The 230686-nt window shown below is 45.1% G+C and carries 184 protein-coding genes, 3 pseudogenes and 1 riboswitch (2 of these 188 cut by a window edge); of the genes and pseudogenes, 43 read left to right on the top strand and 144 right to left on the bottom strand.

Translation table 11 applies throughout. From position 1 onward, the window contains the following. Positions 1–2564: the 3' portion of a LamG-like jellyroll fold domain-containing protein gene (locus NSQ50_RS07560; protein WP_076224464.1), read on the top strand. Its footprint begins 2236 nt before the window's first position; the window shows 2564 of its 4800 coding nt (coding positions 2237–4800); the start codon falls outside the window, past its left edge; the stop codon is at positions 2562–2564. Between the two features lie 194 nt (positions 2565–2758). After that, positions 2759–3673, top strand: coding sequence for an ArsR/SmtB family transcription factor (locus NSQ50_RS07555; protein WP_076100540.1), 915 nt, complete (start codon positions 2759–2761; stop codon positions 3671–3673). Between the two features lie 49 nt (positions 3674–3722). On the opposite strand, the gene NSQ50_RS07550 is transcribed toward NSQ50_RS07555, so the two are convergent. The 12 genes from NSQ50_RS07550 to NSQ50_RS07495 all read right to left on the bottom strand — a co-directional run bounded on the left by NSQ50_RS07550 (position 3723) and on the right by NSQ50_RS07495 (position 19851). After that, positions 3723–4004 (bottom strand): DUF6171 family protein, encoded by a 282-nt coding sequence (locus tag NSQ50_RS07550; RefSeq protein ID WP_076100542.1) that lies wholly within the window; start codon positions 4002–4004, stop codon positions 3723–3725. Between the two features lie 12 nt (positions 4005–4016). Beyond that, the gene (locus tag NSQ50_RS07545) at positions 4017–5513 is read right to left on the bottom strand and encodes an alpha-N-arabinofuranosidase (protein ID WP_076224467.1); all 1497 of its coding nucleotides are present in this window, start codon (positions 5511–5513) and stop codon (positions 4017–4019) included. A gap of 108 nt (positions 5514–5621) precedes the next feature. After that, positions 5622–6329 (bottom strand): DUF421 domain-containing protein, encoded by a 708-nt coding sequence (locus NSQ50_RS07540; RefSeq protein WP_036675649.1) that lies wholly within the window; start codon positions 6327–6329, stop codon positions 5622–5624. A 138-nt stretch (positions 6330–6467) separates the two neighbouring features. Next, complete coding sequence (locus NSQ50_RS07535) at positions 6468–8300, bottom strand: glycoside hydrolase family 35 protein (protein ID WP_076224469.1); 1833 nt, start codon at positions 8298–8300, stop codon at positions 6468–6470. 25 nt (positions 8301–8325) lie between these two features. Further along, on the bottom strand, positions 8326–9600 hold the full coding sequence (locus NSQ50_RS07530) for an alpha-L-fucosidase (RefSeq protein ID WP_244886442.1): 1275 nt from the start codon (positions 9598–9600) through the stop codon (positions 8326–8328). A 115-nt stretch (positions 9601–9715) separates the two neighbouring features. Further along, entirely contained in the window at positions 9716–11113 is a 1398-nt protein-coding gene (locus tag NSQ50_RS07525; RefSeq protein ID WP_076100552.1) for an ABC transporter substrate-binding protein, read from the bottom strand. A 141-nt stretch (positions 11114–11254) separates the two neighbouring features. After that, positions 11255–12091, bottom strand: a complete 837-nt coding sequence (locus NSQ50_RS07520) for a carbohydrate ABC transporter permease (protein ID WP_036675652.1) — start codon at positions 12089–12091, stop codon at positions 11255–11257. Between the two features lie 15 nt (positions 12092–12106). After that, on the bottom strand, positions 12107–13036 hold the full coding sequence (locus NSQ50_RS07515; protein ID WP_051490863.1) for a carbohydrate ABC transporter permease: 930 nt from the start codon (positions 13034–13036) through the stop codon (positions 12107–12109). Between the two features lie 169 nt (positions 13037–13205). Continuing rightward, positions 13206–14789 carry a response regulator transcription factor gene (locus NSQ50_RS07510; RefSeq protein ID WP_076224472.1) on the bottom strand — a complete coding sequence of 528 codons (1584 nt, stop codon included), beginning with the start codon at positions 14787–14789 and terminating at the stop codon, positions 13206–13208. After that, complete coding sequence (locus NSQ50_RS07505; RefSeq protein ID WP_076224474.1) at positions 14789–16510, bottom strand: sensor histidine kinase; 1722 nt, start codon at positions 16508–16510, stop codon at positions 14789–14791. The genes NSQ50_RS07510 and NSQ50_RS07505 overlap by 1 nt, the downstream gene beginning before the upstream one ends. Positions 16511–16577: 67 nt before the next feature. Next, the gene (locus NSQ50_RS07500; RefSeq protein ID WP_076224476.1) at positions 16578–18740 is read right to left on the bottom strand and encodes an alginate lyase family protein; all 2163 of its coding nucleotides are present in this window, start codon (positions 18738–18740) and stop codon (positions 16578–16580) included. Further along, positions 18730–19851 carry a glycoside hydrolase family 88 protein gene (locus NSQ50_RS07495; protein ID WP_076224478.1) on the bottom strand — a complete coding sequence of 374 codons (1122 nt, stop codon included), beginning with the start codon at positions 19849–19851 and terminating at the stop codon, positions 18730–18732. The genes NSQ50_RS07500 and NSQ50_RS07495 overlap by 11 nt, the downstream gene beginning before the upstream one ends. Positions 19852–20110: 259 nt before the next feature. Between NSQ50_RS07495 and NSQ50_RS07490 the strand changes: the two genes are divergently transcribed. After that, positions 20111–21373, top strand: coding sequence for a TraB/GumN family protein (locus NSQ50_RS07490; RefSeq protein WP_076224480.1), 1263 nt, complete (start codon positions 20111–20113; stop codon positions 21371–21373). Positions 21374–21565: 192 nt separating this feature from the next. Here the strand turns inward: NSQ50_RS07490 and NSQ50_RS07485 are convergent, their stop codons facing one another. Then, the gene (locus NSQ50_RS07485; protein ID WP_076100559.1) at positions 21566–22852 is read right to left on the bottom strand and encodes a Gfo/Idh/MocA family oxidoreductase; all 1287 of its coding nucleotides are present in this window, start codon (positions 22850–22852) and stop codon (positions 21566–21568) included. 147 nt (positions 22853–22999) lie between these two features. On the opposite strand from NSQ50_RS07485, the gene NSQ50_RS07480 reads away from it, so the two are divergent. Both NSQ50_RS07480 and NSQ50_RS07475 read left to right on the top strand, forming a co-directional pair. After that, positions 23000–23827 carry an AraC family transcriptional regulator gene (locus NSQ50_RS07480; protein WP_076100561.1) on the top strand — a complete coding sequence of 276 codons (828 nt, stop codon included), beginning with the start codon at positions 23000–23002 and terminating at the stop codon, positions 23825–23827. Between the two features lie 80 nt (positions 23828–23907). Next, positions 23908–24279 (top strand): hypothetical protein, encoded by a 372-nt coding sequence (locus tag NSQ50_RS07475; RefSeq protein WP_081386950.1) that lies wholly within the window; start codon positions 23908–23910, stop codon positions 24277–24279. A gap of 181 nt (positions 24280–24460) precedes the next feature. Here NSQ50_RS07475 and NSQ50_RS07470 read toward each other — a convergent pair whose 3' ends face one another. From NSQ50_RS07470 to NSQ50_RS07430, 9 genes are read right to left on the bottom strand one after another with little or no spacing between them, the layout of a single operon-like run. After that, positions 24461–26680, bottom strand: coding sequence for a glycoside hydrolase family 88/105 protein (locus NSQ50_RS07470; protein WP_179087785.1), 2220 nt, complete (start codon positions 26678–26680; stop codon positions 24461–24463). 15 nt (positions 26681–26695) lie between these two features. Then, positions 26696–27967: an FG-GAP repeat protein gene (locus tag NSQ50_RS07465; RefSeq protein ID WP_076225120.1), complete on the bottom strand. Its 1272-nt coding sequence runs from the start codon at positions 27965–27967 to the stop codon at positions 26696–26698. A gap of 27 nt (positions 27968–27994) precedes the next feature. Further along, positions 27995–28804: a polysaccharide deacetylase family protein gene (locus NSQ50_RS07460; RefSeq protein ID WP_038569480.1), complete on the bottom strand. Its 810-nt coding sequence runs from the start codon at positions 28802–28804 to the stop codon at positions 27995–27997. A gap of 21 nt (positions 28805–28825) precedes the next feature. Continuing rightward, on the bottom strand, positions 28826–29533 hold the full coding sequence (locus tag NSQ50_RS07455; RefSeq protein ID WP_244886440.1) for a DUF1961 family protein: 708 nt from the start codon (positions 29531–29533) through the stop codon (positions 28826–28828). A 26-nt stretch (positions 29534–29559) separates the two neighbouring features. Further along, positions 29560–32178, bottom strand: coding sequence for an exo-rhamnogalacturonan lyase family protein (locus NSQ50_RS07450; protein WP_370510576.1), 2619 nt, complete (start codon positions 32176–32178; stop codon positions 29560–29562). Between the two features lie 46 nt (positions 32179–32224). Next, positions 32225–34639: a helix-turn-helix domain-containing protein gene (locus NSQ50_RS07445; RefSeq protein ID WP_080742433.1), complete on the bottom strand. Its 2415-nt coding sequence runs from the start codon at positions 34637–34639 to the stop codon at positions 32225–32227. Positions 34640–34690: 51 nt separating this feature from the next. After that, complete coding sequence (locus NSQ50_RS07440; protein ID WP_036675669.1) at positions 34691–36277, bottom strand: extracellular solute-binding protein; 1587 nt, start codon at positions 36275–36277, stop codon at positions 34691–34693. Between the two features lie 34 nt (positions 36278–36311). Continuing rightward, positions 36312–37196: a carbohydrate ABC transporter permease gene (locus tag NSQ50_RS07435; protein WP_036675671.1), complete on the bottom strand. Its 885-nt coding sequence runs from the start codon at positions 37194–37196 to the stop codon at positions 36312–36314. 17 nt (positions 37197–37213) lie between these two features. Beyond that, positions 37214–38185, bottom strand: a complete 972-nt coding sequence (locus NSQ50_RS07430; protein ID WP_076106155.1) for an ABC transporter permease — start codon at positions 38183–38185, stop codon at positions 37214–37216. A 264-nt stretch (positions 38186–38449) separates the two neighbouring features. Here NSQ50_RS07430 and NSQ50_RS07425 point away from each other — a divergent pair, with 264 nt between their 5' ends. Further along, on the top strand, positions 38450–40441 hold the full coding sequence (locus tag NSQ50_RS07425; protein ID WP_076225119.1) for a beta-galactosidase: 1992 nt from the start codon (positions 38450–38452) through the stop codon (positions 40439–40441). A 75-nt stretch (positions 40442–40516) separates the two neighbouring features. On the opposite strand, the gene fucU is transcribed toward NSQ50_RS07425, so the two are convergent. From fucU to NSQ50_RS07405, 4 genes are read right to left on the bottom strand one after another with little or no spacing between them, the layout of a single operon-like run. Further along, positions 40517–40945 carry an L-fucose mutarotase gene (gene fucU, locus NSQ50_RS07420; protein WP_076138304.1) on the bottom strand — a complete coding sequence of 143 codons (429 nt, stop codon included), beginning with the start codon at positions 40943–40945 and terminating at the stop codon, positions 40517–40519. A gap of 11 nt (positions 40946–40956) precedes the next feature. Beyond that, positions 40957–41607 (bottom strand): class II aldolase/adducin family protein, encoded by a 651-nt coding sequence (locus NSQ50_RS07415; protein WP_038569477.1) that lies wholly within the window; start codon positions 41605–41607, stop codon positions 40957–40959. Positions 41608–41627: 20 nt separating this feature from the next. Continuing rightward, the gene (locus NSQ50_RS07410) at positions 41628–43073 is read right to left on the bottom strand and encodes a rhamnulokinase (protein WP_076138305.1); all 1446 of its coding nucleotides are present in this window, start codon (positions 43071–43073) and stop codon (positions 41628–41630) included. 29 nt (positions 43074–43102) lie between these two features. Next, complete coding sequence (locus NSQ50_RS07405) at positions 43103–44869, bottom strand: L-fucose isomerase (RefSeq protein WP_076225118.1); 1767 nt, start codon at positions 44867–44869, stop codon at positions 43103–43105. A gap of 241 nt (positions 44870–45110) precedes the next feature. On the opposite strand from NSQ50_RS07405, the gene NSQ50_RS07400 reads away from it, so the two are divergent. After that, positions 45111–45881, top strand: a complete 771-nt coding sequence (locus NSQ50_RS07400) for a DeoR/GlpR family DNA-binding transcription regulator (RefSeq protein WP_076225117.1) — start codon at positions 45111–45113, stop codon at positions 45879–45881. A gap of 41 nt (positions 45882–45922) precedes the next feature. Here NSQ50_RS07400 and NSQ50_RS07395 read toward each other — a convergent pair whose 3' ends face one another. Then, positions 45923–46630, bottom strand: coding sequence for an SGNH/GDSL hydrolase family protein (locus NSQ50_RS07395; protein ID WP_051490864.1), 708 nt, complete (start codon positions 46628–46630; stop codon positions 45923–45925). Positions 46631–46696: 66 nt separating this feature from the next. Here NSQ50_RS07395 and NSQ50_RS07390 point away from each other — a divergent pair, with 66 nt between their 5' ends. Further along, positions 46697–47671 carry an aldo/keto reductase family protein gene (locus NSQ50_RS07390; protein WP_036675684.1) on the top strand — a complete coding sequence of 325 codons (975 nt, stop codon included), beginning with the start codon at positions 46697–46699 and terminating at the stop codon, positions 47669–47671. An 82-nt stretch (positions 47672–47753) separates the two neighbouring features. Here the strand turns inward: NSQ50_RS07390 and NSQ50_RS07385 are convergent, their stop codons facing one another. Continuing rightward, positions 47754–50429 carry a YhgE/Pip domain-containing protein gene (locus NSQ50_RS07385; RefSeq protein WP_076225116.1) on the bottom strand — a complete coding sequence of 892 codons (2676 nt, stop codon included), beginning with the start codon at positions 50427–50429 and terminating at the stop codon, positions 47754–47756. A gap of 260 nt (positions 50430–50689) precedes the next feature. Between NSQ50_RS07385 and NSQ50_RS07380 the strand changes: the two genes are divergently transcribed. Continuing rightward, positions 50690–51193, top strand: coding sequence for a hypothetical protein (locus NSQ50_RS07380; protein ID WP_143760571.1), 504 nt, complete (start codon positions 50690–50692; stop codon positions 51191–51193). Between the two features lie 80 nt (positions 51194–51273). On the opposite strand, the gene NSQ50_RS07375 is transcribed toward NSQ50_RS07380, so the two are convergent. Genes NSQ50_RS07375 through NSQ50_RS07355 form a run of 5 tightly spaced genes read right to left on the bottom strand, consistent with a single transcriptional unit; the run spans position 51274 to position 56680 of the window. Continuing rightward, the gene (locus NSQ50_RS07375; protein ID WP_036675689.1) at positions 51274–52239 is read right to left on the bottom strand and encodes a glycoside hydrolase family 43 protein; all 966 of its coding nucleotides are present in this window, start codon (positions 52237–52239) and stop codon (positions 51274–51276) included. Positions 52240–52251: 12 nt separating this feature from the next. Further along, on the bottom strand, positions 52252–53529 hold the full coding sequence (locus NSQ50_RS07370) for a glycoside hydrolase family 27 protein (protein ID WP_076106163.1): 1278 nt from the start codon (positions 53527–53529) through the stop codon (positions 52252–52254). Between the two features lie 31 nt (positions 53530–53560). Next, the gene (locus NSQ50_RS07365; protein ID WP_076106144.1) at positions 53561–53833 is read right to left on the bottom strand and encodes a DUF6171 family protein; all 273 of its coding nucleotides are present in this window, start codon (positions 53831–53833) and stop codon (positions 53561–53563) included. Positions 53834–53837: 4 nt separating this feature from the next. Continuing rightward, on the bottom strand, positions 53838–55313 hold the full coding sequence (locus NSQ50_RS07360; RefSeq protein ID WP_051490865.1) for an alpha-N-arabinofuranosidase: 1476 nt from the start codon (positions 55311–55313) through the stop codon (positions 53838–53840). After that, on the bottom strand, positions 55310–56680 hold the full coding sequence (locus tag NSQ50_RS07355) for an arabinan endo-1,5-alpha-L-arabinosidase (protein ID WP_076225115.1): 1371 nt from the start codon (positions 56678–56680) through the stop codon (positions 55310–55312). Before NSQ50_RS07355 ends, NSQ50_RS07360 begins: the two co-directional genes overlap by 4 nt. A gap of 375 nt (positions 56681–57055) precedes the next feature. On the opposite strand from NSQ50_RS07355, the gene NSQ50_RS07350 reads away from it, so the two are divergent. Next, positions 57056–58012, top strand: a complete 957-nt coding sequence (locus NSQ50_RS07350) for an ArsR/SmtB family transcription factor (protein WP_036675692.1) — start codon at positions 57056–57058, stop codon at positions 58010–58012. A gap of 133 nt (positions 58013–58145) precedes the next feature. After that, on the top strand, positions 58146–58304 hold the full coding sequence (locus tag NSQ50_RS07345) for a hypothetical protein (protein ID WP_036675694.1): 159 nt from the start codon (positions 58146–58148) through the stop codon (positions 58302–58304). Between the two features lie 754 nt (positions 58305–59058). Here the strand turns inward: NSQ50_RS07345 and NSQ50_RS07340 are convergent. From NSQ50_RS07340 to NSQ50_RS07265, 16 genes are all read right to left on the bottom strand, one after another. Further along, positions 59059–59829 carry a class I SAM-dependent DNA methyltransferase gene (locus NSQ50_RS07340; protein WP_038569469.1) on the bottom strand — a complete coding sequence of 257 codons (771 nt, stop codon included), beginning with the start codon at positions 59827–59829 and terminating at the stop codon, positions 59059–59061. A 56-nt stretch (positions 59830–59885) separates the two neighbouring features. Next, positions 59886–60809 carry a CvfB family protein gene (locus NSQ50_RS07335; RefSeq protein WP_076104716.1) on the bottom strand — a complete coding sequence of 308 codons (924 nt, stop codon included), beginning with the start codon at positions 60807–60809 and terminating at the stop codon, positions 59886–59888. After that, positions 60806–61153, bottom strand: coding sequence for a ribosome silencing factor (gene rsfS, locus NSQ50_RS07330; protein ID WP_036675699.1), 348 nt, complete (start codon positions 61151–61153; stop codon positions 60806–60808). The genes NSQ50_RS07335 and rsfS overlap by 4 nt, the downstream gene beginning before the upstream one ends. Next, complete coding sequence (gene yqeK / locus NSQ50_RS07325; RefSeq protein ID WP_076144513.1) at positions 61150–61728, bottom strand: bis(5'-nucleosyl)-tetraphosphatase (symmetrical) YqeK; 579 nt, start codon at positions 61726–61728, stop codon at positions 61150–61152. The genes rsfS and yqeK overlap by 4 nt, the downstream gene beginning before the upstream one ends. Next, the gene (locus NSQ50_RS07320) at positions 61700–62302 is read right to left on the bottom strand and encodes a nicotinate-nucleotide adenylyltransferase (RefSeq protein ID WP_036675702.1); all 603 of its coding nucleotides are present in this window, start codon (positions 62300–62302) and stop codon (positions 61700–61702) included. Before NSQ50_RS07320 ends, yqeK begins: the two co-directional genes overlap by 29 nt. A gap of 36 nt (positions 62303–62338) precedes the next feature. Continuing rightward, the gene (yhbY, locus tag NSQ50_RS07315) at positions 62339–62632 is read right to left on the bottom strand and encodes a ribosome assembly RNA-binding protein YhbY (RefSeq protein WP_036675703.1); all 294 of its coding nucleotides are present in this window, start codon (positions 62630–62632) and stop codon (positions 62339–62341) included. A 67-nt stretch (positions 62633–62699) separates the two neighbouring features. After that, complete coding sequence (gene aroE / locus NSQ50_RS07310; protein ID WP_076144511.1) at positions 62700–63572, bottom strand: shikimate dehydrogenase; 873 nt, start codon at positions 63570–63572, stop codon at positions 62700–62702. 17 nt (positions 63573–63589) lie between these two features. Then, positions 63590–64717 (bottom strand): ribosome biogenesis GTPase YqeH, encoded by a 1128-nt coding sequence (gene yqeH / locus NSQ50_RS07305; protein WP_076125182.1) that lies wholly within the window; start codon positions 64715–64717, stop codon positions 63590–63592. A 2-nt stretch (positions 64718–64719) separates the two neighbouring features. Next, positions 64720–65241, bottom strand: coding sequence for a YqeG family HAD IIIA-type phosphatase (locus tag NSQ50_RS07300; protein WP_036675921.1), 522 nt, complete (start codon positions 65239–65241; stop codon positions 64720–64722). Between the two features lie 87 nt (positions 65242–65328). Further along, on the bottom strand, positions 65329–67569 hold the full coding sequence (locus tag NSQ50_RS07295; protein ID WP_076144509.1) for a transglutaminase domain-containing protein: 2241 nt from the start codon (positions 67567–67569) through the stop codon (positions 65329–65331). Position 67570: 1 nt separating this feature from the next. Further along, positions 67571–68815 (bottom strand): DUF58 domain-containing protein, encoded by a 1245-nt coding sequence (locus tag NSQ50_RS07290; RefSeq protein WP_036675710.1) that lies wholly within the window; start codon positions 68813–68815, stop codon positions 67571–67573. Between the two features lies 1 nt (position 68816). Then, on the bottom strand, positions 68817–69773 hold the full coding sequence (locus tag NSQ50_RS07285; protein WP_076144505.1) for an AAA family ATPase: 957 nt from the start codon (positions 69771–69773) through the stop codon (positions 68817–68819). A 155-nt stretch (positions 69774–69928) separates the two neighbouring features. Beyond that, positions 69929–70279 carry a stage V sporulation protein AE gene (gene spoVAE, locus NSQ50_RS07280; protein ID WP_036675923.1) on the bottom strand — a complete coding sequence of 117 codons (351 nt, stop codon included), beginning with the start codon at positions 70277–70279 and terminating at the stop codon, positions 69929–69931. Between the two features lie 2 nt (positions 70280–70281). Then, complete coding sequence (spoVAD, locus tag NSQ50_RS07275; protein WP_036675714.1) at positions 70282–71313, bottom strand: stage V sporulation protein AD; 1032 nt, start codon at positions 71311–71313, stop codon at positions 70282–70284. Then, positions 71310–71813 carry a stage V sporulation protein AC gene (gene spoVAC / locus NSQ50_RS07270; protein WP_036675716.1) on the bottom strand — a complete coding sequence of 168 codons (504 nt, stop codon included), beginning with the start codon at positions 71811–71813 and terminating at the stop codon, positions 71310–71312. The genes spoVAD and spoVAC overlap by 4 nt, the downstream gene beginning before the upstream one ends. A 139-nt stretch (positions 71814–71952) precedes the next feature. Continuing rightward, positions 71953–72129 carry a hypothetical protein gene (locus NSQ50_RS07265; protein WP_155288103.1) on the bottom strand — a complete coding sequence of 59 codons (177 nt, stop codon included), beginning with the start codon at positions 72127–72129 and terminating at the stop codon, positions 71953–71955. A 247-nt stretch (positions 72130–72376) separates the two neighbouring features. Here NSQ50_RS07265 and NSQ50_RS07260 point away from each other — a divergent pair, with 247 nt between their 5' ends. Then, positions 72377–73450 (top strand): M42 family metallopeptidase, encoded by a 1074-nt coding sequence (locus NSQ50_RS07260; RefSeq protein WP_038569461.1) that lies wholly within the window; start codon positions 72377–72379, stop codon positions 73448–73450. A gap of 543 nt (positions 73451–73993) precedes the next feature. Here the strand turns inward: NSQ50_RS07260 and NSQ50_RS07255 are convergent. The 3 genes from NSQ50_RS07255 to NSQ50_RS07245 all read right to left on the bottom strand — a co-directional run bounded on the left by NSQ50_RS07255 (position 73994) and on the right by NSQ50_RS07245 (position 75706). Beyond that, positions 73994–74833, bottom strand: a complete 840-nt coding sequence (locus NSQ50_RS07255; protein WP_200870201.1) for an aldo/keto reductase — start codon at positions 74831–74833, stop codon at positions 73994–73996. 195 nt (positions 74834–75028) lie between these two features. Then, on the bottom strand, positions 75029–75343 hold the full coding sequence (locus NSQ50_RS07250; protein ID WP_036675721.1) for a DMT family transporter: 315 nt from the start codon (positions 75341–75343) through the stop codon (positions 75029–75031). Then, positions 75344–75706: a DMT family transporter gene (locus tag NSQ50_RS07245; RefSeq protein ID WP_076225114.1), complete on the bottom strand. Its 363-nt coding sequence runs from the start codon at positions 75704–75706 to the stop codon at positions 75344–75346. An 84-nt stretch (positions 75707–75790) separates the two neighbouring features. Further along, a riboswitch (guanidine-I (ykkC/yxkD leader) is annotated at positions 75791–75898 on the bottom strand. 148 nt (positions 75899–76046) lie between these two features. Here NSQ50_RS07245 and NSQ50_RS07240 point away from each other — a divergent pair. Further along, positions 76047–76985 carry an MBL fold metallo-hydrolase gene (locus NSQ50_RS07240; protein ID WP_076225113.1) on the top strand — a complete coding sequence of 313 codons (939 nt, stop codon included), beginning with the start codon at positions 76047–76049 and terminating at the stop codon, positions 76983–76985. Positions 76986–77013: 28 nt separating this feature from the next. Then, positions 77014–77331: a hypothetical protein gene (locus tag NSQ50_RS07235; protein WP_036675726.1), complete on the top strand. Its 318-nt coding sequence runs from the start codon at positions 77014–77016 to the stop codon at positions 77329–77331. Positions 77332–77381: 50 nt separating this feature from the next. Here NSQ50_RS07235 and NSQ50_RS07230 read toward each other — a convergent pair whose 3' ends face one another. Continuing rightward, positions 77382–77798 (bottom strand): HIT family protein, encoded by a 417-nt coding sequence (locus tag NSQ50_RS07230; protein ID WP_076225112.1) that lies wholly within the window; start codon positions 77796–77798, stop codon positions 77382–77384. Between the two features lie 46 nt (positions 77799–77844). Continuing rightward, the gene (locus NSQ50_RS07225; protein WP_076225111.1) at positions 77845–80676 is read right to left on the bottom strand and encodes a glycoside hydrolase family 3 protein; all 2832 of its coding nucleotides are present in this window, start codon (positions 80674–80676) and stop codon (positions 77845–77847) included. Between the two features lie 500 nt (positions 80677–81176). Here NSQ50_RS07225 and NSQ50_RS31560 point away from each other — a divergent pair, with 500 nt between their 5' ends. Beyond that, positions 81177–81752: a DUF1720 domain-containing protein gene (locus NSQ50_RS31560; protein WP_445670437.1), complete on the top strand. Its 576-nt coding sequence runs from the start codon at positions 81177–81179 to the stop codon at positions 81750–81752. Here NSQ50_RS31560 and NSQ50_RS07215 read toward each other — a convergent pair. From NSQ50_RS07215 to NSQ50_RS07205, 3 genes are all read right to left on the bottom strand, one after another. Continuing rightward, on the bottom strand, positions 81730–82407 hold the full coding sequence (locus tag NSQ50_RS07215) for a winged helix-turn-helix domain-containing protein (protein ID WP_076225212.1): 678 nt from the start codon (positions 82405–82407) through the stop codon (positions 81730–81732). The two genes, NSQ50_RS31560 and NSQ50_RS07215, sit on opposite strands and share 23 nt — an antisense overlap. Positions 82408–83630: 1223 nt before the next feature. Then, entirely contained in the window at positions 83631–84044 is a 414-nt protein-coding gene (locus NSQ50_RS07210; protein ID WP_326058292.1) for a rhodanese-like domain-containing protein, read from the bottom strand. A gap of 10 nt (positions 84045–84054) precedes the next feature. Further along, positions 84055–84375, bottom strand: a complete 321-nt coding sequence (locus tag NSQ50_RS07205; protein ID WP_076144501.1) for a rhodanese-like domain-containing protein — start codon at positions 84373–84375, stop codon at positions 84055–84057. A 101-nt stretch (positions 84376–84476) separates the two neighbouring features. Here NSQ50_RS07205 and NSQ50_RS07200 point away from each other — a divergent pair, with 101 nt between their 5' ends. From NSQ50_RS07200 to NSQ50_RS07175, 6 genes are all read left to right on the top strand, one after another. Further along, positions 84477–84761, top strand: a complete 285-nt coding sequence (locus NSQ50_RS07200; protein ID WP_036675735.1) for an ArsR/SmtB family transcription factor — start codon at positions 84477–84479, stop codon at positions 84759–84761. Between the two features lie 6 nt (positions 84762–84767). Further along, positions 84768–87383, top strand: a complete 2616-nt coding sequence (locus NSQ50_RS07195) for an FAD-dependent oxidoreductase (protein WP_076225213.1) — start codon at positions 84768–84770, stop codon at positions 87381–87383. 209 nt (positions 87384–87592) lie between these two features. Further along, the gene (locus NSQ50_RS07190; protein ID WP_076144497.1) at positions 87593–88285 is read left to right on the top strand and encodes a response regulator transcription factor; all 693 of its coding nucleotides are present in this window, start codon (positions 87593–87595) and stop codon (positions 88283–88285) included. Between the two features lie 82 nt (positions 88286–88367). Beyond that, positions 88368–89291 (top strand): ABC transporter ATP-binding protein, encoded by a 924-nt coding sequence (locus NSQ50_RS07185; protein ID WP_036675740.1) that lies wholly within the window; start codon positions 88368–88370, stop codon positions 89289–89291. Further along, positions 89284–90045 carry an ABC transporter permease gene (locus NSQ50_RS07180; RefSeq protein WP_038569425.1) on the top strand — a complete coding sequence of 254 codons (762 nt, stop codon included), beginning with the start codon at positions 89284–89286 and terminating at the stop codon, positions 90043–90045. The genes NSQ50_RS07185 and NSQ50_RS07180 overlap by 8 nt, the downstream gene beginning before the upstream one ends. Before the next feature lie 20 nt (positions 90046–90065). Further along, positions 90066–90992 carry a sensor histidine kinase gene (locus NSQ50_RS07175; protein ID WP_256715473.1) on the top strand — a complete coding sequence of 309 codons (927 nt, stop codon included), beginning with the start codon at positions 90066–90068 and terminating at the stop codon, positions 90990–90992. A 6-nt stretch (positions 90993–90998) separates the two neighbouring features. Here NSQ50_RS07175 and NSQ50_RS07170 read toward each other — a convergent pair whose 3' ends face one another. From NSQ50_RS07170 to NSQ50_RS07155, 4 genes are all read right to left on the bottom strand, one after another. Beyond that, positions 90999–91799, bottom strand: coding sequence for a histidinol-phosphatase HisJ family protein (locus NSQ50_RS07170; protein WP_076225214.1), 801 nt, complete (start codon positions 91797–91799; stop codon positions 90999–91001). Between the two features lie 38 nt (positions 91800–91837). Continuing rightward, positions 91838–92692, bottom strand: coding sequence for a carbohydrate ABC transporter permease (locus tag NSQ50_RS07165; RefSeq protein ID WP_036675746.1), 855 nt, complete (start codon positions 92690–92692; stop codon positions 91838–91840). 14 nt (positions 92693–92706) lie between these two features. Continuing rightward, positions 92707–93609, bottom strand: a complete 903-nt coding sequence (locus NSQ50_RS07160; RefSeq protein WP_036675748.1) for a carbohydrate ABC transporter permease — start codon at positions 93607–93609, stop codon at positions 92707–92709. A 64-nt stretch (positions 93610–93673) separates the two neighbouring features. Continuing rightward, positions 93674–95053: an ABC transporter substrate-binding protein gene (locus NSQ50_RS07155; protein ID WP_036675749.1), complete on the bottom strand. Its 1380-nt coding sequence runs from the start codon at positions 95051–95053 to the stop codon at positions 93674–93676. 271 nt (positions 95054–95324) lie between these two features. On the opposite strand from NSQ50_RS07155, the gene NSQ50_RS07150 reads away from it, so the two are divergent. Then, entirely contained in the window at positions 95325–96173 is an 849-nt protein-coding gene (locus NSQ50_RS07150) for an AraC family transcriptional regulator (protein WP_036675751.1), read from the top strand. Positions 96174–96296: 123 nt separating this feature from the next. Here the strand turns inward: NSQ50_RS07150 and NSQ50_RS07145 are convergent, their stop codons facing one another. Then, complete coding sequence (locus tag NSQ50_RS07145) at positions 96297–96755, bottom strand: Lrp/AsnC family transcriptional regulator (RefSeq protein WP_036675753.1); 459 nt, start codon at positions 96753–96755, stop codon at positions 96297–96299. Positions 96756–96926: 171 nt separating this feature from the next. On the opposite strand from NSQ50_RS07145, the gene NSQ50_RS07140 reads away from it, so the two are divergent. Beyond that, positions 96927–98102 carry a serine hydrolase domain-containing protein gene (locus NSQ50_RS07140; protein ID WP_051490868.1) on the top strand — a complete coding sequence of 392 codons (1176 nt, stop codon included), beginning with the start codon at positions 96927–96929 and terminating at the stop codon, positions 98100–98102. A gap of 118 nt (positions 98103–98220) precedes the next feature. Further along, positions 98221–99429 carry an MFS transporter gene (locus tag NSQ50_RS07135; protein ID WP_076225215.1) on the top strand — a complete coding sequence of 403 codons (1209 nt, stop codon included), beginning with the start codon at positions 98221–98223 and terminating at the stop codon, positions 99427–99429. Positions 99430–99627: 198 nt separating this feature from the next. Here NSQ50_RS07135 and NSQ50_RS07130 read toward each other — a convergent pair whose 3' ends face one another. The 4 genes from NSQ50_RS07130 to NSQ50_RS07115 form a co-directional block, all read right to left on the bottom strand. Continuing rightward, entirely contained in the window at positions 99628–100788 is a 1161-nt protein-coding gene (locus NSQ50_RS07130; protein ID WP_076225216.1) for a serine hydrolase domain-containing protein, read from the bottom strand. Positions 100789–100938: 150 nt separating this feature from the next. Then, positions 100939–101772, bottom strand: a complete 834-nt coding sequence (locus tag NSQ50_RS07125) for a metallophosphoesterase family protein (RefSeq protein ID WP_076098875.1) — start codon at positions 101770–101772, stop codon at positions 100939–100941. Between the two features lie 304 nt (positions 101773–102076). After that, the gene (locus tag NSQ50_RS07120; RefSeq protein WP_036675756.1) at positions 102077–102775 is read right to left on the bottom strand and encodes an SDR family oxidoreductase; all 699 of its coding nucleotides are present in this window, start codon (positions 102773–102775) and stop codon (positions 102077–102079) included. Further along, on the bottom strand, positions 102775–103245 hold the full coding sequence (locus NSQ50_RS07115) for a VOC family protein (protein ID WP_076225217.1): 471 nt from the start codon (positions 103243–103245) through the stop codon (positions 102775–102777). Before NSQ50_RS07115 ends, NSQ50_RS07120 begins: the two co-directional genes overlap by 1 nt. Before the next feature lie 263 nt (positions 103246–103508). Here NSQ50_RS07115 and NSQ50_RS07110 point away from each other — a divergent pair, with 263 nt between their 5' ends. From NSQ50_RS07110 to NSQ50_RS07100, 3 genes are read left to right on the top strand one after another with little or no spacing between them, the layout of a single operon-like run. Continuing rightward, positions 103509–104390, top strand: a complete 882-nt coding sequence (locus NSQ50_RS07110) for a carbohydrate ABC transporter permease (protein ID WP_038569413.1) — start codon at positions 103509–103511, stop codon at positions 104388–104390. Then, the gene (locus NSQ50_RS07105) at positions 104390–105229 is read left to right on the top strand and encodes a carbohydrate ABC transporter permease (protein WP_036675762.1); all 840 of its coding nucleotides are present in this window, start codon (positions 104390–104392) and stop codon (positions 105227–105229) included. The genes NSQ50_RS07110 and NSQ50_RS07105 overlap by 1 nt, the downstream gene beginning before the upstream one ends. Before the next feature lie 32 nt (positions 105230–105261). After that, positions 105262–106533 (top strand): ABC transporter substrate-binding protein, encoded by a 1272-nt coding sequence (locus tag NSQ50_RS07100; protein ID WP_143760582.1) that lies wholly within the window; start codon positions 105262–105264, stop codon positions 106531–106533. 98 nt (positions 106534–106631) lie between these two features. On the opposite strand, the gene NSQ50_RS07095 is transcribed toward NSQ50_RS07100, so the two are convergent. Continuing rightward, positions 106632–107213: a TetR/AcrR family transcriptional regulator gene (locus tag NSQ50_RS07095; RefSeq protein WP_036675766.1), complete on the bottom strand. Its 582-nt coding sequence runs from the start codon at positions 107211–107213 to the stop codon at positions 106632–106634. Positions 107214–107507: 294 nt separating this feature from the next. Between NSQ50_RS07095 and NSQ50_RS07090 the strand changes: the two genes are divergently transcribed. After that, positions 107508–108950 (top strand): DHA2 family efflux MFS transporter permease subunit, encoded by a 1443-nt coding sequence (locus tag NSQ50_RS07090; RefSeq protein WP_235219372.1) that lies wholly within the window; start codon positions 107508–107510, stop codon positions 108948–108950. A gap of 130 nt (positions 108951–109080) precedes the next feature. Here NSQ50_RS07090 and NSQ50_RS07085 read toward each other — a convergent pair whose 3' ends face one another. The 6 genes from NSQ50_RS07085 to NSQ50_RS07060 form a co-directional block, all read right to left on the bottom strand. Beyond that, complete coding sequence (locus tag NSQ50_RS07085) at positions 109081–110094, bottom strand: stalk domain-containing protein (RefSeq protein WP_051490872.1); 1014 nt, start codon at positions 110092–110094, stop codon at positions 109081–109083. A 259-nt stretch (positions 110095–110353) separates the two neighbouring features. Next, positions 110354–111226, bottom strand: coding sequence for a hypothetical protein (locus NSQ50_RS07080; protein ID WP_036675769.1), 873 nt, complete (start codon positions 111224–111226; stop codon positions 110354–110356). 81 nt (positions 111227–111307) lie between these two features. Then, positions 111308–112441, bottom strand: coding sequence for a hypothetical protein (locus tag NSQ50_RS07075; RefSeq protein WP_036675771.1), 1134 nt, complete (start codon positions 112439–112441; stop codon positions 111308–111310). After that, complete coding sequence (locus NSQ50_RS07070) at positions 112423–112980, bottom strand: RNA polymerase sigma factor (RefSeq protein WP_036675772.1); 558 nt, start codon at positions 112978–112980, stop codon at positions 112423–112425. Before NSQ50_RS07070 ends, NSQ50_RS07075 begins: the two co-directional genes overlap by 19 nt. Positions 112981–113223: 243 nt before the next feature. Continuing rightward, entirely contained in the window at positions 113224–117807 is a 4584-nt protein-coding gene (locus NSQ50_RS07065; RefSeq protein WP_340949316.1) for an endo-1,4-beta-xylanase, read from the bottom strand. A 405-nt stretch (positions 117808–118212) separates the two neighbouring features. Beyond that, positions 118213–119100 carry a LysR family transcriptional regulator gene (locus NSQ50_RS07060; protein WP_076141183.1) on the bottom strand — a complete coding sequence of 296 codons (888 nt, stop codon included), beginning with the start codon at positions 119098–119100 and terminating at the stop codon, positions 118213–118215. A gap of 111 nt (positions 119101–119211) precedes the next feature. On the opposite strand from NSQ50_RS07060, the gene NSQ50_RS07055 reads away from it, so the two are divergent. Further along, a complete protein-coding gene (locus tag NSQ50_RS07055) occupies positions 119212–120618 on the top strand; it encodes an MFS transporter (protein ID WP_076224186.1) in 1407 nt (468 codons plus the stop codon). 60 nt (positions 120619–120678) lie between these two features. Here the strand turns inward: NSQ50_RS07055 and NSQ50_RS07050 are convergent, their stop codons facing one another. From NSQ50_RS07050 to NSQ50_RS07035, 4 genes are all read right to left on the bottom strand, one after another. Beyond that, entirely contained in the window at positions 120679–121197 is a 519-nt protein-coding gene (locus NSQ50_RS07050) for a DUF6622 family protein (RefSeq protein ID WP_036675779.1), read from the bottom strand. A gap of 230 nt (positions 121198–121427) precedes the next feature. Beyond that, positions 121428–122096, bottom strand: coding sequence for a response regulator (locus NSQ50_RS07045; RefSeq protein WP_076098888.1), 669 nt, complete (start codon positions 122094–122096; stop codon positions 121428–121430). A gap of 5 nt (positions 122097–122101) precedes the next feature. Then, positions 122102–122395: an ATP-binding protein gene (locus NSQ50_RS07040; RefSeq protein ID WP_143760513.1), complete on the bottom strand. Its 294-nt coding sequence runs from the start codon at positions 122393–122395 to the stop codon at positions 122102–122104. Positions 122396–122405: 10 nt separating this feature from the next. Continuing rightward, positions 122406–123284 carry a sensor histidine kinase gene (locus tag NSQ50_RS07035; protein WP_081386936.1) on the bottom strand — a complete coding sequence of 293 codons (879 nt, stop codon included), beginning with the start codon at positions 123282–123284 and terminating at the stop codon, positions 122406–122408. Positions 123285–123507: 223 nt separating this feature from the next. Here NSQ50_RS07035 and NSQ50_RS07030 point away from each other — a divergent pair, with 223 nt between their 5' ends. After that, a complete protein-coding gene (locus NSQ50_RS07030) occupies positions 123508–126180 on the top strand; it encodes a cation-translocating P-type ATPase (protein ID WP_038569401.1) in 2673 nt (890 codons plus the stop codon). A 102-nt stretch (positions 126181–126282) separates the two neighbouring features. On the opposite strand, the gene NSQ50_RS07025 is transcribed toward NSQ50_RS07030, so the two are convergent. The 8 genes from NSQ50_RS07025 to NSQ50_RS06990 all read right to left on the bottom strand — a co-directional run bounded on the left by NSQ50_RS07025 (position 126283) and on the right by NSQ50_RS06990 (position 133629). Beyond that, positions 126283–126492, bottom strand: coding sequence for a helix-turn-helix transcriptional regulator (locus NSQ50_RS07025; RefSeq protein ID WP_036675786.1), 210 nt, complete (start codon positions 126490–126492; stop codon positions 126283–126285). Position 126493: 1 nt separating this feature from the next. Next, entirely contained in the window at positions 126494–126820 is a 327-nt protein-coding gene (locus tag NSQ50_RS07020; protein WP_036675787.1) for a DUF6442 family protein, read from the bottom strand. A 129-nt stretch (positions 126821–126949) separates the two neighbouring features. Next, positions 126950–128038 (bottom strand): nucleotidyltransferase domain-containing protein, encoded by a 1089-nt coding sequence (locus tag NSQ50_RS07015; protein ID WP_256717061.1) that lies wholly within the window; start codon positions 128036–128038, stop codon positions 126950–126952. A 168-nt stretch (positions 128039–128206) separates the two neighbouring features. Further along, positions 128207–129079 carry a YitT family protein gene (locus NSQ50_RS07010; RefSeq protein ID WP_036675789.1) on the bottom strand — a complete coding sequence of 291 codons (873 nt, stop codon included), beginning with the start codon at positions 129077–129079 and terminating at the stop codon, positions 128207–128209. A gap of 28 nt (positions 129080–129107) precedes the next feature. Continuing rightward, positions 129108–130412, bottom strand: coding sequence for an alkaline phosphatase family protein (locus NSQ50_RS07005; RefSeq protein ID WP_076224189.1), 1305 nt, complete (start codon positions 130410–130412; stop codon positions 129108–129110). Beyond that, the gene (locus NSQ50_RS07000) at positions 130409–131668 is read right to left on the bottom strand and encodes an MFS transporter (protein ID WP_076098890.1); all 1260 of its coding nucleotides are present in this window, start codon (positions 131666–131668) and stop codon (positions 130409–130411) included. Before NSQ50_RS07000 ends, NSQ50_RS07005 begins: the two co-directional genes overlap by 4 nt. Positions 131669–131817: 149 nt before the next feature. Further along, positions 131818–132264, bottom strand: a complete 447-nt coding sequence (locus NSQ50_RS06995) for a V4R domain-containing protein (protein WP_036675792.1) — start codon at positions 132262–132264, stop codon at positions 131818–131820. A gap of 183 nt (positions 132265–132447) precedes the next feature. After that, positions 132448–133629 carry a sensor histidine kinase gene (locus NSQ50_RS06990; RefSeq protein ID WP_076098893.1) on the bottom strand — a complete coding sequence of 394 codons (1182 nt, stop codon included), beginning with the start codon at positions 133627–133629 and terminating at the stop codon, positions 132448–132450. Between the two features lie 284 nt (positions 133630–133913). Here NSQ50_RS06990 and NSQ50_RS06985 point away from each other — a divergent pair, with 284 nt between their 5' ends. Continuing rightward, the gene (locus tag NSQ50_RS06985) at positions 133914–135845 is read left to right on the top strand and encodes an ATP-dependent DNA helicase (protein WP_249267680.1); all 1932 of its coding nucleotides are present in this window, start codon (positions 133914–133916) and stop codon (positions 135843–135845) included. A gap of 66 nt (positions 135846–135911) precedes the next feature. Here NSQ50_RS06985 and NSQ50_RS06980 read toward each other — a convergent pair whose 3' ends face one another. From NSQ50_RS06980 to NSQ50_RS06895, 18 genes are all read right to left on the bottom strand, one after another. Further along, positions 135912–136682: an ABC transporter permease gene (locus NSQ50_RS06980; RefSeq protein WP_038569396.1), complete on the bottom strand. Its 771-nt coding sequence runs from the start codon at positions 136680–136682 to the stop codon at positions 135912–135914. Then, complete coding sequence (locus NSQ50_RS06975; RefSeq protein WP_076224192.1) at positions 136683–137441, bottom strand: ABC transporter ATP-binding protein; 759 nt, start codon at positions 137439–137441, stop codon at positions 136683–136685. A 76-nt stretch (positions 137442–137517) separates the two neighbouring features. Continuing rightward, a complete protein-coding gene (locus NSQ50_RS06970; protein ID WP_076206819.1) occupies positions 137518–138384 on the bottom strand; it encodes a pentapeptide repeat-containing protein in 867 nt (288 codons plus the stop codon). A gap of 14 nt (positions 138385–138398) precedes the next feature. After that, a complete protein-coding gene (locus NSQ50_RS06965) occupies positions 138399–138728 on the bottom strand; it encodes a PadR family transcriptional regulator (protein WP_036675798.1) in 330 nt (109 codons plus the stop codon). A 165-nt stretch (positions 138729–138893) separates the two neighbouring features. After that, positions 138894–140177 carry a DUF1963 domain-containing protein gene (locus NSQ50_RS06960; RefSeq protein ID WP_076179002.1) on the bottom strand — a complete coding sequence of 428 codons (1284 nt, stop codon included), beginning with the start codon at positions 140175–140177 and terminating at the stop codon, positions 138894–138896. A gap of 265 nt (positions 140178–140442) precedes the next feature. Further along, entirely contained in the window at positions 140443–142176 is a 1734-nt protein-coding gene (locus tag NSQ50_RS06955) for a family 10 glycosylhydrolase (RefSeq protein ID WP_076224194.1), read from the bottom strand. Between the two features lie 37 nt (positions 142177–142213). Then, the gene (locus NSQ50_RS06950; protein ID WP_076224197.1) at positions 142214–143860 is read right to left on the bottom strand and encodes an extracellular solute-binding protein; all 1647 of its coding nucleotides are present in this window, start codon (positions 143858–143860) and stop codon (positions 142214–142216) included. A 33-nt stretch (positions 143861–143893) separates the two neighbouring features. Then, entirely contained in the window at positions 143894–144784 is an 891-nt protein-coding gene (locus tag NSQ50_RS06945) for a carbohydrate ABC transporter permease (RefSeq protein ID WP_036675805.1), read from the bottom strand. Between the two features lie 59 nt (positions 144785–144843). Then, positions 144844–145770, bottom strand: a complete 927-nt coding sequence (locus NSQ50_RS06940; protein ID WP_036675807.1) for an ABC transporter permease — start codon at positions 145768–145770, stop codon at positions 144844–144846. 24 nt (positions 145771–145794) lie between these two features. Beyond that, the gene (locus NSQ50_RS06935; protein ID WP_036675809.1) at positions 145795–147093 is read right to left on the bottom strand and encodes a 6-phospho-beta-glucosidase; all 1299 of its coding nucleotides are present in this window, start codon (positions 147091–147093) and stop codon (positions 145795–145797) included. A 43-nt stretch (positions 147094–147136) separates the two neighbouring features. Beyond that, positions 147137–148117, bottom strand: coding sequence for an N-acetylglucosamine kinase (locus NSQ50_RS06930; RefSeq protein WP_036675810.1), 981 nt, complete (start codon positions 148115–148117; stop codon positions 147137–147139). Positions 148118–148138: 21 nt separating this feature from the next. Then, the gene (locus NSQ50_RS06925) at positions 148139–149128 is read right to left on the bottom strand and encodes a LacI family DNA-binding transcriptional regulator (protein WP_244886434.1); all 990 of its coding nucleotides are present in this window, start codon (positions 149126–149128) and stop codon (positions 148139–148141) included. A 309-nt stretch (positions 149129–149437) separates the two neighbouring features. Further along, positions 149438–153241 carry a GH32 C-terminal domain-containing protein gene (locus tag NSQ50_RS06920; protein WP_076179007.1) on the bottom strand — a complete coding sequence of 1268 codons (3804 nt, stop codon included), beginning with the start codon at positions 153239–153241 and terminating at the stop codon, positions 149438–149440. An 86-nt stretch (positions 153242–153327) separates the two neighbouring features. Beyond that, positions 153328–154221 (bottom strand): ROK family protein, encoded by an 894-nt coding sequence (locus tag NSQ50_RS06915; protein WP_076141173.1) that lies wholly within the window; start codon positions 154219–154221, stop codon positions 153328–153330. A 21-nt stretch (positions 154222–154242) separates the two neighbouring features. Further along, positions 154243–155724 carry a glycoside hydrolase family 32 protein gene (locus tag NSQ50_RS06910; RefSeq protein WP_076141172.1) on the bottom strand — a complete coding sequence of 494 codons (1482 nt, stop codon included), beginning with the start codon at positions 155722–155724 and terminating at the stop codon, positions 154243–154245. Between the two features lie 57 nt (positions 155725–155781). Then, positions 155782–157395 (bottom strand): ABC transporter substrate-binding protein, encoded by a 1614-nt coding sequence (locus tag NSQ50_RS06905; RefSeq protein ID WP_051490876.1) that lies wholly within the window; start codon positions 157393–157395, stop codon positions 155782–155784. A gap of 61 nt (positions 157396–157456) precedes the next feature. After that, on the bottom strand, positions 157457–158338 hold the full coding sequence (locus NSQ50_RS06900) for a carbohydrate ABC transporter permease (RefSeq protein WP_036675818.1): 882 nt from the start codon (positions 158336–158338) through the stop codon (positions 157457–157459). A 17-nt stretch (positions 158339–158355) separates the two neighbouring features. Next, on the bottom strand, positions 158356–159276 hold the full coding sequence (locus tag NSQ50_RS06895) for an ABC transporter permease (RefSeq protein WP_051490892.1): 921 nt from the start codon (positions 159274–159276) through the stop codon (positions 158356–158358). Positions 159277–159741: 465 nt separating this feature from the next. Between NSQ50_RS06895 and NSQ50_RS06890 the strand changes: the two genes are divergently transcribed. Next, positions 159742–160779, top strand: coding sequence for a LacI family DNA-binding transcriptional regulator (locus tag NSQ50_RS06890; protein ID WP_076098905.1), 1038 nt, complete (start codon positions 159742–159744; stop codon positions 160777–160779). 104 nt (positions 160780–160883) lie between these two features. On the opposite strand, the gene NSQ50_RS06885 is transcribed toward NSQ50_RS06890, so the two are convergent. The 6 genes from NSQ50_RS06885 to NSQ50_RS06860 form a co-directional block, all read right to left on the bottom strand. Beyond that, positions 160884–161690: an AAA family ATPase gene (locus NSQ50_RS06885; protein WP_179087386.1), complete on the bottom strand. Its 807-nt coding sequence runs from the start codon at positions 161688–161690 to the stop codon at positions 160884–160886. A 322-nt stretch (positions 161691–162012) separates the two neighbouring features. Beyond that, the gene (locus NSQ50_RS06880) at positions 162013–163410 is read right to left on the bottom strand and encodes an MATE family efflux transporter (RefSeq protein ID WP_038569377.1); all 1398 of its coding nucleotides are present in this window, start codon (positions 163408–163410) and stop codon (positions 162013–162015) included. Between the two features lie 281 nt (positions 163411–163691). Further along, positions 163692–164561, bottom strand: a complete 870-nt coding sequence (locus NSQ50_RS06875) for a carbohydrate ABC transporter permease (protein ID WP_036675824.1) — start codon at positions 164559–164561, stop codon at positions 163692–163694. Then, the gene (locus tag NSQ50_RS06870) at positions 164558–165481 is read right to left on the bottom strand and encodes a carbohydrate ABC transporter permease (protein ID WP_076224199.1); all 924 of its coding nucleotides are present in this window, start codon (positions 165479–165481) and stop codon (positions 164558–164560) included. Before NSQ50_RS06870 ends, NSQ50_RS06875 begins: the two co-directional genes overlap by 4 nt. Positions 165482–165557: 76 nt before the next feature. Next, complete coding sequence (locus NSQ50_RS06865) at positions 165558–166961, bottom strand: ABC transporter substrate-binding protein (RefSeq protein ID WP_076224201.1); 1404 nt, start codon at positions 166959–166961, stop codon at positions 165558–165560. Between the two features lie 568 nt (positions 166962–167529). Next, complete coding sequence (locus NSQ50_RS06860) at positions 167530–168579, bottom strand: NAD(P)-dependent alcohol dehydrogenase (protein ID WP_036675829.1); 1050 nt, start codon at positions 168577–168579, stop codon at positions 167530–167532. Positions 168580–168699: 120 nt separating this feature from the next. Between NSQ50_RS06860 and NSQ50_RS06855 the strand changes: the two genes are divergently transcribed. Continuing rightward, entirely contained in the window at positions 168700–169116 is a 417-nt protein-coding gene (locus NSQ50_RS06855) for a MerR family transcriptional regulator (protein ID WP_036675831.1), read from the top strand. 55 nt (positions 169117–169171) lie between these two features. Here NSQ50_RS06855 and NSQ50_RS06850 read toward each other — a convergent pair whose 3' ends face one another. The 8 genes and pseudogenes from NSQ50_RS06850 to NSQ50_RS06815 all read right to left on the bottom strand — a co-directional run bounded on the left by NSQ50_RS06850 (position 169172) and on the right by NSQ50_RS06815 (position 175864). After that, positions 169172–169831, bottom strand: a complete 660-nt coding sequence (locus NSQ50_RS06850; RefSeq protein ID WP_235219370.1) for a YczE/YyaS/YitT family protein — start codon at positions 169829–169831, stop codon at positions 169172–169174. Between the two features lie 134 nt (positions 169832–169965). Next, positions 169966–170229 (bottom strand): annotated as a pseudogene (locus NSQ50_RS06845) (sigma factor); the annotation flags it as partial. Between the two features lie 169 nt (positions 170230–170398). Then, a complete protein-coding gene (locus tag NSQ50_RS06840) occupies positions 170399–171826 on the bottom strand; it encodes a Sapep family Mn(2+)-dependent dipeptidase (protein WP_036675834.1) in 1428 nt (475 codons plus the stop codon). A gap of 21 nt (positions 171827–171847) precedes the next feature. After that, complete coding sequence (locus NSQ50_RS06835; protein WP_076224203.1) at positions 171848–172843, bottom strand: aldo/keto reductase; 996 nt, start codon at positions 172841–172843, stop codon at positions 171848–171850. 20 nt (positions 172844–172863) lie between these two features. Then, entirely contained in the window at positions 172864–173241 is a 378-nt protein-coding gene (locus NSQ50_RS06830; protein ID WP_036675836.1) for a tautomerase family protein, read from the bottom strand. 83 nt (positions 173242–173324) lie between these two features. Beyond that, positions 173325–174179 carry a MetQ/NlpA family ABC transporter substrate-binding protein gene (locus NSQ50_RS06825; RefSeq protein ID WP_036675837.1) on the bottom strand — a complete coding sequence of 285 codons (855 nt, stop codon included), beginning with the start codon at positions 174177–174179 and terminating at the stop codon, positions 173325–173327. Positions 174180–174203: 24 nt separating this feature from the next. After that, positions 174204–174866 carry a methionine ABC transporter permease gene (locus NSQ50_RS06820; RefSeq protein WP_036675839.1) on the bottom strand — a complete coding sequence of 221 codons (663 nt, stop codon included), beginning with the start codon at positions 174864–174866 and terminating at the stop codon, positions 174204–174206. Further along, positions 174866–175864: a methionine ABC transporter ATP-binding protein gene (locus NSQ50_RS06815; RefSeq protein ID WP_076104756.1), complete on the bottom strand. Its 999-nt coding sequence runs from the start codon at positions 175862–175864 to the stop codon at positions 174866–174868. Before NSQ50_RS06815 ends, NSQ50_RS06820 begins: the two co-directional genes overlap by 1 nt. A 200-nt stretch (positions 175865–176064) precedes the next feature. Here NSQ50_RS06815 and NSQ50_RS06810 point away from each other — a divergent pair, with 200 nt between their 5' ends. Further along, on the top strand, positions 176065–177114 hold the full coding sequence (locus tag NSQ50_RS06810; protein ID WP_036675840.1) for a LacI family DNA-binding transcriptional regulator: 1050 nt from the start codon (positions 176065–176067) through the stop codon (positions 177112–177114). A gap of 470 nt (positions 177115–177584) precedes the next feature. Here the strand turns inward: NSQ50_RS06810 and sigK (NSQ50_RS06805) are convergent. Further along, a pseudogene (gene sigK / locus NSQ50_RS06805) lies at positions 177585–178088 on the bottom strand (RNA polymerase sporulation sigma factor SigK); the annotation flags it as partial. A gap of 309 nt (positions 178089–178397) precedes the next feature. Between sigK (NSQ50_RS06805) and NSQ50_RS06800 the strand changes: the two are divergent. Next, on the top strand, positions 178398–179363 hold the full coding sequence (locus NSQ50_RS06800; protein ID WP_036675848.1) for an NAD(P)H-dependent flavin oxidoreductase: 966 nt from the start codon (positions 178398–178400) through the stop codon (positions 179361–179363). Positions 179364–179756: 393 nt separating this feature from the next. Here the strand turns inward: NSQ50_RS06800 and sigK (NSQ50_RS06795) are convergent. After that, positions 179757–180266: pseudogene (gene sigK, locus NSQ50_RS06795) on the bottom strand (RNA polymerase sporulation sigma factor SigK); the annotation flags it as partial. 905 nt (positions 180267–181171) lie between these two features. Here sigK (NSQ50_RS06795) and NSQ50_RS06790 point away from each other — a divergent pair. Beyond that, the gene (locus NSQ50_RS06790; RefSeq protein ID WP_081386937.1) at positions 181172–184330 is read left to right on the top strand and encodes an amidase family protein; all 3159 of its coding nucleotides are present in this window, start codon (positions 181172–181174) and stop codon (positions 184328–184330) included. 218 nt (positions 184331–184548) lie between these two features. Here NSQ50_RS06790 and sigK (NSQ50_RS06785) read toward each other — a convergent pair whose 3' ends face one another. The 5 genes from sigK (NSQ50_RS06785) to NSQ50_RS06765 form a co-directional block, all read right to left on the bottom strand. Continuing rightward, entirely contained in the window at positions 184549–185250 is a 702-nt protein-coding gene (sigK, locus tag NSQ50_RS06785) for an RNA polymerase sporulation sigma factor SigK (protein WP_036675850.1), read from the bottom strand. Between the two features lie 206 nt (positions 185251–185456). Then, positions 185457–187316, bottom strand: coding sequence for a DUF2264 domain-containing protein (locus tag NSQ50_RS06780; RefSeq protein ID WP_076224206.1), 1860 nt, complete (start codon positions 187314–187316; stop codon positions 185457–185459). Positions 187317–187326: 10 nt separating this feature from the next. Then, on the bottom strand, positions 187327–188463 hold the full coding sequence (locus NSQ50_RS06775; RefSeq protein WP_076224208.1) for a glycoside hydrolase family 88 protein: 1137 nt from the start codon (positions 188461–188463) through the stop codon (positions 187327–187329). Between the two features lie 72 nt (positions 188464–188535). Further along, positions 188536–190347, bottom strand: coding sequence for a heparinase II/III family protein (locus NSQ50_RS06770; RefSeq protein WP_076224211.1), 1812 nt, complete (start codon positions 190345–190347; stop codon positions 188536–188538). 73 nt (positions 190348–190420) lie between these two features. Next, positions 190421–191563 carry a DUF2264 domain-containing protein gene (locus tag NSQ50_RS06765; protein ID WP_076224213.1) on the bottom strand — a complete coding sequence of 381 codons (1143 nt, stop codon included), beginning with the start codon at positions 191561–191563 and terminating at the stop codon, positions 190421–190423. Positions 191564–191743: 180 nt separating this feature from the next. Here NSQ50_RS06765 and NSQ50_RS06760 point away from each other — a divergent pair, with 180 nt between their 5' ends. Beyond that, positions 191744–192586, top strand: coding sequence for a helix-turn-helix transcriptional regulator (locus tag NSQ50_RS06760; protein ID WP_076224215.1), 843 nt, complete (start codon positions 191744–191746; stop codon positions 192584–192586). A gap of 160 nt (positions 192587–192746) precedes the next feature. On the opposite strand, the gene NSQ50_RS06755 is transcribed toward NSQ50_RS06760, so the two are convergent. The 4 genes from NSQ50_RS06755 to NSQ50_RS06740 form a co-directional block, all read right to left on the bottom strand. Next, entirely contained in the window at positions 192747–199433 is a 6687-nt protein-coding gene (locus tag NSQ50_RS06755) for an S-layer homology domain-containing protein (protein WP_143760515.1), read from the bottom strand. Positions 199434–199583: 150 nt separating this feature from the next. Then, on the bottom strand, positions 199584–200423 hold the full coding sequence (locus NSQ50_RS06750; protein ID WP_080742424.1) for a carbohydrate ABC transporter permease: 840 nt from the start codon (positions 200421–200423) through the stop codon (positions 199584–199586). A gap of 15 nt (positions 200424–200438) precedes the next feature. After that, positions 200439–201377 (bottom strand): carbohydrate ABC transporter permease, encoded by a 939-nt coding sequence (locus NSQ50_RS06745; RefSeq protein ID WP_036675858.1) that lies wholly within the window; start codon positions 201375–201377, stop codon positions 200439–200441. A gap of 98 nt (positions 201378–201475) precedes the next feature. After that, positions 201476–202819, bottom strand: coding sequence for an ABC transporter substrate-binding protein (locus NSQ50_RS06740; protein WP_038569278.1), 1344 nt, complete (start codon positions 202817–202819; stop codon positions 201476–201478). A gap of 323 nt (positions 202820–203142) precedes the next feature. Here NSQ50_RS06740 and NSQ50_RS06735 point away from each other — a divergent pair, with 323 nt between their 5' ends. From NSQ50_RS06735 to nrdF, 5 genes are all read left to right on the top strand, one after another. Beyond that, a complete protein-coding gene (locus NSQ50_RS06735) occupies positions 203143–204870 on the top strand; it encodes a sensor histidine kinase (protein WP_244886431.1) in 1728 nt (575 codons plus the stop codon). Between the two features lie 30 nt (positions 204871–204900). Beyond that, positions 204901–206550, top strand: a complete 1650-nt coding sequence (locus NSQ50_RS06730) for a helix-turn-helix domain-containing protein (RefSeq protein ID WP_076141124.1) — start codon at positions 204901–204903, stop codon at positions 206548–206550. A 404-nt stretch (positions 206551–206954) separates the two neighbouring features. Continuing rightward, a complete protein-coding gene (gene nrdI, locus NSQ50_RS06725) occupies positions 206955–207314 on the top strand; it encodes a class Ib ribonucleoside-diphosphate reductase assembly flavoprotein NrdI (protein WP_036675861.1) in 360 nt (119 codons plus the stop codon). Continuing rightward, complete coding sequence (gene nrdE / locus NSQ50_RS06720) at positions 207301–209385, top strand: class 1b ribonucleoside-diphosphate reductase subunit alpha (RefSeq protein ID WP_036675863.1); 2085 nt, start codon at positions 207301–207303, stop codon at positions 209383–209385. Before nrdI ends, nrdE begins: the two co-directional genes overlap by 14 nt. A gap of 39 nt (positions 209386–209424) precedes the next feature. Next, entirely contained in the window at positions 209425–210384 is a 960-nt protein-coding gene (gene nrdF, locus NSQ50_RS06715) for a class 1b ribonucleoside-diphosphate reductase subunit beta (RefSeq protein WP_076099522.1), read from the top strand. Between the two features lie 64 nt (positions 210385–210448). On the opposite strand, the gene NSQ50_RS06710 is transcribed toward nrdF, so the two are convergent. The 16 genes from NSQ50_RS06710 to NSQ50_RS06635 all read right to left on the bottom strand — a co-directional run bounded on the left by NSQ50_RS06710 (position 210449) and on the right by NSQ50_RS06635 (position 229876). Beyond that, entirely contained in the window at positions 210449–210808 is a 360-nt protein-coding gene (locus tag NSQ50_RS06710) for a hypothetical protein (RefSeq protein ID WP_036675871.1), read from the bottom strand. 499 nt (positions 210809–211307) lie between these two features. Next, entirely contained in the window at positions 211308–212081 is a 774-nt protein-coding gene (locus NSQ50_RS06705) for an SDR family NAD(P)-dependent oxidoreductase (RefSeq protein WP_036675873.1), read from the bottom strand. A 289-nt stretch (positions 212082–212370) separates the two neighbouring features. Next, positions 212371–213633, bottom strand: coding sequence for a HAMP domain-containing sensor histidine kinase (locus NSQ50_RS06700; protein WP_051490884.1), 1263 nt, complete (start codon positions 213631–213633; stop codon positions 212371–212373). Positions 213634–213734: 101 nt separating this feature from the next. Beyond that, entirely contained in the window at positions 213735–214394 is a 660-nt protein-coding gene (locus NSQ50_RS06695; protein WP_036675961.1) for a response regulator transcription factor, read from the bottom strand. A 15-nt stretch (positions 214395–214409) separates the two neighbouring features. After that, positions 214410–215171 (bottom strand): lantibiotic immunity ABC transporter MutG family permease subunit, encoded by a 762-nt coding sequence (locus tag NSQ50_RS06690; RefSeq protein ID WP_076144450.1) that lies wholly within the window; start codon positions 215169–215171, stop codon positions 214410–214412. Positions 215172–215173: 2 nt separating this feature from the next. Then, positions 215174–215920 (bottom strand): lantibiotic immunity ABC transporter MutE/EpiE family permease subunit, encoded by a 747-nt coding sequence (locus tag NSQ50_RS06685; RefSeq protein WP_036675878.1) that lies wholly within the window; start codon positions 215918–215920, stop codon positions 215174–215176. After that, positions 215917–216627, bottom strand: a complete 711-nt coding sequence (locus NSQ50_RS06680) for a lantibiotic protection ABC transporter ATP-binding protein (RefSeq protein WP_036675879.1) — start codon at positions 216625–216627, stop codon at positions 215917–215919. Before NSQ50_RS06680 ends, NSQ50_RS06685 begins: the two co-directional genes overlap by 4 nt. A gap of 187 nt (positions 216628–216814) precedes the next feature. Next, positions 216815–219886, bottom strand: coding sequence for a glycoside hydrolase family 2 TIM barrel-domain containing protein (locus NSQ50_RS06675; RefSeq protein WP_076224217.1), 3072 nt, complete (start codon positions 219884–219886; stop codon positions 216815–216817). Between the two features lie 37 nt (positions 219887–219923). Beyond that, entirely contained in the window at positions 219924–220745 is an 822-nt protein-coding gene (locus NSQ50_RS06670; protein ID WP_076141119.1) for a carbohydrate ABC transporter permease, read from the bottom strand. After that, positions 220745–221557 carry a carbohydrate ABC transporter permease gene (locus NSQ50_RS06665; protein WP_235219373.1) on the bottom strand — a complete coding sequence of 271 codons (813 nt, stop codon included), beginning with the start codon at positions 221555–221557 and terminating at the stop codon, positions 220745–220747. The genes NSQ50_RS06670 and NSQ50_RS06665 overlap by 1 nt, the downstream gene beginning before the upstream one ends. 228 nt (positions 221558–221785) lie before the next feature. Beyond that, the gene (locus NSQ50_RS06660; protein ID WP_036675885.1) at positions 221786–223087 is read right to left on the bottom strand and encodes an ABC transporter substrate-binding protein; all 1302 of its coding nucleotides are present in this window, start codon (positions 223085–223087) and stop codon (positions 221786–221788) included. A gap of 184 nt (positions 223088–223271) precedes the next feature. Further along, positions 223272–225062, bottom strand: a complete 1791-nt coding sequence (locus NSQ50_RS06655; protein WP_076224219.1) for a sensor histidine kinase — start codon at positions 225060–225062, stop codon at positions 223272–223274. Then, a complete protein-coding gene (locus NSQ50_RS06650) occupies positions 225059–226618 on the bottom strand; it encodes a response regulator transcription factor (protein WP_036675962.1) in 1560 nt (519 codons plus the stop codon). Before NSQ50_RS06650 ends, NSQ50_RS06655 begins: the two co-directional genes overlap by 4 nt. 287 nt (positions 226619–226905) lie before the next feature. After that, positions 226906–227136 carry a hypothetical protein gene (locus NSQ50_RS06645; protein WP_036675888.1) on the bottom strand — a complete coding sequence of 77 codons (231 nt, stop codon included), beginning with the start codon at positions 227134–227136 and terminating at the stop codon, positions 226906–226908. Between the two features lie 6 nt (positions 227137–227142). After that, positions 227143–228291: a Ger(x)C family spore germination protein gene (locus NSQ50_RS06640; RefSeq protein ID WP_256717062.1), complete on the bottom strand. Its 1149-nt coding sequence runs from the start codon at positions 228289–228291 to the stop codon at positions 227143–227145. Between the two features lie 70 nt (positions 228292–228361). After that, positions 228362–229876: a spore germination protein gene (locus NSQ50_RS06635; protein WP_076099516.1), complete on the bottom strand. Its 1515-nt coding sequence runs from the start codon at positions 229874–229876 to the stop codon at positions 228362–228364. 145 nt (positions 229877–230021) lie between these two features. On the opposite strand from NSQ50_RS06635, the gene NSQ50_RS06630 reads away from it, so the two are divergent. Next, positions 230022–230686, top strand: the 5' portion of a protein-coding gene (locus NSQ50_RS06630; RefSeq protein WP_036675894.1) for a GerAB/ArcD/ProY family transporter. Its footprint extends 439 nt past the window's final position; only the first 665 of its 1104 coding nucleotides appear in the window; its start codon is at positions 230022–230024; the stop codon falls past the right edge of the window.

Raw genomic sequence — 230686 nt, 5'->3', positions numbered from 1 at the left:
GTGAAGGTCCGTATATCGTTTACGACAAGGATACTGGTTACTACTTCTTGTATGTAACTTACGGTGGACTTGACTCCAAAGGCGGTTACAGCATGCGGCAGTTCCGTTCAACAAATCCGGACGGCCCTTATACGGATGCAGCAGGACAGAATGCTGTTCTAACTACCGATGGTGACAACACACCATATGGTAATAAGCTATTAGGAAACTTCATGTTTACAAATCAAAATGCAGACCCGAATTTCCAAACGTATGGTTATGTGTCCTCAGGACATAACTCGGTACAATATGATGATGAAACGGGTAAAATATTTAACTTCTTCCACACTCGTTTCCCACTCCGTGGTGAAACACATGAACTTCGTGTGCATCAAATGTTCACTAACGAAGATGGCTGGCCAGTAACTGCCGTACATCGTTACACGGGTGAAACTATTGGGGCTGTAGCACGGGATAATGTTGTCGGCTCTTATCAGTTCGTTAACCACGGCAAAGATGTTTCAGGCATCATCAAGCCTACAGTAGATATCGAGCTGAAAAGTGACGGAACGATCGCTGGATCGTTAACCGGAACTTGGGAATTGAAGGATGAGTACTTCGCTCATTTGCTTATTAACGAAACGGAAAATGGAAACACCGTACAACATCTCTACAAAGGTGTATTTGTGAAGCAATGGGATTCCTCACGCCAACAGCATGTTATGACGTTCACCGCAATGTCAGATCAAGGAATCACTATCTGGGGCAGCCAGATGGAATCGATGAGCGTTGAGCAGATTTTGAACAATATTGCTGCAGGCTTGAGTATTGGTGACACAAGAAAAATATACGATGACATCACCCTCCCTACGGAAGGCTTGCGCGGAGCAGAAATTTCATGGTCCTCTTCCAATGAGGCTGTAATTGGTAACAATGGTAATGTTACTCGTCCTGAACTTGGACTTGGAAACGCTACAGTTGAACTGACTGCTACAATTAAGCTGGGCGAAGTCGCAGTAACTAAAACCTTCACCGCCGTTGTTATGGAAAAAAAGAGCACGCAACTGGAAGACGGCTTAGTAGCTGCCTTTGACTTTGATGGCGACCTTGCAGAAAATGGTGATCGTACAGCTGACGGCATAGTCACCGGAAATCTGATCAACAACACTGAGGATGGAGACATCACTTTTGAGGCTGGTAAAGACGGTCAGGCAGCCAAGTTTGATGGCAAATCCGGTGTTCGTCTACCTGACGGATTAATTCAAAGTAGCGCATACTCGGTAGGGATGTGGCTGAATCCATCCGAATTAAAAGCTTTTACTCCTGTATTCTTCGGTGCTAAAACCGAAACGAACTGGTTCAGTCTCCTGCCTTATGGAAACGGTGGAGCAACCACTAGACTCTGGTTCGGTAGCGAGACTTGGCTGGATGCTGATACAGGCTTACAAATTCCAGTTAACCAGTGGACGCATGTAGCCTTCACTTACAATGCTGGAACAGTCAATATGTATGTAAATGGTGTATTGAAATCCTCCGGAAAAGGATTCACAGATATTTTTGATACAGAAGACGGCGTATTTGCTCTTGGTGTGAACTATTGGGATGCACCCTACAAAGGTTTGGTTGATAAATTCCGCGTGTATGATAGAGCATTGTCTGCGGAAGCTGTTGGCTGGCTTGTAAACGGTGAGCCTGATACGAACATCAAAGTAAGTAATATTTCATTCAGTGAAGCTGTTAAATCAGTAGCTGTAGGAAATACTTTCACCCCTCAAGTAAGTGTGCTTCCGACCAATGCCGGAAATAAGGCGCTAACTTGGAGCTCTAGCGATTCCAGCGTAGTGGCTGTTGACGCAGCGAGCGGAATAGTAACAGCACTAACTGTCGGTGGCCAAGCTGTAATTACTGCAACAGCGACTGATGGAAGCGAAGTTTCAGCCAGCTACACAGTAAATGTAACTGATGGAAAAGTAGCTCATTATGCTTTTGATGGCGACCTGGATGACTCCTTCCAATTGAACGGAAAAGGCGAAGTTACAGGAGCAAAAGTAGATAGCCCAACAGTAGGCAATATCACATACGGTAACGGTGTCCTCGGTCAAGCTGCAATATTCAACGGTACCTCCGGTATCCGTTTGCCTGATGGATTAATTGACAGCAATACCTACACCGTATCTATGTGGCTAAACCCTGAACAACTTACAGATGCAACAACTACTTTCTTCGGCGCTGCCACTAAAAATAGCTGGATTAGCTTCGTTCCTCAGAACGGTGGCGGTAAAACGTTGTTATGGTCCGGAGAAGCTTGGTATGATGCTATTTCTGCCATGAAGATTCCAGTAAATACATGGACACATGTTGCGTTTACGGTCAGCAATGGAACCGTAAAAGTTTACCTCAACGGAGTAGAGCAGTTCTCTGGTGAGGGCTTCCCGAATGTCTTTAAGAATAAGAATGGTGTTTTCGCTCTAGGCGTCAACTATTGGGATGCACCATTTCAGGGTATGATTGATGAACTGAAGATTTACAGCAGAGCGCTCAAGTCAGATGAAGTACAGGCAGAGTATAGCTCGAACGTAGATTAAGCAAGACTTGATTTGAAAAGAGAGAGCGGAGCCACAGGCTCCGTTCTTTTTTTAAAGTCCCATATTGTAAAAAAAGTATTTAACTAATATAATCATTAACTATACGTCCGAGATAAACGTCGATTTTTATATTGTTATTAATAAATTTCTTAATCATCGGCGATTAGCCCATAAATTTTAATTGGAGGCCATTTATGAAACTTGACCTGTCGGAAGAATCCCTTCCCGTCTATGAAGCTTTAGCCAGCTCAGTACGCCTACACATGTTGCGTTTGCTTGCCGAAAATCCTATGAATGTTAAGGAATTGGCCGCAGCAGTAAATTTGAGCAGCGCCATTATGACTATGCATGTGCGTAAGCTGGAAGCTGCCGGCCTGATCCAGACGCATATGGCACCTGGTCGAAGTGGTCTGCAAAAGATCTGTACTCTAGCTGCTGAAGGAGCAGAAATCACCTTTCCAGGCAGACAAATCAATGAGCGCAAAAGTTATCGTAAGGAAATTCCGGTTGGACATTATTCCGACTTCCTGATCGAGCCCACCTGTGGTCTTGCAACTACTGAGAAAGTGATCGGCAGTTTTGATGATCCCCGATATTTCTGGGATCTTGAGCGTATGAATGCGGGGATTCTTTGGTTCGGCAAAGGATTTATTGAATATAAAATCCCTAATTTCCTACTCTCCAGCCAGCATCCTGAGGAATTGATTATAACCATGGAAATTGCTTCCGAAGCACCTTCCATTAATAATAATTGGCCTTCGGATATCACATTCACTCTGAACGGAGTGAAGCTTGGATTCTGGACAAGTCCTGGTGACTACGGGGATAGCCGTGGTAAATATACACCGGCCTGGTGGCCAGCACTCACGAACCAATACGGCTTGCTCAAGCAGCTGCGCATTACAGCAAAAGGTACATTTATGGATGGTTTGAAGCTCTCAGAAGTTACCCTTGATCAAGTGAATATCCGTGACAAACAGTGGTCTTTTAAGCTTTCCGTAGATGAAGATGCCGAGCATATTGGCGGGATTACTCTTTTTGGCAAAGGTTTTGGAAATTACAATGAAGATCTAATCGTTGAATTGTTCTATACGGATAACCAAGAATAAAGCCGCATTCACCTCCCATTGGAGAGTCGAATGCGGCTCTTATTTTAGCTTAATTCTTTTCGATAAAGGGGCCCCACAAGCCACCCCCGGGTAATGGACAACTACGTTCCTTAAGCTTGGCTACTACGGGGATGATGCAGCCGCAAGCGACGCAAGTTACCCCTTCGTGCAGCTTAGGGCAAGTCCCACAAAGGGCAACCCGTTCAGCGTAAACTTCATCTGGAACACAAAACTCTGGCTTAAACATGGAAGAAGACAAGATACGATTAATCTGCGTTGGCGTAACTTTATAATCCTCTCTGCATCCCTTGCATGTTGATGTTGTTGACATGGTAACACCACCTTAAGCCTTCGGCGTAATCTCCAGCACAGTTACTGACATTGGAGGCAGTTCAACATTAAGAAGATCGCCCTCCAGAGTAAAGGCAGTGAAGGCTTGCGGCACTACTGCCTCCGGTTGGCTGAAGGTATTGTGAGCATCAATTTTGTCACCGGCAAGTGTTGTGCCTGTCACTTCAACCTTCTTCCCGGAAAGACCACGAAGCTCGAGTGGTACAGTAGCAGAAGCTGCATGGTTCAAGTTGCAAAGGCTGACATGAATGATTCCAGAAGCAGTTACGGAAGCCGAAGCAGATACTTCAGGAATCTCACGGCCTTCAAAGCTGTAAGTGCCACTTTCCAGTGCCAAATCCAGCAACTCCGCATCCTGATGGACTTTAAACATATTGAACACATGATACGTAGGAGTCAGCACCATCTTTTCCCCTTCGGTCAATATAACTGCCTGAAGTACGTTAATCGTCTGCGCAATATTTGCCATCCGTACCCGGTCACTATGTTTATGGAAAATATTCAAGGTCACGCCTGCCACAAGAGCATCCCGAATTGAATTTTGTTGATACAGGAATCCTGGATTCGTTCCCGGCTCTACATCATACCAAGTTCCCCACTCATCTACGATAAGGCCTACTCTTTTATCCGGATCATATTTATCCATAATAACGCCATGTCTGGTGATCAGCTCATCCATGCGAAGGGCTTTCTCTAATGTACTAAACCATTCACTCGTTTCAAAGCCTGTAGCTGCACCTTTATTCTCCCATGCTGGACCAGGGATTGTATAATAATGCAGGGTAATCGAGTCCATAAAGCGTGTTGCCTCACGCATCAGAACCTCCATCCAGTGATAATCATCCACGTTAGGACCACAAGCAATCCGGTGAATACGATTGTCCCCGTAATTACGTACATACGTCTGATATTGGCGATAAAGATCTGCATAATATTCTGGACGCATATTCCCGCCGCAGCCCCAGTTCTCATTCCCCACGCCAAAATAAGTCACAGCCCAAGGCTCTTGATGGCCATTCTGCTGGCGAAGCTCGGACATTGGAGATACGCCTTCAAAGGTTAAATACTCCACCCATTCGGACATCTCTTGAACGGTACCACTGCCCACATTACCGTTAATGTAAGGCTCACATTCCAGCATCTCACATAATTCCATGAATTCATGTGTACCAAAATGGTTGTTCTCAACCGTTCCGCCCCAGTGAGTGTTGATCATACGTTTACGACCTTCACGGGCTCCGATACCATCTTTCCAGTGATATTCATCCGCGAAACAGCCGCCTGGCCAGCGAAGTACAGGAATTTTAATTTCCTTAAGCGCTTTCACGACATCATTACGAATGCCGTTGGTGTTAGGAATAGTTGAATCTTCTCCAACCCAAATCCCTTCATAAATACAACGGCCTAGATGCTCAGAAAAATGTCCGTAAATATTTCTGTTAATCGTCCCTTTGCGAATGTCAGTATTAAGGATCGCACGTTCTGCCATGGTTAAATACCGCCTCTCAACGTTTATATTTTTATTAACTAATTAATAATTATATAAACATTATAAGACGCTGCTTAGGCATCCGTCAATCTCCAATATGAATAAAAGCTATTCTTTATCAATAGGTTTCTTTATCCCGTCTTCATAATAGTCAAAAATGAGCTGCTGCTGCGTTCCTCTTACCCCGTAAAACACATCAGAAATTTGTTTTCCCTTACGTCTTAACTCGTTCTCCAGCCACTCTTGGGTCAGGCCATTATCCTTAAGATTATCTGCGAGCATTATTCCATCCATAATCAATTCAACGGGAAAGCTCTGAGGAACGGACAACAGCTTTAGATCTTTTCGGGTAACATATTGGTACTCTTGTTTCTTTAATACAGATACCATTCCGTTATCTTCCAGCACAGCGTATTCTACTACCTCTAGATTAAAAATTTCCTTCTCTCTCAATGCCTGATCCAAAGAGTCCAACGAATACCTTACCTTTTTCATATTTTGCTCAAGAATTTTCCCATCCTCAATAAGTACAGTGGGTGAACCTGAAATCCAGCTTCTCATTTTACGACTTTTTAAAGCGATGACAGATAGTAAAAAAGATGTAACGGTAACGACTATAAGCGCCAGGATCATGTAGGAAGAATGCAACTGTTTATTAAACGCCAGGTTCGCGGCTATTGAGCCCAATATAATACCCGTCACGAAATCGTGGAAGGTCAAGTTAGATAACGTTTGTTTTCCCAATATTTTGGCGATCAGCAAAAGCATGATCATAGCAACAAAGGCCCGAAGCACAATGTCCATATACACCTGCATCTCTAATGCTCCCTTCCTATTCAATCCTCCATTATTCACAAACTAAGGTGAAATGAAACGTGCCCCGGAGATTTTTATAGACGTCAAAAAGGCTCTGGAAGGGTTCTAACGAACCGCCCAAAAGCCCTAGCTGCGAATCTACAAGTTATCATCCTGCACAAAATTCAACACGGCGTCATCGACGGCCGAAGTTCTTCCCAGATCAGGAAGGTTCACAAGCTCAATCTCGCAAGTCTCCGCACGGCCATGCAGCTCCAAAAGAACAAGTTCATTGCGCCCCTTGCGCAGCAATGGGCCCGGGATATATAGGGCGCGTTGCGGCCCTGCGTTCCAGTAGCGGCCCAGATTAAAACCATTGATCCAGGCGACCCCTTTATTCCATCCATCGAATCGTAGAAAGGTATCGCCAATCTCCTCCGCCTCGAAGCTCCCCCGGTAGAATCCGGGCAGACCCGAAAGGGTCGCAGTTTGCTGCTTCTCCACCGGGTGCTTCTTGTACGCTAGTGAATCCAGCTGTTCCTGTTCCAACGGCAAAGTACGAATCGTCCAGTTATATTGCAGCTGGTTATCAATCCGAACCCCGTCCAGAATCCCTTTCGGATCGCGAATGAGCGGCCCGTAATTGATTCGTCCCATGTTCTCGACGAGGATATCCAGCTGCGCTCCCCCAGCGGGGATGGAAAGTTCCAGTGGCAGCGGATTCCAGCGCTCAATCACCCCAAGCACCTGTCCATCCAGGAAGACCTGCGCCCGATCGCGCACGCCCTCGATGTAGAGTTTCTGTCTAGAGCGCGGCCCTTTCACATAAGTGCTGTACAATATAAAACCATAGGATTGTCCGAGCTTCTCCATCGGCTGTACACACACGCTGTTCACCGTCTCTGATAACTTCTCCAGATTGGAAGCTGTGAATAGTTCCGCTCTTTCCGTCAAAGCGACTTTCCCGTAAGAAATCTTCGGAATCGGCTCAGGGAGTGGACAAGTCGGGGCAAATCCATGGTTGCTGAGTACCGACCGGACAGCTTCAAATTTCGCCGTCGTATCTCCCCATTCCGTGAGCGGGGCATCATAGTCATAGCTTGTAGTCGTTGGCTCGTAGGTGACGATATGATTCGCACCATTATAGAAACCAAAATTGGTTCCACCATGGAACATGTACATATTAAATGAGGAGCCCTGTGTCAGAATCTCATCCAGAACACCTGCTACATCCCCGGCATCGCGTACATGATGATCCTCCATCCAGTGATCAAACCAGCCGTTCCAGTATTCCATCACCATAAGCGGCTCTTCAGAGCGGTATTCCCGATATTTGCGGAAGGATTCCTCTGTACTGGAGCCGAAATTGACTGTCGCATGCACATCCTCCAGTGTTCCGCCGAGCAACATCTCATCGGTTGGCCCGTCGGAAGTAAAGAGCAGCACATCGATCCCTCTGCTGACCAGTCCATCACGCATATAGCCCAGGTAGCCACTGTCATTACCATAGCTGCCATATTCATTTTCTACCTGAACGGCCAGAATTGGTCCGCCATGTGTGGAGAGCAGCGGAACCAGCAGAGGAATTAGCTCATCGTAATAACGGTCTACCTTGCTTAAATAAAGAGGGTCACAGCAGCGAAGCTGGAGTTCCCCGTAAGCTAGCAACCAGCCCGGCAGGCCTCCGAACTCCCACTCTGCACAGATGAATGGACTCGGTCTGACAATAACATGAAGCCCAAGCTCCCCAGCCAGTTCGATAAAAGATACCACATCGGCCATGCCATCAAATACGAACTGCCCTTCTTTAGGTTCATGTATATTCCAGGCGATGTAGGTCTCCACGGTATTGAATCCGCAGGCTTTCAATTTCAGCAGCCGGTCTTTCCAATATTCAGGCACAACCCGAAAATAATGAATGGCTCCTGATACGATACGATAAGGCTGTCCGTCCAGCAAATAGTGTCCGTCGTTCCAGGTGAGCAGGCTCATTATCGACAACCTCCTTTATTAATATTTATTCTAACGATTCCCCGCAGTGGTAGACGGCAAGCCGTCTAATCTTGGGGCTTGCGGCAGCTTCTGACACCCGTAAGCGGATTTTCTCTGCGACAACCGGAGGGAAGGCGTCGATTTTCTTATGGCCAATCGAACTGCCACGCTTCAACTCCAGCCACGCCCCGTTGCTGTACGCTTCCAGCATATATCCTTCTACTCTTTCGCCGTAAGCGATATCCTCCATAATCTCGGCATGATCAATCACAGTAGCTGCTGGCAATTCCAGTTCAACAATATCTCCAGTACCTGCTGTTACCGCCAGAGCCTTGTCAAATCTGCGTCTTATCTCCTTGCCGAATTCCAGCAGCCGCTGCACATCAGCCTCCGGAAACAGCCCGCGGTTGTCAGGGGCTACATTGAGCAGCAAAGTTGCCCCATGTCCAACCGAACGATAATAAATATCCATTAGCTGCTCCAGAGACAGCAGCAGATGCTCCTCCTCAGGATGCCAGAACCAGCGGTCTTTACGGATGGGCACATCGCATTCCGCAGGCACCCAGCTCGGCGTTCCGGGAAGCCAGTTCAATGAAGCTTCACTGAACATGCTACCCCGCGCAGAATTTGCAGTGTTCCAGCATGGATAAGGAGCAACGCCATCCTCATTGCCAACCCAGCGGATCGTTGGTGCCCCCATATTAAACACCATGGCGCCTGGCTGGTGGCGCTTGATCAGATCCATAATCCGCTGCCAATCGTAATTGCGGCCCTCCGACCCTGCGCCGTCGAACCAAATTTCCGTAAGCGGACCATAGCCCGTAAGCAACTCTTGTAATTGTATGGCATAGAAATCATCGTACGCTTGCGGATCTGCATAACAGGGCTCATGTCTGTCCCACGGAGACAAATAAATGCCGAAGCCAACTCCAAGTTCACGGCAAGCCTCCGCGCATTCCTTGACGACATCGCCGCGCCCTTCTTTCCATGGGCTAGAAGCCACAGAATAAGTACTTGTCGCAGTCGGCCACAAGCAGAAGCCATCATGATGTTTAGCTGTCAGTATAAAATAACGGAATCCAGCTTCTTTGGCTGTACTAACCCATTGGTGGGCATCCAAATGAAGCGGATTGAAGACCGCAGGTGAATCATTGCCTTCTCCCCACTCCTGATCGCAAAACGTATTGATGCCAAAATGGCAAAACATCCCCAGCTCCAGGTCCTGCCACTCCAGCTGTTCCCTAGAAGGCAGCGCCAGTTGCTCTTCCGGCTTGTTCTGTGAAAATCGGCTTTCCATCATTTCTACACTCTCCCATATGTTTGTGTAGGCCCAATATATAAATAAGGCTTTGGAAAGCCAGTTGATGACCTTCCAAAGCCCCGTCCACAACTTGTGATACTTGCTTATTCCCTATTTATTTTATAACACCTTTTTCGTTGATAATTTTTGTTGCTTCATCAACCATCCATTGCTGCACCTTATCAATCGATTCATTTCCAAGCATAAATCTGCTGAAGCCGTCATCGATTATTTTGGTCAATTCGGACGTTGCCGTCGTCATCACCTGCGCGCCATCAAGGAACTGAATTGCACTGTCAAAGAGTGTATATTTGAGTGAATCCATATCATACATATCCTCTTTGCCAGCTACCAGTTTGGTCAGCAAGGCTTCATTATCCGCTTTTTTATAACCGGAGAATTCCAGTCTGTTATCACTAACAGCCGTTGACATAAATCTCATCAGTTGGAAAGACGCCTCTTTGTTCTTCGAAGTTGCGCCCATCGCCAGCATATTGCCGCTGGTGAAGTATTTGCCCTCGTATTCTTTTGGTTCCGATCCTGCCGGAGGCACCGGTACCGGAGCAAAAGCTGTCTTGAAATCATGCGGATACTGCTCAGTATTGCCCGGATCAGCAATCGTCCAGTTACCAGCCAGAATCATAGCGGCTTCTTCATTAAAGAATTCCGTGCGGTAATTGAGCTTAGCCGCTAAAGCGTCTGCATAAGTTTTCGCAGATTTATCAGCAGACTCCATATCTTTGCGCAGCTGGAAGAAGTATTTATAGGTTGGATCCGCGAAAATGGTCGTCCCGTCATCATACACGAATGGATCTTTCATCATCGTTTGGGCCGGAGCGTTCATATACAACTCCCAGGTGTGGAAGTATGTGCCGTAACGTTTGTCTACGCCTTCACCTTTGGTCAGTTTTTTGGCATAGTCGCGGTAGTCATCCCATGTCCAGCCAAAAGTAGGTACAGGCAGACCAGCTTCATCCAGTGCATCTTTGTTCAGCATTACATAGTTGCTGCTCTTGGTATATTGCATCCCATAATAGTTGTTGTCTACCTTAGCATTCACATAATATTCATCCTCAGGAACGAGGTTATCCTTCTCATAGAATTCATTCAGCGGGGCAAGTGCTCCCCGGGTCGCCCGTTCAAGTACGCCTCCAAGGCTTGGTACCTGAACAACGTCAATCGCTTCGCCGGATGAAATCAGGAAGTCGAGTTTCTTCAGCATCTCCACAGAATCACCGGGAACGAGTGTCACATGCTCTACCTTGATATTTGGGTTCTGATCCATAAATTCCTGCAGCATGGCATCCGTGCCTGCTGATTGGGCTTCATTGTCCCAGTTGTAATATTTGATGGCGACTTGCTTGTCCACCTTGGTGTTCCCGGCATTCGTACTGGCTTCAGCACCGCCATTCTTCTCTGAATTTCCGGAATTTCCACAGGCGCTTAACGTTAAGGAAACCGCCAGCATGGAGCCTAGTACAACGGATAATCTTTTTTTGCCCTTTGTTTTCATTTTACTTCCCCCCGCACTGAAATTTAAGTATAGTGCCTTGTTCATTTCTTATTATAGGCACCCGCTGTACAAGCCAAGTGCACAATTTTGCTGTAGTAGGATCACATTTTTGACTTTTACCCTCTTTTGCATACCCGCAAGTCAGCCCTTTACGCCCCCCAAGGAGATTCCGTTAATGACTTGCTTTTGCAGGGCAATGAACACGATGACCAATGGGATGATCGCCGAAACGGCTGCCGTCATCATAATCGCATAGTTGTTCGAATAATCGTCCCGGAACAGTGTCATACCGAGTGGGATAGTGTACAGATTCTTGTTTAGCAAGAAGATCAGCGGATTCTGGTAGTCATTCCAGGTCCAGATAAATTTGATGATCGCCACGGTAGCGAGCACCGGCTTGCAGAGCGGAACAATGATAGACCAGAATATCCGCAAATGGCCTGCACCATCAATTCGTGCCGCTTCAATATATTCGTCGCTGATACCAATCATAAATTGCCGCAGTAAGAACGTGAAGTAGATGGAGAACATACTCATTAATACGATAGCAGCATGAGTATCATAGAGGCCGAACCAACGAATCAGCAGAAAACGCGGAATCAGCGTGGCCTGGTCAGGAATAATCATGAACGACAGCAGCGCCAGAAAGACCATATTCCGTCCTTTAAACTTGATTTTGGTCAAGGCGTACGCCGACATAGATGAGATGATCAGTGTGATGCAGGTTGTAATAATCGCAACTTTAAAGGAGTTTAAATAGAAATGGGAGAAAGGTACCCGTCCCATCCAAACCATCTTGAAATTATACGCTACATTGATCTTCTCGGGAATCCATTGGATCGGGAAGCGCATTACATCTTTTTCATACTTGAAGGCTGCGGAAATCATCCAGATCAGCGGAATAAGAAACACAATGGACAAAGCCCCCATGATGCAGGTAGTGATCACTCTGGACATATTTTTTCTAATCAGTTGCATGTTAATCTCCCCCCTTTATTCTTCATTTCTCATTTTCCACGTGGCCGCGGTAATCAAGCCGATAACAGCGAATAGCAGCCAGGAAATTGCAGAAGCGTAGCCCATGTTGTAGTATTTGAACCCTTCCTCATAGATCCTGAACACAAGCACGGTAGAAGAATTATTCGGACCGCCTTCGGTCAAAAAGGCGATGATGTCGAACACCTTAAACGAGCCAATTAGCATGGTAATAAGCAGGAAAAATGTGGTCGGACGCAGCATCGGAACTGTGATGGCAAAGAATTTTTTCAGCGCGCTGGCGCCATCTATTTCGGCGGCTTCGTAGATTTCATCGGAAATATTCGTCAAGCCAGCCATATAGATAATAATGGTGTAGCCAAGACTTGCCCAAGAACTGATAATGGCAATGGATAACAGTGAGGTCTTTGGATCAACTAGCCATTTCGGAGGGCTGGAAATTCCAAACTCCATCAGCAACTGATTGATCGGTCCAAGAGACGGATGGAACAATGCACTCCATACGGCAGCTATCGCAATAATTGAAGAAATATAAGGAATAAAGAAAGCCACTTTAAAATAATTTTTGAGGAACACACTGTTTTGAATCAATGCCGCGAGCACCAGCGCAATCGCAATCGGTATCGGCACGGTCATAATCATATAAAAAGCATTGTTCTTCAAAGCTTGAATGATACTCGGATCATGGAACATTTTGATATAGTTATCCAATCCGATGAACTCGATTCCTTTGACTCCCGACAATAGATCCCATTTCGAGAAGCTCAAATAAAGTGAGAATCCAAGCGCAAATACATTAAGAAAAAGCATCCCGACAATTTCCGGTGCCAAAAACAGCCACCCGGTTAAAGCCTCTTTCCGTTGCGGAGTCCAGAATTTCCGCTTCTCTTGCAGAATTTTTGGCACAGGTTGTTTTGCAGCCTCCACGTTGTATCACCTCGACAATTTGATTTGTCATTATAGTAATACATCCGCCTTCCGCAAGAAGGAGTGATTATGACCCGGAATGTGCAAGATTTTGACCTTTGTCCGCCGACAACAAAAAACCGCCCTAGAGGGGCGGCGGGTCTGTTCATATCGTTGACAATTGTGCTTCTCAGCGTACCGAATGTTTGGATTTATATTCGCTTGGCGTAGTTCCTACATATTTTTTGAACACTTTTGAAAAATAGGTTCTGTCCGAATATCCCAGGCCGACGGCCAGCGACTCCAGGTTCTGGCTGGAGATTTTCAGCATTTTGGTAGCGACCTTCATCTTGTGCTGATGTACATAGTCCGTAAAGGTCAGGCCAGTCATGCGCTTGAAATAACGCGAAAAATAGCTTGGATCCAGAAACAGATAACGTGCCATATCAATTGAGGTGATATTATCGCCAAGATGCTGGTCGATATACTGCTGGATAAGCTGCAGCTTGGGCTCCTGCGGAGAAGCTCCTGTCACCTGCTGCTTGCTGCCTGTAATCTGTACAAGCTTTCTTTCCACCAGTTCCATCGTATCTTCAAGTGTACGGGTCTGCACGAGATAGACGAACAGATCCTCATCGAACATCAGGCTCGTAAACATTAATTCGATGCCGCGGAGCATAAAGGATAAATCCCGGGCGAAATCGCCAGGATGAATAGACATTGCTTTTGCAGTCCTAGCGATTTCCTGTAGAGTGCTACGGATGGCTTCAAGGTCTTTTTTAATCACGGCCCGTTCCATCTGCGGGATATAGCTGTCCAGAAATCCTTGGGGAGCAGGCTGGAAACGTGGAGAAGCGATTTGCAGAGTATCCAGAACCGTGTAATCCGCACTTGCATAGAACTCGCATTTGTCCTGAACAATCTGCCGATGGATCTGGCCGATCGCCTGTAGCTCCATTTTCTCTGTGACGGCAATAATGCCCGGTTGAATCTTTAGGAGATGGGAGCATTCGGAACACAGCCGCTGTAAATAATCGTGAAAATGAAGACTGGCATTCTGCGCCAGATTCACACGGTAATTATATAAAATCACAATATTCTTTTGCTCCAAGAAAGGCGTAATCCCTTCACATGTTTCGGACAGTTCCAAGGCTATATTGTAAATAGCATATAAAATAAGTGGATACTCACTCTGCTTGTATCGCTTGTCGAAACTGGAAAAATGAATACTAACCGTGCCCAGCATAAACCACGGATACGTCCAGGATATGCCGATTTGCGCCGCATAAGCCAGTGTGGTTTCAGGCGGAGCACCGCCAATCACCCTTTGCAGCAGGTTCTGCCGGAAGAGCTGGCTGTTGTAGCCTGTCTCCCCATGGCTGATCAAGCCAATCTTCGACTTAAGCAAGTGTACGGACTTGGCAAGGCTTTTCTCCAGTTGCTCTTCTGTAAGCTGGTCCTTGATTAAATAATCATCTACTTTCAGCTTTACCGCCTGCTGAGCATAATGGAAATCCTCATGACAGGTCAGGAAAATAATTCTGACCTCCGGCTTCATGCGGGTGAAACAATCGGCTAGCTCAATCCCGTTCTTTTGCGGCAAACCAATATCCGTGATCACAATGTCAGGCTGCACTTCCTCAAACATTAATAACGCCTTGGCACTGGAATAGGTGCTGCCGACAATCTGCAAGCTATGTGCCTCCCAGTCAATCATCTGCTGAAGCACTTTGAGCATAGGAACATCATCGTCTATGAGCATCACTTTATACATCAATATCCCTCTCTCTCTGACAGATTAACCTGATGATTGCCTTGCGGCAAATACAGAGAAACGGACACCCCACCCTGCGGCAGATTATGCAGCGACAAGCGGGTATCCTGCCCATAGGTCAGCCTCAGCCTTTGAACTACGTTCATTAACCCGACCCTTTGATAAGCTTCATCCTGTTCATCGTCCTTATACAGTAACCTGCGGTTCAGTCCCGCCAGAACTTCAACCCCTGCACCGCAGCCATTATCTTCAACTTCAATCATGATCCCATCAGGGACCGTTCGCGAGCGAACGACAATACGCGGTGCCGGGTGGTCAACCAATCCGTGGACGATTGCATTTTCTACAAGGGGCTGCAAAATCAGCTTAGGGACGATGAGCTTCTCTGTATCCTTTTCCAGATCGACCTCCAGTTCAAGAGGGATTTCATTACGGATCTTCATAATATCGATATAATGGCCAAGCAGTTTGCATTCTTCCCGCAAGGTGGCCGGTTCATTGACCTTCAAATAGGCCCGGAGCAGACTCATTAATGAATCGATGATCCCGCTATGCAGCTTATCTTTGGCCAAAATAAGGCTACATTTAATCGAATTCAACGTGTTGATCAAAAAGTGGGGGCGAATCTGCATAAACAGCGCCTCCAGCTCCATCACCCTCTTCTGTTCCTGCTCCTGCTCGATGTCGTGAATCAGACCTTGCAGCTGGTCCAGCATAGTATTCAACGTCTGCCCCAGCTCAGCGATTTCATCCTTGCCCTTGACCTCCAGCCTGACATCAAGATTCCCCATCCCGAACTGGCGCACAACGCGCTGCAGCTTCATGATCGGACTATGCAATCTTTTGGCAATCAGCATGGAGGTAGCCGAAAAGACAATAAATAAGAGGAGTACCAAGCCAATGCCACTATAAAACGTCCGCGAGATCTGACCCGACCATTCTTTCTCCGAAGCTTCATAGATCAGCTGCCAATTAGATTTGTCGATAGCTCTGGCCGTACGAACGCTTCCTCTTGCTTCCTTGCCTTCTGGAGCCAGCTCTGAGTTCCCAGCAATCAAGCCTCCTCCAGAATCAAATAACGCAACCTTGCCAAATTCGACGGGTCCGAGCAATTTATTGAAATAGGATTCAGGAATTGAGATAAGCAGCACGGACACCTGCCGTTTCTCCCGGCTGTCATAGATAACTCTGGCAATATAATAGCTGCTGCTTTTACCAGAACCGCTGTCAGCCATCCCAAGCCATTGCAAGGTCTCCGGTTCGTGAATATTGACACGGCTCATCAGCTTGTCCAGGTTGGCATTGATCACGGATAAATTCTCAGTCCCAGAGGAGATCACAAAGTGTTTCCGGTTGACCAAATACATGCGGATATTATTATTCAACGGCTTAGAGTTGATGAGCGAAAACACATCTTGAATTTGCGTAAAATGTACGTAATCCTGATAGCTATTTAGCCGCTCAGTATCCGCAAATGACTTCAGATTAGCGCGGAAATTGGTATCGTTTACAATAAAATGGGAAGCGAACGTCACATCATCAATAGTTTTGTTTAATTCGTCAATCATAACGTTCAGGAAGTTATCGTTGCTGAGCTGCAGCTTCTCTACCATCGTATCCCGGATGAGCACGAAGGAAATGATCGATACTGCAATCAGAGGGATAAAAATCAGCAAAAGAAATGAAACCTGGATACGTCTATAGTAAGTGAATTTGAACATGTTTTCTCCGCGCCTCTCTCATGCTCTTTTCTTTTATTCTATCAGCCCGTTGTCCAGTATTCATACATTATCTGATTACCGTGACCTTCTTTTGACCGTCTGCAGAAACAATAAGCACTACTTCTCCAAAAATTTGTACGCCTTCCACTACATAGGAATCTAAATGACTGGATGGAATCTCGTGGCTGATCACGATAATATGCTCCTCATTCCTTTCAGAGAAGCTAATGCGGCACGCCTCCGCCTGTGCAGCAGCCACCGGATCACCCGTATGGCGGTAAATCGGCACCTGTTCGACCAGCGGACAGAACAACTCACCCGCAGACTGCGGGTACAGCACCTGCATGATCGAGACCGTTCCTTTCCCCTTTCGGGAGTACACAGCATACTGATTGGGTTCCAGCAGATTATATTCGCGGGAGATTACCCCATCATCAACCCTGCACTGAAGACCATCAACATGAACAGGAAGGATACAAAGATTGGCTTCCCGCTCATTTTTTGTACGGCATATTAGCGTTCCATCTTCCATCTGAACCGTTCCGGGTGCAAAATGAAAATGCTGGGAAAATGTATGCTCCTGCCGGGAACTGAAGCTGTCCACCAGAAACCAGTAAAAAGGCTTAATAAATAGGATCCGCCTTAACGGGTAGACCGGATCATCCCAATGACGGTAGCCGTCATGGCTGCCCTCTACATAATCAAAGTCCGGATGGCTGATCCATTGGCAGCCCGTTGGCTTCGCAATCTGAGAGAAGGACCATGTATCCGTGACTTCGGTAAATCCAATTCCGTCGACAGTGGTCGTATTATGGGCAGCGCTTTCTTTTAACGCTTTTCTAAGTGGTGTATGATCACTATAGTTGTATCTGCCAAGATCGGTAAGCAAATCCCGCCCATAAGCATACAGATCGAAATGTAGCAGATCCGCGTGCCCATGTCCACCCCCAAGCGGTCCGCAGTGAAAATATAGGTACAAATCCTGCTCGTCCCAGCCCGTTCGCATCACATAATGACCGGAATGTGCATAGGAGCGTGGCAAGTTTGGCGGTAGCTCCGCATTCAGCCGCTCGTAGCCCTCAACTCCATTTATCCCAAACAACCAGGCATTGTCATAATCCATTTGATCGTATCCGCCAAAGCGGAGTACAGCATCCTGAAATAACCAGCCCGCATAAGTCAAAAGCGAACGGATATCGCTGTCATCACTATCGCCAAGCATCGGCTGCTGGTGATTCGGCTTGGCCCAATATAATGAAGCGGCAGCCATTTGCTGAACCTTTTGCTGAAACTCATCCTGAAGCTCCACTCCATTCAATCGGGCTAAACGGATGCAGTCGAGAAAACATACCAAAACCTCATGGTGATAGGTGGCCGATTGCTCCCAGTGGATGCCGTCCGCCATAATCTGAATTCGAGCTGTCTCTCCCAGTCTCTCCTTACTGAGTTGTCGCCAGTTTTTGGCGCTAGTGAACTCAGGGAAGTAGAGCGCAGTTTGGAACAAACCACAAGTCTCCAGCACCCCCCAGTTGCTGATCTTCTTCCAGCCCGTAAACGATAAAGCTAAATATTGGCCGTGTTCATGCAGAGATATCATCACTTTGGCCAGCAGCGCCGGTGTGAGCAGTGGACTATCCTGTATATAGGACAACGCTTTGATCCAGTTAGCACAGCGAAGGCCCGTTTCAATTGTGCGCCATGTCAGCGTATCATTCGTAGGCTTGTCTGGAACGGGGTTACGGTCTATCCAATCTTCAAGCTGGCAGCAAACTGCTCTCGCATAATCCTCTTTACCTGTTATCGTATACGCTTGTCCTAATGCCACCCAGTAGCGGTGGCGATTCAGCATATAAGCCCATTCTACATCCTTGTCTGGAACATGACGCCAGTCAATTTCTTCCTCAAAGGTAACCGGAATGCGGCTGCGCTCCATATCCCAGGGAAAACGAAAGAGAAACGTCTGCTCCACAACTTCATCCGCTGTCTTCATTACAGCTTCCAGCTCGTCTGCACAATAGCGCTGCACATAGTCAATAAGCTGCTGCTTCCGGTTATCCTCTATCCGCCAGCCCGGCGTGGTCCGGCGGGTCAAATACCGATGCAATTCAGTCAGCGCATCGTCCTGCCGAGCTTGGCTAAGCGCATTCTTCACTAGAGCTAAAGCGGGCAACTCAAGATCGAGCAGCGCAAAGACGGCATAGGGGGAGATTTGTCTGACATCAGCGTTCATACCAGTACCCCTTGTTGCCATTTTGCAGCCGCATCAATGCTTCGAGATAGAAATAATCTCCCCAGATCATGAAGTCATCTGGAGACAGATCGCCGCGCACATGGTAAGAACCATGCTTCAGCAGCCCCTCCGCCACTTCGCCGAGCGTGGAATAGTTCTGCACAAGCGAAGTCATCGACTGCACTAATCCCTGCTGAAAATAAGCCCGCTCAGAATCCTCCCCATCCATTAGCTCCAGCAGTTCCTGTAGTCCAGCTGCTACTATTGCTGAGGCCGAGCTATCCCGGTAAGTATCCGGAGATACCGGAGCATTAAAATCCCAGTAAGCGACATGATCCTGCGGCAAATGCTCCAGAAAATAGCGGGCCATCCGCTTGGACGTTTCCAAAAACAACGGATCTTTGGTATAGCGGTATGATAACGCAAAACCGTAAACGCCCCAAGCCTGCCCGCGCGTCCAGGTCGATCCGTTAGTATAACCCTGGTGTGTAGCGCCGCCAATCGGCTCTCCGGTCTTCGGGTCGAAGAAAAACGTATGGTAAGAGCTGTCATCTCCCCGTACCAGATACCGTCTCGTTTTCTCCGCCTGCATGACCGCCACCTCCCGGTATACGGAATCACCGGTCTGTTGTTCGGCCCAATACAAAAGGGGAAGATTTAACAGACAATCAATAATGATGCGCCCGCCTTCCTGTGCGTCCCCCTCTGGTCCCCAAGCCTGAATATAACCGCCAGCTGTGCGCCAGCGCTTCAGCAGCAGGTCTGCCGCCTGCAATGTCAGTTGACGCGCAGATTCGTCTTTATCTATAATCCACTGGGCTTTAGAGGATAACGAATACAGGAAGCCGATATCGTGATGATCAAGCACCGTCTTTGCCGCGAAACGGCGGCGGAAATCTTCTACGGTATGGGATGCCGCAATACGGAAGCTGTCATCCCGCGTATATTCATAACACAACCACAACATGCCGCTCCAAAATCCGTTAGTCCAGTCGTCGTTGTTATTGAGCTGATAAGTTCCATTCCTGCTGACATGAGGGAAACTGCCCCCGAACCGGTCTATGTTCTTACGTACCTTCTCTATCGCATCTTCAATCGCACTGCTCCACATAAGTTCCTTGCTCCCTTCAGGCTCTTCGTTTCTTACGTTTCATGATAAGGAGAGTGAACAGGATCTAATAGGGGCGATTTTTGCTTTGATGTGCATTATTTTGACTTCTGAATGACGTGAAGTACTGTAAGTTTACTTTCCAATCATAGGCATCAAATCAATATAGTAACAAAAGGTATAACTGTTTATGGGAAAATACGTTAAAATCAGAGAGTGACTTACATCTTTCATTCTTTTTTAGAAACGGAGTGTCCTATTAATGAAAAAGCTAGGTGCATTATTTTTATCCATTTTCATGGTTATGTCTGTCTTTACCACTGCGCATGCTGCTGAAAAGCCTGTCGGTGTATGGATTGATGGAACCGAAATAAAGTTAGGCGATTCTAACCCTGTTGTAGAAAAAGGAACGACCCTAGTTCCTATGCGTCCTCTGCTAGAGAAGCTTAATGTAAATATTAATTGGAATAAAAAAACCCAAACCGTAACAGGGACCAAAAATGGACTGGCCCTCTCACTGACCATTGGCAGCACAACTGCAACGGTAAATGGGGAGAAGAAAAAACTAGAGGTGGCTCCTAAGACCATCAACAATGTCACCTATGTTCCTGTCCGCTTTATAGGAGAAACGATCGGCTATAAAGTGGAGTGGAGTCCAGCGCTGCGCACCATCACTTTTGTGGCCAATACTCAAGCTGCAGGAAGCACCGGATTCTTATGGAAAGTGGAGAACAAAGGCAACACCGTTTATCTGCTTGGTTCTATCCATGTGGCTAACGACAGAATGTACCCGCTGCGTCCGGAGATTGAAGCTGCTTTTGAAGCCTCGCAATATTTAGGTGTCGAAGTAGATATCTCTAAGATTGATCAAGCTGAGATCCAAAAGTTTATTTTGGAAAAAGGCTCCTATACAGATGGAACCAAGCTCAAGGATCATGTATCCGCAGATACCTATAACAAAGTGACTCAACTGCTAAAAGCAAATGGTCTGGCGGAAAATGCATTCGATTCCTTCAAACCGTGGGTCGTTACCCAAGGTGTCTCAAGTCTACAGATGCAAGTTACAAGTTATACGGCGGATACCGGCATTGATTTATATTTTTTACAAAAAGCAGGCAAGCTGAACAAACCTATTATTGAGCTGGAAAACACACAATTGCAGCTGAATATGTTCGACCAGTTCTCAGATGGATTGCAAGAAAAGCTTCTTGTCGACACACTCGGCAGCCTCAATCAAACGGACAATACTTCCGCAGCAGCTTCACTGGATGCACTATCCCAAATGTGGATGCAAGGTGATGAGCAGTCGCTCGTAGCGATGACAAAAGCGGTCGCGCAAGAGCCAGAGTATTATAAGGGCCTGGTTTCGGATCGTAACGTCAACATGGTGAAGCATGTAAAAGAATATTTGAATAGTGATAAAAAAGCGACTTACCTTGTCGTCGTTGGCGCGCTGCATATGCTCGGTGACGATGGTATCGTGACCCAATTGCAAAAAGATGGCTTTAACGTCGTCAAACAATAATTGCTTTAGCTAAAATAAACAAGGCTGTCTCTTAGTCATCGTAGATGACTAAGAGACAGCCTTGTATTTTACTTTTTTTAGCTTAATCTAAAAGTAGAAGTTGACTTAACGTGCGGACAGCGCGGAGGGCCCTCCGGGATTCTGGAGAAACGCACCCTCCGAACCCCAAGCCGCTTGTTCATAAACGGGCTCCTACAATTTTATTAACTGATCTACCTTAACTGGAAGTCCAGTAGCTATTGAACGATTTGCCGCAATCCCGGTCATAATAGACAACGCCCCGTCCACATGGGAAGCCGCACGATTAAAGCGATCCTCTAGCGGACGTTCAAAAATATCACGCAGCATCACAGGATCTCCGCCCCCGTGCCCCCCAACTCCTTCTTCTATCTCCACTTCATAAGGCGCTGCGAAATGAGGGAAGACCGTGATCCGCTTGTCTTTTAACGCCCCTTCATCTTCCTTGTTTCCTCCGGCATTTACATAAGACTGTTCGACGACCTTTACTTCCATCCGCCCCTTCGTTCCATTAAATACTACAATGAAGCCCTCCCAAGGCAGATAAGCATTAAGTGAATAATTCATAATCGTCTTATTTTTGTATTTGACCATAACCGCCATCGTATCCTCAATACTGATATTATCACCGAACACACTTTGGTCTCGCAGGTAACCATCCTCATGCTCCGTATCCAGATACATCTGCTTTAACTGCTCATTATCTTTAAGATGCAGGGCAAACGGATCATTTTCCGCCGCACTGCTACCATGAGCACGCTGATAAAACTCAGTCACCCCGCGCTTCTCCGCGTTTTCTCTGCCATAAAATCTTAGATCACCCATCGCATAAACCGTATCCGGGCGCGAACCCAGCCAGAAATTCATCAAATCGAAATGATGTGTGGATTTATGAACCAACAGACCACCGCTGTTCCGTTTATCACGATGCCATCTGCGGAAGTAATCCGCCCCATGCTGCGTATTCAGCAGCCACTCGAAGTTGACGGAAAGCACTTCTCCAATCGCGCCGTCCATAATAAGTTCACGGATTTTGGTGTTGTGTGGTGCATAGCGGTAATTGAAGGTCACACGCAGCTTTTTCCCAGTCCGCTCAATCGCTTCAAGAATTTCCTGACATTTCTCTTCATCCACTGTCATCGGTTTCTCCGAAATAACATCGCAGCCAAGCTCCATCGCCCGGATAATGTAACGATGATGCGTGCGGTCAATACTCGTGACAATAACCGTGTCAGGTTTGGTTTCCTCAATCATACGGTCAAACTCATGAGCTTTATAGGTAGGAACCGCTTGATATTTATATTTTTCCTCCAGCAAACGGTTCGCATAATCCATTCTTGCTCCATTCACATCGCAAAAGCCTACAATTTCAGAGGTTTCACGATAATTCGTGGTGATCTCACCATAAAAAAACTCCGCTCGGCCGCCAGTTCCTACGAAAGCATATTTCTTGTTGGACATCAGGATCACTCCATCACTTATTGATTTAAAAGCGTTTTCTTCTTATAGTGTATAGTATAAAATACATCTGAATCTAAGCAATTATTAGCAGAAACAATAAAAACTTTGCATATATTATCCTCATTATCAGAAAGGAGCAGATTTAGCATGGAACAGGAGCCTCAGCCTCCTTTTATGATTGAGCAAATAAAAAGAGCCGTTCCATTCAGCATGGATTCCGACCATTATCACGATACTTATGAAATCTATTATTTACTCGCCGGGGAACGCAGTTATTACATTAATAACCTGATCTACACCTTGCGTAAAGGTGATCTGATTTTTATTAACAAGAACGAGCTCCATCGTACCACGTCTAAAGGCTCTGCAAGCCATGAACGGATCTTAATTAACTTTGAGGAAAGCTTTCTGCAAAAGACATTGGCGCACTTCGAGCTGCATTTTCCATTTATGGCTACACAAAGCTTGCTTTTGCGGCCCGGAGTACATGAACAGGGGGCCATTGAATATCTACTTTTCAGCATGCTAAAAGAACAAACAGAACCACGGACACAGCAAATCCCCTATCTTCAGACGCTACTCATCCAACTATTTATTGAAATGAACAGAATACAGGAAATAAGCCGTGAGCCCATTGCCCCTGAGAGCAGTGAGAAGCAGCTAAAAGTCTACGAAATTATCGATTTTTTACAAGCACATTATGCTGAAAAGCTTACATTGGAGCGGCTATCTGAAACTTTTTTCATCAGCAGCACCTATCTCTGCCGTGTGTTCAAGCAAACGACTGGCTTCACTATCGTAGAATATCTAAACTACATTCGGATCAAGGAAGCCCAACGTCTCTTGCAGAGCACCAACGCTAAAGTTACGAACATCGCCGAGGATACCGGCTTTGACAGCATCGCCCACTTCGGGCGTGTGTTTAAACAAATCGTTAAACGTTCGCCCTTGCAATATCGCAAGCAAAACCGCTGATCCACAGCTAAAAATCACAACCGATTCTCTATGTAGCCGCTCCGTCGCCCGGAAGGATACATGTGAAATGTTGTCGGCATATGGGGGCATCGGGGGCATCAGGAGCATCAGGAGCATCAGGAGCATCAGGAGCATCGGGGGCATCAGGACCATCGGGGGCATCAGGAGCATCGGGAGCATCGGGAGCATCGGGAGCACCGGGAGCATCTGAGCAACAACAATATCTCGTCACTAGATTACCTTTTCGTGCGAACAAAGTTCATGAGGCTATCGGACCCAGTGGACCTTATTCGCAGCATAATCGCTATTTTGGAATTTTATCGGACCCCATAGTCGCTATTGGCAAAAAAGTTACCTATATTGACCGTTTCCGAGGGAATAACGTCACTGGAGTCCGAAAATGGCCCCAAAAGGCGATAAATCTGCAAATAACGTCATCTGAGTCCGCATAACTTTGTCTAGCAGGAGTAATCGGCGGTTTCGGGGGGCCGGGGGGTTCGGGGGGTTCGGGGTTTCGGGGGTTTAAGCAGCACTGTAACGCATAACAAAGAGCAGCGATCCCCACTAATGGAGTATCGCTGCTCAGCTGGCATTTTGTGATTAATACGGTCATCTCATTCCTCATCATGCCATTCATTTTGCTTCGTCATGTGATTTCATTTCCAAATCTCGTACGAGCCTGTGAACCTCAATTCCGGCCAGCAGCACGATGCCAATCCCATGTGTATCGTTTAATTGCCAGGTCAATTCATCTTTATAATACAGTTTGTTAAACGAATAACCCGAACCGCGGCAGACACCGTAAACATTGCCTTGTTTGTCAATACAATAACGGGTTAAGCCACTCCAGCCGTTGATTGCAGAGGTTACGTATGAGTCTGGTTCCAGCAGCCAACCGCAGCGTACGCCTCTAGCAAAAGCGTAAATAAACATAGAGGTACAAGAAGCCTCCGCGTAGGACTTAGGATCCGTCAACACTTGATACCATAGGCCCCGCTCATCTTGCAGCTTAAGATAGCCTTTACTAAGCTCGCGGAAATAATCAAGCAAATCAGCTCGCAACGGATGTTGCTCAGGCATAACTTCAAGCAGCTCAGTCAGCGAGAAAATCACCCAACCATTACCTCTGCCCCAAGGCACGCCATTGGGTTTATTAAACTTATAATCATACACATGATGCATAATGCCAAGCTCCGGCTGGAACAGCCGCTCCTTGTAAAGTAAAAACTGCGCCGCCGCATCATCAAGATAAGCCGCATTTCCGGTCAATTCATAATATTTACTTAGAAATGGCGTGCTCATATACAGATCATCACACCACATCGTCTGCTGCATAAAATCAACTGTGCCACTGGTCCGATACAGAGCTCCGTCAGGCAGCCTGCTCTGCACTTTAGTAATGTAATTGGCAATTTCAGCAGCAGCTTCCGGTGCGCCCTGTAGTGGACGAAGCTTATGTGCTTCCAGCATCGTTGCCCCGAAGGATCCGCAGTCGTCCAGCGAATCCATCAGCGCCAGCTGATGATTGATGCCCGGAGCGCCATAACGTCCAAGGTCCCATAAGGCATATTTATGCAGCCCTGTACATTGCTCAATATGGTGTTGTGCATATTCGGCATAATGGGGGGCCTTAAGCTCTACTCCTGTTCTCAGCAATCCGTACAGGGTTACGCCTAGAGGGTAATTCCAGCGCCCAAACATAACACTCTCCAAATAAGGCCTAACCCAGCTATTCGGCTGGTCTACACGCCAAAAGGTTACTTCATCCGCTTCCCCAAATAAAGTATCCATAGAGGTCAGTTCTAAGACTTTCGGCGCTGCCTCCTTGGTGAACAATCCAAGGTACAACCATGGATCAGTTAATCCTTCAACGGGATATGGTTGCACGAGACTACTCTGAACACCACCAGACCGTACGTCCAGTTCAAATCCCCAATTCCCCTCTCCACAGATGGACTCCACGACCAGATCATGTAGTCCATAACCAAGCTCCAGTTGGATATCAAGCATACCTTTCACGTTCTGATGCTCAGCTACAAGTTTCCCATTCACATAGATAGAGATTTCAGCCATTCCACGATAGCTACCTTGCAGACGAATGTCGTCTTCCTGTAGGCTGTTAACTTCCAGCTTACACCAAGCATACGCCTTGGCTCCCAGCATTTCCCCAAATATGCGTGAACAGTTGCCAGTTGCCTGTTCCTGTGGCGACCATTGCTGTGTCGGAAACCAAACGCAGCGAGCTGTCATTTGCTCTTCAGTGAATTCAGCTTCCAGCCAAGCTGCCCAAGATGTCTGCTGGGGTCCACTATAAATCCAACCTTCACAACCGCTTAACTGCGCCGTCGGAGTAAGAAAGTGTACTGGTGCACCTTTGACACTGCCCGTTCCAAAAACCCCTCCGCAACCTGTACCTGTTGCAACATACTCCAGTACCAGATGGTTCCAGCCTTTATCCATGCCCGCCCGAAAAAACGTCCTTCTGTCCGGAAACACATCATCATTTAGATTGGAGCTAAACACCAGCCGTCCATTTATGTAAACCTTAACTGGACTGTAGCAACTAACTGAGAAAGGGGCATCTACCTCATTGTCACTCCACAGCTTTCCCCACACATATACGAATTGTCCTGCCGCTAGCTCCGGCAGTCGTTCTTCCAGATTCATATCGTAACGGCAGTCGCGGAGCCGGTTGAAACCACTCTGCGAATGTACCCGGTACACCGGAGGCTGCGGGGGATAGGCACCGATAAAACGGCTGGCCACTGCGGCCAGTACATTTTCGATTTTGCCCCCATTATATTTGGCAATACAATCAGGATCAGGAAAGTATTCTGGAATATAAGTACTCACTAAGCGTATCCTCCTTCACACCGTTATTTCTCCACCGGGATACAGCGTCGAGTTGTACAATCTTTTAGGGTGAGGTAACGATTTCTCAGAGGCACAGGTACTAATATCTATCCACTCGCTTGAATATACCGTTGCGGACTCATCATTATAAATTACAACCTGTTCCCTGCCACATCCCAGAAGATCGCCGTGAACGGCATAACCTTCCTCCTTGAATTCAGCTACAACCCGCATATGTCCATCGTACAAAGCAGGATATACTCCGCCTCCCCGGCGGTACGCGAGAATATAATCCGGAGAACCAAATTGCCAGTTACTCACGGCTTCAACTATAGTCAGCCAACCGTCGCTTGTACGTTCTTCTTTCCACAGTTCCTTGCCATTACAGTCTAGAAGAAACAACGCATCCTTACCTTTTAGCCCTTTGCCGTCATCTTCGCGGATCATTCGGTCCAGCCCGGCAACCTGAAGACCAGGCAGTTCAGGCCGGAATCGGCCTAACGCCAGATGCTGCGACTCGATGGAGCCGTCATAACGCCAAAGCTCTTGTCCGTCCCGGTCATACATCACCGTTACGCTTCCGCCGACAACCAGTTCAGGATAGCCATCTCCATTCACATCGCCAACCCAAATACAGTCCGCATGGTCGTCAAGATCATGGCAGCTCCATAATAAATCACCTTTAGAATCAAGCAGATCATAACCTGCCATCACTTGATCCTGTCCATTTCCATGAAGATCGTGAACCCACGGATAATGTCCTACATTGCCTTTATGCGTCCATAATAAATTGAAATCCTGATCCATGGCCCACAGTTGATGATAACGGTCCTTCAGAATAATGTCGGAAGCGTGTTCTTGCCCTGTTAGATTGGCAATGATAATGCAATCATGTGCATGTTCAGCCGGTAAGTCGTATATGGATTTAACCATTCCTGTTGAACCTTCAAGAATATGAAACCGTCCATCCATTACACATAATACTTCCAGCGCCCCATCACCATCTAAATCATAAATTTGCGCTGGATAGTCCGAGCCTTGGCTGCCAGCGTCAGGATCGGGTGTGCCCACCTGCCACAGCAGCTTGCCATCCATATCAAAAGCAGTCAGGCATTGCACCTGATGGGGAATATAACGTACATCCTGGCGATTATCCGGCTGGACCAGCAGCATTTCTGCACGTCCATCCCCATTCAGATCGCCAATAAGCATTTTACAGCGTGGACCAGCAGCGGAAATATCTACTTTTGCCAGCTGATAGACTGATTGTGTGTCCTTCGTTCTCATTAGAATCCTCCTGTCTTCTCTCTTCGATTAGATCTCAGGGAAACGGACGGTTTGTCCGCCTGCTACTTCTATAATCACACCGTCGATTTCCAGCCAGACAGATACCGCTCCCGGATTATATACAAAATCCCTAGCAGCGGAGAAAATAAGGGCTTCACAAGCCTTCATATAATGAACGAGTTCAATATTTGTGGCGTACCAGATTTCCTCCAGTCCTCCCACTGCTTCACAGAAGCTTTCCATCAGCTCCCAGTTATTATCGTTATCAAATTCATAACTATGGCCCCACACATACATCAGATATAAATACTGCCGTTTATGCAGCTTCACGAACTGCTCCGCATGCTCCAGCAAATGATCATTATGATGGCAAGTCCCCCGCCATTCCAGCCAATCCTCCGGCAGCCCAAAGCCGCCGCCAGTGGTCTGTACCACACGGGCATATTCCATGCCTAAATGAGGCAAAAGCTTCTTTATCTCCTTGTTAAAGGAACCGTTAGGATAAGACATTCCCCGTATCGGCACCTGGAGCAGCGTCTCAAAATATTTTCGATCCTCCATAATCTCATGGATGATTTGCTCCTGCGGACAACGGGCCAGCGTCGGATGGTGTTGCGTATGGACAGATACTTCATGTCCCTGGTACAGCTCAGTTATTTCATCTGCCGTAATACGATCACCTTCACCCAGCAGGCCAGAATTGAGATGAAATGTTCCTCTAATCCCATGGCGGTTAAATAGTCCAACCAATCTTTCGTCAGCCCGTCTGCCGTCATCATAGCTCATCGTAAGCGCCTTATGTCTGCCCTCAGGGTAACAATAATATATAATAGACATCAATCTGAAGCCTCCCTCGCATTACTGTCCAAAAACCGTCAGATTCGAGTATTCAGCAATCAGGGGTGCCATCTGTCGGAACCCAATTTTCCCGCCTGTCAGTAGCGGCCCATAGGTTTCACCATCATCTATCCATGTAAAAATCGGCAGTTCATTGATTGCAAAAGACAGCATAGGGCCACGTTTCACCACTAACATCCGGTAGGGCTCAGTCATGTCGCTGACGTCCGGAAGCGGATCGGCTGCCTGCGCAACCAGATGAAAACCATAACTTTTGCGCAAATTACAGGTGTGAAATTCACGTTCTTCCACCCAACGCCTGCGAAAATACGAGATATGATACGTGTCTATCTGCCCGTGATGGTATTGATCATATTCACCCGTACGGCGAGCAAGCGTGGAATCAAATAAATCCTTCCCACCCTCTCCTTTGGCCGCGATAAACAATATCGCCAATCCCGGCTCACACAATGGGCGGAAATTCCAAGATACGGCGAGGTCTGCCGGGAACTCCTCTGGACACCAGAGAACGACATTTGCTTGTTGTCCGGCCTCGGCATGGATAGTACTCTCTAATCTCATTCGTTGCAAAGGGAAGGAAACCGTTCCCTCTCCCTCCATCTGGAATCCAGCGATATCACTAGTTGAAGCGAGGGGATTATGGTAGATTGGTTTCCATGCTTCAGGGATCAAACCACCTATACCCGTGTCCTGCATCGGCCTAGCCATAAATCATTCCCCCCACAATGAAGCCTTCAATTCGCGAGTTCCGGTATAGCACTACCGATTAATTCCAAGGCAATGATCGTATTTAAAGACCACTGCGAGGCTTCATTTGTATTCATCCAATCGATCTCATTTAACTCAGTCATATAAGTGACCCGATCAGCTTCCTCCTGTAGATTCACACAACCAAACGGATTCTCCAGTAAAATCGACCAGCACCGCTCTGCCGTCGCCGGATCCTTGCGGTAATATGCTCCATATGCCGCAATGGCTACGCTGAGTACAGGATGCTCAAAACGGAGTTTTCCTGAAATCAACCCTCCTGTAAATGCGTCCTTCTCTTCTTGTGGCAAATTATAAAATACGCCGAACTCAGCCAGCATATCTTCCCAGTCCGGGTCCTCCAGCATTGCCGCCAGCTCGAACCACACCTGTGGACCTCCCATGCTAATCGCTAGATGACGCCCCCAGTTATCGTCGCCCATTCCCGACAATAGGCCAGTTGCCGGATCATACCCATATGTGGGACCAGATAATAGCCGTAAATTTGCCCTTTTGATGCAATCCATGCCTGTTATAATCTTGTCACGATAAGCGGTATCCTCGAACCGCTCCCAGCGGGTCATCCAATTAGAGCTAAAGGCTGCCCAGTCCGGACCCACCCTAACATGAGTCGGGAATTCATCCTTCGGAAAATACGCCCGCATCGGGTCCAGAGTAACTGTTGAATAATCAGCATCCTTTACACTGTCCATAATATCGCCGACCCGCTCGTCTCCGGTCAGATAATAATAGTAGCGATGCAGACCCGCCATAGCGATACGAGCCTCTTTGCAGCCGCAGCCCCAGTGGATGACATTATGCCGCGAGCCTAGTCCGGCGTATTCGCCAAAATGATATACATCTACCTCACTCGTATGCCTGGTCATAGCTTCGGCCATTCGGAACACATCCGCTCTCCCGGACCGGAGAAACGTTACCCACAACCACATATTTGGCACCAGCTCGGAATTCTGCCAGGCACAGCCACCGAGATCATAGTTCCATACATGTCTGACCGGATCGTAGCTGTGCATGAAATCTCCGTAGTCCCAAAAACCGTACCATTTGCGCTGCTCGATCTCTTCCTTGTAAAAGGAGATGATCCCGTCCAGCCGCTCTTCCAGATACACCTTGGCTGGCGTGCTCCGATCAGGCAAACTCCAGAAACCAAAAGCACCCGCTTCATGATAATAAGTTGGTTCACAAACCAGCAATGAAGGTTCTTCAGCTTCTGCCTGCATCCGCTGCAACAATTCAGGCCCGGGAGTCTGCGCCGTACACCAGAATGTTAGCTCGCTAGTATTAGCGATACCAAATGGAGTGGCCCGTAATTCTTCTGCACCTTCATACGAGGATTCCACATGTGTTTTTGTATCATAATGCCGCAAGTCCATAGCTGCCGCATCAGGTGACCAGAACCAGACAGTAAGAGCTGCCGCGTCTGTGGCAGTGGAACCAATCTCCATTCCTGCCGGATGCTTACGCCAGAAATTCTTCATCCCGACGGCTAGCCCTCCACCCTCTGCTCCAACATAACCAAGCCCACCTGCCCGGCGGCCTTCTGCTGCCTTGATCCAAGCGCACCCATCCTCTGTCCGCTTCCAGATCCCATAATGCTCGGAAGAATCTTGAACCAGCCGAAAGCTGCCCCAAGTCGCGGAGTCATCCAATAAACTAAGGAAATAGGCATCCTCTTCTGGATCAAATTTCACAGCACATCCTGCTACCTGATCGACGAATAAATCACGGTACTTACCTTTGGTTCGCCGTGTATGCAACGTCTTAGGAGACTCGCTAAACAAGCCGCTATCTCCGGCAAAACGAACATGGCGGTTGTAAAGCGGTCCATGCAGCGGCACTGTGAATTCTATTCCTAATCCTTTAATAAAATCCTGCTGTGGATTACCGTCATAATGAAACGTATGAACTAATCGAATAGACTCCAGCCCAGCATAAAAATATAAACGTAACGTATAGGGAAGCCACTCACGAGCATTGTGTGAAGCTTGGTGAAGTCCCTCTAGCTTCACCACTGCGCGAACAGGTCCGTCCTGTTCAAGGATGGCACTTAACGTTCGTCCTGTGAATCGCTCCTCACGTATGCTCAGGGTGCCAGCACCCTCATCTCTCTGTTCACGTATACATACAAGCTCTCCATTACTGCATACTTCGGTTCCTTCCGTGTCCGCCGGATTTCTGCGCACAATACTGCGGATAAGACCCTTCCCCTGCTTGTTAACCGTGCAAATAATAACACCTGTATCTATAATGAAAGCTTCCTCTGTTTCCTGCACAGTTAGTCGCTCAGTCATTTCCGTAGCTGGAGCCGCTTGATTTATTGTCATTGTCGCTAAGGAATCCTGCTGAATATCCGAATTTTTGTTTACTGCCGAGTGCGTGGACCATTTGATGCTCCCGTCAGGCCAAAAAGCTGCCGGCCAGCTTTGCAGCGGCACAAGCTTTTCGTTCTTCGGCATACTTAAGCAGAGATTCTTTAACGATTCCCTGTTGAGCGCTCCTTTTTTCCAAGGAACCCCCCAGGTAACACCCACATCAATAGCGGGCTTTTTTAGCCAATGCAGGCTAATCGGCAGAGCCGTAGGCACAACAACCATCTCCTTTATACCTTCTTCGCCGCACGTCCTCTTACTTTTAAAGAGCTTCATTATTATGGCTTAGCTCTCTATAGCGGCTTGGGGTTATTCCCTCTTGTTTCTTAAAAATCCGGTTAAAATAGCTATGCTGATAACCCACCTGTTCAGCTACATCGTTAATTCGCAGCGAGGTATCACGCAGCAGCTCCTTGGCTTTATCAAGCCGCAATTCGGTCAGATAATCAATGAAATTTTTCCCGGTGACCCGTTTGAATGATTTACTCAGTAAAAATGGGCTGATCCCTGTATAATCCGCACATCCATCCAGCGAAATATTATCCATATAATGCTCATTGATATACATCATGGCATGCTCAATCGTCCGTTTGATTCCGGCATCAGAACGCTCGCTCAGCTCCGTCAGATACGGTGCGACTACCTTTTCCTGAAACCAGGCAAGGATAAGCTTCGGCTCATGAATTTGCGACAGTGCCGCGTACAGATTAGCCCCTTTGAACAGTTGGTTTGGATGAATGCCTGAGACCATAATGGCGTGCTGAATACTGCCTAACAAATGAAGCATGCCCTGCTGCACATCAATCACTTTTGCCCCATTGGCACACAGTGCCTCCAGAAATTCCTCCAACAGCCGGTAAGCCTCTTCCGCTTCTCCTGTGCGCAGGGCCTGAATCATTCCGCGCTCCAAAGTGAACGAATATTGCGGTTCAGGCGTACTTTGCCCCTCACGATCCAGTAGCTCCATATTAATAATCTGGTTCTCACCACCAAACTGGCGATAACTAGCGGCTTGCTTCGCAGCCTCGAACGCTAGCGGAATACCGGATATCCTTCCAACCGGTGCACTAAACGCCACTGTTACCCTCATTTTTAACATGCGATTAATCGTTCCTGTCAGTTCTTCGCTAAAGGCTTGCACCGCTTCCAGCGATGGATTCGCAACGGGTTCGATAAGAAGTAATCCTGCCGTGAGATCATGGAAATTGATAATATCAGCCTGCTTAAAGTGCTCGGCAGACAATTCTCCGATAATATTGACGGCGGCGAATGATACAAGACTTTCATCACCGTTGCGGAACTTCCCCTCCTGGCTGGAGATGCCTGTAAGCTGAATATAAAGAATAATATAATGACAATCCTCTACTTCCCACTTAAAACGCCGCATCCGGCTTTGCAGATCCTGCTCAGAATAAGAATATAAATACCCCTGAAACAGCTGATGCAGGAAGCTTTCCTTCACATGTGGAAGCTGCTCGGAAAGAGTGTACTTCAGGGCATGGCTCTCCCCGTGCAAGTTCTGCCAATGCCGTTCAATCAGAATAAACTCATCCTCCCTACTCGCAGCCGCCGCTTGGTCAGGCAACAAAGTCTGCAGCAAACGTCCTATCGGTGAATAGATTTTGCGGGAAGCAAACCAAGACAGAATCGCCGCCAGCAGCAAAGCACTGAAGCTAACTAAAAATATCAGTCTCGAAATGAAGACGACAGGTGAAGTTATGCTGGTTATCGGTGAAGCGGACACATAGAGCCAATCTGCGGAGAGTCGGGAAAACTCACCATAAGTCACTGCATATGTAGCCTTACCCCAGTCGAAGAGAAAAGAGGACTCAAGATTTGACTCATGGTTCGCGCCCCGTTCCACAATCTCATTATGCAATGCGGTAAGTAAGGGAGAATCCTCGGCACTGTCTCCAGCAGATACGTACAAATCCCCCGTCGTCTGCAGCAAAAATGTCTCGCCGCTATTATAAGGTGTCATAGTTCGTAGCATCGCAGCTACTTTCTCCGTATCCATGCGGAGCAAAAGAGCCCCGAAGGGCTTCAAGCTTCCGCCCGGAATATGATGGACAAGCGTTAATTCTTTGACATTTGGTTTATTGGGATCGAATGCCCACTGCGTCCAATAGGTGCTTTGTTCAGTATCAATCAATTTGTCATATTGACCCGATACCGCGCTGGAGTCAATCGTGCCATATTCGGGATTAAATAGTAATGGATGATCTCCTGATAGATAGAGTTCAACGTTACTCGTCATCGTGTTCGAGCCCTGCATCACTACGAGTGTCTTCGTAATATCCCAAGCCCGCTCATGATCCTGAATAAAATCAAGGCCATTCAAGCTGTAATCAAACTTGGGATCAAAGGCCCAATGTGCCAGCATCAGCTCCAGATTGGACAGTTGATCATCAATATTAGCCGCCCGCTGTTCAATCTGCCTGTTATGCATCTGCAGCAGCTCGCTCTCCAGGCGTCCCCCTGCCATCCAGTAGACAAGCGCACCAATAATAAACCCCGGAATGGATGACACCACCAGCATAATGATCAGATTTTTACGATAATATCGGCCCTTACAGCCTGACCAGCCTTTTGTATAACGCTTCCATTTCGCCACATTTCTCATCACTATGCTCTCACCAGCCGAATCAGATAAATTTGAAGTGCAATCGAACCACATTCGTTTTGCTCCTCAGATCCTTTCCAGCCGGATAAAAGCACTAGGAAGGATCTAGCGGTCAGCCTTAGCGTATAACTCGTTCATTTCCTTAACTAAATCATCTCCACCTGTTTTTCTCCATACATCAAATGCTGATTTCAATTCAGCTTCATCAATTTGTCCTACAATATATTTTATGCGTGCATCATTAATTACATTGTCGAGTTGAGCACCCTTTTGGGAATATACTGTGGAAATAAAGGCCTCTGCCGGATTAACCACGATCGAAGCTTCATTTGCTTTCTGAACTTCGATTTGTTTAAGCCGCAGCGGTGTCTGAGCTACAGTCTTGGATTTGTCCTCAGGTATAAAGGCCAGAATTTGGTTTAACCCTTCCACTTCTGACTCCAGAAGGACAGTGTCTTTGGAGCGTTCAATAAAACCATCCACCATAGTGTAGTGAGTACCTTCCAAACCAAAACCTAACATCGTTTGTAATTCCGGATTATTGATTTGATCTAGAAAAGCCAGTACCCGTTTCAGTTCTTCTTCGCTCTTCACAGATGATTTTGGAATAGCCAGCATGCCCGAGAAACCAGAGGTCGGCAATGTATGTAGCTTGCCATCCGTACCTGTTACGCCCCCGCTTACATCTACATAATGTTTATCCGGTTCGTCTTTGCCTTCTTTTTCTAGCGCAGCGTGAATTTTATCATCCACCCGGGCGCCTGTATCGACCACATCGACGATTACTCCTGCCTTATTGTTCACGATCGGATCTGTCCATTTGGCACTATCCATAACTGCGAAGTCGGAGTTGATCAATTTCTCATCATACAGCTTCTTCATGAACTTAAGCGCTTCCAAATATTCTGGATATTCATGCTCAGGCACCAGCTTGCCATCTTGCACGCCCCATTTATTCGGTGTTCCAAACCATAACTTAATGGTATCAAAACCGCTGGCCCACTGGCCGCTCCATTTGACCAGCACCATGCCATAAGTATCCTCTTTACCATTGCCGTCTGGATCTTTTTCCTTGAACGCTTTCAGCATATTGTAGAAATCATCTACCGTCTGCGGTGTTTGCAGCCCCACCTTCTCCAGCCAATCCTTACGGAAAACCATACCGTTACGGCCGAGTACACGCCCCCGATAGATTCCGTAATTCTTCCCATCAATAGCCGAGTTTTTCAGAATAACCGGGTTCGCTTGGCTTAAATTCGGATAATCCTTAAGATAAGGCCCTACTTCCCAGAATGCGCCCGATTTGGCAGCGTTCACAAAACTAGAAGCCTTAACATCCCCCACGTAGATAATAGTCGGCAGCTTCCCAGAAGCTAGCGTAATATTAAATTTATCTGCATAAGATGCGTTCGGGACCCACTCAAAGTGGATTTTTGTGTGGGTCTGTTTCTCCAGTTCAGCAGCAACCGGACTGCCATCCTTCGGATAATTTGTTTTGAATATCGGCAGCATGAGGGTCAGATCCAGCGGGGACTCGCTTTTCTCTTCTCCAGTATTACTACTCCCCTCACTTTTGCTGTTAGAACCTGCAGATTCATTACCTGAGCAACCTGCAACAACAGTGGTAACCATCATAGCCACAAGTAAAAGTAACAACCAGCGCTTCTTTTTTACCGAACGATTAGCTTCCATTATTATACCTCCAAATTGGAATAAGTTAAGTTTGCTATCCTTTAACAGAACCCAGCATCACCCCTTTAGCGAAATGTTTTTGCAGAAATGGGTACACACATAAAATTGGTAGAGTACCTACTACAATGACCGCCATTTTAATCGACTGCTCCGGTGGCTGCACAAAGCTCGGATCCATAGAACTCATATCGCCAGCCGCAGATTGGGACAACATTACGATCTGTCGCAGCATCACCTGCAAAGGCCATTTTGTCGGATCCGTAATGTAGAGCAGTGCCGAGAAGAAATTGTTCCAATGTCCCACAGCATAGAACAACGTAAATGTAGCAAGAACCGGTTTGGATAAAGGAAGGACTATCTTCCACAACAAGCCCAGCTCAGAACAACCATCAATACGCGCCGCTTCTTCCATTTCTATAGGCAGCTCCTGAAAAAAGTTTTTGACAATAATCAGGTTAAAGGCGCTAATTGCTCCCGGTAAAATAAGAGAATTGAGCGTATCAAGCAGATGCAGTTCCCGAATGACGAGATAGGTTGGAATCATTCCTCCACCGAACAGCATCGTAAAAATAACAAGGTTGAGTACCAAATTACGGCCCATCAGATATCGTTTTGCCATCGGATAAGCCATTGTTACCGTGAAGAATAAATTAACGACAGTTCCGATTACCGTAACATAAATAGAAACCCCTATACTGCGCATAATCGTATCTGTTGAAAAGATAAATCGGTAGGCGTCAAATGAAATCGTGGTCGGGATCAGGAATACGGCACGTTTAGTAATTTCCGCATCTGTAGCGAAGGAGCCCGAAACCACAAAGAGGAAAGGGAGAATCGCTACGATTCCGATAATCCCTAAAAATATATAATTGAATACATCAAATGCAGTTCCACCCGTACTCTTGTATTGTTTGGCCACAGCAAGCTACTCCCTTCTCAATAAAGTCCGGATTCACCAAATTTTTTGGCGATCCAATTCGTCCCGAGCACAAGCGTCACACCGATTATTGATTTGAATAATCCAACAGCTGTACTGTAGCTAAAAGCTCCCTGGGTGATTCCCAGTGCGTATACATAGGTATCGAACACCTCCCCTACTTCACGATTAAGAGCATTCATCATTAAATAAATTTGTTCAAAACCGTTATCCAAAATCGTTCCCATCCGAAGAATAAGTAAAATAACGATTGTACTGCGAATAGCAGGCAATGTAATATGCCAAATCTGCCGCCACCTGTTCGCACCGTCTACTACCGCAGCCTCATATTGCTCCACATCTACACCGGCCAGCGCTGCCAGGAATATAATTGTCCCCCAACCGCACTCCTTCCAGATCGTCTGGAGAATAATCAATGGACGGAACCAGTCGGGATTAGCTAGAAAGTCTATTTTCCTGCCTGTAAACGTATACAAAAACTCATTTACAGTCCCGCCTTCCGTAGTTAGAAATACATAGCTCATACTGGCCACAATGACCATGGATATAAAGTGCGGAACATAAATCATCGTTTGTATCGTCTTTTTATAGAAGGAAAGCCGTATTTCGTTTAGAAGCAGTGCCAGAATAATCGGCGCCGGAAAAAAGAAAATCAAATTATAAAACGATAACAATAACGTATTGCGCAGCAGCATAAAGAAATCGGGATTCTGGAAAAAAACACGAAAATGCTCAAAACCTACCCATTCACTTTTCTGAAAACCAAGAAACGGCTGGTAATTCTTAAAAGCCAACAGCACGCCCCACATCGGAACATATTTGAAAACAAGAAAATAAAGGACTCCAGGGAGCAGCAGAATATATAACCATTTATCACGTTTAAAACGTTTCCATCTTCTTACCCGGATATTTCGATAGGTCTGCGGTTTTAGCTGTTGTTCTGCAGTTCCCGGAACTGTTACGTGCTTCATCCTGTTCACCTCCATTTGTCATGTACATCTCGCGATTACTGTAGCCATGGATTACTGCAATCACCCTTACTGCGACTCCTATTATGCTGCTAGTGATTTTTTCCAGCAATCGGACTTTTTTGAACGCTCTATATAAGCTAAAAATCCCATTTTATCTAAAAAGTCCAAACCGCGCAAAAGTTTACTATTGCCCGCAAGACCCTAACAACCTATGATTCCAAGTGATGATTTCCAGCAAATGTTTGCCTTAAAGGGGGAGCTGAATTGAAGAACAAGTTATACTATGGTGCTGCTTGGTATCCCGAGCTATGGAGTGAAGAGGTGCTTGAGCAGGACATCCTTCTAATGAAAGAAACGGGGATTAATATCGTACGAATCGGAGAATTCATTTGGTCTGCCTTGGAGCCAGAAGAAGATAAGATTGATATCCGTCCCGTCGTGAAATATATCGAAAGGTTACATAGAAACGGAATTGACACAGTAATGTGTACGCCGACACCTACACCCCCCATTTGGCTTACCCATGGACATCCTGAGCGCTGTTATGTGGATGAGAGCGGAACGGTAATGGGACATGGAGCACGGCAGCATATCTGTACGAACAATCCTTATTTTCGTGAGCGGGCTGCCATCATTACGGAGCATATTGCCAAGGAGACCGGAGCACTTCCGGGGTTAACCGCCTGGCAGCTCGATAACGAATTCAAAGCGCATGTGGCGGAGTGCATGTGTGAGACCTGTAAAGGCTTATGGCATATCTGGTTGCAGCAGCGCTACAGCTCCATTGAAAAGTTGAATGAGGCATGGGGAACAGCCGTCTGGAGCCAAACTTATCAACGTTTTGATCAGGTGCCACAGCCAGGACCCGCACCTTTCCTCCACAATTCATCTCTGCGGACGATGTACCGCTTATTTTCAATGGAAAAAATCGCTGAATTCGCCGATGAGCAGGCTGATATTATCCGCCGCCACTCCTCTGCACCAATTACCCACAACAGCAGTGTCGCTTTTCATCTAGATAATGAGCGGCTATTTCAGAATCTCGACTTTGCCGCCTACGACACTTATGCCTCACAGGGAAATATGCATGCTTATCTGCTTAACTGTGATCTATGGCGAAATTTCAAGCCGGGAAAAGATTTCTGGATAATGGAGACAGGACCCTCGTTTGCCGCATCTCTAGTAAGTTTTGGTGTGCCACATCCGAACGGATATCTGAAGGCAGAAGCGGTTGCCGCCTATGCGCTGGGTGCAGGTGCATTTTGCTATTGGCTCTGGCGCCAGCATACTTCCGGAAGTGAACAAACACATAGCTCGATCCTTAGTGCCTGGGGAGAACCCGCTCTAGGGTACGATAATGTGCTGGAGGCCAATCAAGCACGGCAAGAAATTGAACAAATTATGCTCTCCACCCGGCCCCTTCGGGCAGATGTTGCGATTACCTATTCGGACAGAACCAAAGCTTATCTCGCAACTGAACCTCATCGAAAGCTAAATTATCGTAGTCTGCTGGGCGATTTCTACAAAAGAATTCTACATATGGGTATTCACCGGGATCTGCTGCCCGAAGGCGGTGACTTAACCGGATACAAGCTGTTATTCACTCCATTCGTACATTATTTGTCCCCCGAGTATGTGGAAAGTGCGCTGGCCTTCACAGCAGCTGGCGGGATTTGGATTGTCGGTCCTCTTACCGGAGGACGAACGAAGGAGCATACCCTTCATAGGAATGCCGGACTTGGGGAATTGGAGCGATTAGCAGGAGTCAAAACTAAGTTTATCTATCCGCTGGAATTAACAGGCACGATTGGACACGCTTTTGGGGTATCTGCTCCCTTGTCCATGTGGAGTTCTGTTTTTGAACCCGTTTCAGAGTCCGCTTCCAGTCTCGGAATGATTACGGAGGGGGTGACACCGGGTTTGTCCTTCCTGACGGAGCAGCCTTACGGACAAGGTACTATTGTTATGCTGGGTTCAATGCCTGCCGGTGAAGAAGGTGACCTAATGTTATGTAAACTTATTGATCATTATGCAGAACGTACTGGTGTTACCGTACGCAGTGATGTCACTAAGGGAACCCTTGTCTGCCCTAGAAGCAATGACCAAGGTGCCGAAGTGTGGACCATTGTAAATATGGATGGACACGGGGGAAGTCTCACACTCCCGCGGGACGGACATGATGTTCTCTCAGGCAAATCCGTGGCCTGCGGCCCCCTCTCCCTTGGTGCATATGAGTACAGAGTAATCCGGTTATAAATACTTATCCTTGCAGCATAAAAAGCCGCTAACTCCTTGGTCACCCAAGCGGTTAGCGGCTTCGTTTCCGTTATTTTAACTTTTAATAACGCCTTTTTTAAGAATAACGTTCCCATACAACGCTTCTTCACCAGTAACTATAACTGCATAACTTTGCTTAGAACGGTTATAGAAATCAAAACGTTCCTCATGTTTAATCGTGGCTTCAGCATCATGTTTGGCGATGATTGTCTCATATGTGGACCAGATAACCGGCACAGTTGGATCTCCTGCAACTACTGCCATAAAAGCCACCTGTTGCTCTGCGTAATGATCCAGAGGTAACAACTCTAAGATGGCATCCAGCAGTTCGGGAATACCGATGCCATCATATCTCAGTACCCTCGGATTCAACGAATGTCCGGGATAATTCGCATCAGCCAATACAAGCTCATCCCCATGACCCATTTCCATCAGAATGCGTACCAGCTCCGGAGAGAGCAGCTTAGGAATTCCTTTTAACATAAGGCACCTCTTTACTTCCCATAAAATGATCGCAACGCTACCAGCTCATCAATCCGATGCTGCGGCAATTCTCTCTCCCCGCCAATCATCCGGGTAATGAAGGTGAGCTTGGCGGTATACTCAAGCCGCTCCATGTTCAGATACGCTTCCATAACATCTTCTCCCCATGTAAGGGCTCCATGATTCTCGAGCAGGACCGCAGTTTTTTTGCCCAAGAAAGGCATCAGTGAATCTGGAATTTCTTCCGTCGATGGTGTTCCATATTCCGCCAACGGAATATCTCCGATCATAATCACCGACTCTGGCATCATCATCTTGTCGAGCGCCTCACCTTTTATGGCAAATGCAGTAGCATACGGGGGATGTGCATGGACCACACCCTTCATCTCTGGCAGCTCATTATAAATTCTTAGATGCATTTTCGCTTCCGTTGAGGGTCTGTAGCCTTCAGCTGCTTCAAGGACTTCACCTTGCAGATTCACTTTTACAAGCATGTGAGGCTCTAAATATCCCTTACTCACCGCTCTGGGGGTAGTCAGAATTACATTCTCTGATAAGCGAGCAGAAATATTCCCATCATTAGCCGCGATAAAATCTTTATTAAACAGGTTTCTCCCGATATCACAAATCTGCAAACGTAATTTTTGTTCCAAGGTATCCATAGGGTTTCTCTCCTCGTATCCTATTTTTCACAAACCTTCACCAAAGAAGGCTGATATGTCTTAAAGGCAAAAGATCTTTCCACTACCTGCTTGCCCTCGCAGATTTCCAGTTCCCCTAGGGCAGCCAGTTGAATAATTATATTGCCAATTGCACTGGCTTCCACAGGCCCTGCTACAACTTTTCTCCCCGTAATATTAGCGGTAAGCTGACAGAGCAATTCATTCTGAATCCCACCACCGACCATATGAATGATATTGATTTTTTTGCCGGTGATCTCTTCCATTTCGTCAATCGTATGGCGATAGGACTCTGCTAAGCTCTCAAGTATGACGCGTATAATCTCAGCTTTCGTATAAGGGGCTTGCTGGCCTGTTCGTTCGCAATATTCTCTAATCCGCTGGGTCATCACGCCGGGTGTACTAAACAGTTCATCATTCGGATCAATAATTGCTGGGGCATGATTTATAGTTTCGGCTAGCTCAACCATTTGGCCTTGGCTGACGTATTTTCCCGCTTCGGCCCAATTCCTTTGCAGCTCCTGCAAAATCCATAGTCCCGTTATATTTTTGAGCAAACGATTAGATTGGCCGTAACACTGCTCATTTGTGAATCCGTATTCATAGCTTTTCTCTGTAATGACAGCTTTAGGCGTCTCCATGCCCACTAACGACCATGTACCACAGCTAATAAATGCTGCATCATCCTTTAGAGAATAAGGAATAGACGCTACTGCTGAAGCCGTATCATGAGAAGCACCCGCAATTACCTCCATTGAACCTACGCTAAGCTCCTCTTGAATTACCGGAAGGATAGAACCAATAACCGTTCCCGCTTGAACCCGTTGTGGCACTAGACCAACCGGAATATTAAGCCTGCTGAATACTTCAGTGGAGACTTCACCAGATACAGCATCCATTAAGCCACTTGTACTCCAAATCGTGCTTTCTGCTGCCGCGATACCAGAGAATAAATAGTGGAACAGGTCTGGCATCATTAAAATAGTATCTGCGACCTCTAGCAGAGAATCATTATCCTGAAAATCAGCAAACAGCTGATAAACCGTATTAATCAAGCTCGGTTGAATACCTGTAATGCTAAATTGCTCCCTTGGTGGAAGCAGCGCCTCCAACCCTAGACGATGGCTTCCCATTCTCCTATCCCTATAATGATGGGAGGAATAGAGCAACATCCCTCTTTTATCAATAAAACCGTAATCGACTCCCCAAGTATCCACGCTTAGAGACCTCAATTTTCCATGCGCCCTATAAGCTCTCTGGATTCCTTTTTTCATTTCGTGGAAGAGCTTCAAAACATCCCAATACAAATGCCCGCCAACATACACCGGCGTATTAGCAAACCGATGAATTTCTTCCATGCGAAGGGTGTTACCGTCATACAATCCCAACATCACTCTTCCGGAACTGGCGCCAAGATCCATAGCCAGAAGCTTAATCGTATCACCCATTTCAAGCACACCTGCTCCACAAGAAGATTTTAATATAGCGGTCCGAAATTCTGACAGGCTCTGTAATCTGCTCCTTCCAGATTCTCCGTCCCAAATAACGACCACACCCGTGGCCTGAAAATACGTGATTCCTCAACGTTATGCATACTTACTGGAATACGTAAAATCGACGCCAGCGTAATCAGATCCGCCCCGATATGGCCATAACTGATCGCCCCATGATTGGCGCCCCAATTATTCATGACATCATATACCGATTGGAATGAACCACTGTTAGTTAGCTTAGGAGCGAACCAGGTCGTCGGCCATGTCGGATCTGTTCTCTGATCCAAAGTATGATGAACCTCTTCAGGCAGCTCTACGGTGTGACCTTCAACAAGCTGAAGAACAGGTCCAAGCCCCTTCACCAGGTTCAAACGAGCCATAGTAACCGGCATTCCGCCTTGGGTTAAATAATCGGTAGAGAAGCCGCCTCCTCGGAAATATTCTTGAGAAGCTGGCCGGAATTGTGTATTGCTTAGACAAGCCTCAGCCTCTTCGTCTGAAATCTCCCAAAACGGTTTGATTGCAGGCTTACCCTCTATCCTCTGCTCACCTGTGCCATCAAGCGCTGCCGAACCAGAGTTGATCAGATGCAGTATTCCGTGAGCTGCTTCTCCCTCCAATTGATGACCCGTCACTCGCTTAACGGCATCGGGACTCCAGAAGGTTCGGACATCAGCAAAAATTTGTGCTGTATTCGTAAGCAAATAATTGAACAGCATCGTTACCCCATTCAGGCTGTCATTCTCTGTCGCTACGAGATAAGGTGCCCGTTTGCCGTTCCAGTCAAAAGAAGAATTCAACATCGTCTCCATGAAATCGCCGTTAGGGAAATGGTCCGTCCATTGTCTCTGGCCTTGGAAACCGCCAACAATTGCATTGTGGCCGTTAGCTTCCTCCTCAAAACCAAGCTCAGCGAGAACCGGATTGCCGATCATCAGGTCGCGGGCGATCAATGTCATTTTCACACAAGTCTCCCACTGCTTCTCTTTCTCTTCTGCACTGATTTGCAGATGCTGCGGATTATTATCAGCGCCAACTTGGCAGTTTTCTTTAGTCCAGGCAAGCGCCCGCTTAAATTCCTCTTTATCATAAATCTCTTCTTCAAAGCGCCGGACATATTCAGACATATCTATATATTCATTGCGCATGCCCAGATACTCTTGGAAAAATTGTTCATTCACAATGGAACCCGCAATCCCCATCGAAACAGAACCCATAGATAAATATGATTTCCCCTTCATTTGAGCAACTGCTAAGCCTGCTCTAGCAAACTGTAGCAATTTAGACTGCACATCCACTGGAATCTCTTCACTGCTAGACTCTTGAACATCTTCACCATAGATACCAAACGCAGGAATTCCCTTTTGAGCATACGCAGAGAGAACAGCAGCTAGATACACAGCACCCGGCCGTTCCGTTCCGTTAAATCCCCACACGGCATGCGGAATGGATGAATCCATATCCATTGTCTCTGAGCCATAACACCAGCAAGGCGTCACGGTGATCGACACCCCTACGTTAGCCCCGGAGAATTTCTGAGCCGCCGCAGCAGCTTCTTTAACACCACCGATCGTAGAATCGGCGATGATGCACTCTACAGGACTCCCATTTGGATACCTTAAATTCGCTTCAATAAACTTAGCCACCCGCTGAGCCATGCCCATCGTTTGCTCTTCCAGTGATTCACGAACGCCTCTTCTTCTGCCATCAATGGTTGGGCGGATACCAATTTTCGGATAGTTTTCTATCAATGCCGTTCCTCCTCAAGATCATCTTAGAGTCATCGTTAATAGATCTATTTCACCTTCATCATAAAATCTGCAAGCGCTTTAGTCAACACAAAACAACATATTACCTAAACAAAAGTGTGGTTTTATGTGATATAATTATTATATATTGTGGTTTTATGTGAATATGTAATTATTTTTAGATTTAAACAACAATGTAGTACACTAGAAAGCAGACGATTTATATATAAAGGTGAGTGAACGAATGAAAGCATTTGAACGACGGGATCTAATTATTAATGAGCTTTACAGACAGAAGAAGGTCCATGTCGCAGAGCTAGCGCAAAAATTCAACGTCTCGGAAGAGACCATTCGGCGGGATCTAGATAAACTGGACAAAGAAGGTCTTGCCAAAAAAAATTATGGTGGAGCCATTCTCAACGCCCATACCAATGAAGATCCTTCCTATACCAGCAGGCATCAGGTCAATATTGAAGCGAAGCGAATCATAGCCGATAATGTACTGCAATTAATCAATGATGGAGACAGCTTGGTGACGGATACGAGCTCAACGGTGTTTGAAGCCTTGCGTAGAATTATTGAGGAGAAAAACAATTTGACAATTATTACGAACTCTCTAGTGGTATTATCTGAATTTCAACACTCCGGTCAAAAGCTGATTTCCACAGGTGGAATTTTAGGCCCCGAGACCAGCTCCTTTGTTGGAAATACCGCTTCACAGACAATTCGAAAATATAATGTGGATGTAGCCATATTCAGCTGTAAAGCATTGTCCATGACAGGCGGTCTAAGTGATTCAAATGAAGAAGAAAGCGAACTGAAGGTGCTTATGCAGCAGCAGGCGAATAAAGTGGTTCTGCTCGTAGATCACTCCAAATTTGACCGGACCGCGTTCATTAAGTTGTTCAGCTTTGATAGAGTGGATTATATCGTTACAGATCAGAAGCCTTCTGAGGAATGGATCGATTTCTTAAATAATTACCATGTATCTCTTATCTATGCGCCCGCTGAGTGATCAGTAGGTGCATAGATAAAGAGAGATAATGACTTTATAACTTAATTGTTTAAAAGACCACTTTCCAAAACGACCTTCAGCCATTCCCCAGCAATCAGATCATGCCCGGCAGTCGTCGGGTGAACGCCGTCCCACAGCCAATAGGCTGCCTCTGCTCTCTCTGCAGCTGCGTTGAAAGCATCCTGTAGAGGTACATAAACTGTATCAAATTGCTCAGACAGCTGCTTAACCACTCCCTGATAATGTGTAATCTTCGCTTCCCATTCTGTCCACTGTTCAGCTGGAGCTCCGGTATTTAAAATAAAAGGCTCACATAAAACCAGCTTCGTATGTGGCAGAACTTCACGTGTTTCTTCAAGTACGTGACGGTAAGCGCGTTCAAAACGGTCCGTAACTCCACTTGGTTCCCCTTTCATCATTCTCCAAATATCGTTTACCCCAATCAATATACTAATGATGTCAGGCTGCAAGCTAATTGCATCTTCATTCCAGCGTGCATATAAATCGGAGATTCGATCTCCACTCACTCCGCGGTTATAGAATACCAGATTTTCTTCTGCCCGCTCATTCCCTAGCTTGCCTCCGATGATATACGCATAGCTATGTCCAAGAATATGATTCGGGTCTTCATCACGACCTCGATTCCCATCCGTAATGGAGTCACCCTGAAATAAGATCACTTTTGATTTTTTAGTAGCTGGATTAGTCATTGAATCTTTCATCTCCTTGATTACTAGTATATTAATCATTCAACTTGAATGTCTCCTATAATACAAGTAAAGTTATCATATAGAATACAAGGAGGAAAGAGAAAAATGAAATATAGAAGACTAGGCAATTCAGGGCTCAAAATCAGTGAGATCGGACTAGGCAGTTGGCTTACATATGGAACCGCAGCAGAGCAAAAGGCAGCCGATGCTTGTATAAGCAAAGCTTTTGAATGCGGTATCAATTTCTTTGATACGGCTAATGCATATAACCGTGGCGAAGGCGAAAAAGCGATGGGTGCTGCTCTACGTTCCTATGAAAGATCATCTTATGTGCTAAGCACAAAGGTCTTTTTCCCCATGGGAGACGATGTTAATAACCGTGGCTTGTCCCGCAAGCACATTATGGAGCAATGCGAGGCCAGCCTCCGCCGCTTAGGCACTGATTATATTGATGTATATTATTGTCATCGCTTCGATACAGAGACCCCTGTAGAGGAGACTCTACGCGCACTGGATGATCTCACAGCTCAAGGCAAGATTCTCTACTCCGCTGTTAGCGAATGGAGCGCAGCCCAAATCTCTAATGCTGCTGGTATCAGCCGCAGACTGAATCTGCGTCCACTGATCTCCAATCAACCCATCTATAATATGTTCGAACGTTATATTGAAGACGAGGTCCTTGAAGTATCCCAGCGTGAGGGGTTGGGCCAAGTGGTCTTCTCTCCACTGGCGCAAGGAATTCTGACTGGCAAATATAAACCGGGACAACAACCTCCAGCAGGAACCCGTGCTGCGGATAATTCAGTTAATGGTGTAATCTCCAGCTACCTCCGTGATGATGTGTTGTCTGTGGTTGGACAGCTGGTTGAACTCGCTCACAGTTTAGACCTGAAGCTGTCGCAATTGGCATTGGCTTGGATCCTGCGCCAGCCTGGTGTAAGTTCAGCATTAATTGGTGCCAGTAAGCCAGAACAAGTTGCAGAAAACGCCAAAGCTGTAGATGCGGTACTCTCCGCTGATACTTTACAGCAGATCGAGGAGATTCTTAAGCCAGTAGCTGATTTTGCTCCTGCAAGATAACCTATTGCACACTTGCCATATAGTACACAAAAGAGGTTGTGCCAAAAGCCATCACCATGGCTTAGGCACATCCTCTTTTTCTTTAAGAAATCAATTTAGACTCTTCGGCTTGTTCAGAAGCCTTATGGATAAAAGGCTCCAGTGGTTTCTTGAGGAGTAATGCCAGCAAGAGTGCCAGCACACCGAAGATAATCAGATAAATCACATCACGAATCGCCACTTCCGGCAGAATTCCCCCAACCGACTCCCGCATCAGACTAATTGCATAGGTAAACGGCATATACGGATTTAATATTTGAAAAAAACGCCCAGTCGTACTAATCGGAAATGTACCGCCGGAGCTAGAGAATTGAAGCACCATGAATACGATCGCTATCCCTTTTCCCAGGTTGCCAAATACAGCGACAAGCGTAAATACAATGGTTACGAACACGATGCTGATTAACACTCCAAAAAGTACAAACCACACCTTATTCACCACATAACAGTGCAGAATAAAAATGTTGCCAAGGACAGCCACCAGCCCCTGAAGAACTCCCACCGTAAGGAAGGTCAGCAGGCGGCCAAAATACAATTGATATCTTTTGTACGTTAGCCCCCCCGTATCCACACCTGTGCGGAGAAGAGAGACAAGCAGTGTGCCTCCGACCCATAAGGAAAGTACGACATAAAAAGGAGTCATTGCTGAGCCGTAATTCGGAATAGGATATAACTTATTCTCTTTTAACACTACCGGATTGGCCAAAAAATCACTTTTGCTCTTAATATCTCCTCCGAGCAGTTGCGCAATTTCCCCCAGATCAATCTCTTCTTTAATTTGGCGGATCGTGGAAGCGGCTTTTCGAATCGAGTCTTCCAGTACTGGAAGATCATTTCTCACCAAATCTGCGGCAAGCGCCACTCCTTTATCTGCACGGGGGAGTCCTGTACGAATCAACTCCGAGACCTGATGAACCCGCTCTTCTACAGTAGGCAGATCCTGACGCACGAAATTCGCAGCTTGCTGTATCTTTTCCCCTGCAGTAGGTAAGCTGCTCTCCAATAGCGGAAGCGTATCTCGGATGAAAGCACCAAAGCCCTGGGTCTGATCGGCAACCCCACTGGCTGCTGTGTGGACCGCTTCGCGTATAGCTGGCAAATCCTGCTGCAGACCAGCTAAGCTTGTCTGCCCGAACTCAATCGCCGACATCGTCTCTTCCAGTAGGGTACCCAGCGCGGGTATGCGATCTGGCACCTGCTGCAATGCGGAGGCTGTGACATCTGCCGCCGAAGTTATTTGCTCCAGTGTATTTTTTATGGCAGGGATAGTCGACGAATCATACCCTGAGATAAGCTTCGCAATTGCCAGCTTCCCAAGACCAGACTTTAGGAACAATTGGTTAATTGCACTGGAATCAGCGTTATCCTTATTCTGAACGTCAGCCGCCATAGCATTTACCAAGGACTTCTGACTGTTCAAAACACTGTCTACACCTTTCAATGCTGCAAGATCAGCAATAGACACTGTTTCAGGTGAAAATGTGTTCAATGCATTTAACATAGAAAGTGTGTGTTCAATCACGCTGCTTCCTGCAGCCAACTGTGCTGAGAGTAACTCCAGCTGCTCACGTACAGCTTGCGGCTCGTTATCCTCTCCCTTTAACTGTTCAGCAAGCTTGACCACTGAGTTCTCCGTTTGCTGTAGGAGATTAAGATTCTGTTTTATAGCTGCTGGAACAGCTTCAAATGCAGCACTGCTCTTCTCCAAAAATTGTTGAAGTTCCAGAACAAAATCATTTCCGGCAGTGGCAATCTTTTCTGCCTCAGGCAGCGCTGTTAAGGCAGCATTAACGATCTTATGCGCTTCCGTAAGACCTTGCGAGGCCTGAGCCATGACCTGTTCAACTTCACCATAATGGTTATCAAGTTGAACGATTAGCTGTGCCGCTTCTTCAATCTTGGGCAGCTTGTCCTGTAGCCCCCCTAAATGATCTAAGGTACTCGCGATTTGCGGCCAATGCTCAGCAATTTTCTCTAAAGCCTCACCCGCTTTTTCCACCTCTGGCAGCTTATTCTCCAATGTGGAAATACGCTCTGCTGAAGCATGAATCTGCGGCCAATTTTCCTGAATTTTCAATACACGTTTACCTGCGGTTTCAATTTCTGGCAGGCTCGCCTCTAATTTGAACAATCCTTTTTCTACCTTGCGTATAATGGGCAATTCAGATTGAAATTCCTTATCGATTTGACTTAAAACAGTAAATACCGTCTCACTAATCGTTTCCGTGAAATTCTCACTGATCTGTGTGGTGATTGAAGTGGCGCCCTTGTCCGTGATTTTAGGAGCAATCGCATTTATTTTCTCATTGACGGTATATTCGATTTCTGGTTTCACAATCGTTCCATCAAGAATTCCAGTCATTCGTTTGGAGAAATTAGCAGGGATAACAATACTGGCATAGTAGTCTCCGCGTTTGACACCATTATGTGCAGTCTCTGCATCTACAAAGGTCCAGCCCAGGTTTTTATTGCTCCGAAGACTTTCCATGACCTCATTCCCGATATTAAAATCCTTCTCCTGCACCTTAGTACCTTCATCTAAGCTGGTAACAGCAATTTTAATGCCAGAAGTATTGCTATAAGGATCCCATACTGACGCAACGTTCACCCAATCATACACGGAGGGCAATACCACCAAAGCGGCAACCAGCAATACGGCCACAGGAACTCTGAATAAGTTACGCCAATCGTTCCTATAAATCCGTAGTATTCCGCCCATTCGCTGCTCCCCCTAATCTGCATGTTTTGATATTTTAATATGCCCGAGGAGATAAGCTTTTACTATTCATTTTAGGGAACTCGTGACTTCTCATTGCTTTTTAAAAAAACTTTTAAAAAAATGCAACAAAAACTGCTCATTTCACGTAAAGAGTAATATATAACCCGTTTAAGAAAAAACGGAGCGGGTAATAAGTTTTATACAACGTCTTACATATCTCAAGGGGGAGATTAATAATGTTTAAGAAAAAGTCAGCGTATGTGTTACCGGTTGTTGTTCTGTTGTTTCTTTCCCTCATTACTTCTGCAAGTACCGTTGGAACACGGGTAGATGCGCAAGATAGTGACAAGACCCAGCATCAAACAGTTTACTTTCATACTATTGAATCCGACCATGGCAAGCTCTCCGGTACGACCGATGAAATAAACTGGTATCAGGGTGCTGATGCCGATCGAATCTTTGCTGAAAGAGATCCAGAAGCTGCAGCAGAAATCGGCGGAGCTCCAGACAGTTATTATATTGTAAATGATGTTGATACTCTAACAACTTATCCGATAGCGGATAACGCCACAGTGACGTTGCAAATTTTTGATCACACTGGCAACATGGAAGACTTGGATATCAACTGGAATGAGTCCATCACCTTACAGCAATTTATGGATCAATTTAATAATACGGATGTCATCGACTTGAGCCAGTTCCCGTATCACATCACTATTCAGGACGGCGTAATTACTTCGATCGTTCAACAATATATACCTTAAGGTGCAACATAAGAAAGAGGGTTACTCAGCAGCCATCTACATGGCTTATGAGTAACCCTCTTTTTTATATACTCAACGAATTATTGTTTAGCAGCATCCTTAACGGGAACCCCAAAATTCGGCGTACCATCTTCATTCCAATGGAAGACTTGAGCACGAGTATGACGGTTCGGATCATACAGCGGATCGCCAGTAATTTCTTTATAATTGCGGCAGTGGTAGATGAGTACATCTTCCCCATTTTCATTTACAGTAAAACTGTTATGACCTGGACCATATTGTCCATTCTCTTCGTGGGTCTGGAATACCGGTTCCGGCAGTTTGGTCCATGAAGCGGCGTCCAGCAGATCGCTGTCTTCATCCGCAACCAAAAGTCCCATGCAGTAATTGAAATCCGTAGCGCTAGCCGAGAAGCTGATAAAGATACGGCCGTTACGTTTAAGCACTGCAGCTCCTTCGTTTACCTTGTACCCAATAATTTCCCAGTCATATTCAGGAGTAGCAATCATCGTCTGAGGACCCGTTAGCGTCCATGGATTACTCATTTCAGAAATATACAGATTAGAATTCCCCTCAATATTCAGGTCCTTCTGTGCCCATACATAATACAATTTTCCTTTGTGCTGGAAGGTGGTTGCATCCAAAGCGAAGGATTCCCAAGCGGTTTTCACCTGGCCTTTTTCTACCCATGTTCCTTCTAACGGATTGGCAGATTCATTCTCAAGAGCAAACATACGGTGATCGAATAATCCATCCTTCGTCTCCGTAGTACGCGCCGCTGCGAAATAAATGTACCATTTCCCGTCAATATAATGGAGCTCTGGTGCCCAAATGTTTGCACTAAGCGGACCCGTCTCATATTTACGCCAAGCTACAGCCGGTTCTGCAGCAGCCAATCCCTCGATTGTTGTTGCTCTCCGCACTTCGATCCGGTCGTATTCTGGGACAGAAGCAATAAAGTAGTAATAACCATCTGTATGTTTATATACCCATGGATCAGCACGCTGCTCCACCAATGGATTTTTATATTCTACACTCGTATTCATAATCTCTCTCCTCTATTTAAACTTTAACAATACAGAACCATGCTGTGGAAGAGTTTGAGAAATACCTTCGTTAACTACTTCCAAATCGCGGCTCTGCCATAGATCACGTATAGTACTAGGAATTGAAACATTAAGCTGCTCGAATGATACCTGAAGCGTTAATGTTTCATCGCTAAGATTAAACAAAGCTACATAATGGTTACCTTGTTCATCCTCAGATGTCCAGATCGCATGCTCCTCATTTAGCGCTACCTGTCTGCCGCCCTTACCATAACGATGCAGATGAAGCACTTCCTTATTGGTCAATAAAGATAATGTCCAATCATCATTGTCCCGAAGTTCTCCTCCAAACATTAACGGGGAGCGAAAAATACTCCACAGTGTCATCATGGTGACCTGCTCGTCATGAGTAAACCGCGTGAACCGGTCTCCCCCGCCATCTACAGAACGAATGCCCAGATGACCTAACGGCAGCATGTCACAATCAGGCCAATGGCCCGGCTGAACATAAGGAGCCCATTTCTCACAGCGCTCAAACATCCCGCGCAGCAGATGCCAATGATCCCAGTAATCATCGGTCATTCTCCAAAGGTTAGCGTGTCCGGCTAAGTGTTCAGCCTCTTCCACTGGAGCAGGTCCAGGCGAAAGACTGAGCACCATCTCGCGACCACTGCGGTCAATAGCCTTACGGATCATAGCAACTTCTTCTTTGTGGTATCCATAAATGCGAGAAGCGGCAATATCATCCACTTTCACATAATCCACGCCCCAACTGGCATACAACTGGAACAGCGAGTCATAATACGCCTGACTGCCTTCTTTTGAAGCATCTACTCCATACATGTCCGTATTCCATGGACAAATAGAATTTGGGTGAGCCACATCGCGTGCGGTTTGCTCAGATCCTAGAATAGCACTGGCCGCATGAGCAGCCTGACGCGGGATTCCGCGCATAATGTGTATGCCGAATTTCAAACCCAATCCATGTACATATTCAGCGAGTGGCGCAAACCCTTTGCCTCCCGCTGCGGAAGGAAACCGGTTCTCAGCAGGTTGAAGTCTGGAGTACTCATCCATAACCAGCGGTACAAAGTTGCGATACTGCGAAGAATTCGCTCCAGGCTCATACCACTGAATATCCACAACTACATATTCCCAACCAAAGTCCTTCAAATGGGTAGCCATATATTCTGCGTTGCCTCTTACTTCTTCTTCATTTACACTGGCTCCGTAACAGTCCCAACTATTCCAGCCCATCGGGGGCGTAGCAGCTAACAAATTTTGTTTGATGATTTTCACGTCCTTTTCAAAAACTTAGCATTCACTCCCAGCGAGGTGCCGAGGGATAAGGGCAAGTAGAGTCCTGTAGTCTTGTTCTCACCTCTACGAGGCAGCCACAATAACGGCAAGTGCTACCAAATTGCAGGCCAGAGCAATCTCGGCAATGTTCAATACGCTGCAAATATTGCTCCTCCGGCGCTAAGGGTCTTTCTCTAGTGGCTATTTCTATTAAACGCTCCAGTTTTTCTGGGCTTATTCTCATGTTCTCATCACAGCTTTTGCAGCGACGGTTTTTTTCTTGATTCTCTGACATGATATTATTCCAGAGTCAAGACTACTACAGAAGCAGGTGGAAGCTCGCAGCTCAGCTTTTCACCCGATAAAGATGCACCCTCAAAAGCTACTGGAGTAACTGTATCCGGTGCCTCAAACGTATTGTGCGCACCCAGCACGGAATGCGTTAAGATCTGACCTGTCACTTTGCTAAAGGTAACCTCTTCAATACCAATACTTAGCGATGCGCTGTCATTATGGCTCAAGTTACAGAGAGAAACATATACTTTGCCATTCGTATCGCGAGAAGCAGAAACGCTAATCTGTGGAATTGTTAGATCCCCAAACGTATAATCAGGGCTCTCAACAGTTACTTCAAGCAGTTCATTATCCTGATGCTCTTTGTACATTTCAAATACATGATAGGTAGGCGTTAGAATCATCTTGTCGCCCTCCGTCAGGATAAGAGCCTGCAGTACATTGACCACTTGAGCCAAATTCGCCATTTGCACACGACTGCTATGCTTTTGGAAAATATTCAGCGTTACCCCTGCTACCAATGCATCCCTGAGTGTATTCTGCTGATACAGGAACCCTGGATTCGTACCAGGTTCACTTAAGAACCAGGTTCCCCACTCATCTATAATCATTCCAACCCGCTTATCCGGATCATATTTATCCATTACCGCTGAATGTTTGGTAATCAGTTCATCCATATGCAAGGTTTTTTGCATAGTCTCAAACCATTCGGCTTCGTCAAAACCTAAAGCGTAACGTTTCTCTTCCCAGCTTCCAGGAATCGTATACGAATGAAGACTGAGACCATCCATAAACCGTCCAGCTTCGCGCATTAGCACTTCTGTCCAATTATAATCATCAACGTTGGCGCCACCAGCGATTCTATAGATCTGATTTTCACCATAATTACGCACATATGTCTGGTAACGTCTGTACAAATCTGCATAATATTCTGGACGCATATTGCCGCCGCAGCCCCAGTTCTCATTACCTACACCAAAATACTTCAACTTCCACGGCTCTTCACGCCCATTTTCACGACGCCAGTCCGCCATCGGTGATTCGCCTTCAAAGGTCATATATTCAACCCACTCCGACATCTCCTGAACAGTGCCACTGCCAACATTCCCGCAGATATATGGTTCACAATCCAGCAACTCACATAATTCAAAAAATTCATGCGTCCCAAAATGATTATTCTCGACGACACCGCCCCAGTGCGTATTCACCATCCGCTTACGGGTTTCTTTTGGACCGACGCCATCCTTCCAATGATACTCATCGGCAAAACAGCCCCCCGGCCAACGAAGGACAGGAATATTAACTTTTTTGAGTGCTGCTAGGATGTCGTTGCGAAAGCCCTTGGTGTTCGGAATCGGCGAATCTTCCCCCACATAGATCCCATCATAGATACATCTGCCCAAATGCTCGGCAAAATGACCATATAGATACTTGCTAATCTTATTAATTCCTTTACCTGCATGTAGCTTGATAGTAGTCATCTATTCTCTTCTCCATTCTTTTGCTTACCCCAGATGGAAATTCCATTTTCATTTAATCCAGTAAATACAAGGGTCTGAGTTTCTTTCTCCCAATCCCATGACGGAAGCAATTGCACCTTCTCTATCCGGCCTTTACCCTCGATAACGTCATTCCAGACCAAGGTCAGGACTCTGCGTCCATCAAAAGACCAGCTTCCCTTTCCATTCGCACCTTCCAGCTTAAAGTCAGAGGATAGACTTATGAGGGCAGACTGAATCTGGCCATCCACTGAGGGGTCCATTACAATCCATTCCCACTGTCCTGCGATTAGCTGTTCTGGAATATCCTGTTCCACTTCACCCGCATACCGTTCTGGAGATACAACAGGCCAACCATCCTCTGTCCACAGAATTCGACGAACCTGTAAATAGGACCAATGTTTATCGATTTCACCACGTGCATGATGAACTATATAATAGCTGCCATCCTCATGAAGAACTGAGTTATGGCCGGGAGCAATCCAACCTGGATCTTGTCCAAATCGATAGCCACCCAATATTTTATTGCCGACCTCATATCGGGGTTGATGCGCACTATCAGTCATATCTCGTCCGTTATAATCCACATATGGGCCGGTAATAGTATCTGCACGAGCGACACGAACGTTATAATCTTCGAACAGGGAGTCATAGGAGACGAACAAATAGTATTTTTTGAATTGCTCGTTATACACTATGTACGGTCCTTCAACTGCTCCATCTTTAATGGTGTTATCCCGTTTAGCGATCAGCGTACCAAAACCTTCTTGCTTCGGTTTGCCCGTTTCCGCATTCAGCTCAATGATATGAATTCCACCAAAAAAAGAACCATACACCATCCACATCCGTCCATCTGCATCCGTAAGCACATTTGCATCAATCGCATTCAGTGAATCTTCAGCACGCGTCTGAATCACCACACCTTCATCTGTCCAAGGTCCCTCAATAGAAGATGAAGTTTGAAGTCCGATTAGCGATTGTCTACTTCCAAAAGATGAGGCCGAGTAATACATTCGATACTGATCACCGTATTTCACCACATCGGGTGCCCATAAATTAGTAGCCCCTGCCCATTCCTTCGCAACTCGGGGAATTCCCGGCAGCGCATAATGAACCCATTCCCAATGGATAAGATCCTGTGATTTTCGAACCATTACGCCTGGTCGTAATTCTCCTCCGACTCTTATGTCGGTAGAAAAAACATAGTAACCCTCATCTGTTTTAATAATGCCTGGATCATGTGTGTTGTGAAGCGTCCATAAAGACTCAATATCAATCACTGATATATCATACATTGGCATGTTCCCTGGGGAACTTGGAAAGACAAGATCTGTTGTTTTTTTTACCATTAAATTATCACCTCAGAAATAGCAACAGATTGAGCAGCAATAAATATTAAATTTAAAATGAAAAATATGTATTCGCTTACAATATAAAATAACATATATAAAAAGCCTTGTAAATATATTTCTATAAACCTTTTCATATTTATATGAAATTAAACTCGAAATAAATGAATTATGGCGAAATAATCGTCTTTTTCTTTAGTTTAATCCTTTGTTTGTTTAAATTTTACTAAATTAAAAGAAAATCATGCCAAAAATCCCTCTTATATTTGACCATTCTACAAAATAAGGAAGTATACTTTATTTATATGCCTTATTAGTTTATAATTTTATAAAATAGTATAATTTATGACGTAATCGGAAGAAGGTATTGATAAAATGATCTATATTAAAGATTTAATGAGTGGATTAGAAATTTTCAAGGCACTAAGCTCAGAAATCAGAATCCTCATTTTAGAGCTCCTTGCCACCAATCAAGCCTTGAACCTGAATGAAATTGCCAAAAAACTGAACCTCAGCAACGGCGCCATTACCATGCATATTAAAAAGTTAGAAGAAAGCGGTCTCATTGAGATAAACACATCAGTGGGCAAACACGGTATTCAAAAGGTCTGCTATTTAAATAAGGACAAGCTTATTGTTGACCTTCGCAGCAAGGATGTTGATAATCTTTACGAAGTAGAAATTCAAGTAGGTCATTACAGCAACTATCAGGCTGTTCCAACTTGTGGATTGGCTACCAAAGATAGCATCATCGGGGATTTCGACGAGCCGCGTTATTTTGCAGATCCGCAGCGAATTGAATCCGAAATTATTTGGATGGCTGAAGGGTTCCTCGAATATAGAATTCCAAACTACCTTAAAGCCAACCAAACGTTCCGCGAAATTCAGTTCTCGATGGAGATCGGCTCTGAAGCTCCTGGGTCTAACGATAACTATCCGTCCGACCTTTATTTCTATTTAAATGGAATTGAAATCGGATTCTGGACTAGCCCTGGCGATTTCGGAGATACCCGGGGAACGTTTAACCCCGATTGGTGGCCTCCGCACCTAAACCAATACGGCATGCTGAAGCTGATCCGTATCAATAATGAAGGCAGCTTCATTGATGGCTGTCGGATTTCTGATGTGACCCTTGATGATATTCAATTGGATTACAAAAGTGAACTCACATTCCGTATCGCAGTAACCGACAAGCCTACAAACAAACGTGGACTCACGATTTACGGAAAACATTTCGGCAATTATAGCCAGGACCTACTGGCACGTGTGTTGTATGATGTACATGAAGTTGGAGAGGGCCTCCCTCGTAACGCTGTTATAATAGCAGAGTAACCAACCCTAATCTAAATAAAAAGACCCTAAATTCAGCTAACGCTGATTTAGGGTCTTTTTGAGCTTCGTATATTTTTTCGATATTGAACCATAATAACTTTGTCTCCCAAACCACCGAGAAGGAGTGTTTCGAATGCGTGAAGGTCTAATTCCCGCTGTTCTTGGAACCGTCGTAACCGCTTCTAGCGCCGCTTTTCTTGGAAGCAAGTATAAGATGGCAGCAACAGGCGTACTTGGATTTGGTCTGGCTCATGTCGTATTGGGTGCCATTGATCTGTTTGAGCATCGGTAAGGATTGGAAGATGCCGGGTGGTATGAACACTGCCCGGTTTATTTTGTATTTATTAAGTTGGCGCAATTACAAGCTGCTCCAACGAATGAAGTCATAAAAACAGCGATTCTCCTGATATCGGAGAATCGCTGTTTATGTTTGGGTCGCTGGCTGGTTGCTCCAACCTTATCTCCATCATCTCACGTGTATCTCACGTGGCTTACGTATCTCACGTGGCTCACGGACCCAGATGACGTTATTTGCATATTTTTAGCCCTTGGAGCATGTTTTCGGACTCCAGTGACGCTATCCATTGGAAAATGACCAATATTGGACGTTTTTCAAGCCAATAGCTGCACTGGAGTCCGATAGCACCCAAAATATTGGAAAATGCTGCGTATAAGGTCCGCTGGGTCCGATAGCTAGTACTAATACGGATATCTGATGGTAGTTGTGCATGCATGTTGTTGGATAGTGAAAACCTACACGCATCCGTAAAGGGCGATGCATGAGCATTCGAGAGCGAGAACCTACACGCTTCCGCAAAGCGGCAATATATGAGCTTTCGAGAGCGAGAACCCACACGCTCACGCCAGCGGTAATGCATGAGCATTCGATAGCGGAAACACACTTGTTTCCGGCAGCGTCAACCTAGGTGCTTCCAACAGCAGCATTCCACTCGCTTCCCCCAGCAATCAGCTAAGGTCAAAAAAGGGGCTGTCCCAGCAGCTATTTTCATAGCTTATGGGACAGCCCCTCTTAGCATTTTGAATATTTATTTTATAGCTACATAAAATAATCGTTCAGCATCATCTTCTGCCTCTACCCACTCGAAATCGGCATAGATCTTCACATCACTAAACCCAGCCTTAAGCAGCTCTTCCTTCATCCAGTTAGGATCGTAGGCACGCTGAATATGGGTCTCTTCGAATCGGCGATAGCGATCGCTGTGTCCGTCTTCACGGGCAAAAATGGACAGATGATGTTCAATTTCGCGGCGTGGAACATCCATCTCACAAGTCCAAATATAAGACACAGATGGCTCGTCCAGAATAAAGGGCTGTTCTTCTTCATAACGAATTAGTGTGTTTGGATGATGCACATCGAACAGAAAGGTTCCGCCTTGCTTTAACCCTGCATAGGTACTGGCAAAAACAGCGCTGATGTCATCCTCTTCCAACACATAATTCAGACAATCACAAAAGGAAATCACAGAATCCACCAGCTCCGGAAGCTCCCATTCCTTCATGTTTTGTCTAATCCAACGAACACTGCCTTCACGCAAAAAGCGCCGTCCCTGGGGATGCTCCTCCATTTTGCGCTGTGCCACTGAGAGCATGTCAGAAGATAAATCGATTCCGGTCATATGATATCCTGAACCCGCCAAAGGAATTGTAATACTCCCTGTACCACAGCCAAGCTCGGCTACAGTTAACGGCTTGCCGTATTTACTCCATGCGGCTTCAGCAAAGGATATCCAATCTGGATACGGCATATCTGCCATAAGCTCATCGTATACATAAGCAAATTTCCCATAGGAAGACACAATTACACCGCTTTCTATAACAACATTTTATAAATTACGTCTATTGAATCGTAAGCTTAATCCGTCGTTTCTTCTTGCCCTTCGGTTGTTCCTTCTTCATTATCCTTAGCAACAAGATAAGTCCAATTCTCTTTTTGAGTAATATGGCCTTCCTTCATCAGCTTCCCAAGTGCACGCTTGAAGGCGGATTTACTGATTCCGAACCGTTGTTTGATAATATCTGGCGGCGTAGCATCCGAATAAGGCATCGCTCCACCTGGACGAGCATTTAAGAACTCCAAAAGTGCGGCAGAATCTACATCCATCCCCACTTCTTTACGGAGACCCATAGAAAGGTTAACACGTCCATCCTCACGGATATGAGAGACACGTGCTTCAAACTGCTCACCAAGACGCAGCAGACGGCTCCGCTCAGATGAATGGACCATACCGATAATCCCAAAGCCTAGAACACCCGCATCCACAAGTACAAAAGTACCCATTTGCAGCGGCTTATACACTCGGGCTGTTACAGTCTGTCCCATCCAAGATTCAGGTGCAGGCAGAGCTAGTGGAGCAAGCTCCTGTTCTCCGGCCAGCTTGGCACGCAGACGCCCCTGTTTATCATGCTCCATGATCGCAAACACATAGTCTCCAACCTGCGGACGCAGCTCTGGAAGTTCTGGAAGCTCACGAATAGGCAGCAGCAGCTGGCGTCCAAGGCCCATTTCCAAAAAGCAGCCCAGACGCGGATGAATATCAGCCACTTCCAATAACGCCATCTCGCCCAGCGTCAGAAATGGTTTTTTCATCGTTGCCGCAAGACGGTCCTCGGTATCAAAGAAAATGAAAACTTCAACTTTATCGCCTGCTTTTACCTTCTCTGTCAGCTCCGTATAATGCAGCATAACATCTTGGTCTCCAGCATTTAAAAAGAATCCGTATGGGGAAACTTCCCGCTCTACATGAAGTCTAACCGTAGTTCCTGCAATCAGGCTCATACAGTCTCCACAACCTTGGCATCGGACCACAGACGCTCGATATTGTAATATTCACGCTCATCGCGGTGGAATATATGAACGATAACATCGCCAAGATCCATCAGCACCCAGCGTGCTGAATCCATGCCTTCAATCCCTTTGATGACTCCGCCTGCTTCATGAACTACTTTACGGACTTCGGTAGCGATCGCCTGTACCTGAATATCCGAGTTACCGTGACATACGATAAAGTAATCACTGATTGGTGAAACATTACGTAGATCTAGTGCCACGACGTTCATTGCTTTTTTATCTTCAACAGCCTTAAGGGCCAGTTCTAACAGCTTGCTTGGTTGTACACTCATATTTTATCCTCCAATATTCTAACTAAATCATTACGCGCCAGTACCGTTAAGGGGAAAATCACCCGGCGTTTCTCCAGTAACAAACTAATCGTAGAATCGAACCCAGCGACTAATCCTTCTTCCAAACTTACTTGTGCCTTCTCGCGTATCTTATCAACCCCGGGAAAATCACGCCCAGGCTCGATGTAGTCAGCTAGGCAGACGATTTTTTCAAGTAAACTCATGTCTTCACGGCCTGAGGTATGGAAACGAATCGCATTGATAATATCAGGATCCGTAATCCCATAGTCTTTCTCAGCTACAAAGGCGCCTACTTCCGAATGCCACATCTGCTTGTCATACACCAGAAGATCCAAATTCAAATGATTTTGTTCAATGATCTCCTTCATTCGCTCAACCGGCCAATACTTGGCCACATCATGCAGAATCGCTGCTGTCTCTGCACGTTCAGGGTCAGCACCATATTGCTTCGCCAGTTGAATAGATGTCTCCATCACGCCGAGTGTATGCTTCCAGCGCTTATCAGGCATCTGTGTGGAGACCGCCTCAATCAGCGCTTCGCGGCCGTATGCCATACAATCCACTCCTTTGAACATAATCGAACACTGCCTCTGGAACCATATAACGAATAGATTTACCTGCTGCCGCCCGTTCTCTTAACATCGTTGACGAAATATCAACCAGTGGCATATCTGCAAGCAATACCTTTTTTGCTATAAAGTCTGGCAATGCATCTAGATCAAGAGGTGTTCCCGGACGACCCACACCAATAAATGTAAGCCGCTGCACCAGTTCTTCAATCTCGTTCCATTTCGGCAAATACTGGACCATATCCGCTCCAATGATGAAATAAAGATCGAAATGCGGATACTCCTCTTGCAGACGTCTTATGGTCTCATAGGTATAGGAGACGCCACCTCTGACAACTTCCCAATCTAATGTGCAAAAAGCTTCGTGATTCTTCACCGCTTCCTGCACCATTGCTAGCCGGTCTTCTCCAGATACACCTGCCTCATGTTTATGAGGCGGGATATGTGAAGGCATAAACCATACCTCTTGCAGACCATAAGTATCTCTTGCGGCTTCCGCTGCCATCATATGACCGATATGAAGAGGATCAAAGGTACCTCCCATAATTCCAACTTTCAAGAGGACGACCTCCTCGGTAAGGTATACTTACAGCTATTAACGCGGCAGCTCAATGGTTTTGTTATCACGTGATTCTTTGTACAGAACGACAGTCTTACCGATCACTTGCACAAGCTCAGAACCCGATTGTTCAGCCAGAGCAGCACCGATTTCCTTGGGATTCTCAATATTATTGCTCAGTATACTAATCTTCATAAGCTCGCGCTTCTCAATAGCTTCTTCAATATGGCGTACGAGGTGATCATTTACTCCACCTTTGCCCACTTGAAAAATAGGATCGAGATGGTGCGCCAATGAACGAAGATACCGTGTTTGTTTACCAGTTAACATAAATGAATAACTCCTTAATTAACATATATTATTACCTATTATTACCCTAACTTGATGAATCCATTTCTTACTCATTTCCACCCAAACAATCGAGAATGGTCTGCCGCATGATTTCCGTAGGTGCAGGCTGCCCTGTCCAATACTCCAGTGCATAAGCTCCCTGATAGACAAACATACCAAGGCCTCCATGAATCGTACAGCCCCGTTCGAGTCCTTCCAACAATAGCCGCGTACGCAGCGGATTATAAATCAGATCGCTTACGACCATTCCTTCACGAAGCAGTCCAGGATCTATCGGTGTCTCATCCATATGAGGATACATACCTACGGAGGTAGTATTGATCAGCACGTCTACACTACTTAGCATTTCTGCTACTTCGTTCATGCTAACCCCGATGACATTCCCTTTGCTCCGGCACTGTGTCGCCAAGTCCTCTGCCTTATCAACACTGCGATTAGCAATAATGATTGAAGAAGGCTTCTCCTGAAGTAGTGCGGCAACAATTCCTCTTGCTGCTCCACCGGCCCCGATAACCATAATCTTCACACCAGACAAATCAGAAATAGCTTCCGCTTTGAGCGAACGCACATAACCGATCCCATCCGTATTATATCCGGTGAGCACTCCGTTATCATTAACAATCGTATTGACTGCACCAACGGCTACTGCACTCTCATCTAATACATCCAAATATTGCATCACCGCAACCTTATGCGGAATCGTCACATTCACTCCACGGAAACCAAGCGTACGGATCGCTTGCACCGCATCGCCCAGCTTCTCCGGGCGGATGTGAAGCGGTACATAAGCACCCGGAATTCCCAGCGCTTGCAGCGCTGCTTCATGCATAATTGGAGATTTGGATTGTATAATAGGATCTCCCATTACACCGAGTAGAATATTACCGCTATTGTAGCCTTCGACTGCAGTTGTAGACAATAGATTATCCTCCCTCGTTAAATCATCGAAGGGCGGGTAAGCACCTTCACACCACGCGGAACATGAATGGCCACAACTGCACCTTCAGTTCCATTAACCTTAATCCAGCCCAGACCCGAAATATACAGATCGGCTCTGCTGCCCCGGTTAATCCGGAACTCATGCCGCTGCCAAGGTGGCAGCTTGTCCATCCGGTCACTTCCCGGTGGAGACAGCATTTCACCGCGATGATCCTGATAGAGGGAATCTGCGCGTTCCAGCTTCGTGCGATGGATTTTTAAAGTACCACTAATAAAGCAAGTGAAGGATTGATGCGGGCCTTGTACGAAATCAAAACGCCCCAATCCACCGAAGAAAAGAGTCTGTCCTTCGTTCAACTGATAGACTGTCGGCTTCAAAGGATTGGCAGGCATAACTGCATCCAGATCCTGACGCTCAACTAATTCACTATAACGCCAAGGATACACAATCCCTGGAGTATCTATAATGTAGTGGCCGTCATCCAATGGAATTTTGACTGTATCGAGTGTTGTGCCAGGGTAACGTGAAGTCGTTAACTCCTGCTCTAAATCGCTATAGTCCGAAATCAGACGATTAATAAGTGTGGATTTGCCCACATTGGTAGCACCCACTACATATACGTCACGTTGACCGCGCAACTCCGTTACGGCTTCCAGCAAACGGTCAAAACCTTGATTGCGTTTCGCACTGCAAAGTACGATTTCAGCCGTCCGCAAGCCTTCCTCTTTACAGCGCTGCTGCATCCAGTTACGCAACTTGTTCCAGTTTGTAACTTTCGGCAGCAAGTCACATTTATTCACTGCAAGAATAACAGGGTTATTGCCAACAAACCGCTGCAGGCCGGAAATCAGACTGCCTTCGAAATCGAAGATATCGACAATATGAATAACAAGCGCATTCTTCTCTCCTACTCCACTCAGCAGGCGAAGAAATTCATCCTGATTCACCGAAACAGATGAAGCCTCATTATAATTTTTAATCCGGAAACAGCGTTGGCAAATCACCGGGTCCCGTTCAAGTGCAACCTCCGGAAGGTATCCTGGTTGATCCTTATGCTCCGTCTGAAGCTTGATGCCGCAACCGCTGCACTTCTCAGGACGCTGTGTTTCGCTTTGTTCGTTCATTACTATTTATCCTCCTCGTGCCACAATCCTTTTTTGCGAAGCCGTGTCAGAGCAACCCGCTCTACCCGGCGATTAAACCTTGTGCCGAACCCCTCGTCCTTGACGGAGATTGGCAGTACCAAAACAGTATACAGGCCAAGGCGATTGCCGCCGTATACATCAGTAAGCATTTGGTCTCCCACCACAATCGTTTGTTCAGGGGGCAGCTCCATCTGCTTCATCGCTTTGAGAAAAGGAGCATTACTCGGTTTACGAGCCTGGTGCACAAATTCAATATTAAGCGGTGTTGCAAAGCGGGACACCCGTTCCATGTTATTGTTAGATACGATGATGAGCTTAAAGCCCAGTTCCTTCACCTTTTCGAACCATAACAACAGCTCCGGAGTAGCCACAGGCGCTTTGGCACCGACCAGTGTGTTATCCAGATCCGTGATGATTCCGCGATATCCCTGTCTATACAGCTCGTCCAGAGCAATATCGAATACCGTATTCACCCGGAGTTTGGGAACTAACATTTCAAACAATACGTTCACCTCGATTTCATACAAAAAACTATAACATACTCCTTGCGCATCGCAAATAAATCTGTAGCTATACTTTCACGCAAAGTGTTATTTCTTGGATCTCATTTTTCTCCGCACCCACAAAGCTTCAGTATACACGCTCTGCCAGTCTTTGTCTTCAATAACCTCAGGGCTATATTTCGCCTTTTCGAACATTGCTAGTAGTGAGGATAGATGATCAGCCACTGCCGGACGTTCTCCACTCCAGCGATCTACGGCTTCACGCAAAGTTTCGTGCTCTTCTTTTAGCATTCCCTTGCGGTGCAAATACCTTACCCAACGCTCAGTTTCCGCCACTACTTTCTGATCTGGCGTTAAAGGCCGGCCATTGCGCAGCTGCTGCATGAAGAAGCGAAGCTTAAAGCGTCTATGCCAAACTATAAAAATCGTCCAGGACAGCAACACCGCTACAGCTGCCACAACAACCCAAAGACCTACATGAAACCCTTGATCTTCTTGTGCGTTATTCACAGGCGCTGGTGTAGGTTCTGCCTGTTCTTCTTGATCTTCTGACTCGACTTCAGGGGTTTGCTCATTCTGAGTTAAAAGCGGAATATTAAATCCAGGTGTAGCTTCAACTGGAATCCAACCATAATCACCAAAGTAAACCTCAGCCCAAGAGTGGGAATCCGCATTGGTAATTGTATAATTATTATTCACTGTGCCTGATTGCTGTTGTGCCGGATTCATTGGGATTTCTGGCTGTTCCCCAGGTGCGTACCCCTTAACCCATCGTGCAGGGATGTTCAGAGAGCGCGCCATAGTAACCAGTGCCGTAGAATAATAATCACAGTAACCTTCCTTTAACTCAAACAAAAACCCTTCTACAAAATCGTTGCTTGTGACACGTGATATATCTGGATTATTGGTATATGGAAAGGTTTGTTGTAAGTATTGTTGCAAAAGCGCTGTTTTTTCATACGGCGTTTTTCCTTCAGCCGTGATTTCCTCAGCCAGCTCCCTGACTCTTTTAGGAAAATCGTTAGGCAGTTGAAGAAACATTTTCTCCAAATCGTTCCCTTTATATAGCTCCTCATACGTCTTTGTTGTCAATTCTTGAACAGGAATTACAGGAACCTCAGACGTCACCTCAAAGGTAGACGGATAAGCGAGTTTCTTCCCATCCACATCCCAGATCAGCTCGCTGTCCCGGCTTCTCCAGGAGAGTCCATTTCCAGCTTTTTCCCCATTTAAAGAATCCACCGAAGATACTGAATAAGTGCCAAACAGCACAGGAAATTCATTATTATTAAGCACGGTTACTGTTTGTTTCAGTGTTCGTGTATTTACTTTAGAACCCACACTGCTCTCTAAAGCTTCACCTACATCCACCGCTTCTAGAGGTCCCCGATTTAACCGATCTCTATCGACCCAGCCTCTTCCGGAATATAATCTGCGCGTTTCTCCCCGCATATAAATACGTAAATCAGAAACCACTGTCATCACCGGTGTATAATCGAAGGTAAAGCCGCCACCTAGTTGATCATCATTCAGACTGTAGCCTGACGAAGTATTGTTAGTAGGGGAGACAGAACCCATCTCAGATTTCGTGGTCCCAACTGTGCCCTTCCCAGAAGACTTCCCAATCCCATTCCATTCTTGCCAAGCGGTATAAGGATCGGTTAGGGTAGGCCTTACCCCAGGCATATTCACTCCAATTAGGATGACCAAAGAGAAGACGATGGCAATATTAATGACTATTTTCGTGGGATATTTCAGCAGATGCACCCAACCACGCGGATAATGAAGCTGGAAGCTTCTCAAATGCTGGCTGACCAGCCAGCCCATCCCCGCAAATACCGTCCAGGCTACTTCCTGCCACAAAACAATAGATGTAAAGGAATCCAAGGCAGCCAAGGCCACTATGTTCATTCCTATAAACCATAAAATACGTCTTTTTGAGGATGCCCACCAAGACGACAACAGCAGCAGGGCTGAGGCTCCGAGGGCAAACCAGATATAGGGCACCATATGAACTGCAATATCCTGCAGTCTGTCCGGGAGGGTTGTTGCCCAAGGATCAGCAACGTATAAACCATAATTGATAAGTATCCGATAAACGATATAAATAATAGCTGCCGCTTCAATAAAGAGCCTTATCTGAACTTTTACAGGAATTATGATTTCAATCACGGTGATCGTTATTAATGCAGCCCACACAACAGCAGTTGTCTGTCTTAACCAGATAGGCTCCGTATAAGAGACCCACTGGTGGGCTATAATCAAAAGCCACAATAGACCTAAAGAACGGTGCCAGGAGAATTTCATCTGATTCCACCAGTTTCTCATATCAGACTTCCCCTCCTAATACTATGGGAAGCTCTTGCAGTGAGCTAATGCTGTAGCCTGTAATCCCCCGTGATCTTAGAACGTCTGTCCAATCTGTGCTGCTGTTCGTTTCTGATAAATTCCCTATATGAATGTGAGACGGAGTCATCCCTCTGCTGTCAGCCCAACGTAATGCATCCAGTACAGGTTGGCCACTTTGAGGACTAATTAGCACGAAGTATGAGCCTTTAGGGAACATACGATATCCTTTTTCCAAACGGGAAATGAGTGGACCATGCCCTTCGGCGTTAAGATCGATCAAATATTGAATCATTTTCTGACGTTCAGCAGCACCTTCAACTGGTGCAAATACCTTCGTGGTCTTATCCAAGCAGCAAAGACCGATCCCTATCCGCTCTCGAATACCGAAACCAAGAAGTGAAGCTGCTACAGAGACTGCGAGTTCAAATTGATTCGAATTCATATAAGCAGAAGCAGAGCCGTCCAGAACTAGAATGGTTTTGGGAATCGACTCATGCTCGAACTCTTTGGACTTCCACGAGCCTGTCTTTGCCGTTGCATTCCAATGTATGCGTGTTAGGCGGTCGCCGTATACGTAGTCGCGTACACCGTTAATTTGGGTGGTCTCACGACGTGATTGAACAACAGAGGTCTGTGGTCCAGAAAGACGGGATTTTCTTTCATATAACTGCCAGCGCGGAACATAGATTGCACGAGGCAACACCTGAAACTGTCCTTCAGCCAGAAAAGTACCTTTATGCTCGACAAGGCCAAAAATATCTTGGCTGATGATATCCGTATCTGAAAATGTATAAGTGCCCCGTTCCAGAACCGGTGTCTGAAACCGCAGTTCCCCATGCCCTCTGAGGCTGGGAATCAGGCTTTCCTCAAATACCCATGATTCGCCATTATGCCGTTTCAGAACTTCCCTTACAACCACATAAGGTAAAGGCAAAATCCCCGGGATTGTGACCTTCAGACCTACACGAAGATACCCACCGGCAGAGAGCAAATCTCCCTTATCCTGTTCGGCATAAAAACTGCGAACACCCTTAGCCCGCCGAACGCCTCCTAAACCTCCAGCAAAAAGATATGCAATAAGTACAGAGACCATAATAAACAACATAAATGCAGTTTTACCGCCCTGAAATAGTACATATAAGAGAGTAATACTCCAAATTACAAGGATGCTGGCGAATTTGGTAGGCTGAATGTGAGCTGCCACCGTAGACAAATAACGTCTCATATTATTGCCTCATCGTAACAGGCACATGAATGCTCTGCAGAAGCTTTTGAAGCAGAGAATCTACGCTAATATTATCTAGGCGCGACTCTGGACGCAGCAATATACGATGACCCAAGGCAAATGGAGTAAGCACCTTTACGTCATCCGGAAGAACATAATCCCTTCCCTGTAGGAAAGCATAAGCTTTACAAGCCAGCATAAACGATAACGAAGCACGTGGACTTGCACCTAGCAATACAAGCGGATGCTCTCTTGTCTGGCGTACAATATCTAACAAGTAATTCAGTACAGGATCACTCATATAAATCTCACGAATCTCCTCTTGAATACTAGCGATCTGCTCCATACTAGTGACAGTTGTAAGCCTGTCCACTGGTTGACCTTCTTGATGGCTCAGCAATAGATTTTTTTCGGTTGCTGCATCAGGATAACCAAGACTAATTCTTAGCATAAAACGATCCAACTGAGCTTCCGGCAGCGTGTAGGTTCCCTCAAAATCTATCGGATTCTGGGTGGCGCACAACATAAATGGATGCGGAAGCGGATAGGTCTCCCCATCTACGGTTACATTACGTTCCTCCATCACTTCCAGAAGGGCGGATTGTGTCTTTGTCGTGGCTCGGTTAATTTCATCAGCCAGCAGGATATTCGTCATCACCGGACCTGGGCGGAAATGAAACATCTCGTCCCTCGGATGATACACAGATACACCGGTAATATCACTCGGAAGAATATCCGGATTACATTGTATCCGGCGATACTCCCCGGACATTGATCTGGAAAGTGCGCGAATAAGCTGGGTCTTTCCTGTTCCCGGTACATCCTCGATCAGAACATGACCACCGGCAAGCAGCGCTGTTAGCAGCAATTGTATTTCAAATGATTTTCCAAGTATGCAGGATTCTAGATTATTACGGACAGCATTCATGATGTGCATTGATTCTTGACGAACGGGCATATATGATCCTCCTAGGTCAGAATAAGCAGTAATATTTATATTTTACATGATTAGGGGACCCAAAGTACATTGTTGAAGCTTACGAAGTGTAAACAAACCAAAAACCCGCAGGACACAATGTCCCGCAGGTTCTAATCTAAAGCGCTAGAATCCCATTATCCTTTAGGCCGGACAACCAATGCAGCCAGGAAAGAGAACACAATCGCTGACGAAATCCCTGCGCTCGTGATATCAAAAATCCCTGTAACTACACCGATCCAGCCATCCCGTTCCAGCTCTGTCAATGCCCCATGGACCAAAGAGTTACCGAAGCTTGTGATTGGAATGGTTGCGCCTGCACCCGCAAATTTCACAAGTGGATCGTAGATGCCAAAAGCATCAGCAATCGCTCCGGCTACAACTAATGTACTCATCGTATGTGCAGGTGTCAGCTTCAATACATCAAACATCAGCTGGCCTATAACGCAAATGGCTCCTCCGATCAGAAAAGCCCATAAGTAAATCATCATTAAACTCCACCTCCACTTTCTATAGCAACAGCATGAGCCACACACGGAATGCTCTCTCCCTGCTGGTATGACAATGGGGATAATAAGGCTCCAGTTGCCACAATCAGCACCCGTTTAAGCTCACCTTTTTTAATACGCTTGAGTATATGACCATAAGTCACTACCGCGGAACATCCACAACCACTTCCTCCGGCGATCACATACTTCTGTTTCTCCAAATCGTAGATAAGCAAACCGCAATCATCAAAGGTTGTTTGCTCCATTGGAATCCCTTCTTTAGCTAATAAGGTTTTCGCAATGGGCAAGCCTACAGATGCAAGATCGCCTGTTACAATTAAGTCATAATGCCCGGGGGATAGTCCGGTATCCCGAAAATGCGCAGTGATCGTATCCGCCGCCGCCGGTGCCATCGCTGTTCCCATATTAAAAGGATCTGTCAAACCGAGATCCATTATTCGTCCAAGGGTAGCCGAGACCACTACTGGATTGTTGCCAGTTCCATCATTCTGACCTACTACAGCACAGCCCGAGCCTGTGACCGTATATTGCGCTGTTGGCGGCTTCTGTGAACCGTATTCGGTAGGATAACGGAATTGCTTTTCCACCGTACAGTTATGGCTGGATGTTCCCGCGAGCACGTATTTGCTCCCTCCGGAATCAACGATCATAGAGGCAATCGCCAGGCTCTCCATGGAAGTGGAGCAAGCACCAAAGACTCCAAGATAAGGCACACCTAATTTTCTTGCCGCGAAGGAGCTGCTGATAATCTGGTTCATCAAATCTCCGCCAACAAAAAACTCCAGCTTCTCCTTATCGAGGTTTGCATTAATCAGTGCCAGTAGGGAAGCTTTTTCGAAAAGAGCCCGCTCGGCCTTTTCCCATGTTTTTTCTCCCATTTCCAAGGAGTCAAATATAAAATCAAAATCTGACGTTAATGGACCCTCTCCCTCTTCAGGCCCCACTACAGCGGAAGAGCCTAAAATAACGGGACGGCTCGTGAACTCCCAAGTCTGACTGCCAAGCTGTTTCATGTATGTGCACCTCCACCTACGCCTAAAAAGAGATAGACGATACCAATTATGAAAGCAGCGACAGCACCAAATACGATGACTGAACCCGCCAGCTTGAACATATTGCCACCCACACCGAGCACAAGTCCTTCCGCACGGTGTTCCAGAGCTGCTGAACACATACTGTTCGCAAAACCAGTAACCGGAACCGCAGTTCCTGCACCGGCCCATTGGGCCATTTTGTCATAAACGCCAAAGCTGGTCAGAATTACAGAGAGTAGAATCATCGTCGCTACAGTTGGACTTGCAGCTTCTTTGGAGGTCATATCGAATATGGCCATATAAGCCTCCTGAATCCCTTGTCCAATTACACAGATTAGGCCGCCAGCAAGAAATGCTCGCACACAGTTTTTGAATACGGGCCTAGCGGGTACAAAGGGCTTGGACAATTTCTCGTAATCTTGCGGGGTCAGGGTATCAAGCTTCAGCTTGACACCCGATTTTTTCGTTTTCGCCGGCATTGAGAGCACCTCCTGAAAGTTAGGCGAAGGGGGCTGACAAGCATCATAGTAGTACTCACTTTGAGCCCCTCAAGTTGTTTCTTCGCTTAGAAGTTTTCCTTATTGTTTGCCATACCCCGCTTCGTTATGTCCCTCCAATTCAGGAAAAATACAGTAACACAACTATCAGCAGCAGGAACAGCACAAGAATAAGCACCGCTTCCTTTTCCAGAGAGTTGTGGCGCCAGTAACGTCTACGCGCTCCGCTAACCTTTAGGTTTCTTTTGGAGTATCCTCCCTGCACCCTTCTTTTGGGTACACTACCTGCTACCCTCATTTCCTTCGCATCCTTTCTAAAGCTCCTGCCACCAGAGCCCCTATTGCATTGTATTCGCGGAGCGTTCACCGGGTGTTCATTTGTCTCTTTAGCATGGACAAGTGAGCTCACAATGTTCATACTAAGTGGCAGGAAGAAATAACGTTGTCGTCCATTTTGGATGGCAACCGTTTCTCGTAGAACTATAAGGATGATGTATAACGCAAAGCTTATACGTCCTTATATTTTAATAAAGGAGTGATTTCAAATGAATCAAGAAACATTGGATCTATTCAAAACACTTACCGAATTCCCTGCAGCCCCGGGCTTTGAGCGCGAACTCCGCGCTTACGTCAAGGATGCTATGACACCTTATACCGAAGAGTTCGTGCAGGATCGTCTCGGAAGTCTGTTCGGCGTATTGCGCGGTGAGGAAAACGGGCCAAAAATTATGGTCGCTGGACATTTTGACGAAGTGGGCTTTATGGTCACCGGAATTACTAACACCGGGATGATTCGTTTTCAACCGCTAGGCGGCTGGCTTGCTTCTGCTGTTGCTTCCCAGCGTCTCCAAATCATTACACCAAAAGGCACATTGACTGGTGTTGTTGGCAGCACCCCTATCCATCTACTAAGCGCTGAAGAACGCGGCAAGACGGGCGAAATCAGCAAAATGTATATTGATATCGGTGCAGACAGCCGTGAAGAGGCAGAAAGCTTTGGCGTCAGACCAGGTCAACAAGTACTGCCAATCTGTCCGTTCACCCCGCTTGCCAACCCTAAAAAAATCATGGCTAAAGCGTGGGATAACCGTTACGGCGTAGGTCTCGCCATTGAGCTGGTTAAATCATTACACGGCAAAAAGCTGCCTAATACTGTTTATGCTGGAGCTACCGTACAAGAGGAAGTTGGACTTCGTGGAGCACGTACAGCCGCTAATCTTCTGTCCCCAGACATCTTCTTTGGCTTGGATGCGAGCGCTGCTGCTGATATGACCGGTGATAGCCAAGCCTTTGGCCATTTGGGTAAAGGCGCTCTCCTGCGCATTTTTGATCCAACGATGGTTACACATCGCGGCCTGATCGAATATGTACAAGACACAGCGGATACTCACAAGATCAAATACCAGTATTTTGTCTCCCAAGGTGGAACAGATGCAGGTCAGGTTCATGTAAGTGGAATCGGCGTTCCTTCCGCAGTCATCGGAATATGCTCCCGCTACATTCATACCGCTTCATCAGTTATTCATAGCGATGACTACGAAGCTGCTAAAGAGCTGTTAGTTAAACTCGTAGAAGGCCTCGACCGCACTACACTGCAAACGATTATCGAGAACAGTTAGGTTCTTATTTTTAAAAGAGCAGCAATCCTTTTTGAAGGATTGCTGCTTTTTTTTGGGGTCGTGGCTTACGGACCTGTGTCACTTGCGCCCCAGTGGTGTTTACAAACCCCGATATTACTTTTAAAAACCAATTGTGCTTATGCTTATCAATCCCATTGCTCGCTGATCCCGCTATAGGTACTACGACGGACCCATGATGCTTACGAACCCACGTTGTTTATTGTTTACGCTCCCAAGTTGCTTGCTTACGGCGACACGTTGTTTATTGTTTACGCTCCCCAAGTTGCTTGCTAACGCACCCATGTTGTTTACTATTTACGCCCCCAATGTTGCTTCCGAACCCAGTGACACTATTCCATAGAAATGGGCTCATAATTGGTGTCATTCATGCTAATAGCGACTATGGTGTCCGATACTCCTCCAAAAGTGGCATATTTCTGCGTTTAAGATCATCTGTGTCCTATAGATACTCCACTATCCCCCGTCCCATATAAAAAAAGCCCGCCTCACGGCGAGCTCTTTGACCATTCTCAGACAGCTATATCAACTCATATCCAGTGGCACTTTCCACGAAGGTATCGGGAAAGCCTCATCCAGCTTCCATCTTTCTTCTTCACTCAGCGTAATTAAACCTGCAGCAGCATTCTCAATTACATGCTCACGTGAAGAAGCTTTCGGAATCGTAATGATGTCCTCCTCGCGGATCGTCCAAGCTAACATTATTTGCAGTGGTGTTGCGTTATGAACACGGGCAATTTCCTGAACCGCCTCACTCTCAATAACCCCTTTGCGGAGCGCGCCTGCTTGTGCAAGCGGAGAGTACGCCATTACGGGCATGCGGTGACTTTTCTGCCATGGCAGCAATTCAGCTTCAATGCCTCTCGACCCTAAATGATACAGCACCTGATTCATAGCACAGTGAGTTCCCCCAGCTATACTAAGCAGCTCTTTCATATCGTCAACATCGAGGTTCGATACACCCCATCTTGCTATTTTACCTTGAGAGACCAGTTTCTCCATGCCTTCCACAGTCACTTCAAGCGGAATATCTCCCCGCCAGTGCAGTAAATAGAGATCCAGATGATCCGTATTCAGTCGTTGCAAGCTTTCTTCACAGCTACGAATAAGATTCTCGTTGCCGGCATTATGTGGGTATACTTTGGACACCAGGAAAACGTCATCCCGAATTCCTTTAATAGCGTCACCTACTAAAAGCTCTGAGTTTCCTTCCCCATACATCTCAGCCGTATCTATCAAATCCATGCCTAATTCCACGCCTAATCTAAGAGCAGCAATTTCTTCCTCTCTACGGGAAACATCATCACCCATATTCCAAGTTCCCTGTCCTATTCTAGGCACAGAGGTACCATCTGGAAGAAGCATGCGGTTAGCTCGGTTCACTTTCACAATTTCAGCCAAATGCTCGATTGAATCCTTAGTCATTGTAAAAATCTCCTTACCGATAAATTGTATACTTACTTTATACGACCTTTATGACCCTTTCGAAACATCTGAATCGTGTCTAATTTATAACTTATCTTTCCTTTAGGAGAGAAAAAGCAACAAATTGATTGCTAACTACGCTATCAACTTCAGCCCCACTGCGGCTCCCAGTATCATAAAAATACAGATAACCCGCCGCCAATCTTTGGCCTCTCCATATAAAAGCATCCCCAAAATCGCCCCACCAGATGCACCGATCCCCGTCCATACCGCATAAGCTGTACCCATAGGCAAACTTTTCATTGCAAATGATAGAAAAAGAAAACTTCCCCCAAAACCAAGGAAGAGCAGCAAAAACGACTGCAGATTCCGGTGTTTATTCAACCTGTTGATCATAGCCACTCCGAACATTTCAAACAATCCAGCAACAACCAAAAATGCCCATGCCATTTAAGACTCCCCCTTTATTTCAGTTTCTTTGATATCTTTGGTTTCGTTAGTTACCATTTTCAGACCTATTACTCCTGCCAGCAAAATAACCACCAGTACCAGCTTCATTAGCTTGAAGGGTTCACCGAATAAAACCATGTCCGCAATGACTGTACCTGCTGTCCCCAGCCCAACAAATACAGAATATACGGTACCCACCGGTAATTTACTGCTTGCTGAAATAATGACATAGAAACTTATTATTATGGCTACAACTGTGATCAGCCACTCCCACACGCTTGAAGCATGCTTTAAACCTATGACCCACATGACTTCGAAAATCGCAGCGCCAACTACCTTCAGCCACTGTGAATTCTTTTTCATTTCAAGCCCTCCTTCAATTCACCATATCTTATGATTGCCCACGGACAAACAAATAAGCCCGGAAGGTCATCGCCAAATGGCGATACCTCCCGGGCTTTTATCCCTCCGTGTAGACACAAACTTAATGTTCGTGCGTTTTCCCTCGGACCAGACCAGCTGTGCACTCGCTGCGGAACCCTAGAAAACAAATAAATGATTAAGTTACATCGTATGGTAGCAAATCGGGCGTATAAAAGCAACCTTTTCTATTCCGAGAGTAATTAAATCATAGTATAAACTTCCATAAAATTATAAAATAGATATAAATTTCATTCGATTATCTAGGAAAAGAGGTTAATTTATGTTTCATTCCAGACATTTTAACTGCGTCCCTCTAGTGGAAGGCATTTATTGCCTTGAAGCGAAGGAGCAAGGCGGAGCCATGAGCAATGCCGGTTTGATAGATATGGGTGATTACACATTAATCTTTGATACATTCAACACTCCACAAGCTGGCAAAGATCTTAGGGATGCCGCTCTGTATTATTTTAATAAACCTATCAAATACGTCATCAACAGCCATTGGCATGGAGACCACGTTAGAGGGAACCAATTCTTCTCGAAAGAAGTAATCATATCCTCCAGTAGAACTAGAGAGCTCATGATAAAAACTCAACCCGACTGGCTAGCCCGAATGAAGAAACTGCTTCCTAATCTTGATGAGGATCTTAATAAGCTTAATACCTCTCTCGAGCTCGAACTGAACGCTTCCAAACAACGAGAGCTCCTTTCGCAAATAGGTTATTTACTAGAAATCAAAGAGTCTATACTAACGCTTGAAGTAACGCTTCCCCAACTAACTTATGACCGCAAAATGACCATACATGGCTCGGCTAGATCCGTTGAGCTCTTATCGGTGGGTGCTGCCCATACGGAATGCGATTCTATTCTATTTTCTCCTTCCGATTCTTTAGCTTTTGTTGGAGATATTGTCGCTGTTGATAATCATCCATTATTAGTAGACGGTAATCCCTTATCCTGGTTGGAGGCACTTACTTATGTCGAGCGCTTAGATGTGAACATAATTGTTCCCGGTCACGGGCCCGTTACTCAAAAACATTATCTACAGCAAATAAAACGGTATATAAATGATATAATCCATATTAGCGAATCATTGATACACGAAGACATGAATGTGAATGTGAACCATATAGAAATTCCTGAGCCTTATCTGGGCTGGAATTATGGGAGTATTTTTTACAGAAATCTTGAGTTTTTGACGAAAGCAGCTAATAACTAATTTTTGGAGTTGAAGGGAGAGGTTCGTTATGGTTTTTGGGATACTATTTGTAGGTGTCGCTGTATTTATTATTATACAAGCCGTTATACGGAATGGCTCGAGCTCGAACAGAAGTACCTTTGATAGAAATAGGCAAAATGATGCCGCCAACATGTCTTTTATGGCTGCCAGTCATCCGGATCTGCTGGATCCAAACCACTCTAACCACCATCATCATCACCCTGGAGATCACTCGCATCACCACTCTGGACCTGACAGCGGGCATAGCTGGGGTGGAGACGGCGGACATAGTGCCGGTGGAGACGGCGGTGGGGGTGGAGATGCTGGCGGGGGCGGTTGTGATTAGATGAAAAGAAACGAAAAGGACATCCCTGATCTTTCAGGAATGTCCTTTTTTTAATACTCATTTATGATACTGAGAATTTCAGCTTGAGTTTGGCTTAATAACTTTTCGGCACCGTGCGGATGGATTGGTTCGCTCCAAGCGAAGCCATCTCCTTCGTATCTAGGAATAAGATGCATATGATAGTGAGTCAGGTCGTTAAACTTCCCACCATTTTGGCAAATGCTGATGCCATCAGGTGCAAACAAAACCTTCAGGACAACTGATAGCTTCTTTGAAGCGTCCATAATCGCATACGATGTTTCTGAATCGATATCTTCGAGATCCCAATAATGCTTTTTAGGGAGAATTAAGAGATGTCCTTCGTTAAATGGAGCAATGTCGAGCACACAAGTTACAATTTCATTCTCGTATACTACGTTTACGTTAGCCTCAATCCCGTTAGCGATCCGACATCCCAAACAATCCATACAGGCACCTCTCCATCCAAAGAAATTAAGAGCGCTCTAGCTTATCTTATTGATTAAATTGAAAACGGCTAAGCAGTACCTCACCATTAAAGATGAGATAAACATCGGTAGTTCCAGATTCCACGGATACTTCACCAGTAAGTGTGTTCCACTGCTGCAACACGCCACCCGATGGTACAGTCACAGATCCAACCATTGTCCCTGCTGTGCTGCCCGTTCTAATCTCGAGGGTGCCACCTTTTGCAGAGGATACCAAGGCTTCAAAAGCTCCTGCCCCTTGCTCGAACAATACATCTTTAAAAGCGATCCAAGCGCCATCTTTTACCGGATGTATGGAAGCACCGCCTGCTTTGCACTCGTCCAGATATACGCCTTCGTAGTCATCGTAATTCTCTGCTTTGGTATTGATATACAGATTACGCGACGGAATAACGTCCCCTTGAACCGATAGTTGAGCGGATAATTGGATATCAGCAGATGAACGGCCGATCAGAACCATGTACTCTCCATTTTCCACGCAATATTGCTCACGGGTAACATCCCAGAATGCCAGCTCGGCAACCGGCAACGTAAACTCTATGGTTTGCGATTGACCTGCGGTTAGGTTTACTTTTTCAAAACCCTTCAACTGTTTAATCGGACGTTTCACCCGGGAATTCAGAGCTTGCACATATAGCTGCACCACTTCGTCCCCATCAACAACGCCTGTATTCTCTACTTGAACGGAAATTTTAAACGTGTCATCCGCTTGCAGCTCCTTAGCACTTAGGCTTAGGTTGCTGTAGGAAACTTGGGCATAACTTAAGCCGTGTCCAAACGCATACAGTGGCTCTCCGTCAAAGTACATATATGTTCTTTTGCCTTTGATAATATCATAATCCATCAGCTCAGGCAGCTGTTCTACAGAACGGAACCAAGTCATGTTCAGCTTGCCGGAAGGACTGTAATCGCCGAAAAGAACTTCTGCCACCGCATTGCCCAGCTCTTGTCCACTGTGGGAGGTATACAATACAGCCGGGATGTTCTCGTCAATCCAAGTGGAAGTTATCGGGTAACTGCCGACAATGACTACAACTGTATTCGGATTCGCTTCATAGACAGCTTTGACCAGTCGCTCTTGCTCCTCTGGAAGCACAATATCCGGTCTGTCGATTTCTTCTTTTCCGTTAAGGAGTGGATGGTTGCCCACAAAAACCACAGCGATTTCCGCAGCCTTGGCAGCTTCTACTGCAGCCTCTATGCCGTTAGTTACAATGTTCTTTTTAAAAAGACGTGCTTCCGCATTAGCATCCTGATCTGCCACTTGCAGCGTTCCATTTTCCGGATTCACCGAGATCATTTTATCATTCCAGGTCCGCAAAGATACCGTATCTTCGCTTTCCGGAACGATGTTAATCGATTCTTTTACAAACCAGCCGTAAATTTCATCAGCAGATGCTGTGAGAGTCTCTGCTTCGCTTAAAGTTACATACTGACCGCGACTTGTCGCCTTCAGAGTATTGCTCGTCCAGCCCCAAGCTGTATGTTGGAACAATTCTCCGTGCTCTGCTATGTCATGCTGTACAGCCAGTCTTCCGTCCTCACCTGTGATTCCGATAGCTTGGCCGTTTGCAGCTGAAGTAAGAATGATCTGATCTGCGCCACTCTCAAAAGTAATGTGTTTACCAGGCAGCTTTTTGCTAACACCCTGCAAAGGAGTCACTCCATAAGGTAATGTGCCAGAATACCAATCTCTAAAGGCTTCATCACCAAGCGGACCAATAATCGCCAATTTGCTCAGACTGCTTTTGTTCAATGGCAATGTGCCTTGTTCATTCTTCAACAATACTATAGATTGTTTCGCAGCTTCCAAAGAGAGTGCCGTATGTTTTTTGCTAAGAATAACGGAATCGTCGATTGCATCGTATGGGTTCCCCTCAGCCGGATCGAACTCTCCCAGACGGAAACGAACTCTGAAAGTGTTGGCAAGCGCACGATCCAAATCTTCCTCTGCTAAGAGGCCTTGGTCTAGCGCTTCGTGAAGAACCTTGATTGTCTCTGCGGTTTCTTCTGTTACGCTGTCAATTCCATTTTTGATAGATTCAGCCATCGATTGTGCAAAAGATTCATAATACTTGTGGTCCTTCACGATCCCAAAAAGATCGCCGGCATCGCTTACAATAAAGCCATCCATTTCCCATTCGCCTTTAACCACATCCATTACTGCCGGATGAAGAATAACAGGCACGCCATTCACCGAGTTATAAGCGGTCATCATGGACTGTGCGCCACCTTCTTGAAAAGCAGGCTTAAACGCTTCCAGATAATACTCCCGCATATTTCTCGGATCGATGCTCGCGGAGCAGTTCCCGCGTTCAATCTCATTATTGTTGCCGAGGAAATGCTTCAGCGTTGCTACCGCTTTCAAATAGACCGGGTGATCACCTTGGATTCCCTGCACTAGTGATGTGCTGAGTCGGCCGGTCAACTCTGGATCTTCACCGTAAGCTTCCTCGGTTCTTCCCCAACGCGGGTCACGTTCCATATCCACAGTTGGCGCCCATAACGTCAGACCGTTCACCGTTGGATTCTTTTTGTAAAAGGCTCTAGCTTCATCTCCGATGGCCGAACCAATCTCCTTCAGCAGCTCTGGATTCCAAGTACAAGCCAGTCCGCTTGGCTGAGGAAAAGAAGTCGCTTTTCCAAGCCAAGAAATCCCGTGCGCCGCTTCCGTACCATGCTTGTAGGCCCCAACACCCAAACGCTCTATGGCAGCTTGATACTGAGGCATCAGGCTTACTTTTTCATCAAGTGTTAGTCTGGAGATCAGATCCTGCACTCGCTCATTTAAAGGTAAATCAATCTGTTGAAATGGATATTTAGCTATATCTGTTCCCATCAAAATCGCTCCTTCGTCTCTTGTTGATAGCGGTTTCATTCATTCCCGAGGACAATCCTTCAAAAAAACTCCTATACGTCCTATCCATCTAATCATAGAAGATTCCCCTCCTCCGCAACACCTTAACAATCTAAATAGAAATCAGGTCATAATTAGAGATTTAGGGGGATGATGTGAGTACGTAGGTTTGCTCGTTATTCGCTCCATCTCCACAATCTACGGGATTTATACCGTTTATTTGCTCACTTCCCACTCCACGCCCACAATCTACGGGATTTATACCGTTCATTTGCTCACTTCTCGCTCCACGCCCACAATCTACGGGATTTATACCGTTCATTTGCCCACTTCCCGCTGTACGCCCACAATCTACGGGATTTATACCGTTTATTTGCCCTATTCTCGCTGCACGCCCACAATCTACGGGATTTTTACCGTTCATTTGCTCACTTCCCGCTGTACGCCCACAATCTACGGGATTTATACCGTTCATTTGACCAATTCCCGCTGTACGCCCACAATCTACGGGATTTATACCGTTCATTTGCTCACTTCCCGCTGTACGCCCACAATCTACGGGATTTATACCGTTTATTTGCTCACTTCTCGCTCCACGCCCACAATCTACGGGATTTATACCGTTTATTTGCCCAATTCCCGCTCCATCTCCGCAATCTACGGGATTTATACCGTTCATTTGCCTAATTCCCGCTCCATCTCCGCAATCTACGGGATTTATACCGTTCATTTGCTCACTTCTCGCTCCACGCCCCCAATCTACGGGATTTATACCGTTCATTTGCCCAATTCCCGCTGTACGCCTCCAATCTACGGGATTTATACCGTTCATTTGCCCAATTCCCGCTCCACGCCCACAATCTACGGGATTTATACCGTTTATTTGCTCACTTCTCGCTCCACGCCCACAATCTACGGGATTTATACCGTTTATTTGCTCACTTCTCGCTCCATCTCCGCAATCTACGGGATTTATACCGTTCATTTGCCCAATTCCCGCTCCACGCCCACATCTACGGGATTTATACCGTTTATTCACCACAGCTGAATATCGTTAAGTGAATGTACATATTCATAGCGACAAACCCTCCCACTCACCTGGGAAACTATCGGCTTAAACTTACCTTTCTCACAAAGTGACCTCATACATTTCCTAACTGTACGCAGATCAATGCCAAGCTCCCTCACCAAATCAACAGGCCGAATGTCCCCGTTCGAACGCACCACAATTTGCAAAATATCACGCTCCAGTCGACTAAACGCCTCCTTCTCTTCTGTCCTCAAGGCAAGGTACGGCATCAGTAATGATCTCAACAAAAAAATAGTATTCTCAGAATTGGCTTCCAGATCATCATATGGTATCGCCACTACCCGATAACCCGCGATTTGTAGATAAGTCTCTCGATTCAATTCCTGCCGATAACGCGTCCGATCTGTGTTTTGCACATGTGGGCCGTAACCTTTTACCTCAAAAGCAAACTTAACCTGCCCAGGCTTCCACGCAAAATCAACAAAATAAGGCCATCCCCGCCAATCCAACACTTCATATTCAGGATGGAGATTATCAAAATGACCCATCATCGGCCACCAAACCTTCTCCGCAAACATTCGCTCACCATGCCCATGTCCCCGCTCCAATCTCCCCCGTCTTTCTCCCGTTCTTCGACTAATATGATCTTCCACCCACTTACGATGTTCTTCCGTAAATCCCATAACGTTCCCCTCCTCCTTGGCATAAAAAAATCCCGCACCCAATTATGGATGCGGGACGTGCTTCGTCCTATTACTCAAAAGTATAGTATTCGCCTTCTTATGCTGTCAATGACACTCTACATTCAACGTTAGCATCGAGCTAAATATACTTGCCTATTAAAAAATCACATTGGTTAGAGTATGTTGCATTAAAGTAATTTCAGCTACAGTTAGATCACTACAGTGAGTTCAGCTAAATTTAGCTACAGTTAGATCACTACAGTTCAGTTAGTATTAGCTCAGCAAGAACAATCTCGGTTAAGTAAACTACTTTTGAGTTAGACGACTAGACTTAGCTCAATATAGTATGTTTTGTATAGTAGGTTCAGTTAAAGTAATCTCGGTTTGACTAAGTTCCCCTAGAATAATATTATTCGACCTACCTTTTTGAAATTGTCTAAAATCGTCTCCCATTCTCCACTATTCACTGGCTATCGACCTGTGATTTTTCTATTTAATTGTATTTCATGCAACTATTTAACCCTTATCCCCCTAAAAGTCCATTTAGTTGTACTTTCTACAACTAAAAAAGGAGATATAAGGTAGTTACGCGTAAATGATCAAATTTAGATGTACAAAGTGCAGTTAATTGTTACTTTTCCTAAAACTACTGAAGTTTAGCTGCACAAAATGCAATTAAAACTGAGTTCGAGTGAGGCTGGCTGGATTGCGTCTTAGTTACATCACTTAGCGCCCTAGCTACAACATCGACTTGGCTACATTGATTTAGCGATCTAGCCACAACATCGCGACTTAGCAACATTAATTTAGCGACCTACCTACAACATCGCGACTTAGTTACATTAATATAGCGACGTAGCCACAACATCGCGGCTTAGCAACATTAATATAGCGGCCTAGCCACAACATCGCGACTTAGCAACATTAATGTAGCAACCTACCTACAACATTGCGACTTAGCAACATTAATATTGCGACCTACCACAACATCGCGGCTTAGCATCATTAATATAGCGACCTAGCCACAACATCACAACTTAGCACCATTAATATAGCGGCTCAACTAGAGTGACATATTGCTCCTCTTCGCTGCTCTCCCTCACCTAGCAAATGTGCATGCCGAGCGCCTCACCCATAGGCATCATAAGAGATCATTCCAACGACACCCTGACTTCGACACCCTAGCTTCAATCCGAGACGGGAAATCAATGATCATAAATCCATTATCCTTCACAACAACCTTTCACAGAAATGTCGGAGAGCGTTCTTTTGTTCCCTAACAAATCACCGTTTACCGCATATAACTTACGAAATCCCTGCTTATAAAGAATTCGCGCAGCTTTATTTCTTTTGTAGTAACTTCCTGCAAGAATTAATATTGAATCGCCTGGAGATAGACAGTGCTGCCAGACATAGGGTAACCGCCCCAGCGATATATTTATCGAACCACGGATACTGTCCTTCTGGTAATCAACGGCATCCCTGACATCGAGCATTTTCATAGCCAATGATTGATCCGCTAATTCGCGAACCTCACGGACTTCTATATAAGTAAGTGAACGAACAGGCCAAGCGTAACGCAAAAACCTTACAATACTAAAGACTATTACGATACTCAGTAGGATCCGTACCATCATGCTCATGCCATTACTCCCGTACCAAAAAATCATCCGTCCAAGCGCCTAATCCACCCGTCATGTTCACAACGTTATACCCCTTTTCACTCAGCAGCTCACAAGCCAGTCCACTACGGCCACCACTTAAGCACATCACAATTATCTCGCCATGAGAATCCAATTCATCTATGCGCATCAATAGCTGTCCAAGCGGAATATGCTTAGCACCCATTACATGTCCCTCCACCCATTCGGCTGGTTCGCGTATATCCAACATGGTAAGAGTCTCGCCATTCTTCAAGCGTTCCGCCACTTGCTGTGGGGTAATTTCCTTTGAAATTTTAAAAGACATTGAGCATCTCTCCTTCACCTTTATAAAAATAACTTGATTTTCATATCTCTATATCATAATATTACGATATAAGGATATTGTAAAGTGAGGTGTTCGTTACCATGGACAAAAATTTTAAAGCTTATAACCAAACCGCCGAAACCTTAAAGGCTATAGCTCATCCCGTGCGCTTGTGCATCATCAAAGGACTTCTGGAAAAGGGCAGCTGCAACGTGAGCTTCATGCAGGACTGTCTCGACCTTCCCCAATCTACGGTTTCCCAGCATTTACAGAAGCTTAGATCACTAGGCATCGTTGAAACCGAACGTAATGGGCTAGAAATTAACTATTCTGTTAAAGACGAAAAAATCAAACATCTGATTCAGTTATTTTTAGGGGAGGAATAAGTCATCATGAGTAAAAAAGTATTGATTGTTGGTGGAGTTGCAGGAGGCGCATCAGCAGCAGCCCGACTTCGGAGATTAGATGAAGATGCGCATATTGTAATGTTTGAGCGTGATCCGTACATTTCTTTTGCCAATTGCGGACTTCCTTATTATATCGGGGGTTCCATTCAGGACCGCTCCAAGCTGCTAGTGCAGACACCGGAGGCGATGCATAAACGTTTTAACATCGATGTTCGGATTCAAAGTGAAGTAGTGTCTATCGACCCCGTGAACAAAAAAGTGCGAGTAGAAAGTATAGAAAAAGGCTCCTATGAAGAGAGTTATGATGCGCTTATTTTATCGCCAGGTGCTAAACCGATTCGTCCGAATCTGCCCGGTATCGAGAGTTCCAAAATACACATGTTGCGTAACATTCCCGACACTGACAAAGTCAAAGCTAAAGTCGCTGCAGAAGGCACACGTTCGGCCGTGGTGATCGGTGGTGGATTTATCGGTGTGGAAATGGCTGAGAATCTTAGAGAAGCTGGTCTGGAAGTTTCCTTAATTGAAGCAGGACCACAAATATTAGCTCCGTTCGATACTGAAATGTCTTCTATTTTGGCAAAAGAACTTGACGAGCATGGCGTTAATCTTATTTTTTCCGATATGGTCCAAGGGTTTGCTGAGGTGGGAGAACAAATACAGGTGCAATTAGCAAGTGGCACTGTACTGCAAAGTGATATGGTTCTGCTGGCTATCGGCGTTTCTCCGGATACCTCTTTCCTGAAGGACAGTGGCTTAGAATTCGGTCCCCGTGGCCATATTGTAGTCAATGAGCGGATGGAGACAAATCTGGATCAAGTGTACGCTGTAGGTGACGCGGTTGAGGTGGTTGATTTCGTAAACGGAACAAAAACTGCCATTCCACTAGCTGGTCCTGCCAATAAGCAAGGGCGTATTGCTGCGGACAACGTCAGTGGTCTCGGCACAACTTACAAAGGATCACAAGGGACTTCTATTATTAAGGTTTTTGGAGTCACAGGTGCTTCTACCGGAAATAACGAAAAAACACTACAACGTTTGGGTCTGCCGTATCACGTGATTTATATACATCCAAGCTCACACGCAACCTATTATCCGGGGGCAACTCCGATATCTATGAAGCTGATTTTTGATCCAAAAGGTACGGTGCTAGGAGCACAAGCTGTGGGTTACAGCGGTGTAGATAAACGTATCGACGATATCGCTACAGTTATTCGTTTTAGAGGTACGGTCACTGATTTGACGGAGTTGGAGCTATCTTATGCCCCTCCTTATTCTTCCGCAAAAGATCCGGTGAACATGGCCGGCTTTGCCGCTGAAAATATTTTGCAAGGTTTGACTACGGTATTCGTCCCTAAGGATTTAGAGGGTCGTGACAAAAACAACACCATTTTAGTTGACGTACGTTCGGAAATCGAACATGCCAACGGTCATATTGAAGGGTCCATTAATATCCCTGTGGATGATCTGCGTGGTCGGCTAAACGAGCTTGACCCTAGTAAAGAAATTTGGGTGTATTGCCAAGTTGGACTCAGAGGCTACACCGCTTCCCGGATTTTGCAGCAAAAAGGTTACCGTGTGAAAAATCTGACTGGGGGGTATAAAACCTATCAGATGAGCCAATTTACGCCTAAAAAAAAAGATAACTTGACGCCAAACGTTGATACAGCCGTAGCCAGTAAAGAAATCGCAGCAACGGGAGCAATGACGGAGCCTGGGACTGGGACTGGGACAGAGACTGGGACAGAGACTGGGACTGGCACAGTTACACCAACCGTCAATGCTACAGCTTTCACTGCTAACTCCAGCACAATAGGTGCCCCTTCATCCAAAATAGAAACGGAACTAGCACCTGATTCCGTGCTTGATGCCTGCGGACTGTGCTGCCCAGGGCCGCTGATCCAAGTTAAAATGAGCATGGACCCGCTCTTGGACGGCCAAGTCCTGAAGGTAACTGCTTCCGATCCCGGATTTTATGAGGATATCAAGGCTTGGACTCGTATGTCCAACCATACGCTTTTGCAGCTAACAAAGCTGCCTACTGGTATGATCGAAGCTTATCTGCGCAAAGGAGTTATCGAGGCTTCAGCATCAGCACCAACCGGAGCAGGCGAACAAGTAATTCAAACTAGCAACGCAAGCACAATGGTTGTTTTTAGCGGGGATTTGGATAAAGCGATCGCTTCCTTCATCATTGCCAACGGAGCAGCATCCAGCGGCAAAAAAGTCACGATGTTCTTTACCTTCTGGGGCCTCAATATTATCCGCAAGGATGAGAAGGTGCATGTGAACAAGAACTTCATCGGTAAAATGTTCGGTGCCATGATGCCACGCGGCAGCCGGAAGCTGACGCTTTCAAATATGAACATGATGGGCATGGGCTCGAAGATGATCCGCTCTCTAATGAAGAGCAAAAATATCTCTTCCTTGGAAGAATTGATTCAGATGGCTATCGACCAAGGTGTGGAAATCGTCGCCTGCCAAATGTCCATGGATCTTATGGGCATCACTCGTGAAGAACTGATTGACGGTGTCGGAATCGGCGGCGTTGGTTATTACCTCGGCCAAGCCGATCAGTCGGGTCATAATCTATTTATCTAAATACCTTAACATAGCAAAGAGACTCCTCTATTTAAATAGAAGAGTCTCTTTTTTATATAAAAATGAACTCACGAGAATCGGTGATATAGATTTGAATAACCAAAATGCAGAAATTGGCTGGATATGGATACAGAATCTAAAACCTGCTATCCTATTTAATAGGCATTCATCCGAATAACGACCTATTTTAGGTGGAAAAAGGAGATTAAATGAATAACCCGATACATATTCTTGTTGCTGAGGACGACAGCGACATCAACCGATTGCTGTGCAGCATTATTAAGAAAAGCGGCTACATTCCCCAACCCGCTTACTCGGGAACGGAGGCACTTCTCTATCTGGAGCAACGTCAATGGAGCATGCTGCTACTGGATCTGATGCTGCCTGGCATGTCGGGAGAGGAACTACTTGAGAGGATTGCCGGGCGGGACGATATGTCGGTAATTATCATTTCCGCCAAGGGTGAGCCCCAGACCAAGGTGTCTGCCCTACGGGCGGGGGCGGATGATTTCATTACAAAACCCTTCGATGTTGAAGAAGTCTCTGCACGGATCGATTCTCATCTACGTTTGTATTCGCGGATTGCGCAATCGGCTTTGCCTAACGTGCTCCAGCATCAGGGCCTTGTACTTCATCGAGATGCGATGTCGGTTACGGCAAATGGTGCGGAACTGACGCTCACAGCTCTAGAGTTTGAGATTCTCTCGTTACTTTTGTCGGCCCCAAAAAAGGTGTTTACGAAAGCGAATTTGTATGAAAGAGTCTGGCACGAGCCATATTTCGGGGACGACAATACGGTCAATGTCCACATGAGCAATTTGCGCAGCAAGCTAACCAAGGCCGCACCAGGAAGCGAATTTATCGAGACGGTATGGGGCATAGGTTATCGGCTCAAGCCTTAAGACATTCTTAAGATTTGGCTTTAGCTCTTCTTATGTTTTCAATTCTATACTTGGTCTATCACGAAAAGGAGGCCAAGACGAGATGTACGAGTATGTATTAAAAACAAATCAACTATCCAAAAAGTTCAAGGGCCATACGGCGCTGGACAAAGTCAATTTGTCAATCCGTAAAGGCTCTATTTATGGTTTTATTGGGCAAAACGGAGCTGGAAAATCAACATTAATCAGGATTGTGACCGGACTTGCTTTTCCGACTCAGGGGACGATCGAGCTGTTCGGAGCCAGTGAAGAGCAGGCCTTGATCCAGGCTCGTAAGCGAATCGGCTCGATTATCGAGAGCCCCGCTTTGTTCCCCCATATGACTGCAAGCGAAAATTTAGAAGCAAACCGGATTCTACGCGGTATTCCCGGCAAAGATTGCGTTCCTAGAATGCTAGAACAAGTTGGACTGCAGGGCGCCGGCAAGAAGAAAGCCAAAAATTTCTCACTTGGAATGAAGCAGCGGTTAGGTCTTGCCATCGCCTTGCTGGGAGATCCAGAATTTCTGATTCTGGACGAGCCGACCAATGGGTTGGATCCGATGGGTGTCGTCGAAATGCGCGAACTGCTCAAGCGACTAAACCGTGAGCTTGGCATTACGATAATGATCTCAAGTCATATTCTAAGTGAGCTGCATTTAATGGCAAGTCATTATGGCATTATTCATCGCGGTCAGTTGCTTGAACAACTCACTGCGGAGGAATTAAACGAGAAATGTCAGCAGTATTTGTTTATCAAAGTGGATGATCCGGGCAAGGCAACAGCCGTCATTCAGAACGAGCTGGGTACGGCCGATTTCGAAGTGATGCAGGATGGAACCATCAAGTTGTATAGCCGCATTGAGCAGCCAGGCAAAGTATCAACAGCGTTATTCTCTGCCGGCCTCGAGATCGAGAAGTTTATGCCTATGGGTGAAGACTTGGAAAGTTATTTTACGAAGCGAATTGGGGGGAATCCAAATGTATAATCTGATCAGAGTTGAGTTTTTCAAGCTCCGTAAGAATAGATCATTTTGGACTTTTCTATTGGCACTTTCCGTCCTCTCACTTGCTTACCCATTGCTATATTATTTTGATCATCGGTCCAATGGGGAACCTCAGATCACCGGTGCTGAATTTCTGACTACCTTTATTTCAAGCAATGCCTACATTATTAAATTCGGCGTAGCCATTCTGGCTGGATTCTTTATCTCTAACGAATATTCCACAGGGGTCATGAAGACGATCGCATCTTCGGGCAACACCAGAGGCCGGCTGTTCGCGGCAAAACTAATCGTATTCGCAGTTGGGGCCATGGCGATTTCGCTCGTCTTTCCTATTGTCAGCACAGTCGAAGTCACGCTGCTTTCGGGCTTCGGTCATCTGCCGGAAGGAAGCACTACACTTTTTATACCGCGAGCCCTCGGGCTAACCCTGTTGTACACAGCTGGTTACGCAGCCATCGGGGCGCTGTTCACCGTAATCCTAACCGACAGCGGCAAAACTATCGGCTTCTCAATGATTTTCTTCCTTATGATTGATACGGTTTTGGCTAGTATAGGTTCAAAGATCTCTTTCTTTAGTAATTTGTATGATTATTCCATCTTCAAACTGGTGAGCGATATCGGTAAGCCCAGTATCGACAGTGGAGATTGGCCAGCGCTTTTACTTGTACCGTTGTTGACAATAGCCGTTTCCGGGGTACTCGGTATTCTCGTATTCCACCGAAAAGAAATCAAATAACAAATAGGAGGTGCAGGAGAGTGTTGCTTATTCTGACAATCATATTGTTTGCGGCAGGAGCTCTCCTGCTTTTCCGTTTGTTGATGCTAAGGCGAGAGCTAGGGCGGATAACAGGGCAATTGCATACCTACAATGAGCGAGCAACCGGTAAAAAAATTGATGTGGCTCTATTCGACCAGAAGCTTGAGGCGCTTGCGGGACAAATCAATCGTCAATCTGATTTAATCGTCGAAGCGGATGCCCAGCGAAAACGTGTCGAACAAGAATTCCGTCAGGCTGTTGCGAATATTTCACATGATATCCGTACACCCCTCACCTCCATCTTCGGTTATATTCAACTGTTGGAGGATGAGTCTATTACCCCTGATGAAAAGCTTGAATATGTTGCCATCGTTAAAAATCGGACGAAACGGCTGCAGGCGCTGCTGAATGATTTTTTTGAGCTTTCCTTGATCGAATCGCTAGATTATCCTCTACATACCGAAAAGCTTGGGATGACGGCCCTGCTCTCGGAAATTCTGGTCGGATTTTACGATTCCTTCAACGAACGCAATATTACACCGGATATACGGCTACCTGAGGAAAATGTACCCGTATACGCCGATGAATCCGCTGTGCGGAGAGTTGTCGAGAATTTACTTGTCAATACGGTCAAACACGCGACCGGGTATGTGGAAATCCGTTTCGAACGACGGCAGGAAACAGCTGATTTAACGATAGTAAACGATGCGAAGGAACTAGCCGGAAGCGACGTTAACCTCTTATTTGACCGATTCTATACCGCAGACCGTACCCGATCTTCTCAAGCCTCCGGGCTGGGTCTCTCCATCGCCAAAAGTCTGATGAATAAAATGGGTGGCACGCTGACAGCCGAACTGGAGGATGATCAGCTGATAATGACCTGCCGTTGGAAACTAGGTGATGCCGGCATTAGCTTGGCTACTTAATTCATTTTATATTTGGTCTAGACTAACCATTGTTCTAACCCGTTTATGGAATGTAGCCCATTCCCGATAGCCAATGGCCTGCAGGTTTTTCCGGACTTCTTCGAACTGATCTCCCACCCGTTCGGGTTCATGTGCATCTGATCCAATCGTGACCTTCACACCATGAAACAGAGCTCTTTCTAGAAAAGCCGTATCTGGGACACAGTTATCGTCAGAAGTATTAATTTCGAGAACTACGTCACTTGCTGCAACGGTTTGCAGGGTGAAATCCAGCGCTTCTGTCCACAAGCCGGAATAACCGGGAAAATACCGCTTTAAAGCATCCACATGGCCTAGTATGTCGTATAAGCCACTTTTAGCCGATTGAGAGACATAATCATAATACAGATTTTTGGTCGCAAGTTTCCCCGCCTGATCCAATCCGTCCCAGTATTCTCCATCGTAAATGCTGATTCCGCCGAAATTATGAATCGAACCAATCACATAATCAAAGGGATAACTGGCGATGACACTACGATATATATCCAGGGAATCAGGCAAAAAGTCCGCTTCAATCCCCAGCATTACATCAATCTGTCCCGCAAATTCTTTTTTTAAAGCTAGAACCTCATCCACGTATGTAGGAAATTCACTCTTCGCCATAGCTCCTCCGGGCCAGGGCAGGTCTTCCTCCAGCGCAAATGCAGGAGTATGATCTGAGATTCCAATAACCTGTAATCCCTTTTCAATGGCTGCAATTACATAATCTCTTACTGTTCCTGTTGCGTGCCCGCAACGATTATGATGTGTATGATAATCAAACTTCATAAGTTCCCTCCAGGTAATAAACTTTTTTATGATTCGCGTTAACCTTTCGATCCAGAAATAACAATTCCTTGAATAAATACTTTTTGAGCAAAAAAGAACAATAACAGCAACGGAAAGACGGTTACCACAGATGCTGCCATCAACAGATTCCATGGTGTTTGTCCATATGCGGCTGTGAAATTTGCTAATCCTAGTGAAAGAGGATATTGACTGCTTTCACTTAAATAAATAAGTGGACCAAATAAATCATTCCAACGGGACATGATTTCTAGAACAGCCGATGTAGCGAGCGCCGGTGCCGACAAGGGCAGGAGAATTCTCCAATACATGACCAGATGTCCTCCACCATCTATCTTAACTGCCTCATCCATTTCCCTAGAGATCCCAAGATAGAATTGGCGTAGCAAAAAGATAACAAATGCACTGCCTGTAAATGCCGGAACGATAAGCGGCAAATAAGAATTTGTCCAATGAATTTGATTAAATAACAAATATTGAGGAATCAAAGTCACTTGTGACGGGATCATCATTGTGCTGAGTACAAGCACAAACAGAAGCATATTTCCACGGGCACGAAGACGAGCGAACGCAAACGCAGCCATAGAGGAGGCAAGCACAGTCCCAAATACTGAGATACATGTGTAGCCTACCGAATTCAATAAATATCGCCCCATTGGAGCATCTATGAAAATTTGCTTATAATTACTCCATTGAATAGAGGATGGCAGCCATATCATCGGGACTTTATGAATGTCGCCCATGGTTTTTAGCGAGGTGACCAACATCCAGAATAACGGGAATGCGAAAAGAATAACGCCGCCATAAAGGATTAGATATAACAGTATCTTCTGAATGGGCTTCAGCTTGCCGTGTAAAAAACTTCGCTGTCTCATGATGTGAATCCCTCCTATCTTTTAGAGTCATATTCATAGTGGACAAACCGCTTCGAACTCCACATGAATACAAGAGTCAGTGTAAAAAGGATGATAAATAGAATCCAGGCCTGAGCAGAGGCATAACCCATCCGAAATTGTTTAAAGGCTGTATCAAACAAGTAGTATACATAGAAATATGAACTCCAGTCCGGTCCGCCTTTCGTAATGACGTAGGATTCAGTAAATACTTGCAGGGAAGCGATCATTGCAATAATCGTATTGAACAAAACCACCGGCGAAATGAGCGGAAGTGTAATTTTGTAGAACTTTTTCCACACACCTGCTCCTTCGATTGACGCCGCTTCATATAGATCACTCGGAAGAGATTGCAAGGAAGCTAGGAATATCACCATGGTTGAACCTGACGCCGTTAATTGCATCAGAACCATAGATGGGACGACCGTCCCCGGGCTCGTGAACCAGCCTGGACCTTCCACACCAAACCAGTCATAGAGTAAGGAATTGACTACCCCGAAGGTCGGGTTAAGCAGCCAAGACCACAGGAAAGACACAGCCACCCCGGAAATAACACTTGGCGCATAATACAGCGTACGAAGTAATGACTGTCCTCGAACCTTCTGATTCAGCAGCAGGGCAATCACCAACGAAGATACAATGGTAAAGGGTACGGACAATAAGGAATAATAGATGGTGACAGATAACGATTTGTAGAACAGCCTATCCTGAAATAACAGCCTGAAATTATCAAACCCTATAAATTCAGGAGACGAAATTACATTGTATTCGGAGAAACTTAACATTAGCGACACGATGATCGGTCCGCCAGTAAACAATATGAAACCGATAAACCACGGCATAATAAACATCCAGAAGGCGCGTTCCTCCCGCTTACTCTCAGTTGCCATTCGCTTCATGAATCATCCTCCTTACGCGGCCGGCTAGTCTGCGATTAGCGGCCGCTTATCCTTCCAGTTCTAGTTAATCCAGTTTGAGTGAACGGAGGTTCTGATCCACTTCCTTCAGTCCATCTTTCAAATCTTTACTTCCATTCCATACAGAAGACATGGTCTGGTTCATGGTTTCTAGAATCGTATTGAACTTTACGATCAGATGATTTTCAGCTTCACGTCCATACTTAATAGCACCCTCATGGACTTGTTTGAATTCCGCTTTATCCATCCCAATCTGCGAGGATATTTTTTCGTACCACAGTTCAAACAAGCTGCTGTCCGCTGGCGTTCTACCGACATCATTCATATAGCGATAGGCGCCTCCATCGGTTTTGGGATCGGCCAGATATCTGACAAATTCCCAGGCTTCATCCGGATGTTTACTTGAGTTTGAGATGCTCCATGGGTCCACAAAAAGTGTCACTTTGCGGCCATCATGGTAGGGAACAGCTGCGACACCCCAGCGAAAGTCCGCTTTTTCATAAGAACCCAATCCCCAACCTCCATTAATGTACATGGCAACTTTCCCCGTCATGAACACATCTCCAAGCTGAGCCGCGGCAGACACAGTCTGTTGGTCCGGTGCAACCTTATACTTGTTAATTAAATCGAGGTTAAATTGTAACGCTTCAATATTTTTGTCATTAAGTAGATCCGGCTCCCCCATAACCCCTGAGGTATACGCTTCTGGCTTAAAAAAATCACCGCCAAATGACCAAGCCATAGCATTCGGACTAAGGCCGCTTGCAAATCCGAATACCTGCTTGCGCACATTACCTACATCATGAGAAAGCTTTTGAGCAATTTCTAACATTTTATCGTAGTTCCATGAAGTGTCATCCCAGTCCGTTGTTGGATAAGGAATACCCTGCTGATCGAATAAATCCTTATTGTAAAACAGATACGTCGCATTGCTGACAAGCGGAATTCCGAAAAATTTATCATCAATTTTATATACATCCAGCAAATCCTTATCCATCGTATCCAGCTCTGGAGCCCCTTTTTCAATGTAAGGCGTTAAGTCCTTCAGGGCACCCATCTTCATATAAGTAGCAAAGCCGCTGTCCGCCTGGTTCGGATTCCACACATCAGGAGCGTTGCCGCTTGAGATCATAGTGGTCAATTTCTGATCGAACTGATCATACGGAATATTCTCAAGATGAACTTTAATATTAGGATGAGTGGCTTCGAACGAAGCAATCGTCTCGTCTTGCCAAGCTTTTTTATCCGGATCTGCAGCCATCACCCAATTAATCTCTACTGTCTCTCCCTTATTACTCTGCACACCTGAAGGGTCGATAGTAGATTCCTTATCACCAGATCCGGCACATGCCGACAATGACATTCCGAGAACTGCAACGGGTAGAAATGTAGAAAGAAGGTTCTTTTTTAAGAATTGAGATTTCATTTTTATGTCCCACCTTTTTTCATTTTTCGTTTAAAATCGTTCAAAGTATCTCTAATTTCAGCATAAGTTTACATATAGATTACACAATTCGATAATTTAGATAACATTCTAATTTTCTCTTCACCCCCCTCTTTGCTAAACCATTTGGAACAACTTCATCATAGCGTCTAAAAATATGATTTTCAGCACATATATTCACTAAATATATTGTTTTTCTGCATATATTCTTGTTAATATAGTTGACATACAACTAAATTGGGAGGGATAGCAAATGGAAACCAATTTTTATGAAGTACAAAAATTCGACATCAGTCGAGAGAAAAAAAGTCAATCCAGCATGCCTACACGACATTACCATAACGGTTATGAGGTTTTTTACATGGTTTCGGGGGATATTTGCTATTTCATAGAGGATAAGGCTTATCAGGTTGTCGGGGGTTCTCTATTGCTGATTGACATCAATAAAATTCATAAGCTTGTCAATTCGAGTGGGGAGACCTTTGAACGAATAACACTTGTATTTAAACGCGAGTTCCTCGAAGATCTGTTTCCGAACAATAAGACGCTTGATTTGCTGTCCACTTTTACACGAGATTGTCATCTGCTTCGATTTAATGGTTCTGAACAAAACTTTATCGAGAAATTATTCAATAAAATGGTCTCTGAATTTACGAAGCAACCTCCCGGCTATGAATTCTATCTAAAAACACTTATGTTTGAGCTGCTTATTTATATTTATCGCCACCAGGAAGCGATGCCTCCTGCAATCACTGAAGAAATCAGTGTAGTGAACAAAAAAATATTTGAAATTGTTGACTATCTCAACCGTTATTACGACCAACGTCATTCCATACGCGATATTGCCAACAGATTCTATATCAGTCCTTCCTACTTCTGCAAAACTTTTCGTGATAGTACAGGCTTCACCTTTACAGAATATTTGAATAATGTGCGGATAAAGGAAGCTCGTGCCTTGTTAATTAATACTGCCTTTAAAGTAGCCAAGATAGCTGAAAATGTTGGATTTGATAATATGACTCACTTTGGTCGGGTATTTAAGGAAATCACCGGGCTTTCTCCATTAAAATACCGCCAGACTTATAAAATAGAGAGTCCATGATGTATCTACGAAAAAGGAGCAGCTGCAATCATTTTTATTACAATATCCACACCAAAAAGACTCCTCTATTTATATAGAAGAGTCTTTTTTTGTTGCGACAGGCTAACGGATTATGTTTAAAATCTAACTCAGTAAGTTTAGGCTTGCTTCTTCAAGCGATGGTATAAGAAATTTATGATCGATTGGCGATGACATCACGATTAGAATCGTGTAGGTACCGTATTTATCACATTGATTTCCGAACTCCTCGAGGGCTCGTGTAGAGTCGGTTACTACTTTCAATAAGTAGTTGTGTTCCCCACTTATACGGTAACATTCGACGACATCAGGACTTGAGCGGCAGAAATCAAGGAATGCATTACAATCCCTAGAATGAAATAACATGTAGGCAGCAGCATGTTTCCCAATCTTTTCAGGAGAAATTATGGTGCGATATTCGCTGATGATGCCTTTTTCCTCCATACGCCTAACTCTCTCCGTAACCGCAGGTTGCGATAAACCGACACATTTCCCCAGCTCTGTCATAGAAATTCTTGCTTGATTTTGAAGATGGAAAAGAATTTGCTTATCAACATGGTCCATCAAAATCGCCTCCTTTAAATTTAAGGTGTTCTATATTAACTAGCCTGTAATTAACCGTTATAAGGCTAATTTAACTTAGTTGCCTTATGTAATCAAGATAACTCGTTATATATAATAACCCTACATAGTAAAGTGTTCCTGGCTTTAACTATTCCGAAGGGATGAAGACAGATGAGTATATTGGATTCAAACAAAATAAATACAGAATGTTTATCAGGTCGCATCGATAGAGTAATCGATCGAACCCTCGCTGACAAGCGTTTGGTCGGTGCTGTCATTAAAGTAATGATAGATGGGGAACTGGTTTATAGCCGTGCTGCCGGTTTTGCCGACCGCGAGATAGGCCGACTTATGCGAGAAGATGCCTTATTCCGGCTAGCTTCAGTTACTAAACCTATCGTTTCAACGGCAGCCCTAGTATTAGTTGCGCAAGGTCGTCTACAGCTGGACGACCGCGTTGATCGTTGGCTTCCAGAGTTTCAGCCGCGTTTGCAGAATGGCGAGTTCGCGACCTTGACGATTCGTCATTTGATGACGCACACCGCAGGCCTGTCTTACCGATTTTTTCAAGAAGAGAAGGGTTCCTATCAGTCAGCAGGGGTATCAGATGGTATGGATCAGCCCGGCATCACGTTGGAAGAGAACCTGCGTCGTCTTGCCTCTGTCCCCCTCCTTTATACGCCAGGTACCGAGTGGAAATATTCCATCGCGACAGATGTACTGGGAGCAGTAATTGCAAAGGTCACAGAAACACCGCTTAGTGAAGCTGTACATTCACTCGTGACAAAGCCGCTTGGCATGAGCGACACGGGTTTTATTGCAGTTGACCGAGAACGGCTGGCCACTTCCTATGCCAATGATACTCCAGAGCCACGGCCCTTACTTGAGCCCGACAGTATTGCCTTTGTGGAGGGAACGGCTGGGTTCCTGCTTGCCCCTAGCCGAGCATTTGACACTACTGCCTATCCTTCTGGAGGATCTGGCATGGTCGGCAGCGCCGGAGACTTTTTGCAACTGCTGGAAACATTACGTAAGGGCGGAGCGCCGCTGCTACCAGAGTCACTGGTTCACGATATGACGACCAACCAGATCGGTGATCTGCCAATGGCCTTCTGGCCAGGACGAGGCTTTGGCCTAGGCATTACGGTACTAAAGGATCCTGTCGCCGCAGACACTCCGGAATCCCCGGGTACTTGGCGCATGGGTGGCACTTATGGTCATTCGTGGTTCGTCGATCCCAAGCAACGCCTCAGTGTCGTGGCTTTCACTAATACTGCACTGGAAGGCATGTCGGGTCAGTTTACTGTTGACCTTTGTGATGCCATTTATGACAGACGTAATAAATAGAGCAAGAACACAAGGTGCCTGGGTCCGGAATAAACGGGCCTAGGCGCTCTGTCTAGTAGACCTATTCGTCGTGTGTATCATTGAGTTTGCTAAAATTATATAAGAGAGGGGCTTCTCTATGAGCCAAAACACATCTTCTGCCACACAAAGTGCCTCCAGCACTCCCTCTTCTGAACGTCTGCCATGGGCTGGATTACTCGCCCTAGCTATGACGGGGTTTATCTGTATTCTTACCGAAACGATTCCGGCCGGCTTGTTGCTCCAAATAGGTGACGGGCTTGGAGTCTCCGAGGCCCTTGCAGGTCAACTTGTCACTTTGTACGCCCTGGGTTCACTGTTGGCGGCGATCCCCTTAACTACCGTGACGCGTGGATGGCGGCGGCGACCACTGCTACTAATGTGCATCCTTGGTTTTCTCATATTCAACACCGTCACCACTTTTTCTTCCAATTATATACTTACGCTGACAGCTCGGTTCTTCGCAGGCGTATCCGCTGGAGTCTTATGGGGGATGATAGCAGGTTACGCCCGGCGCATGGTGCCGGAGTCACTCAAGGGACGAGCAATGGCGGTAGCCATGGTTGGCACGCCTCTCGCTCTGGCACTCGGTGTCCCTGCGGGAACACTTCTTGGCACCCTTGTAGGCTGGCGCTCTATCTTCGGGATCATGTCGCTATTGGCTCTGATGCTAATCGCTTGGGTGTTTTGGAAGCTACCGGACTATCCAGGAGAGGCCCCTGATAAGCGACTCCCTCTCTACAAGGTTTTTGTTATTCCGGGGGTACGGCCGGTACTGTTTGTTGTTCTGGCATGGGTACTGGCACACAACATCTTGTATACCTACATTGCCCCTTATCTTACTCAGGCCGGGCTAACCCAGCGCGTTGACTTGGTACTGCTTATTTTCGGCATTACAGCGCTTGTTGGCATCTGGGTCATCGGTATTTTGATCGACCGCAAGCTGCGTCCATTGGTTCTGATCAGCCTCGCTGCTTTCGCCTTGTCATCCATTGTACTAAGCATTAGTAGCAGCCAGCCCGTAGTGATCTATTTAGTGGTTGGTGTATGGGGGTTGACGTTTGGAGGAGCGGCTACTTTGCTACAGACAGCCGTTGCCGAAACCGCTGGCGAAAGTGCAGATGTGGCCCAATCGATGTTGGTGACGGCATGGAACCTAGCTATTGGCGGTGGCGGCGTGATGGGAGGGATTCTTATTGAAACACTTGGTGTCCGCTCCTTCCCGTGGGTAATGTTTATACTATTGATTCTTGCGCTGCTAGTAGCGTGGCGTGCTAAAGATTACGGATTTCCTTCAAGGAAGCGTTAAGCACACACATAAGAAATCCTGCCACAATCATCGAGTTTACAGATAACAGTAGCTGAACAAGAGATTTTTAAAAAAATAAGCCAGTGGTGCATATTAGATAGGACTAATATATGCCACTGGCTTTCTTATATTAGATTTTATAAAATCAACCCTTGATAAATTCAACCCTTGATAAATTCTTGCAGATCCTTGGGCGAATTACAGATCTGTGATCGCTGCCAGAACGGTATTATTGAAATAATCAACATACATATTTTTAAATGGCTTCTGGTGATCCAGCTCAACGGATAAATGAACCGTCACCGTCTGATAAATCGGATCCACACAGAGGAATGGACCTGCCGCCCCCCAGTGTGAATAGGCATCAGGAGAGAGCAGATCTCCGCCGTCACGCTTCGTGCCATTAATCGCCCATCCGTATCCCCAGTACGCTTCAGGAAAAACTTCATCTCTATATTGTGAGGATACGCCCGGAATTTGATTGCGGGTCATTTCTTTTACTGTTACCGGACTAAGGAATCGTACTCCGTTATAAATTCCACCGTTAAGGAACATCTGGCCAAAAACAGCCAAATCCATAGCCGTTGAGTAAGCGCCGCCCCCCGCAGATACAGAATTCAAATTGTATTCGCTGTCTACCCATTCCGCGCATGCTGCCTCAGGAGCACGTCTAACTACTCTGTTCCGCACTTCCATTGGCACATGATAATATGTATTTTTCATTCCCAGCGGTTTAAAAATGGTTTCCTTTACGAATACATCATAAGCTTGTCCACTAACACGCCGTATGATTTCACCCAACAGCTCATAACCATATCCACAGTAAGACATCACAGTACCTGGCTCATGGCTAAGTGGTGCATCATAACCGCCATATAAGTAACTATGCAGTTCTGGATCTTGATTAGGTTCGTGTGGAGGATATTCCTCTTGCGCCTGTTTGGCAATTCCATTAGAACGAATCACATCAACCTCAATTCCAGAGGTATGTGTCAACAAATGATGTACGCATACCTTTGTTTTGTTTTCCCCTGTAAATTCGGGGATGTAATCAGAAACCGGCCTATTTAGACCCACTTTCCCTTGTTCCACTAACATCATAATAGCGGTTGCAGTAAATAGTTTTGTTATGGAACAGAGTGGAAATATAGTATCCACGGTTAATTCCGCTGCGTCTGCTTCAGGGCCGGTTTTTCCATTCGCTTGATGGACCAGCAGCGTCCCCTTTCTCGCAGCAACAATAACTTGCGCAGGTGTGATATTGTCTTCAACCATTTGCGCGGCGGCTGTACGAATGCGCTCCACACCAAAAGCCGAGACACCCGCCTGTTCTAAAGAATTAAATACTAACCCTCTCATCGGTAGCCCTCCAATATGATTCATTTAATACATATATAAACTATTATACAAATATATTAAATAATCCTGCTAGCTTACTATTATCCTGTGCCTGAATTGTTGCTAAAGCTGACCCCGGCTTCTCCCGAAAATCAGCTTAGCTTTGTTTTACTAATTGACCGCTACCTTAAAAGCATCCACATTAAATGTTGTCCCGTTGATGGATAATGTGGCATTGTAATAACCCCGATCGCCATTTGTTTTGCATTTATATTCCCCGGAACATCCGCATACAAAAAATTTAGTTTTGTTGTAACCGGGATATATATTACTAAGTTTTTGGTAAAACAGATGTCCATGATGCGTAAAAATAGCTAGCACCTTATCTCTCACTTTTGTAGGAATGGATGAAAAAAACTTATTCGTCTCCGATGCGCTTAATACATGGGTTGGGTCCACCGTAATCCCGCTCACTTTGAGGGGCCAATGAAAATCTATAATATAATAAAAACTATCATCTAAATTTTTCAACAAATTTATACTACCCGGAGTGAACCGTCCAAGCGCACAATTAAGCCATACATACTTGACCTTCCCCTGAGTACCCGGGAAATTCATTTGCCCTTCATCAGCACCTAAATATTGTCTGAATAAGGACTGTGTACTTGCCTCCCAATTTCCTATAGATGCTTTATAAGGAATACTCCCGAGCGTGCTTGTTACCGTATCCTTGAAGTCCTTGTAGTAAGCATTCGCATTATTTCCATGATTAGCTCCCGCTTGCGTATTATCTCCTCCAAAAATAACAAATCTCTTATTCCCGCTATTCACAGCTTTAGGCAAAAGATTCCTAAAAATGCTTGCGCTGTTTCCATACCCCACATGACTATCACCAATAACCGCAAAGTTAATGATTTGTGCTTTTGCCTTAAGAATTAAACTACGTTTAGGCTGCAGTCTGGAGGCAGGTCTTCTTCTCCTACTAGGTTTCACCTGTCTTTTCATCTTAGATTCACCTCTTTTAAAATGGATGAAGGATCATAGTAGTATTTATATTCGCTTTACCTTAGGGACTCTTGGACCAATGGATTCATCTAGGAGATTAGTTCCTCTTATACTTTGTGGTCATTTATGCGGCTTGTCCCAAACGGGAGATTATAATTAGTCCCATAGAAATGAATAATATAATACCATTCATAGACTTATTTATTGATTAAGAAATAAATAAGCATATAGAAAAATCAAAAAGAGGTAACTCAGAAGCCACGAATGGCTATTGAGTTACCTCTTTTAGTTAGAACACTCTTACTTAAATCTTCATGTCCTTACCCGTATAATCTACAAACATGAAATGACCTTCCGGTGTTGTCCGCTTCTCGATCAAGTCCATGATGCCCTCAGCACTTTGGGTCGGATTCGTTGGCGCCTCTGCCCCGCCCATCTCCGTATGCATCCAGCCAGGATGTACGCCGAGTACTTGTACCCCGCGTTCTTTTAAATACACATGCAGCTGCTGTGAGAACATATTAAGTGCCGTTTTGGAGATGGAATATGGATAGTCTCCCGAATAAGCATTAGTAATGCTGCCTGCTTCCGACGATATATTGATAATCGAAAGTTTGGGTTCAGTGAGCAGCGGCAAGAAATGCTTAACCACCCGCATCGGTCCGTAAAGATTAATATCCATCGTGGTAAGCATATCTTGGAAATCCAGCTCTTCAATCTGTGTGTCCCTGGCGGTCAGCACCGCCGCATTATTAATAATGGCACCAAGTGTCCGGCCTTGTCCTTGCAGATTCGCAGCAAGCGCCGCGATTCCTTCTTCATCCGTCACGTCCAGCGCGGCCACAGTCAGCTTCTCGCCATAGGTCGCAGCAAGCTGGGATAGTGCTGTTTGTTCCTGATCAGGACGGCGAACCCCGGCAATGACTCCATGCCCCCGCTTCAATGCCTCAGCCGCCAGCTCATAACCCAATCCACGTCCGGCACCAGTAATTAGTATATTCACTATAAATCCTCTCCTTTATCCTTATCGTTCTCCAGCAGTTCCACAATCATCTTTAACTCCTTGAACGTGTCCAGATAAGCATAACTCCCCCCGGTATACTCACCCTTTTGCTGGAGTGGGAACCCTTTGCCTTCGAGCAGCGTAATCTTCTCCTTCATTCCTTCAACCACAAAAGCAATATGATGAGGTCCCTCACCATGCTCATTCAAATAATCACGCCACGTACTGGGCTGCTGATCTGGCTCAATCAGCTCAAGCTGCAGGGAGCCCATATCAAAAAAAGCCAGCTTAGCCCGCGCCACCGTCGCCTCGCCATTATACCGAGTCTGCGCCTTATCTTCTGTATCTGTAACGATAATTTCCGGCTTCTCCAGTCCAAAAAACTCCGCATAAGCCGTGCTTACCTTTTCAACATCATTCACCAAAATTCCAATCTGCGTAACAAAATGATTCCCAAGCCATCCTGACATGTACTCTACCTCCCATTTGTCTGACAAGTCCACCATACCGATTCTTTGAAAAGGCTGTCAAGCCTGAAAATAAATCGCTCCGGGCCAGTGAAAATTATCCAGAGAAAGTCCAGCCGACTTCGGCGCTATCATAGGCATTTATACCTCTCCAGATGCCGCAACTGGTTAAGAATATTTGGTGCGTGATGTTACTTTTTGTTTCGGTTAATGACCAATTCGGTTATAGAATGAAAAGTTTAAATTAACAAAAGGGGTGAGGAACGATGGACCATAGAAAAAGATCACGCCTGATGCAGCAGTTTATTTTTGTCGGGCCAACTTCCTTGTTTTTCTTTATTATTGTGCTGATTCCTTTCTTTTTGGGACTCTATTATTCATTTACCAGCTGGAACGGAATCTCGCGGCATGTGGAGTGGACCGGGCTGCGGAACTATCTACATATTTTCACCAAGGACCCTTCCTTTCTTAATTCATTCTGGTTCACGGCGAAGTTCACTATCTTCGGTCTAGTGCTGACCAATCTGCTTGGCTTCACACTCGCTTATGTGCTGACGCGTAAACTGTTCACACGCAATGTCCTGAGAACGGTATTTTTTGTACCGCATGTCATTGGCGGACTTTTGCTCGGGTTTATTTGGCAGTTTATTTTTGTCAGAGGATTCTCCTCTATTGGGCAGGCCACCGGCTGGTCCTTCTTTAATCTTCCATGGTTAGGCACCGGAGGAACAGCATTCTGGGCGATTGTTATCGTATTTGTCTGGCAAAATGCGGGATATCTGATGGTGATCTACATCTCTGCTATCAACAATGTTCCCCAAAGCCTAATTGAAGCGTCCAAAGTGGATGGAGCCGGACGTTTTCAGGCCTTGCGCCATGTCACTCTTCCACTGGTCATGCCCGCTGTAACTGTTTGTCTATTTCTATCTATCTCTTGGTCCTTTAAGCTGTTTGACCTCAACCTGTCGCTGACCAAGGGTGGACCCTTTAAAGCTACCGAATCTGTAGCCTTGAATATTTACAATGAAGCCTATACCATCAGTCGGTTCGGAATGGGCTCGGCCAAAGCGATGGTTTTCTTCGTCATCGTGGCTTTGATTTCCCTATTACAGGTTAGAGCAACCAAGAAAAGAGAGGTGGAGCTGTAATGGAGACTACCGCCAAGAAATTTAATGTCCCCCTGCTTCTCATCGAAGTGATTGTAATCCTGCTGGGACTACTATTTTTAGTGCCATTTTACTTTTTGCTGGCTAACTCAGTGAAAAGCTATAGTGAAATACTATCAGACTCTGCTGCGCTGCCTTCAGCACTCCAGTGGAGCAACTACGCGGAAGCTTGGAAAGCTACCAATTTCCCCCGCGCTTTCCTGAACTCTTTTATCATCACGGTGATTAGTAATATTCTGCTAGCATTCCTTTGCTCCATGTGCGCTTACAAAATGGTCCGCAACAACAGCTTGTATAACCGTGTGCTCTATATTGCATTAGTAGCCGCCATGGTTATCCCATTTCAATCTATTATGATCCCGCTGGTGCAGGTCGTCAGCGGCTTGGGCGTCATGGATTCAACCGCCGGTTTGATTTTAGCGTATCTTGGGTTTGGCGCCCCGATGACTGTTTTTCTATTCCACGGCTTCGTCAAATCGGTACCTCTCGATATAGAGGAAGCTTCAAGAGTAGATGGAAGCAGTCCTTATGGTACCTTTTTCCGGATTGTTCTTCCGCTTATGCAACCGATTATCGTCACCGTCATCATACTGAACACCCTGTGGATCTGGAACGATTACTTGATGCCATCGCTTATTCTGCAGGATCCGGTGCTCCGCACCATTCCCATCGCCACTTATAGCTTTTTCGGACAATATACGAAGCAGTGGGATTTGGCGCTTCCAGGACTTGTGCTCGGGATTACGCCGGTGGTCATCTTTTTCCTAGTAATGCAAAAATATATTATTGAAGGCATTGCCCAAGGCTCCGTAAAGGGCTAACGATACATGTTGCTTTCAGCCAGAGAGGATGAATGAATATGAGAACAAAACGTGGAATTCTCCTCGCATGCTCCCTGCTGCTGGCTGCTCTGACAGCCGGTTGCGGACGCAGCAGCGACAATGCAGACGGAGTAAAAACCGTGCATATCTACCAATTCAAGGTTGAAATATCCGAAGCGCTGGCTTCGCTCAAGACCGAATTCGAGAAAGAACATCCCGATATTAAGCTTGAGGTGCAAAGCGTGGGAGGCGGGACCGATTATGGCGCCTCGCTGCGTGCCAAATTCTCTTCCGGAGATGAGCCGGATATCTTCACCATCGGCGGCAACAATGAACGTGATATGTGGCTGGAATATCTGGAGGACCTGAGCGGCGAAGCTTGGGCCAAGGATGTAAAGCCACTCGGAGCAGAACAAATGACCATCGATGGCAAACTCTATGGGATGCCGATGAATCTGGAAGGATACGGCTTCATCTATAATAAGGATCTATTTAAGAAAGCCGGAATCACCGAGAAGCCATTAACGCTAACCGCTCTGCGCGAAGCCTCCGAGAAGTTAAAAGCGGCAGGCATCACACCTTTTGCGAATGGTTACCAAGAATGGTTCGTGCTTGGCAATCATAATGTAAACGTACCTTTCGCCCAGCAGCCTGATCCGGAGGCATTCATCGCCGGACTTACAGACGGTTCCAAAACCTTCGCCGGAGACCCTATTTTCTCCAAGTGGATCGATCTACTTGACCTTACTGTAGAGTACGGCAATAAGAACCCGCTCTCGACCGACTATAATACTCAAGTCACTATGCTAGCGAGCGGTGAAGCTGCGATGATGCAGCAGGGTAACTGGACACAAGGACAGATCGACGGCATCGATCCCAATCTTAATCTGGGCCTCCTGCCCATGCCCATTGACGACACTCCCGAAGACAACGACAAGCTTTATGTAGGCGTACCCAGCAATTGGGTTATCAATAAAAACTCTCCCGTTAAGGAGGAGGCCAAGGTCTTCCTGAATTGGCTCGTCACCTCCGAGACCGGAAAAAAATATATCACCAAGGAATTCCAATTCATCCCTGCGCTCGACAACATTAAGGGAACCGAAGAAGATCTTGGAGCACTAGGTGCTGAGGTGCTGGCCTATACCGATAAAGATCAAGCGCTGACCTGGAACTGGACCCGTCTGCCGAACGGGATGCCACAGGAATTATCCAGCAGCATACAAGGGTATCTCGGCGGCAAGCTGACCAAAGAAGGGATGTTGAAGGAATTCCAAGTCAACTGGGATAATCTCAGTGTGCAGTGATTTACCTGCTCTAAATACGACAAACAGCCGCGCAACGATGCGTGGCTGTTTGTTCGTGTTCATTTAATTCCTCTCCGTTCATTAGTCGGAACCCGTTGCTAGTTCGCACGCAGCATACTAATTTGTCTGGCAAGATACACAGGCGTATAGGGCATGTCATCTCGGAGCCAAGAAATAACCGTGCCGATTAGAGCTGCTGAACCGTACCAAACGGCAATGTCCTTTTGTATCGGCGTCTTTGAATGATCAGCAGTCCCCTCCTTTTTCTCCTGGTGCGCAGAAATGATTTCCGCCATCAAATTAAACAGGCGATCTGTAAAAATCGGGCTTCGTTTGGATGTGAGTATGACCTTGTAGAATTTTGCATTTTCCGCAATATGCTTAAGCAGACTTTCTAATATCCTCAAATTCTCTTCATCAACCGACTGGTGATGGTTGTCATCGTTGTTCACCACTTGTAGAATGTCCTCCACCATCTCATCCGCCATCTTTTCCAGCATATCCGGGAGATCCCGATAGTGCAGATAAAAAGTAACCCGATTGATTTTAGCCCGCTCTGCAATACGATTTACTGATATTTTCTCAATATCCATTTCCTCAAGCAATTCAATCACAGCATCTCTAAGCAATTGACGTGTTCGAAGTACCCGGGGATCTGTACGTTGCGTTGTGTTATTCATCTTGTACTCTCCAATCTTTTACTTTCATATTGTAAGCTACATATTTTAGATAATTGTTGTTTTTTAAAAAGAAAAAACTACATTTTCAGAACGAATGTAAACTACTTTACATTTTTTCGCAAATTGTTGCTTGATTACATGAAAATTTCATTTATAATCTAATTCATGCATTGTAAACTATACAACACACTGTAAATTTAGTCCATGATCGACGAGTTGAAAGGATGGAGTGGAGTGAGTACAAAGACAGAAGTAACAAGCAGTTCCGTGAAAAAGGGCCCCATCTTATTCATTATGATTTTGGGCGCCTTTCTTGCGACACTGAATCAAACGGTAATGAGCGTTGCCGTTCCGGAGTTAATGCATGATTTTAATATCTCGGCGGCTACAGCTCAGTGGCTGACAACGGGATATATGCTGGTTAATGGTGTTCTAATTCCAATTACAGCTTATCTAATGCAACGATTTACGACGCGAGAGCTTTTTCAAGCTTCTATGTTTATATTTTTGGCTGGAACGATCGTATCGGCCCTCGCGACAAACTTCCCTGTTCTGTTGACCGGGCGTATGATTCAGGCAGCTGGTGCCGGGATTATCATGCCACTGCTCACGAATGTCATCTTGACCCTGTTCCCTCCTGAAAAGAGAGGGGCCGCCATGGGGATGGTAGGGCTAGCCATTATTTTCGCACCTGCGATTGGACCTACTCTGGCTGGATATATTTTGGAACATTATTCTTGGGAGACTATGTTTTATGGCATGATTCCTTTGACCGTCATTGTAATCATATGCGGATTTATTTATTTAAAAAATGTATCAGAACGCATCTTTCCCAAGTTGGACATTGTTAGCGTAACTCTTTCTACCATTGGTTTTGGAACCTTGCTGTATGGCTTCAGCCGCGCCGCCAGTGCAGGCTGGTCGAGCGCAGAAGTGTTATTGTCTTTAGCAGCAGGTGTGCTTTCCCTTGGCTTATTTACTTGGAGACAGCTGGCTTCCCAAAATCCACTGCTTGATCTCCGGGCCTTTAAATACAATATGTTCTCCTTAACGACTGTCATCAGTATCGCAGTTACAATCGTGATGTATGCGGATATGATGCTGCTGCCTCTGTACCTGCAGAATGCCCGCGGTTTTACAGCGATGGAGTCCGGTTTGCTGCTGCTTCCCGGTGCACTCGTAATGGGATTGTTGATGCCGGTAACCGGAAAGCTGTTCGACCGGTTCGGAGCGAAATGGCTCGCCATCATCGGATTATTAATTACAATTGCAACGACTCTAAGCTTTGTGAACTTAACCGACTCAACCAGCTACATGTATCTGGTATACATGTCAACAGGCCGCCGGATCGGGATGGCTCTCCTTCTCATGCCTATACAAACCTTGGGTCTAAATCAACTACCCGCCAAGCTTAGTGCGCATGGTACAGCGATTTCAAATACCATTCGACAAGTAGCTGGCGCCGTCGGGACTTCCCTGCTCGTCACCGTAATGACGAGCCGTACTACAACGCATATGAAGGATATGCTGGCCTCTGGCAGCACACAGAACGGAACACAGGAACATATGATTATGGAAGCATCCATTCAAGGGATCAATGATTCCTATCTAGTGATTGTGGGAATTGGCATCCTCGGTCTGCTGCTATCTTTCTTTATTAAACGTGTTGGGCAAGCGCCTGATCCTGAGCAAGAACCCAAAGTGAAGCTAAAAAAAGTCATTGCCAAAGAAGCTTGATATATAGAAGTTATCAGCACTGTTTAAGAATCATAAAAAAGAGATCAACGATGAATGACATCGTTGATCTCTTTTTAGTTTGATCTTTATTACAACAATTAGCGACCAAACCATCTGCTAACTTGCATAACTATTTCAGTTTAAAATAGATGGACCTTTTGTCGGACTCAAGCTTGCTATCGTTTCTATAAAGAACAAGGTTGTTCTCCTTGCCTTTGATTATTGGCAGAATAACTTTACCCGAAGCTTCAAAAGAACCCGGTTTACTTGGGGTGACTTCAGGAAAATCAGCTAACAACTTTTCGATATTTTCTCCGAGAGATCCCTCAAAATAATCACTAGAGCCACCAATATAGTACTGTCCACTGGATGTTTCTACCCCCCAAATGGTAGGTGTAAAACTTGAAAGGAACTTCCGCCCTTGGTCCTGACTACCTTTTACAAGAGTGGCGTTCTTCACCTTAAGCGTTACATCAAGCAGGACATAATCTACAGCTACATCGGGATCAGTGACATGTTCCTCAAACCCAAGAGCATGTAATTGTCCGAGAGTAGTCGACGTAACCTTATTGATAGTGAAAGTATATTGAACAGATGTTGAATCACCTTTAGGGCTATAATTGTTATCAAGGTCCGTATAAGTAAAAGAAGTACCTAACTTCACTGCATCTGCAAACGAAGCGCCGCTGTTACTGGAAGTCGTAGCGGAAGATGAGGCAGCAGGCTTTGGTGTTGCCTGCGGTGTGGACTCGGTTGCAGGCGGAGTAGATACGGTTGCTGGCTTCGCAGTAGCTTGTGCAACGGTATTGTCCTTATCCGGGACAACGGATGTAGATGTTCCGCCGTTCGCCGATGTGATCACAACAGCTTGACGACTGTTATCCCATTTCACGGTTGCCCCCAGTGCTTCAGATACAGCCTTGGCGGATACATAGCTATGTCCCTCATAGATAATTGGGTACATTGTTCCTTCACTACTTGACAGGTTCACTTTCTGATTATCCACTTCAATGCTGATGGCCGCATTCTGATATGCAGAAATCTTCTTCAATGTCGTGTCTGCGTAAGCGACTGCACCCACAGCCAACAGCATTGAGCTAACTGTAATAATTGACATGACTTTTTTACTTGTTACCTTTAGCATCTTACACTCTTCTTTCATGTTTATGTATATGAATCTCGAAAATTATATCACTTTATATCGAATATTGTAAATATTGGAATGATAGGATATTCGTTCTTTATTTGTGAATACTTAAAAAAGACACATTTCCATTGCCAACGCCACATTTCGCTTTTAATCTCCTAAATAGCGTGAATACTATAGATCTTTATACTCAAACCAAAAAGCAGCCCTGGGGGCTGCCTTAATCAAATTAATTAGTAAGTGTCTTAGAATCATTCTACGCCGAAGCTTCAATGATCTGTCCTGCCAAAGCAATCAAATCCTCCTTGGTCAGGTGTCCACCGGTTTCCCGAATAATATAATTGACACGGGTCTTTGGATTCATCCATGCAACTGACTTGTACTCCATCTTATCAATAGGTGTGTATACCACCTCTTGGCCACTCACTTTTAGCTTCTGCGACTGTGCATTTGCTGGTTCGGATTCAACAGTCGTATCCTTAGGTCCTGCAGGTTCGGCAGCGATGGCAAGAACTCCTCTTTTACCATTTTTCTCTGTGGTCATATTATAGATGATGTTGATAGCTGTACGCTTCTCCTGCAATTTCTTTACATATATTTTCTTATCGGACGCCTTACCCTCGGCGATCACTTGATAGTATATCTTATCCTGTTCTTTTTTCGTCATATATGGAGAAACAATTGCCCTGAAAAAATTGTAGCCTTCCGGAGGCTCTTGCAATTGCAGTGGCATGGAGGTATTGCCGGCAGCATACTTTTCCACATATTCATTATACGTATTAAACGAAAGGGAATAATATGCACCCGCAGTGGGTGATCCCTTAGCATAGGCTTGATATTCCTTGTCATTAATATACACATATCTGATTTCTCCAGGTTTAAGCTCTTCACTTAATGCTTTCTGCTGCAGATCTTTGAGATTTTTGAATTTTTTTTGTTCCTGATCTGTTTTCGCTTTGGCAGCTTCATCGATGCCCTGAGCTATATATTTGACTTCCGCCTTAATGGCGGTTTCTTCCACAGACTGAGCAACAGTCTTCTCGGCGTAAGCTTCTCCTTTGAAGCCATAACCTAAACCGAACATTAGGGTCATACTGGTCATGGCAATGAGTGTTTTTCTATTATTCATTAAAATACCTCACCTTCCTGTATATGTAGTACTCTTACATAACACTTACGTTACCGGATTTGTGACATCAAATTTCTATACTTATTTCATCATGTCGGCAGCAATTCGGATAACCTCCTCTTTGGTTAAAGAAGAAGACTCCGGTGCAGCAGTCATATCGTATACTACATTTTGTTCTGGATCCGTCCAGACAAGTCTGTATCTATACCCCAACTTTATTTCATTGTTTGTAGTTTCCGTATAGATCAGTTGGGTTCCGTTAACAAGAATATTCTGTACGATTGTGGTGTTCGTCCTTAGTAAGCTTTCCACCGTTCCGGACTTTGCCTTGATGTGTTTGGCATTAATTCTTACCATACTCTCCCCTTTTTTGTATCTCATCGACGAATAGTCATAATTAATACTGGCCGTAGCTTCTTTTTTCCACATAACCCGGTAACCGCCTTCCAGCTTTATACCATCAGTCAGGGCAAGCAGTTCATTCTCGTTGACCTCAAAATCAGGTTGTATCCATGCTTGATCAAAAACATACCCTTCTGGCAGATACTCCGGACGTGGCAAATATGGCACCTTATACTCTTCTGCTTTGGCTAAATAACTGGAATAATCATTAAATAGCATCGCAGGAATAACTCTGCCAAGCTGAGGACGTTCATCTCCAGCACCTTCCTTTTTTAACACGTAAGAAGCGCCCTCTCCCGGTAGTAATAATTTCTCTACAACTCTATATGCCTCTAAATTTTTTTCACTCAGCAGCTCTTCTTCTTTGGTCGCCACTCTCTGAGGAATTTTTACCTTTGAAGGAACTAACGGATTCTTAGATACTTCAATCGTCCCCCCTTCCTTCGTTGCAAGAAGCGGCTCGTATGGCAGCACCTCATATTGAAATTTGGCAGCTTGCCAGGGACTCTCCTTAAACAAGGAATAGCTGCCTCCTACCAAGACAACCAGGATCAGCACCGCTGCCCATCTCCTTACAGGCCTGCTCCACATGCGCTTACGGTATCGTTTGGCATAGGTTTCTGGCTCCACTCTATGCATAATATCTGGGATGTCCCCCTCCTGCTGGTGAGGTACAGGCTTAACAGCAAGGTGACCATTACCTAGCCCGATGGCTTGCATTACAGAATCATGAACATCAACCAGCGGAAGTTTGGCAGAATTATCCCCCTCCTTCAGAAACAACTCTTCGGAAGTCAATTCGTCCTTGCGCATAGTTGTTTCTCCTTTCTTTCAATGACTTCTCTGAGCTTGCACCTTGTCCGCTCGTACCGTTTCCTAACTGTGACCGTACTTTTACCCAGAATTTCACTAATTTCTGCAAATGATTTATCTTCAAAAATGCGCAAAATCAACAGATTGCGTTCCTCCACGCTAAGCTTTTCCAGGGCAGAGGCCACGGATTCACTGAACAACTGATTTTCTACCATTTGTTCAGCGCTTTTAGTGGTTACATCCTGTCTGAGTAACTTTCGCAGCTGATTTTGAAATTTCTTCCGGCGCAGTTGATTCAGGCAATGATTATAGGAAACCCTGTAGAGCCATGAGTTAAAACTCACCTGAGACTCAAAATGGCCGATGTTCTGATAAGCCTTAATAAATATGTCCTGAACCGCATCCTCGGCTTCTTCCTTATTGTTCAACAAGCGAAAGCAGTAGAGGTAGATCCGTTGTTGGTAGAGTCTGATAATATCTGAAAAAAGGTAGACTTCCCCCGCTTGTACCCGCTTTATCTTTTCTTCAATAGAGTCCACGACTGTCTCCTTTCTACTATCAGTACAGTTATAACACTTGAGCGGTCTGTTTCGTGACATTTTTTTCCGTTTTAGCTCCGATTTAACGGAACATACACAAAAAAATCGCTGCTCCTCTCCGCAGGGAGGTGAGCAGCGATGCTTAAAACAGAAGAACGCAAGGGATGGTTATACACGTATTTCCGCTCTTCAGATTAAAAATGAACATGAGCTAATTCAGAGTTTTTTTCTCTGCTGCCGGGACTACAGCTTCCAGATACGGTACAGGATGACTGCCGCTTCAGCACGGGTAAGCGTATCGTTCGGCGCAATTCTATTATTCTTTCCGTTTACGACTCCGGATTTGATCAACAATGATGCGCTGTCTTTTGCGTAGCTGGATATACTTGCTTCATCTAGATAAGCAGCTACAGTACCGCTCGCCTTAACTTGCTTGCCGGCTGCCGCCAGCGCGCGTGCTGTCAGCACCATCATATCTTGTCTGGAGATATTGCTATTGGGTCTGAACGTATCATCTTTAAAACCTGTAGCAATTCCCAGTTCCTTCGCGATGACCAGTTCATCATAATAATAGTCCGTCTTTTGGACATCGTTGAACATTATTGCACTTTTGCCCGTTCCCTTCAGTTCAAGCGCTCTTACGAGGAGAGCAATGAAATCCGCTCGTTTGATTGAATCTGCAGGTGAAAAGTTGTTCACCGACGTTCCTTTGATGATATCGCGAGCCGCCATAACGCCTATAGCTTGTTTAGCCCATGACAGATTCTGCAGATCTCCGAAGTCTTTCTTTACGAAGGTTACTGCATAAGTGCTGAAGTGGGTTGTTTGAAAGACAACCGTTTGGGTTGCAGCATCATATCGACCGTTCGGAACCGGCATTACGTTGCCTTTGCCATCGATGTACCAAACGACGATAAGCTCTGGATGGTTAAGCTCCTCCGCTGTCGGCACGTAAGGAATGGCTATCGTTACAGGTGCGTTAGGGTTATTCCAAGGAATAACTTTGTCACCTGCTACTAAGCTTAGACCGATAATTGGATGGTTGCCAATCATATTGCGGGTAGCTGCTTCCAAGCTGTCCGTGGTGACTTTATTTATTCGTATGGATACTTGTTCAGCACTGTCTGTTACATTGGACAACATATTGCTTGGAATTTGAATTGTGGTTTTTTCCGTCTTAAGCAATAGTTCATAGTTTTCTTTCCCCATTAGACTTTGGGTCGGTAATTGTATATCATACCCTTTCGTGTCCGTTTGCTTTGGCACTTCAATGATAATTTGTTTCTTGCCGTTTGCCGCTACACTAGCCAGTTCAAGCGCTTTTTTCATGTTGTCGCTGGAGATCGTACCTATGACATACCCATTATCGGACTTTACCTCCAGTTTAATCGTAACAATACCATCTTTGTTTGTAATGGCTCCAGGTTGTGGAGTTGATACAACATTACCGGTGCTGCTACCCGTTGGTGCATTTGTTGGCGCTGGCGTCGCTGTTTGAACAGGTGTCGGGGTTGCCGATGGTTCCGTTGGGTTTGTTGGATCCGTTGGATCTGTTGGGTCAGTTGGGTCTGTTGGATCGGTTGGGCTCGTTGGTGTCGGTGTCGGTGTCGGTGCTGTTGTCGGCGTTGGGGTTGGTTCCGGACCGGCAGATTTCCCCTTTAAAGTAAGCACACCATAAACGGATGTGTCCATATACCCAGTTCCACTCGTATCGTTCCAAGCCGCGACACTTTGACGTGAGCCCTCTTTAGCATCGTTGATCTGTACATCGAAACCAAGCTTTTTATCGTTGTCCGGAGTGATCCCTTGAAGTGGAATCTTCACTTCAACCGTATAGTTTGTTCCGGAAATCTGGGTTGCCGATTCGAAGCCGGCTGCGATACTTGAAGGATTAAATGAAGTCTCGTTGTCAAAATTGACTCTGTACTGGCCATCATCATCTTGATAAAACGTCGTTTTCCCATTATTTTGGTCCACGAAGATTTCAACCGAATCCTGTTCATGTGCATTCACGCTGCTCTTATCAAGCTGCGTATCACTCACCTGGACTAGGACATATAAATATTGATCATCCCAGAGTGCTTTTGCTACTCCACTCGCTCCTTGCCAAGCGGTTTGATACCGATTGACCGGAATCTCAGCGGTTTGGCTCCAGATCTCGTCAACTGTTCCGTCTATAACAGGTGCAGCGAATTTGGCAGTAGATTGATTGGCTTCTACTGATTCAGGCTCATGCTCTTCAATGAAGGTATCAGGATCGATAACGCCATAGTAAGCCGGCTTAGCTTGCAGATTTTTATCGAATAACAACGGATTGGATGAAGCTCTCCAGCTTGTGTTATCATCCATTCCCCAGAAGGTAACACGTTTGATAGAATCAGCGTGATCCCTGAAGATATTTAACAACTGTGCATACAGATAACCCTGCGCATTAGCAAGCTTTTCAGAAAGCTGATAGTTGCTTCCGGCCTGAATGTCCAGCTCAGTTATGCTTACTTCGACACCCAAGGAAATGAACTTTTCCAAGGATAGCTTCACATTCTCTGGGTTCGTATTGATGCTGTAGTGCCCCTGCATGCCAACCCCGTCGATAAGCAATTTGCCAGGGTGAGTCAGCGCGTACCTATCATTGATTTCTTTGACCATACTGTAGATGGCCTGCGCTTTATTCTGATTGTCTTCGTTATAATCGTTGTAATAGAGCTTAATATCCCAATCTGGATGCGTGTCCAGCACTTCTCTTGCCGCCAGGAAGGCTTGCTCTACGTAATCTGCTCCAATAGCACTTTTCCATGGGGCGGAACGCAGCGCAGTTTTCCAATCTGTTGGGTTGGATGGGTTATCGCTCATCGCCTCATTTACAACATCCCAGGAGATCACCTTGTCACCAAAATGCTCCATAACGGTTTGGATATGGGTCTGCAAATTCATAAGAGCTTCATCCCGTCCCAAGGGGATCGTGTTGTTAGCTGCGTCTGTTGTTGTATTCAGCCATGCAGGCGATTGTTGATGCCATACCAACACATGTCCATGCATCTGCATGCCCTCAGCCAGTACTTTATCTACAATTGTATCTGCCGCGGTAAACGTGAAGTTGCCCTTCGTAGGCTGCAACGCGTCCGGCTTCATGGCATTACCTGCCGTAGCAACATTGTGATGCATTTTCAGAAGCTCAAGTCTGACACCTTCCAGATCCTCAGCGGTTATCGCATTTCCGATCAGAAAATCACTCTGGTAAGCATCCTTAATCGGCACAAGATCTTTTTCGATATCAACCGGGCCAGAGCCTACCTTTTCAAAATTAATATCATCGATATAAAATGAGGCCGCGCTATTACTGGAGCTTTCCACATAAATGGTCAAATACTCACTGCTTACATTGTTATAACGGTAAGTTCCCTCGAACTGAATCCAGCCATCGCTTGCGCTGATGGTTTTAGGTGCGAGCTGCACATAATTGGCGCTGCTTCCATCGCCAACCTGCGTGGACAGCTGAAGCTGCGAGCTTGCTGGCTGGATCAGCTTGACCCATAACGAAATTTTATATTCGTAGCCTTTGTCCACAAACTTCTCCACACGTAATGTCGGCCCATGCCATGTACTGGTTCTGCCCTCAACCTTCAAAGCGTATGAACCACCATCTGTATGATTCGCTTCATTAGTAACCGTAAGCGTTTCAGTACCTGCTCTGCCTTCAAAACCACCTGCCGTTTGATCCTCAAAAGTAACAGTGGTAAAAGGTAAAGCTGGGTCTCTAGGTGTTTCTGGTGTTGGAGTTGGCTCTACTGTAGCCACCTTTTCTGTGACCAATACATCCCCAATGTAGAACGGAACCGTTTTCCCTTCATCGTTGGATTGAACACGCAGTGTTGTTTCTTTGTCCGTATCCACGGTAAATTCTTTCGTCAAGGTGACCGCTTGGCCTGCTTCATAACTCACATTTGCCAAAAGAGCGTAGCTGCCTATCGCTTGAAGATAAGCTTGGGCACCACTAGGTACAGTCACATCAGCGTCTACATACACGGATGCAGTTACCGTGTAGGTTTTGCCGTTTTCTAGGCCCATATCCCTGAATTTAAAATCAACCGCGTCCCAGTTATTCGCTCGGTTGCTTACATATAAAGCTGCCCCGTCAGCATTGCCCGCAAAAACTTTTCCGGTGACAGGGGTTAGGTTAGCGCTACCTGATTGTGAGGCTAAACCTTTGCCACTCGCAAAAGTTTCGTGATAGATTTCTTTATCCGTTTCCGTCACTGCTTTTTTTGCTGTAATGAGGAGCTCCCCAATGTAGAACGGAACCGTTTTCCCGTCATCGTTGGATTGAACACGCAGCGTTGTATCTTTGTCCGTATCCACGGTAAATTCTTTCGTCAAGGTGACCGCTTGGCCTGCTTCATAATTCACATTTGCCAAAAGAGCGTAGCTGCCTATCGCTTGAAGATAAGCTTGGGCACCGCTAGGTACAATCACATCAGCGTCTACATACACGGATGCAGTTACCGTGTAGGTTTTGCCGTTTTCTAGGCCCATATCGCTGAATTTAAAATCAGCCGCGTCCCAGTTATTCGCTCGGTTGCTTACATATAAAGCTGCACCGTCAGCATTGCCCGCAAAAACTTTATCGGTCACAGGTGTAAGGCTAGCACTGCCTGCTTGAGCTGCAATACCCTTGCCACTCGCAAAAGTTTCGTGATATACCGTTACCGTATCTGATGATACTGTCGTATCCTGCACCGCAGCTTCAGTAACCGGAGCGATCCAGCTTGTCGGAATAAGCAAGGCAGCTGCGAGTAAAATCGAGATTACTTGTTTAAGCATTCTACTCATTTAATGCATTCCTCCTCTAGTGATTTTCATAAAAATCAGTTAATGACCTACCTTATTAGCACCAGCCCTATATTCCCACGCTAATTTCTTTACCTGCTAAATCCTCAATTTCAACAGTGGCACAATCATTCCGAAGAGCAGTAGAACATCATCACAAATGAATCTTTTTACTTACAGACCCCCTCCTTATATGTAAACGCTTTCATGTGTACTCACACTATTTTACAGCCTCGCTGCTACGCACTACTACGCTAATATTAAAGGTGTTACCCCCCATAATTATAGGAAAACGTATGTATGATTAAAGATTCTACGTATTTAACCCAAAAGAAAACCCCACTTACGGACCGTTGAACGTAACGGAAGGTAACGGGGACTTGGTTTGTTATTTGTTCTGCGGCGTAATTAAATTGTCTGTTTGGATAACGCTCCAAAATATTCTACAACTACCTCCCGAAATTCCAAAGCAGCCTGCGAAATGTACCGGCTCCTGTGCCACAATAAAGCTATCTCCCTTTCCAATTCGTGATTCTCTACTTGGAGGTATTGGATATCTTCCCGTGAATTCCGTGCCGTGCTTGGTATGAAAGCTAAGCCAATTTCAGCTTCCACAAGAGTGCTAAGCCTTGCAGGTTCATCCCCCTCATACACATATTTAGGCACAAATCCAACCGATTTGCATACAGAGTCTATTAAATCGCGAGTACCATAACCACTCTTTACACCAACAAACCATTCATCCCTTAGCTCTGTCAAAGATACGCTGCCTCGATTAGCCAGCCGATGCCCCTTTGGAACAGCCACAAGAATCGGATCGATAAAGACGATTTGACATTCGATGTCATCCCCTTTTATTGGAGGTGAGGATAAGCAATAATCAACCTCTCCTCTATTAAGAAGCGTAACCATTTCCTGCGTGGTCAGCATTTGCACATGGTATTGAATATCAGGCCGCTTTTTCCGAAACTCTCGCAGGATATTGGGTAAAGTGCTTGCGGTCGTCACCGCTAATTCGAGTGTGCCATGTTCAGGACTGGATAAATCGCTAAGCTCCTGTTTTCCCTGCTCCAATTCAAACAATGCTCTTTCAGCTCGGCGAAGGAACCGGCTTCCGGACTCATTCAGTCGCAGCTTTCTTCCTACCCGATCGAATAAAGGTACCCCCAGATCCTCCTCCAAACGCTGAATCGTTTTGCTTAGTGAAGATTGAGTAACGTGTAGATTTCGTGCAGCTTCAGTCATATGTTCCAACCGAGCTACCGCGAGAAAATATTGCAGTTGCAGAAGTTCCATTTCGCACCTCCATTCATTCCCTCAAGTCAATGAGATCATAACATAAAATGCGTTGGAATGAATAATCGATTTCAAGTACGATGACATTAATAAGCTTTAGGGGGATTTAAAATGAGTGTTCGCAACAGGTGGTTAATGATTTCAGTAGGTCTGGGGATTTTATTGAACCCTTTAAATTCTTCGATGGTGTCTGTGGCTATTCCAAGGCTGCAAAATGTATTCCAGCTTGACTATACAGGTGTTTCCTGGATTATTTTTTCTTTTTACATTGCAAGCAGCATCGCTCAACCTGTCATGGGAAAGGCCAGCGATTTATTCGGCCGGAGGAAAATATTTCTTACCGGGCTTGTCGTATCCTTCATTGCAGGTTTATTAGCTCCTCTCTCCCCAAACTTTGGCTGTCTCATCGTGTTCCGTATTGTGCAAGCCATTGGAACTAGCATGATGGTTGCCGTTGGAATGGCCATTGTGCGGATTCATATTACGGAGAAACAAGCGACCGCACTGTCTGTTTTATCCATCTTCCTATCCGGCGCGGCAGCAATTGGACCCTTTATTGGCGGGGTTATTATTCACTGGTGGGACTGGCCAGCTATCTTTTTCGTCAATATTCCATTCGTGGTGGCGAGCTTTCTATTATCTTGGAGGCATATCCCCAAGGACGAACCGTCAACAACCATTACCCGGGGAATGTCCCTGCGCAAATGGTTTGATTTGATTGATGCGTCAGGAATCCTGCTCTTCACTGTGGGGCTGGTTGGCGTGCTCCTTGGATTGCTTTCAGCAAAATCATCCGGACATATCTCATTAATACATGTCATTACCTTGCTAACAGGACTCATTCTGCTGGGGGCATTCGTCCGGCATGAGCTAAAAGCGGCGTCACCCTTTATTCCTTTACGTACATTTGCCAAATATCCGGCAATGACTTGGGTTAATGTTGAATTCATGCTCGTTAATGTACTTTTTTACTCACTCTTTTTCGGGATTCCATCCTACTTGCAAATGGTACGTCATGTCAGTGAATTCCAAACTGGGATTCTCATGCTAACGCTGGGATTATGCTCGCTGGTTACTGCTCCAATAGCAGGACGCTGGATCGATAGATCAGGACCCCGGCCAGCATTGCTGGTGTCCGGGGTCCTGATGACATTGGGATCAGTGTGGCTTGTGACCTTAAATCAGACTTCACCGGTGATCAGTGTATGTGTGGCTTTAGCTGCATTTGGTATCAGCAACGGATTGAACAATGTCGGCCTGCAAGCAGCCTTGTTCCAAAGTTCTCCAAAAGAAATCATCGGTGTAGCCTCCGGATTATTTAATACCTCAAGATACCTGGGAACCATTCTCTCTTCATTGTTAATAGGTATCATAATGGGAGGTAAGTTTAGCTTCGAGGGATTTCAAGTCCTTGGGGTTATCCTCACGGTAATTGCATTGTCTTTGGTATTCATGAGTCGGAAGCACCGTGAGTCAGGGCAATTGCAGGAATCGGCTAATTCGGGCGCTAACAAATAGGAAAGTGCAGACAAATAAGACCTGTCATCAGACGGGTCTTGTTTTGTTATTTTAACGAGATCAATTGATCCCCCTTCTGCCACTTATAGAGTTTTTAAGCTTACATTGCATATAAAAGGTATATACGATACTTCCAAAAAACAATCCAACAGTTAGCCCATTTGCTGAAGAATAAATGATATGAAATACGCTGCTATGGTAAAAAATCAACATCACATTCAGAATATATTTAACAATAAAATTCAGTAGGACAATAAATAATGGAAGATAACTTTTCTTTTTGAACACTACTGATTCTTTTCTAACAAAGGATTGGTACCTCTTATTTAAAAGATAGCCAATCAGGAAACCTGGAATGATAAAGATCATATAACTCGTCAACGTTAGACCTAATTGAGGAAAAGTAGTTGTTATTGTCCGTAATCCCCATGCCATAAAAATAAGCGGGGCAATAAACATCCGTGAAAAAATAACAGGCCGTTCCTGAGAATTTTTAATCCCCATTATGAACAAAAGAATGAATAATATCCACACCCATGATGGTGTGCTTGAAATTACTTGTGTGACTGTAATGTGCATTATATTTCCTCCTTGTATAGAGCGTTGCAGTTCCACTGTGTTGCCTTACTAATAATAAAAAATCATAGGGACTAACACATCTACACAGCGATTGATTTATAAGCAACGATACCTCTATCTAGAGATATACAATGTTTGAGCAGACCCCACAAACAAAACAAAAAAAGACCGGTTGTGGCCGGTCTTTCTAACTACATGGCTATTTTTTTATAGAACAACTTCTCCCTCTGTTACTCTACCATCCCTGTCCGTATAGCCAATACAACAGCTTGTGTACGATCTTCGACCTCAAGCTTTTGGAGAATACGATGAATATGAGTCTTAACCGTGCCCTGTGAAATATTCAGAATTTCCGCAATTTCAGAGTTCCTGCGCCCGTATGCCATTTGTTGGAGTACATCAAGTTCACGTTCGGTCAGAGATTCAGAAAAATCATCTGATGCTTGCTCTGTTTTGTTTAGTTTAGCATCACTCGAAATGGCTGCTATAAGCGCCTTACTTGCAGTAGGTGTCCTGTAAATTGCATTACCTTGATTCGCCCAGCGTATTCCCGCAAGAACTTCTTGCATATCCGTATCCTTCAACAAGTACCCTACTGCGCCTGCACGTATCCCTTCAATAACATAGGCTTGAACATCAAAAGTGGTTAGAAGTACAATCTTAATTTCTGGACTTACACGGAGAACTTTGCGAGTTGCTTCAAGCCCCGAGGAATTAGGCATTTGAATATCCATTAACACAATATCGGGTTTAGTTTCAAGTGAAACAAGGTAAGCTTCCTCCCCATCACAGGCTTCTCCTACGCATTCCATATCAGGTTGTGAATCTATAATGTACCTTAATCCTTGCCGGACGAAAGGCTGATCGTCAGCAAGTACAATCCTAATTATTTTATCCAAGTGAACTACTCCTTCTCTTCCACAATAGGTCTACATGCAACGGGAACGACTGCCTGCAGGCGAAAGCCATGAGGTTCTATAGACGAAAAAAAACAGTAGCCCCCCGATGCTTTACACCGCTTTGTTACGCCATTTAGACCATACCCTAAATTTAAAGGTTCTTCTTTAGCAGTTACTCCATTGTCTGTGACCGTAAGGTAAATCGTATCGTTTACTTCTTCAATATCAATGCTGGCAATAGTCGCATTTGAATGACGAAGCACATTGGTTAATGACTCCTGCAGAACTCGATATAACACGATACTTGTTTCAATAGGCCACTCTGTGACTTCCGAGTTTTTGATTAAGTTTGAACTGTATAGAAGATCTGCTTTGAGTTTGGGCTACGAGGCCTTTTAAAGCAACTAGCCCTAAACCCATTTCGTCATTTGACCATTCCTTTACCGCAACTCGAACTTCCGCCATAGCTTGACGAGCAATAGTAATTAACTGGCTGGTGGACTCAGCTGCTCTTTTAGGATCATTTACTTGCATAATCTGAAGGGCTTGCAATTGTACTATCAGTGAAGTCAATTGATGACCCAGTCCATCATGAATTTCGCTGGCAAGCCGGGTTCTTTCTTCTAAAGCTGCATAACGTACCGAATGAACCATAGCTTCTTGAAGTTCGTTATGCGTAGCCTCCAGCTCTTTATGAGTTTTATTTAACTCTTCAAGGTGGAGCGTTGTTAAGTAGTGAGCATCTCTTCTGATTTTTATACTTCGCGCTACGAGGATTACACAAAGCAGCCCTAAAAAACTGCCTAAGGACAATGAATAAATCAGAAAAACAGCAGTAAGTGTAGTGATTCCAACAATAAAAGAAACACGGGGATAAACTCGATTCATAAATAGGATAATAAAATAAAGCGGCCATAGTAAACTTGTATTCGGTGAGCCAAAAACATAATGAAGCACTAATATAATCAAAATCATTATAAAAGTAACAGCATAATATTTCACTTCAGTCCACCAAGCGTTTTTTGCCCAAATCAACACCATATATAGCAACAACACGATCAGACCACCTAGAAGGTTAATGAATCCTTGACCGCTATAATCTTTGTAATAGGAAATTGCTAAGAGCAATGACCCAACGAAACGAACCAGATTTACATATATTTTTTCTTCCTTGAATGTAAACTTCACGAGGTTCCTCCAAATTTCTATCTAGTTCAGAACTCAATTTATTACAAGGTTCGACAGTATTAATACTATACGTCAAGCTCAATGCTCAGTCCAATTTCAAGCTCAAAAGACACATTTATAATGTAAAAACAGTTTATGCAGCTCGATATTTTGAAACTTGTCCCGGCTTGAACCGTAATTTTTAAGAACAAAGACACAGCACAGCAGAGAGGAGCTATCATTAGTGGAATATTACCGCAACAATGTAGCCGACAGTTTACAGGATGTTCAGAGTTCAGCTAACGGGCTTACTTCGGCAGAAGTCGACAATCGTCTAAAAGATTATGGTTTTAACGAATTAAAAGGAAAGAAAAAAGATCCTGTTTGGAAGCTTTTTCTTGAAAACTTCAAAGACCCTATGGTAGTCGTACTGCTTATAGCCGCCATTGTCCAGATTGTTATGGGACAAGTTATGGAGTCGCTTATTATTTTCCTCGTGTTGATTCTCAATGCAGTTATAAGTGTCATCCAGACCCGTAAAGCGGAGAGTTCACTTGATGCCTTGCAGCAGATGTCAGCACCCGAGGCCAAAGTGCTGCGTGATGGAGAATTAAAAACCGTCCCGGCAAGGGAACTTGTACGCGGTGATATCGTCTGGCTGGAAGCCGGCGATTTTGTACCCGCCGATGGCCGGATTATAGAATCGGAAAGCTTAAAAATAAATGAGGGTATGCTAACCGGAGAATCCGAAGCTGTGGAAAAGCATACAAATATCATCGCGAAAGAATCTCCGCTTGGAGACCGGCGTAATATGGCGTTCAGCGGTTCACTAGTTGTATATGGCCGCGGAACGCTAGTAGTAACGGGAACTGCACTCACTACCGAAATCGGAAAAATTGCTGAACTCATTGAAAGCGCCGAAGCCAAGCAAACACCGCTGCAGCGCAAGCTCGAAACATTCAGCAAGCAGCTGGGGGTAGCAATTATACTCCTGTCCATTGTAATCTTTGCCATCCAGGCCGGACGTGTTTGGTTATCGAATGAGACTGTGGATACAACAGAAGCTATCCTGAATGCGTTAATGTTTGCAGTCGCTGTGGCGGTTGCTGCGATTCCCGAAGCTCTTTCCTCAATAGTAACTATTGTCCTATCCGTAGGTACTAATAAGATGGCTAAGCAACATGCGATTATTCGTAAGCTACCCGCTGTCGAAGCCCTTGGGTCAACCAGTGTCATCTGTACAGATAAAACCGGTACCCTCACCCAGAATAAAATGACTGTTGTAGATTACTTTCTACCAGAAGGTGACCGTGATCAATTCAATCAAGCGCCTGAAGAATGGTCTGAAGAAGCCCGGCGGCTCCTGCATATTGCCGTGCTCTGCAACGACTCTAACATTAATGAGGATGGTAAAGAGCTGGGTGATCCTACAGAGGTAGCACTTATTGCCTTCAGCAACAGCAAGAATAAAGATTATAAGGAAATACGCGATAATTTCCCTCGCGAAGCCGAACTACCTTTTGACTCGGATCGCAAGCTGATGACGACCTTGCATACTTTTAACGGACAAAAAGCAATGATTACTAAAGGTGGACCCGATGTGCTCTTTGGTCTATGCTCGCATGTACTGTTAAGTGGAAAAGAAGTGCCGATGACACCAGAAGTTCTTGAACGCTTCTTCGAAGCCAATGAGGAGTTCTCCAGCAGAGCACTCCGTGTACTTGCCTATGCCTACAAAACCGTACCAAATACAGTTACTGAAGTCGGATTGGAGGATGAACAAAATCTAGTGCTCGTAGGTTTGACAGCTATGATTGATCCACCTCGGGAAGCTGTCTACGGCGCGATCGCAGAGTCTCAGAAGGCTGGAATCCGAACCATCATGATTACCGGTGATCATAAGACAACCGCACAAGCGATCGGCCGCGATATCGGTCTGATGACTGAGAATGAAATTGCCGTAACCGGCCAAGAACTCGATGCCATGTCTGACGAGGAACTTGATCAAAAACTTGAACAGATCGGTGTCTACGCCCGTGTCTCTCCGGAGAACAAGATCAGAATTGTCCGCGCGTGGCAGCGGAAAGGCAAAATAACAGCCATGACCGGTGATGGTGTAAATGACGCGCCTGCTTTGAAACAAGCAGATATCGGAGTTGCCATGGGCAGTGGAACCGATGTTGCCAAAGATGCGGCTGCCATGATTTTGACCGATGATAATTTTGTATCCATTGTCAATGCTGTATCTGTGGGCAGAACGGTATTTGACAATATTAAAAAAGCGATCGCCTATTTGTTCTCAGGTAACCTGGGTGCAATTATCGCCATCCTCTTTGCCCTTATTTTCAACTGGATTAATCCTTTCACAGCGATTCAGCTTCTATTCATCAATCTGGCGAATGATTCTCTGCCCGCCATAGCTCTTGGGATGGAAAAACCTGAACCTAATGTGATGAACAGAAAACCAAGAGAGCTCAAAGAAGGAATATTCGCAGGAGGAATGATGCAGGCCATTGTCACTCGTGGTCTACTCATAGGTATAGCTGTTATCATATCCCTGTATATCGGACTTCAGGATTCGCCTGATATGGGCGTAGCTATGGCATTCACAACCCTGATCTTGTCTCGTACATTGCAGACCTTTGCCGCCCGTTCGAACAGTCAAACTGCTATTGAAGCTGGCCTTTTCAGCAACAAATACGTCATCGGAGCCGTTCTGGTCTGCTTTGCCTTTTACGGCATTGCGGTTCTGCCAGGAGTTAGAGAAATCTTCTCGATTCCGGCTTCATTTGGAATGTCAGAGTGGCTGATTGCAGCAGGCTTAGCCCTCGGCTCCCTCATCCTAATGGAATTAACGAAGGTTGTTCGAAGAGCTTTTACACCCAAATCTGTTGAACAGAACCCTGTAAATTCCTGAGTAAGCTATAATCGACTGAAAAAAAAAACAGCGATCTCCAATGATGGAGTATCGCTGTTTTTCTGACATCTAGAGTTAAACCCAGAAAAGCTTCTGTTGATTTTAATCAAAATAAAATAATTCTTCGAATTTTTTATCCAACGCAATACATAAAATCAAAGCTAATTTTGCAGTAGGGTTAAACTGTCCGGTTTCAATCGAGCTTATAGTATTTCTTGAGACACCCACCATTTCTGCCAATTGTGCTTGCGATAATTTTTGTTCCGTTCTTGCTTCGCGCAGTTTATTTTTTAAAACCAAAGGTTCACTCATACTAATCACTCATCCCATAAAAGTAAATAAACAAAAACGAAACACTTATAATTAATCCTAAAATGAAATTGAGTAAATGCATCTTTTTCTTAGTTACAGAATACATCCCAAGACCTTCACAGCTCAAATATCCAAAAAACATGGCTATCAAGGCTTTTAATGCAAGATTTGTTTCCTGACTATGATTATATAAACTGAAGACACTCAGAATGCAAAATACAATCAACATTCCAATGAATCCGCTTTTTCTGCCTTTAGCAAATACAAATTCTTTTCCTTCGTCTCCTTTTTCATTTCTGCTTTTTTCTAATATTTCTTCCTTTTTCATAAAAATTTCTCCTTTCAAATTGAAAAGATGATGACAAGTTTTCTTGTCATCATTATTATAATACGCCAAGTTTTCTTGTCAAATAAAAAATAGCCCACTTCAATCCAAAGATTGGTAGTGGGCTATTTTCTATACCTTCATATATTCGTTATATAATTGCTCGAAAGTATTGTATCGTTCGACTTTCCTGCCTACCTTGTTGTATTCCTCCAGATATTCATCCATGACCTTCAGAAACTCATTCTTAAAGACTTGAAGATGGTCAGAATCAAAATACTGCATGATATCAAACTTTTTAGTTCCCTTCCATTCTGTCATTTCATCAAGAAAACCTTGTATGCCCATTGCTGCTAGATACGCATACGATCTATCACCCGATTCTACACTTGCTATAATCTTATTGCGGTAGTTGCACCATAATTCCTCATAAGTTCCGCCAAGATTATCATAGCTTGGGACAGGCTGCACTACAAAATCCTTATACATTTTATTATATAAATCATTGATGTTTTTAAGTGCCTTATATACTGCACTTCTGATTTCACCGATAGTCTTCGCCTCTATCACAGCCATATATATCTTTTCAAAATCATCAGGAACATAACGGTACGTAGCTATTTCCTCTAAATATCTCTTAATTCCCCGTTTGAAATAAGTATTGTTCAAATGAGTTAGCGCATTTAACAAATTGTATAAAACTTCGCTTGAAGCATACCTTACTGCTCCTATATCTGCAGAAAGTAATGTATTCGCATATTCCTGTTTTGCTATGTCTATACACTTTTTCGCTCTACTGATACATTCTCTCCCTATAGGCATTGCCAGAGCATCGAGTGCTCTCTGTTTATATAAATTTAGCTTTTCCAAATATTCGGGTTTTGCACAGTATAACACCTGTAAATCCACCAGACATGAAATCATTGGACTCTCGAGATTGGCTTGATCTTCTATCCTTGTTTCCCATGGCGTACAATATAGATCGTATCCAATATCATCCAAAATAAAACACGAAGATATCCCCCAGCCTTGCTCTGTGTTATTAATTATGATTAGATCAAGATCGCTTTTTTCATGAAAATCCCCAGTACTAAAAGAACCTGTAAGCCCTATAATTGCAATATCATCAGAAAAATCTCTCTTAGCCCGTTCAATGACCATGCTAATAAGCTTTTCATTTTTGATTAAGATCTTTTCTTTATGAACAGCATCCATATCCATGTCCCCTCTCCAACCTTATTAATTCTATTGTATAAGCATATTGTTAGAGTAGGTATTCCAACTTTAATTATATTAAATCTATACCAAGCCTTTCCTCTCCTTCAAAGAAAACAAAAAAACGCGCTGGCAAGAGCATAATTAGCTTCTCTCCAACGCGATTTATAGTCATTAGTGAATATTTTTCTTTTTAAAACTGCCGCCCTTAACTTCTGCAACATCGTAGACTACTACAAAAGCATTCGGGTCAATTTCACGAATAATATCTTTTATTTTACTTTCTTCCAGACGGTTAATGACACAAGTGATTTCTTTGAATTGTTCATTTGAGTAGCCGCCATAAGCATCTGTATAAGTTGCTCCACGACCCAATCGGTCACGAATAGTCTCGACCATGATTTCCGGTTGAATAGTGATGATTTTAAACGTTTTAGAGCCACTCAAACCTTCTTCAATAATATGAATGACCTTAGAAGCAATAAAATAAGCAAGTGCTGATAGAATAGCCCCTTGTAGGCCAAATACTGTTGAAACAACAATAAAGACAAACATGTTTAGAAATAAGATTAAATCACTGGTCCCAAAAGGTAATTTTCGTGAAAGTAAGACAGCTAACATATCTATCCCATCTAATGCTCCACCATTACGTAAGGCTAACCCCATACCAAAACCGATAATAATCCCGCCAACAACGGTAATTAATAAGGTATCACCTTCTATAATCGTCGGTACATGATGCATAAGACTAGTGCCAATAGCCAGTGAAGCAATACCGATAACGGAATAAAGAGCAAAGCTTTTACCAATTTGCTTATATCCTAGCCACACAAAAGGGATATTAATTATGCCAATTAGCAGCCCTAGCGGTAAGCCAAACAGTTCAGAGCCAACGATGCTTAGACCTGTGACACCTCCATCTGAGACATTGTTGGGTATCAATACAGATTCTAGACCATAGGCAGCTATTAGCGCCCCAATAATAATCATGAATACTTTTGAGAATATCTTGAGTTTATTTGATTTCTGTTTTCGCGTTTCAATCATTGAATTTCTCCGTTTCACATTGCTTAATTTAGTCCATAAAAATTTCCTCTAAAGGTCTTCCGTCACCTGGATTAAAATCAATCCCTAAAATCTTTGCCATCGTGGGGGCTATATCTACCATTTCGATGTCCCCTATAGGATGCCCATTTCTAATCTTTTCCCCAGAGACAACCAAGTTGCATCTATAGCCGTCTTTATCAGGAGAATAGCCATGCGTGGCAAATTTAACGCCTTGTTTGTCCAAATCAACAATCGTTGGTTCATCCATACTTTCGTCGAAACAATAACCTCTCTTAGCCTCAAGCATATACTTTGTGGTTTGGCCCACATGAAAATAATCCAGTTCATCTCTAGCATACAATTTCTCTATACCTGAAGATTCATCTCTCATATTATCTCCAATAACAGCTAATGCTATTTGCTCAGCTTCTTCATCGCCCTGCCGGATATGCAAGTAAGCCGCTCCACCCCCACACTGAAAGTAAGCTCTCCACTTCATTTCGCCGTTCTCTTCATAGATCAGGCCCTTTTCCTGCAAAAGGTTGTTCAAATGCACTTTGTACCTAACATTAAACTGGCCATGGTCCCCCAAAATTAAAAAAATCGTATCATCCTTTATCCCCGCTTCATCCACTGCCTGCATAATATCGCCTAACCTATTATCCATACGTGTGATTACCTGCATCACTTCGTCACTGTCAGTTCCATAAGCATGTTTGGCATCATCCAGATCGATCAGATGCATCATTAGAAGATTAGGTTTTTTGCGCTTAATCGTGTCTATAGCACATTTGGTCGTGAAGTCATCCAGATAAGGCTGCTCAATCCCCTTGCGGATCCGGCCATATTTCAGCTCCATATCCACACAGTATAAGGGGCTTCCGCTTTTTAATATCTTCAGTGCCTGATTTTCGTTTTTGATGGCTCTGATTTCAGGTATATTGTATTGGATGGAGGATTTACCCGATACTGGCCATAGGATTCCGGCTGTGCTCATCTTATGCTCGCGCACAACATCGTAAATCGTTGGCACCTTGATCGCATTTCTAAACCAGAACCAATTTTGCTCCTCTTCCTTAATAAAGGGCTGAAACGGATTGTTGTGGTGGATGCCATGCTTATCCGGATATACACCGGTTGCTATGGTCGTGTGCACTACATATGTGAGTGTCGGATACACACTTTTCAATTTATGGCTATGAGCTCCGTTTTTAATTAATTTACTTAAGTTTGGAAGCCGGCTGGCCAATGCCCAGTGGTCTTCTGAAAAGGCATCGTAAGAGATGACGATCAAATGCTTGGCCATAGCCGTTTGTGCTTTAATTGACTTCATAGAATAAGCCCCTTAGGTTCGTCATGTTCAGGCTGCTCTTTAGGTAAAGTTATAAATACGAATAATCCAATAATAAAAAGTGGGATAATCGCTAAAATACTAAATTTAGCATTACCTGTTAAGGTTGTTGTTAAAGACATTACAGCAGGACCAACAATGGCCGCGAACTTGCCAAAAATATTGTAAAAACCAAAGAATTCATTGGAATTCTCCTTTGGAATGATCTTCGCATAATAAGACCTGCTGAGCGCCTGAATGCCTCCCTGAGCGGAACCAATTAGCGCACCTAAAATAAATATATGCCACACTGAAGTGATAAAAAAAGCCGCGATGCAGGAAATGATATATGTAACAATCCCCACGATTATCAAAGTCCTGGCGGAGTATTTTTTGGCGAGATTACCATACAGGATTGCACAAGGAAAAGCGATGATCTGGATAACTAATAATATCCCCAGTAAGGTAAAGGTGTCAAAAGCATCCGCACCCAGAACCGATGTGGCATAGGGCACCACCATTTTAATAATCGTATCTACCCCATCAATATAAAGAAAGTACGCAATTAAGAAAACAAATACAACTTTATGCTGTCTAACATTCCTAAAGGTGTCTCCCAGTCTTTTAAAACTGTTGATTACAGGTCTTGGTTCAGGCTCAATATAATATCTCTGCTTCACATCTCTGATCATGGGTATGGTCAACAGCCCCCACCAAAGGGCAGTAATGATAAACCCAATCTGATAACCGATCGACTTATCCATCCCCATAAACAGAATCAATAGCAGGCTGATGCCAAATGGAATGACGCTGGCGATATATCCATAAGCAAAACCTTTTGTGGATACCTTATCCATCCTTTCATCAGTGGTTATATCCACAAGAAAAGAGTCATAAAAAATATTGGCTCCGGCAAAACCTATAACAGACAGGATATAAAACACAATCAATAACTGCCACTGCCCGCTCGCAGGTGCAACGAATGCCAACGAAGCCGTAGCCAGCACACCGATCAAAGAGAAAAATAAGAAAAAGCGCTTTTTCTTATCCTTGTAATCTGCGATCGTGCCTAAAATCGGACTAAGGATAGCCACTAGAATACTCGCAATGGAATTAAAGTACCCTAAATCCATGCTGCTGTTAACATTTGAAAACATGCCAAATACAATAGGCAATAAAGCAGTTGTAACCGCCATCGAATAGGCCGAATTCCCACAGTCATATAAAATCCATGATTTTTCCTCTTTGCTAAGTTTCATCTAACAGCCACCTTTTCACCTATTTGTAACTGTTATATCATTTCAGCATAAGAGGCATGTTAAATGAATGTTAATTCCATCACAACTTCTTCATAAAAAAAACGACCTTTTAAAATCGGAAGGTCGCTTACTCGCATTTATATATGAATTTAATATTTGACGAGATATTCGCAATATTCATCCCCATTAACATTACATTTTATTTCCCGGACGGAAACCCGCTTTCCACGAATTTTAGTAAGTGCTCCTTCAATAATGGCCCCCTCCAGGTCACAAACCATTTTCCCTTCCATAATAGGTAACCCTTCGCAGAAACAATCGTGTACTGCAATCGTCATCCCCTTGTCATCTTCATGGGTTATTATAGGAATCCCTATCTTCAATTCTTCGAATAACTCGAATAGTTCATTAACCGAGGTAACACCAAATTCTTCCCCAATTTTTCTTCCTATAGTCAACGTTGTACCCTTACCATTCATGGGTAACGCTTGATATAAACCAATCAGTCTAATCGTTCTGAAAAGCTCTAAAGGTACGACATTACCTAAATTTTTTCTCTTTATTTTTTTCATATCTGTAAAAGTAAATTGATCCATGCCAGTAGCCTCCAATTGCTTATGTAATTTATATTTCAAATTTAATTGATATATTGAGTATAAACGTATCCAATAATTGCTTTGTGATCTTACGCACATCCTGATTTTTTGTAGAACTATAACAAAAAAAAGCAACTTCCCTATTGGCAAGTCGCTCCTTCATTCCTTAGATACAGCAGCATCTCAAATATGATAATCATAAACCCAAGGCAAAATAACCCTCACGCTAGTTCCAACCTGAACCTCTGAATCTACCTTAATATGCCCCCCATACATTTCGATTAGTTGTTTACAAATCGATAATCCAATCCCTGTCCCTTTTTGCTTGGTAGTAAAGAAAGGGTCAAATATCCGTTTTAATTTATCCTGTGGAATTCCTTCTCCATTGTCTTTAAAGAGTAGAATAATTTCGTTTGTCTCAGCAGCTGTGGTAACAGAAATATCTATTCTGCCTCTAAAAGCTGTGAAGGAATCGATACTATTTTTCAAAATATTAAGAATTACCTGCTCTAGCTGAGAGGCGCTTCCAAACGTTAGTACTTTTTCTAAAGAGCACTCTACTGAAAGTATAATATCATCACTAAGTATGAGTTGATTCACAATGTTATTAACTCTATGTATAACCTCCATAACGTTAAATACTACGCCGTTATTTTTTGTACTGTCACCTTTTCGAGCCAGTATTAGAAAGTCCGTTACTAATCCATTCAGAGCATCAATCTCTTTGATGGTGATATCCAGATATGCACGCAATTCATCCGCTTTGATCTCCGGCTCATTTAGCCTGATATTTACAAGCTGAGCAAAACCTTTAATCGAAGCTAGCGGATTTCTTATTTCATGCGCCATTCCTGCTGCCATTTGTCCCATAACAGCAATTTTTTGTTCATGTAAATTGTCAATCTGTTGATTTTTATTAGACAAATAACCTTGTGCAAAGCCAGTAAAACGGGTCCAGTTGCATTCCATTAAACGATTATAAAAAAACAATCGGATCGCGGAATCATCTACAAACTCTTCAATGATCTTAAACATAATATTCTGAGCGGTTAAATTTAAATCCTTGCTCATATCAAGTAAGATATCAAAATGATCACCGAATATTTCTGCAGTATAAACCCCTTGCTCAGCCCCCTCTTTTTCTAGCAGGTTTAAGTATTGATCGTAACCAAAAGAATCAAAAAACAAGGCTTCTACCATACTCATTAATATCGTACTGAATGATGAATCTAACAATTCCTTATGCGCCTCTACAAACCAGGAGAATTCGATGTTTTTCATAGTCATAGAATGATAATGCCTGTTTAAAATGATTGGAACTGCTAAGGTTAATGACGAACGCAATTCATTTTCTTTGTATGACATTTTCATCCTCCTTCTTTGTAGTTTGTATTCAAGATATGTGTATATTTTCCTGCTTCAAAAACACAGTAATTCACTTTGTTTTAATCACTATATTATATTCTGACACTTGACTGTTAGAGTAGCATCGAAGATAATTACAACCTCACCAAAAAAACTATAATTAGGAAGATCATTGATTTTGAAAAGGGGCGGTCGTCATTAGCTGGTTAAGTGATCTCTATAAATTACAGAAGCAGGAGCTAAAGAAGGACATCGAGCCCTCTTTAGTCAATGCTATCTTTCGAATGTATGATAAATTCCCCAGGATTGGACTTAAAGAGCGGATCGGCCAGCAGGATATGTCTCTAGATATCGCTGATGCCTATATAAATGGTCGTAACGCGATGATTGAAGCTGGAGTCGGTATCGGCAAGTCCTTTGCCTACCTCATTCCCAGCCTGCTTATTAACCAAATCTCAAGGCAACCGGTTATTATTGCGACATCCTCCATACAACTTTCAGAACAAATACATAAAGATCTGAGATTCATCGGAAGTCGTCTCGGATTTACAAGGGTACGTTCGGTAGTTGGAAAAGGCATGGGGCAGTATGCTTGCCGGTATAGGGCAGCAGATCTGTTCCAAGCGGATGATTCAAACACTCCTCTGTCTGCGCTTTCTCAACAGATTGTGAATTATGAAATTGATGAGCGGGCAGATATTAAGGGCGGGGTTAGTGATGCTGTATGGTCTAACGTTTGTGTGAATGATTGCAAATTTGAACGTTGCCATTATAAAAGTACATGTACGTTTTATGAGATGAGAGCTAAAATTAATGCCAACGCGAGCGACATGGATTTTATTATCGTAAACCAGGATCTGCTCATCCGTGATTTAATCAAGAAAAAGGAAGGAACGAAGGGGTTAATCACCGAACGGCCGGCTCTGATCGTAATTGATGAAGCGCATAATCTGGAAGCAAAGGTTAGAGATGCAAGAACGCTCGAATTTACTTACCGGGGAACCTGCCGTATTCTGGATGACGCCTTACAGATTCTCTTCAAGCAATCTGCCGATACGGAGCTTATGCCGCAATTTAAATTTATAAAAAGATGCGTTGGCCATATTTTTAAACAAGTAGAGGCAGACTTACTGCAAACAGCCAAGCAGGACAATGACCGTATAAAAATATCGCAGATCACAGGAATCCCCTTAAGACGAGCGGCACAGGTTTTAAAAGATTTTAATCTCAGCCTTTCCGTCTTAACTTCACGGCATGAACGGGAGATTGACAATATTTTTGAAGCCATGAACGGACTTATCGACCTCTTTGATGTACTCGCCGGAGTAGAGGATAACTATCTGATCTGGGCAAGTAATACCCAGCGGGAGAGTACCCTTAGTATCTGCCCTAAAGGGATAAGCCAGTTTCTGAAATATACCTTATTTAACGGGAAAACCTCAGTTATTTTAACGTCAGCAACCATGTGTCAAAGCGGAGAAACGCTGGAGGAACAATACGCTTATCTCACTGAGTCCCTCGGTTACAGGGGAGATTATATGGAGCGCCAAGCTTCACCGTTTGATTATGACAACCACACCATGCTGTATATTGCCAAGGACATCCCCTACTATAACCATCAGCGGCGGGAAGATTATCTTGAAGCGGCATACAAGGAAATGATGAGGCTCTGTAATTTAACAGACGGGCGGACATTGGTTCTTTTTTCAGCTAAAGAGGATATGAAGTATATTCATAAGAAATTAAACTCTGAGAAGCTTGCATGGGCATTACATGTTCAAAGGGAAGGTTCGTCCCAGGACGGGGTGATCGCTGACTTTCGGGGCAGTAAAGGCGTTCTACTTAGTACCGGTGTATTCTGGGAAGGTGTGAATATCGAAGGTTCCGATTTGTCACAGTTAATCATTTTCCGTCTGCCTTTCCCTGTTCCTGCCGATCCTGTCTATGAATATAAGACTTCGATGGCAAAGAATCCCTTGAAGGAGGTTTTTGTACCGGACATGCTGCTTCGGTTAAGACAAGGAACCGGGCGCCTGATCCGCAGTGAAACTGACCTTGGTGTACTCAGCATACTCGATTCCCGCCTGTCCATTGCCGCCAAAAAGGATTACCGGGATCAGGTACTGGAAGCCTTACCTTTTAAAAAGGTTACTGAGGATTTCAAGGTTCTGGAGAAGTTTGTGAAAGAAAAAGGGATACTGCTTAGTGATACGTAGAGAAATGAAAAAAAGCAACCCATCCGCAGACAAGTCGCTTCTAAATCCTGTAACGTTATCTGGCAATTAAACAACTTTATGTTTGTATACCCGCATCGCTAATAAATACGCAACTACTAGAATGGCTATGCACCATATGATGGCTCCCCAAATATCATTGCCGACAGGCTGCCCCATCAGGAGGGAGCGAACCGCCTCTACTATAGATGTAACGGGCTGGTTTTCAGCAAAGGCGCGAACGACTGGCGGCATCGATTCGGTAGGCACAAAGGCCGAGCTGATGAAAGGAAGGAAAATAATCGGATAGGAAAAAGCAGTCGCGCCGTCCACCGATTTTGCGGATAGTCCAGCAATTGCCGCGACCCAAGTTAGAGCCAGCGTAAACAATATGAGGATGCCGGCAACCGCCAGCCATGAGAGCACTCCTGCCGATGAACGAAACCCCATAATCAATGCAACAAGAATGATGACGCTAACTGAAATCGCATTGGATATCAGGGAGGTCAGCACATGTCCCCACAGCATGGTAGAACGTGCAATCGGCATAGAATGGAATCTCTGAAAAATCCCTTTTTGCACATCGTTAAACAGGCGGTAAGCCGTATAAGTTACACCACTTGCAATAGCGATCAGTATGATCCCGGGCAATAAATAATTCACATAGTTATCCGTACCCGCCTGGATGGCCCCACCGAACACGTAAACAAACAACAGCATAAATGCAATTGGCATGATAGTTACCGTGATGATGGTATCCATACTGCGGAGAATATGGCGCATAGAGCGTCCAAGCATTACACTCATGTCACTGAAAAAGTGCTTCTTAATCATTTCCATTTACTTTCCCTCCTTTTTGCCGATGATTGCGAGGAATATCTCCTCCAGCGTCGGCTGCTTTTCAATGTACTCAACTTTTGCGGGCGGGAATCGCTTTTTTAGTTCTTCGAGTGTACCGCTCGCAATAATTTTACCTTCATGTAGAATGGCGATTTGATCAGCAAGCTGCTCTGCCTCTTCCAAATACTGCGTCGTCAAAAAGACAGTCGTACCGCCGTCGGCAAGCTCCTTAACCATCTTCCATACATCAATCCTTGCCTCAGGATCAAGTCCAGTGGTTGGTTCGTCGAGGAAAATAATCTGCGGTTTTCCAACAAGACTCATCGCGAGATCTAATCTCCGGCGCATCCCGCCTGAATAAGTGGATACCTTGCGATCCGCGGCATCGGTCAAAGTGAAGCGTTCCAGCAGATCGTCCGCAACTTGACGCGGATGCTTATCATGGCGGAGCCTCGCAATCATGATCAGATTTTCCCGGCCGGTCAGAATCTCATCCACGGCGGCAAATTGACCCGTCAGGCTGATGGACTGGCGTACATAATCAGGCTTTGTGGCGACATCGAATCCGTTCACTGCAGCAGTCCCACCATCTTGATTTAGCAAAGTGGTGAGGATTTTGACAATGGTGGTCTTGCCTGCGCCATTGGAGCCAAGCAGGGCAAAAACGCTGCCCTGCTCCACTTCAAAATCCACCCCCTTTAAAACTTGAAGCTGTCTGTAGGACTTTTCCAACCCAACCACTTTAATGGACTTGTTCATTGCATTCCCTCCTCAAGGTTTTGTTAGCATATCTTCATGGAATTCTCCCCGCAAAACTCACTTCGGAAGCTCCGGCTTATAGGACTGTAACCTTTGTCAAATCAGCTTCCATGCCTTTGAGCGCAGCGAAGGTCAACTTATCCATCATTGCACCGTCAAAGTTGATCGTTTTGATTGCACGATAAAACTTCTTGGATAACGAAAACCCGGAGAGGAATGACACATTTTTTAACGTCGCACCTCTAAACGAAATATCGTTCAGCGCCGACTTTTCAAACTTGACCCCGATAAAGGTCTGGCCGTCAAAACATAATCCCCGCAGATCAGAGGTTTTAAATTCCACACCGTCAAAGATACAGTTCTCAAAGATTGTTTTCGTGAGATCAGTCGTACACAGCTTGACGTCAGTCAGTCTTGTATTGATAAATTTCGCCCCTGTAAGTCCTGATGAGCTAAAGTTGGTACGAACAAGAATAGATTTGTGAAAGCTCGCATTTGCCAGTTCAATGCCGGACAGATTGCAGTCGGTGAGATTAGCGCTGTCGAACTTGGCCTCGCCTACGTCACTGCCCGCGAAAGAACTGCCAGTCAAGTCAGCGCCTGTAAAATCCGAACCCCGCAACGCGCTCACTTTAAAATCCCCTTTATGGGCGGTAACGCCTGCAAAATCACTCTTCGATAAGTTGCTCGCCCTAAAGCTCGTCACCACCTGACGCTCAAGTGAACGGGAGAGATTGGCAACCTCCTGCACCGTCTGTTCAATGTCGCCGATGCTGTCTATCGTCATCTTAAACGCCGTTTCATCATCCTTGCCTTCAGCCTTGAGTTCACTGAACCGCTCCTGCAAATCGGAAAGAAGGTCACTCTTTAATTCAGCAACGCTTTTTATCCCGTCATAGGGTGCGAATACGCCATTTAAATACATGTTTAATTTCTCATTCATATTATCAAGTCTCCTTATAATAAGTTTTCAAGCACACGCTTTGCATACTCCCAATTAGTCTTGTTATTGGCGTAAACAGCTTTCCCCTTCTCGGTAATCCGAAAATACTTCCGTCGTCCCCCCTGAGACTCATCCCCCCAATACCATTCAATGTCACCGTCTGCCTCAAGCCGCCGGACGCTGGAGTACATCGTAGCTTCTTTTAATTCATACTCGCCTCCGGAACGCTCAGCAATCAATTTGACGATTTCATATCCATAACGATCGGCTTCGGACAAGAGCCGCAATACCATCGTATCGGTATGTCCTCGCAGCAGATCGGATGTGATTTTGTTCTCACTCATTTCATCACCTCATAATCGCATTGTATATCATACTACTGTGACAGTCAATGTACTTTGATCATCATGTTTATACAAAATAAAAAAATGCCGTCCTTAGTTGTCTAAGGCAGCATTTTTCTTTTTAAGTCTGAAGTTCCAATCTACGCTAACCAGAAATAAGTTGATTTACGTCTGCTGGTAATTCACAGCTACCTGCAGGCAACCCTCACACAAAAATGCATAATAAATCCCCTCGCTGTCCTCGGCCTGTTCCATGTCCATTTGGGCAATAAACTTCATCGTCTTCGAACAGCAAGGGCACACAGGATATTCCGCATCCTGAATCCAAGCCGGATGTCCTCCAATCTGCGACGCAGGCGCCTCAAGCATCCAATATGAATTTTCATAGGTTCCCATCTGTCGTTCCGATAGCTGCATGGCATGCCATGCTATTTCTTCCCTGTCTTCATTTGCAGGCAAAAAATCAGGAACGGTATTATATTCACTCCACGAATATTGGCCATCCAGCTCCGCTTTCATAAACACGGTGCCATAACAATTACAATGCATGCAAGCTGCAATCCTTAACCGCTGGCCGGAAAGCTTTATAAATTGAACCAGTGGATTCTGCAAATCGTAATCAAACAGCACTGTCAACTTACCGCCACACCAAGGGCAGGAATGCTCACCCGCCTGTAGCGCCGCTACCGCCGTATGATCCCGATCCATCCCATTTTTTCCGTCCCTGTTTACTTCAAAATGATAACTCTCGGGGTAAAAAAGCAGCCTTTTCCCACCATCGGGATCTAATTCCCATCCTGCTTCGTGAGCATAGGTTTCCGGAGGCACATTTAACTCCGATGTCCATCGAGGCGGATGCTGCCGCCATGTCTCGAACTGCCGAACAACCTCTTCATCGCCAATCCAGGCCAATGCAAGCAGCAAATGATTACGGTTTTCCGAGTCATGCTCCAACTGATGAATGATCTTATCACGGATCTCCTGACCCGCTTCTTTATAGAGAATACCGGGATAATACTTCCCGTTAAGAAAAAAAGCCTCCAGCCCCCGTTCAATGGAAGCACTTGAAAAACATATAAGCGACAGTAAAATAGTCTCAGCCTGGTCAAAATCATCTTCTTCCATCAATTTAATGGCGTAGGTTTCCAATCGCTCCCTTTCGCTTTCAGTCAGTTGACGATATAACTCTTGCGCGGTTTTGTGATAGGGAATTACGTGTTCAAGCGGGCTCAACCTCCGCGGTTTGTGCATGATTTTAAGAATTTCAACCGGATCATTCACACCTGCGTACAAATCAATGTCTTTTCGATTTTGTTCAATATAAGCCTTTTGCTCCAGCGTAAGCTTCCTTTGATGACAGGGCATGCAGATTCCACCTGTCTTTAAAGCAGTTGCAGGAAGTATGCTTCCCTTGCAGTCTGAGGTTTGGCAGGGTATACGCTCGCTCATCGTATCTCTCCTATTCTGTATAAGTTATTCTCAAAGACTATTATTAATAAGCTAAACTGCATTATAGAATTAGCTATATTATAAAATTAGCTGCATTAAATATACCACCAGATTTAGCAGCTTTATATTCATTTCAGATTTCAATTGGATTTATCCCCCACCATCACCTTATACCGAAATAAAAAAGGTTAACCAGATATTTCTGGTTAACCTGATAAACGAAAACTCCCCCGGATAAAGAAGAACCGGTGCCCTTGTATTAAGCTTAATCCGTAATCTTCACATTTCCAAACACAGCCTTATTCCTCGAGTCATCCCCGGGATTGCTAAGTGCTATGCCAATATACACCTTGCGGTTCATCGGAATCTGAACAGTTCCGACCGTTTTCCAGTTATTCCCGTTCGTCGAAATAGCCCCTTTGAAGGTATTTCCACTTCGGGTCAGCTTTAGCCATCTTGGAGCCGAGGCAGCCGCAGTCTGATCAACCATATTGCCGGCAGTCTCTGCACGATACTGGAAGGCTGCCCCATTTTCGGGGGTAAGCATCATATCTGCATGCTTCGAATTATGACCCAGCGACTCCCGAATCATAATGCCGGCCTTGGCCCAGCCGTCCAATCGGCTAGTGGACTGCACTTTAACAATAATCTCCGCATTGCCTCGCACGGATTGGTATATATAATTTAGTTGATCTCCATTTCCCCAAATATCCGTAGAGCTGCTGCTGAGTGTAAATTGCTTATTGGAAGAATTGTAGGTAACGTTCCCCGGCATGGAACCGATATTCCGCGCCTTCCATCCTGTTGGTAATTGAGCCGGATAGTCTTGTTCTACCGGAGGCGTCCAGCCTGGCGTAGGCCAGGTTTCACGTTCTTTGATATTAGCCAGCTCATCTTCTGGCCAGGCCCCGTAAGCAAAGAACGACAGACGCTTCACACCTGGATAATTCTCGCGGATTCCCTTGTAAATCTCCTGATATTGATCATCTGTCCAGTCATTATCCAGCGTCGCAACAATTTCCACGTCACTGCCGCTAATCCGGTCGCTCGTATCCTTCAGGATGCCGTAGGAAGTGCTGTATACCCAATCACTGTTGAACTCCCAGTCATCAAAGTACGCCATTGGTGCAACAAAGTCGATATCATCCTTGAATTTGGCTACATTCTGCCCAACTTCAATGAATTCTGGCGGCAAAATATACACGCCGAGCTGCACATCCGGCTTCGAGGACTGGGTGATATCCTGACGGATATCGCCCACATACTGTCCAATTTGATCGGTCCTCCATTCATTCCACTGCTCTCTCTGAGGAGAATCCGTCTCGAAGTCAATGCTGAGCGGTGAATACCCGAACTGCGCCTGATACTTCGTAACCGTGTAATCACTGACGTCCATGTTGTAATTATCGAAGCGGATCCAATCCAGCACAACGCCATCCACATCATAATTCTCGATCACTTCCTGAATGATGGAACGCTCATACTGCTGCACTTCATGGTGAATTGGATTGACGAAGTATTCGTTGCCGTTAGAACCTGTAAACGGAGTCTGAACCCCGTCAACCAGCGCCTGCATCTGCCATTCATCGTGCTCCAGGAAGGCCTGCTGATCATGGAACTGTGGAATCCAGGCATGAACCTTGATTCCTGCAGCATGGGCTGCCGTAATGACAGCCTGCAGGGCGTCGAAATTCTGGTAGCCTTGGGCAATTGGTGCGATATCACTCTGATAAAATACACTTCCAGACGGAACCTCATCATCTTCATCCTGCTTCACGTTCATGCTAATAACATCGACGCCATAGCTTGTAGACAGCGCGATGAAATTCTGAACATCCGTCATGTTCTTAAACTGGTTTACGGTCCGTACAATAACTTCCGTTTCGAAAGGGGGGTTACTCTCCTCCTCGGCCATAACAGGAACGGAACCACCGGCTATCGAAGAAACCAACACGATGCTTAACAGTGCTATGAACCTCGATCTCAACGCAAATACCATAATCTCGCCTCCACAAGTATAAAATTTTATAATAGTCTTATTTCGTCGCGTTGATTTTCTTAACATTTTCCTGCCATTTTTCGGTTCTGAATTCAAGCAGCTTAGCCAGCCCCGCTTTTTCGGTGTTCTTTTTAGCTGTCTCCAGCGCCGACAGCACCGCTTCATCCGACTTCGCCTGTACCATCTGGGCGTAAGCAAGGGTATAAATATCCCCGATATTCTGTGCGATGATGCCGATCTCCGTATCCGGAATCGGATCGGTATTTACAAACTCCGTGATATCCAACGCGGTTTTCCAGGTCACCGTGGACTGCGCCACGGTCTCCCAGGACTTCTGGTTCGCAGAAAGCAGCGCCTCGAGGCTCATTTTCGCCGTATCAATAAAGGTCGTATTTCCCGCCCAGTTAAAGTCCTCGAATTTCCGCATCGTTTCCGTGCGCTCGTTAGCAGGAGTCGTCTTGTATTTCTCGTTCGGGATTGGCGCTCCGTCCGCATCCTCTTCATCCCAGTACAAGCCTTTAGGACCGAAGAAAAGCACCCTCTGTCCCTCCGGACCCGTAATCCAGTCAAAATAAGCGAAGATGGCCTCTGGATCCTTGGCCTTTTTCGTAATGACATTAACGTTCCAACCCAGCGTCTCAAAGCCGCTTACAAACACTTGTGTTTTGTCTAGACCGGCTTTATGAATCGGCCATATAATCTCATAACCGCTGTCCGGATTATTCGCTGTCAGTGCCCGGTGTCCCTCGGCTCCATACGTAGTGATATTGGATTCGACCATGACTGCTACCCGGTTGGTATTGACCTTTTCTTTGACCGCATCCTGGGTTTGCTGCAGAGCATCCTGCGTAATCAGCCGTTCACGATACAGCTTATTAATATACAGCACCATCTCCTCGTAAGCGGGATCGTCCAAGATAGATGACAGCTTGTCGCCATCCGGATATCCCATGAGTGAAATGAACTTACTGGTGGAGTTCTCCTTAAAACCACCATACATAATTTCCAGACCTGCCCCCTTCTCCCCAACCTCCAGAGGTACTACATCCGGATACTTTTCTTGCACCTTAAGCAAATATTGATACAAATCATCAAAGGTCTCAAGCGCCGGTCTGCCGAGTTCGTTATAAATATCTTTATTCACCATCCATCCGCCGTTGCCGAATTGCCCGGATGTATACCAGTTCGGGATTTGATAGATTTTCCCGTCTTCTGAACGGAGCAAATTCAGGGTGGATTCCTTCACATATTTCTTGAAGTTCGGATACTTCTCATAGTAATCATCCAGCGCAACGAGTTGTCCTGCCTGCACCAGCCGTTCCACTGAGGATCCCCGGTCAGTAAAAATGACATCCGGTAAATCACCGCCGACGATCATCGTGTTGAGCTTTTCTCCGGCCGCTCCTCCGGATTGTATGGGTTCAACAGTAACCTTACGGTTCTCCTGAATCCATTTTGTCGCCTCATTATCCCCCCATGGTGATGTCGTAAGCCAGTCATAGTTTCCATAGAAGCTGAAGGTGACGGGCTTGATCCCGCTGCCGTCATCTGTGGCGGCCTCAGTATTCAGATTTTTCTCGCTTGTGTTTGGTGAAGTGTTAGAATTTCCTCCTCCGCTACAGGCAGCGAGAAGAAGCACCAGTGAAGTCAGCAAAAGAGATACCCATTTCATACGATTGCGCATCTTTTCCCTTCTTTCTACATAATATGGAGACTGCTATTCTTTCATCGAACCGATCATTACGCCCTTAACAAAGTACTTTTGGAGAAAAGGATACGTCAGGATAATTGGAATGGTAGCGATCATCATCGTAGCCATAGTCAGTGACTTCGTGGTAATCGTCCGATTTCGGTTCATATGATCCAGCGCGATAGCATTCGATGAGCCTATTTGGGTCATGATGTTGGAGTTCATAATCTGGCGCAGCAGGGTCTGTATAGGAAGCAAGTGATCCTTTGTAATATAGATCGCTCCCGTAAACCAGTCATTCCAGTAACCTACTGCGGTGAATAAGGCAATCGTGGCCAGCACCGGGCCGGAGACGGGAATGACGATTCGGAAAAAAATGCCGTAGTTGCTGCTGCCGTCGATTTTGGCCGATTCCTCTAACCCCTCCGGCAGAGCGTGGAAGAAGGTGCGGATGACAATCATGTTCCAGACACTGATGATGCCGGGGATAATCAGCACCCAAAAGGTGTCCAGCATACCCAAAGAGCGAACTAGTAAATAACTAGGGATGAGCCCTCCACTGAAGAACATCGTAATCATGAAGAACACCATATATTGTTTTCGAAATAGCAATGTCTTCTTGGACATTCCGTAGGCTAACAGTGCCGTGAAAAAGACAGACAATGCCGTGCCGCATAACGTTCTAAGAATGGTGATCAGAAAAGAATTCAGCAGGCGTTGATCCTGAAACACAATATAATAATTTTCCAGAGTAAAAGCTCTCGGTAACAAGGTTACACCACCGAGCGCCGTATCGCTCCCTAGATTAAAGGAAATGACCAGCGCATTCCAAAACGGGTATAGCATGAGTAACGCCAGCAGCGTCAAAAGGATATACATACTCCGCTGCATGATTTTGTCGCCTAGGCTTAGTCTCATTGTTCACCCCTCCTAAAAGGTTTATGGAGCATCGGAAGCATTCGCTATGAGTAGTAGTACTACCAGAGACTAACATCTGCCCGGCGAGCGATTTTGTTGGCCGTCACTAGCAGAATGACACTGATCACCGCCTTGAATAGCCCTACCGCTGTCGCATAAGAGAATCTGGCATTTAAAATCCCAACACGGTACACATAGGTGTCGATAACATCGGAGTAGGGTCGCAGAATTGGATTGGTTGCCAGCAGCAAAATGTCCTCGAAGCCCGCACTGAGCAGACTGCCGATGGCAAGAATCATAAAGATGATGATAATGGGGGTAATGCTGGGGAGTGTAATCAAGTGAATTTGCTTAAACCGGCTTGCTCCATCTATAGAAGCGGCCTCATATAGGGTTGGATCAATGCCTGCAATCGCGGCCAGGTAGACAATGCTCCCGAATCCGACCTCTTTCCACACATTTACGCTTACTAGAATCGACCAGAAGTATTTGGGTAACGCCAGGAAGTTAACTGGTTCCCCTACCAGATTGAATCGCTCCAGCACATAGTTCACCGTCCCGTTGTCAACGGATAACAGCGAAAATACAAACCCGGATACTATAACCCAGGACAGGAAATAAGGTAAATAACTGACGGTCTGGATAATACGTTTAAAGCCCATATTCCCGATTTCATTCAGCATCAGCGCAAGAAGAATCGGGGCAGGAAAAGAGATAATCAATTTAAGCAAGCTGATCACAAGGGTATTTCGCATCACATTCCAGAACTCCGGCGCCTCGAAGAACATTCTGAAATGCATAAATCCAACCCATGGGCTCTTCATAATGCCGCCAAAAATATCGTATTGCTGGAATGCCATAACCACGCCATACATCGGAATGTAGCTAAAAATGAATACAAAGATAATTCCCGGCCAAACCATGGACTGCAAATCCAATTGACTGATAAATTTCTTCCATCTACGCGGTTTCTCGGCCGTGTTCATCCGCTTTTCCTCCTCTGGACGATTCTAGTGAAACAACGGCAACAACGATTTGTTCTTCTCCAGCATTTCATCCAGCAGTTGTTCAGCTACGGTGACCGAAGGCACGAGCGGATGATGAACCATAGCCTGCAGGGCTATATCCCGGTCTCCGTGCACAGCCGCTTCGATGGTGAGGCTCTCGTATTGTTTGACTGCAGCCAGCAAGCCTTTTACGGGCTGAGGAATTATGCGCAGCGGAATCGGCAGCGGACCTTGCTTGGTGACCATACAATTCACCTCAATGGAGGCATCGTCCGGCAAGAAGTCAATAATTCCGTTATTCCTTACATTCAACGTCTGGATATCGCGGGAATCATTATAAATGGAGCGCATCAGCAGCACTGCCGCCTCCGAGTAGTAGGCTCCGCCGCGCTGTTCCAGCTGCTTGGGCTTTTCCTTCAGCTCTACGTTCCGGTACAGTTCAAACAGCTCTTCCTCCACCTTCTTCACTACCTCAGCGCGCGATCCAGTCGTTGCTGCTGCTTCCTTCTGTTCCGCAAGCATCGCGTCCGTCATATAGTAATAGCTCAGGTAATAAGAGGGAATCGCTTTCAAAGCATTCAGAAACCGGTAGTCCCAGGAATCAAACGGCACATTGCTCGCCTTGTAGCTCTGCGGGTAATCAATGAGCTCCTGCAGCTTGCTTTTACCGTCAATCACGATATCGGATACCCAGTGCAGATGGTTGATGCCGACAAACTCCGCGTAGATCTTCTCCATAGGAAGTCCGAAGAACTCGGAGAGCCACTTTTGAAAACCGATCGGTGAGTTGCACAATCCTACGCTTTTTACCGATGAGTATTTGTGAACAGCTTCAGTCACCATACCGGCCGGATTCGTAAAATTCAGCAACCAGGCATCCGGAGCCAGCTCCTCAATGTCTTTGCAAATATCCAGAATGACCGGGATGGTCCGTAGGCCTTTCATCATCCCTCCGGGACCTGTCGTCTCCTGGCCGATGACATTGTATTGAAGCGGAATTAATTCGTCCCATTTGCGCGCTTCCAGCATGCCTACCCGGATTTGCGTGCATACAAAGTCCGCTCCGGCAATGGCTTCCCTGCGTTCAAACGTCTGGACCACGGTAATCGGCAGTCCGGACTCAGCGATCATGCGTTTGCTCAGTTCTGCAATCGTATGCAGCTTCTCCCTTCCCTCCTCAATATCCACCAGCCATACTTCACGGATGGGAAGCTCTTGGTGATGCAGGATGATGCCTTCAATAAGCTCAGGCGTATACGATGATCCCGCTCCGATGACAACCAGCTTCAATGTTTCCTCCATGATAGACCCTTCCTTCATCTTTTTCATTTTGGTCTTATAAAAACTAGCCTATTGTGTTCGGTACTTTCCCCTGTGATAGATTATCTAGAACCTTCTGATCTACACGCATACCGCTGCTTTCCATAGCCAGAACGACCGATCCTACAACCGGCTCCCGGGTCAAAATCCTTAAAGTGCCATTCGGAGCCGACAACTTCACTCTTCTCTCAATGGCCCGCCGGATGATGCCTGAGCGGTCTCCCTTTGTCAGCAGGCTGCCTGCAAGTACGATGTCGAAGAAGTCCTCCTCCATGCCCAAGCGACGGATGGCCGATACCGCGGCCAAACCCAGCTCATCCCCTTGCTTGACCAGCAGCTCGGTGGCAACCTGGTCCCCTTCCTCTGCCGCTTGAAATAATAGTTCAGCAATATGGGGAGGCAGGTCTCTGAAATGATCCAGGTAATCCTCTCTTAATTCCGACACATTGGAATAGCCCAACAATTGCGTTAAGCGTTCGGTTAGGACCGTCTCCTTCTCTCTTCCCTCATCCGCCCGAAGGACGCTACGGAATACCTCAATACTTAAATCATAGCCACCGCCATAATCCCCGAACCGGTAGCCGAATCCACCACATTGGTATGTAGCACCCAACGGATTTTTACCACTACAGTTCACGCCCGATCCGCAAATCAGCACGATCCCGTAGTTCTTCTCTGTACCTGACCGCAAGGCTATCCATGTATCGCAGGAAATCTCAGTTTGGGGAAGATCAAAGCTGCTGATGATCGGTCGCAAAATCCGGAAATCAGCCTCTCTGTCCGCTCCCGCTAAGCCGAACCAGGAGTAATCCAGCTGATCCTTGGTCAGCCCTGACGCCATAATTGCTTCCGATAGGGCCTGCTGCAAACTGTTCACCGCCTGCTCACGGTTTATTTGATGATTTCCGATCCCACCCTTGCCAACTCCGATGACCTTCCCTTGTTCATCTGCAATCATTGCGTGGGTTTTACTGCCTCCTGCATCAACTCCCAAAAAATACTTCACGGATGATTTCACTCCTAAAATTCAAGGTAATCTAACAGATGCGGTGGATTCACGAATGAGTAGCTGCGGAGCGAGCTTCGTTACAGCGGGCGGCATCACCTCCCCATTGATCATTTTTAGTAGTAAATCAACGCCTATATTGCCCATTTGTGCCTCAGGTTGTCTGACCGTCGTCAACCGCGGGTAAAATTCACCTACGAACTGCTGATCATCAAATCCAACAATTGAGATATCGTGGGGTACTCGAATTCCCTCTTCCCGGAGAGCCTGAACCATTCCAAGAGCAATAAAATCGTCCCCCGAAAAAAAAGCTGTCGGCAGCTTATCTTCGCGGATCCATCTCTTGGCCACCTCATAGCCGCCGCTTACTGTAAAGCTGCAGTATTCCGTTCCGAATGGCGTTAACCCGGCATCCTCGAGCGCTTGGACATAACCTCGCTTTCGCTCCGCTACACTTAGAAATACCGAAGGGCCGCCAATATAGGCAATTTGAGTGTGCCCAAGATCGATCAAGTGCTTTGTAGCCTCATACCCGCCTTGATAGTTATCGACCACGACGCTAGGCACATCCTCATGCTGAAACTGGTTATCCAGCAATACAAACGGAATGTTTTTTCTTTTCAGTTCCTCTACATATGCCTTTTCTTCAAGTGGGGACAACAGGATAATTCCGTCAACGCGATCCTTCTGAAACAGGAAATTGTCGCCCTCATCCTCATTCTCGGCGATCGATAGGGCTAAAAAATACCCTTGCGCTGCCAGCTTCCGGTTCACCACGCGAATAACCCGGTCATAGAAAGAGTCGTTAAAGTTGGTAATCGACATCCCGATGACTCCCGTTTTGCCCCTCACAAGACTCCGCGCTGCTGAATTGGGCTGATAATTCAATTCCTCCATAGCTTTCAGCACTTTCTGTCTATTAGCTTCCCGTACAGAGGGTAAATTGTTAAGCACCCTGGATACGGTCACTACAGAGAGTCCCGACTTTTTGGCTACATCATGTATATTCATCTTAGCTTCCATACCTCCGTTACCCGAAAGTTTAAACGATTAAACTTTTTAGGTAAATAAAAAACCTTACCTTTCGTGATATTTCTATGTTCTGATTGAAAATTGCACACTGAATGTCAGCTTTGCCTTTATCAAGAACACCAAAATTCTTTACAAAAGTTTTAAGGTTTTAACTAATTTACATTCTACTTACATTTCCAATATCCGTCAATACATAAAATGCAGCCAAAACAAAAAGCAACTCATCCGCAGACAAGTTGCTTTTTAGACACGCTATTCCCCCCTTCCCTTGCTTCTATCTTCCTCAGGTTAATTGGTAATTACCCATTTTTGTCGATCAAGAGTAGGATCAAGCTCGCTTAGAGACAGTGTCGTCCCATCCGCCGATACTTCCAGCGCTTTCTTATGATGAGCAGAAATAATACTTACGGTACCATCATCATTCTTGTGAAAAATCCAACGCTGATTGTTATATCCAAGATAAGGGTATAACTGGATTTTATTTTGCCCTGTGTCGAGATCAAGCGCCTGACCGGCTGTTGTACGAATAGAATAAGAACCTGCATCGTCCCCCGTCGGCACGAATACCCACTTCTGATCCGTAGAATCATTTGCATCCTTCAGTGTAACAGCTTCACCATTTGCGAGATTTGCTGTATAAAGGGATTTCTGTAGTTCTGCATTTACTAGACTGGAAGTGGTTAAATTGGCAGGTGTTTCTCCGCTCACGTTAACGTTTTGATATGAAGCATTTCCGCCAAATACATGTAGTCCAAAGCGGCCTTCGGCAAATGTGCCGTCCTGGAGGTCGATGACTTTCTGCCCATCCACATAAACCACGATATGCGGGCCCTTCGCTTCGATTTTCACTTTATAGGTTTGACCCGGCTGAATGAACGTCGGAACTTTTGCTAGAATCTGACGCTCTTCAATACGGCCGTCGATTTTATAAAACAGACGGATGGACTTCATATTCGGATCCAGATTTAAGTAGTATCCGCTGCGTCCATCTTCGCTGGCACGGAACAACATAGAGCCTGCTCCTCCGGATTTCCCTAACATCATATCTGCTTCATAAGTAAAATCTCCTGCCTGCTTCTCTGCGATATAATTCGCGTCACTCAAGTAATTTCCACGAATCCCATTTTCACCAATGACCCAGGAGGCTGCAGATAGATCTTTAGTCCACCCACTTAAGTTCGTATGAAATTCACCCCCAGATACCTTAACTAATAAGCTAGCTGATGTCTTCCCATTTGGAGTAGAGACGGTAATGATAGACTCGCCTTCTTTTTTAGCTACAAGGGTTGCCTGGGATTTATCCACCACGTTTAGTTCAACTACATCCTTGTTACTGGAATTCCATTTAAGCGGCTGTGCCCCATTACCGGTACCATTCTCTACCATCGCCAAAAGTATGTCGCTTTGCCCCTTGCTCAGTTCGCGATCACTTGTATCCATCATTATCTTGGTAGCTGAGCCCGTCTCCTGATTCCATACAGAGCCTAACTGATTCACCTTCAGAGATACGACTTTTACGTTGCCTCCTTTGGTGTAAAAACTCAAAGCTCTGCTGGCTGGATCCGGAAAAATGACGTCAGAGAAAACAACTTTACCGTTGTTGCCAAAAACCTCAACAGAAGACTCATCTACAAGGATACGCAGCTTAACTCGCTTGTTCTCCGTTTGCATTGCCGCTTCATGTCTTTTACTAAATAGATTCGAAAAATCCGTCAAACCAGATGCAGACCGATCCACGAAAATCCGACCCTCACTAGGTTTATATCCAACAACCGTTTGCTGACTTCCCCCTACACGAACGTTAAAGCCAAATTCACTAACCTGACTACCTGCTGGAATTTCTACTTCAGCTTCAATTTCGTATGCACCAGAGGTAACCCCTTTCAATAGATTCTGAGAAGAAGGACTCACCTCTTTGTTAGCAGTAGAATACAGCTGATTACGCAGCGATTCCAACTCCTTGATCGGACTTTGAGCGAGCTGAATCCCATCTTTTGTCGTTACTAATGAGACTTCTCTTGGGATTGACAGTACGCCTTTCCAATGGGTTGTTGGAAAAGCAAACGGATAGTCCCAGTTTGTCATCCACGCCATCATTACGCTGCGATGATCTGGCATGTTCGAAAAAGACATTGAAGCGTAGAATTCTTTTCCAAAATCTGTTCGCAAAACTTTCCCTGCCGGATTAACATTAACGAATTTACCTTCCGCTGTTAAATGACCCACAAAATATTCAGCATCTGATCCGCCTGTTTTTGAATTCGCTCCTGTACTAATCATCAAAACCCATTTTTTCTGTGATGTTCCGTCTACCGAAAGCTGAAGCAAATCCGGACATTCCCATACACCGCCGCGAACATATTCCCCGTATCCCCAGCTATCTGTTAGGGTCCAATCGAGTAGATTTGTTGAAGTAAAGAAACGAATATGATCTCCACCGGATACAACCATTACCCATCTGTTATTGTCGTTATCACGAATCACTTTCGGATCACGGAAATCCCAGCCTCCGGGCTCCCCTCCATTATCGCCTGGATTTCCGATAACCATAGGACGCGTCTTGGAATATTCCCAAGTACGACCTTGGTCCTTGCTGTATGCAAGACCGATACGCTGATTCCCATTCGGGCCATCGGGATTATAGGAAGTGTAGTAGGCAATCAGCCCCTTGCCTCCTGAATCCCCGAACAAACCTGATGCATTCGTCAAATCTGCCACAGCTGATCCAGACCAGACATGCCCATGATCATTCCACGGCAGCGCAATCGGAAGGCGCTTCCAGTTCAGCATATCTTTACTGACAGAATGTGCCCATGTGCCTCCGTCCTGATGGAATAGATGATATTCTCCATCGAAGTAGACAAGTCCGTTAGGATCACTGGCAGAACCACGAATTGGCGTATAGTGGTATTGAGGACGATATTTTTCATTATAATAACTGCTGGCATCCGTCACATAGGTATCCTGGAAGTAAGCCGTTCCCTGTTTAACGACGATTCCTGTATATCCATCGGTATAGGTTTTATCTGTTAGATCGATCGCAGCCGGGGTGTATCCGTCTAGGAAGACCTGAATTCTGTTTCCCTTCGCCTTTATCTCTACATGATGTTTTGCTCCGGTCTGACTTGGATAGGTTTGCTGTGAACTTGCAATTGTTGCTCCGTTAGCTTTCGTCAAACTTACACGAACCTGATTTCCTTCCTTTGTCAGGGATGCTTCATATCCCTTTGTTCCATCAGCCGATGAACGAAATGCGAGCGCTGCAACAGAATCAGGACGAAGAGATATATTTCCTTCATATACAAAATCAGCAGCTTGTTTATTATAAATTTGCTGTGACTTCATCTGGTTTACTGCCATTCCTTTTTTGCCGTTGATATTAGGCTGCCATTGTCCTTTATTTGTAACCACAGCACCCAGATTTCCTTTCAGGTCGCTTACGATAATATTTTGGAACAAAACAGAACCATTCCATACATTGAGCCCTAGCTTACCAGTACGATACGCATGATCGTGAACCTCAATCACAGATTTATATTCGTTGTCCCAATATACTTTCAGTGATGAACCCTCTGCTTTTACCTTGAGATGATAGATCTCTCCTGCCTTAACAGTAACCTTCCGCTCCTCTTTTAATTTCCCTTCACCATCACTTGCGTCTCGTAAGCGGATCATACCTGCATTCGGAACAATTTGGAGCATGTAGGAACCCCAGCCATCTTCATTAGAACGGAACAATAAGGTCGCGTCAGCTTGCATATCCTTGATCATGACATCAGCTTCATAGATAAAATCCTCTGATACCGTTTCGGAGATTGCCATTACATTTTCTTGTGGATCAGAAGTCAGTAAAATCCCTTCAACAGTATCCGCCAACTTACCTTTTCCTTTTATTTGCCAACCTGTCAAGTTTGTGTTTGTTTTGGTTACGCTTTCAAAAATAGAAAGCCCCTCCTTAGCTTGTTTACTTACCTCCTGATCAGCGGGCGCAGCCCACCCAGTACCGGGATTTGCTACATAAATGCCTGCTGAAGTCATAACAAATCCTGTTGCCATGAGAAAGGACAAAACAAATTTTCCTTTATTTTTCATCTTCTTCAGCCTCTTTTCTATCATTAATATTGAAAAACAAGAAGGAGGCCAATCCATTACTGCACTGACCTCCTCTCTATATTCTTTTACAATTGAGCAGAAATCTGACTTTCCAGTGCTGTGAGTCCAAGAGCCAGAGCACCACATAATCCCGCCTGTTGGCCTAGACCTGGTGGAACGATATACTCATCTATGTGTTCTAAAATAGTACTTGAGCTAACATAACCGTTCAGGTTTTGAAGCACGGCCTGCCGAATAAGTGGAAACAATTGTGATTGCTGCATAACACCACCACCCAGAATGATTTTCTGAGGAGAGTTAAGCAATATAGCACCCGTAATCGACTGCGCAATATAAAATGCTTCCATTTCCCATGCAAGGTGATCTATAGGAAGTTCATGTCCCTTCTTCCCCCACCTTGCTTCAATAGCAGGACCTGCCGCCATCCCTTCTAGGCAGTCCCCATGATAGGGACATCCCCCTGGGAATTCATCTTCAGGATGGCGTCTTGTAAGAACATGCCCCCCTTCAGGATGCACAAGACCATGAATAAGTTTGCCTTCTGAATACACTCCCACACCAACACCCGTGCCAACTGTATAGTATAAACAGCTGGATAACCCTTGGGCAGCGCCCCATTTGGCTTCACCAAATGCCGCTGCATTGACGTCCGTGTCCCAGCCAAAGGGAACCGAAAAGTATCTTTTCAAAGTGCCCAGCATATCGTAATTTCCCCAACCTGGTTTTGGTGTTGTTGTAACGTAACCATACGTCGGGCTATCTGGGCGTATATCGATTGGACCAAACGATCCAATTCCGATAGCTTCTACTGGTTTGTCTTGAAAATATTGAATAACTTTGGGCAACGTCAACTCAGGATGTTCTGTAGGGAAACTGATCTGATCTTCAATGGTCCCATTTTCATTCCCGATGCCACATATAAACTTCGTCCCGCCAGCTTCAATCGCTCCTATACGCATATACAAGACTCCTCTCGGTGACTAATTCTTGTCTTGCTCAGCAGAGAGAGTAAGCTCATAGATATCCAGGGAAATCAGCAAGTCATTCTCATTTTCTGCAAACACAGCAATACCTTTAGATTCTAGTCCAGGGAATATAAGATCCGTAATTACTGCCTGACCTCCATTACTAAACACCTCAACGGAAGAGCAATCCACATAAATACGGAGATCATTTGACTCATCAAGCGCTGCGAGTTTGGCTGAATGATGTCCTACGAAATGTTCATGGAAATCATGCTGGCCCGAAGCCTTCCGGTCTACATAAAGTTCCTCTGTGTCACCGTTGATACCGATCACTGTTTGTTCATCCGCACCAATTCTTACTTTGAAACCTACAGATTTACCCCGAGTGAACTCAGCTATAATCTCATAAGATTCCAAGCGAATCTCTTTAAGAAGAGTATTGATTTCTTGCACCGTTGCATTTTTTATAGAAAGGACTTGTACACGAGCTGATTCCAACTCTTGTACCGGCTTCTGCACAAGAAAAGTTCCCCCTTGTCTTGATTCGAGCTGAAGTTCTCTTGCAATTGTCATCGCACCACGGAATTCTTCTGCTGGCGTCTTGTTAGCATACATCCAGTTGCTCATCCAGCCGATAAATAGTCTTCTTCCATCCTCAGCCGGTATATCGGACCAGCTTACACCTGCATAGTTATCTCTTCCATAATCAAGCCAGCGAATTTTAATCGAATCTTCATCTGGCGTGAACACTTCTCCATCAAAATCCCCTGTAAAATACTGTGTTCTTGATCCTTCCACAAAAGCGGGATCCGCACCGATGCTCACTAGCATCACCCATTTCGTGTTCGAAGGATCGCCATCAATGGCCAGCGGGAACAAGTCCGGGCATTCCCATACCCCGTCATGAGAACCGATTCCTTCTCCGAATTCACTGGCAAATGTCCAGTTCATCAGATCAGGAGAATGATATAGACACACCGTTTGACCACAAGCTACAATCATCACCCATTTATTAGTATCTTTATTCCAAAATACTTTCGGGTCACGGAAATCAATGAATGTATCATGTTCAAGTACCGGATTCCCATCATATTTCGTCCAGGTTCTTCCGTTATCTTTACTATAGGCCAAGCTTTGACGCTGAATGGCTGGCTTGCCTTCCGGCATATCCAAATGGTGTGTAAAAATTGCTACTAGACCTGGTTTATCTTCAAAAAATCCAGTCGTATTGTTCCAGTCGACTACGGCACTGCCGGAAAAAATCATACCTAATTCATCTGGAGCAAGAGCGATAGGCAGCTCCTCCCATGTAACAAGATCCTTACTGACCGCATGGCCCCAGTGCATAGCGCCCATAGTCATTCCACCTGGATGGTGCTGAAAAAACAAATGATATTCATCCTCAAAATAAACCATTCCGTTTGGATCATTCATCCACTTTTCCTTAGGGGAAAAATGATACACTCCGCGGTAATTTTGTTTCGCAATCGTAGACATTATTGTTTTCTCCTTTACTCCCGAACACGGTCTTTACCGTATATTATTTATAGTTTATTATTTGCTTGCTCTGTCATAGCCGCCTTGTTTAATTTCAAGCCATTCTTGCAAGCCCAGACGGTCCAATTCTTTCAGGTATTCATCCCACTGCGCTTCAACTTTACCATTTTGGTACCATTCAGTACGCATTCTAAGCACGTAGGCAAAAAGATCCGTCTCAATTGTCGTTAGGCGATCAAGCTCTTGAATGGAGTGGAATACACTCGGCATTACGTTTTCTGCTTTCATTTTTGGCGCCATGATGTTCTTGATAATATCCATTCTGCCTTTAGCATCATCCGGCATGGTTGTGAATTTGCCATAATAGGAATCAAGGATAGCTAATGGTCCACCGACACTTGTTTTCTCACGTAGTTCTACAGGAGCTGCACCCTCCAGCGGCAAATGCTTCAGCATTTCTTTTTCTTTATCAAATTCGAAGATATTTTGCTGTTTATCGTCTCCATACGTTCCCCAGTTGTTCTGTACAGATTGAATCGGATCGTAGAGTTGATCAACCCATTTCGCTGTCGTTTCTAAGTTCTTATTGGCGCTAGTAACAACCATCTTGCCTCTGCCCAAACCAAGCGCGTTCGTTCTTGTTACGTTAACTTCACCATCTGGTCCAGCAAGCGGAGGCATAACCTCGTAAGTGTCATTTGCTCCAGTGATATTGGCTTTATCCCATGAGAAGTAAAGTCCGTATCTCTGATCCTTCCCTTTTGCAAGGTAAGTACTCCAGTCCTGTGTATAGGCTTCAATATCAATGAGTCCTTCTTTATACAGCTCGTTAATAAAAGAAACGGCTTCTTTGTAGTCATCTTGTGACGCCGTAAATATTACCTTTCCATCATTGCTCACAACCGCATGGTCAGGGTTCTCACCCAATCCGAACGAAGCAAATAGGAAAACCAGATCTTCTGCTCCAGGCTTGTTAATAAAGGACAGAGGAATTTCGTCAGCCTTACCGTTGCCATTTGGATCTTTTGTCTTGAATGCAATTAATACTTCTTTTAATTCTTCTGTTGTTGTAGGCATATCAAGGCCCAGCTTCTCAAGCCATTCCACATTGATCCAAGGCATACTGTCTACCGCCTGGATTCTTTCCTTGCCATTGCCCAGCTCTTCGATCCACGGAAAGGCATAAATATTACCGTCTGGTGCCGTAATCATACTCTTGTATTCCGGGGCTTCTTCCAGCACCTTTTTGAAGTTGGGCATATTGTTCTCGATGAGATCATTCAGCGGAATAATGGCACCGTCTTTAGCAAGTTTGAGCAGCTCATAGTCGCTATAGTCCGCATTAAAAATCGCATCAGGAAGATCACCGCTTGCCACAGCCAAGTTTCTTTTTTCAACAAATACGTCTTTCGTGAAATTCTTCCAATTAATATGAACATTCGTCTTTTCTTCAAGACGCTTATTAATCAGTTTTTCATTTGGATCAACTGGTGCAAGTGGAGAGCTTTGCGTAATAAAGTTCAAAGTTACTTTACCGCTGGCGTCCTGTTCTTTACTAGCCGCACTTCCCCCTCCTCCTCCGCCACCGCATGCAGTAAGGAACATAAACGAAGCAAGTACAGATGCAGAAGCTACTTTCGTTGATACTCTTGATTTCTTAATTCTTTTCATAGGGTATGACCTCCAAATTAGATATGAATGAATTAATCTTTATCTATGTGCAGCCTGTTTCCTACTTAAGGGAACCGACCATAACACCTTTTTCAAAGTACTTCTGGAAGAACGGATACATAACAATAAGTGGCAAACTGGAAACAACGATGGCAGCGTACTTGATGATTTCAGACAATCGTTTCATTTCCGCCATGGCGAGTTGATCGCTGATCATGCCCGGATCTACCTGATTCTGGATCAAGATGGAACGCAACACGAGCTGCAGGGGATGAAGATTAGGATTATCTAAATAGATCATCGCGTCAAAATAGGAATTCCATTGGCCCACAAAGGCATAAAGAGCGAGCACGAAAACAATCGGTTTGGAGAGCGGTAATACGACACTGAAGAAAATCCGCATCTCCGAAGCTCCGTCTACATTAGCGGCTTCCTTCATTTCATTCGGTACTCCTTTGAAGAAAGTTCTAGAGAGAATGATGTTCCATACATTAACTGCCCCTGGAATAATCACCGCCCAGACTGTATCAAGCAGACCAAGATTCTTAACGAGCAGATAGGTTGGTATAAGCCCACCCCCAAAGAACATGGTGATAATAAACAAGGTCATGAAGAATCCTTTTCCTTTGAGCCTGTCATCAGACAGTGCGTACCCTGCACAGATAGAGACGAGAACGGTAAGCATAGCAAATGAAACAGAGTATAAAACAGAGTTTCCAAAACCTCGGATCATGGCCGGATTAGAAAGAATTTTTATATACCCTTCTAATGACCAATCCGAAAGGTTGAATGATAATCCTTTACTGAGCAGAACTGATGGATCCATAAAAGATGCAATCACTACATAAATCAAAGGAAGTACAATGATAAGTACGGCCAGTGTCAGGAAGATCGCGTTAAGCACGACGATAAAGCGATCTAATCCGGAATGTTTAATGGGCATAGCTTGTTGCTCCTTTCTTAGTAAAGACCTTCGCCCTCATTCAGTTTCTTCACGGTGAAGTTAACGGTGATGAGCAGGACGATGTTGATGATAGAGTTAAACAATCCTACTGCGGCTGAATAGGCATAATCGCCCGACTGCAAACCAATTTTATAAACGTAAGTCGGAATGATTTCTGAGGTTGGCAAGTTCATCGCCGTTTGCATGAGATAGGCTTTTTCGAAGCCAATGGACATAATCCCACCAGCTGCAAGGATAAATACAATAGCCATAATTGGACGAATGGTTGGCAAATCGATATGGCGGATTCTTTGTAGAAGATTAGCGCCGTCAAGATTGGCTGCATTATGTAACTCAGGATCGACATTAGCAAGCGCTGCTACATAAATAATGGATGCCCAACCGGCTCCGGTCCAAATATCGGACAGAATGTAGATCGAACGGAAGTACTCCGGACGAGACATGAACATGATTGGTTCACCTGTAAGCCAGGTAAAAAACTGGTTAATCGGTCCCGTTGGGGACAAGAAGATAAACAACATCCCGACCACAACGACAACAGAAATAAAGTTAGGTGCATACAAGAACAACTGAATGTTCTTTTTGACGCCTGCACGGCGAATTTGATTTAACATCAACGCAAGCAGGATAGGAATTGGAAAACTCAGAATTAATCCGAAGAAACTTAATTTAAGCGTATTCATAAAGATAACTTCGAAGTTGGGGGATGACAGGAATTTCTCGAAGTTGTACAAGCCTACCCATTCACTTCCCATAATCCCTTTGATTGGGCTGAAATCTTTAAAGGCGATAATCGCACCATACATAGGACCGTATTTAAAAATCAGGGTCAGGATCACAGCTGGTGCGAGCAAAATATAAAGAAAGTAGTACTTCTTTAGATAGTCTAGTAAGGAGCTCTTATGTTTGGTCACCATTGTTCTGTGTTCAGCTTCTATTAGGTTTTGCAATACCTTTACCTCCGTTCTTATCAATGTTTATATCTTGATGCAGTAAGGGCTTTCAATTGGCTTATGTCCTGCTGCTTTTACAATTTACCAAACACTTAATCGTTCGTCAATACATTTTGTAAAAATATTTATGTGCATATGACAAAGCATTATGTTCATAAATGATGCATATAATTTTACATAATTACAAATACAGCCAATTTAAATAGGATTATATACTTTAAAGTCAACATATTCTCATGAAGATGAAAAGAATAATATCTTTTTTGCACACTTATACGCCGATAAAATGTAAACTAAATTGTGCATTTGTAAATATCATATTGCTATTTTGAGTAAACTAATATACATTAAAGAGAGTTGGAATCATGCCAAATAGTACACTATTTGTGGCGAAGGTTAAGAACAAGAATATAGAGGTGAATTACATAGATGGCCAGGGAAAAAGTAACCATACAAGACATCGCGGATGCTTTAGGAATCTCCAGAAATACAGCTTCCAAAGCCTTAAATGGAACGAATGGTATACCTGATGAAACTAGAAACAAGGTTATAAAGAAAGCGATAGAGTTAAAATATAAACAATTTGCTTTTATGGACACCGAGAGTGTTCAACCAAGAAACTCTGGAAATATCGCTTTATTAACAGAAAACTTACCTAACACTTCCCACTTTGGATCGAAACTGATCAGTGGCATGGAGAAACGAATCAGTGCAGAAGGATATAATTTATCCATGCACATTATAAGAGACATTGATCAGGAGTCCCTGTCTCTTCCAAATAATTTTGATGTCGCCAATGTAGACGGAATTATTTGTATTGAGTTGTTCAATTCGGAATATAGTAAGCTAATTACAAGTCTAGGCATTCCAACTATTTTCATCGACTGTTCTGCAGATATCTGCTACCCTGAATTCCAAGCAGATGTACTTCTCATGGAAAACGAACATAGCACATATCAACTTACAAAAAAGTTAATTGATGGCGGTTACACATCACTGGGGTTCATCGGGGACTATAATCACTGTAGGAGCTTTAATGAAAGATGGGTGGGCTTTAATCGCGCATTGATAGAATCTGGCATCCAGCTTGATCTCTCACAATGTATTCTCGATGACGATCGACTATTTTTTTCGAATCCGGAGTGGGCAGATACTAGGCTGAGTCAAATCAATGAGCTTCCTTCTGCTTTCGTGTGTGCTAACGATTATATTGCGGTTACCTTTATGAAGTCACTCAAAAACATGCTTTCCATTCCTAATGACATCGTCATTTGTGGTTTTGATAATGGTCCTGAATCAAACATTGTTGAACCCCATCTCACTACTGTTCATATTTATAGTAATCAGATGGGTGTCAAAGCAGCCGAAATGCTACTTTCCCGAATTCATGATCCGAAGCAACCCTATCAGGTTTCTCATATTTATACCAAACTCATCATAAGAGACTCTACACCTAATATCAGTTGATGAATTTAAAAAGAACCCAAGCGATTAATAATTCCGTCGCTGGGGTTCTTTTTTTTCGTTGAATTGTTCCAATTACAATATCCTGTATATATAATCGCCCACAATTAGTTTATGGAAGGATTGTATTCTTCATAGGATAGAACAATATGCTCTCGTTTTAGCAGACAATGCTCTATGATCGCCTTACGTTTCGCTTTCAGGACAATTTGTTCAATATCAGCAAAACTGCAACCGGAAAGACGTTCGCATGCCTCCTCCATCAACCCAGCTTCACTTTCAAAGTCATTAATTAACAGTTCAACATATTGACGCCTACTTGATTCATCCGGGTTGGAATAAATCATTTTTGTATCAAACCTTCGCCAAATAGCTCTATCCAGTTCATTTTCTAGGTTCGTCGCTGCTACAAAAATGCTATTGTCACCAAAATCATCGAGACATTGCAGCAGTGTATTCACCGCACGGGCCATTTCTTTAACCTCGTCATTACTCTCCCGTGTTCTTGCAATGGCATCAAACTCATCCAGGAAAAGAACACAAGGAGATGCTTTGGCATACTCAAATATTTTCCGGATATTACTTCCAGTCTCACCCAAATGGCTGTGAATAATTGCATCAAGTCTGACCAGGATAAGTGGAAGCTCCAGCATTTGCGCCATATAAAATGCCGTAAGTGTTTTCCCTGTGCCCGGTGGACCATACATAACCACTTTATTGGGAATGGGAACTTGATGTTCTTCAAAGCTTCCCCTCATACCTAAGATCGTAATGAATTCTTCGACAATCTTTCGATTCATATCGGGTAGGACGAGATGTCTAACCTTTTTGGCACATTCTTTGGGTGTATAATAGGTACCCATATCAATCCCTTTTGCTCTGGGTAGACGTTGATTGTTGCTGCTTTTGTTCATTATTTATTAAAGCTCCTTTAAAATGGTTATTTTCAAGAAATCCAAAAGATCCTTTCTGAATCCAGTTCAACCTGCGCTAATTGCCGTTCGAAGTCCTCGTGAGGAACGATAGAGCCGGCTTGTGAGCATTCATTATCCACAAATCAATTCATCTTCCACAGTGTATTTATTCGTAATTATTACGATTTAAAATATCATACTTTCTTTTTGTTTATAATGTCAACCAGTAGCACAAAAAAGAGCCTTATAGTTCCAAGGCTCTTTCGGGGTATATCTATTAAATCGTCCATCCAGGCAAAGCAGAGGTTCCAGCATCCTGCCTTCACATATTGTAAGTCCTGGCTAGCTTGGACTTAGCTCTGAGCCGGGTGAATTCCTTAGTTACCAGGATTACCGTCCACACTACAACCACAGAATCAATCACAAGCGAACCCCAATATACTCCGGAGACGCCTAACCATCTTGGCAAAACAAGCATCACTGGCACATAAAAAACAAGTTGTCTGGTGATGCCGATAACGGCCGCCGGCTTCCCTTTATTAATCGCAGGGAAAAAGGTCATGGCCATAAAAATGAGCGACAATAACGGCAGAACCGCCATGTTCAACCGGAAATATAACATTTCGCTGGTTTTAAAGATTTGATCCGGCAGCATTAGTCCCAGAATGGAAGCCGGCGAGATCATGGAAATTATCCAGAAAGGCAAAGTCAGCAGCATGGAGACGAGTGTGAATATTTTATAGGCTTTGATGGCGCGCTCATACTGTTCTGCTCCAAAATTAATGCCGATGACTGGCTGCAAGGCGCGCATTAATCCGAATATCGGCGTCAACAGGAAGGTGAATACACGGAAAACCACACCATAAAATGCAATATCTGCTGTAGTCCCGTATCTCGACAGTGCATTAAATACTACAACAGCCTGTACCAGATTCATAAAGTTCATAATGAAAGAGGACATTCCCAGTCCAACTATGGATTTGATTGTGGCAGCATCCCGATAAATTGCGAAGACATTCGTTCGGAATGAGGCAAATCCTTTGCCAAAATAAATCCATCCCAGCAAGGTGTAGACCAGCATCCCGATATTTGTAGCCCAGGCAGCACCCTCTACTCCAAAATCCAGCCAGGCTACCAGAATATAATTGGACAATACATCAACTGCCAGTCCAATGCCCATTACCACGGCTGCCGATTTCATTTTCCCTTCGGCACGCACAATCATATTGGCAGCCAGTCCATAAATCCAGAAAAATGAACCGATCACCGTAATTCTAAAATAGCTGTCTCCAAGAGCCAGAGTTTCCCCTTCTCCTCCCATAATTCGCACCAGCTGTGTGGAGAAAAGTAAACCTAACACCATATAGACAAGCGTTACAAGGATGGACAGATAATTAACATTCCCCATCAAACGCTTCTGCATTTCTTTGTCCTGCCTGCCGAGGGCTAAACTTAAAGCAGAACCGGCACCCACCCCGATCAAGGAGCCCAGTCCCAAGCTGATCTGGGTTAAAGGATAAGCTACCGAAACCCCAGCCAGTGCTTCCTCTCCGACAAACCTTCCCACAAATACAGCGGCAATAACCGCATTTAAGCCATAGAGAACCATTGCGATGATAGCGGGCCATGATAACTGGACCATAATATTCCATAGATTACCGTTGAGAATAAAATGCGTCTGCTTGTCTTTGCTGTTGTTTATCTGTGTTACAGTGTTCATAATGTGGATTTTCTCTCCTTCTTTTGACTGAATATGCGAAGTCCTCGTTCAAAGATTTACGGGACTCCTTACATTAACAAGTCTATAAGACAGGATGGCTAGCAACTACCGCAAAAGGGATTGTTTCTATCTCATAAAGGATTTTATCTTTAAATTTATATTTTCACAGCACAAATAAAGGGCACCTTATACCGCCAGGCTCGGAACTTAAGCCTTAGCAGAAAGGTGCCCCCATTAACACTTCAGAGCAGATTACAGTGCGCTATCTTTAGCCATTGGAGCTAATTTTTCAGTCCTGTCAACGTGATTCCTTCTACGAAATATTTTTGACCAATCAGATAAAAAATGACGCCCGGCGCAAAGGACATACACGTAGCCGCCATCGTCAGCGACCAGTCCTGCTTTAGTTGGCCTCTAAAAGCGGTTAGTCCCAAGGCTATCGTATACTTATCGCTTGAGTTTATGTAAATCATCTGTTGAAGTAGATCATTCCATAAACCGATAAAGATAAATAATGCCACAACGATCATTGCAGATTTAATAGCCGGCATAATAATGCTGAACAAAATGCGGTAATATCCAGCACCATCGATCGTTGCTGCTTGATCAAGCTCTCTTGGAATAGACATGATAAACTGCCTAATCAAAAAGATATTAAAAGCGCCACCACCACAGAAATAAGGCAAAATCAACGGCAGATAGCTGTCATGGATTCCTAAGCCTCTCGTCCACCCAATATATAGCGGAATAAGAGTAACCATGGCAGGTAGAAGCATCGAACCGACACAAAGCGCCCAAATCAATTTTTTGCCCCGAAAACGCAGTCTTGCAAAGGCATAACCGCATAAGGTCGCTGTAAAGGTTCCTGCCAAACAAGCGGGTACAATAATAATCATGGTGTTCCATAAATATTTCCAAAACTTAAATATCTCTAGTGTTTCTGCATAGTTTGAAAACAACCAATTTCCTGGCAGCAGTGAAGGCGGATATTTGTATATCTCGGCATTCGACATGAGCGACGTGCGAAATATCCACCAGATTGGAAAGAGCACGAGTATAGTAAAAAAAATGACAACGACAAACGAGATCAGGTTCATCCATTGATTATTACGTTTTTTACTCTTTAATCTTCCGTATGTGGCTACACTCATTTGTCATCGCCTCCTTCATTAAAAATCCATAGGTTGGAGGTTTTGAATAATACACCAGTAAAGCCTGCAAGAATAACAAAAATAACGGCCGTTGTTGCACAAGCATACCCTAATTTATAATTTACAAAAGCTTGATCATACATCAGATAAGTTAAAAATCGTGAAGAATTACCCGGGCCGCCATTCGTTAATGAAAGAGCCGGCGTAACAATTTGGAGATTGGCAATCAAGCTCATTAACAAATTGTAAAAGATAATGGGCGACATGCACGGTAAAGTGATATGCAAGAATCGTTTCCATCCATTCGCACCATCCATTTCAGCCGCTTCATGGTAGACGACCGGAACATTCTGCAGCCCAGCTAAGAAAATAACAATTAAGTTACCTGACAGCCAAACCGAGATCAAGGATAGAGATGGAATGACATAGCTGGAATCCGCGATAAAAGAAACTTTGTTCAAACCAATCTCAGAGAGAATAAAGTTAAAAAATCCAAAATTAGCTTCGTATAACCAAGACCATCCTACATATATTGCGGCTGCCGGCAAAACGTACGGTACATAGAAAACAGCTCGGAAAAACCCTCTTGCCGGAATTTTACGATTCAGTAGCATCGCAATAAAAAGTGAATAAATCATACCTCCAACTACCGATAAGACGGCAAAGTAGACCGTAGCTATAATAGAATCTTTAATATAAGGATCAGTGGTAAATAGATTAATATAATTCTCGAAGCCAATAAATTTGGGGTCTGAAAGTCCCGTCCAATTCGTTAAGCTGATCCCGAGCACCCCAATAAGAGGTAGATACGTTAGAAAGATCAGCCCAATGAAGGCAGGGATCAATAATATATACGCGGCTCGTGCCTCACCTGCATGAATACGTGAACGACGTTTCGGAGATCTATTAATTATTTCCATCTCTATATCCCCACCTGAAGATCATAATATGGCCGCCGCGGGTGTGAGCTTGGCAGCGGCCATTCTTTTACGGACTTTACTTATTGCCTGAATGAGCTGCTTTCAACGCATCGAGATTCTTAGAAATAGCATCCTTAGCGGTCGTCTTTCCAGTCCATACATCCCCTAGAACCGACCCGAGTAAGGTGTTAAACTCCGTCGTATGATTCGTATAGAACCACGCTGCGGGCTTCACAGCAGGTGATTGCGCATAATCGACTACTGCAGATTTATATTCGTCATAAACAGGGAAGTTAGGATTTTCGACCCATTTACGGGTAAGGGTCTCATCCGTGTACCACTTCTCCAGTGTCGGCATCCAGATTCCCGAGCTAATGAGGCCACAGTTATTTTCTTCTGAGTTGTACCATTTCAGCCATTCCATCGCTTCTTTTGGATGCTTAGTCTGGGAGAACACGACATTGGCGCCACCCGTGTTGAGGGTAACCTTATCCTTCATGTAAGGCAATACTGCAACGCCATAGTTCAGGCCTTCATTCTTAGCCGTATTGAGACTAGTTCCCACGTTCCACGCACCGTTAGTAGCCATGGCAACAGTCCCTGCGATAATGGTTCGTTGAATGCCATCATCAGTCTGTCCGACAGACAACGGAGCAACATGATCCTTCAAGTAAAGATCTGCAACCTTCTGAATTCCCTCTATACTGGCGTCTTCTCCAATTCTCACCTCAGTCCCATCACCCGAATAGAACCCCCCACCATTACCAAGCGCCCAGGTCTCAAGCTGCCATGGTAAGTTTTCAACGGATGCGCCAAACTGAACGATACTCTGCTCATTAAAGCCACTCTCATCAGGATGTTTACCATTTTTATCAAGGGTCAGCTTCTTTGCTGTTGTTACAAATTCCTCCCATGTCCACGCTTTATCCAGAGCGGCTGGGGGATAGGGTACATTGGCTTTGTCGAACATATCTTTGTTGTAATAGAGGAGTAAGATTTCATTGGCAGCCGCGTAGGCTACGGTTTTCCCTTGATATTTGTAGGCTAGGCTATCCAGTGGTTTGCTGTCGCTTCCTTCGTACATTGTATTTACATCATTCAGCATGCCTTGGGTAGACCACTGAACGACACCATCTTCTCTGAGCATCCCTGTATCAGGCAATTGCTCTGCCGTAGCCATTGTATTCAGCTTGGTCATGTAGTTTTCCCAAGGAATTGCTTGTACTTCTACTTCAATTCTGTCTTGAGAAGCATTAAACTTATCCGCCACTCCCTGGGTTACATTTCCCTCTTCCGCACTTCCCCACATCGAATAGATAATTTTGACCTTCTCCTCAGGCTTGGAGGTGGCGTTCTCAGATGCTTTGGGTCCATCAGTTGCCTTGGTTGCTGTGTTTGTCTCATCTTTCGCGCAGCCAATGACACTTAATGCTAGTGCAGTTGAAAGAATACCTACCCCGAATGCTTTACCTACCTTCATTTCCCTCTCCCCCTTCATAATCACATAGATATGTCCAACCGTTTGACCCCCTAAGTTATTGAGTTAAACGTTTAGTACCAACTTTTTTTAATAATTCCAACCTTTGCTTGGAATCCGAAATTTCGGCCAGCCGATACGACTTTTAATATCGTAAATATTTTCAAAAAGTGGTATAGAGTCTTCATGAACTTGGGATGTTTTAATGAAGTAAGCGCTTTATTGTTATTGTGTCATGATTTTCTATTAGGGAAAATAGCATTTTTCAACCTGATTTTTAAAAATTCCAACCTTTAAAGAATCATCTTTTTCATAAAACAGCAGAATCAGCTGATCCAAAATATTCACTTGCAGTAACGACAATAAGCAGAGCCGCCCTCCTACCCCAATGGTAGAAGCACTGCTCTGCCTATTTAGCATTTATACACTACGCTGCTGTATGAAGCAACGCCGTTTTTCTATTCTAGAAACACAACTGCGTGAGATCTCCAGCTCCTTAGCGATTTCCCGCTATTTTATCGAATTTCTTGAGGTTGTGGACACGAACCGACGTCAAGAAAGAGGACGTCTCTTATTCATTCCCCATCGTGCTGATGTCGATGACAAACCGGTAACGGACATCTGAAGCAAGCACACGCTCCCAGGCTTCATCAATCCGGTCAGCAGAAATGACCTCGATTTCAGATGCAATATTATGTTCAGCGCAGAAATTAAGCATTTCCTGCGTTTCACGGATTCCGCCAATCATCGATCCGGCAAACGAACGGCGGTGGCCGATCAGCGAAAATACGTTAACTGCCAATGGATCAGCGGGCGCACCGACATTGACTAATGTACCATCCAATGCCAGAAGTGAAAGATAGGCATCGATATCAATCTGTGCGCTTACTGTATTCACAATAAGATCGAATGAACCGGCAAGCTGCTTAAATGTCTCCGGATCGCTTGTGGCATAATAATGATCCGCTCCTAATTGCAATCCGTCTTCCTTCTTCTTCAGTGACTGTGATAACACAGTAACCTCAGCTCCCATAGCATGAGCAATCTTCACAGCCATGTGTCCAAGCCCGCCAAGACCCACTACAGCTACTTTTTTGCCGGGAGCGGCTCCCCAATGGCGCAGCGGTGAATAGGTGGTGATTCCTGCACACAAAAGTGGTGCAGCCGCGTCAAGCGGAATAGCGTCAGGAATCCGGACCACGAAGTCTTCTGTTACAACGATGTGCGTGGAATATCCGCCCTGTGTATAGTGACCGTGCCGGTCGATAGCTCCATAGGTGCCCGTATTTCCACTCAGGCAATACTGCTCCTCACCTTTCTGGCAATTACTGCACTCTCCACAGGAGTCAACCATACAACCTACCCCTACACGATCGCCAACTGTGTACTTTGTAACTTCGGAACCGACCTGGCTGACAATACCGGCGATCTCATGCCCTGGAACAAGTGGATACTTAACCGGTCCCCACTCCCCGCGGGCTGTATGAATATCCGAGTGGCAAATGCCCGCGTATTTAATCTCTATAAGAACATCGTGCGGCTGCAGATTCCGGCGTTCGATTGTAGTTAGCTTGAACGGGCCTTCCTGACTGAATGTAGCGCGTGCATTAACTTTTATCATAGTGAAACCTCTCTTCTAGTTAATATAAAAAACTGTACTGCCGACTTTACAAAACCTATGTTATTACTTAAAGTTAACTCTAAGTCAAGCACAAAATATAATTAAGACTGGAGATAGATGATGAAGACATACTCCATTAGTGAAGTTGCAGAATATTTTAATATGACATCACATACCCTGCGTTACTATGACAAGGAGGGGCTTTTGCCTTTTATAGAAAGAACCCCCAGCGGGAAACGCGTTTTCAAAGAAACGGATATGGACGCTTTAAAAGTAATTGAATGCCTGAAGTCATCCGGGATGCCGATTAAGGAAATAAAACATTTCATTGAGTGGTGCTCTGAAGGGGACTCCACCTTGCAGCAGAGATATGACATGTTCCTGGAGCGAAAAGCTTCCGTAGAAGCACAGATGGAAGAATTAAGAAAAACGATGGAAGTCATAGAACATAAATGCTTCTACTACAAGACCGCCTTGGATAGCGGCACGGAAGATGTTCATAAAAAAAATAACATTAAGAGTGCATTTACTCATTAGAAATGAACCTTCAAATTACAGTAAAGGCGGGGCAGATTGATCTGCCCCGCCTTTCTTAATTTGGACGCTTTTTTGCCAGCAGCTTCTCCGTAAAATTCACATCAAAAAAATGAATAATGGGTCCCAGACCAAGTGCGGACACTAGAGTTCCTAAGCCTATAACGCCTCCTGCCAGGAAGCAAATCAAAGCACAAAGCGCATCCGTAAACATCCGGTGCCAAAAATAAGATATTTTCGGGAAGTTATCCCTCATAATCAGGGACAGGCTGTCGTAAGGAGCTACTCCCACAGCCGATGTCTGATACAAGGATACCCCAAAACTGCATACCACCACGCCAATCGCTACGACGACCACCCTCTGCCATAACAGCTGAGGTTCGCCCAACAGAGATAGCCAAGTACTATGAAAGAACGTAGCGATATATCCCAAAAAGATTGCGTTTACAAAAGTCCCGGCTCCAATAAACCTTCGTCCGGTTATGAATTCGATTACAAACAATACCAGGTTCAGCAAGATCAGAAAATTTGCATATGTTATACCGACGCACTCTGCAAGTGCCATTACCATGCCGCTAAAGGGATCATTCCCCATGCCGGACAGCTTAAAAATACTGATTCCCATGCCCAGAAATACATTGCCGATAACCATAATAATCAATCGTTTTTTATCAACGTTATAAAGATAACCCTTCATATTGCCCATCCTATTTTTCATATTAAAATTGCACCTTGCAACAACCACGTCATTATATCATATATTCTATTGTTTGACGGTTATCTTTATTGATAGTATTCAATGATTTGGATAAGCAGATCGGTCAGCACTGAGCATTATTTTGAAGGGAACACTGCTTTTTCGATCTTCAGATCTACTTCTCTAATGACATCATCAGCCTCGGAGCCAAGGATATCTATAAGTGTAATTTCATTACCTTCTTTGTCCGTCCCAATTGGATCATGTAGGGATACGTCTTTACGTGTTTTCTTGAGCGAACGCAGGTGCATCAGGATTTCGTTTTCAATACAACGAGCAGCAAATGTGGCTAACCTTGTTCCTTTGATTGGACGATAGCACTCAATAGATTTAATCAGGCCGATTGTGCCAATGGAAATCCACACCCCAACAGAAAGAGTTGTCCAGTTCGAAGCCAAGTCTTTTTATTATCACAGAAAATGAAAATAGGCCCAGCTTCTAATGTCTGCTAAAAACCTTGGCAGCCAAGTTGCGTGGGCATAAAAAGTCTATTTATTTTCTTATCTGAAACCCGCCGCGCTGCTCACCTCACCCAGTCTCTTCTTGGTCACTCAGCAGCTGGTCAATTTCCACAATTGCCTTAATATAAATCTTGAATGCGTCCCAGATCTGGCTGATGCGCATGGCCTCGTCCGGCTGATGGCTGCTCCCTTTTCCTTCGGGAAAAGGAGTCTGTACATCGGTGCGAAGCGGGCCGAAGGCTACTGTGCGCGGCAGCCATCTGGCATACGTTGCCCCACCCATTGCATAGGGCGCTTGCGACAAGCCCAGCTCACTGTTGGCAAGCCTGCATAAGGCCGCTATGATCAGGTCATCCTTGTCCATGTAGTGTGGCGGACTGTCCGTCCACTCAGTCAGTGACAGTCCATGCTGCCGCGAGTAGGCTGCCAACTGCTCCCGCAGCGCATCCGCGGATTGCGACAGACCGTAACGGACATCGATTCCGATCCGAACGGTTCCCTCATCCCACGCTACGATGCCGGCATTGCTGGTGGTAGGACCCGTTTCATCCCTGTGGGTGATACCAAGCCCCTCCCCGTAAGGGTCACCCAGCGCTTGTGACAAAAAAGTGAGCACAGCACGCGCCGCAGCATCCTCAACCAGCTCATGCGCAAGGACCGCCCCGGCCAGCTTTCTTGCCGCGTTTTGCGTCCCGGCAGGAAACGCCGCATGCCCGGCCTTACCCTGCGCGCGAACAACCGCTATCCCCTCTAGCTCCGCGACTTCAAACCCCTCCGACCGCAGCTTTTGCACTTCGTATGAGGTTAATCCGCGCAACCGGGCCTCCGCAACGGCGGGCACCATATTGTAATCCTCGCCAGCTTGAAAGGACAGCAACCTGTCGTCGGACGCGCTTCCAGTCACATCGGCTCGCACAATCCCTTTTTCCGCATAGCATACCGGATAATAAGCGTCAGCAACAATCCCGAAGGACGGCGACTGATGCTGGGACAGGAAATAGCGGATATCCCGCATGCCGCTCTCTTCGTTGACGCCCAGAAATACATAAGCATTATGATCCAGCCGCACGTTGGTCTCTTTGAAAAACTTCAGTACATAAAGCGCAAGCACAGCAGCCGATTTATTATCCATCGCACCTCGGCCAAATAGAAACCCATCTTTCTCGAACGGGGAGAAGGGCGGAAAGCTCCAGCCCCGCCCTGCGGGCACCACGTCCAGATGGGCGAACAAGCCGATGCCTTCCTCACTGTCTCCCAGCTGCACCTTAATGCCATAGCCAGCAAAAGCCGTTACCGACAAGTCTTCCCGCGCGGCCAACTGCTCCGCCTCACGCAATACAGCAGCGCATTCGGCACCAAAAGGCTCCGGGCTATCCGGATGAAAGGTGGTGCCCACGCTCGGCACACGAATCAGACGTTTGATATCTTCGAGAATCGCCGCTTGATGATCGGCTAGAAACTGTTCAACCTGCTTGTCCAGCTCCATACTGGTCATAATCGCTCACCCCTTTCAGGTTTACAGCTCGGCTGCAAGTTCCAGCTTTTGTAGACGGAAATCCAGCTCAGCTATGACATTTGGCGGCAGTACTACCTCGGCACCGGCAATATTCTCATGAAGGTGCTTTTCCTTGCGAATGCCGCAAATCACATTGACATTGGCATGCTTGTTCAACAAATAGGCTACGGCAATAGAACTGGCGCTAACCCCATATTCACTTCCGATCTCAACCAGACCGCCGGCAAACTCAGTGGCCAGCTTCAGGTTGCGTCCATGCCACCAGGCATCGTTCTGGCGGGGATCGTTCGGCTCCAGCACATGATCAGGCCGAATATGTCCTGTCAGTAACCCTTGCGCCAGCGGCGAATACGCATGGAAGCTAATCTGGTGCTCGTTGCACAGAGGCAGGATCGCCTGCTCGGGTTCTCTGGACAGCATATTGAATTTTTTTTGCACGATTGAGATTTCACCATAATCGATGTAGCTCTGCACGTGATGCGGCTCGCAATTGGACGCGCCTATGGCGCGAATCTTGCCTTCCTGCTTCAGTTGCATCAGCACCTCGATCGTTTCTTCAATTGGTGTTAGAAAAGGCTCCATCGCCGGATTATGTGTATAGTAAATATCGATATAATCCGTCCCTAACCGCTTCAGGCTTTGCTCCACCTCCATGCGAATCGTTCGCGGGCTCAAATTCCGCTTCACGCGATGCCCGTCCCAGGTAAAACGATAACTGCCTTCCTCGTCACCCCACCACAAGCCGCATTTTGTCGAAATAATGACCTTATCCCGCCGGCCTTTGATCGCTTGCCCAACGATTTCCTCACTGTGCCCAAAGCCGTAAACCGGGGCAGTATCAATTATATTGATGCCCAGATCCAGCGCGGCATGAATGGCGCGAATCGATTCCGTATCATTGGTATCTGGGAACTGGAATCCTCCACCAATACCGAAAGCGCCGAAAGTAACGACAGAGGCTTGTATGCCGCTCTGTCCAATCTCCTTATATCTCATCGTGACTGTATCCTCCCACTTTATTGATTCGCCTGTGCAGCAACAATATCCAGCCGGAGCTGCCCACCCACACCCACATTTTCATCGGCGTGTTCTTTAATGATGACAATCGTTTTTACCTGCAAGCCGGAAAGCACCCGATCCGTAGTCTCCTGCAGATTACGAACCAAGTCCCGCTTCGCCTCAACTGGTTTTCCTGGTGCGGTGTATACAAAAAATGTAATTTCATAAAAGTCCTTAGGTGTTGTCGATGCCTGTGGAAGTTCGATCCAGGAGATAGTTCTTAGCTCCGGAGGCAGGCGAAGACCCGTTGTTACTGCCGTGCCCAACTCACTTACCAATTTTGTCTTTTGTTCTTCCTTCAGAGATGTCGTTGCGTATGCCAATACAGTTGCCATGGTTCAGCACTCCTTTATCATTATAGTTAGTTTTTTCAGACAAACGCTTTGCTTATTTCCGCATTCCCATTACTCAGGATGCATTATTCGTTATACGGTTTCTTGACTCCCTTGTACGTATCCAGCAGCCATTGCGAATATTCTTTCGAAGTCATCACCGATACGATAGCATCCAGCCATTCCTTATTCTTCTCTTCAGTTCCTTTCTTAATAGCCAGCAAAATACCGCCATATTGTTTGTACACCTCAGGTGTTTCCTGTAGCAGCGCCGTATCAATCGTCACCTGGGGATCATTCATTTGAGCTACCGTAATAGCCGGCGCAGTCATGGCGTCCAGATCAGCAAAAGCCCCTACGCGGCTGCGCGGATCAATTTCAACGAATTCGAGCTTCTTGCTGTTCTCGACAACATCGAGTACTGTTGGCAGGTCAATACCCTCGCGCAATTGGATTAGCCCATTGTCCGCCAATAGTTGCAGTTCTCGCGCCCTGTTGGCGGAATCGTTGGCAATGCCGATCTTCGCTCCTTGCGGCAGCTCATCCACAGTTTTGTATTTCTTGGATACGAACAGCACCGGTGTTGTATAAATATTCGGGCCATAAGCGACCAACTCTGTACCGTTGCTTTCATTGAAGCTGTTCATATATTTTTCATTCTGAAAATAATTGGCATCGATACTGCCGTCTGCAGTCGCATTGTTCAAGGCAATATTGTCATTGAAGACTTGCGTCTCAATTTGATAGCCTTCCGGCTTCAGCTTTTCGGCCACATAATCAATATCCGGCTGCTCCCTGGCAATCACGCCAATCACAATTTTTTGGGACTTTGCATCCGATTGTGCGTCGGAGGATGAGCTGGATGACTGAGAGCATCCGACCAGCAGCACAATGACAGTGGTCATGATCAGAATCAGCTTGGCAGTTGCCTGTTTTTTCATGTAAAACCCCTCATTTCTGATGTTTTATTTCAACTTGCGGTACAACATATTCCCGCCCAGTTGTATAAATTGAACAATAACAATTAAAATAACAACGGTTGTGTACATAATCGTGTCATTGAAATTCTGGTAGCCATAGGAAAGCGCAACTGCCCCCAGCCCGCCGGCTCCAACGGTCCCTGCCATAGCTGTAAAGCCCAGCAACGAAATAAAACCAATCGTTAAGTTTGAAATGATGGATGGAATCGCCTCACTGACAATAACGTTAAATGTTATTTGCCAATCGGATGCGCCAAATGACCTAGCAGCCTCGATCAGACTCGGATTCACCTCCTTAAAGCAGCCCTCCAGCAATCTCGCCAGTAACGGAGAGCCTACAATGGTAATGGAGAAAATGGCAGCTGTTGTACCAATGGTCGTCCCCACAACAAAGCGAGTTAACGGAATTATTGTAATAATGAGAATAATAAAGGGTACAGAACGCAGCACATTAATGATTGCGCTGAAGGTCTCGTAGACTGCTCGGTTGGGCCTGAGTCCTTTGGCATCTGTAGTAATGAGAATGAGTGCCAAGATGAAACCGAACAGGGTACAGGTCACAACGGTGCCGCCCAACATAATCAGCGTATCGCGCAGCCCCGGAAAAATGATTTTATCCAGCAGAGTCTGGTAATCGTACTGATACATTACAAATTCCTCCATTCCATGCCGCTCTGCTCCAGATAGGCCCTGACCTTGTCAAAATCTTGCCTGCTGACCGATAAGGTGAACGCCCCCGCGATACTGTCCACATAACGGTCCAGTCCGCCCCATACAACTTCAAACGGCACCCCTGTTGACAAGGCGAAGCGGGAAAGCATGTCTTCCTGACCTGGTCGCTGAATAAGCTCAAACAGAATGTTATCCTCGCCAGTTTTCACTTCATGTGCGCCCAGGAAATCATTCAGATGACCGGAGTTTTCCAGGAAGATATCTTGCACCGCTCCGGCAGCCTGCAACTGACCCTTGCTAAGCACCGCGATGTTGTTGCAAGTTTCTTTTACCACTTCCATTTGATGCGTCACAATGACAATGGTGATGCCAAGCTCTTTGTTAATTTTTTTGAGCAGACCCAGAATGGATTTGGTGATGTTGGGATCAAGTGCGCTTGTCGCTTCATCACAAAGCAGAATGCGTGGGTTCATAGCAAGCGCCCGGGCGATGGCAACCCGCTGCTTCTGTCCGCCGGAAAGCTCGCGCGGCAGTGCCTTTTCCTTGTCCGTCAATTCCACGAGCTGCAGCAGCTCTTTCACGCGCGCATCAGCCACCGCTTTATTGTAGCCAAAGCATTTCATTGGAAACATAATGTTGTCATACACATTTTTTCGCTCCAGCAGAGAGAAATGCTGAAAGATCATGCCGATATTGCTGCGAAACTTGCGTAGTGTTGCTCCCCGCATGCTGCGGATTTCAACTCCGTTGACATGCAAGCTGCCGCGGTCAAAGGTCTCCAGACCGTTGATACAGCGCAAAAGCGTTGACTTGCCCGCGCCGCTCACCCCAACAAGTCCGAAAATATCCCCGTCCGTAATGTTGACATTAATACCAGACAAAACCTCCCTACCTCCAAATGATTTAAATAAATCACGAATTTCTATGCCTGAACCGACAAGCTCCGTAGGTTTGCCCTCCAGTTGTCCGACCATCCTATCCACTCCTTTCATGCACCCAGAAAATGCTTTTTCTAAATAAATTAGATCGATCTAATTTTAACCTAAAACAATTCCTATCAGTTTACTTTGATTTATGTTATCAGCTCTACAGTAGCCTGTCAACACTATTTTTTAAACCTTTCTGTCAAATGAATTATGATATACTGGAAGGTAGTTGAGAGGAGGAAAAGTTTGTGGTTTCTAGAGAAAAAAGAGTTACACTACAAGATGTTGCCGATGATGCCGGCGTTTCGAGAGCAACCGCCTCTCTTGTCGTTCGCGGCAGCAAATCCATTAAACCTAGTACACACAAAAAGGTGCTGGACTCCATGGAAAAGCTCGGCTATGTATATGATCGCGTAGCCGCCAGCTTTCGATTACAGCGTTCCTCAACGATAGGCGTTATTGTCACTGATATCGAAAATCCGTTTTATCCACATATATTGACGCATATTGAGCATGTTCTATACGAACAGCGGTTCAATGTGCTGCTGGGCATGAGCTTTGAATCAACCGAAAAGCAGGAGCGTGTGCTGGAAACAATGCTTGAGCACCGTGTGTGCGGCATTATTATGACTCCTGTCGCCTCTACATCGCCCGCCCTGTTCACCAAATTGCAAAATCTAAACATCCCCACGCTGCTGATTGGACGTGAGGTTGATACCGTGAATACCGACTATGTCGGGACGGATTATCGGCTGGGAGCCGAAATGGCCGTGCGCCATCTCATCGAGCAAGGGCACCGGCGCATCGCTTATCTGGGCGGCAGCCCTCAGGGAAACACATCCTACAAGGAGCGTTTTGCCGGTTACTGCCAAGCCCTGCAGCAATTTGGATTGGAGATCGATCCCGCTCTAATCATTACAAGCCCGATCAACCGTGACGGCGGCACCCGCGCTGTGCAAGAGGCGATGCAGTTAAACAATCCGCCAACCGCCTGCTTTTGCAACAATGATGTCATTGCCCTGGGCGCCATGATCGGCCTGCAGTTGCAAGGACGTACGCCTGGGAAACATATGGCCATCGTTGGCTTTGACAATGTACAGGAAACGGAGACTGCCAAGCCTGGTCTAAGCAGCGTTTCCGTATTCCAGGATAAATGGGGAAGCGAGGCTGCCAAGCTGCTGCTCAAACGAATCAACGGCGATCAGTCAGAACCTACCAGAATTATTATTCCGCCTCAGCTGATTATACGTGAGTCTTCCACCAGCTATAGCGGCTTCCATTCATCCAGCCCTTTATAATCGACACAATCCGGATTCATTCTCCGGACTTGTGTTGTTTTTCCGGGAACTCCAATACTAATAAATTCTTTATTAATACTTTTGGTCTTTGTTCTTACCGGTCTTCTGAATTTCTTCTCAAGCGAACCTCTTACATCAAATGAACATTATAAAAGAAATTAATTATTTTTACATATATATCTAGTTAATTCCACATTATTGATAAAGCAAGTACATGCTGTCCATTTTTATGTTAAACAATCCTCTTAGAGATCTCATCAACAAGTTGCCTAATCCCCATTCTTTTTGAGCTTTAATATCTCCTTCGGTTCGACTGTTAAACTTTGATTATTAAACCCATTAGTCCGTCTCTACATTGAAATATCATCACTTTCACTGCTCTTTACTTTTCTTAACAAAAAAGCAACTCCCTTATTGGCAAGTCGCTTCTAAAACACTCAATAGTGATTATTTAGTTATTATCTAAGACCCTACCGCTTAGCCTTATAAAACTCATGATACAGCTTCATCAGCGCCCTTTTTTCTATCCTCGAAACATAACTCCGCGAGATCCCCAACTCCTTAGCAATCTCCCGCTGCGCCCTCTCTTCTCCACCTGTATCCAATCCAAACCGCCCAACGACAACTTCTTTTTCCCGGTCATCCAGAATATCGAGGTTACGATATATCTTACTCTTCTCGATCTTCAGATCGACTTCTTTAATGACATCATCAGCTTCGGAGCCAAGGATATCGATAAGTGTAATTTCATTACCTTCTTTGTCCGTCCCAATTGGATCATGTAGAGATACGTCTTTCCGCGTTTTCTTTAAGGATCTAAGGTGCATTAGGATTTCGTTTTCAATACAACGTGCTGCAAATGTGGCCAGTTTGGTTCCTTTGTTCGGACGATAGCTCTCGATGGCTTTAATCAAGCCAATGGTTCCGATGGAGATTAAGTCCTCCATGTCTTCTCCGGCATTATCGAATTTTTGAGGTTGTGGACACGATACGATGTCAAAATCCACTTTCTTGATAGAAAAGCGTTGATAGAAGTATGAAGGTTTTACCGGATGGATGGCTCTTTTTTTGTTATTCATTGTCCTTTTTTTAATAGTCACTTCGTTTTCTTAAATTTTCACTTGATATCAACAACTTAAAGAAAACAGTTGAAAGACATGATATTTAACATAGTTTGAGCATGTTTACAGTCACATCCGGGAAAGAATTAGCTGTGTTACGATATATCTTATTACTCTAGAGGAGTATTAATAATGTCAACAACTTGCAAAAGAGGTGTGTAATTGAAACTTCCAACAATCCAATTCGGACATATTAAATCGAGAGTTCCTGTTATTCAAGGTGGAATGGGTGTAGGCATATCCTTAAGTGGACTAGCCGCTGCTGTAGCCAATGCAGGCGGGATCGGCACCATCTCTGGTACAGGGATCACTCCTGATGAGCTGAGAATGCATATTCGCAAAACAAGAGAACTCTCTAAAGGGAATGGCTACATCGGTGTGAATGTACTATTCGCAGTGAAGGACTTTGCCGAAAAAATGAAGATTGCTTTGGAGGAAAAGGTTGACTTTATTATTTCCGGAGCCGGAATTTCTAGAGATATTTATGCTTGGGGTAAAGAATATGGTACTCCTGTCGTAACTATTGTTTCATCCGCCAAATTAGCCCGAATTTCCGAAAGACTTGGTGCCTCCGCAGTCGTTGTGGAAGGGTTCGAAGCTGGAGGGCATTTAGGTACAGACAGATCCATGTTTGATATCCTTCCTGAAGTCTTAGAGGCCGTTTCGATTCCTGTTATTGCTGCGGGTGGAATTCTAACAGGGGATGATATCGCAAAAGCCCTTCGGATCGGCGCATCTGGTGTTCAAATGGGTACCCGTTTTGTGGCTAGCCTTGAGTGTGATGCTCCCTTAGCCTTCAAGCAAAAGTATGTAGATGCTCAGCAAGGAGATACTGTCCTAATCAAGTCTACTGTGGGTCTAGAAGGTAGAGCGATTCGGAATGAATTTACGGACCGGATCAGTGATGATGCCAAATTAAAGATAGTCAAATGCTATAATTGTCTAAAGGTTTGTTCACATCGCTTCTGTACAATGGAATCCCTGCTCACTTCCCTTAGAGGAGATGTTAAGAACGGATTGGTTTTTGCTGGGTCCAGAGTTCATGAGATTAAAGAGATTTTGTCCGTACAGCAGATTATCGACAATTTAATGGATGAGTATCAAGGGGCATTGAACCCGACAACTTAAGGTTGTTATAAGATTCAAAAGCACGATTAACCACTTAAGCAAGCTTGGGATTTCCGAGCATAAGTGGTTTTTCATTTCGCTTGATACTCAAATTTAGTTATATTTAATAAGCTTTTGTGTTGTATTTAACTAAAGATTTCCGTACCTTTCTTTTTAATTGCAACAACAGCTAAATATCTTCACAGCCAAAATGCAATATGCCCAATACCCAGGATAATCGCAAAAGATGACTGGATATATGTACTCTTCAGAGCACCACTTAACAATTTGCCCTCTCCCTTTCTCATGTATTTTTATGAGTTGGTTTAATACAAAAAATTCGCTGAACTATATCTTCTCTAAAAAATTCTAATATGGTCCTTGAAGCTTTCTATGTATGCCGGTTAACGGATACTACCTTGTGATTATGAGTTTACCGCTTAGCCTATAAAACTCATGATAAAGCTTCATGAGCGCCCTCTTCTCTATCCTCGAAACATAACTCCGCGAGATCCCCAGCTCTTTGGCAATCTCCCGCTGTGTCCGCTCTTCTCCACCTGTATCCAATCCAAACCGCCCAACCACAACTTCTTTTTCCCGGTCATCCAGAATATCAAGGTTACGATATATCTTACTCTTTTCGATCTTCAGATCGACTTCTTTAATGACATCATCAGCTTCGGAGCCAAGGATATCGATAAGTGTAATTTCATTACCTTCTTTGTCCGTCCCAATTGGATCATGCAGGGATACGTCTTTACGTGTTTTCTTGAGCGAACGCAGGTGCATAAGGATTTCGTTTTCAATACAACGTGCTGCAAATGTGGCTAGTTTGCTTCCTTTGTTTGGACGATAGCTCTCAAAAGCTTTAATCAGGCCGATGGTGCTAATGGAGATCAGATCCTCCATGTCCTCCCCAGTGTTATGCGAATTTCTTGAGGTTATGGACACGATGTGATGTCAAAAAATAAACCAATTACGATCGATTCTGATTCGAATTGGTTTCCTTTTGCATATTATATTTAATTTGTAGTTTCCGATTGATTTCTTGTGTACATCCTGGTAATCCATTTAAATAACACTTTACTTGAACAATCAACTCTGAGTGAGATATCAGATTATTCATACTTGTTAAATTGCGTCTAACAATATCCTCGGTTTCAATATGATAGCCACCGTTTTTCACACGTAGAGCGATACATTCAATATTTAGCCGAACATCTGCTAGTCCCACATAAAACACAATAATTTCAAAGCCTTGTTCCTTTGCATCCTCATCTGCCTTATAACGTTACCACCCGCTAAAATGGTTTCCACAATGAAATCCCACTTATTCCAGATACACTATCTGGCTATTCTTATGGCTTCTTTCCCAGCAGAAACTTCACTCTTTTCAGGATGCCCATTAGTGATCTTGCGGCTATGCATCTGGAATCATCAGTGATTCTGCTTTATGCCATACTCCGATATAGAATCTTCCACTTTCATGAAATGAAAAACATAATATTCTCCGTTAATTTTTAGCTGTTCCTTTCTTTTTCATTTCGTCAAATTCACATAAAGTTAAGTAAAATTCAAGGTTTTTGGTGATGCAGCCGGATGATGATACTCAATATCCTATGGATTCTCCAAAAACTATCATAAAATGTAATATATTTAACACAATAGTTTACATATACATTACATTAAATAATTAAAAGAGCCGTTTTTTTCTTTTTACAAACTTAAAATATATTAAATTCATAATATTCATTGACTGAAACAAATACTAGTGTTATATTTCCTAACATTAAATAATAAAATACATACAGGAAAAGGAGATTACGCACATGAATAAGTTCAAACGTCTACGTGAAACTAAAAGAGAGCATTCTGGTTCCACCCGATCTGAATATTCACCAGCAAAAAAAAATTGGAGTAAAAAGCAATTTATAGCTACTTCAATTGTGTTATCTGTTATTGCTACGAGTGTAATTCCGTTCCAAACAGCTGACGCTTTAACTAGAGTTACTTCAGAAAGTGGCACAGTATGGGAGATTCACGATGTCTTTGCTCCTAGCTTAGACACAGGAAGTTTACGTACAGTTGGTGCTACACAAGTACAAGGTTTCGGCAATATCTTTGTTAAAGTGTCCTCGCCTTCAGCTCCACTGATGAATGGTCAAATGATGCGTGGGTTTGACTTGAAATATGACGGCGTTAATAAGTTTACTTCGGCTCAATCTGTAAATCTAGGAAATGTAACTGTAACACGTGAGGTGTATGTGGATACTATTCATAATCGAACGAGATTCTTTGATACTTTCACTAATAAAAATGATGTGGCAATAAAAGTTGATGTATCATTCGGTGGCTCTTTAGGATATGGTACAACAACAAATGCTTCAGTAGTTAAGGCAACCTATTCAGGCGATCTAAAGGTAACTACAGATGATTCATGGATTGTTGTAGATAGTAGCGCCAAAAACAATAAGCCGCTAGGCGTTGCAGTGGGATCTCCAAAGCCGTTTGATAATGGATTAACCGGTCTAGGTAATCAGCAACAGGACCCATTCACAATACCCTTAGCTGAGCATGGAAATGAAGCGAATTTCTATGGGTTCATTAACACATTAAATATTAGGCCGGGTGAGTCGAAGTCCCTAGTAAATTATGTGCAAGTTGGAGAAGCTGGTGAAGAAGGGTTGAAAAATCTGGTTGCTATGCTAGATGGACTTAATAGTCTGCTGGATGTAACAGGATTAACAAACGCACAAATTCGTTCGATTAGCAACTGGGATATATCTGCTATAGAGGGACTTGATACTGGAGATCATCTGGTTATTCCAAATGCTCCTGCACCTAAAGAATTAGTAACTTCATCGCCGTATGATGTTAAGAATAAATCCATTGCAGAAATGCAGCAGGATATGATTAATGGTAAAACTACTTCTGTACAAATTACTCAAGCCTATTTAGATAGAATCAAGGTATACGATGAGGGACAATTGGGATTCCATGCATTCCTGCATGTATCTGAAACTGCGCTTAACCAAGCAAAAGCTGCTGACGATGCCCGTGCCCAAGGTGTAAAAGGTGATTTATTGGGTATTCCAATTGCGATAAAAGATATTTATGATACAAAGGATATGCCTACTACCGGTGGCAGTAAAGCTCTTGAAGGCTGGCAGCCTGATTCTGATGCATTCCAAGTGAAACAACTGCGGGAAGCTGGAGCTGTAATTATTGGTAAAGTAAACACTTCTGAGTTTGCTAACAGCGGAAGCTTTAGTGAAAGCGGTTGGCAGCAAACATGGAATGCACTCTATCCATCGAAAACATCTTTTGGCTCAAGCGGCGGGTCTGCAGTATCTGTTGCAGCTGATTTTGCAGCAGCAGCAATGGGATCGCAAACAGGGGTATCTCTATATGCACCAACTACAGGCGCTAGCTTAAAAAGCTTCCGGGGTACAGACGGTATGGCAAGTACTACAGGTGTACTGCCACTCACTTGGGGACAAGATTATGCAGGTCCCATTGCCAAAACAGTAACTGACCTAGCCATTATATTGAATGCTACAACGGGTACGGACCCACAGGATATTTTCACAGTCACTGCTGATGCAGATCATAAGCGTCCAGTGGATTGGAAGGAATCTCTGGATGCTAATGCATTGAAAGGAAAGAAAATTGGATACATTCCTGCATCCTTTGTATCTGCATATGCTGATGATGATACTGGACAGGCAGTGATGGATAAGTTCTCAGAGCTTCAAGCAGCGGGTGCGACTATGGTTGAAATGTCAGCTGTACCATCAGGCCCTAGTCGTCCTTCAGGTATTAATGGATCTACTGAAGGTTGGGCACGTTATATTGAGTTGCATAAGGACTTCCCTTATATTGATGGAGCAAGTGTACTAGCTTCAGATAAAGTGCTTATCTATAACCAAAGAGGATATAGTACCCCAACTCGTATGACTGAACAGGCTGTACAAGATTACATTAAGTATAGAACTGACTATAAGGAAGTTATCAAAGGATGGATGGACGCGAATGGTGTTGATGCTGTTGTTTATGCAGGTTTTATTAGCGACGTATATAACAATGACGCAGCAGCTTCTCAATTAAGTTCAGACCGTAACACAGGCGTATTAACCTCTACTATGGGACTACCTACGGTAGTTGTTCCTGTAGGAACGAATGACAGCGGATATTCTATCTCTATGCAACTGGTTGGTAGAGCATGGGACGATGCAAAAGTTTTAGGCATGAGCTACGCTCTTGAGCAACAAAGTCAAGCTAGACTACTTACAACATTTGCTCCAGCACTTCAATACGTTTCAAACTCTACTAATCCTGATCCAAACACAGATAATGGACCAACCCATCCAAATACTGGAGGAGGTACAGTGACACCTCCAGCAATAACAACGCCTATAGAAACACCGTCACCTGCAGAAACAATAACACCAGCAGATAAGCCGAAAGTTGTTAGTTTTGTAGATACAATGAATCATTGGGCAAAAACAAGCATTGACGCACTAATTGCTAAGGGATTATTGACGGGATATTCCGATGGAACATTCCGCCCAAATTCAGGTTTGACTCGTGCGGAAGCCATCAAGGTAATTGCAACGCACATGGGACTTGAAGGACATGAAAGTAACTTTACAGATGTAGCTTCAACTCATTGGGCGAATAAGTTTATCGGTGCAGCAGCCGGATCAGGCTTGATGAACGGATATAGCGACGGAAGCTTCCGTCCAGATGAGAAGATTAGCCGTAGTGAATTAGCGGCACTAATCACTCGAGCCTTTAAGCTAACTGGTACTGGAAACACATCATTCAAAGATGTTACAAGAAATGCATGGTATTATGATTCCATCGACGCACTCGCATCCAATAATATTATTACAGGGTACGCAGACAGTACATTTAAGCCTGAAAAAGATATTACTAGAGCTGAGTTTGCAACTATTGTATCCAGATTACTAGAAACTAATAATTAAAATAAGTTCAATTATAAATGACAGAGTACTTGAGTAACCATGTTTACAGGAAGGGCCATCCCGAAAGGGATGGCCCTATAACTTGCCGTTACAGATGGTGCGATGAACCGTATCATAAGTAGGGCGAACCCTATCCACACAAAAAACGACTCATCCGTAGACAAGTCGCTTTCAAGTTTTATTATTAATGGATTATTACTGTGTAATTGTCATCAGTCTCACCGCTTCGCCTTATAAAACTCATGATAAAGCTTCATGAGCGCCCTCTTCTCTATCCTCGAAACATAACTCCGCGAGATCCCCAACTCCTTAGCAATCTCCCGCTGTGTCCTCTCTTCTCCACCTGTATCCAGCCCAAACCTACCCACCACAACTTCTTTCTCCCGGTCATCCAGAATATCTAGGTTGCGATATATCTTACTCTTCTCGATCTTCAGATCTACTTCTTTAATGACATCATCAGCTTCGGAGCCAAGGATATCGATGAGAGTAATTTCATTACCTTCCTTGTCTGTCCCAATTGGATCGTGCAGAGATACATCTTTACGAGTCTTCTTCAAGGATCTAAGGTGCATTAGGATTTCATTTTCAATACAACGAGCCGCAAATGTAGCCAGTTTCGTCCCTTTGTTCGGACGGTAGCTCTCGATGGCTTTAATCAGGCCGATCGTGCCGATGGAGATGAGATCCTCCATGTCTTCTCCGGTATTATCGAATTTTTTCACTATATGGGCAACGAGCCGCAAATTATGCTCAATCAACAAATTGCGGGCCTTGGCATCTCCCTCAGCCATCATCCCTAAGTATCGGCTTTCCTCCTGCTCCGAGAGCGGTTGTGGAAATGCATTATTCCTTACGTATGATACCAGCAGCGTCAGTTCTTTGATCAGCAACGCAATCGTGCTTAAGAATCCAGGCAACTTGGCGACACCTCCCGCACTTGTACAATGAAACCGATCTGTTTGCCTTACGGGTTCATGGTCATCCTTATTGTATGTGGGCGTGCGCCTAGAAGTGCCTGTACGGGGGAAATTGTACAACCACAGAAATTTATTTTTTATACGAGAAATCAGTCATACTCTACTCATTCACTTGTCTTTTAACACGATGTTGTTAGCGGTAATTCTCACTCTCTTTTGATAATAACTTCCGCTTCACTAGACGTAAAAACCTTTATGATGTCCTTATCAAAAGTAACCTTCAAAATAGACTCAGGTGATTGTTCTATAATACCGCCGCAAGAATCTCCGGACGGATCACCGTATACAGCCGAAGCCAGCCAGTGGATTCCAGACTCAAGGAAAGTCGTCAGTGTAGGCAAAACAGTCCGGGGATGAAGCAGGTTTGTGTTGGCATTAGGCCAAATTAGCTCAGCCTTTTCGTAGCCGATCAACCCCTTGACTCCGCTTATTCCCCATGCTGTAGATACTGCCGCGGTTGTAAGACCGATCTGCTGTTCCACCCCCGCTTCCTGACCAAGCGCGAAGCCGCCCTCTGCGGCGTCCAACGGTTGTCCGGTCTCGATCCGATGTATCCGAATATGCCAGGGCAGCCCAGCAACGATCCAGGTCCGAACCTCCACATTAGTCCATGGCTTCCAGACGGAGTGCAGCACATTGTCCACAATTGTTGTCTCCATATTCCGCCGTCTGACCCGATACAAGTTGTCCCCGCTCTCACTCAGAGCGAGCATGGAATCAAATGCCCCTTGAGACAATCCCCACTCGGAGCGGGGCACACTGAATCCGAAGCCTGTTGAGTATACAAATTTCTCATACTTGGCAGACGTGTGGGTATGTTCATTCGTATATAGATGACCGCTGTTGAAGGCAGCCACATGGCCGGAAGCAGGTTCGCGGACAATGACAAGATGCGCAGGCTTCTGGACTATAACTGCAGGAATATCCGGCAGCGGCAGTTCTTCTTCCTTCCAGAATGGATGCTCCGCGCTGAGAGCCAATGGCAGGAATGTCTTTAACGCCCAGTAGGGGGAACCGGGAGCATTATAATTCTCCGCCATGACCAAGTTGGGGTAGGTATAACCAATCGTCAGAACGCCTCCGGCATCAAAGATCGGCTGGCTGAACCACCAGCGCAAATTGCGCAGTACTAATCCTTTGACCACACCTACAGGGAATACTTCAACGCCTGCATAGACGAGGGCACCCCAGAAAGCAGACTGGGCAAAGCGGTAGGTTAAGCTCCTTCCATAAGGAAGGGCAGATCCGTCCGGAGCGAACCAGCCCAAGAATTCGGTGGCAAAAAGCCGGGCCCGTTCTTTGAACACCTGTGAACGTTCCGGGTCCTCCTGTTCCATCAGCTTCGCGTACAGTAACGCATAGTAATGGATGGCAAAAGGAACATAATAATCGCTATGCCCGTTAATTCCATCACTGTACCAGCCATCACCCAGATAAAAATCATCCATTCGCTTCAGATTGTTCTCCAGCTGCTCCGCGTCGTAGGGACAGCCGACTCTGCGGAATCCGACATTAACCAGCACGTTGAAGAAAAGCCAGTTGCAGTCATAGCAAGGATGGGAATTAATCTGATTCAGCCAACTGTACAATTGCTCCTGTTCCTTCTGGGTAAGTGGTGACCAGATCTGTTCAGGAATGGCGGCTAAGGCGAAACCGAAGACCGCCATCTCTACCAGACGCTGGTCATAATCTTGAACTTCACCCCAGTATTCTTCATGGGCAGGATCCGTGCCGTGGCGTATGCCATCCAGCACAGTATCCCAAAGCCCGCTTTCTCCCCCTCCTATGAGCAGGGGCACTAAGCCCCATAATACCCGGGAGAAACCTTCCATTTCTGCAGTTGCAGCCGGATAACTCGCTCCTGTTCTACCGATTGCCAGCCGTGCACTACCTCTGCTGTAGAGCGGTCGAAGCGGATCTGTAAGCTGTTCAAGAGCAGAGATCAGATCCTCCCGGGTCTTTAGCGGATTTTTAGCAATAGTCGTAAATGTCTTCTCAGTCTGCATTATATGCCCCCTATTCCCAGTAGAACGGTCCGGCTTCTTTTAGCCGGGCTAGTGCTTCGACATAGAAGAAATCTCCGTAGATAAGCGGAACATCTATATTCCGATTCTCAGGATAGTTACTCGTACCATGAAGCAGCAATCCTTCTTCTTCTGCATTGTCCCAAGTTCCATAATTCCTATAAAGGGATTCTGTAATTCTTATAGCCCCGTTCTGATATACATGCGCCTCCGAGTCATCTACTTGGCTAGCTAACAACAGCAAGCCACTCGCTGCACAGGCACCAGCAGAGCTATCCCGAATCTCCCCAACTTCACCGGGAGCACGAAAATCCCAATGTGGAACATGATCTTCGGGCAGACGGGTCAAGAAAAAATGCGCAACCTGCTTGGCTGTATTGAGATAACTCTGCTTGCCCGTATGATGATAGGCTAATGACAGTCCGTAGAGTGCCCAGGCCGCCCCGCGCGACCAAGCCGACTCAGGCGCATAACCTTGCCCGCCAAGCTTCTCAACCACTTCGCCCGATTCCGGGTTGAAGTTGACGATGTGATAAACCGAACCATCCGGCCGGATGAAATGCTCCAGCACCGTATCCATATGCGCCTCAGCGATATGTCGATAACGTGGATCCCCTGTTACTTCGGAAGCCCAGAAGAGCAGGCTGGTATTCATGCAGCAATCGATAATGGCTACCCCACTGTTATCCTCGCCTTCACTCCATGGATTCCAGGCCCGGATGTAGCTTCCTTTCAGATTGAAGCGGGCCGCCAGATAGTTAGCTGCCTTCAACGCCCGGACTCGTGATGCCTCTCTGCCCGTGAGCTTGTAGTTCGCAACACTGGTCAACAGCCACATAAAGCCTAGATCATGGTCCAGCTTCACATAACCATCCAGCACCTCGTCAAGCCGTTCCTCACACTGCTCAGCAACCGCTTTCAAATCCTCATCACCACTCTCAGCATAGAGCTGCCAGAGCATTCCCGGCCAAAAGCTGGCCGTCCACCAGTTTGGTGCTTCAAGCACGTATTTGCCGCCTTGACTGGCATGGGGGAATTCTGCACCGATTCTCCGGCTGTTCGTTCTAGTCTTCTCCAAGGCTTTGCCCCAAGCCTCGTCTACCCAAGCTTGCTTTACTAATCTACTCATCTAAATCCCGCCTTTATTCGAATTAGCCTCTACCCTCTGATAGAGGACTTTTTATAAGCCCAGGCGCATCTTTTATAGAAATTGAAAAGTGAATACCAGGTTGCCCACCGCGCCAAGCTGAAGCACATGGAAGTCCATACTATACCAGAGCTTCTCCATGCCAAAATGATCCCGGTACACATGCACAGTAATCTCCGGCTCAACTTTCAGTGAATCGTAAGTTACTTCAACGCCGCGAGTCATAGTCCCCGGCAGCAGCAAGGTGCCCGGGTGAAGGAGCTCAGGCTCACGCCAGGTGACAAACCGCTCCGTCCAGCTCGCCGGAATTCCCGCATACCGGTAAGTATCTGTCAGCTCCAGCCGAGGACGTTCCTCTTTATGCCAGACGAACGAACGGATTAAGGACTGTAGTCCTATTACCTGATAAGCCTGTGTCAGATCCAGTGTCAGCTCATCATTCTCCTCCGCCGCCGATGCATGCAGCACTGTGGAGCTGAACTCCCGACCGGCCAGCTGATACTGGCCATCAATGATCGGCAGCGAATGACCCTGCGATCCATTGCAGTCATACTGGTAACGGCCAGCCCCAAAATAATCAGCAGTATACTCTCCGCTCCCAAGATCGGATGCATAGATTTCTCCCCGGCCGCTCAGAATGAAATGTCCCAGATCATTATGGTTATGCGGTTCAGCATTGTGCCCGCCCTTAGTGGCGAACCCGAATGAACCCGCCTCCGACACATGACGCGAGACAAGCCAAGCGGCATCAGGGAGAAAATAGCTGGCGGCTCGCCAAGCTTCGTCCTCCTTGCCAGCCCTGGTCCAGATCAGATTGCGGAAAGCCGGTGCAAAGCGGCTGCAATGATCTTCAGTGTAAGGAGCACGCAAAGCGGATGGGGGGCGTTCGACATCCGTACAGACTTCCGCCAGATAATGGGACAATCCCATATGTACTAGCACCTGAGGCACTGAATCAGAGAAATTGGCTACATGAATTCCGTCAATGAAACATTTTTGTTGGAAGCGCGCGATTTGCGCTACCTTCTCTTGGTTGAACCAGTCCAGTCTGCCTGCGCTTCTGGAACAGAGCAGATCGCTATAATAAGTGAAATAACCAAACCCATAATTCCAGTACCCAAGGCCTTCCAGACAGGCACCATCCTCACCGAACCCTTCCAGGTAATACAACATGGCGCGCTCTGTCCTCAGCAGAATATCCGCAAGCATGGCCGGGTCCTCCACAGACAGCAAGGCAGCAGCCCCGATTGATCCCGCACAGACCGCTGCCCAATTATGCCGCACTGTCTCCCAATCATAAGGGCCATTTTCAAGAAATGGACGAAACAGTCTCCGCTCTACTTCATGGTGGATTCGGGATCTCAGAAGCTGCGAAAGTCGTTCCCCGAGCAAAAGTAAAACTTCACTTAAAGTAAATCCGGTCTCGGAAGAAAACAGATCAATATACCGGTTGATATCAGCTGCATTATGATCCGCTGGGAGGTGGGCCGGAAGACACCAGGTGTACTCATCGCATATAGCCCAGAGGATGTCCTCCAGCTTCTCCAGTACTTCCGGATGATCCGGCTCCAGCAAAGCCAGAAATACATAAGTATTCAGCCTTCTTCTCCGTTCAAAATAGACCCGTTCATATTCCAGCCTCGAACCCGTACGCGAATAAATGGAAAATAACGTATACGACAGTTCAGGTGTAGACTGCCCGTCCAGCCTTACCGCCTCCGCGCGGATCTCGCTGATATCTGCCTGTAGTACTCCCGATGATAACGCCCGTTTCCAAAAAGCAACCGCATCCCCCTTTGGATAATACAAGCTCAGATCGACTGGCTTCATTTTATGCACTATTTCCAAAAGCATCTGTTTATTCATGCCTTTTTTCCTCCTTATAGATCAGTCAGATCCGCGAAGCATCTTATTCTTCACTAATATGGCTGAATACTTTTTATTCCAAGGCATGATCTCTCATAACATCCTCACCGGCTGTAATTTTTAATGAAGTCCATTTCATCTCTTCCCCTGACCAGAAAGGATCGGAAGGGAGCAGCCCCAGCGGGAGGAATACGGAGGCGCATAAATAAAGACTGCCTGTATTGATATAGCTCTCCGCAAGCTCCGGCTGATAACCGTATACCCCCGGACGTAGCCATCCGGACTCATCCAGCGTATCCGGATATTCCATAATTCGCGTAATCACAGCTGTCAAAGCGCAGCGTACCTGTGCAGGAGGCAATGCTTCCTCCAAAAAATGCTGCAGCGCCGCCTGCGACAGCAGTTGAAACGCCCCAAAACGGTAAACGATCGAACGCCCGATAAAGGGATAGGTTCCATCCGGTGCAATGATCCGTTCGAGAACAGTAGCGTATCGCTGTGCCCGTTCCAGAATCAGCGGTTTCAATGCCGAATATTGCTCCGACTCCTGTTCAAAAAGTGCTACCACATCCACCAGCATCGGCTGAATAACAAAGCTGTTGTAATAATCCCAGTGAAAGTCCTTGCCATCCCCGTAAACTCCGTCGCCCTTATACCAATCCATGAACATATGGACCGCATAACCAACGCGCATCCGGTCATATTCAGGATCGCCGAGTATATACAAAGCGGCTTCCACCATTGCACTGAACAGCAGCCAGTTGCTTCCGCTTGGCGCTGTCCGGCGTGTCTGCTTCAACGCTGTTATTAAGTTCCCTTTGACCCGCGCACTCAGCTTGGCGGCAAGCTGCTTTGGTGCACGAACCAGCGCGTGTGCCAGGAATGCCGCATCAACCAGCGGTTGGCCTTCGGTCTTGAATTCCATATAATCAGGTGAATTCGGATCAACAGCGGCATCAATGGCTTCCAGCATTAGCCCTGCATAACGTGCTCTAAGCTGTTCTTCCGCACCCTCAAGTCCCTCTAGTTCAAGCCAAGGGGCCATTCCGCAAGCCAATCTCGCAAAAGCCTCCAAATGGGCAAACTGGCTCCGATCCCTATGAAACTCTGTAGGCAGCTGTTCCTTTAATTTCCGCTCAGCCAAAGCATTCAGCACAGGCCCCCCGATCAGCAGCATTGTATCCAGCCAGTATTTACGCTGTTCCTTCCCATTCATGCACAATTCCACCCTTTCAATTGCGTCTAATCAGCTACAGCTATTTCTCTTGCCTACCGCCTGAATCTTGTTATATTGCGTAATCTTCTACTATAGTTTAGTGTTGTATTATTGCAATGTCTTTGCGAATAATGATGTTTTATTGCGTATATTGTGATCAATCTGAAAGGGGCAATTCCAATGAAGCATGCCCAGTATTATGAGCCGTTCGATGGAGATATTCTGGCAGGTATCGGAAACTCGCCCATCTCACCTACCAGGGATTTTCACATCCATGATCACTATGAAATTTTCCTGTTCTTGGGCGGCAAGGTGAACGGTTTTGTAGATCAGTTCAGCTATCCCCTGCAGCGGGGCAATGTTCTGTTGTTCAACAATCACGAGATTCATAAAATCATCAATTTATCTCCGGAGCCCTATGAACGATTGACAATCCATTTCAAAGCTCCACTTGTCTATCCCTTCTGTACCGCATCTACAAATCTGCTCGCTTGTTTCCAGAACCGCCAGCCCGGAGAGCATAATCTCGCGCAAATGGATGAACCGCTGATTGCAGAGTATACAGCCCTTGCTTCCCGCCTGATTGAGACATTAGAGAATAAGCAGTACGGGAGCGAAGTTCTGGCTCTGACCTACCTGGTTCAGATCCTCGTCCTCATCAATGAGCTGTACAGCCGTACCCGATCCACCGTGCCCAGCATTATTTCCTCACATATTCAATCAGCCATGAGCTATATCGACAACCATTTGCATCAAAATCTGTCACTGGAGCAAATCGCTGGAGAACTGAACATCGATAAATATTATCTCAGCCATCTGTTCAAACAGCAGACAGGCGGAACCATCTACCGTTACGTCTTGCTCAAAAAAATTGCGTTATCCAAACAGCTCTTGTCCGCCGGGAACTCCGTATCCGATACCTGCTATCTGTCCGGCTTTAACGATTATGCCAATTTCATCCGTACCTTCAAGAACATCACGGGCATTCCACCTGGCAAATATGGTAAAAGAGCTGAGCTCTAAAACCCAAATTCAAGGTTTTTTCAAAAAAGATGCAATCGCAACTGCGGCGAATAGTTGGACTTCCGGCCACTGTTTTCCTAAGCACTCTCCTGCCTCTCCAACTCTATAAAGAACCTGGCAGCCCGCTTAATGCAGCCTGCCAGGTTCTTTGAAATGCTACTTACAAATATCCCAGCAGATTGGAGATAACTTGTGCACCTTCGGCACGGGTCATCGTCTCTTGTGGCGCGAATTGCTTATTGCCGCGTCCCTTGATCAGTCCCGCCTGTTCGGCGATGTTTGCTGCGCTCTTCGCCCAGTCGTGAATCCGGGAATAATCACTGAACGATCCTACAGCAGGTTCATTGGTCTTGCTTCCCTGCAAATATTCATAAGCACGAACGATCATCACAGCCATTTCCTCGCGGGTAATGCTCTGATCCGGTGCGAACGAATCTGCACTTCGTCCGAGCACGATGCCAGCTCCGCTAACAGCTGCAACGGTCTCGGCATACCAGGCCTTGGAATCCACATCACCAAATGTTGCATGGCTTCCTGCCTTAAGCCCAAGCGCGCGTGCAATCATAGCAGCGAATTGTGCCCTAGTTACATCCCCTTGCGGATTAAATTCCGTACTGGAAATGCCTTCGATAATATGCTTCGCGGCCATGGTCTTAATCACATTAGTGGCCCAGCTGTCACTGCTGACATCCGTGAACAGCTTATCGTATTCCAGGACCGCATACTGGCTGAAATGCCGTATTTCAGCAGTCCACTTACCATTAGTCAACGTTCCGCCCATGAAATCAAGCGCACCATTTGCAGAAATATAGTAGCTGCCTAGCAAGCTTATATTGGCATCCGGATCTACGTTGAACGTAAGTGTCAACGGTTTATCAAAAGCAGTTACCGTTACAGCAGTGCCGTTCGCAGCAACAACCTCCAAGCTGAAGTTGATCACATCACTTGCCGCAGATAAATGTACGGAACCATTAGCAGCCCGATTATTGATTAACTGTTCCACAGCATCTCTGGATACCTTCACTGCTGAGAGCTTAATTCGCGCCCCCTCCGTTTGACCTCCAATAGCTTTTTCTTGAATGCTCTTCAGCACTTCTGGGGTCAGATCGATAGCAACCTTACTCCAAGCCAGACGTAGAGTGTTCTCTCCGATGATTCCTGATAGTCCTGCTGGAAGCAGTATGGATTCTGTAGCTTCAGTAAGCTGAACCGTTATTACTCCTCCAACCGGTGCCGTGAAATCCTTTCGATCAAGAACCTTTTCGGCCTGCGGCAGCGGTGTTGGCGCCGGGGACGGGGTGACTGCTGGCGTTGGTGCTGCCGTCCACACTGGTGCTTCCGTTGGCGCCGGCGGAGATGTTGGTGCTGTTGTTGGCTCCGGTTCCGGCGTTGGTGTTGGTGTTGGTGTTGGTGTTGGTGTTGGTGTCACTACCGGAGGTTGCTCTGCTTCGCCCACTGTCACGGTTCTAGTCACTTCGATAGCCGCGTTGCCCGCCGCATCACTCACATTATAATGATAGGTGTAGATGCCTGCCGCCTTAGTGTCCAGTGTCAGCACATTCTCCTCATTCTTCCTAATCGTTGCTACAATGTGCTCCGTAATGTCGCCGTCACGGTCATCTACCGCTGTGGCTCCGGCATCCGTATAGCTTGCGCCATTTTCCAGTTGAATGGATGGTTCACCAAGCAGTGTAATCACCGGCTTCATTACATCCGGATCAAGTGCAACGACTACTTTTCTTGTCACTTCCGCAGCCGCATTGCCTGCAGTATCGCTGACATTATAATGGAAGGTATAAATATCAGCTTTCGCCGTATCGAGAGCAGTCAAGCCGTATACTTCACTGCTAACTGTTGTAGTTATACGGTCTGTAATATCACCATCCTTGTCATCATAAGCAGTCGCTCCTGCATCTGTATATTCAGAACCGATGTGCAAATTCACTGTCGCATCACCTAACAGAGTAATCAAAGGCTGAACAGTATCCGGCTCCGGCAGCTTGATTGTTCCGCTCGCTGAACTGTCCGCTGTAGCCTCTCCCTTACTCAGTGATACCGTAAAGCTGAAGCTGCCGTTAGTCTCATCGGTTGCTTCTTGGAAGGAAGCCAAGGTAATCTCACCGATCGCAACTCCAGTATCATTGAGACCGGGCAGAGCGCCTATCGTCTGCAGCAGCCAAGTCTGGACAGCTTCTTCGCTGTTTGCCGCTTCCTTCTGCACGCTGTATACCGCACCTTCTATGATACTCTTAGCCTCATTTACAGCCTGCTCATTAGCAACGCTGGCTTTATCTCTAGCTACAGCCACATAGCTGATCAATGCAGCCTGATTGCCTGAATACGTATTGTTTATTGAGTATTTCACAGTACCGCTCACCGGAAGCGTGAAGTCATAGTTAATCATAGCGCCATTAGGACCTGCGACGAGGCCGGTTCGGACCGGTTTGGTCACTTCTTTCCCTTCAGCGTCAATATAGCTGAGCGTAATATCCATCGTGCGGTTGGTGTTGTTCCACCAGTCCCGATGGAATGACGTAATCGTATATTTGCCTGCGTTCAAAGGGAGCAGGTATACAAGTGGATTATTTTTTGTATCCGAACCATAAACACCTGTCTGACTTTTATCAGAAGGAACTACAGCACCACCAAGCCCCTTGAGGAGGTACTTAGTACTGGTATGCCCCCATACCCCATTGCCTGTCGAAGGCTGATCCGCCTTGTTATTAAGCAAGCTGTCACCTACAAAATCCTTGATTAATGTATACGGCGGCGTGATACCGTCCACCGATACACCAGCATCGAGGAAGTATAAGAGCCCCTCCGGCACCACTTCCACATAACAAGTTGTTTTCAGATTTCCATAAGTGCCGGTTACAGCTACCCGTTCATACGGATTATTGAAGCTGGCCGCATTTACATTCCACTTTACGGATACCAGCAATTTGGATCCGTCTGCCCGAGTGGCTTCCACCTTGTCTGGAAGATTCGGCAGTTTTCCGGCATAAGTAGCCAAATCCTGAGGAGCGACAAGCTCCCGTATATCTCCCGTAGTCAACTGGTTCTGGGCGGAGATCAGGCGTGCTTCAAGCTGAGTAACTCCTTCCTGATCCAATTTGTATAAAATAGGATTATCCAGCGCTTCCTGTGCAGCGCTCTGTGCATCTACGAAGAGCTGCCAGTCTCTGTCCGAATATTCATCCTGTTTGTTCATTTCTTTCGCGGCTGTTACCGCCGCCTGAAGAGCAGCAGTATCTACAGTACCGGTTACTTCCCCGGAAACAACCGCCACCGCATCGACAACCAAGGTGCCGCTTACCACCTTTATTTGCACATGGTGCTGGCCATATTTAAGCCCGCGGAGTGTGTACGTCTGGTACAGCTCCTTGGAAGCTAATGTATCAGCCGATAGATTAATAACTTTTCCGTCCACCGTTACCTCAAGCTTCGCCGATCCGTTATTCGCTCCTAGAATATCCAGTCCGGTACCTTCAAACGTGTATTCCATTGCAGCGTCTACAGCCTGGCTGGTAGAAAGAGAACGCTGGTAAATGTACATGCCCGCTCCGTTTATATGGCTCCACGACCCGGTATATATCAATTTAGGGTTCGGAGCAGCAGCCAGGTCATACATTTCAAGATTGTCTAGAAGCTCTGAATAATACGGCGTGTAGCCCTCAACCTTCTCCACCTTCAAATTATCGAAGCGGACGTGATAGTAGCCGCTGGCCAGATCTACCCGGCCGGACAATTCAGGAGTAGGATCGGTATAGGAAGCCAGCTTCACCCCATCCAGATAGGCGGTCACTTTATCGCCCGCAACCTGAACGGCAATATTATGCCATGCGTCATATGCGGTATCGAATCCGTCGATCTTCACGCCGCCGGAACCGTTCGCGGCATTTCCGGTCGCAACTGCGCTATTGTTGACCAGCAGCTGCCAGCCGCCGTCGAACCAGAATTTCAGCACATACGGTGTACCGGTTATGGAGTGGGAACTGCCACCTCCTTGATAACGGGCACCTATCGCAGCATAATTGGCTCCGCCCTGAGTATTGTTTGTTTCGAACGAAACATCAACACTGGCCTTGTAGTTCATCCACCGGTTGTCGCCGATGGCCGTTACTGGATCTCCGCTGTTCCATGTGCCGCCAAGCCCCATGGTTCCCGTGTCCAGCTGCTGCCGCAGGACATAATTGTCAGACCCGTCCGGAAGATAGGCCTCAAATGCCCCATTGCGGTCATGGGTATAACGCGGGATAACGCTTTGGGAACCGCCGCGGGATTCAATATAGCTCTGGGTACCCTCATATTGGCCGCCTGCACCAATCTTCACGACAGTTTGCTTAGAATAGTCAAAATCATCAGCGTACAGAATGTTGTCCCCAGTACTGTGTCCCGCTCCTGTAGTATCGGTATCCAGTACGGTACGCTCGCCTTCTACAGGCAGCGGTGTTTTATATTCTTCTTTGTCCTTGTTCTTCAAAGTAGACACGGTCACGGTCGAATACGGTTTAACTTTAACGGTATACACCCCGCTGCCATCAGCACTGATATCACCGAGATACTGCATATAATTGCTGTTGAACGCTTCTCCTGCATCAGCAGCACGGGTTTCCCATACTTCCATGGATGGATTACCCGTATAAGCCATATTGACTGTCTGCAGCTTGTAGATTTTGGAATACTCGCTGTCGTTCACGATAACCGTCGAGAAATCTTTTTTATCAGGTGCTGCAAGGGTTATATAGCTAGGGGAACCGTTGCGGCCGCTGACCGGATTGGTGCCTGCCGCACCTGTGGAGCTGGCTTGAGGAACCGCTCGCCAGATCCCAGCAGTATTATCCTCGTTCTCCCAGCCTACATTCGCAAACCAGCTATAATGCTGCAGAGTAACAAGACCCGCATCATAATGAATCCAGCCTGACCACGGATCGCGCATGCTGACCAATTCCTTGAAGGAATATTGTCCGCCTTCATAGAAGGAGCCAATGGCTGGCTGGTAAATAAAGTGCGTCCGGCGGGAGTTAACGAATCCTTTAATAATCGTGTTACTCATCTCCAGCGGACTGCCGACACCACCAATGCCGGTTCCTGCCACTGTAGGATCTTTCATATTGTTGTTAGGACGGAAAGAGGAATTACTGAAGGTAGACTGCGCCTCACTGTTCCAGACCTCAATATCATATTGTTCTGCGAGTTTTTTGAAATTGCCTGCGCTGTCGTCGTCCGTGTTGTAGTGGTATCCAGCAATCGGCACAGCTTCCCGCAGAGAAGGATCACTCACCATACTGGCACCGAAGCTGCCAATCCCGACTTCATCGGAAATCACAGACTTGATCCGGTTGTACAGTTCCCGCTCTTCGGCGCTGTTGAAGCCTTCGCTGTCAGTCTTGACTCTCTCAGCGTACTGTTTGGTCCACGCCAAATCTGGAGCGTGCTCGTTGATATAAGGATTAACGTAATCGGCCATATAACCGTATTCACGATAAGCGGCCAGAATGGTTTTTTTGTACCAGGTATAGATTTTGTCGTTGTTATTTGCCCAGGCCGGAGCACTCCATCGCAGGATGCTCACTTTAAGATCAGGGTTCACTGCCTTGGCATCTGCGGCAAGCTGGAAGCCGGGATGCCGGGTAACATTTGCCTCTTCATCGGCCGTACGCATAGTCGCCGGGTCAGGTCCCGTGGAGTTATTGCGGTCATTGCCCATCTCGATTTTCACATGCGTCATGAGCGGATGTTCTCCACCGAACAAGATCTGTAGCATTTCTGCATAAGCCTCTGGATGCTCTGACTTATAGTCCAGCAAAAGCGCACTGGTGCTGTTAGCGCTTAGTACGCCAAATCCCTTAAATGTGAGGCCGTTGACATTGTCAGCTTGGATATCGTTGCCGTCAAGCAGAACCTTGACCATAGAAGCTGCGCTCTGTGTAGCTTCTTCGATCTGTTTCTTGATTCCGCCCTTGGCAACGGCGAACCAGCTCAAAATAGGTTTTTCGTCAGCAACATAGGCGTAAGTCAACGTCATTGGACTACTAACGTCAATGTCTCCAGGAATGGTGAATTCGCCTGAAATTAGCTTAGTCACATTAGTGTTGAACTGGTCAAACAAGATCGTCTTGGTTGCCCCGCTAGCATCCTTATACTCGATCTGAGGACGTATTACACGGGAGCGGCTGCCATACCAATCATGGAAACCGCTGCTGAGCGTATAGGTTCCAGCTTCAAGCGCTTTTAATTTATACACGATATGATTGCTGGCAGGGTCGGCACGAAGTCCGACAGTCCATAGGGACGGATCAGTAGCTGGATCGGTAAGTCCCCCGTCTTTGGAATTCTTAACCTTGTTTACGGAATCATCAAATCCCCAGTCCGCCGTACCGCTGATATACTTCTGGTCGGGGGACTGGTTGAGCAAATCGCTGCCGCTCAGCGTGCGAACCGCTTCGTACAGCGGCGAGGAAGTAGGCCCGTTGCCTACGGAATCGCCCCCTCTGCCGCTATCCACAAAGTAAACCAACGGATTACTTGCGGGCGGAATAACTTCCACACTGGCAACGACCGGCCCCCCGTTCGCTGTACCGCTGACGGTCACGGCATCGTATGGCACGGCAAAGGTATCTGCACCAATATTCCAGTTCACTGCTGTGCTCTGGCCTCCGATATCAATGCTGGATGGCAGAGTAGTATCTGCAATTGTTGTCGCCCCCATATGGGCGGCAGCGTAGATAGAATTTACGGTAGCAGCAGAGGCTGCAGACAGAGTGAATGCCGGAAACATCCCAACTACGAGCGCAGTAGTCATCGTTATTGAGAAAAACCTTTTACGAAAGTGCATTCTGTTCATTCTCTTCTCCTCCTTTGATTGTAAATCAATAAAAGAAAGCGTATTCATTTCGTTGTTAAACGAATAATCACTAGATTTTTACAGACCCCTTTGACTTATAAAAAAACCTGGCAGCCTATGAAAAATGCAACTGCCAGGTGAAATACGGTTCTAGCCCTTAATGCCCGATGCTGCAACACCTTGTACAAAGTACTTTTGCAGAGCCAGAAAAACAATTACAACCGGAATAATGGAAACCACACTTGCGGCCATAATCAGGCCATATTCGGCGGAATATTGCGAGATGAACATTCTTAGTCCAATTTGGATGGTCTTGAGTTTCGTATCCGTCAGATAAATCATTGGCCCCAGGAAGTCATTCCAGGTGGCGACAAAGGTGAAGATCGTCAATGTAGACAATGCTGGCTTGGACAACGGCAGCATGATTCGCGCCCAAATTCCATATTCGCTCAAGCCGTCAATACGGGCAGCCTCGCATAATTCATCCGGAACACCTTGATAGAACTGGCGCATCAGAAATACTCCAAATGCCGAGAATGCCTGCAGCAGTATGATTGCCAAATGCGTGTTGTTAAGCCCCATGTAACGCATCAGGATAAATTGCGGCACCATGTAAGCCTGCCAAGGGATCGCAATTGTTGCAATATATCCAAGGAATAGAATGTTTTTCCCCCGGAAATGCAGTTTGGAAAACGCATACGCAGCAAAGCTGGAAGTCAGTAGTTGTAGAATCGTTACGATAATCGATAATTTCGCCGTATTGTAAATAAAACGGCCCAGCGGAATGCGTGTCCAGATATCCGCGAAATTCTCCCAGCGCGGATTCTGTGGAATCCACTGCATTGGGAAGGAAAACACATCTTTGTTCATCTTGAGTGAAGAAGACAACATCCATATATACGGAACCAGCATCGCCAGTACTGTCGCAAACAACAAAATATACACAAGAACCATAAGGCTGATTCTAAGTCCTTTACTTTTACCAACCATATCTTTTGAATCCTCCTATTGTCCGTATTTCTTCTCGCCGCGGAACTGGACGATGGTGATGCCAAGTACCAGCAGAAACAATACAATGGCCATGGCGCTGGCATATCCGTAATCAAGCGAGCGGAACGCCGTATTGTAGATTTGATACACCATAACCCTTGTAGAATCATTCAACTGGTTATCGGCGCCGGCAAATAGGTTGATAAAGATATCGTAGACTTTGAACGAATTGATGACTAGAATCATCAGAACAAAGAAAGAGGTAGGCGCCAGTTGAGGGACCGTCACATTGCGGAATCTTCTCCACGCGCCCGCACCATCAAGTTCAGCAGCCTCATACAATTCAGGGTTGATGCCCTGCAGACCTGCCAAGTAAATAACCATGTAATAACCCATGTTTTTCCACACTGTGAACAGTATTACTGTGAACATCGCCCAGTGTTTATCCGCCGCCCAGCGGGGAAGATCCTCCAGCGGGATACCGGTAAGGGTATGCAGGATATTGTTGATCGGACCCATCGTAGGACTGAAGATAAAGTTCCATACGGCAGCAACGGCTACCAGGGATGCTACATAAGGGAAAAAGAATACGGTTCTCATGAAATTGCGGGCCATTATCTTCTGATTAAGCAGGATCGCCAGCGCCAGCGCGACAATCATGGTAAACGGTACTACGCCAATAGTGTAAACAATGGTATTCCATAATGCTTTGTGAAATGTTGTATCTCTGATCAACCGGGTGAAATTGTCCAGCCCGATAAACTTCATTGGATTGGCCCCGTCCCATTTCACAAAAGCAAGGATAAAGGCAAAGAACATAGGTACCAGTGTAAACAGGGCAAATCCGATAAAGTTCGGCGCAATGAAGCTGTAAGCTACCAGGTTTTCCCGGACACCTTTTGACAAATGACGTTTAGGGATCTTTTTTGTACCCAATATGGTTTCGTTCTGCATTCTTTCTCCTCCAAACCTTCTAAAACTTCCCCACAAATCTATACGCTTTAATATAAAAGGCGGGCTTTCACCCGCCCTTAGAACCGGCTCTCTTAAGGTTAATTATTCAAGAGCTGCTGTACGCGAGCATTCATATCATCCAAACCTTCGTCAATCGAAGCATTTTTAGTCATAATATTGTCATGCGCTTCATTCAAAATAACTTCGATGTCCGCGCTCTTTTCATGCATAGGCATTTCCAGATAAGTCTTAACAGTAGTCAGTGCCGCTTTGCTGTTCTCATCCGCAGGGAAGCCCTCGATGGAAGTAATGGAATTGATAACTTCATCATTCTTAATCGCTGGAATGGTTCCGGTGGAAGCAATAACTTTAGCGCCTTCTTCACCAGTCACGAATTTCATGAAATCAAGTGCTGCTTCTTTATGTTTGGATTTCTGATTTACAGCCAGAGAAGTAATTGTACCCAGGGTTGTACCGGCTTCCACACCATCCGGATGAGGGTATTTCGCAATGCCCCAGTTAGCCGATTGGGACTCGCCGCTCTTCACTTTCTCAATCTGTGTAGCGATAAACCAGCTGCCCATGTTCATAGTAGCAACGGAATTATTGTAGAATACGCCAGAATAGTGCGTGCTTGAAGTCTTCAGTGTGGCGTAATCCATTACGATGCCGTCTTCCTGTTCTTTCAGGATCCGCTCATAGGTTGGCTTCAAGAAATCGTAGTTTCCGTCAACAACAGTGTTCTTGCCGTCCAGAATACCGAACAGTTGAACCGCACTACGCCAAGTATGGTAGTGAGCTCCGTACACTTTTTCAGAACCGCTGCCAGAAGTCATTTTTCTGGCCAACTCATCATATTGCTCGAATGTCATATCATTGCTTGGATATTCCACTCCTGCTTTGTCGAACAAATCTTTATTGTAGTAGAGAATCCAGAAATCGCTGCGAAAAGGAAGCGCATACACCTCATCGTTCACTTCGATTTGTTCTACAGTACCTCCATATACCGAAGGATCAATAGCGTTGCCACTCATAAAGCTTTTAAGCGGCTCCAGGTGATTCTGTTTCACAAGGTTCGAGTAGCCCGGAATATCTTTAATTGTAAGTACGTCCAGATCTGCGCCACCGGACAGTTGTGTGCTTAACATGGTCATATAGTCCGTCGACCCCAGATCGACATATTCGATCGTTACATTCGGATGCTCAGCTTTGTAGGCATCGATCAGTGGCTTGTAGTAAGCGGTAGCTTCCCAATCCCACAAGGCCCATTTCAAAGTCACAGGCTCCTGGCTCGGTTCAGCGGAAGCGTTTGCAGAATTCCCCGTTGCTGGAGCTGTCGTTGCAGCAGCACCTTCGTTGTTGTTATTACCAGAACATCCAGCCAGCAGACTCATGGAGAATACTGTGGCGAGGGTTATGCCATAGAATCTTTTCAGTTTCATTTAAATATCCCCTTTTCTTCTGATTGTGTAACTACGATCGGCTCTTCTGAGCTTAGTTCAAAGTTTATAGCTTTTTCCGCAAGAATGGCATGCATTATCAAACAAAGTTCATTCACTTTTCTGTGCTCTTCTTCCCTGCTCGGGTTCAAACCTGTAATTTTCTATCTAAAACATGTAAAATATTCAGCTTATGTACCTCCCCCTGTATCGGAACGCAGGAATATGCTATGGTATATGAAAACGCTTTATATGTTTTCACATTTTGTAGAGGAGTGTTAAATACGGTAAGAAAATCCACCATTAAAAGTCGCATTATTCTGCTCATGGCCGTATTCGCACTGCTGATAGCGTCGCTGCTTTCTTTTTTCAGCTATGAATTAATTACTTATTATCAGCGTAAAACAACCATCCAGGCGACCGAGTTCAATCTGCAGCTGGTATCTCATATTATTGAACAGGATTTGATTGATCTGTCATCCCTGGCGATGACCTGCAGCACTAACTCTTCTACTAATACCCTGATCACAGACTACTTCAGCTCACCTAAGGCTAGCTCTAAGGAAGCAGTTAATGTATTCAACTCGATGCAGCAGGACTTCCTGAACAACCGCTCCAACAGCTATGCCCGCCGTCTGATTGTTACGGATAGCAACGGCAAGTTTCTGCAGGTGGATAAAACCGGCACCTCTGTTCCGCTTACCATACACAATATCGGTCAAATTACCGGCCTTAGCAATGATGCCGAGGAGAAATGGGACCGGGTGATCAAGGACCCGCTCTCCAACACGAACGGAATTCCTTTTGTTTTTCCTATTTACGGCAAAGGAGCTTCCCGGGTTGGAACGGTGTACCTGTTAGCGAATACAACTGTTATTACCGACAAGCTGAAAGGGTACTCCCTGCCGAAGAATTCCCGGCTGCTGCTGACGCTCGGCAATCATCATTATCAGCTCATCGGCGATCAGGTCATCGCCATTGCAGAGCCGTATGAACCGGTGGCCTATACCAATGATAAACCTGTCGGTCCGCAAACCGAGCTGTCCATGGTCAAGCTGGCGGACGAGAAAGAGAGCCATATCGTGGTATCTTATCCCGTACGCAGCGGAGTCATTCTGTCACAGACTTTATCCAATGACCTGTTCGCTCCCAAGACAAATATATGGATTCTGGTTATGCTCGGCGTCTGTCTCCTGGTTATTGTCTTAAGCGCTATCATTACGCTGTATCTGACCCGTACCATCAGTCTTCCGGTGGAAAAACTGAAGAAGCGGATTGATAAGATCGCCCAGGGCAATTTCCTGCTGGACCGCAATATCGAATGGAACAGCGAGCTTGGCGATGTCGGACGGGGTATTAACCGCCTGTCCCAAGATATCGTAGCGCTTATGGACAGCCGGCTCGCTGACGAGAAACAGAAACAGGAGCTGGAATACCGGATGCTGCAGAGTCAGATCAATCCCCATTTCCTGTACAACACACTGAATTCGATCAAATGGATGGCTACAATTCAGAATGCTACCGGCATCGCAGAAATGACCACTTCACTATCTAGACTGCTGCGCAGCATCGCCAAAGACAACCGTAGACTGATGCCGCTGAAGGATGAGCTGAGCCTGCTGGATGATTATTTTCTGATTCAGAAATACCGCTATGGCAGTACGGTCTCTATGGTAAAGGAGATTGACAACGAGGAACTGCTAACCGGCCTAATTCCACGATTCACGCTCCAGCCCCTGGTCGAGAACGCCATCTTCCATGGCATTGAGCCCAAAGGCAGAGGAGAAATTCTCATTAAGGTGGCCAAAAGTGGATTCGCCGATATTCTAGTTACGATTGAAGACAACGGTGTAGGGATGAAGGAAGAAGAAATCTCCACGATTCTGTCGAATCCAGGTGACGGAAGCAAAGAAATGCCCGAGAATATTGGACTCCGCAGCGTAAATGAACGTTTGCGCCTGGCATTTGGGGATAATTACGGTCTTTCGATTGAGAGTGAGTCGGGCCAATATACCCGGATGAAGATTCTTCTGCCGTTCCTGCAAAAGGAATAGAGTAGCATACCAAGCAAGGATGTGATGGAATTGATCAAGTTGTTAATCGCTGATGACGAGGCGCTGGTCTGTATCGGCTTGCAGTCCATGCTGAAGTGGGAGCAATATAATATAGAAATTGTCGGCATTGCACACAACGGGGCTCAAGAGGAAGAAATGATTGACACCCTCCGTCCTGACATTGTAATCAGCGATATAAAAATGCCAATTAAAAGCGGCTTAGAAGTTGCCAATGCGGTACGCAAAAAACACGGCCGGCTTCCGCTGTTTATCATCTTAACAAGCTACGAGGAATTCGAATACGCACGTGGAGCGATTGAAGTGCAAGCCACAGATTATCTAGTGAAGCTGGAACTGACACCAGAGGCACTTGATGCCTCCATTCGGAAAGCAATTTCCCAATTGGAGGCTTTTCAAACCCTAGACAGCTATCCCATGCTTGCTCATAGAGGCAATCTACAAGCCCAACGCGATAAATTTTTCATCCGCCTGTTCAATAACTTATTCGCAAATAAAAACCAGTACCTTCTGCAGAGAGATGATTTAAACCTTGAGCTCAAGGAACCTGCTTATCTAGTCTGCACTTGCCGTATTTTGGGACCAGACAGTGTCCCGCCCCGCGGCGATAAAATGGTTGCTCTGTGCTCAAGTACCGTCCAAATGGCCAAAGATACGCTTACTTCCATAAGACCTTGTTATGTGACCAGTCTGGACTTGCGCAATTTTGCTGTAACCCTGCCCGTCAACGGGACGGATTCACGGCAATGGATGCCTGAGATTGAAATGCTATTGACCCATATGGCCTCCATACTCCATAACTACTTCAATGTAAGGATCATCGGCGCGATCGGCTTTGCGGTCGAGGATCCTTATTTGCTGCGGGAAAGCTACCTCGCTGCGCGAAAAGCGCTTCCTGCTGCGGTTAAAGCACAGTCGTTTGTGTTTTTTGCCGAAGGAGAGTCGCTGGAGCAGGATCATCTGTTGTTTGATTTCTCCGAATTGCGTACAGAGATCCGCCGTGCTTTTGAAGAAATGGATACCCAAGCTTTATACGCCATTATCTCCAAAATGATCGAAATCTTCGACGGCCGGGCCGACCTGCTGGTTCCCGCCACTGATGCCGCCTGCAACATTCTGTATATGGCCACTTCACTACTTGCAGACGGTGAGAATATTGTGGAGCAAATTTTCGAAAATGAACCGGAGGGCTACCGGGCTATCTACCAGATGCATACGATTGAAGAGATCGCCGGCTGGCTGATCCAGTTCAGGGACGGTTGCTCGGACATCCTCTCTACCCGCAGACAAAGCTACAAGGAGCAGCTCGTCAAAAATGTCCAAGATTATATTAAACGAAATCTCGGAACTAAGCTCTCGCTCAATCAAGTGGCGGATGTCTTCAATTTCAGTCCCAACTATCTGAGCCACCTTTTCTCCAAGGTTGCCAAGGTCAACTATGTGGAATATATCACGGAGATCAAAATCACGACAGCCAAAGAAATGATGGCACGCGGGGAAGGTCGCATCTACGAAATCTCACAGAAGCTGGGATATGAGAGTGCCTTCTATTTCAGCAAGGTCTTCAAAAAGGTAACCGGAATTTCCCCCAGAGAATACATGCAGCAACTTAAAGCAGATTCACCGCCTGACCGAAGCCTCGGAGTAAACAACCGTTCTTGAGATCAAGAGATTATTAAGAATAATCCCACTTCGCAAAAATAAAGCCAATAAATCTGCAGGGAGCAGGCTCTGTTCCTTGCAGATTTATTGGCTTGCCATCACCCTCAGACAGCAACCCTAAGTATCACCCTTTCTCCTGCAATTTTTTTATTTTTATTTTTAAACTAGCAAAATGCTAATACTCCGGTCTTTCTGCCCTAAAAGTCTACCAAAAAACCGCTTACGAGACACTTTCCCAGCTATTAAGACGGCTGTTCCCATATTGACTTTTCAACATATAGTAATTAAAATAAACAACGCACACTAAATATAGTATAGATACGATTTTTCAGTATTTAAAGCTTATCCATTCAGTTTTCATACTATTTTCAATAGTTTTTAATATTTACAGGGGGACAGACACCATGCTAGTCGCGTATGATTCAAAAACAGGAAATGTCAGACGCTTCATCAGCAAACTTAAGTTGCCGGCTGTGCAGATTGAGGAGCATATGACGATTGACGAGCCCTATGTGCTTATTACATATACCACCGGCTTTGGACAGATTCCAGAAAAGGTGTCTACTTTCTTGAAGAACAATAATGCCAATCTGAAAGGCATCGCCGCCAGCGGCAATAAGAACTGGGGCGAGCTGTTCGCGCACAGCGCGGACTTGATTGCAGATCGGTATAACGTGCCCGTTATCGGTAAATTTGAGTTATCGGGTACATTTGGCGATGTAGAACGGATTAAACAGGAGGTGAGCCGGGTTGCGGCATATTGAATTAAACAACATGTTGATGAAGAGAGACGAAAGTGGCTTCTTTCAGTTAGACAAAGATCTTGAGGCAGTAGCCGAATTTATGCGGGATGTAGAGCGCCGGAGTCTGGTTTTTGCGAATACAAAAGCCAAGGTTGATTATATGATTGAACAGGATTTCTACGAGAATTTTTACGAACAGTACAGCACGGCGGAGATTGAAGAAGTCTACCAGATTACCCACGCCTACAACTTCAGTTTTCCATCTTATATGGCAGCTTCGAAATTCTACACGGATTACGCTGTAAAAACCAATGACCGCAAACAATATCTGGAGCATTACCCGGACCGTGTGGCGGCAGTCGCCCTTCACCTGGGACGCGGCAACGCCGATACTGCCGGGGTACTTGCCCGTTCGATGATGGAACAGCGCCTACAACCTGCGACCCCAACCTTCTTAAATGCCGGTAAGAGCCGGCGTGGTGAGCTCGTCTCCTGCTTCCTAATCGAAATGGACGACTCGCTCAATTCCATCAACTATGTGCTGAATACCTGCATGCAGTTGTCGAAGATCGGTGGCGGTGTGGCCGTCAACCTATCCAAGCTACGCTCCCGTGGTGAAACTATCAAGGGTGTTGAGGATGCTGCGAAGGGAATTATACCTGTACTCAAGCTGATGGAAGACGGCTTCTCCTATGCAGATCAGATGGGTCAGCGTAAAGGATCAGGAGCAGCCTATTACAACATTTTTGGCTGGGACGTTCTGGAATTCCTCGACAGCAAGAAGATCAACGCCGACGAAAAAACAAGACTCAAAACCCTGTCCATCGGCCTGATTATTCCGAACCGCTTTTATAAGCTGGCGAAGGACAATGAAGCGCTGCATGTATTTGCTCCTTACAGTGTGTACAAAGCCTACGGAACGCATCTCGACGATATGGATCTGGATGACATGTATGATAAGCTGCTGGCCGATCCACGTGTCAAAAAGAAGAAAGCTATGAGCGCACGGGATATGCTGACCAAAATTGCCATGATCCAGCTGGAATCTGGCTATCCATATATCATGAACAAGAGCAATGCCAATGCGGCCCATGCCCTGAAAAACGTCGGACAGATCAAAATGTCCAACCTTTGTACTGAAATCTTCCAGCTGCAGGAGACCTCAGAGATTGCCGACTACGGACAGGAGAGTACAATCCGCCGCGATGTAAGCTGCAATCTGGCTTCCTTGAACATTGTTAACGTGATGGAACATGGCAAAATCCGTGAATCCGTACATGAGGGCATGATCGCCCTGACCGCTGTTAGCGATATGACCAGTATTTCCAATGCCCCAGGCGTAGCCAAAGCAAACAAGGAAATGCACTCTGTCGGTCTTGGCGTCATGAATCTGCACGGCTATCTGGCTAAGAACAACATTGCTTATGAAAGCGAGCAGGCCCGCGATTTTGCCCGGACCTTCTTTATGACCATGAATTTCCACTCGCTGGAGAAAAGCATGGAAATCGCTGCCGCGACGGGCCGATCTTTCCATGGATTTGAGGCTTCTGATTATGCTACGGGAGCTTATTTTGAGCGTTACCTGACTACCGATTACCGTCCGGTTACCCCAAGGGTACAAGAGTTATTCGGAGATATTTATATCCCATCCCCAGCTGACTGGGAACAATTGCGGGATGCGGTAAAAGCAAATGGCCTATACCATGCTTACCGTTTGGCGATTGCGCCAACGGCCAGCATTTCCTATATCCAAAACGCCACTTCAAGCGTTATGCCGATTGTTGAGCAGATTGAGACTCGGACTTATGCTAATTCGACTACTTATTATCCGATGCCGTACCTGCGGCCGGACAATGTATTTTTCTATAAATCGGCTTACCAGATGGACCAGTTCAAGGTAATCGATCTGATCGCGGAAATTCAGCCCCATATCGACCAAGGTATCTCGACCGTTCTGCATGTTAACAGTGATGTTTCCACCAGAGAACTGGCCCGCTCCTACCTGTATGCGGCGCATAAAGGCTTGAAGTCGCTGTATTACACCCGGACCAAAAAGCTGTCTGTCGAGGAATGCCTCACCTGCTCGATCTAAAAGGAAGGCTATAGCCGCAGAAAAGGAGATTGCAATATTATGACCGCTATCCAAGCCGTTAACTGGAACCGTCCCGACGACGATTTCTCATTGATGTTCTGGAATCAGAACATTATGCAATTCTGGACGGACGATGAAATTCCATTATCCGATGATAAAATGTCCTGGCTCACGCTCAGTGAGCAAGAAAAGGACTCCTATATGAAGGTGCTGGGCGGTCTGACACTGCTGGATACGATTCAAGGCGGAGTCGGAATGCCGCAGATTATGGAGCATGTCGAAGGCCTTCAACGTAAAGCCGTACTGGGCTTCATGGGTATGATGGAACAAATTCATGCCAAATCGTACAGCAGTATTTTCACCACTTTGTCCTCTACAGAGGAGATCGACAGTGTATTCCGCTGGGTAGAAGAGAACCCCTTCCTCCAGTTCAAAGCGGAGACCATATCACAATATTACAAAAACATAGACTCACCTAAAGACCTGTACCTCGCCATGGCAGCCTCCGTACTGCTCGAGAGCTACTTGTTCTACAGTGGTTTCTTCTATCCCCTATATCTGGCTGGGCAGGGCAAAATGACTTGCAGCGGTGAGATCATCGACCTTATTCTACGGGATGAGAGCATCCATGGGGTATATGTCGGCGTGCTGGCACAAGAGATCTTTGACGGGCTCCCAGAAGACGAGCAACGCGAACTTCACCATACGCTGGTAGAATTGCTTCGACTGCTGCATGAGAATGAAGAGCGTTATACCGAGCAGATCTATGCCCCTATCGGATTGGTGGACGAGGTTAAGACTTTCCTAAGATACAATGCCAATAAAGCGATGATGAATCTGGGCCATGATCCGCTATTTGACGAGGAAGAGATCAACCCGATTGTTCAGAACGGGATCAGCACCCACACCAAGCAGCATGACTTCTTCTCGAAGAAAGGCAACGGATATGTCCGGGCGCTTAATGTGGAGCCACTGAAGGATGAAGATTTTCAATTTTAAATATAGATAAAACAAAAAGTGCGGAGAAAGCTCTCCGCACTTTTTGCTAACTCTATTTATTAGATTATTGCAATTTTTTCAGTACTGTTCTAGCTTCTTCATAGGTATCGTAAGCATCAGCAAAATCTCTGCCAAAAATACGTTTCAATTGCATTTTCCAAATTGGGTTTTTAGTTACATAAGCCCATCCTGCTTGACCAGCTGCTTTCGCCATCTCACCTGTTGGAGCCAACATTGCTGCAACTTCAGGAGAAAGTACACTTGCAGATTCAGTTACATCAGTTGTACCCGTAAATTTAGGACTAACAAGCTTCATGATATTCTCAAAATCTTTCAAGTATCCTGGAACATCCTCAGCAGAAAAATCGATAGATACTACATCGATGTGGTTTTCACTTTTGTTGTATTTAATTGTGTATGACATAATTGTATTCCTCCAAGTTTTAATAGTTATTTTTTAATAATAGAAAGAAATGTATGTAACTCCAACAGACAAAAAAATTTCTGCCCAGGCTTTTCAGTAACTTCTACTTTTGGCAACTGGGTTTGGAACAAACTGCCTTGTTTAAATGATGCCATATCGTTACAATCAATAGTAAATGACATCTATTTCCTGTATCGTTTTATTGCAACATCCTTTCTAATATATTTTAACTCATACCTATTACCTATATTATTATCGACAAATTTCTTTTTTTATTTATATTAAAATACAAATTTCTACAAATTCCAACATATCCATGGTTATATTTGCCTTAATTTCATTCACACTTGTGTAATTCCGTTATCATTTAGAAACAACTAAAAAAGGCTCTGCGTGCGCCTTCCAACTCCAGTCCATTTATCCTACAGGATTTCCGAACAGGAATACGCCGCAAAGCCTTCGATACTAGATGCTTATATAAGTAAATTAATCCGTCTAATTACTTAGTTGCGGAGTAACCCCCGTCAATCACATGTGCTGTACCTGTAATAAATGAAGCCTCATCACTTAGAAGGAAACATGCAAAAGCAGCTACTTCCTCAGGCGTACCATATCTGCCCAAAGCCGTTCCAGAAGCGATAAGAGATTGAAGCATCTCTACATCATCAGACAACAGCTTTTCGTATCTGTTCATGGTTGGTGTAGGGATAGGACCAGGGCAAATAGCATTTACTCTGATATTACGGTGACCCACTTCTTTAGCAACCGATTTAGTCATGCCCACAATGGCGTGTTTACTTGCTGAATAAGCTGCATCATTTGCCATCCCAATAAAAATACCATGCAAGGAGGAACAGTTTAGAACGGAAGCACCGGATTTCATATGTGGTAATGCATAATGCAACATGTAGAATTGGCCATTAAGATTTGTCTGAATCACCTTTTGAAACAATATCGGATCATATTCTGTAACATCCGCATTATCTCCTGTAATTGCTGAGTTATTATAAAGGCAATCAATCTTTCCATAAGCTGCTAAGGTTTGATCTACGATATTTTTGCAGTCTGCTTCAACTGAAACGTCTGACCGCACAAACAGTGCTTCTCCACCTAAAGCTTTGATTTCTTCGACTGTGTTAGCGCCAGCATCTGATCGATTGGCAACTACTACAGTACCACCCTCTCTTGCTACTCTCAATGCTGTAGCTTTTCCGATTCCGGTACCAGCACCCGTAATAATAACTACTTTGTTTTCAAATCTGTTGCTACTCATTATGCGCACCACTTTCTTATGTCTTTTTCAGGAAGAGGATTTGAACCTCATAGACCCTAATGTCACCTGATACAGTGTAGATTGGAACATTTTTGCAGAAAAATCGACAAAATTATCCTCTATATGACAACTTTATTGTATTTAATTGTATATAGCAATCAATATTTTAATCTACTTTTCCAACAATTGAGAATTTGGTTTTGATCGTCATAAAAAATACACCCCTTAGAATTTCATCAGATAAACCAGAAGTTTTATCCAATGTTATTCTAAGAGGTGTAATAAACCTCTACCTAACTCCACGAACTGGGACGTCGATTCGAACTTGACCTCCACCCGTCAGGGGAGAATTGCTAATATGCAGACTGCCCTGATGCTGCCTGACAATGGTGTCGGCAATATAAAGTCCCAATCCATAGTGACTTTTGGAGGTACGGCTACTGTCCCCTCGATAAAACTGCTTAACTGCAGATTGGAGTCCTTCACTCGTAAATCCTGATCCACTGTCTGCTACCGTTATACTCCACCAATCTTGTTTTGCCTCAACCTGCAAATAAATCACACTCTCATACGGGGAATACTCTACCGCATTAGCGAGTACATTCATCACAGCCCGATGAAGTAGTTCATTGTCTATCAACACCTCAGGGGGCAGATTATTGTCCTGGTGGAATTCTATCCGAAGATGCTTAGGGACAACCAACGCATCTAACTGCGTACGAATTTGCTGGATAAAAGCTTCCGTTCTAACCCATTTAGAGCGGGGAGAAATTTGTTTCCTCGTATTAGAAATCTCAATAAGTGTTGCCATGTATTGTTCGATTTGATCCGCATTTTTGGAAATATACCCTATATATTCTTGCTGATTCTCCGCTAAATCTGAGTCTATCAGCAAATCTGCATTTCCTTGAATAATCGTAAGAGGAGTCTTAATGTCGTGGGCAAGCGCAGAAATCTGCTCTTTTTTCATTTGTTCCAAATTCCATTGCTGTTCTAGCGACTTTTTCAATTCCTCTCTCAGCTGTTCCAAGGATGATAGCACCTCATCAATTTCACTGACCCCAGAATACACGACAGTAAAATCCAAATTCTTAGCTTCAATGTGATGTGCAGCTTCTTGCAAGGAAGCCATTTTTTGACTCAGTCTTCGAGCGAAAAATCCAGAAATCAGAATAACTTCCAGTAACATCAGAACTACAAAAAACAGCAATAACGTTAATTGCGGATTAGGCAGCGTGTTATGCAGAAAATTCGAGGTGAACTGCGGTACGATTGCATATTGCAGTACGATAACCTCATGCTCCCGCTCAATCACATCGGTGCAGTTTGTACCCATGAGATTACAACTGCTTTGATTCTTCTGCAATATATCTAGAGCGCGTTCTTTAGGAATATTTCCTGAAATATAGTTCTTTTGCTGATCCAATACCGCATGTTCCGCTCCCCAAGGTATCATTTCTTGCGTAATTTCTGGCGCACGCTGCAAAACATCCCAAGACTTTGCAATGGATTGCTCAGTATGGTTTGCTGGAACAATCATTCCATACTGCATTAAGAGAGTAAATACCCCTAAACACAGAAATGCCAATAATAGAGTACACGCACCTAATGATAATAAATATTGAATGAAGACTGTACGGAGCCGTATTCGTTTCACACCCATTTGTAACCTATCCCCCAAACGGTTTCAATCGGTGAAACCTCCCTCGCACTCAGCTTACTGCGGATATTTTTTACATGTTCTGTAATAGTTGAGCTATCGCTTTCTCTGTCATAGCCATAAACCGATTCATAAATTTGTTCTTTGGAAAAAACCTGACCTTTATTTCTAGCAAGAAATTCACATATCTGATATTCACTTTTAGTGAGATTTATTTTCTCTTTATCAATAGAAATCTCCTTTGCCGAGAGATTGAATTTCACTCCAGATGCGCTTAACATATGATTTTTCCCTCGATTCTCACGCCGCAAATGAGCGTTAACCCGAGCCTTCAACTCGCCTGCGCGAAAAGGCTTCACGATATAGTCATCTGCCCCTACACTAAGTCCAAACATAATATCTGTCTCCATTGATTTAGCTGTAAGAAACAGAATCGGACAGTCTACGATATCCCTGATTTGAGTACAGAGCTCAAAACCATCGATATCTGGCATCATCACGTCCAACAGGATTAAATCAAATGTCGAGTACTCGTTCAAAGGCATATGTCGTGCACTTGTTTTTACCGTAACCCTATGGTGATCTTTGCTAAGAATATTATTTACTAGCGCCAAAATATCAGGTTCATCATCTATTATTAAAATATTAGCCAGTGACCTCACTCCTATTTATTCATATGATTTCCTACCCTGAAAGTAATGAAACCATATCAAGCCTAACATTGCCATTATCATTGTACTAATAAGTATAGCAGGTACGGAATGAAGAAGTTGCAGCTTCAATACTTCCGTTTCAATGAACCCGTTAGGTTGTGCATAAAACAAGGGAAGTTGAATCATCCGCATCGACCAGGCCCACGGTATGTATAACCACACTTTATCTCCTACAATGGTTCCACCTACGATAGCTGCAATTAGCGTACCTGCACTACCCACCGTTAGAGAAAGTCCCAAACCTCCAGCATAACTTAAGATGAGATGAAAGATCATTAAGATTAGAGCAGTGCCTACAACCCAACAAGCTCCTTGCCAGAATATTAGATATTGTATCTGCTCTATATGCAAAATTTGTTTCATGCCCAGTATTAGAATTGATGTTGAACCGAATACGATCCATATCATCGCCAAGATTATGAACCCGAGTTTTCTTATATAACACTTCGGACGTGAAAGAGCACTTAATAGATTATAGAATCCCCCTGCCCCCTCCTCTAAACCACTCATTAAAGCAGAGAATAATCCTATCCCAACAGGTAACCCAAAGGCTATTAATGAAAAATAACCATCATAGATGTGAAACTGATCCGCACGCTGTGAAAAATACCAAAGTACCATCATCGGATATAGAACAGGAACAAGGAATATCAACCAACGAATTGCAGTGTGCTTAGTCATCAACCATTCAGCTTGTAATAGCCGGAGTATCACCATCTCTATCGCACCTCTCTTCTACTAAACCAGCAGCTAGTTAAGGTGAGGGTTACCAAAAAGAATACAAGCGACACCACAATTCCAGGTAAAATAACCGAAGAGTCTCTTAGAGCATCCTGTGCTGAAAGAGCCACACCATTTGGACGTACACCAACAATGGGACACATTAACCTTAAAGCCCAACTCCACGGAACATAAATCCATGAAGGTTGATCCGCTGCTAGTACACTCACAATCATCCCAAACAGACCTGCAAGAATAGATACTACAGACCCAAATTGTTCAGCTAAGAATAGATAGATTGGAATCATCCCCAAAGAGGTCAACCAAACAACCATAGCGGCTGTTGTAATTTCAGATAAGGGTGCTGCACCCAAAGGAAACAAAAGACCAGATAGGTACATTACTGCAATAAGGAGCAGCGAAGACAACAGCAAATAATATGACACCACAATAATTTTACTGAGCCAAAGTTTAACGATGCTAATTCCGTGACTGCTTAAGCTGCGGTATCCTCCAGCCTTACGATCCTTGTTATTCGATAGTGTAGACAACAAAGCAGATCCTATGGTCATGAATAACAGCGGCCACCAATTAAAGACCATTTCCATAAAATAGTGGTCTTCAGTTTGCAGGTTCTGTTGTGTGAAAAATGAAAATAGAAGAAAAAACAGTGGCACCACGACAATCAATTTTCGCGAAAATGTTCGTTTGAATTTAATATTTTCGGATAAAAGATAGTGGATCATCTGGTTACCTCCTGTCTGTTCCGACTCACGACTTCCATGAACAATTTCTCCAAATCATCACCAGGAAATATTGCATTCTGATACCCTAGAACACCATTACTAATGATTCCAATATGATCGGAAATTTGCTCCACCTCATGAAGAATATGACTCGATAAAATAACTGTAATCCCTTGTGCAGGAAATGAGCGTATAAGCTTACGTAATTCCTGAATTCCAATCGGGTCAAGCCCATTTGTCGGTTCATCCAGAATCAAGAGTCTAGGTTGATTTAACAAAGCGATCGCAATCCCGAGACGTTGCTTCATGCCCATAGAGAATTGTCCCGCTCTTTTTTTGCCTGTTGTTGTTAAATCAACAATTTCAAGAACTTCCCGAATCCGAGAATCCGGTAAGTTTAATATTGTCGTGTGTACCTTCAAATTTTGGACAGCAGTCAGATTCCCATAAAGTGGCGGGGACTCAATCAGCGCTCCAATGTGTAGTAAATCCTTACGTGTCCATGGATGACCGTCAAATAAAATTTGTCCTGACGTCGCTCGAAGTATTCCTGTTATCATTTTTAGAGTCGTCGATTTACCTGCGCCGTTTGGGCCTAACAGTCCATAAATCGAATTAGTTTTTACGGTTATGTTGATATCGTTAACCGCACGCTGCCCCCTGAAATTCTTGCATAAATTATTAGTTTGTAAAATATACTCTCCCATCCTTTATCATCCTCTCATTTGCTATACGTTGATCATATATAGCAAATCTAAGGACTTTATAAGGTTTTACTGAGCTCAAATTATACGGGATTATAACGAGCATAAAAAAGCTCGGTTCAAATTTAACGTTGAACCGAGCCTGGAATATTTATCATCTAATACATGAACTTCAAATATTGCAAAAAAATCATGCTCTGCGAATTGTAAATTCAAAATCCATATCTAAGGATGGATTGATTTGATATTCATCAAGAACTGGAGCTCCCCAGCTGTCATCCCCGCCTACGCCCATTTGACGTCCAGCAATGGTAACAACGGTATAGTGAACGTTCGGCAGCTCATAATGATGCGTCGCATTCTCCAGCTCCATTGCCGAGTAAGGCGAGATATTGGCTTCAACAGGGGCTGTAGCTGGTGCAGATATTATAATGCCTTGGCCATAATCATTCATTATGGATACTTCGCGCACACCTGTGCGGTTACCCGATTCCTGCGGCACCAAATAGGACGACACATTATCCATCGCATGATTCTGGAAGCGACACAATCTCGCCCCACACGCACGGTCGATATAATTTTCTTCCGGCCCATTTGCATACCAATTCAGCTGATGATAATCCGCTGGCACCTTAAAGCTTAAAGCGAAGAGCGGAAGCTTTGGTAAACCCGCTGCTCCATGGTAGCTTGATTTCACCTGTATGCTTCCATCGGAGAACACTGTGTAAGTTACACTTACCCGTACTCCCTCTGATACCCTAAGCTTATACACGTAAGTCACCGTCGCACGGTCTTTCTCCTCCACTAGCTCGAAGCTTAACGTTCTACGGGTCAAGCTTGCTGCATACCAAGGGGAAGAGTCAAAATGCATTCCCGCCCCCTTGTCATTGTCTGTCATTGCTCTCCAGAAGAGCGGTGCCGGCGGTGAAGAGATCATTTCCTGCCCTGAATATTTAACAGAAATTAATGTACCCGCCTGCTTTGAGAACATTACGGAGAAGTCACGGCCATGTACGCCAATATTCACATCTCCTTCAACCACGCGAAAATCATTCACGACAGATGTTATCTTAGCATCTGTTAAAGACTCCTCGGCTGACGTATTTGCCACTTGAAAAACATGCTGGCCAAAAGCGATTTCATAACCGCTATTCGCCCATAAAGAATCTTCCTTCAGAACAAGAGAAACATCCAAGCTATACTCGCCAGGCTGATTCTTAATATCGGGTAGATCAACTTCTACATATTTTTCCTCGCCCGGATTAACCTGAGCGAAGACAGTTCCACGCTGGATGACCCTACCCTCATAGTTCAGAGCGTATTGTAATTCATAAGCATCCAAGCCCACAAATAAGTTTTCATTTCTGATTGTAAAACCCTGACTGTCCGGGAGCAGCTTGAAGTTCTGATACAGAAATTTCACTTCCTGCATTTTTGGCGACCATCTCCGATCCGCATACACAATTCCGTTACCAGAGAAGTTGTAATCGGTTGAACGGTCATCGAAGTCTCCTCCATAAGCCATGAAGGGCTTACCGTATCGATCATTTTTCACAATCACCTGATCCATATAATCCCAGATAAATCCACCCTGATACATTGGATACTTCTGCTCTAGCTCTGTGTATTTATGCAACCCCCCGACGGAATTGCCCATCGCATGCATGTATTCACAGCTAATATATGGTTTTAGCGGATCTTCTGTTAAATACCTTTCGATATCTGCTGCTTTCGCATACATCCGGCTCTCCATATCGCTCGAATCATCATATTCACGGTTATGGAACACCCCTTCGTAATGAACCAACCGAGTAGGGTCCTTCTCTCGAAAATAATTGGCTACGTTCAGAATTACTTCTCCTGCAAAAGATTCGTTCCCACAAGACCAAATTAGAATGGAGGGATGGTTTTTGTCTCTCTCCACCATGGAAATCGCACGATCCATCACGATATCCTGCCATTCAGGCTTATTGCCGGGGATGTTCCAAGACGGCTCAACTGCCCCCATTTTCTGCCATGATCCATGCGACTCTAAATTCATCTCGTCAATGACATAGACTCCGTATTCATCACACAACTCATACCACAGTGTCATATTCGGATAGTGCGAGGTCCGAACCGCGTTGATGTTCGCCTGCTTCAAGGTTTTTATGTCCCACAGCATATCTTCTTTTGTAATACTGCGTCCAAAGCGCGGATTAAACTCATGCCGGTTAACGCCTTTAAATACAATACGCTTGCCGTTTAAGTGCATAATCTTATCTATCATTTCGAATTTCCGAAAACCAATTTTTTGCGGCACAACTTCTACAAGATCCCCGGATGCGTTGTAAACAGAGACGTAAAGGGTATACAGATTAGGAGCTTCTGCGCTCCACAGCTGCACCTTTGTTGCCGCAAGCGTAAGCGAAAGGGAATCTCCTGAAACTTCACTTTCACCACTAGCCACAAGATTTCCTGCTCTATCCTTAAGCTCAATGAGCACTTTTGAGGCAGGTTTACCCAGCAACTGCAATTCAGCCGTCAGCGTTCCTTGCTCAAACTTTTCATCCAAATCGGTTTGAACGTGGAGATCCCGCACATGAACATCCGGCACGGTGTATAGATACACCTCACGAAAGATTCCCGAAAAACGCCAGAAGTCCTGATCCTCCAACCAACTCCCCGTGCTGCGCTGATAGACTTCAACCGCCAGCTTATTTTCGCCTTCCGTCAAGTACGATGTTAAATCAAATTCACTCGGTGTAAAGCTATCTTCGCTATAGCCAACAAACTCCCCGTTTAACCATATATAAAAAGCCGATTCAACTCCTTGAAAAGATATATACACCGGACGTTGCTCCCAGCCCGCAGGAACTTCAAAATATTTGACATAGCTGCCTACAGGATTGTGGTCCTCAGAGATCATCGGAGGTCTAAGCTGCTCATGACCGTCCCATGGATACATCGTATTCACGTACTGAGGCTGCCCATAACCCTGAAGTTGGATATGACCGGGAACTTTAATATCCTTCCAGCCTCTGCAAGACACGTCCTCCTTATAAAAATGAACCTGTCGTTCCATGGCATTTTGGGCATAACTAAATTTCCAGCTGCCGTTCAGGCTATGGCGCCAGGGCATTTCTCCAAGCGCTTCGGCTTCATTTTTCGTTTGGTAATATCGATGGTCAGAATGCGCGTGCACTCTGCCTATTGCATAAATGGACGGGTCTGATAACCATTCCAGACTTGGAGTGAGATTTCGTTCAACCTGCTGCTTCATCTATACTTCCTCCTCTATTCTTCACATGAACGCTAACTTATTTAACCGAACCCGTCATCCCAGCTACAAATTGCTTTTGCATCATGAAAAACACTAATGCTGTCGGTAAGGTCGTAATGACAATCGCTGACATGATCAGACCATAGTCAGGGGCATAACCTGAGCCTAGATTCGAGATAAGAAGGGGCACAGTCATATTTTCTGGTGATTGCAATACGATCAAAGGCCACAGATAATTGTTCCAGCTGTTTAAAAATGTGATAATCGCAGCGGCGGCGTAAGTTGATTTCATCGTTGGCATATAAATGCGGAAGAACAGACCAAATTCCGAAAGCCCATCGATGCGCCCAGCCTCCATCATATCCTTAGGAAACATTTTTGTACTTTGACGAAAGAAAAAAATTAGGAATGCTGTTGTAAATGTCGGAAGAATGACTGCCGATGCTGTATCGATACCGAGAAACGGCACTACACTAGATACTTTGGCGAACATTTGAAATAGAGGTACCATAATCGCCGCAAATGGAATCATCATTGAAGCCAGCAAAATATTGAATACGATATCTTTACTCCGGCTGCGGTACATTTCAAAACCATATCCAGCCGCCGATGCTACTAGCAGTGAAAGCACAGTAGTCACCACAGAGATTTTTGCAGAGTTCCAGAGAGCCTGCCACATATCCACTGAACTAAATAGATTGTTTATATTTTCCACTAGATGTGTACCCGGTAACAATGTCCCTTTGGTTACATCAACCGACTGGTTCGTGGCGCTTATAACCATCCAGATAAATGGAAAGATAGAGATCAGCGCAGCGATGATTAGAAACACGTAAGTAAACATGCGTTTGGTTTTCATTATCTCTTATCCCCTCCTAGTTTGTTCTGAATAAGCGTCAGAATGAGCACCATTACAACAATCGAATAGGAGACGGTTGCAGCGTATCCAAAGTTAGGTGTGTATTCAAAGGAAAGGTTATAAATATATTGGGAAATCGACATGGTTGCATTGCCGGGTCCACCTTTCGTGATGTTAACCACCTCGTCAAACAACTGAAGTGTTCCAATGGTCGATGTTATCGTCGTGAACAAGATAATCGGCTTCAATAGGGGAATTGTAATTTTGAAAAATTGTGTAAATGCACTCGCTCCATCTATATGAGCAGCCTCATATATTGATTTGTCGACATTTTGCAGTGAGGACAAATAGAAAATCATATTATAGCCAGTAAAGCGCCAAGTGATAGCGATAATGATAGTAACTTTGGCCCAGAAGGGATCGGTAATCCATTGAATCGGTTCGCTGATTAGATGCAGATTCACCAGAAATTTATTGACGATACCTTCGGCTCCAAACATGTACTTGAAAACAACGGAGTACGCTACAAGTGAAGTTACCGTTGGCAGAAATATCGCCGTTCTGAAAAATCCTTTAAATTTCAGTCTTTCGTCATTTAGCAGCACAGCGATAAAGAGCGCCAGCACCAGCATAACTGGGACCTGAATAATCAAGTAAATAAAAGTGTTTTTGACGGCTGTAAGGAAAGTGGTGTCGCTAAACAGACGAATATAGTTATCAAGGCCGGTAAACTGAAGATTGTTGCCTCTGCCTGTCTTGAAGGATAGAATTAAGGCTTGAATCATTGGATAAAAATAGAAAATACTGATCATAATGACCGGCACAAGAACGAATAACCAGCCTGTCAGATGGATTTGCCGTTGACCTTTAGTGCTCTTATGTCTTTGAGGGCTTAGCCCTGGCTTTACAGTTTCCACTCCACTCCACACCCTTCTGTCTGATAAATTAGAGATGAAAGCCCCTGCTACCCATCCTTCTGTAGAAATCCAATTTACAGGAGAAGAAGAAGCAAGGGCCTAGATTGTACAGCCTAAGTGTGATTAGCGAACTTGGGTATCTGCTTGCTTCTGGGCATCCTTCAGAACAGTATCTACATCTTTTCCACCAAGATAAGATTGCACTGCTACAACCATAATGTCCTCTATTGCGTAAGTGTTCATGCCATAGTTGACGTTAGGAATTTGTTCGGTCCAAGCCGCAAAATCGGATACGACCTTTTGACCTTTGAAAAATTCATCTGCAGCTGAATAAGCTTCTCCGCTTGCCGCAGCTTTTAAAGTGCCGATAACACCAACTTTTGTATTTAACGTCTGATACAATTCCGCATCAGAAGCAAATGTTTTTGCAAGGAACTCCGCAGCAGCTTCTTTACCATCTACATTCATTACATACCAGGAGCTGCCCCCAAGGTTGGATGCATGGACGGAGCCTGCTGTGGCTGCCAGCTTAGGAAGTGGAGCTACTGCCCACTTACCGGATTGGGAAGCTTCGGCTTTAATTGAAGGTGTAATCCAGTTACCCGTTGGCACAGTAGCCACTTCACCACTATTGAATGCGCCTACAAATTGACTCCAGTCTGAGTTAACTTTCACGATGCCGGAATCCATCATTTCTTTGTACAATACAAGCGCCTCTTTCAAAGCAGCGTTGTCTGCAATGGTCGGAGTTTGACCGTCTTCACCCGTATACCATGCACCCGCCGATTGAATCATGACCCGGATAAGTCCAAGATCATTGGGATCCAGTGTGATCATGCTTTTGCCGGTTTTTTCTTTTACAGCCTTACCGATCTCGATATATTGCTTCCAGTCGATATCCTGTAGTGCATCCAGGCTATAGCCTGCTTGCTCAAGATAGTCTGTACGTACATACATTCCAGTTACACCAGAATCAAACGGAACACCATATTGCTTGCCGTCAACACTGGTCGGGCCAATTTTGTAATCCGCAAAATCAGCAGCTTTTACAACATCCGTCAATTCATAAAAGGAATCCGGATACGCTTGCAAAAAGCTTTGCGCACGGTAATCCTCAATCAATACAATGTTAGGAAGACCCTTCGTAGATCCAGAGTTCAGTCCTGTGTTCAGCTTTTGCACGATATCAGCCTGCGCGTTCTCAACGACGTTTACCGTTACGTCTGGATTGACTTTCGCATAAGCTTCTTTAGCAACATTCATGGCTGCAATGTTAAACGCTGGGTCCCAAGCCCAAACTGTGATCTCTTGTGGCTTGCTGCTACCTTCGCTTCCGGAGTTGCTCGTTTCGTTTTTCGTTCCACCTGAGGAACATGCCGAAAGTAGAACCACACTAGCCAGCATTACGGATAATAATTTTTTCACTTCGTAACCCCCTTGATAATCTGTAAAATAATAAAGATGGAAGCGTTTTCTCTGCTACGCTTCCATCTTATCATTTTGTATTCGCTTTCTTTGGCAGTATCTTTGTTAGCTTTGGTGTTATTATTGGATTCTATTTTTACTCTAAGATCGACTCTGGTACTATTTTTAGGTTCTTGTAAAAATTTTAGCTTTTTAACAATGGAAGCGTAATTATGATCTTCGTACCTTCATTTCGTTTGCTTGTAATGTTAATACCATAGCGCTCTCCGTACAACAATTTGATTCTGTCATCAACATTCCGTATACCGATCCCGGAGAATAATTGTCGTTTGTGCTTCGAGGCTGGCAGCTGTTCTTCTTTCATCAAATTCGGATCAAGGTCCATCCCATCACCATTATCTACAACTTCGCATACAAGCTGATCTTCCTGAACGGCGATCATGATCAGAATTCTTCCCTCATCTTTAAGATTGAATGCATGAAAGAACGCGTTTTCGATAAAAGGCTGCAGAATTAGCTTTGGCATATGATAATCCAAGCTTTCAGGCTCCACAAAATAATTGACGCGAATCTTTTCACCGTACCTTACATGATTGATATACACATAATGCTTCAGCGATTCTAATTCCTGACTAACAGGTATAGTGGATTGAATATCACTGACAGTGTTTTGCAGGAGTGAGATTAGCGAATTTATTGTTCCAGCTGCTTTTTCCTTGTTGCCCTGTTGCACCAGAAATTTGATAGAAGCCAGCGTATTATATAAAAAATGTGGATTGATCTGCATTTGAAGGGCGGCCAGCTCCGCATTACGCTGCTGCTTCTGGGTCTCCATCAACCGATCAACATAATCATGTAGGGAATCAAGCATAAAATTGAAGGCATTTCCTAGCTCCTTAACTTCATAACTACTAGTGGCGACATCCACATGATTATCAAATCCCCCCTTAGGAATACTCGACATCTGTTCAACGAGTACACGCAGGGACTTCGTCATTTTCCTGGTAATTAAAAATACAATAATAAGCGAAATGGCTACGATAGCCATGATCGTCAACGACACTGCTTTAGCATTTACCATCTGACCCGTTACAGCTTTCTTATCGATCAGATTCACCAAATAAACATCAAATTCAGGCAAGTATTCCGAGAATACTACCCGTTCATTCCCCATCACATAGACAGATTCTCCATTGTCTCCTGTGCTCTGTTCATCAACTACTTCATGAAGCAGCTGTTGATCGGTCAGCCCAATCAGCTCTGTCCTGTTGCTGGATACAATTTGCCCTTTTGCATTCAGCAAAACAACATCATTACCTTCACTCGTAAAATTGGCATAGAAGGCCTTAAAATCGCTATCACGAATTGCAATGTACATAGTGCCATAGATACGGCCGGTCGAATGATCAAATAGAGCTTTAGAAGCCACTAACAGGATCTCTTTCTTTTTGGTTTGACCATCCTCTTTTTGATAAAGTTGGTACAGAATTTGCTGTGGATGGGCCACTGTCGCTTTCGTAATCGGGTGGTTCTTCAGTTCATCAGCAGTAGCAGACCAATACCAAGGATCGGTTGAATAACTTCTGCCATTCGCACCTACAATCATAATACCCACATCAAAGGCACTCAGGTTGGAGCGGACTGCCCGCATGCTTTCTGTCATCTGGTAGGTTTTGATAGCGAGTGTCAATGAATCCGTCTCTCCCCCGGACAAATAGCTGCGGATGGCACCTTTCTGAGCTGTCATTGTAGCACCCGTAGCTACAACGTTGTTGTAGGACTCCAAGTTTGTCTTCATCTGATTTAGTAGTTTGCCATTCGTTATGCTGAAGGTCTTTAAGAATAAATTTTCTGACATACGGATGGTAATAGACAAAGTCAGCAGGGATACAGCAACAATGCTTATGAGGGTCACAAGAAAAAGCTTGAGAAATAGGCCCTGCTTTCTAATCTTGTTAATGATAGTTCCAATCATGGTCGCTCTACGTCCCGTCTTCGGTACTGGCTCGGAGAAATACCAGCCTGTTTCTTAAACACTTTAGTGAAATAACTCTGATCCGAATAGCCCACACTAGCGCTAATATCAGAAATTGTTTTTTCCGTTGTCACGAGTAACTCCATGGCTTTCTCCAAACGGACTTTGTTCAGATATTCATTAAATCCTTCACCATTCTGAGCTGTGAAATGGCTCGATAAATAAGAAGCGTTGAAATGAAACTGCCGCGCAACCCCAGTCAACGTGATGGGATCAGCGTAATGATCCTGAATGTATTCAAGCAAGCGGGTCATATTTGGATTGATCGTTAGGTTCGTCTCACCAATCGCACGTTCAGCTTCGCGAATAAAAGCTTCAGCAACAGCGATTGCATCTCCGGCATACATCGCTTCATCTATTTTTCGAAAGAAGTCGTATTTGGATTCCTCCAAGCCTCCGGTCTCATACTTCATTTTTCCAAGTGTGGTCGCTACGTTAAATATAAAATTCCCCAATAACGATTTGAATTCGAAAATATCGGTCCGATAATCCATCGAACGGAGATGAACATATTCCAGAAATCCAGTGAATGCCTTCTGGTATTGCTTACGTTTCAGTTGTTCCATTAATTCGCCCATATCATATTCCTGATATGCACTCGGAAGGCTGGGCAAATGATCATTTTCAATTAAGCTTCGATCCGGCAAGTAGAAACTGTATCGTGTAAGCTTTAAATAATTGTCTCGATAAATCTCCCCCAGCTTATTAAAATCCGTAAAGCTTTGACTGATAACGAAATGTGTTTCTCTCGCCCAATGGTCCATCTCCGAGACTAGATATCGGAGCTCTATAACAAGCTCGTCCCACTGTTCCGGCTTTGCATTAAGCAAATATATAACCGAATCATTGACAAACTTCAGCCGAATAAACACTGTATCGCCCAAAGGGAGCTTACTAAGCCCTTTTTCTATTTTTTGTGTGAAAGTTAACCTATCCCCAGAATCTTTAATATGTTTCATATCCGCTCCGAAAAACGCGAATAGTGTGTGTGGAAACTTTGCATGAAGCAAAGCAGACTCAAGCCCAGACTCATATCCGGTCATAAGCTTCTCGATAACTAGCAAAACTTGCTTTTCCCCAGGATCCTTTCCTTGATCGGTCATCTCCATCCCTACCAATTTAGCAGTGGTTTTATTTAGGATGGTTAACAGATAATCAGCTTCCAACTTTGGCTTCAGAATGTAGTCCGCTACACCACTTTGAAATGTGGATCGGACATAATCATATTCACTGAAACTACTTAAGACGATTACTTCAATATGAGGGTATTTCTCCTTAACGATCTTGACCAGTTTCTCCCCGCCCATTATTGGCATAACAATATCTGTAATGATCACATGAGGATTAACCTCATCCATCATATTTAGTGCTTCAAGACCGTTAGCAGCCTCACCAACAATTCGATACCCTTCATTTTCCCAATCCAAAAGATGTTTGATTCCTTGTCTTACAAGCATCTCATCATCAACAATCATAATTTTGAATATTGGTTTCATTTCTTCCCCCTTGCAGCCCTGAGAATGATTATGCCTTTTTCCTTGAATTGAAAATCTCTTTGTAACCGTTTTCTTTTTATTCGTTAGTATACAATACATCCAACAAGGAGCAAGCTCCTATACAAGTAAAGCCGTAAGCTTACTTAAAAATTGTTCATTCCAAATAATATGCCCCACCGACAAATATGGTCAACCTCTCATTTTCATTCTATGAAATATTCTTAAGTTAAGGACAAGAACTTCTACATGATAAAACAAAAAAAGCCGCGATAATTGCAGCTTCATTGTTAATGGAACAATAAGCCAAATAAATTATTTATTGGCTTATAGATAAAGATAATAAGAAACAGCGGACTGGGGATGTTCAATTTTAACAACGAGCAGAAGGTCGCGCCAAGACCCAAAATCCAAAAAATAAAATATACGCTAAGATCACGCACTCGGCGCTTTCGCATTAATTTAGGCAAATCAAGTGCCATACAACCTACAGCAATCACCAAGAATAACAGTACTAGCATTTGACTTCACTCCTTGATTTTTTCAAGAAAAGAATTATCTGTGAGACCCACGCGGTTAATAACTGCTGAGGCTTTGTAATGGATGCGCAATGATTTAAGGTAATCGTCACCCTTTTGTTGCTGCAGCTTTGCCCAAGCTTTAGGGCTGGCATGGTAGATCGATTGTCCGAATCCCATAATATCAACATTGAAACGATCATTTACATGCTCCACAGTTTTTTGCATCCGCTCTATAATCCGCTCCTCTGTTTCCTTTTCCAAACGTTTTATAGTGCTTTCCGATTCCAAATTTTCTACACTTTGCACTTCTTCAATATTGCAAAGCGTCTTAACACTAAGGTAAATATGCGGCTCCCCATTAATGATTTTCACTTTGCGTTTAGTTGTAGCCTGGATCGCTTCGATTACTATGGGCTTTCCGTCTTCCCCTGCGATCGAGCCAGAATGTGCGGTTACCTTATCGTTGATATAATTGTAACCAATCGTTTCTCCCTCGTTTAGCCAACCGATCAACTTGTCTTTTTTGAACACAGCTACAGTATGGTATTCCAATCTTGCCTTAGGCATTGTTCGCTCTACATTGCTTTTGTCTTCTCCATCTTTGGGATCTCCTATAATTTTCACTCCGGTTAGCACAGGATTCTCACCTTCAGACAATAAATTCTCAATAAAATCATCCAGCGTGACAGCGACTGTTTTTGCTGAATCTTTATAAGAATTATCCAAAGAGCTAAATAATTTGTTCGCTGGTAATTTATCCATAGGTGTAAGGACATTCAAGACATTGCTGGCGGTTGTATCTCTGGCAACCATAACGTAGAAATCCATCCGGGGTTCCCGACTTCTTTTAAATACATCGAGTATCTCACCCACTCCGGTGCGGGCAAGCTCCTCCCCAATCACCAACACCCGGATATGACCGAGATAACTTGACCTAGAGCTATCCAGATTCAGCTTACGCAGCGCATCATAAAACGTAGGTACAGTAAATTTATATACAACCACTGGGACTCCACTGCCTCCCCCTCCTCCATTCGTTTGGGAGGAAATCGCAGATGGAATAACGACCTGCATCGAAACGGTATAACCTTTTTCTGCCTTGTCAATCCCTATCCCCAAGACAAAAGCTATCTCATTCAGCTCTTTCTTTCCCAACAGCCGCTTAGCACTAACGTAAATTGGAGAGCTATCATTAATCGAAGAACGCCTCTAACTAATTTTTTATTCATTTGGTTGGTTCCTTATCACTGGATGTGCTTTGACGAAACAGGTTCTGCGTCTTATTCTCAGCAGGCCTTGTCTTTAAAAACGGCCACGGAAAGCGAAAAATAGAGTCTTTTAAATCTTTGGAATTATACGGTCCGAGCGGACTCATATAAGGCATTCCGAAAGAACGCAGACTCGACAAATGCAATACGATGATGAAAATACCGAAGAGAATTCCATATAATCCGATAAATCCGGCCAAAGCTATAAGCACAAAACGGATCATCCGCGCAGCTATAGACATTCCTGTCTCCGGAATAACAAAACTAGAAATGGCTGTTAGCGATACAATAATGACCATTGCGGATGAAATAAAACCCGCTGCTACCGCGGCTTGTCCAATCACCAACGTTCCGACAATGGAAATCGCCTGACCAATATTTTTGGGTATCCGCACCCCGGCTTCCCGCAAAATCTCATAAGTCATTTCCATGATCAGCGCCTCAACAAAAGCAGGAAAAGGAACACTCTCCCGCTGGGCAGCTAAACTGATTACAAGATTGGTCGGTATCATCTCCTGGTGATAGGTAGTAATCGCAACATACAATGAAGGGGCAAGCAAAGTAATAAAAAATGAAATAAAACGAACTAATCTCAGCAATGTTCCAATATCAGCCCTTTGGTAATAATCCTCAGCTGACTGGAAAAATGCCACAAAAAATGTGGGCACCAGCAGTACAAAAGGAGTTCCATCAACAAGAATGGCCACTTTTCCTTCCAAAATACCCGCTGCAATCGTATCCGGACGATCACTGTTGTATACGGTAGGAAAAGGTGTAACTGCCGTCTCTTGAATAAACTCCTCAATATATCCACTCTCGAGAATACTGTCCGTATCTATTTTATTCAGACGGCGCTTTACCTCTTGCACCAGTTCCTTATTCGCGATGTTACTTAGATACATAATGGATACGCTGGTTTGAGTCACCCTTCCGATCTGAACGGTTTCCAGCCATAAATGGCTATCTTTGATTTTTCGCCGAACCAGTGCCGTATTCGTCCGTAAATTCTCAGTGAATCCTTCCATTGGACCCCGAACAACCGACTGTGAGCTAGGCTCCCCTACATTACGATCTTCCCAGCCTGGTAAGCCGATCCGCAGAGCGCTGGATAACCCGTCAAGCAGCAGCATTATATTACCGGACAATAAATGATGAATAAATTGGCTGTAATCGTCAATGACGGCTATATCGCCGGCTATTAATATCTGTTTCTTAATCATCTCAAACTTCCGCTCGGGAGAAAGCCCCCTCAGCTGTTCGTAAGGAATGTGTTCCTGCAAGGAATACAAAATTGAATTATGCAGCACCTGAGTATCCACAAGACCATCTATGTAAATCAAAGAAATATGAGTGTTCTCTTCTATCTGCAACTCTTTTATCACTACATCAGAGCTTTCACCCATCAATTGGTACAAATTAGCAATATTAACTTCCAACCGGCTTGATAATGTACCAATCTCCGTATCTTTCATGATGCAGCCTCCACTTCTCCATAGATAGATGAGTATAGTTTGATGTTAATTATGATAATTATTCCTTCGGATTAAAAAATCGGGATGGCATAATTCTGGTAACTACAACCATACTAAAACTAGTCCAATAAATTTGAGGGGGTATATGAGTTTGGAGAAAGATCGAATTAGTACCAATCAAATGATTATACTCGGGCTATTCACATTTATTGGGGATATGGCGCTTGTGTATCCGGCGTTAATGATATCAGGAGCGAAACAAGATGCATGGATTGCTGCTTTGATTAGTATTCCCTTGGGTCTAGTGACCATAAAACTGTTACTCTGCTTAGCGGACCTTGAACCCAACAAGAATATTATCGAGCTTAGCCTACAAATTTTAGGGAAATGGGTCGGAACTGCTGTGGCCTTATTCTATTTAGGGTTCTTCCTGATTGCTGCCTCCACCTACATAAGAGAAATTGAAGATTTCATGTGTACACAGATTTACGAGAAAACACCCGGTGGGGTTATTCGTTTCATGGCCATTTTCCTGCTGGTATATGGGGTACGACTTGGCCTAGAAACATTGGGCCGGGCAGCTCAGCTTTTTTTCCCTTTATTTGCAGTTTTTTTGATCGGTCTGCTGCTCCTGCTGACCCCCGATGTCAAAATGGAACGTTTATACCCCATCTTGAACACACCAGTACCGGACATGCTTCATACTTTGATGTATGGTGTTTTTTATCCTTTTGGCGAATTGTGCGTGTTTCTAATGATATATCCTTATGCTCAGAAAAATAGCAAAACAAGCCGGGATATTTTCATAGC

The sequence above is a fragment of the Paenibacillus sp. FSL R10-2788 genome (assembly GCF_038003885.1).
Taxonomy (GTDB): Bacteria; Bacillota; Bacilli; order Paenibacillales; family Paenibacillaceae; genus Paenibacillus_AQ; species Paenibacillus_AQ odorifer.
This window is presented reverse-complemented; position numbering and strand designations above follow the sequence as displayed.

What these genes read in the sequence shown, in the direction of transcription:
- NSQ50_RS06885 (WP_179087386.1), bottom strand. Translation starts at nt 161,690, where the DNA reads ATGAACAAAAGCAGCAACAATCAACGTCTACCCAGAGCAAAAGGGATT.
- NSQ50_RS07545 (WP_076224467.1), bottom strand. Translation starts at nt 5,513, where the DNA reads ATGGCAGAACGTGCGATCCTTAATACTGACATTCGCAAAGGGACGATT.
- NSQ50_RS07095 (WP_036675766.1), bottom strand. Translation starts at nt 107,213, where the DNA reads ATGAATAACACAACGCAACGTACAGATCCCCGGGTACTTCGAACACGT.
- NSQ50_RS06750 (WP_080742424.1), bottom strand. Translation starts at nt 200,423, where the DNA reads ATGGTTGGTAAAAGTAAAGGACTTAGAATCAGCCTTATGGTTCTTGTG.
- NSQ50_RS07335 (WP_076104716.1), bottom strand. Translation starts at nt 60,809, where the DNA reads ATGAGCCTGATTGCAGGAACTACGGTTAGACTTCATGTAGAGCGGGAA.
- NSQ50_RS07060 (WP_076141183.1), bottom strand. Translation starts at nt 119,100, where the DNA reads ATGGAACTTCTGCAACTGCAATATTTTCTCGCGGTAGCTCGGTTGGAA.
- NSQ50_RS07150 (WP_036675751.1), top strand. Translation starts at nt 95,325, where the DNA reads ATGGAAACCAATTTTTATGAAGTACAAAAATTCGACATCAGTCGAGAG.
- NSQ50_RS06815 (WP_076104756.1), bottom strand. Translation starts at nt 175,864, where the DNA reads ATGGTCGGACAACTGGAGGGCAAACCTACGGAGCTTGTCGGTTCAGGC.
- NSQ50_RS07170 (WP_076225214.1), bottom strand. Translation starts at nt 91,799, where the DNA reads ATGAAGTTTGATTATCATACACATCATAATCGTTGCGGGCACGCAACA.
- NSQ50_RS07125 (WP_076098875.1), bottom strand. Translation starts at nt 101,772, where the DNA reads ATGAAAAGACAGGTGAAACCTAGTAGGAGAAGAAGACCTGCCTCCAGA.
- NSQ50_RS06940 (WP_036675807.1), bottom strand. Translation starts at nt 145,770, where the DNA reads ATGAACACGGCCGAGAAACCGCGTAGATGGAAGAAATTTATCAGTCAA.
- NSQ50_RS06705 (WP_036675873.1), bottom strand. Translation starts at nt 212,081, where the DNA reads ATGAGTAGCAACAGATTTGAAAACAAAGTAGTTATTATTACGGGTGCT.
- NSQ50_RS06740 (WP_038569278.1), bottom strand. Translation starts at nt 202,819, where the DNA reads ATGAAACTGAAAAGATTCTATGGCATAACCCTCGCCACAGTATTCTCC.
- NSQ50_RS07205 (WP_076144501.1), bottom strand. Translation starts at nt 84,375, where the DNA reads ATGTCTTTTAAAATTTCAAAGGAAATTACCCCACAGCAAGTGGCGGAA.
- NSQ50_RS06960 (WP_076179002.1), bottom strand. Translation starts at nt 140,177, where the DNA reads ATGAGCGAGCGTATACCCTGCCAAACCTCAGACTGCAAGGGAAGCATA.
- NSQ50_RS07415 (WP_038569477.1), bottom strand. Translation starts at nt 41,607, where the DNA reads ATGGATACCTTGGAACAAAAATTACGTTTGCAGATTTGTGATATCGGG.
- NSQ50_RS07500 (WP_076224476.1), bottom strand. Translation starts at nt 18,740, where the DNA reads ATGAACGCTGATGTCAGACAAATCTCCCCCTATGCCGTCTTTGCGCTG.
- NSQ50_RS07165 (WP_036675746.1), bottom strand. Translation starts at nt 92,692, where the DNA reads ATGAGACAGCGAAGTTTTTTACACGGCAAGCTGAAGCCCATTCAGAAG.
- NSQ50_RS07255 (WP_200870201.1), bottom strand. Translation starts at nt 74,833, where the DNA reads ATGCTTCTTCCAGATGGTACCTCTGTGCCTAGAATAGGACAGGGAACT.
- NSQ50_RS06985 (WP_249267680.1), top strand. Translation starts at nt 133,914, where the DNA reads ATGTATGATAAATTCCCCAGGATTGGACTTAAAGAGCGGATCGGCCAG.
- NSQ50_RS07265 (WP_155288103.1), bottom strand. Translation starts at nt 72,129, where the DNA reads ATGAGGGTAGCAGGTAGTGTACCCAAAAGAAGGGTGCAGGGAGGATAC.
- NSQ50_RS07200 (WP_036675735.1), top strand. Translation starts at nt 84,477, where the DNA reads ATGGACAAAAATTTTAAAGCTTATAACCAAACCGCCGAAACCTTAAAG.
- NSQ50_RS06990 (WP_076098893.1), bottom strand. Translation starts at nt 133,629, where the DNA reads ATGTCATACAAAGAAAATGAATTGCGTTCGTCATTAACCTTAGCAGTT.
- NSQ50_RS07080 (WP_036675769.1), bottom strand. Translation starts at nt 111,226, where the DNA reads ATGAATAATAGAAAAACACTCATTGCCATGACCAGTATGACCCTAATG.
- NSQ50_RS07005 (WP_076224189.1), bottom strand. Translation starts at nt 130,412, where the DNA reads ATGAAGTCAATTAAAGCACAAACGGCTATGGCCAAGCATTTGATCGTC.
- NSQ50_RS07295 (WP_076144509.1), bottom strand. Translation starts at nt 67,569, where the DNA reads ATGAGAAACTGGTGGAATCAGATGAAATTCTCCTGGCACCGTTCTTTA.
- NSQ50_RS06870 (WP_076224199.1), bottom strand. Translation starts at nt 165,481, where the DNA reads ATGGAAATAATTAATAGATCTCCGAAACGTCGTTCACGTATTCATGCA.
- NSQ50_RS06925 (WP_244886434.1), bottom strand. Translation starts at nt 149,128, where the DNA reads ATGAATATACATGATGTAGCCAAAAAGTCGGGACTCTCTGTAGTGACC.
- NSQ50_RS06635 (WP_076099516.1), bottom strand. Translation starts at nt 229,876, where the DNA reads ATGAAAGATACGGAGATTGGTACATTATCAAGCCGGTTGGAAGTTAAT.
- yhbY (WP_036675703.1), bottom strand. Translation starts at nt 62,632, where the DNA reads ATGTTAACTGGTAAACAAACACGGTATCTTCGTTCATTGGCGCACCAT.
- NSQ50_RS07410 (WP_076138305.1), bottom strand. Translation starts at nt 43,073, where the DNA reads ATGGGTGATACGATTAAGCTTCTGGCTATGGATCTTGGCGCCAGTTCC.
- NSQ50_RS07010 (WP_036675789.1), bottom strand. Translation starts at nt 129,079, where the DNA reads ATGATTGAAACGCGAAAACAGAAATCAAATAAACTCAAGATATTCTCA.
- NSQ50_RS06840 (WP_036675834.1), bottom strand. Translation starts at nt 171,826, where the DNA reads ATGACCAGTATGGAGCTGGACAAGCAGGTTGAACAGTTTCTAGCCGAT.
- NSQ50_RS06915 (WP_076141173.1), bottom strand. Translation starts at nt 154,221, where the DNA reads ATGCGTATAGGAGCGATTGAAGCTGGCGGGACGAAGTTTATATGTGGC.
- NSQ50_RS06905 (WP_051490876.1), bottom strand. Translation starts at nt 157,395, where the DNA reads ATGAAAAGAATTAAGAAATCAAGAGTATCAACGAAAGTAGCTTCTGCA.
- NSQ50_RS06745 (WP_036675858.1), bottom strand. Translation starts at nt 201,377, where the DNA reads ATGCAGAACGAAACCATATTGGGTACAAAAAAGATCCCTAAACGTCAT.
- NSQ50_RS07190 (WP_076144497.1), top strand. Translation starts at nt 87,593, where the DNA reads ATGAATAACCCGATACATATTCTTGTTGCTGAGGACGACAGCGACATC.
- NSQ50_RS06670 (WP_076141119.1), bottom strand. Translation starts at nt 220,745, where the DNA reads ATGAAAACCAAACGCATGTTTACTTACGTGTTTCTAATCATCGCTGCG.
- NSQ50_RS06755 (WP_143760515.1), bottom strand. Translation starts at nt 199,433, where the DNA reads ATGAACAGAATGCACTTTCGTAAAAGGTTTTTCTCAATAACGATGACT.
- NSQ50_RS07050 (WP_036675779.1), bottom strand. Translation starts at nt 121,197, where the DNA reads ATGCACATTACAGTCACACAAGTAATTTCAAGCACACCATCATGGGTG.
- NSQ50_RS07375 (WP_036675689.1), bottom strand. Translation starts at nt 52,239, where the DNA reads ATGAATACGAGTGTAGAATATAAAAATCCATTGGTGGAGCAGCGTGCT.
- fucU (WP_076138304.1), bottom strand. Translation starts at nt 40,945, where the DNA reads ATGTTAAAAGGAATTCCTAAGCTGCTCTCTCCGGAGCTGGTACGCATT.
- NSQ50_RS07345 (WP_036675694.1), top strand. Translation starts at nt 58,146, where the DNA reads ATGCGTGAAGGTCTAATTCCCGCTGTTCTTGGAACCGTCGTAACCGCT.
- NSQ50_RS07445 (WP_080742433.1), bottom strand. Translation starts at nt 34,639, where the DNA reads ATGTGGTTCGATTGCACTTCAAATTTATCTGATTCGGCTGGTGAGAGC.
- NSQ50_RS07530 (WP_244886442.1), bottom strand. Translation starts at nt 9,600, where the DNA reads ATGATGGAAAGCCGATTTTCACAGAACAAGCCGGAAGAGCAACTGGCG.
- NSQ50_RS06650 (WP_036675962.1), bottom strand. Translation starts at nt 226,618, where the DNA reads ATGAAACCAATATTCAAAATTATGATTGTTGATGATGAGATGCTTGTA.
- NSQ50_RS07085 (WP_051490872.1), bottom strand. Translation starts at nt 110,094, where the DNA reads ATGCTAAAGGTAACAAGTAAAAAAGTCATGTCAATTATTACAGTTAGC.
- NSQ50_RS07360 (WP_051490865.1), bottom strand. Translation starts at nt 55,313, where the DNA reads ATGACTACTATCAAGCTACATGCAGGTAAAGGAATTAATAAGATTAGC.
- NSQ50_RS06680 (WP_036675879.1), bottom strand. Translation starts at nt 216,627, where the DNA reads ATGGGAGAGTATATTTTACAAACTAATAATTTATGCAAGAATTTCAGG.
- NSQ50_RS06995 (WP_036675792.1), bottom strand. Translation starts at nt 132,264, where the DNA reads ATGGATCAATTTACTTTTACAGATATGAAAAAAATAAAGAGAAAAAAT.
- NSQ50_RS07440 (WP_036675669.1), bottom strand. Translation starts at nt 36,277, where the DNA reads ATGGAAGCTAATCGTTCGGTAAAAAAGAAGCGCTGGTTGTTACTTTTA.
- NSQ50_RS07245 (WP_076225114.1), bottom strand. Translation starts at nt 75,706, where the DNA reads ATGAAAAAGAATTCACAGTGGCTGAAGGTAGTTGGCGCTGCGATTTTC.
- NSQ50_RS06970 (WP_076206819.1), bottom strand. Translation starts at nt 138,384, where the DNA reads ATGAATGAGAAATTAAACATGTATTTAAATGGCGTATTCGCACCCTAT.
- NSQ50_RS07480 (WP_076100561.1), top strand. Translation starts at nt 23,000, where the DNA reads ATGGAACAGGAGCCTCAGCCTCCTTTTATGATTGAGCAAATAAAAAGA.
- NSQ50_RS07475 (WP_081386950.1), top strand. Translation starts at nt 23,908, where the DNA reads ATGGGGGCATCGGGGGCATCAGGAGCATCAGGAGCATCAGGAGCATCA.
- nrdI (WP_036675861.1), top strand. Translation starts at nt 206,955, where the DNA reads ATGCTAGTCGCGTATGATTCAAAAACAGGAAATGTCAGACGCTTCATC.
- NSQ50_RS06920 (WP_076179007.1), bottom strand. Translation starts at nt 153,241, where the DNA reads ATGAAAAATAAAGGAAAATTTGTTTTGTCCTTTCTCATGGCAACAGGA.
- NSQ50_RS07525 (WP_076100552.1), bottom strand. Translation starts at nt 11,113, where the DNA reads ATGAAAACAAAGGGCAAAAAAAGATTATCCGTTGTACTAGGCTCCATG.
- NSQ50_RS06860 (WP_036675829.1), bottom strand. Translation starts at nt 168,579, where the DNA reads ATGATAAAAGTTAATGCACGCGCTACATTCAGTCAGGAAGGCCCGTTC.
- NSQ50_RS07385 (WP_076225116.1), bottom strand. Translation starts at nt 50,429, where the DNA reads ATGGGCGGAATACTACGGATTTATAGGAACGATTGGCGTAACTTATTC.
- NSQ50_RS07240 (WP_076225113.1), top strand. Translation starts at nt 76,047, where the DNA reads ATGTTTCATTCCAGACATTTTAACTGCGTCCCTCTAGTGGAAGGCATT.
- NSQ50_RS07235 (WP_036675726.1), top strand. Translation starts at nt 77,014, where the DNA reads ATGGTTTTTGGGATACTATTTGTAGGTGTCGCTGTATTTATTATTATA.
- NSQ50_RS06975 (WP_076224192.1), bottom strand. Translation starts at nt 137,441, where the DNA reads ATGAACAAGTCCATTAAAGTGGTTGGGTTGGAAAAGTCCTACAGACAG.
- NSQ50_RS06765 (WP_076224213.1), bottom strand. Translation starts at nt 191,563, where the DNA reads ATGAATGGGAAGGAACAGCGTAAATACTGGCTGGATACAATGCTGCTG.
- NSQ50_RS07355 (WP_076225115.1), bottom strand. Translation starts at nt 56,680, where the DNA reads ATGGTAAAAAAAACAACAGATCTTGTCTTTCCAAGTTCCCCAGGGAAC.
- NSQ50_RS06865 (WP_076224201.1), bottom strand. Translation starts at nt 166,961, where the DNA reads ATGAAGGTAGGTAAAGCATTCGGGGTAGGTATTCTTTCAACTGCACTA.
- NSQ50_RS06675 (WP_076224217.1), bottom strand. Translation starts at nt 219,886, where the DNA reads ATGAAGCAGCAGGTTGAACGAAATCTCACTCCAAGTCTGGAATGGTTA.
- NSQ50_RS07025 (WP_036675786.1), bottom strand. Translation starts at nt 126,492, where the DNA reads ATGAGTGAACCTTTGGTTTTAAAAAATAAACTGCGCGAAGCAAGAACG.
- NSQ50_RS06780 (WP_076224206.1), bottom strand. Translation starts at nt 187,316, where the DNA reads ATGCAGACTGAGAAGACATTTACGACTATTGCTAAAAATCCGCTAAAG.
- NSQ50_RS06830 (WP_036675836.1), bottom strand. Translation starts at nt 173,241, where the DNA reads ATGGCAACTGTATTGGCATACGCAACGACATCTCTGAAGGAAGAACAA.
- NSQ50_RS07430 (WP_076106155.1), bottom strand. Translation starts at nt 38,185, where the DNA reads ATGAAGCACGTAACAGTTCCGGGAACTGCAGAACAACAGCTAAAACCG.
- rsfS (WP_036675699.1), bottom strand. Translation starts at nt 61,153, where the DNA reads ATGAGTGTACAACCAAGCAAGCTGTTAGAACTGGCCCTTAAGGCTGTT.
- NSQ50_RS06965 (WP_036675798.1), bottom strand. Translation starts at nt 138,728, where the DNA reads ATGAGTGAGAACAAAATCACATCCGATCTGCTGCGAGGACATACCGAT.
- nrdF (WP_076099522.1), top strand. Translation starts at nt 209,425, where the DNA reads ATGACCGCTATCCAAGCCGTTAACTGGAACCGTCCCGACGACGATTTC.
- yqeK (WP_076144513.1), bottom strand. Translation starts at nt 61,728, where the DNA reads ATGGCATACGGCCGCGAAGCGCTGATTGAGGCGGTCTCCACACAGATG.
- NSQ50_RS06690 (WP_076144450.1), bottom strand. Translation starts at nt 215,171, where the DNA reads ATGGTGATACTCCGGCTATTACAAGCTGAATGGTTGATGACTAAGCAC.
- NSQ50_RS07550 (WP_076100542.1), bottom strand. Translation starts at nt 4,004, where the DNA reads ATGTCAACAACATCAACATGCAAGGGATGCAGAGAGGATTATAAAGTT.
- NSQ50_RS06935 (WP_036675809.1), bottom strand. Translation starts at nt 147,093, where the DNA reads ATGGAGGAAACATTGAAGCTGGTTGTCATCGGAGCGGGATCATCGTAT.
- NSQ50_RS06665 (WP_235219373.1), bottom strand. Translation starts at nt 221,557, where the DNA reads ATGATCAGTATTTTCTATTTTTATCCAATGATTCAAGCCTTAATTCTA.
- NSQ50_RS06770 (WP_076224211.1), bottom strand. Translation starts at nt 190,347, where the DNA reads ATGAATAAACAGATGCTTTTGGAAATAGTGCATAAAATGAAGCCAGTC.
- NSQ50_RS07015 (WP_256717061.1), bottom strand. Translation starts at nt 128,038, where the DNA reads ATGGATATGGATGCTGTTCATAAAGAAAAGATCTTAATCAAAAATGAA.
- NSQ50_RS07145 (WP_036675753.1), bottom strand. Translation starts at nt 96,755, where the DNA reads ATGGACCATGTTGATAAGCAAATTCTTTTCCATCTTCAAAATCAAGCA.
- NSQ50_RS07115 (WP_076225217.1), bottom strand. Translation starts at nt 103,245, where the DNA reads ATGTCAGGATGGCTTGGGAATCATTTTGTTACGCAGATTGGAATTTTG.
- NSQ50_RS07290 (WP_036675710.1), bottom strand. Translation starts at nt 68,815, where the DNA reads ATGAGACGTTATTTGTCTACGGTGGCAGCTCACATTCAGCCTACCAAA.
- NSQ50_RS07390 (WP_036675684.1), top strand. Translation starts at nt 46,697, where the DNA reads ATGAAATATAGAAGACTAGGCAATTCAGGGCTCAAAATCAGTGAGATC.
- NSQ50_RS07495 (WP_076224478.1), bottom strand. Translation starts at nt 19,851, where the DNA reads ATGTGGAGCAGTGCGATTGAAGATGCGATAGAGAAGGTACGTAAGAAC.
- NSQ50_RS07215 (WP_076225212.1), bottom strand. Translation starts at nt 82,407, where the DNA reads ATGGGATTTACGGAAGAACATCGTAAGTGGGTGGAAGATCATATTAGT.
- yqeH (WP_076125182.1), bottom strand. Translation starts at nt 64,717, where the DNA reads ATGAACGAACAAAGCGAAACACAGCGTCCTGAGAAGTGCAGCGGTTGC.
- NSQ50_RS06855 (WP_036675831.1), top strand. Translation starts at nt 168,700, where the DNA reads ATGAAGACATACTCCATTAGTGAAGTTGCAGAATATTTTAATATGACA.
- spoVAC (WP_036675716.1), bottom strand. Translation starts at nt 71,813, where the DNA reads ATGCCGGCGAAAACGAAAAAATCGGGTGTCAAGCTGAAGCTTGATACC.
- NSQ50_RS07350 (WP_036675692.1), top strand. Translation starts at nt 57,056, where the DNA reads ATGATCTATATTAAAGATTTAATGAGTGGATTAGAAATTTTCAAGGCA.
- NSQ50_RS06760 (WP_076224215.1), top strand. Translation starts at nt 191,744, where the DNA reads ATGAAGCATGCCCAGTATTATGAGCCGTTCGATGGAGATATTCTGGCA.
- NSQ50_RS07225 (WP_076225111.1), bottom strand. Translation starts at nt 80,676, where the DNA reads ATGGGAACAGATATAGCTAAATATCCATTTCAACAGATTGATTTACCT.
- NSQ50_RS07055 (WP_076224186.1), top strand. Translation starts at nt 119,212, where the DNA reads ATGAGTGTTCGCAACAGGTGGTTAATGATTTCAGTAGGTCTGGGGATT.
- NSQ50_RS06820 (WP_036675839.1), bottom strand. Translation starts at nt 174,866, where the DNA reads ATGTATCAGTACGATTACCAGACTCTGCTGGATAAAATCATTTTTCCG.
- NSQ50_RS07130 (WP_076225216.1), bottom strand. Translation starts at nt 100,788, where the DNA reads ATGAGAGGGTTAGTATTTAATTCTTTAGAACAGGCGGGTGTCTCGGCT.
- NSQ50_RS07140 (WP_051490868.1), top strand. Translation starts at nt 96,927, where the DNA reads ATGAGTATATTGGATTCAAACAAAATAAATACAGAATGTTTATCAGGT.
- NSQ50_RS06910 (WP_076141172.1), bottom strand. Translation starts at nt 155,724, where the DNA reads ATGTCTACGATTGCGAAACAAAATTACCGCGGAGTGTATCATTTTTCC.
- NSQ50_RS06645 (WP_036675888.1), bottom strand. Translation starts at nt 227,136, where the DNA reads ATGCTAGTACTGTTATTCTTGGTGATTGCTGTAGGTTGTATGGCACTT.
- NSQ50_RS06710 (WP_036675871.1), bottom strand. Translation starts at nt 210,808, where the DNA reads ATGTCATACACAATTAAATACAACAAAAGTGAAAACCACATCGATGTA.
- NSQ50_RS06950 (WP_076224197.1), bottom strand. Translation starts at nt 143,860, where the DNA reads ATGCGCAATCGTATGAAATGGGTATCTCTTTTGCTGACTTCACTGGTG.
- spoVAD (WP_036675714.1), bottom strand. Translation starts at nt 71,313, where the DNA reads ATGAAACAGCTTGGCAGTCAGACTTGGGAGTTCACGAGCCGTCCCGTT.
- spoVAE (WP_036675923.1), bottom strand. Translation starts at nt 70,279, where the DNA reads ATGATTTACTTATGGGCTTTTCTGATCGGAGGAGCCATTTGCGTTATA.
- NSQ50_RS06880 (WP_038569377.1), bottom strand. Translation starts at nt 163,410, where the DNA reads ATGAACACTGTAACACAGATAAACAACAGCAAAGACAAGCAGACGCAT.
- NSQ50_RS07365 (WP_076106144.1), bottom strand. Translation starts at nt 53,833, where the DNA reads ATGTCAGAGAATCAAGAAAAAAACCGTCGCTGCAAAAGCTGTGATGAG.
- NSQ50_RS07160 (WP_036675748.1), bottom strand. Translation starts at nt 93,609, where the DNA reads ATGAAGCGAATGGCAACTGAGAGTAAGCGGGAGGAACGCGCCTTCTGG.
- NSQ50_RS06775 (WP_076224208.1), bottom strand. Translation starts at nt 188,463, where the DNA reads ATGAGTAGATTAGTAAAGCAAGCTTGGGTAGACGAGGCTTGGGGCAAA.
- NSQ50_RS06835 (WP_076224203.1), bottom strand. Translation starts at nt 172,843, where the DNA reads ATGAGATATAAGGAGATTGGACAGAGCGGCATACAAGCCTCTGTCGTT.
- NSQ50_RS07460 (WP_038569480.1), bottom strand. Translation starts at nt 28,804, where the DNA reads ATGTCTATTATATATTATTGTTACCCTGAGGGCAGACATAAGGCGCTT.
- NSQ50_RS07395 (WP_051490864.1), bottom strand. Translation starts at nt 46,630, where the DNA reads ATGATTAATATACTAGTAATCAAGGAGATGAAAGATTCAATGACTAAT.
- NSQ50_RS07250 (WP_036675721.1), bottom strand. Translation starts at nt 75,343, where the DNA reads ATGGCATGGGCATTTTTGGTTGTTGCTGGATTGTTTGAAATGTTCGGA.
- NSQ50_RS07505 (WP_076224474.1), bottom strand. Translation starts at nt 16,510, where the DNA reads ATGTTCAAATTCACTTACTATAGACGTATCCAGGTTTCATTTCTTTTG.
- NSQ50_RS06875 (WP_036675824.1), bottom strand. Translation starts at nt 164,561, where the DNA reads ATGAGTGTAGCCACATACGGAAGATTAAAGAGTAAAAAACGTAATAAT.
- NSQ50_RS07455 (WP_244886440.1), bottom strand. Translation starts at nt 29,533, where the DNA reads ATGGCTAGGCCGATGCAGGACACGGGTATAGGTGGTTTGATCCCTGAA.
- NSQ50_RS06900 (WP_036675818.1), bottom strand. Translation starts at nt 158,338, where the DNA reads ATGCCCATTAAACATTCCGGATTAGATCGCTTTATCGTCGTGCTTAAC.
- NSQ50_RS07230 (WP_076225112.1), bottom strand. Translation starts at nt 77,798, where the DNA reads ATGGATTGTTTGGGATGTCGGATCGCTAACGGGATTGAGGCTAACGTA.
- NSQ50_RS07520 (WP_036675652.1), bottom strand. Translation starts at nt 12,091, where the DNA reads ATGCAACTGATTAGAAAAAATATGTCCAGAGTGATCACTACCTGCATC.
- NSQ50_RS07485 (WP_076100559.1), bottom strand. Translation starts at nt 22,852, where the DNA reads ATGTCCAACAAGAAATATGCTTTCGTAGGAACTGGCGGCCGAGCGGAG.
- NSQ50_RS06895 (WP_051490892.1), bottom strand. Translation starts at nt 159,276, where the DNA reads ATGGTGACCAAACATAAGAGCTCCTTACTAGACTATCTAAAGAAGTAC.
- NSQ50_RS07075 (WP_036675771.1), bottom strand. Translation starts at nt 112,441, where the DNA reads ATGCGCAAGGACGAATTGACTTCCGAAGAGTTGTTTCTGAAGGAGGGG.
- NSQ50_RS06890 (WP_076098905.1), top strand. Translation starts at nt 159,742, where the DNA reads ATGGCCAGGGAAAAAGTAACCATACAAGACATCGCGGATGCTTTAGGA.
- NSQ50_RS06790 (WP_081386937.1), top strand. Translation starts at nt 181,172, where the DNA reads ATGAATAAGTTCAAACGTCTACGTGAAACTAAAAGAGAGCATTCTGGT.
- NSQ50_RS07020 (WP_036675787.1), bottom strand. Translation starts at nt 126,820, where the DNA reads ATGAAAAAGGAAGAAATATTAGAAAAAAGCAGAAATGAAAAAGGAGAC.
- NSQ50_RS06685 (WP_036675878.1), bottom strand. Translation starts at nt 215,920, where the DNA reads ATGATCCACTATCTTTTATCCGAAAATATTAAATTCAAACGAACATTT.
- NSQ50_RS07110 (WP_038569413.1), top strand. Translation starts at nt 103,509, where the DNA reads ATGGACCATAGAAAAAGATCACGCCTGATGCAGCAGTTTATTTTTGTC.
- NSQ50_RS07000 (WP_076098890.1), bottom strand. Translation starts at nt 131,668, where the DNA reads ATGAAACTTAGCAAAGAGGAAAAATCATGGATTTTATATGACTGTGGG.
- NSQ50_RS07180 (WP_038569425.1), top strand. Translation starts at nt 89,284, where the DNA reads ATGTATAATCTGATCAGAGTTGAGTTTTTCAAGCTCCGTAAGAATAGA.
- NSQ50_RS07105 (WP_036675762.1), top strand. Translation starts at nt 104,390, where the DNA reads ATGGAGACTACCGCCAAGAAATTTAATGTCCCCCTGCTTCTCATCGAA.
- NSQ50_RS07285 (WP_076144505.1), bottom strand. Translation starts at nt 69,773, where the DNA reads ATGCCCGTTCGTCAAGAATCAATGCACATCATGAATGCTGTCCGTAAT.
- NSQ50_RS07540 (WP_036675649.1), bottom strand. Translation starts at nt 6,329, where the DNA reads ATGCAGGTGTATATGGACATTGTGCTTCGGGCCTTTGTTGCTATGATC.
- NSQ50_RS07195 (WP_076225213.1), top strand. Translation starts at nt 84,768, where the DNA reads ATGAGTAAAAAAGTATTGATTGTTGGTGGAGTTGCAGGAGGCGCATCA.
- NSQ50_RS07555 (WP_076100540.1), top strand. Translation starts at nt 2,759, where the DNA reads ATGAAACTTGACCTGTCGGAAGAATCCCTTCCCGTCTATGAAGCTTTA.
- NSQ50_RS06700 (WP_051490884.1), bottom strand. Translation starts at nt 213,633, where the DNA reads ATGCAGTATGGAATGATTGTTCCAGCAAACCATACTGAGCAATCCATT.
- NSQ50_RS06850 (WP_235219370.1), bottom strand. Translation starts at nt 169,831, where the DNA reads ATGAAAAATAGGATGGGCAATATGAAGGGTTATCTTTATAACGTTGAT.
- NSQ50_RS06955 (WP_076224194.1), bottom strand. Translation starts at nt 142,176, where the DNA reads ATGGTATTTGCGTTGAGATCGAGGTTCATAGCACTGTTAAGCATCGTG.
- NSQ50_RS07535 (WP_076224469.1), bottom strand. Translation starts at nt 8,300, where the DNA reads ATGAGCCTGCTCACCTGGAACGACGGACACTATTTGCTGGACGGACAG.
- NSQ50_RS07510 (WP_076224472.1), bottom strand. Translation starts at nt 14,789, where the DNA reads ATGTATAAAGTGATGCTCATAGACGATGATGTTCCTATGCTCAAAGTG.
- NSQ50_RS07260 (WP_038569461.1), top strand. Translation starts at nt 72,377, where the DNA reads ATGAATCAAGAAACATTGGATCTATTCAAAACACTTACCGAATTCCCT.
- NSQ50_RS06655 (WP_076224219.1), bottom strand. Translation starts at nt 225,062, where the DNA reads ATGATTGGAACTATCATTAACAAGATTAGAAAGCAGGGCCTATTTCTC.
- NSQ50_RS07100 (WP_143760582.1), top strand. Translation starts at nt 105,262, where the DNA reads ATGAATATGAGAACAAAACGTGGAATTCTCCTCGCATGCTCCCTGCTG.
- NSQ50_RS06945 (WP_036675805.1), bottom strand. Translation starts at nt 144,784, where the DNA reads ATGAGACTAAGCCTAGGCGACAAAATCATGCAGCGGAGTATGTATATC.
- NSQ50_RS07090 (WP_235219372.1), top strand. Translation starts at nt 107,508, where the DNA reads ATGATTTTGGGCGCCTTTCTTGCGACACTGAATCAAACGGTAATGAGC.
- NSQ50_RS07135 (WP_076225215.1), top strand. Translation starts at nt 98,221, where the DNA reads ATGAGCCAAAACACATCTTCTGCCACACAAAGTGCCTCCAGCACTCCC.
- NSQ50_RS07210 (WP_326058292.1), bottom strand. Translation starts at nt 84,044, where the DNA reads ATGATGGTACGGATCCTACTGAGTATCGTAATAGTCTTTAGTATTGTA.
- NSQ50_RS06980 (WP_038569396.1), bottom strand. Translation starts at nt 136,682, where the DNA reads ATGGAAATGATTAAGAAGCACTTTTTCAGTGACATGAGTGTAATGCTT.
- NSQ50_RS06825 (WP_036675837.1), bottom strand. Translation starts at nt 174,179, where the DNA reads ATGAAAAAACAGGCAACTGCCAAGCTGATTCTGATCATGACCACTGTC.
- NSQ50_RS07155 (WP_036675749.1), bottom strand. Translation starts at nt 95,053, where the DNA reads ATGAAATCTCAATTCTTAAAAAAGAACCTTCTTTCTACATTTCTACCC.
- NSQ50_RS06735 (WP_244886431.1), top strand. Translation starts at nt 203,143, where the DNA reads ATGGCCGTATTCGCACTGCTGATAGCGTCGCTGCTTTCTTTTTTCAGC.
- NSQ50_RS07185 (WP_036675740.1), top strand. Translation starts at nt 88,368, where the DNA reads ATGTACGAGTATGTATTAAAAACAAATCAACTATCCAAAAAGTTCAAG.
- NSQ50_RS07065 (WP_340949316.1), bottom strand. Translation starts at nt 117,807, where the DNA reads ATGAGTAGAATGCTTAAACAAGTAATCTCGATTTTACTCGCAGCTGCC.
- NSQ50_RS07465 (WP_076225120.1), bottom strand. Translation starts at nt 27,967, where the DNA reads ATGAGAACGAAGGACACACAATCAGTCTATCAGCTGGCAAAAGTAGAT.
- NSQ50_RS07400 (WP_076225117.1), top strand. Translation starts at nt 45,111, where the DNA reads ATGAAAGCATTTGAACGACGGGATCTAATTATTAATGAGCTTTACAGA.
- NSQ50_RS07490 (WP_076224480.1), top strand. Translation starts at nt 20,111, where the DNA reads ATGAAAAAGCTAGGTGCATTATTTTTATCCATTTTCATGGTTATGTCT.